Raw genomic sequence first — 230,686 nt, forward strand, 5'->3', positions numbered from 1 at the left:
CACCGCAATGATAAATTGGTGTAAGTTCGCTGAGATTGTCCGATTGTAAAAATGGCCCGATTCCGCAAAGAATCAGGCCATTTTTTTACCCCAAAATCAGGCTAATGAATCACTACAGGCTGCCCGGCGTGCGGGTATTATTGCGAGTTGGCGTGTTCACGCTGCGGCCAGCGCGCCCCAGCGTTTCCATTCGAACCTGGAACGGTGGGAACGGCAGAACAATACCATGCTCGCGGAAGCCTTCCAGAATCAGTTGATGTATTTCGTGGCGCATTGGCAAGCGATGAAGCATTTCGGCGGCATAGATACGCAACTCGAAAATCTGAATGCCTTGCTGTAGATCCATCAGGAATGCTTCTGGCCCAGGGTTATCCAAGACCATGGAACAACGTCTGGCGGCGGTAAGCAGCAGTTCGGTCACTTCTTCGCTATTGGCTTCGGCCGGAGCCGGTACTGTTAAGACCACGCGAGTAATAGGATCGGACAGTGACCAGTTAATGAACTGCTCGGTGATAAAGGCCTTATTCGGCACGATAATCTCTTTGCGATCCCAGTCGGAAATGGTGGTGGCGCGGGTATTGATTTTGGTTACGCTACCGGTTAAATCGCGAATAGTTACGGTATCGCCAATACGAATCGGTTTTTCAAATAGAATGATCAGCCCAGAGACGAAGTTGGCAAAAATTTCCTGTAAGCCAAAACCTAACCCTAAACCGAGAGCGGCGACCAGCCATTGAAATTTCGCCCATTCAATCCCCAGTAGTGAAAAGCCTAATAGGCCACCGAACAAAATCACCAGATATTTGGTTATTGTCGAAATGGCATAACCGGTGCCGGGCGTCAGGTCCAGATGCTGTAATAGCGCCAGTTCCAGCAGGGCAGGCAGGTTCCGCACTAACTGAGTCGTCACGATTATGACCAGAATGGCGATGATCAGCGATCCCATAGTGATCGGCTGGATGGATTCGACGCCGTTGATAGTCGAAGAAACATCCCATAGGCGAATATTTTCCAGGAAACCAAAGGCTGAATGGATCTCTGACCACAGGAAGATCACTGAAACCAGCGCGATCATAGTGAGTATGGAACGAACCAGACGCAGCGATTGAGCGCTGATCACGTCCAGATCAATAACCGGCTCATCAACATCGACCGACCCCTCGGAACTATTCGTATGCGGCGTATCTTCTTCACCTCTGGCACGCTGCGCCAGGATATCGGCCCGACGCTGTTTAGCACGGTCAAAGGCAATACGGCGGCGCTGAATCAGCATCCAGCGGCGAATAATATGGTAAATCACCAGCAGGAAGAACCAGATGGCGACGGAGGTTTCCAGACGAGCCAGCAGCGCCTGAGACGTGGTGAGATACCCCATCAGCGAGGCCAGCGCGGCAATCAGCGGAGCGGAAAGCAGCAGCCCCCACAGCGCCTGATTGATCTTATTCTCTCCCGAACCTTTTTTATCCAGATACAGCGGAATACCGGCACGTTTCAGACTGTTGGTGACCAGACTTAGTGCGATACACAACAGGACAAAGCACAGTCGGCCTAATGTGCCGGCGAATTCGCGGTCGTTATAATTCTCGAAGGTTATCAACGCCATCATCAACGGAATAATCAGCCATACCGACATACGGTAAAAGCGCATCGCACGCGCGACCTGATCTGGCGCCCAGCGGAAATGGGTGATAAACAGGCCGTGAGGATGAGCAAAAGCGGCGCTGATCATAAACACCCACAGTACCGGAACCGTGGCGGTCACTGCGTTGCCAATGGCAATCGCCATCGGGTAGGACCACGCGTTTTGCAACCCGTAACCCAGCGCCGCCCAGAGCACAGGAAGCGGCAAGGCCACCAGAATCGACCAGAAAACGGTGCGCAGCGTTAATGAAAACTGATCTTGCGTAACTTTGCCGACCCGGCTGCTGGCTCGCTCCAAAAACGCATGATAATGGCGACGGGAGCTGACGCTAAAGCTGACAAACAGCAGCGCGGCGATAATCGGAATCAGCGTTTCCTGACTGGTCATCATCATCACAAAGGCACCGCTGAGCTGGGATAAGGTATCCAGCGAAAGCAGGCGCGTCAGGTCACGAGCGACATCGATCGGATAAGACAAGGAAATTGGGCTAACGTCCGCAACCCAAAACAGATAGCGGTGGGTCGCCTCGCGGATTTCATTCAGGGCATCAACCAATTGACTATTGGCGACTTTCAGCTTGGTCAGTTCGAGAATCTGCGTGTCATAGCCAGAAAGCAGTGAATTTAGCAGTTCTCGCTGGGTGCGTAGCTGAGCGTCCATAATGCGTTGTTGCTGAACCGTCAGCGGCGTACCGTCGTCCTGCGTCGCTTTGGTTCCTTTTTGCTGCTGCTCCAGCATCCCTTCATAGGTCAGACGCTGAACTCGAAGCTGAGCCATATCTCTATCTAACTGTTGAGATTTTGGCATTTCAGGCAAGCGGGCTACGTGCGCTCGTAGGGTTTCCCCCAGTGCAGTAGAAATACCCAGCCATTGCGCCTGTTCGCGAATGGTGCTGAGAGTCTGCCGAACTCGCAGAGTGTCTGCCGCCGCCTGACGTTGTTGAGAGGAAATCAGGTCCATGCGCTGAGCCTGACTGTTCAGCGCGCGGGATAAATCTCGGTTGGTTTCTAGCTGCTGGCTGATGGAGGCCGGCAGATCGCCACCTTGTTCCGCCAGTAATTCGGTGCGTTCCAGCGCTCTTTCCGCTTCAAGCTGGCGCTGATTATTCAAATTGTTACGCAATGTCTGCAATAAGGTGTCTGTCCGCTCATGGTTCTTTTTATATACTTCGGCGCGCATGCGGGACAATTCTTGCCGGTTATTGGCAGAAAGCTGAGAAAGCTCCAGCTCATTCACTTTGGCTTTACGAGCCGTAACTTCCGCCTGTAATAGTGCAAATTGCGCCTGCGCCAGCGGAGAGGTTGGTGAGTTTTGAGATTGCAGACGCGTCGTGGCTTCACCTAATAGGCGGCGGGCATCTGATTGTTGTTGAGGAAGTTGCCCCAGAGAGTCGCTAATTTCCCGCAAACGATCCTGTTCTTGCTGCATTTGACGGGAAAGTTCCAGCAGTTGGCTGCTGGTTTGCAGGATTTGCTGCTCCATCTCATTGGTCGATAAATTGGTTGGCACCGGCAGCGGTTTTTCGCTATCCGGCGTCAACTGTTGACGTAACTCTCTGGTTAATTTGGGGAAATCATCAATGACTTTCTGGTATTGCTGTGCCCGTTCGTCGGACTCTTTCGCATCATTAAGCCAGTTGATAGCACCTTGCAGCGCCTGAACAATTTCCGCCTGGTTGGCGGCGCCTTTATTCGCCTCAGCCTGCTTCAGCTCTTGTCTGAGCTGAGCCTCATTAGGCTGAGTTGCCGCATAAAGCGGCAGAGAGAGAAAAATACCAAGCAGGAATGTGGTTATCAGGCGCACGTTATGCTTCCTTAAATCAAGTTACGCCATAAAGCGTTAGGTTAGCACGGAGGCGTCGGTGGAACGGCTTCTGCCAGTAGCTCACCCATACGGGTGATGGAGCCACTGTTTAGCTGCGGAGCCAGATACACTTTGCCTGATGCAAATAGGTTAATAACCGTTGAGCCCAGCTTGAAGCGACCCATTTCCTGCCCTTTCTCCAATGCAATCGCCCCTTCTTCACCGGCCTGCGGGTAGGTCCAGCGGCGGATAACCCCTTCGCGGGTTGTATTGGTTGTTCCTGCCCAAACGGTTTCAATGCTACCGACAATGGTGGCACCGACCAGAATCTGCGCCATCGGGCCAAAAGCGGTATCAAAGATACAGATCACGCGTTCGTTACGGGCAAACAGGTTAGGGACATTGGCTGCGGTCAGCGGATTGACGGAGAATAAATCCCCAGGTACATAGATCATTTCACGTAGTACGCCGTCACAAGGCATATGCACTCGGTGATAATCGCGCGGCGCTAAATACGTGGTGATAAAGGTGCCGTTCTTGAATTCTTCAGCCAACAGGTAGTTACCGGCCAGTAAAGCTTCCAGCGTGTAATTGTGGCCTTTTGCCTGCAAGATTTGGTCTTCGCGGATAGCGCCAAGCTGACTGACGGCGCCGTCAGCAGGCTGTGCCAGCGCATTGTCTTCCGCCACCACAGGGCGTGCATCCGGGCGTAACGGACGAACGAAAAATTCGTTGAAAGTGGCATAAGCGGTGAATTCTGGGTTCTGCGCTTCTTTCATATCTACGTTATAGAAACGGGCAAAGCCTTTAATAACCAGTTGAGTCAACCAGCCGCCTTTTTTGTCTGCACCCCAGCCAGCCAGGCGCGTAAGTCCTTGCTTCGGAAGTAAATATTGCAGTCTGATTTTGATGCTATCCAGCACGAGAACCTCTTGGATTAGGCATTAGCCATTAGATAAAAGGGGCGCATTGTAACGTTCGGCGCCCGCAATGTCAGTTATTCAGAATCTGAAAGCGGTTTGCGTGGTTTGACTTGTTCCATGCTTTCCAGAATTCGATGGTAGTTATCGAAACGCTCTTCGGCAATATCACCGCGCTCCACCGCTTCGCGCAGGGCGCAGCCGGGATCGGTGGTATGGCTGCAATCTCGGAATTTGCAATGACCAATGTAGTTGCGGAATTCGACAAACCCTTGCGTGATTTGTTCCGGTGCTAAATGCCACAGGCCAAATTCGCGCACTCCAGGTGAATCGATCACATCGCCGCCGTGCTGGAAATGATACAAGCGCGCGGCGGTGGTGGTGTGTTGTCCTAAACCTGAGTTATCGGAAACTGCGTTGACCAAAATTTGCGTATCGCTTGGTGGTAACAGGGCGTTCAGCAGGCTGGATTTACCCACGCCGGATTGGCCGGCGAAAATGCTGATACGGCCAGCCAGCGCCTGTTCAAAGGCTGCCATCCCTTCGCGAGTCTGGCTAGACACTTCCAGTACCTTGTAATCGATACGGCGATAGATATCCATCATGCCATCGACGAATTTGCGGCCTTCGGCATCCAACAGATCGACTTTATTCAGTACGATCAGCGGTTCTACGTCCAGCGTTTCACAGGCCACCAGATAGCGATCGATAATATTGAGTGAGAGTTCCGGCAAAATGGCCGAGACGATCACGATTTGATCGATGTTAGCGGCGATCGGCTTCACGCCGTCGTAAATATCAGGACGGGTTAAAACCGAAGTACGTTCATGTACCGCTTCAACAATACCTTTAACTCGAACACCTTCCTGCTGAATACCCGGTCGCCAAACGACACGGTCACCGGTTACCAAAGAGGTAATGGTGCGACGGATATTACAACGGTGTTGGGTGCCATCAGTGGCTTCAACGTCGGCGTGCTGACCGAAACGGCTGATTACGATACCTTCTTGCGCATCGCCAAGCTGAGAGTCATCTAACTCAGGTTTTCTATCAGTGCGTAGCCGGCGCTGATGGTTAGCCTGCACGCGGCGTTGTTGACCTTTGGACAGTTTATTCTTGCTCACTGCGCCTCACTTGAATCTGCATTTATCGCTCGTTGCGACTAAAAGAACTATGATACACATAATTTTATCATTTAACCGTTTGTTCGGTTGATCCCCCCGATGAATAGGCAGGAAATATCATGGCAGGAAATGAAAATAATCTGATCTGGATTGATCTGGAAATGACCGGTCTCGATCCAGAGCGGGATCGGATTATTGAGATCGCAACGTTGGTAACGGATGCCAATCTTAATATTCTGGCAGAAGGCCCGGTTTTGGCGGTGCATCAGTCTGATGAGCAACTGGCGCTAATGGATGAGTGGAATGTGCGTACTCATACCGGTAGTGGTCTGGTTGAGCGGGTAAAAGCCAGCCCATTCAACGACCATGATGCAGAAATGCAGACCATTGCTTTCCTCGAACAATGGGTGCCGGCCGGCAAATCGCCTATCTGCGGTAACAGCGTGGGTCAGGATCGCCGCTTCCTGTTCCGCTATATGCCTGCGCTGGAAGCTTATTTCCACTATCGCTATCTGGACGTCAGCACATTGAAAGAGCTGGCTCGCCGTTGGAAACCGGAAATCCTGCCGGGCTTTAAAAAGCAAAATACGCACCAGGCGCTGGACGATATTCGTGAATCTGTGGCGGAACTGGCTTATTACCGCGAACATTTTATCCAGCTTTAGTCTTTAATAGATAAAATCTGGTTTAAACACGGCAGAATCTTGTTCTCAGTACTATGATTCTGTCGTGCAAATCACGGGTTTTAAGCGCTTAGCCGATTTATTCAACACCCGTCGCTGGCAAAAAGTACATATTGTTGATTTAATCGACACTTGAACGAAAAAATGATTTTTTTGCTTTCAGGGGCTTGCAGCAAAACGGAATTCTCGTATAATGCGCACCCCGTACCGATGAAGATTTTCGCCAGTTAGCGAGATCGAATTTAGTACGTAGAGCGGGAATAGCTCAGTTGGTAGAGCACGACCTTGCCAAGGTCGGGGTCGCGAGTTCGAGTCTCGTTTCCCGCTCCAAATTTTTCAAGTAGTGGCAGAAGCTAACGATGTCGGCGAACCATTCGCTAATATCTGTGATGCGGGAATAGCTCAGTTGGTAGAGCACGACCTTGCCAAGGTCGGGGTCGCGAGTTCGAGTCTCGTTTCCCGCTCCAATCTTCAGCCATGAATACCAAATGCCGTCAAACAGACAGCAGGGTGCATCAGCATCTCAATGCGGGAATAGCTCAGTTGGTAGAGCACGACCTTGCCAAGGTCGGGGTCGCGAGTTCGAGTCTCGTTTCCCGCTCCAATTTTATCTTCATCTCCAAAATAATTATCCACAGACAGTTCGCGCTTTTTGTCGTGCCTTTCACAGAATGTATTAACTTCTTCAACAGACTTATCCACAGATTCTGTATTTTTTATATACTGATGCTAATTAAACCAATGGCTATTGCCTAAATTTAACTATTTGTTTTAATTGTTTATTTATTTATGGGAAAACGTTATGGCGATCTCTTGCGCTTTTTTTCCCACTTGATTGGCAAGGCATTTTTATTTTTATGCACAGGGCGCTTGACAGGTTTATTACGGAAAAACCCGCGATTGAAAAGTTATCATGCGTCTCGCGGCAGCCCTTTCTCAATGGCTCGAACCAGCCTCTTTTTCTGCGATGACTGCACTTCAACACTTTGTTCTGCCCGCCGCGCCAACTGCCGCTCGATAGCCCAGACGATATGCTCATCCAACATAGGGTCGATGCCTTTGCGACTTTCCAGCGCCAGCACAATTTCATCCTGATAGGCGGCATTTCCCAAAGCCACCGAGATATTACGTAGCCAGCGCAGATGCCCAATACGGCGGATCGCGGAACCTTCGGTGACTCGTAGAAACTTTTCTTCATTCCAGGCGAACAGATCCAGCAGCTTTGGCGTATGTAATACCGCACGCGGGCTGAAATCTTCCTCCTCTGTTAGTTGAGAGAAGCGGTTCCACGGGCAAATCAGTTGGCAATCATCACAGCCATAAATACGATTTCCCATTAACGGTCTAAATTCTTCGGGAATAGCGCCTTCCAACTCAATGGTGAGATAGGAAATACAGCGGCGAGCATCCACGGTGTAAGGCGCGACAATGGCCCCGGTTGGACAGGTCGTCATGCAAGCCACGCAGCGGCCACACTGTTCCTCTTGCGGTTGATCGATTGGCAACGGCAAATCAATCAGTAATTCCCCAAGGAAGAACCAGGAGCCAGACTCGCGATTAAGAATAAGTGAGTGCTTGCCAACCCAGCCAATACCCGCTTTGGCAGCGAGTGAACGTTCCATTATCGGAGCTGAGTCGACAAACGGACGAAAATTGACGCCGTTTTCACTCGATTGCTGTGCGCAATACTCCTGAATCTGATCGCCCAATTTCTTTAACCGTTGCCGCAATAGCTTGTGATAGTCGCGTCCCAAGGCATAGCGGCTGACATAGCCCAATTCTGGATTGCTCAAAGTGCTGGCAAAGGCGGCTTTGGCTGGCAGGTAGTTCATGCGCACGCTGATAACCCGCAGCGTACCGGGCAGCAGTTCATGGGGGCGCGCCCGCAACATACCGTGGCGCGCCATCCACGCCATTTCACCGTGGTATTGCTTGTCTAACCACGCCTGCAAACGAGGTTCTTCCGCAGAAAGATCGGTATCGCAGATGCCAACCTGCTGGAAACCTAGCGATTGCCCCCATTGCTTGATATGTTGGGCTAATTGATTCAGATCGAGGGGGTGTGTCATGACGGACCATAGTAAGAAACAAAACGGCCTAAGTTTACCACACTCTGTTTTTTCTGCGGACTGGGTCAGGCAACATGAAAGCGTTGCTGCTGCCGCTTTGTCACTTTCTCTGTTTGAACTGATGGTTAGAGCCGGTGAAGCCGCTTTTGCTCTGGCTCGCCAATATTATCCTGCGAGCCGACACTGGTTGATTCTGTGCGGTCATGGCAATAACGGCGGGGATGGATATATCCTGGCTGCCCGCGCTCAAGCGGCGGGTTTGAAAGTGACATTAATTGCCTGTGAGGGCAATCGTCCATTGCCTGCCGAAGCTGCTCTGGCGCGTGAGCAGTGGTTATCGGCGGGGGGGAATATTTTTCCTCAGGATAGTCTTTGGCCGCAGGATATTGATTTAATTATCGATGGGCTGCTGGGCACCGGCTTACGTGCCGCGCCACGAGGCAGTTACGCTACTTTAATTGAAATGGCGAATAGATATCGGGCGCCTAAACTCGCGCTGGATATTCCTTCTGGCTTAGGGGCGGAAACCGGCGCTGCTCCTGGCGTAGTGATTCGAGCCGAGCATACGCTGACGTTTGTGGCGCTAAAACCAGGGTTATTGACCGGGCAGGCGCGTGATTGGGTCGGTCAGTTGCATTGCGACGATCTGGGTTTGTCCCCATGGCTTGATCAGCAAATGCCGCACATTGAGAGAATTACCTCTGATAACCTCAGCAAATGGTTGAAACCGAGGCGACCTTGTTCTTACAAAGGTGAGCAAGGTCGTCTATTGTTGGTAGGGGGTGATAAAGGTTTGGGGGGCGCAATACGGATGGCGGGAGAATCCGCACTACGCAGCGGTGCTGGATTGGTGCGAGTGCTTACTAACATCGATCATGTTGCTCCTCTACTCACTGCTCGTCCTGAACTTATGGTACAGGCACTCAGCGATGATTTATTGATTGAGGCTATCGATTGGGCAGACACTTTGGTTATTGGACCGGGGCTGGGGCAAGGAGATTGGGGCAGGAATGCTCTGAAATTACTGCAACAGAGTGATAAACCTGCGTTATGGGACGCAGATGCGCTCAACTTGCTGGTATTAAATCCGCTGAGGCGTCAGAATCGAGTGTTGACCCCTCATCCCGGTGAAGCGGCTCGTTTGCTCGGTTGTACCGTCGCTGAAATTGAGAGTGATCGCTTACTTTCAGTTCGTCGACTGGTAGAGACATACGGCGGCGTAGTGGTACTAAAAGGTGCCGGTACGTTGATAGCCAGCGAGCAGGGCGAAATGGCGATAGCCGATGTGGGGAATGCGGGCATGGCGACCGGCGGTATGGGCGATATTTTGTCCGGTATCATCGGCGGTTTGATAGCGCAAAAGCTGGTGCTGTATGATGCGGCTTGCGCAGGTTGTGTGGTCCACGGCGCGGCAGCCGATCAACTGGCTGAACAACAAGGCACCCGGGGTTTACTGGCGACAGATTTATTGCCGGTTATTCCGAACTACGTTAATCCTGAGTTAGCAAAATAGATATCAAGAATGAAAGAACTCGTTTTACCTTTGCCTGATGAGGCAGCAACCGTTGCATTGGGGGCTCGTTTGGCGCAAGCCTTCGAAGGTGCCAGCGTTATTTATCTGTTCGGCGATTTAGGTGCCGGAAAAACTACATTCAGCCGCGGCTTCCTGCAAGCTCTGGGACATCAAGGCCACGTAAAAAGCCCTACCTATACCTTGGTGGAGCCTTACGCACTGACGCCTCGGCCGGTTTATCATTTCGATCTTTACCGATTGGCGGATCCGGAAGAGCTTGAATTTATGGGAATTCGCGACTATTTCGATCGACAGGCTATTTGCCTGGTGGAATGGCCGCAGCAGGGCGAGGGCTTCTTGCCTAAGCCTGATATCGAATTACATTTGGACTATCAGCCGCAGGGGCGTGAAGCTCGGCTGGTAGCGCTGTCTGATTCTGGTGCGGATGTTCTGCACCGCTTAGCCGCTGCGCAAGGATAAACTGTCGATGATGCTTAGCTGGAGAGGCTATTTAGCCACCGCATTGTTGGTTGTTTCTAGCGTATTGGCCGCTCCGGCGGCATGGGCGATGAAGTTAACCGATATCAAAGTTACCAACGGTTCCGGCGAAAGTCAGATAACCCTGAGCTTCGACGGCAAACCGATTTATGCCTTCTTCCCGCTGAGCGGGCCGGAGCGCGTTGTGCTGGATATTCGTCAGAGCGGTAATCTTTCCGGTTTACCGCTGGAATTCAGTGGGCAGAATCTGTTGAAAAGAATTCGCTCCAGCCAGCCGAAAGACCCGCAAAGCACCCGATTGGTGTTTGAACTGACGCAAAAAGCCAAAACACGCGCAGTGACGCAGCAAGTGGGCAATCAATATAACGTGGTGTTCACCCTGACAGCCGCTGGTACGCCAGTACGTCAAACTCAAACGGTGACCACGGCGACGGCGACGCGACAGGCAACCAAGGCCACCGCCGGCAGTAATCCGTTCAATAATAAGCCAACGGTAGTGACCAGCAGCCCGACCATCACCACCTCAACCACGCGTCCGGTTAAAACCAGCGCGCCAGCCAGTAGCGATCGTGTGGTGGTGGCTATCGATGCTGGTCACGGCGGTCAGGATCCTGGCGCTATTGGGCAAAATGGTCTGAAAGAGAAAAACGTGACCCTCTCCATTGCCCGTAAGCTGGAGACATTACTCAATAATGACCCGATGTTTAAACCGGTGTTGACGCGCAACGGCGACTATTTTATCTCGGTGATGGGGCGTTCAGACGTGGCGCGTAAGCAGGCTGCCAACGTGCTGGTTTCCATTCATGCCGATGCGGCACCGAATCGCAGCGCCAACGGTGCTTCTGTCTGGGTACTGTCTAACCGTCGCGCGAACAGTGAAATGGGCAACTGGCTGGAGCAGCATGAGAAGCAATCTGAGCTGCTGGGCGGAGCGGGTGACGTACTCGCCAACACTTCAGCCGATCCTTATCTCAGTCAGGCGGTGCTGGATTTACAATTTGGTCACTCCCAGCGGGTGGGTTACGACGTAGCGGTAAAAGTGCTACATGAGCTTCAAGCCATTGGTTCTATTCATAAACGTAGGCCGGAACACGCCAGTCTTGGCGTGTTGCGTTCACCGGACATTCCCTCTTTATTAGTGGAAACCGGCTTTATCAGTAATGGTACGGAGGAGCGGCTGCTCGGCAGCAGTGCGTATCAGGATAAAATTGCCCAAGCGATTTACAAAGGCTTGCGCAGTTATTTCCTGTCGCATCCGCTACAAGCCGACCCAAAGGTCGAAAACCGTCCGCTGGGCGCAACAGCGGCGGTTGAAAGGTCAGCGCGTCAAAGTGGTGTTAATCAGCCTGGCCCGGTAGTCAGTGCGGTCAGCAGTGGGGGGAAAGCCACCATTAGCGGTAAATCGCTGATTCACATGGTAAAACGGGGTGAAACTCTATCCGGCATTGCCAGCCAGTACGGTGTCAGTATGGCGGCGATGCGGCAGAATAATACGCTGAAGAAAGACGTGGTATGGGTTGGGCAGCGCCTGCGAATTCCCGCATCTGGCAGCGCGGTAGCTAGCGTCGCCAAGGTGCCTGCGGTGAAGAAAATCAGCCCGGCCAAACCGATCAAGCATCAGGTTAAACGCGGGGATACTTTATCCGCTATTGCGGCGAAATATGGTGTATCTCAAAGTGAGATTCAACGCGTGAATAAGCTGAAGTCTGGTTCGGTACAACTCGGCCAAACGCTCACCATTCCACAGTCTTAACCGAAGGGATTTGTTATGCCGATTCAGATATTACCGCCACAACTCGCCAACCAAATTGCCGCCGGTGAAGTGGTAGAGCGGCCTGCGTCGGTAGTAAAGGAGTTGGTGGAAAACAGTCTGGATGCTGGTGCCACGCGAATCGATATTGATATTGAGAAAGGTGGCGCAAAATTAATCCGCATCCGTGATAACGGCTGTGGGATAGCTAAAGACGACTTATCGCTGGCGTTAGCGCGCCATGCAACCAGTAAAATCAGTTCGTTGGAAGATCTGGAGGCCATTCTCAGCATGGGCTTTCGCGGTGAGGCGTTGGCCAGTATTAGCTCGGTTTCCCGTTTGATGCTGACCTCGCGTACCGCCGAACAGAACGAAGCCTGGCAGGCTTACGCCGAAGGGCGGGATATGGCGGTGACCATCAAACCCGCCGCCCATCCGGTAGGCAGTACGCTGGAAGTGCTGGATTTGTTTTATAACACGCCAGCGCGGCGTAAATTTATGCGCACGGAAAAAACCGAATTCGGCCATATTGATGAAGTGGTACGCCGCATCGCGTTGGCGCGCTTCGACGTGGCGATTCACCTCACTCACAACGGCAAGCTGGTTCGCCAATATCGAGCGGCCCCAGATCCTTCGCAGCATGAACGTCGTTTGGCCAGTATTTGCGGCCCGGCCTTCCTGCAACATGCGCTGGCGATTTCATGGCAGCACGGTGATTTGAATATTCGTGGCTGGGTGGCCGACCCCAGCGCTGCCCGAACGCCTAGCGAGATGCAATATTGCTATGTCAATAATCGCATGATGCGCGATCGGCTGATTAATCACGCTATCCGTCAGGCTTATCAGGATCTGCTAAAAGACGATCAGCAGCCCGCTTATGTGTTGTATCTGGATATTGATCCTCATCAGGTGGATGTGAATGTTCATCCGGCCAAGCATGAAGTTCGCTTCCATCAGGCACGTTTGGTCCATGATTTTATCTATCAGGCGGTGACCAGCGTTTTACAGCAAAGCGCAGAACCAGCGCTGATTGTCTCCGAAGATGGCGAAATTGAAGCCCCGCGCTGGCAGCCGGAGAATCGGGTGGCCGCTGGTGGAAATAAATACGCTCAGCCACAGCCGGAAAAAACAGCCATTCAGCAGCAATACGTGGCTCCACGGGTTGCCAATACGGGTTCTCATACTTCTGCACGTGAGCCTCGAGCGCCAGCCTATACGCCGCCAGCGCCTTATCAAAAACAGCAGGGTGAACTGTATCGCGAATTGCTGAAACCGGCTCCTGCGACGGATAAGTTGCCAGAACAACAGCCTGCGGCAGTGATAAAAAGCAGAAAGGATGAAGAACCGCTGCGCAGCGGACAATACAGCTTTGGCCGGGTATTGACGGTGCTGCCACCCTGCTACGCGGTGATAGAATATGGTCAGGGCTTGGCATTGCTTTCTCTAACGGTTGCCGAACGCTGGCTGAAACAGGCGCAGCTTAATCCGCCAGAGGAAGGGTTGCGTCCGCAGCCGTTGTTGATTCCGCTTAAACTGACTTTGGATAAAAACGAAGCCACGGCCTGCCAGCATCACCAGAAATTATTGATTACCATGGGAATCGAACTGGCGATTGAACACGGACGAGCGACGCTACGTGCAGTATCTTTACCATTACGCCAACAAAATTTACAAAAACTGATACCGGAACTGTTAGGCTATCTGTCGCAACATAAGGAGATGTCGCCGGAGGTACTTGCCACCTGGATTGCCCGCCGCCTTGGCAGTGAGCATGAGGTCTGGAATGTATCCCAAGCGATACAATTATTGACGGATGTCGAACGTCTTTGTCCGCAGCTGGTGCAATCACCCCCTGCCGGGCTTTTACAACCTATTGATATACAGGCCGCATTGGCAACTTTAACCCATGAGTCATACTGAGAATTTGAACCGGCCCCCAGCTATATTCGTGATGGGGCCGACCGCTTCCGGCAAAACGGCGCTTTCTATTGCGCTGCGTCAACATTTGCCTGTGGAGCTTGTCAGCGTGGATTCCGCGCTAATTTATCGCGGTATGGATATCGGTACCGCCAAGCCCAGCGCAGAAGAGCTGGCGCTGGCTCCCCACCGATTAATCGATATTCGCGATCCGGCTGAATCCTACTCGGCCGCTGATTTCCGTAAAGATGCTCTGAAAGAAATGGCTGAAATTACCGCCGCCGGGCGTATTCCGCTGCTGGTGGGGGGCACGATGTTGTACTTCAAGGCGCTGTTAGAGGGACTGTCTCCGTTGCCTTCTGCCGATCCAGAGGTGCGCCAGCGCATTGAGGCACAAGCCGCTGAACGAGGTTGGGAAGCTCTGCATCAGCAACTGACTGAAATCGATCCGGTTTCTGCCGTGCGGATTCATCCCAATGATCCCCAGAGACTTTCTAGAGCACTGGAAGTTTTTTTTATTTCGGGTAAAACTTTAACGGAACTGACTAAAATTTCGGGTGAAACCTTACCTTATCAGGTTCACCAATTTGCGATTGCGCCTGCTAGCCGCGAGTTATTGCACCAGCGTATTGAATTACGTTTTCGTCAGATGCTGGATGCAGGATTTGAAACCGAGGCTCGGGCGCTTTTTAACCGTGGAGATTTGCATACGGACTTGCCTGCCATTCGCTGTGTTGGTTATCGCCAGATGTGGTCTTATCTCGCTGGTGAGATTGATTATGACGAAATGGTTTTCCGCGGAATTTGTGCGACGCGTCAGTTGGCAAAGCGACAAATGACCTGGCTACGAGGTTGGGAATCTGTTCATTGGCTCGACAGTGATAAGCCGGAACAGGCTTTAGACTCTGTAATACAGGTTGTTAGTGCATAGGTTGAATGATTGTGTACAATTGATTAGTACTCAGCGCGCAGATTTTTTTTACGCAGTTTATTTTCGAGCCGATAGGTTCTTAGTTAAAAACAACAAGCAAATAAGGAAAATATAGAATGGCTAAGGGGCAATCTTTGCAAGATCCGTTCCTGAACGCATTGCGTCGTGAACGGGTTCCGGTTTCTATTTATTTAGTGAATGGCATTAAACTGCAGGGCCAAGTTGAGTCTTTCGATCAGTTTGTCATTCTGTTGAAAAACACAGTTAGCCAGATGGTATATAAGCACGCTATCTCTACTGTTGTCCCGTCTCGCCCGGTATCGCATCACAGCAATAATCCGAGTGGCGGCACCAATAATTATCATGGTAGTAATCCGTCTGCGCCGCAACAACAGCAGCAGGATAGCGATGACGCTGAATAAAGCGTATTGCTGGTCAACCATGACGGAGAGCATAAGCAACATTGATTGTCTTATGTTCTCCGCACTAGCGGTTTTTACCCGTTTGAGAGGTTGCACGCTTGTTTGACCGTTATGAAGCCGGTGAGCAGGCCGTACTGGTTCATATCTATTTCTCGCAAGACAAAGACACAGAAAATCTCAGCGAATTCGAATCGTTGGTATCTTCTGCTGGCGTAGAGGCACTGCAAATTGTGACGGGCAGTCGCAAAGCGCCTCATCCCAAATACTTTGTCGGTGAAGGAAAGGCCGAAGAAATTGCAGATGCCGTTAAGGCCAGTGGCGCATCTGTTGTCCTGTTTGATCACGCACTTTCCGCCGCGCAGGAGAGGAATCTTGAGCGCCTGTGTGAATGTCGGGTGATCGATCGTACCGGATTAATTTTAGATATCTTTGCCCAACGGGCGCGTACTCATGAAGGTAAGTTGCAGGTTGAATTGGCGCAATTGCGTCATATTGCAACTCGACTGGTACGCGGCTGGACGCACCTTGAGCGTCAAAAAGGCGGGATTGGCCTGAGAGGGCCGGGGGAAACCCAACTAGAGACCGACCGCCGTTTGTTACGTGACCGCATTAGCTTGATCCTCAATCGCCTAGAGCGCGTGGCCAAGCAGCGTGAGCAAAACCGACGCGCTCGCAACCGGGCTGAAATACCGACTGTTTCGCTGGTAGGATATACCAATGCCGGCAAGTCCAGCCTGTTTAACCGAATTACGTCTGCCGATGTTTACGCAGCCGACAAACTATTTGCCACGCTGGATCCAACGCTGCGCCGTATTAATGTGGCGGACGTTGGCGATACGGTATTGGCGGATACTGTAGGATTTATTCGACATTTGCCGCACGATTTGGTCGCCGCATTCAAAGCGACATTACAAGAAACGCGGCAGGCTTCGCTGTTATTGCATGTGATTGATGCAGCTGATTCACGCGTGAGCGAGAATGTAGCCGCAGTCGACACCGTGCTAGCAGAAATTGAAGCGGACGAAATCCCTACGCTGTTAGTGATGAACAAAATCGATATGTTGGACGATTTCGAGCCGCGTATCGATCGCAACGAAGAAAACCTGCCGGTCAGGGTTTGGCTCTCAGCCGAAACCGGCGCAGGTATCCCGTTGCTCTTTCAAGCGTTGACGGAGCGTCTTTCTGGTGAAATCGCACACTATGAATTGAGCTTACCGCCTCAGGCTGGCCGTCTACGTAGCCGTTTTTATCAGCTTCAGGCAATTGAAAAAGAGTGGATAGAAGAGGGCGGGCATATCGGTATGGTGGTTCGACTGCCTATCGTTGAATGGCGTCGTCTCTGTAAACAAGAGCAGGAGCTGATCGACTACGTCGTTTAATTGGCCCTTTGGGTTAATGAAAGAGTCGGGTTTGATCGAACTTGTGAGATTGAGGGCCAGCTTCTTATAGGGAAGTGCGCTCTTGGCCTGAAGAAAACCAATCATAGAAGAATGGAGCTAAAACATGGCGTGGAATCAGCCCGGTAATAACGGACAGGACCGCGACCCGTGGGGGAGCAGCAATAATAATGGCGGCAACTCTGGCGGAAATAATAATAAAGGTGGCCGTGATCAGGGGCCGCCGGATCTGGATGATATCTTCCGCAAACTGAGCAAGAAACTGAGTAGTTTCGGCAAAGGTAGCGGAAGTGGTAACGGTGGCGCAACACAGGGTCCTGGCTTTAGCGGACGCATTGTGGGTATCGCTGCGGTAGCCGTTGTCGTCATTTGGGCCGCAAGTGGTTTCTATACCATTAAAGAAGCCGAACGTGGCGTTGTGACACGTTTGGGCAAACTGAGCCATATCGTTCAACCAGGTTTGAACTGGAAACCGACCTTCATCGATGAAGTGACCCCGGTAAACGTTGAATCCGTGCGCGAATTGGCCGCTTCAGGCGTGATGCTGACATCCGATGAGAACGTAGTTCGCATCGAAATGAACGTTCAGTACCGTGTAACCGATCCGGCAGCTTATCTGTTCAGCGTAACCAACCCTGATGACAGTCTGCGTCAGGCAACGGACAGCGCAGTGCGTGGTGTTATCGGTAAATACACCATGGATAAGATTCTGACTGAAGGCCGCACCATCGTTCGTAGCGATACTCAGCGCGTATTGGAAGAAACCATTCGTCCATACAACATGGGTATTACTTTGCTGGACGTCAACTTCCAGGCCGCTCGTCCGCCGGAAGAAGTGAAAGCCGCCTTTGATGATGCGATTGCTGCACGTGAAAACGAACAACAGTACATCCGTGAAGCAGAAGCTTACGCTAACGAAGTTCAGCCACGTGCTAACGGTCAGGCGCAGCGTCTGTTAGAAGATGCTCGTGCTTATGCCGCGCGTAAGGTGCTGGAAGCGCAGGGTGAAGTCGCTGGCTTTGCCAAGTTGCTGCCAGAGTACAAGGCTGCACCAGAAATTACTCGTGAGCGTCTGTATATCGAAACCATGGAAAAAGTCCTGGGTCATACTCACAAAGTATTGGCTAACGACAAGAGTAATAATCTGATGGTGCTGCCATTAGATCAAATGCTGCGTGGACAGGCCGGTGCGGATAAAGCCGGTGCTAGCAAAGACTCAAGTCTGATTCGTTTGAATCCGTCTTCCTCTGCGGCAAGCAGTCCGGAGAAGAGCGCGACTAGCTCAGACTCTGGCTCTGTCATGGATCAGCGCCGGGCAAACGCCCAGCGTGACACTTCCACTCGCGTAGGGAGAGAATAATCAATGCGTAAGTCGATCTTATTCGTCGTGGCTGTGGTGCTGATTGCGCTCTATGCTTCATTATTCGTGGTACAGGAAGGCCAGCGCGGGATTGTGCTGCGTTTCGGTAAAGTACTGCGTGATAACGATAACAAACCTTTGGTGTACGCACCGGGGCTGCATTTCAAGATTCCTTTCATTGAAACAGTGAAGACCTTGGATGCGCGTATTCAGACCATGGATAACCAAGCTGACCGCTTCGTGACCAAAGAGAAAAAAGACCTGATTGTCGATTCATACCTGAAATGGCGTATCAGTGATTTTAGCCGTTACTATCTGGCAACCGGTGGTGGCGATATTTCTCAGGCAGAAGTGTTATTGAAACGTAAGTTCAGTGACCGCCTGCGTTCTGAAATCGGTCGTTTGGATGTGCGTGATATTGTTACGGATTCTCGTGGTCGCCTGACCTCTGATGTCCGCGATGCGCTGAATACCGGTACCGTAGATGACGAAGCCGTTACTACCGAAGCCGATAATGCGATTGCTTCCGTAGCTGCGCGTGTTGAAGAGGAAACCCGTGGCAAACAGCCTGCGGTGAATCCGAACAGCATGGCGGCACTGGGTATTGAAGTGGTTGACGTGCGTATCAAGCAAATCAACCTGCCGGCTGAAGTTTCTGATGCGATCTTCCAGCGTATGCGCGCTGAGCGTGAAGCGGTCGCTCGTCGTCACCGTTCACAAGGTCAGGAAGAAGCGGAAAAACTGCGTGCAACTGCTGACTACGAAGTGACTCGTACTTTGGCAGAAGCTGAGCGTCAGGCGCGTATTACTCGCGGCGGCGGTGATGCAGAGGCGGCTCGTCTGTTCGCAGATGCATTCAGTAAAGATCCAGATTTCTATGCCTTTATTCGTAGCCTGCGCGCCTATGAAAATAGCTTTAACAGCGGCAACGATGTGATGGTGTTGAGTCCGGACAGCGATTTCTTCCGCTATATGAAATCTCCGGATAATTCCAGCAAACGTCCGTAAGGGGGTTCGCGTGTGATGCAAGGCCCGTTAACGCGGGCCTTTTCTTTTTGAGGCAGATAATGAACTCCACAATCTGGTTAGCACTGGGGCTGGTTTTGGTGCTTGAAGGGCTAGGTCCGATGCTCTATCCCAAAGCATGGCGTAAAATGATTCAGGCGATGACGCAGTTACCTGACTCCACGCTACGTCGTTTTGGCGGTGCATTAGTGGTTGCTGGCGTCGTCATCTACTACATGTTGCGTAGCCGCATGGGTGGCTGAATCCAAGCGCAAAAACTGTGCAAGCATGTGTTAAAAAGTGCTGAAAGCACACGGGTGAGATGTTAGAATCCTTTTTTAAGGCAACCTGGTGATTTTTGAGATGGGTAAGAACGTCGTCGTACTGGGCACCCAATGGGGTGACGAAGGTAAGGGCAAGGTCGTCGACCTGCTGACTGAACGGGCTAAATATGTTGTGCGCTATCAAGGTGGGCATAACGCTGGCCATACTTTGGTTATCAACGGTGAGAAAACCGTTCTTCATTTGATTCCCTCAGGTATTCTGCGTGAAAACGTAACCAGCATCATCGGCAACGGTGTTGTACTGGCTCCTGATGCGTTGATGAGAGAGATGACAGGGTTAGAAGCGCGCGGCGTACCAGTACGTGAGCGACTGTTACTCTCTGAAGCATGCCCGCTAATCCTGCCATATCACGTGGCTCTGGATAACGCGCGTGAAAAAGCACGTGGTTCGAAAGCTATTGGTACCACCGGTCGCGGTATCGGTCCTGCCTACGAAGATAAAGTTGCTCGCCGCGGTCTGCGCGTGGGTGATTTGTTCAATAAAGAAACCTTCGCTGCAAAACTGAAAGAAATTGTGGATTACCACAACTTCCAGTTGGTGCATTACTACAAAGTTGATGCGGTTGATTATCAGGAAGTTCTGGATAGTCTGATGGCTGTCGATCCTCAGACCGGCGTTTCTGTTGCCGATATCCTGACTGGCATGGTTGTTGACGTTTCTGAACTGTTGGATAGCGCCCGTAAGAAAGGCGAGCTGATCATGTTCGAAGGCGCACAAGGCACCTTGCTGGACATCGACCACGGTACCTATCCGTACGTGACTTCGTCTAACACCACCGCGGGTGGCGTTGCGACAGGTTCTGGTATGGGGCCACGTTACGTAGATTACGTACTGGGTATCATGAAGGCTTACTCTACTCGCGTAGGTGCAGGTCCATTCCCTACCGAACTGGAAGACGAAACCGGCAAATTCCTGCGTACGCAAGGTAACGAATACGGTGCGACTACCGGTCGTGACCGTCGTACCGGCTGGCTGGATATCGTTGCCGTTAAGCGCGCCGTTCAGATCAACTCTCTGTCAGGTTTCTGCATGACCAAACTGGACGTGCTGGATGGCCTGAAAGAAGTGAAAATTTGCGTGGGCTACCGCATGCCAGACGGCCGCGAAATGGATACGACTCCGTTGGCAGCTGAAGGCTGGGAAGGTATCGAGCCAATCTACGAAGTTATGCCAGGCTGGTCAGAAAAAACCTTCGGAGTGAAAAAGTACGAGCAGCTACCTCAGGCAGCGTTAAACTACATCAAACGTGTAGAAGAGCTGACTGGTGTTCCGGTTGATATAATTTCTACCGGCCCAGATCGTGACGAGACTATGATCTTGCGCGATCCATTTGATGCCTGATTGATAGATACACCGTCAAATCCATGCGATCAAAATACTCAAACCGGGCTTATGCCCGGTTTGTTGTTCCTCGATAAGCAGTTTTTACGCCAAAAACCTCCGCCTCCACCTAAATGATTAGCCGCAAGCTTTGTGGCTGGTTTATCATTCAAAGAATACGCTTTCATAAATAACACTTAGACTGGTGTCATCGCAGATGAGCTTTAGCAGAGTACACTGATACTCAGGGGTATACGTGCAGTTAACAAGTTTTACTGATTATGGCCTACGGGCGCTTACCTATATGGCTTCGTTACCGCCGGGGCAGATGACTAGCATCTCTCAGGTGACCGAGGTCTATGGGGTATCGCGCAATCACATGGTGAAAATTATCAACCAGTTGAGCCGTGCCGGATTAGTGACCGCAGTTCGAGGCAAAAACGGCGGCATTCGGTTAGGCAAACCGGCAGAAAGTATCCGTATCGGCGACGTCGTGCGTGAACTTGAGCCTCTGTCTTTGGTGAACTGTTGCAGCGATTTTTGCCATATCACCCCAGCCTGCCGTTTGAAACAGGTGCTCCACCAGGCTGTACAGAATTTCCTTAAAGAGCTGGATAACTATACTTTGGCCGATATGGTTAAAGATAACGCTCCGCTCTACAAGTTATTACTTGTTGAATAGTGTGTTTGCTTAATGAATAACGTTGAGCAACCTGCTGATGACTACGGAGGAACCGCAATGTCACAAGATCCTTTCCTGGAGCGAGAAGCAGAGAAGTATGAATCACCGATCCCAAGCCGGGAATTCATTTTAGAGCATCTCGCCAAACGCGAAACGCCAGCCAGCCGTGAAGAGTTGGCCACAGAACTCAATTTATCCGGCGAAGAGGCTTTAGAAGCTCTGCGTCGTCGCCTGCGTGCCATGGAGCGCGATGGCCAATTAATCTTTACCCGCCGTCAGTGCTATGCGCTGCCTGAGCGTCTTGATTTACTGCGCGGTACCGTTATTGGTCACCGTGATGGTTTCGGTTTCTTGCGAGTTGAAGGCAGCAAAGACGATTTTTACCTGTCCTCAGACCAAATGAAAATGGCTATTCACGGTGACGTGGTGCTGGCTCAGGCCATGGGTGCCGATCGTAAAGGCCGTCGTGAAGCGCGTATTGTTCGTGTATTAGTGCCGAAAACCAGCCAGATTGTAGGCCGTTACTTTACCGACGCAGGCATTGGTTTCGTGGTTCCGGACGACAGTCGCCTCAGCTTTGATATCCTGATTCCGCCAGATTCCATCAGCGGTGCCCGCATGGGTTACGTAGTGGTGGTGGAACTGACTCAGCGCCCAACTCGCCGCAGTAAAGCCGTGGGTAAAATCGTTGAAGTGCTGGGTGAAAACATGGGCACCAGCATGGCGGTGGATATCGCTTTGCGCACCCATGAAATCCCTCATACCTGGCCACCGCAGGTGGAGAAACAAGTCGCAGATTTGAAAGAACAGGTTCCTGAAGAAGCGAAGAAAGGTCGTGTGGATCTGCGGGATCTGCCGTTGGTCACTATCGATGGCGAAGATGCACGTGACTTTGATGATGCGGTGTACTGCGAGAAAAAACGCGGCGGCGGCTGGCGGCTGTGGGTAGCGATTGCGGACGTGAGTTATTATGTACGCCCGCGTACCGCACTGGATGACGAAGCTCGCGCTCGGGGTAACTCGGTGTACTTCCCGTCGCAGGTCGTACCTATGTTGCCGGAAGTGCTGTCTAACGGCCTCTGCTCGCTGAATCCGCAGGTAGACCGCCTGTGTATGGTGTGTGAGATGACCGTCTCCTCCCAAGGCAAACTGTCTTCCTATAAATTCTACGAAGCGGTAATGAGCTCCCACGCGCGTCTGACCTATACCAAGGTTTGGCGAATTATTGATGGCGAAGAATCATTGCGTGAGCAATATAAGCCGTTGGTACCGCATCTGGAAGAGCTACATGCGATGTATAAAGCGCTGGATCACGCGCGTGCAGAACGTGGCGGCATCGCCTTCGAAACCGAAGAAGCCAAATTTATCTTCAACGCAGAACGTCGTATCGAACGCATCGAGCCAACTATGCGTAACGATGCGCATAAACTGATCGAAGAATGTATGATTCTGGCTAACATCGCGGCGGCGCGTTTTGTCGAAAAACATAACGAACCGGCTTTGTTCCGTGTCCACGATCGTCCAAGTGATGACCATATTTCCGCACTGCGTAGCGTGCTGAATGAGCTGGGTCTGGTATTGGGTGGTGGAATGAAACCAGAGCCAAAAGACTATGCGGTTCTGATGGATGAGGTTGCCGATCGTCCAGATCACGAAATGCTGCAAACCATGCTGCTGCGTTCGATGAAACAGGCGATTTACGATCCGGAAAACCGCGGTCACTTCGGTCTGGCACTGGCATCTTACGGCCACTTTACTTCCCCGATTCGTCGTTATCCTGATTTGGCGATGCACCGGGCAATTAAGTATCAGCTAGCCAAAGAGCAGGGTTCGGTGAAAGAACGTTGGACACCAACCGGCGGCTGGCACAGCGATTACGAAGATATGCTACAACTGGGCGAACATTGCTCTATGACTGAACGTCGGGCTGATGAAGCCACGCGTAACGTTGCTGACTGGCTGAAGTGTGACTTCATGCAAGATCAGGTGGGTAAAGTGTTTACCGGTATTATCGCTAGCGTGACCGGTTTTGGCTTCTTTGTGCGTCTGGACGATCTGTTTATCGACGGTTTGGTTCACGTTTCCAGCCTGGACAACGATTATTACCGCTACGACAATATAGGACAGCGGCTGATCGGCGAATCTTCCGGCGTGGTTTACCGTTTAGGTGACACCGTTGAGATTCGTGTGGAAGCTGTCCACATGGATGAGCGTAAAATCGACTTTGCTTTGGTATCCAGCACGCGTAAACCGCGCGGCGAAGGGAAAACGGCGAAAGACAGAGAGAAAAAAGCGGGCCAACGTACCATGCGTGGCAGCGCACCTTCACGTCGTGAAGGCGGACAATCTCGTCGCGGTGCTGCCGATGGCGGCGCGAGTAGTGGACAGAAGCGTAATCGTCGAGGCAAGAAACCGGCTAATTTTGAGCCTGATAGCGCTTTCCGCCCTGATGCTGACAAGCCAACTGACAAAGCGGCTGCGGAGAAAAAGGCCAAAGCGAAAAAAACGTCTGAAAAGACCCGGAAGATTGCGGCGGCGACTAAAGCCAAACGAGCTAAGAAAAAGTCAGCCAGTTAGTATCCACAGGGCGGCGGAGCGTCGCCCTGATCAAAGCCTAACCCTTAGTGTTACGCATTATTTAATCAACGGCGGGTCCTGTATAGGATTCACCGACACATGTAAAAGAGCATCATGAGCGAAATTATTTACGGTATTCACGCCGTCAAAGCCCTGTTAGAACGCGATCCGCAACGTTTTCTGGAAGTTTTTATCCTGAAAGGACGGGATGACCGTCGTTTGCAGCCAGTAGTTGCAGAGCTGGAGGCCGCTGGTCTGGTGGTGCAGGTTGCTAGCCGCCAATGGCTGGATTCTCAGGTAGAAGACGGTGTTCATCAGGGGATTGTCGCGCGTGTGCGGGAAGGCCGTCAGTATCAGGAAAACGATCTGCCAAGCCTGCTGGCCAGCGTAGAATCGCCTTTCCTGTTGGTTTTGGACGGCGTTACCGATCCGCATAACCTGGGAGCTTGCCTGCGTAGCGCCGACGCTGCTGGTGTCCATGCGGTTATCGTTCCGCGCGATCGTTCCGCTCAGCTGAATGCGACGGCCAAGAAAGTAGCCAGCGGCGCTGCGGAGAACGTCCCTTTGATTCGAGTGACCAATCTGGCTCGTACTTTGCGCGTATTGCAGGAAAATAATGTCTGGATCGTGGGTACCGCAGGGGAAGCCGATCATACGCTGTATCAAAGCAAGCTGACGGGGCCAATGGCTCTGGTAATGGGCGCGGAAGGCGACGGTATGCGTCGCTTGACTCGTGAGCATTGCGATGAATTAATCAGTATTCCGATGGCGGGGACCGTATCTTCTCTGAACGTATCTGTGGCGACCGGTGTGTGTCTGTTCGAAGTTGTACGTCAGCGCGGTTTGAAAGCTAAAGCCTAATTATTTTCATAGCGCCATATTTTTAAAACTTAATGTTGTTAAAGGCAGTTCCCGCGGGGGACTGCTTTTTTTTGCCTTAAATATACTCAAAGATATATTTAACACACAATTAAAACAGATAGTTAACGATGTTTCCATGATTTAATAATTCAGCAAATAGATATTATTATATTTTATAAAGTCCTAATGAAATCTAATAACTATTAATTACGGATTGTTCCTATTCATCAGTATATTTATCCAGCAGTAAGCATTTATGTCAGTGATCATAAAATGCATTACTTCTGGTGTCTTTTTATGTACATGGAGAGTTATGAAATGGAAATTAAATCTATAAGATTCAAAACAATTGCTGCTCTGATCCTTTCAGCTGCGTTAACTCCTGCAGCCTTTGCTGCGGATAACAGCGCAGAAATTACGGTTAAAGGTAAATTGATGCCGGGTGCCTGCCAATTGGATGTAAACGGCGGAGAAATTAATTATGGGAATATTTCTTTACAGGAGTTGGTTGAAAAAGAAGAAAGAATCATCGATTTAGGAAAGAGAAATATTGAGTATGCTATTAACTGCCCTCATAAGACAGCAGTATCGATGAGCTTTGTCGATAACCGTAAAGGTAGTGTTCCGGCTGAAATTGGTACCTCTTATTTTGGTTTGGGTGAAGGTGCTCTTAATATGGATGATGTAAAGGTCGGTTTTGGTGGTTATAAAGTCTCACTGACCGAACCTAAAGTTGATGGAGAGTCTGCGCTTCTAGGCGGTATTAATGATGTTGAAGGACAAGCATCGGTCGACTTAGATAAGTTTGAAGATCAGAATATTACTTATTTCAACGCTGATAAAAGTATTTTTGAAGGGGCATTATTTTCGGGTCGCTATAACGTAGATACTAAAATCATCAATCCTAAAGAGTTTAAGGGAGGTTCTAGTATTGAACTTGATGGTTCCGTTACCATGAATGTGTCTTATCTCTAATAACCTCTGTTAATTAAATGGGTGCTGTATGGCATCCATTTATTGCTATTCTATTGCCATGATAAGTAAAGAAAATAAGGCTATAGGGATATAAATTTATATAATAAACGGATAATTTATGATGAAGGTTAATCTGGTTTTATCAGTGGCTATTTTATTTTCTATCGCAAGTTTTTCCCGCGCGAATACAACCGGCTCTTCGACTCCGGGTATCCAAATTAATGACTCAGTGATTGTCATTAATACTGCGGAAGGTGAAGCGACCACTACGTTGACCAATAAGGCCGCTAACCCGGTAATGTTACATTCTTCCGTGGAGTTTGTAGCCGAAGATACCGCCGAGAAAGTGATTGTCACACCCAGCGTTGCCCGTATTGAAGCCGGCGAGACACAAATGGTTCGTTTCTTCCTAAAGGACGAATTTAGAAACTCACTGACTCAGCAAACCATGGTCAGAGCTATATTCCAGAATATTCCTCCTAAAGGAAAGAATAACGTTCGTTTGACCATTAGACACAACATTCCGTTGATTATTCATCCTTCCGGTTTAGCAACTCACAATAAACCTTGGGAGTTTCTTAAGTTCAGTCGCAATGCACAAGGGAACATTCTTGTGAAAAATGAAGGAGACTATGTAGTCCGTTTATCTAATTCTATTGAGTTGCAGCCAGGAAAGGGGGCTGCTGAGTTAACGCAGAATTATATTTTACCAGGAAAGAGTCTGGTGGCTATTACGGATAAGGCATTTAAAGGTCAGGCGAATAGCGTCAGAATACAACCAGCTAATTTATACGGATATATTACTGAGTCCTATTCTTCCGAACTGAAATGATCGTTAGATAATATCGATGTAAAGCTCGTTGTATCACACGGAGATAGAAAAAATGAAACCGAAGAAGAATAGCATTCGGTTATTTTTATATTTCAGCATTTTTCTTATTTCCGTGAGATCTTTGGCTGATGATGGCGTTGAGTTTGATATTGGTATTCTTGAAGAACGCGGTGTTTCTGCCAGTGCGGCAGACTACTTTAAATATAAAGCCAGATTTAGCTCAGGAGATCATTCCATTGAGTTAACTATTAATGGTGTAGCTCGCGGCTGGGTAGATATGACGTTTAATCAGCAGGGTGAACCGTGTTTTAGCCCGGATTTTTACCAAAAAAGCGGGATTATTCCTCCCCCAATGGAAAACGGCTGTAGTGATTTACGGCTACATTATCCCAGAGCTTTGGTGAATTTATTCCCCAGTACGTCACGTATTGAAGTGATTCTCCCGGCGGAATTATTACAAGTCGGTGAAGTTGTTACGGGGAATTATGAAACCGGAGGTTCAGCGTTGTTAATGAATTACGACGCACTGGCGATAAGAAATCAGAACGGTAGCAATAATCTGCAAGCCTCCACGGAGGCTGGGTTTAATAGCGGCAACTGGATTTTTCGTTCCCGTCAGATCTTTAGCTATAAGGATCGGCGACAGCAATGGAGCAGGCTATATAGTTATTTGCAGCGTACTTTTATCGAAAAAAAAACGACGTTGCAAATGGGAGAAATTAACCTGAATAGCGGCTTATTCAGTACGCCACAAATTTACGGATTGCAGATAATGCCTGAAAGTGCTTTAGCCAGCAGAGAAGGCAGCGGAGCAACGGTGTCAGGCATTGCGCCAACGCAATCAAGCGTTGAGATACGTCAACGCGGAGCCTTGATTTACGTGACTCAGTTGCCGCCCGGCCCCTTCACTTTAACCCAAATTCCTATTAATTCCACCGGTGCAGATTTATTGGTATCGGTGATAGGCGTGGATGGGCAGACTCAGAGTTTCAGCGTGCCGGCGGCGAGTTTCAACTTGCAGTATGTTCCCAGAACGCGCGGTATTTATGCCGGAATGGGTAGAACCGGGCCAGGTTCTAATCAGCATCAGGAAAGCTGGCTAGGAACGTTGACAGACGTTCGCCCGTTAGGCGACTTATCGGATATTACTCAGGGTGTTTTGCTGGGTTCCCGTTACCACTCTGCCGGATTGGCAGTAAATACCGGTTTGATTCCCCGAACTTTTTGGGCGGTGAATGCGGTGACCAGTTGGGATCGCCAGAATGAAAAACAAGGCGTTCAATGGGGTAGCCACGTTGGCGTGAAGCTGGTTTCCTCATTGAAACTGAATTTATCGACTATGCATCGAACGGCTGGATTTCGCCAGTTTCAGCATAGTTTGCGAGAAAGGCCAGTGGCGGAGTTACCCGCAGTAGAGCCAAAGAATAAAAATCCTAACGCGGATAAAAGTGGCGTTAAGAATCAATACAGGGCGCAGTTAAGTTATAGCCAATCGTTGTTGGGCGGAATCAGTCTGGGTTATACCCAATCGGTATCTTTTGCTAAACAGCAGGAACGCCGTTGGAGTTTGGGGTGGAATAAACAGCTGCCTTACAACATTAATTTTAATCTGAATATGGAAAGAAACCTGAATAGCAAAGGAGACAAGATTATCTATGGAAATATCAGCATTCCGCTGAATTCTAATATGTCCTTAAGCAGCACCGTTTCTCAAAGCAGAGGAAGAACTCAGCAACGCGTTGGTTTGAATCATCAGGTTAATAATCAGTTGGGTTACAGTCTGGGGGTAAGTCAAACCGCGAATCAATCGGGGCAGGCGCTCAGCGGTACGCTGAGGGTATTACCTAAATATGCTCAGTTAGGCGTGGGTTATTTTCAGGATAGCGCGCGAAATAGCAGCTATCAGCTTCAGGCCAGTGGCGGCGTGGCGGTGCATAGTGCAGGCGTGACTCTTTCACCTTATGCGATTCAGGATACTTTTGCCGTTATCGCGCTGCCGGGCATCAGCGGTGCAGAAATACAAACTAATTCAGGTCCGGTATGGACCGATCGGCGAGGCTATGCGTTGGCTCCCAGTTTGTCGCCGTTTAGCTCCTCTCGGCTAGAAGTTAACACTAAGAAACTGGCGCGAAATATCGATATTAAGAATGGTATTCGATTAGTGGATGCCAGCCGGGGTGCGGTACTTAATTATAATTTCAAAGCAAATAAAACTCGGCGAATTTTGCTCTCGATACGCCTTGCATCGGGGGAGTATGCCGCTGAAGGCAGTGATATCACGGATAAAGAAGATAATTATGTTGGCACTGTTGGTAGCAAAGGAACGTTGCTGCTGAGCAATAGCGACGGAAATCCGGACTTATACATTAAGGACAATGAAAATGAGATATGCCAGTTGGATTACAGTCTGCCTGAGGCAAAGGATGCGCCGGTTTTATATGAAGAAGCTGATGCCCGCTGCCTGTAAAAATACTCCCTTCAGCGGCGGTTTTAAACTGGCGGTAGCGGCCCTACTGCTAAGTTTTACCGGAACGGCACTGGCGCAGTGCCACATCAGCGTGACTCAATCCCAACTGCATTTCGGCTCCCTGCCTCGTGCCCAGCTTAAGGGCGCGACCGATCGCGGCGTCAGTTTGGGAAAACACTATTTCAATGTCGATGTGCAGTGTCCGCAGCCGCGTTTATTTGCCATCGCTTATCAAGGGAATAGCCAAAGCGGCGAAAGCTATTCTTTGGATTCAGACCACGCCAGAGTTGAGCTGACGCCTTCTGCCGCGCAGGCTGATGGGCAACCGGTCATATTGTATCTCGGCGCTCGCTCTGCTTTTCCCGCAGGGAATAATGCGGAACACGCCAGACTCCCCCTGCATCCATTGACTCGAAATATGATTTACCCCGGTCGGCGAGCGGTTAGCCAATTAAGTTTTCAGATGACGGCAGAAGTGTGGCTGGCGGCAAATGCACTTAACCGCGGTGAACGGGTTCACCTGAATGGCATTGGCACTTTTGACGTGATGGAGTACCAATAATGAACCGTTCTCTCAATAGATATTTTGCTCGTTATCTTTCGATTGTAGTGGGAACGGTGAGTTACCTATTTGCTCATTTGGCTAGCGCAGAGACTTCTGTCAGCATTTATTTCAGCGCTGAAATCGAGCCGGTAGCCTGTCAGGTTTCCATCGATAGCGCCGTTGATTATGGCGAAATAGCTCAGTCCAAGCTCTCTGAAACCCACTTTACTGCTTTGTCGCATCGGGCGTTGCCGCCTATCAGCGTGGAATGTGACGCCAAAACTGCGCTGGGATTTAAGGCGACGGATAACCGTTCCGGCATCGCGACGGATGCCAGACTGATTGGCAGCAGCGGTACGGTTATTCCGCCAGAACATCATTTTAGTCTTGGGCGAACCTCAGACGGACAGCCGATTGGTGCCTGGGGCGTGATATTTTCTTCCGGCACGGTGGATGGCCGCACGGCGTTGATTGCCGGAACCTCGGCGGAGCCATTCCATGCGGCGAATACGTTAAACCCGAAAGGAAAAGTGGCTCAATGGATGGAGAATGGCACTCTCGCTATTGGTGAAACCTTTACGCTGCAAGGGGAAGTTGTGGCCGGTATTGCGAAGAAATCCGAATTACCTAGCGGCGATATTATTGTTCTGGATGGCATGGCTACGCTGGAAATTGTTTATTTGTAAATTAGTTAGCTGTAAATAGTGGGCGATTAACTTTACGCTTTCTCCCGCATTATCTGTGGTGATGATCGGCAAAAGTACCAGGCTGAACCATACTTAATCCTGATTTTTATGCTAATGAATCTGAGGGAGAAAGGTATGGATTGGCGGACGCACGAAGTGTTCAATCAGCCTGAGCCATTATCAAACAGCAATTTATTTTTGTCTGATATGGCGTTAAGGGAAGCTGTCATACGCGAGCAAGCCGGTTGGGATAATGAAGTATTAATTTCAATGGGCGCGCAGTTGGGATCGGCAGAATCGCTGGAGTTAGGGCGTTTGGCTAATACAAATCCTCCTGAACTATTACGCTTTGACGCAGCTGGACGGCGTCTGGATACGGTCAGGTTTCATCCCGCCTGGCATGTTCTGATGAAAGGGTTGGTAGGCAATCGGGTGCATAATCTGAGCTGGCAAGAAGATGCTCGTATCGGATCTGTGGTGGCCAGAGCGGCTCGTTTGATGCTGCATATACAGGTTGAGGCCGGAACCCTTTGCCCGATAACCATGACCTACGGTGCCATTCCTCTTCTGCAACAATCCCTACCTGCGCAATTTCAATCCTGGATATCTCCTTTACTCTCCGATCGTTACGATCCTCACGTCGCTCCCGGTGATCAAAAACGCGGTTTATTGATCGGTATGGGAATGACGGAAAAACAGGGGGGGTCTGACGTCTTGAGTAATTCCACGCGAGCAGAGCCTTTGGGCGCTCGCGGTGCCGGTGAAGCTTATCGGTTAGTCGGTCATAAATGGTTTTTCTCCGTGCCGCAAAGCGATGCGCACTTGGTTTTGGCGCAGGCCGAAGGTGGATTATCCTGTTTCTTTATGCCCAAAATTCTGCCCGGCGGCAGCAGTAATTCCATTCGTTTAGAACGCCTGAAAGACAAGCTGGGCAACCGCTCCAATGCCAGCAGCGAAGTAGAGTTTGATAATGCCATCGCCTGGCTATTGGGCGATGAAGGGGAAGGCATCCACCATATTTTAAAAATGGGCGGCCATACCCGTTTCGATTGTGCGTTAGGCAGCCACGGCATTATGCGGCGAGCCTTTTCCGTCGCTCTGGATTATGCCAGCCAGCGGCAGGCCTTTGGTAAGAATCTGACCGACCAACCTTTGATGCGTCAGGTGCTCAGCCGTATGGCGCTGCGTTTGGAAGGCCACACGGCGCTGTTATTCCGTTTGGCCAAAGCATGGGAACACGGCAGCGCGGAAGACGCATTATTCAGCAGGCTGATGACGCCGGCCGCCAAGTATAAAATATGCGGGCAGGGCAGCGCTTTTGTCGCCGAAGCGATGGAGGTGTTAGGCGGAATCGGCTATTGCGAACAAAGCGAATTGCCGCGCTTATACCGTGAAATTCCGGTTAACAGTATTTGGGAAGGCTCCGGCAATATTATGTGTCTGGATGTGCTGCGGGTTTTGCGCAAGCAGCCCGCAGCGATAGAAATGCTGAATCAAAATTTTTATGAAGTTCGCGGGCAGAATCGTTTGTTCGACCGTTCTTGGCGCCAGTTGGCTTTCCGGTTAAAAAATCCGCAGGAAGCACAGGGGCGAGAATTGACGCTGCAACTGTTTAATCTGAACTGTGCCGCTCAATTGTTGCGTTTTGCATCGCCGTCGCTGGCCGACGCATGGTGTCGTATGATGCTGGATCATCGGGATCAATATTCTATTCCGGAACCGCTTTGCGAACTGTTACTGACCCGAGCCGCAGCCGTTTAGCGATACAGAATGGCCTGTGAGTACCACTGACCCGGAATGACAGAATCGCTATTCATAATGACTAAATAGTAACGGGCTCCGCTGGCATTGGCTTTGCTACGGAGTGCCGCTTCAGCATCCATCGGGCTGCCATATACCTGCACCGAAGCCATCCCGATTTTTTGTAATGTTCCGCTTTGAGCTCGGTTAATTTCCTGCGCGAAAGGCTGTGGCGCGGGAGGTGGTAGCGGCGTGGTTTTCAATGCGCTACAGGCGGAAAGGCTCAGTGTGAACAGTAGAACGACAAAGGCGCGATAATAGGTCATGGTGTGTTTCCTGTGTTGATATTGCCCCACTTTCTCTCAGTGTAACGCTCAAACATTCATAACGACCAGATATGTGTCATTTCTGATATATCTCGGAGGAGATTGGTTTAAGACTTTATTCAGCAGGTTTGGCACTATGGCGGTGCGTTTACAATTGGTTTGGCTGATAAGGCTTGTTTGACCCATAAGGACTGTTGTTATGGTTGAAATGTCGTTAGAAAAAGTACAGGGCATTGAGGTAATTCACGCCGCGCCAGCAGGCCAGCGTCATCAGCCTTTGCCGACCCTTTTCTTCTATCACGGTTATACCTCCTCCAAAGAAGTGTATTCCTATTTTGCCTATGCTCTGGCGCAGGCGGGATTTCGCGTGGTGATGCCGGATGCCGATATGCACGGAGCCAGATTTGACGGCGATGAAACCCGGCGACTAGGCTGTTTCTGGCAGATTTTGCGTTCAAATATTGATGAAATGGCTGGAATTAAAGAACACTATCAACAAACTGGATTAATTGATGGCGATCGAATCGGCGTGGGCGGCGCCTCAATGGGCGGGATGACTACTCTGGGAGCCTTGGTGCGCTATCCGTGGATAAAGGCGGCCGCTAATTTCATGGGGTCAGGTTATTTCACTTCTCTGGCCAAAACGCTGTTTCCTCCTTTGCCCAGTGCTGGTTCAACAAAGCAGGATGAATGGGAACGACAAATTGCTCCGTTGATTGAATATGAGGTAACCCACCAACTGGAGAGAATCGCCCGCAAACCTTTGCTGGTCTGGCATGGTGAAGCGGATGAAGTGGTTCCGGCGGTGGAAAGTGAGCGTCTGGTCGCAGCTTTGAAAGAGCAGGGGTTGGATCATCATCTAAGTTACCTGACCGAGCCTGGTATCGGCCATAAAATCACGCCAACGGCGCTGACGGCGGGCGCGGCATTCTTCCGGCACTATTTATAGTTATAGCCGCTCATTTATTGGCATTTATTTATAGGCACTAAAGGCCAGAAAAAACCCCCGATAGACGGGGGTTAAGTGTTTTAAGGGCTGTATTGTTTTACTGTCGGTCTTTCTCTGGTGTTGTATTTATCTTTGCAATTCTAGCGGTAAAGAACAGCGTTAATCTGAATAGAGCTGTTGCCGCCAGGTTCATGCATAGCGATGATTTGATAGGCGGTTGCGCCGCGTTCATCGGCTAATTTGCTAACCTGTGAGGTTGCATCGTCAGGGGAAACCACATTGTGACCCAGTGACACTGCGCCAACGCTGACACGCTGTTGCTGCATTGCCTGTTGAGCGGTGATTTCAGTGGCGGCGAAAGTGCTGGCCGATAGGAAGAAACTGAGGATCGCGGCGATAGTGAGCGTGATTTTCATAGGTGACTCCAATATTTTATTTATATACTTTGAATAAGTTTCCTGGCTGCTGCGCCGCTTGTTATGCGGTGGATGTAACTAATAGTAGTTCTCTTTTATAATTAATAAATGCGCTATTGCTGACTGACTCTTTCAAAAAATATGAATGATTTTTGCGCTGACCTAATGATTTTGTTGAAAGATTTAAAAAACTAATGGATCTCCATCCATAGTTCATTTGGTGAACAAAAAGTGCTATTTATTGGCTAGAACGGATATAGCTCGAATAATTCCTCTGCAATCCTTGAGTTTCCCTCCTCGCGCAAGTATAGTTACGCGTCATTTTTCGGCCGCACACAAACACGTTCCTTGCCTCCATGGGCCGCGGCTGACCCTATCAGGAGGCTGAATAATCCGTAAGGAGCAATTCGATGCGTCATTACGAAATCGTTTTTATGGTCCATCCTGACCAAAGCGAACAGGTTCCGGGCATGATCGAGCGTTATAGTGCAACAATCACTAACGCTGCTGGTCAGATTCACCGTCTGGAAGACTGGGGCCGCCGTCAACTGGCTTACCCGATCAACAAACTGCACAAAGCTCACTACGTTCTGCTGAACGTTGAAGCCCCGCAGGAAGCGATCGATGAGCTGGAAACAAACTTCCGCTTCAACGACGCCGTTATCCGTAGCATGGTTATGCGCGTTAAAAACGCGGTAACTGAAGCATCACCAATGGTTAAAGCGAAAGACGAACGCCGTGAGCGTCACGACTTCGCGTCAGAAACCAATGATGATTCTGAAGCTGGGGATTCTGAAGAGTAATTGCCGTGGTGGCCGCTAATCGACTGGTACTCTCTGGCACTGTGTGCAAGACACCCATTCGAAAAGTGAGTCCTTCTGGTATTCCTCACTGCCAGTTCGTGCTTGAGCACCGTTCAACGCAGCAGGAAGCCGGATTTAGCCGACAAACATGGTGCCGAATGCCCGTGATTGTCAGTGGACACCAGTCACAAGCATTAACTCACAGTATAACGGTCGGCAGTCAGTTAACCGTGGAAGGCTTCATTAGTTGCCATCAAGGGCGCAATGGGCTTAACAAATTGGTTCTGCATGCCGAGCAGATTGAATTGATAGATTCTGGAGACTAGCCTAATGGCACGTTATTTCCGTCGTCGCAAGTTCTGCCGTTTCACCGCGGAAGGCGTTCAAGAGATTGACTATAAAGACATCGCTACGCTGAAAAATTACATCACCGAAAGCGGTAAAATTGTCCCGAGCCGTATCACCGGTACTCGTGCCAAATACCAGCGTCAGCTGGCCCGTGCTATCAAGCGCGCGCGCTACCTGTCTTTGTTGCCGTACACTGATCGTCATCAGTAATCGGCCACTGTCCATTAACGACTTTGAGAGGATATGGTAATGCAAGTTATTCTGCTTGATAAAGTAGCAAACCTGGGCAGCCTGGGTGATCAAGTTAACGTTAAAGCGGGCTACGCTCGTAACTTCTTAGTACCGCAGGGCAAAGCTGTGCCGGCAACTAAGAAAAACGTTGAGTTCTTCGAAGTGCGTCGCGCAGAACTGGAAGCCAAACTGGCTGAAGTTCTGTCTGCCGCTGAAGCTCGCGCAACTAAAATTAACGAATTGGGCAGTGTTACAATCTCCTCTAAAGCAGGGGATGAAGGTAAACTGTTCGGCTCTATCGGTACTCGTGACATCGCTGATGCAGTATCTGCAGCGGGCGTTGAAGTAGCGAAGAGCGAAGTTCGTTTGCCGAATGGCGTTCTGCGTACCACTGGTGAACACGAAGTTCACTTCCAGGTACACAGCGACGTGTTCGCAAAACTGAACGTAGTTGTGGTTGCAGAAGCGTAAGTTACGCTGCTGTTAACCGTTAAAACGCCAGCCTCGAGCTGGCGTTTTGCTTTTCTGAGAACGACAAAAAAGCCCCTGTAACCCTGCCAGTTGCGATAATTCCTTTCCAGCATCCAGACGTAGCGATATCACGCCGCGAGCCTTTGGTTGGGCGCAGATAGCCTACAGAGAGAGAAATGGGTGACAGCGGCGTTTGGATCAAAGCCCAGGCCAGATTATGGCTGCAAAATCTGGGCTTTATCAGTCCTTGGCATTCGCGCTGAGGATTATCGATCGCGGCGGTAAGAACCGTCCGCTTGGCGGCTAAACAATACTTCCGCACTGTTGGCCGTTTCAATAGCCAGCGCGGTTACGCTGCCTTGCGCGTCCAGTATGATTTTCACTTCTTGTCCGGCTTTCAGGTTGCTCAGTGGCTTATCATTGCCTTCCACCTGCGCCATGGCAAACACTTCATTTACCGGTAAATTATTATCGCGGAACAGCTGGGCCAACGTTTTACCCGCTTGTACCTGATAGCTTTGCCAATTCCCCTGCGGTAACGTTGAGGACGGCTGGTTGACTGCGGGATTGCTCCCGCGTAATTCGGCCTGTAACGGAATATCTGTCGGTTCTGCCGTCACCGGGAATTGCCCGCTGCCGTTGTTACCGGAAGAAGGCCAAAGCAGTGCCAGCAACAATACCGCTGCGGCAATGATGACCCAGCGGCGATGGAAGAGAGGCAAGGGCTCCATCCAATGGAAATCATCCGGCAGATGCCAGATTTTTTGCAGCCAGTCTTTAATCACGGCTTGCTTTCCCGGCGACTTGATCTGCGGTGCTGATACTTTGTCGTCATCCATTACCGTTTCTGGCGGTAAGAGATCGGGCTCGCCAATGGAGGGCTCGGCTTTGACGCGGTTTTCAGGCTCATCGGTCGGTTTATCTGGCAGAATTCGCTGCCGGATAGTTAGCCAAGTGTGTAACAAAGGCTGGTAGACCCGATTGTTTTTCCTTCTCCTGGGCGCGATTCTGCCCATGGTGACCTCTCTTTCAACGACGTAAAAAAAATCACAGTGCTCGATCAGCGACTGCTGGATGGAACCTTTTCCCTGTTACTTGTTAGTATAGTTTGCTAACTGATTGATGCAGAAAGAAACAGGGATAATGCTGCCGAACGGGCTGTTTTAAGTCAGTGCAGAACCATTGTTTCTTTTTCTTCGACAAAAGTCATCATTAGCGATGCAAGATTTTACCCTACTCCCTTGCTGCTGTTATGCTTGCACCTTCGACTTTTTAGAGAATTAAGGAAAATCCATGACAACCCCTTCTTTTGATAGCGTAGAAGCGCAAGCAAGTTACGGTATCGGTTTACAGATAGGCCAACAATTACAAGAGTCCGGCTTGCAGGATTTGCAGCCAGAAGCCCTGTTGGCGGGCTTGCGCGACGCAATGGAAGGGAATACACCAACAGTTCCTGTTGATGTCGTTCACCGCGCGCTGCGTGAAGTTCACGAACGTGCCGATGCTGTTCGTCTGGAGCGCCAGCAGGCACTGGTTGTTGAAGGCGCTAACTTCCTGGAAGAAAACGCTAAACGTGATGAAGTGACCACCACTGAATCCGGTTTGCAATTCTCCGTGCTGCAACAAGGCGAAGGTCCAATTCCTTCACGTCAGGATCGTGTGCGCGTGCATTATACCGGTCGTCTGGTTGACGGTACGGTATTTGATAGCTCCGTAGAACGCGGCCAGCCGGCTGAATTCCCGGTTAGCGGCGTGATCCCAGGCTGGATCGAAGCACTGACTTTGATGCCGGTTGGCTCTAAATGGCAGTTAGCGATTCCACACAATCTGGCCTACGGCGAGCGTGGCGCTGGCGCATCTATTCCGCCATTCAGCGCGCTGGTATTTGACGTAGAACTGCTGGAAATTCTGTAAATTCTGAGCGGTTAGTGTGAAAAAGGGCGATCCAGGATCGCTCTTTTTTTATGGCTTTTCTACGACTTAGTTGCCACTTAACGCTCTGGGAAATAGCAGATTATTTTCTAAGTGAACGTGTTCCATCAAATCGCCGACGAATTCGTTGAGATTGGCATAAAGTGCGCGCCAGGTGGTGCAGGCTCCAGGTGGGGGCGTGATGTTATTGGTGATCTGTTTGATGGTTTCCAATTGCTGCCCTGCCGCTTCGTGCTCTGATTCCATCACGAAAATCGGCACGCTAGCCATTTTCCCCATTCCTTTGGCAATCATGGGGAATAACACTTTTTCCTCTCTTTCCATATGCTGTAATAAATCCTGATGTAGCACGCTGAGCTGCACTGCTAAACCTCGTGGGCAGGTGGGTTTTGCGGCATGTACGCGCTCTACCTTTTCTGCCATTAACACCAGCTCCGGCAATTGCTCGCGGTGCCGTTCATGATAGCGGTTGAGAATAAAACTGATCAGGTGCTCCTGTGGAACCTCTTGCCAGTTCTGCACTGCCTGAGTTTCTTTTTGCAACATGGTGAGCTCCGCTTCCAACGCGTCAATATTCAGAGCCCTGCGCTCGGCGGCACGTTGTAGTGTCTGTTTCCCTCCGCAGCAAAAATCGAGTTCATACCGGCGAAATAACGTTGTGGCTCGTGGTATGGCAATAGCCAGAGAACCGAGAGATTGATTGCGGTAATCCATTATGACACCTCTTTAATGTGTAACTTCTATAAGTTGCATTATAAATGCATGTTAATGTGTGTGCCATAGTTATTAAGAGGTAGTAAGGATGAGGGAGAAAGAGCAAAAGCGCTCCGTAGAGCGCTTTAAGGAGGGATTACTTCTTCTGCAAATCGACCTGATAAACTTCAAAACCAATGTCATCCAGTCCCTGTGCCTTCATGGGATACTGGGATTTTTGCTTGATAAATTCAGCGGCTTTGGCACTTGGTGAAGTTTCAAAACGAATATCCAACGGCTGCGAACTGGTGATTTCGGCTAGACGCCAGTTGTTATCAGCCTGAGGCTTAACCTGACCGTTCTTCTTGGTTTCTGCGCTGATATAGGCAGAGAGTACCGAACGGTTCTCATCCGGTGAAGCAAAGGCAATATGGTCATCGCCGGTGCCCGCGAATTTGCCACTGTAAGCGCGGTAGTTATTGGTCGCAATCAGGAAAGTGGCCTTTGGATCTAGTGGCTTACCTTTGTAAGTCAGGTTTTTAATACGTTCGGCTTTATCGTTGATCAGATTACAGTCGCCGTTGTAGCGAGCCGGCTGTGTCACATCAATTTCATAGTTAACGCCGTCAATCACGTCGAAGTTATAGGTACGGAAACCGTTCCAGTTAATTAGCGACTGCGGTTTGCTGCTTTTCACATCGATCTGATTGAATTGCCCGGCAGAGCATTCCAGCCACTGCTTCACCTCAGCGCCGCTGGCTTTCACTACGACCAGAGTATTGGGGTAGAGATACAAATCCGCGGCATTACGGAAGGTTAAATCACCTTTTTCGACTTCAACAAAACTGGCCGGATCGTTTTTGCGACCGCCTGCTTTGAACGGCGCTGCGGCAGAAAGCACGGGTAAATCGGCCAGATCCGGATCGCCCTGAATAAAGTGTTCGGTATAGGCGCGCTGAGCGTTGTTGACGATCTGTACCGTTGGATCGTCCTGAATCAGCGACAGGAAGCTATACATATTATCGGAGGCTTTTCCGATAGGTTGGCTGACAAAATCGCGGGTGCCTTTATGGTCATCGGCCAGTACTTTAACCAGCTTGGCGTTTTCCGGTGCCAGCGATTTTTTGTTGGTTTTATCGTAGATAGGGCGGGCTTCTGCCTTCGCCTGTTCGACCTGCCAGCTACCTTTATCGTTATTCAGTACAAAGTCTACAACGCCTAAATGGTCACCCCATTGGCCCGGCATTACTGCTGGAATGCCGTTTAGCGTACCTTGCGCTATATCCGCGCCTTTAATCGCAGCGAAATCTTTACTTGGGAAGACGGCGTGGGAGTGCCCGAACATAATTGCGTTGATTCCCGGAACCTGGCTGAGGTAATAAACCGAGTTCTCAGCCATGGTTTTATACGGCTCGCTGGATAGGCCTGAGTGCGGGATGGCGATAATCAAATCAGCCCCTTGCTTACGCATCTCCGGTACCCATTTTTTCGCGGTTTCGGTGATGTCGTCTACACGGACTTTGCCCGTCAGATTGGCTTTATCCCAGATCATGACCTGTGGCGGAACAAAACCGATATAACCAATGCGTAAATTATGGGTTTTACCGTCGCGATCTTTAACCGGTGTATCGGCGATCAGGAAAGGTTGGAACAGCGGTTTACCGGTTTTTACATCAATCACGTTAGCATTTACATAGGGGAATTTTGCTCCCGCCAGAGATTTCTTCAGGTAATCCAGGCCGTAGTTGAACTCGTGATTACCGATGTTTCCTACGGCATAATCCAGCGTATTCATTGCTTTGTAGACCGGATGAATTTCGCCTTCTTTCAATCCCTTGGCTGCCATGTAATCCCCGAGTGGGCTGCCCTGAATTAAGTCGCCGTTGTCTACCAGTACGCTATTAACCGCTTGCTGACGCGCTGCGTCAATCAGGCTGGCAGTGCGAACCAAACCGAACTGTTCAGTCGGTTTATCCTTGTAATAATCGAAATCCATCATGTTGCTGTGGAGATCGGTGGTTTCCAATACGCGTAAATCAACCGTAGCGGCCTGAGCCGCGCTGGCAATCAGACAGGCGAGTAGGGACAACGTCAGGGGACGCTTTATCATGGCTTTCTCCATTGTGGCTTTCCATATGAGAGCTATTCGACATGTATCGCAAAAGCAGATGTAATTTTAATTAATTGTGGCAACAAAGTGTGAAGTTTGGCAGAAAGCCAGCCAGATTAACGCGTAGACGCTCACAGATGCGGCAGGTTAATCCCCTTGATTTTATTACATGTTAAGTTGGCGATGGCTATTAATGGCAAAATTCACTAGTCTGCTACTCAAGCCGAATTCATCCTTTAGGTGAAGTTTATTTTGGTATTTACCTCTAAAATAAATAGAGGGAAAAGGGCGTTGCCGACCGGTAACAGCCGGACTGCGGTGAGCCGAACAGCGACGAAAAGAATGATAGATAACTTCAGAGGTGGATGATGTTAGAGCAAATTTGCCAGTTGGCACGCGATGCCGGGGCGGCGATTATGGCCGTCTACGATGGAGAGAAACCTCTTGATGTAGCACACAAAAAAGATGATTCGCCGGTAACCGCAGCGGATCTGGCGGCGCATCATATTATTAAAGCCGGTCTGGCAGCGCTGACGCCGAATATTCCCCTGTTGTCGGAAGAGGATCCTCCGGCGTGGGAAATTCGCCAGCACTGGCAGCGTTACTGGCTTGTCGATCCTCTGGATGGAACTAAAGAATTTCTTAACCGAAACGGTGAGTTTACCGTGAATATCGCGCTGATCGAGCAAGGCGCGCCAATCTTGGGCGTGGTGTATACGCCGGTGACGGATGTGATGTACAGCGCTGAGAACGGGCAGGCGTGGAAAGAGGAAGGCGGACGTAGGATGCAGATCCAGGTTCGTGATGCGCAACTGCCGCTGGTGGTGGTGAGCCGTTCCCACAGTGATGACGAGCTAAGAGACTATCTGGCTCAGTTGGGCGAGCATCAAACGGTATCCGTCGGTTCTTCCCTCAAGTTTTGTCTAGTGGCCGAAGGAAAGGCGCAATTGTATCCACGTTTTGGGCCGACTAACGTTTGGGATACCGCCGCAGGCCATGCGGTGGCCGTCGCAGCCGGAGCGCAGGTCAATGATTGGCAGGGCAAACCTTTATCTTATACCCCGCGTGAGTCTTTCCTGAACCCCGGCTTCAGAGTGTCGCTGTTTTAAGACTTCAGCAACTGGTGCAGTTGGGCGATGACCTGCTGCACTTCTTCCGCGCTTAATGCCCCATCTTTAACGAAACGAACGTTACCTTGCTGATCCAGCACCACGATGGTGGAGCTTTTGGCGGCCAGATCCCAAGCTTTCTTCACGTTGCCATTGCTGTCGACAATAAACTGCGACCAGGGAAACTCACGCTTACTGTCTTCAATGCTGTTACGCACAAACATAGCAGTGCCGATAATGGCGTCATCGGTATCGACGATTGTCGTCGTTTGGTAACGATCGTGCGGTAATTTGGCGGCCTTGATTGCTTCAATCAAGGGGGCATTCATCTCTTTGGCACTGCTGCGGCCGGCGATATGTTGCACCACCCGGACTTTGCCGGCTAATTGCGAGCTATTCCAGTTTTTATAGCTAAACTTATTATTAGCCAAATCCAGTTCACCTTTATCACTAACACCCACCGGCGGCACACGCTGATCGAGTTGAATGTTATGAGCCGAGGCAAGCAAAGGTGTGAAAATAAGGGAAAGAATGAGCAGGCTATTTTTTATCATGTGATGTCCTTGACGATGCTGAACGATGGAATTAGGCACTTGCGCCGCGAATTGAGGCAAGTTTTCAAATCATAGGTGCAGATCAGAGGTCTGTCCTGTCTGATGCCGATTTTAGTAATCGTTACTGTTTAGATGGTTATTCTGCCTTAACGGCCGTTTATGTTCGTGTGATTCTGTAATTTTATGTAAACACAGTATGTATGACTACTTTTGGCGGAACTTAGCGCCACTCTTCAGGTCTATTACTCTGCAATTATCTTACGCTACCTGTGATCCTGGTCGCTTAGGCCATTCGCGGAGCGTATTTGTGTCATGGGAGGAAAGCAAAAAAATGAGGATCTTCCAGCGTTACAACCCCGCTAAAGTCGCGATGTATGTCAAAACCCTATTCCGCGGTCGGCTATACATCAAGGATATGGGGGCTTTTGAATTCGACAAAGGTAAGATTTTGCCACCGAAAGTACGAGATAAACGCCACTATAGCGTGATGTCCGAGGTCAACCGCCAGGTTCTACGGCTACAGGCAGAAATGGGTTGATAAGGCGTAAAAGCAGTAGCGCCGAATGAATTGCGGCCCCGATAATGGGGCCGCTAGTATTTTCAGCAAGTCATTCTGCTCGTATCAATCAGGCATCGCTGCTTTCGTGCGGCGCTTTGGGCAGAATGGGAGCCGGAGTATCAGTGAGCTTGGTAACCAGTAGCTGATCGATCTTGTAGCTATCGATATCGACCACTTCAAACTTGTAGCCCGCATACTTGACGAAATCCGTGCGTTTCGGAATTTTACGCAGCATATACATCATAAAACCGCCGATGGTTTCATAATTGCCAGACTGCGGGAACTCATCGATATCCAGCACGCGCATCACGTCATCGATAGGCGTACCGCCTTCAATCAGCCATGAGTTTTCATCACGAGCAACAATCTGTTCTTCCTGCCCCTGGCCGACTAAATCCCCCATCAGCGTGGTCATTACATCATTCAGAGTAATAATCCCAACCACCAATGCATATTCGTTAAGAATAACGGCGAAGTCTTCTCCGGCAGTTTTGAAGCTTTCCAGCGCTTCAGAAAGCGTTAAAGTATCCGGAACTATAAGCGCCGAGCGGATTTGTACGCCGCTGCTCAGTACCAAACTCTGGTTGCCCAGCACGCGGTTTAGCAAGTCTTTAGAGTCGACGTAGCCTACGACCTGATCGATATGGCCGTCGCAAACTAAAAACTTGGAGTGCGGATGAGTCGCAATTTTCTCTTTGATGCTTTCTTCGCTTTCCCGCAGGTCAAAATAAATCACGCTTTCGCGAGATGTCATTGATGACGGAACGGTACGGGATTCCAGCTCAAAAACGTTCTCAATCAGTTCGTGCTCTTGTTTGCGCAGTACCCCAGCTAATGCTCCGGCTTCCACGACGGCGTAGATATCATCAGATGTAATGTCATCCTTGCGAACCATTGGCAACTTGAATAAACGGAAAATCAGGTTGGCCATGCCGTTGAAAAACCACACTAACGGACGGCAGATCATCAGGCAGAAACGCATCGGGTTGACGATCCGGACGGCGACTGTCTCTGGTGCAATCATACCGATGCGCTTCGGGGTTAAATCGGCAAACAGGATGAACAAGCTGGTTACCAGAACGAATGAGCAGATGAAACTGACCTGGTCTGCCATTTCTGGCGACATAAAGCGCTCGAACACCACTTTGAATGACGGCGAGAAAGCGGCGTCACCAACAATACCACCCAAAATAGCGACGGCATTCAGGCCGATTTGCACTACTGTAAAGAAAATGCCCGGCGTCTCTTGCAGTTTCAGCACCCGAAGTGCGTTGATGTCTCCCTCATCAGCAAGAAGTTTAAGTTTGATTTTGCGTGAAGCAGCCAGCGATATCTCCGATAAAGAGAAAAAGGCACTTACCGCGATCAGAAAAAGAATCAGTAAAATACTGTTTAACATAATCTATCCGTGTCGTACCGACGATTCAGTCGGCGATCGTAAGGAAGGGTCATACATAAAAGTTAAAATGGCGGGCAGGAAAGCCGCCATTGGGCTGTGTCAACAGCCCGGATAGTATAGCAGCAGCAATCAGATGCCCGCTAGCCCCTACAAATTCGGTGGCAGGCAAACCCCAATGCCCCCTAAACCACAGTAGCCGTGAGGATTTTTATACAGATACTGCTGGTGATCGTCTTCCGCATAATAGAAAGGCAACGCCGCAGTAATCTCACTGGTAATGATGCGCTTATCACCGGCGTCTGCCATCGCTTGCTGGAATCGGGCGCGGCTGGCGTTAGCCTGCTGTTCCTGTTCCGGGGTCAATACGTAGATAGCCGAGCGATACTGAGTACCGATGTCGCCGCCCTGACGCATTCCTTGAGCCGGGTCGTGGTTTTCCCAGAAAATCTGTAGTAACTGGTCGTAGCCAATCACTTTGGGATCAAACACCACTCGCACCACTTCGGCGTGGCCGGTGCGGCCGCTGCAAACTTCATGATAAGTCGGATTTGGTGTATAGCCTCCGCTGTAGCCTGCGGCGGTGCTATAAACCCCCGGTTGTTGCCAGAACAGGCGCTCTACGCCCCAAAAACAGCCCATGGCAAAAATCGCTTCTTTCATACCTTCTGGAATATGAGTCATCGAGTGGCCATTTACGGCGTGAGTAGTTGCAACCGGCATCGGGGTGGTGCGTCCCGGCAGGGCATCTTGTGCGTTAATAACGGCTGATTTTTCTGAATTGTGCAGCAAAATGAACTCCGGTTATCACAGTGTTAAAGGATAGATAGTTGTATCTGATTGCGAGTTTGCACACAATAAGAGGCATATTGCGTTAATGTATCAGCTTAACGCAGAATCTTAGGGGCGACAGGCTTAAATCGGTCTTCATAAAGGGAAATATGGTGTGAAAACACCGTCATATATCCGTTAGCCGGTGAGATCGTTTTTTTACAGGAAAGTAAAAATTAATCAGGAGTACGCGTGTCTCGATACCCTATTGTGTGTTTTTTGTGTGCATTACTCGCAACACCGTTTGCTTATGCCGCCAATGTTCGGCTGCAGGTTGAAGGTCTTAGCGGGGATTTGGAAAGAAACGTTCGGGCGCGATTATCAACTATCGGCACCGATGAAGTCAGCGCCGATGGCCGGTTCCGTGCCAGGGTGGACGAAGCAATCCGTCAGGGACTTAGAGCGCTTGGCTATTACGATCCCATCATTGAATTTGATTTACAGCCCAAGCCTGCACCGGCGCGTTCAATATTAATGGTGAAGGTCACTCCGGGTGAACCGGTATTAATAGCCAGCGTTGATATCGTATTACAAGGCGGTGCGAAAACCGATCCTTCCTATCTGGCTCTGGTACGCCGGGACACGCCAAAAATCGGTTCAATTCTGAACCACGGCGAATTCGATAGCTTCAAAGGTTCGCTGACTAATCTGGCGTTACGCCGGGGTTATTTTGACGCTAACATGATCAAAAGTCAGTTAGGCGTAGCGGCTGAATTACGGAAAGCCTTTTGGGATATCGATTTTGACAGCGGCGAACGTTATCGTTTCGGTACGGTGAGTTTTCAGGGTTCACAAATTCGCGAAGATTACCTGCAAAATTTGGTTCCTTTCCACGCAGGGCAAGATTACAGCTCGGACGATTTAGCCGAACTCAACCGCCGTTTAGCGGCCACCAACTGGTTTAACTCCGTGGTGGTTTCTCCTGATTTTCGCGATGCGAAGAAAAGTAAAACATTGCCATTAGACGCCGTGCTGACGCCCCGCACGGAAAATACCGTTGAGCTAGGCGGTGGTTTTGCCAGCGATATCGGCCCAAGGGTAAAAGCCAGTTGGCGTAAACCCTGGGTGAATAATCGTGGCCACAGTTTTACGACGAGCGCCAACGTTTCGGCCCCTGAGCAAAGTCTTGATTTTAGCTACCGCATTCCTTTGCTGAAAAATCCACTTGAGCAATATTATCTGCTTCAGGGCGGTTTCAAACGTACCGATCTGAATGACACCAAATCTGACACCACCACGCTGAATGTGGCGCGTTTCTGGGATATGTCCAGCGGCTGGCAGCGTTCTATCAATCTGCGCTGGAGTCTGGACCACTTTACGCAGGGTAACGTTACGGATACCACTATGCTGCTGTATCCGGGCGCCAGTGTGAATCGCACCCGTCAGCGCGGCGGCGCGATGCCGTCGTGGGGAGACAGCCAGCGTTACTCGGTGGACGTTTCTGATACCACCTGGGGTTCCGACGTCGATTTTGCCGTGTTCCAGGCGCAAAACGTGTGGATTCGTACATTAGGTGAGAAAAACCGCTTCGTTGCGCGAGGAAATCTCGGTTGGATCGAAACCAATAACTTTAATCGAGTCCCTCCATCTCTGCGTTTCTTCGCCGGTGGCGATCGCAGCGTGCGGGGTTATAAATATCAAAGCATTTCACCGCTGGATAGTTCCGGTAAATTGAGCGGCGCATCCAAGTTGGCTACTGGCTCCATCGAATATCAATATAACGTCACTGGAAAATGGTGGGGTGCCGTATTTATCGATTCGGGTGAAGCTGTGAACGATATCCGTAAGAGCGATTTTAAAACCGGCGCGGGTGTTGGCGTGCGCTGGGAATCCCCGGTTGGACCGATTAAATTTGACCTTGCAGCGCCGGTTGGCGATCAAGAAACCCACGGAGTCCAATTCTATATTGGTTTGGGGCCTGAACTATGAATTGGCTAAAGAAACTCAGTATCGCATTTTTACTCATTTTGCTGTTGCTGATCGGCACTGTGGCCGGTTTGCTCGGCACCACTACCGGTTTGCACTTTCTGATCAACAGCGCGGCGCGTTGGGTGCCGGGGCTGGATATTGCCAGTGTCAGCGGCGGCTGGCGGGATCTCACGCTGAAAGGCATTCAGTACCAAATGCCGGGCGTGACGGTGAAAGCCGGCCAGTTCCATCTTTCCCTGCAGTTATCTTGTCTTAAACGTAGCGAACTGTGTGTTAACGCTTTGACGGCGCAGGATATTGACGTGGTTGTCGATACAAAATTGCTGCCGCCTTCTGAGCCTGTGCCGCCGGATAGCGAACCCATGGGCGAGCTGAGCACGCCGTATCCGATGACTCTGCGGCTGCTGGCGATTAACCATGTCAAAGTGACCATCGACGATACGGCGATTTCGCTGGACGAGTTCCGCACTGGTGCTCACTGGCAACAACGCGCGTTAACCTTGATGCCGACCAAAATTAGCGGGTTGTTGATTGCCTTACCGAAAACCACGCCAGTTGCCGTGCCGGAAGCAATGAAACCGGCGGTAGACACGGCGATTGCAGTCAAAGAAGCCACGGAAAAAGCAGCGGAGAAAGTGGCTGATTCCGCGCCAACGCAAGATTTAGCTCAGTCCTCCGAGCCTGAAAAACCGCTAGGGGAAACGTTAAAAGCCCTGTTCGCCAAGCCGTTGCTGCCAGAGTTGCCTGATTTTCGTTTGCCTGTCGATTTGCAGATTCAGGAAATCAATGCTCAACAGCTGCGTTTGACCGGCGATACCGAAGCATTAATCACTAGCCTGATATTGAAAGCCAGCACGCAAGATCAAAGGGTGACGCTGGAAACGTTGGATATTAAATCCCCGCAGGGTGGCTTGACCGCCAGCGGGCAGGCTACGTTGGCAGATAAATGGCCGTTGGAGTTGGTGGTAAATAGTGCCGTTAACGTTGAGCCGCTGAAAGGCGAGAAAATCAAACTGAACCTGGGTGGCGGCCTGCGGGATCAACTCACTGTGGCGCTAAATTTGTCCGGCCCGGTCAGCGCTCAGCTTGAAGCACAAACTGAACTGGCTAAAGCCGGTTTACCTCTGGCTTTGACCTTACAAAGCAAGCAGCTGCGTTGGCCTTTTACCGGCGACGCTCAGTTCCAGGTCAATAACTTCAAAACGCGCTTTAACGGACAGGCCTCAGATTATGCGTTGTCTATTCGCGCAGACGTAAAAGGGGCGGATATTCCTCCCGCCGTCATTACTTTGGACGGGAAAGGCAACGTTGAGCAGTTTAGGCTAACGCGTTTGCGGTTGGCGGCACTGCAAGGAAATACCGATCTAACTGGCGTAGCCGACTGGAGTCACGCTATTAGCTGGAACTCGGTTCTGACGCTAAACGGCATCAATACGGCGAAGCAGTGGCCGGAATGGCCGGCGAAACTGGACGGCAAGATTGTCACCCGCGGCAGTATGCACGGCGGCAGCTGGCAGCTTAATGTTCCAGAGCTGACTTTAGACGGTAACGTAAAACAGAATCGCGTCACGGCCAGAGGCTCTCTCACCGGCAATGCCGCCGGACAATGGCATATTCCGGGTATCAATCTGGCGTTGGGTCGCAATAAGCTGGATGTGAAGGGCGATCTGAATGACAAATGGGTTCTCGACGCCAATGTGGACGCGCCGCAGTTAGATGGCGCTCTGCCAGGTTTGGCTGGCGTGGTTAAAGGCAATCTGAAGCTGCGCGGCGATCTTGCAGCACCACAGCTTTTGGCCGATCTAACCGCGACGGGGTTGCAATGGCAAGCACTACATATTCGCCGGATTAAGGTCGATGGCGATGTGCGTTCTGCTGAGCAGATTCAGGGGCAACTGGCGGTACGGGTTGAGCAACTGAAGCAGGACGACTTATTGGTCAGTCTGTTGACGCTAGATGCCAAAGGGAGCGAAAAGCAGCATCAGCTACGTTTAAACGTTCAGGGAGAGCCGGTTTCTGGCCAGTTGGCGCTGGACGGCAGTTTCGATCGTCAACAGCAGCGCTGGCGTGGCAATCTGAACAATACCCGCTTTGACACGCCAGTTGGAGAATGGCGTTTAAATCGCGCTATTGCTCTGGATTATCTCAATACGGCGCAGAAAATCACCATCGGGCCGCACTGCTGGCAGAACCCGAATGCCGAACTTTGTGTGCCACGTACCATTGAAGCTGGGCCAAGCGGGCAAGCTAGCATCGTGCTTAATCGCTTTGATTTGGCGATGATTAAACCCTTCCTTGGGCCGGATACCACGCTAAACGGCGTATTCAGCGGTCGAGCGGACGTGAGCTGGGCAGAAGGTGGTGCCTTGCCTCAGGCCAAGGTTTCTTTGGTGGGTAAAGGGGTTAACGTTAAACAGATGGTTCAGGGGAATCCTCTGCCGCTGGCCTTTGATACCCTGAATTTGAACGCGGCGCTGAATAATGGCCGGGCTCAGGCCGATTGGCTAATTAAGCTGACAAATAACGGCCAGTTTAACGGTCAGGTGCAGGTCGCGGATCCGCAAGGGCGCAGAAATCTCTCTGGTAATATTGCTATCAGTCATATTTCGCTGGCGATGATTAACCCGATTCTCAGCGACGGCGAGAAAGCCAAAGGGATGCTGAACGCCAACCTGCGTCTTGGTGGCAATGCCAAAAATCCACTGGTCTTCGGGCGTTTGGCGCTTGAAGACATGGATATTGACGGTAGCTGGATGCCATTTGATATTACTGATGGGCGTCTGGCCGTGAATTTTGATGGCATGACCTCCACTCTGGAAGGGTTGATTCGAACCACAAACGGGCAGCTTAATCTTGATGGGAGCGCGGATTGGCGCAATATCGATGCATGGCGTGCCCGTATCGCGGCGAAAGGCAATAAGCTGCGAGTCACTATCCCACCAATGGTTCGCGTTGATGTATCACCGGATATTGTGTTTGAAGCTACCCCGCAGCTGTTCTCTCTTAACGGTTCTGTGGATATTCCGTGGGCGCGTATAACGGTACAAGAAGTGCCGGAAAGCGCGGTTGGCGTATCTCCGGATGAAGTGATGTTGAATAACAACCTTCAGCCTATCGCCCCAAGAAGCGCGGGTATTCCGATTAACAGTAATCTGCTTATTCATGTTGGCAATGATGTTCGTCTGAACGCTTTTGGCCTGAAAGCGCGCCTGCAAGGCGATCTGAAAATGGTTCAGGATCAGCGCGGTTTGGGGTTAAACGGCCAAATTAATATTCCGTCCGGTAGTTTCCGTGCCTATGGGCAGGATCTGATCGTGCGGAAAGGCCTGCTGTTGTTCTCCGGGCCGCCGGATCAACCGCTGCTGAATATTGAAGCGATTCGTAACCCAGATTCTACCGAAGATGGCGTCACCGCTGGGGTTCGGGTTACTGGGCTGGCAGATGCGCCGCAGCTTGAGGTGTTCTCCGATCCGGTCAAATCTCAGCAAGAGGCTTTGTCATACTTACTGCGCGGCCAGGGTCTGAGCAGTTCTGGCACCGATAGCAGCATGATGACCTCAATGCTCATCGGCATGGGGGTGGCGCAGAGCGGCAAGCTGGTGGGGCAAATCGGTGAGGCGTTCGGCGTAAGCGATCTGGCGTTGGATACTCAGGGCGTAGGAGATAGTTCGCAAGTGGTCGTTAGCGGATATGTCACCAAAGACCTACAGGTAAAATATGGTGTCGGTATATTTGACTCATTGGCGACGTTAACATTACGCTATCGATTGATGCCCAGGTTGTATCTGGAGGCGGTGTCTGGTATTAATCAGGCATTAGATGTGCTCTATCAGTTTGAGTTTTAATGATGCGAATTATTGTCTACGGTAGTTTACGGCGCAAACAAGGTAACAGTCACTGGATGACTGACGCTCAGCTTTTGGGTGAATATGACCTTGATGGGTATGAAATGTACAATTTGGGCCATTATCCCGCGGTCATTCCCGGTGAAGGTCAGGTGCATTGCGAGGTTTATCGGATAAACTCAGCCATCATGACCGAGCTGGATGAACTGAAGAGTAATACCAAAGATTATAAGCGTGAGCTAATTCAAACGCCTTTTGGCAGCGCCTGGATTTATCTCTATCGCCTGAGTGTTGCAGGATTGCCGCGGATTCGAAGCGGTGACTGGCTCAAACGCCACGAAGAACACGAAGAAAAGTGATTTGAAAGTAAAAAAACACCGCTCATTGAGCGGTGTTTTTTTATGGGGCAGCGGCAAGAATTACTTCTTGGCCGCGCGCTCGAAAGAAGCAACGATTTCAGCTTTCGCTGCTGCTGCATCTTCCCAACCGTCAACTTTAACCCATTTGCCGGTTTCCAGATCTTTGTAGTGTTCAAAGAAGTGTTTGATCTGCGCTTTCAGCAGCTCTGGCAGATCTTGCACGTCTTTAACGTGATCGTATTCTTTAGTCAGTTTGCTGTGCGGAACGGCAACCAGCTTGGCATCTTCGCCCGCTTCGTCAGTCATTTTCAACACACCAACTGGACGGCAACGAACCACTGAACCCGGCTGTAATGGGTAAGGCGTTGGAACCAGAACGTCAACCGGGTCACCGTCTAAAGACAGGGTGTTGTTGATGTAGCCGTAGTTGCACGGGTAGAACATGGCGGTAGACATGAAACGGTCAACGAACAGAGAACCGGTTTCTTTGTCGATTTCGTATTTAATTGGATCGGCGTTAGCTGGGATTTCGATCACAACGTAAATATCTTCTGGCAGGTCTTTACCTGCTGGTACTAAGTTCAAGCTCATGTCGGTTTCCTTTTATCAAACCAGAAATGGAGTGCCGGCTATTATAGCCAACTCTTTTCTTAATTCCCGTCCTTTTCACATCTGGATAATGGAGGTATTAGCTAAATTTGGCTGAACAAGCCGCGTAGAAATCTCGTCATTGCCTAATCGTATCTATTTTCACCTGTTTTACTCGCCATAGCTCAAGAAGGTATCGGGTACGCCGATAACTTATCTAAATAATATGCCTGCTCACTTTTAGTTAACGCTTTGTAATCTTCATTCTTCGCAGATAACCGGGAAAAAAAGATGTTAAAAAAGATTACCGTAAAGACCGGGTTGATCGCCCAGTTGAGTTTGATGTCGTTGATTTTATTAGTTGTTAGCGTAATTGGTATCAACTCCATTCACGAAAGCTCTAATTCTTTGCGGATCATTAATCAGATTCAGGGAGAGGAGCTGGGGGCGTTATCCAATAGTTTTAATGCGACGTTAAGTGCCAGAGCCGCGGCTGCCTTGGCTGTCAGGCAAATGGAAATCGGCCTGATTGATGAATCCCAGAAAACGGCCAACAAAATTGAAGCCGATTTGGCCCAATCTCAGCAGGAAATGAAGCGCTTTATTGCGGCGGTCACTGCCAGAGGGGAAGGGGAAGACCTGGCGAATAATATTCAAAAAAGTTATAAATTCTATCTCGAGCAAGGCGTGTTTCCGATGCTGGAAGCGATCAAAGCAGGTAAGGCGGACGATTACTATGAAGCGCTGGAAAACCGGATTTCCAGCATCAGCGGTGCTTTCGATGGAGATGTGCAGCAATTCCGCTCTTATGCGCTGAATGCAGGCCAGCAGCAAATTGAGCAAGCCAATAGCGCGGCACACATTAAAGTTGCCATTATTGTCGCTTCGGGGCTGATAACTTTATTTTCCGCGATAGTTGCCTGGTTTGCTTTGCAAATTATTATTCTGCGTCCGTTGGAGCAGTCTATTCATCAATTGGAGTTTATTGCGGCCGGAGATCTGACCCATAGTATTAATGGCGAAGGTAAAACCGAACTGGCGCGCTTGGCCATGGCTTTACAGGCCATGCAGCAATCGCTGGTGGCTTCAGTGAGCCATGTCCGGGATGTTGGCGGTCAGATTGGTATCGGATCGCGGGAGTTAGCCGCAGGTAATATCCATCTCGCGCAAAGAACCGAAGAATCAGCCGCTTCGCTGGAACAAACTGCCGCCAGCATGGAGCAACTGACTTCTACGGTGAAAATGAACGCGGAGAATTCAGATCAAGCAAACCGTTTGGCTGTGAGCGTCTCTGAGATCGCTAATCAGGGGAGTTCGGTGGTTAATCATGTGATGGATAAAATGCAGGCGATCACCACCAGTTCGCGAAGGATTTCCGATATTATCAGCGTGATGGATAGCATAGCGTTTCAGACTAATATTCTGGCGCTGAATGCGGCGGTGGAAGCGGCCCGCGCCGGAGAACAGGGACGAGGTTTTGCCGTCGTCGCCGGTGAAGTCCGTAATCTGGCTCAGCGAAGCGCCCAGTCAGCCAAAGAAATCAAAGGGTTGATTGTAGAATCGCAAAGTCGGGTACGGGAAGGGGCTGATATGGCTGAGTCCGCTGGTAAAACCATGAATGATATTGCCCGCGAGGTAAGCCGGGTAACGGCATTAATGAAAGAAATATCCGCTGCGTCCCATGAGCAAAGCTCTGGTATTGAGCAGGTTAATCTGGCGATTACGCAAATGGATCAGGTAGCGCAGCAGAACGCAGCGTTGGTTGAACAGGCAGCGGCGGCAACGCGCTCGCTAGAAGAGCAGGCGGATGCGCTTGCTGCCAGCATGGCGGTGTTTAAGCTGCAGCCGGATGAAGAAACCGTGGCAGCATAAAAAACAGCGGCCGTAGCCGCTGCTTGATTCGATCTATATGGAATAATAATTAATCTGGGAACTGAGCGATAAAACGCTCTGCATCTTCCACCATAGATTTGGTACCGACGAAGAATGGCGCACGTTGATGCAGCTTCTCCGGCACGATATCCAGAATACGATTCACACCATCGGTGGCTTTACCGCCGGCTTGTTCAGCCAGGAATGCCATTGGGTTGCATTCGTACAGCAAACGCAGTTTCCCTTGCGGATGGCTGGCGGTACTTGGATAAATATAGATGCCGCCTTTCAACAGGTTACGGTGGAAGTCTGCGACCAGAGAACCAATATAGCGAGAAGTATAAGGACGCTGGGTTGCATCATCCTGCTCCTGACAATACTTGATGTATTTCTTCACGCCCTGAGGGAATTTGATGTAGTTCCCTTCGTTGATTGAATACATGCAACCGGTTGCTGGATAGCGAACTTTCTCATGGGATAAACAGAAAACACCCAGCGATGGGTCGTAGGTAAATCCGTGAACGCCGTAACCGGTAGTGTAGACCAGCATGGTGGATGAACCGTAGACCACGTAGCCTGCCGCAACCTGAGCGCTGCCCGGCTGAAGGAAATCTTTTTCTGTGACGGGTTCGCCGATTGGCGTAATGCGACGATAGATAGAGAAAATAGTACCGACCGAGACATTCACATCAATATTAGAAGAGCCGTCTAATGGGTCCATCAGAACCACATATTTGGCGTTCTCTGCTCTCTCACCTTCGAAAATAACGATGTCATCTTCTTCTTCAGACGCGATACCCGCAACTTCGCCACGCGCTTTAAGAGCGGCTTTCAGCTTCTCATTGGCATACAAATCCAATTTCATCTGAACTTCACCCTGCACATTTTCAGCGCCGCTGGTACCGAGAATATCGACCAGACCTGCTTTATTGATGTCGCGGTGAATGATTTTAGCGCCTAACTTGATAGCTGACAGTAATGCAGTTAATTCGCCTGTGGCGTGAGAGAAGTCTTGCTGTTTCTCGACGATAAATTCGCCTAACGTTTTCATGACACAATCCCTGAATCTACGGTTGAACATCGAATTACTAACAAACCACTTACAATATGCTCGCAGTGTAGCCCAAAGCTAAGATTGATTCATAGGCAATTCCATTTCTTCTCTCGGATTCTGAGCGGTAGAATAGCCGCAAACTCGATGCAATCAGACGGAAACATTTATGCGCATTCATATTCTTGGTATTTGCGGCACGTTTATGGGGGGGCTGGCAATGCTGGCGCGCTCATTGGGGCATGAGGTCACTGGGGCCGACGCTAACGTTTATCCACCGATGAGTACCTTGTTAGAGAACCAAGGGATCAGTTTGATCCAGGGATACGATCCGGCTCAGCTCGATCCTGCACCGGATCTGGTGATCATCGGTAATGCGATGACTCGCGGCAATCCTTGTGTCGAAGCAGTTTTAGAACGCGGTATTCCTTACGTTTCTGGCCCGCAGTGGCTCCACGATCAGGTTCTGCCTGAGCGCTGGGTTATTGCGGTCGCAGGCACTCACGGTAAAACCACCACCGCCGGTATGGTGACCTGGATTCTGGAAGCCTGTGGCTATGAGCCAGGCTTTGTGATTGGCGGTGTACCGGGTAATTTTGACGTTTCTGCCCGTTTAGGTAACAGCCCATTCTTTGTGATCGAAGCCGACGAATATGACTGCGCCTTCTTCGATAAACGTTCCAAATTCGTTCATTACAGCCCACGCACGCTGATCATGAACAATCTGGAATTCGATCACGCAGATATCTTTGACGATCTTAAAGCGATCCAGAAGCAGTTCCATCATCTGGTGCGTTTGGTGCCCGGGAAAGGCAAGATCATCCTGCCAGATAACGACAACCACCTGAAACAGGTGATGGCGATGGGGTGCTGGAGTGAGCAGGAATTTGTGGGCGAAACCGGCAGTTGGTCAGCGAAGAAAGTCACGGTCGATGCCAGCGCTTATCAGGTATTCCTGGATAATGAACTGGTTGGCGAAGTCAATTGGTCGCTGGTAGGTGAACACAATATGCATAACGGGCTGATGGCCATTGCTGCCGCTCGGCACGTCGGTGTACAGCCAGCCGACGCTTGCCGCGCTCTCGGTGATTTTATCAATGCTCGTCGCCGTCTTGAGCTACGTGGCGAAGCCAACGGCGTAACGGTTTATGATGATTTTGCTCATCATCCAACGGCCATTCTGGCTACTTTAGCTGCGCTGCGTGGCAAGGTTGGCGGGACAGCGCGGATTTTGGCGGTGCTGGAACCTCGCTCAAACACCATGAAAATGGGGCTGTGCAAAAATGAGCTGGCGCCGTCACTCGGCCGGGCTGATGAAGTCTTTCTGTTCCAGCCACAGCATATTCCGTGGCAGGTGGTGGAAGTGGCCGAAGCCTGTATTCAACCGGCTTCATGGAGTGCTGATATTGATACGCTGGTAGAAATGATCGCGAAAACCGCTCAGCCGGGCGATCACATTCTGGTCATGAGCAACGGTGGTTTCGGCGGAATCCATAGCAAACTGCTGGAAGCGCTGGAGAAAAAGGCGCATCAGCAGCTATTGAACTGATTTAGATAAAAAAAGCCCCCGAAAGGGGGCCAAAGGGTTCGCTGGATAGGACAGCGAGGGATTATCTAGCATTGCTCTTTCTTACTTTTTTCTTGCTCTTGCTCAATAGACTTATGTTCATCTGTTTATAGTTAAAAGATTATTGAGCAAGCTTGTCTGTTTGGGATTTGCCGCTTAAAACACCGTGCATTCGCCCTTATTTGTAAATCTTGGCTGTTGCATGCCAGCCATTTTCCTGACGCATTTCAATGATTTTATACGCTGTAGCGCCTTTGCTATCGGCTTTGTCGGCCAGTGCCTGAGTAATATCAGAAGGCGCGCCGGTGATGCCACTCACGCTGATGGTTCCCATATCGGTCAGGCTGTTAGTTTGAGCATTATTAACAGACTCGGCGGCTGAAGCGCCAAACGCGATAACGGAAAATAAGCCTAGTGCAGCGATGGTATTTTTGATTTTCATGATCTCTTCCTAAAAATAGCCAACAACCAGAAAGCATTATTATCGATTCTGCTACTTAGAGGCTGTTGTTTTGATTGTGTTTCTATTCTGACTGAATCTGGTAAGGCGATGCGCCAGGTCAGAATTTACTGGTAGATTTTTGCTGTAGCGTGGAAGTTGCCGTCTTCGCGAGCTTCGATAACCTGATAAGCCTTGGCGCCTTGTGCATCTGCTTTGTCAGACAGTGCCTGACGAATATCTGAAGGCGTCCCATTCACACCGCTAACAGTAATGGTGCCAACCGATTGTAAGTTAGCCGCTTGGCTTGCGTTGATTGAATCGGCTGCAAATACGCCAAATGACAGTGCAGAAAGAACGCTTAATGCTGCTACGGTAGTTTTAATGTTCATGTTATGGCCTCTTAATATTCTTTTATTAGTTTGCGTAAATGTGATTTACGTCACGAAATGAGTATACATCTAGTCACCCGAAACATTAATAGCGGGCTAATAATATTTAGCGTGACTTTAATGTGAGTTATTAGTTTTTAATAACCAAACGGAATAAAAATCGATCAAAAAATGAGTGATTGAGGCAAAAAAGTAGATATTTCAAATGAGTGGGTGTTTTTGACCAAAAGTGCGAAAATTTTAGCGTGTATTCGCTGTTTAATGAAAAAGGGTCATTTTCCGTGCCGGTTAGATGAGAAAATCCAGTGATATTCACTACATGCAGTATGCCTCTTGGGAAATAGCTCAGAGGCTAGTTATATCTATAGGATGATAACGAGCAAAAAAGCGAAGCTGCATGGCTTGGAAAGGATGGCTGATGCAAGGTAAAGGAAGATGACTAAGGGAATAGGCTGTCGCAGATCGAAGATGGCAAAGGGATTGAAATGCAGAGTATGTACTGTAAAAGGCCAATAGAACCTTGATTCTACTGGCCGCGATCTGATTGGCTGGGATTACAGCTCTTGGTCGAATAAACCTAAAATGGCGTCATGCAGCTGTTTAACACTAAAGCCTTTAGCTGGCGTGGTGAAAATTGTGTCATCTCCGGCAATGCTACCCAGGATGCCTTCGGCTTTCCCTAATGAATCTAGCAGGCGGGCGATAAGCTGAGCAGCACCAGGGCTGGTGTGAATCACCACGACAGAATCATTATAATCTACGTCGAGAACCAGATTTTTCAGCGGGCTGCTGGTCGTTGGAACTCCCAATTCTGCTGGCAGACAGTAAACCATCTCCATTTTCGCATTACGGGTTCTAACGGCACCAAACTTGGTCAGCATGCGTGATACTTTGGATTGGTTAATGTTTTCAAACCCTTCCTCCTGCAATGCCAAAACAATCTCGCCCTGAGAACTGAATTTTTCCTCTTTCAATAACGCTTTAAACGCTTTGATAAGGTCTTCTTGTTTTGCGGGATTTCGCATTTTTCACCTGGGGGAATGGAGAGTTAGGAAGCCAATTATGCATTTAAATGAATTTTTATTCAACATTAGCATGCGTAGGAAGTAATAAAAGCTCTTATATCAAAGCAGATGACAATTTAGCGTAAATATATCTCTAACTATTATGCCTAAGCTAAATGCATAGCAATCAAACAGTCGTGATAAAAATGTTATTAAAATGATGTTGTTCTGATGTTATGGAAGGGTGTAATGTAACCGCCGATTAACCTGTTGTGGATGCTTAAATTATTTTTAGAAGAATGTGCGCTATATCATTAATCGATAAGCGAATTACTCTAAAATAAGCCGACTTCACACCCGTTTTTAATGCGTGATCTCTCAATCTGACTGTTAATAGATTGTGTTTAAAATCGCAATAAACTAAGGTGCGTAAATAGATGAATTCACGGCAAATTTAAATTATATATAACAAGGAGTATAGGATGAAAGTTGCAGTTCTCGGTGCCGCTGGTGGTATCGGCCAGGCCCTCGCTCTTCTACTCAAGACTCAGCTTCCTTCAGGTTCAGACCTTTCTCTGTACGACATCGCTCCGGTTACTCCGGGTGTAGCTGTAGATCTGAGCCACATCCCTACGGCAGTCAATATTAAAGGTTTTAGCGGCGAAGACGCTACCCCAGCTCTGCAAGGCGCTGATGTAGTTCTGATTTCTGCCGGTGTAGCCCGTAAACCTGGCATGGATCGTTCGGATCTATTTAATGTTAACGCTGGGATCGTTCGTAATCTGGTTGAGCAAATCGCTCGTACTTGCCCAAAAGCATTGATCGGTATTATCACTAATCCAGTGAACACCACCGTAGCTATCGCGGCTGAAGTACTGAAAAAAGCTGGGGTATACGACAAGAACAAACTGTTTGGTATCACCACTCTGGATACCATTCGTTCAAACACCTTCGTTGCTGAATTGAAAGGCAAGCAGCCTCAGGATATCGAAGTGCCGGTTATTGGTGGTCACTCTGGCGTGACTATTCTGCCATTGCTGTCACAGATTCCTAGCGTGAGCTTCACCGAGCAGGAAGTTGCCGACCTGACCAAACGTATCCAGAATGCGGGTACTGAAGTCGTTGAAGCAAAAGCCGGTGGCGGGTCTGCAACGCTGTCTATGGGCCAGGCTGCTGCGCGTTTCGGTCTGTCTCTGGTTCGCGCTCTGCAAGGTGAAAGCGGCATTGTTGAATGTGCATATGTGGAAGGCGATGGCAAATATGCTCGCTTCTTCGCGCAGCCAATTCTGCTTGGAAAACAAGGTGTTGCTGAACGTAAAGACATTGGCAAACTTAGTGCCTTTGAGCAAAATGCATTAGAAAGCATGCTAGACGTGCTGCACAAAGATATCGAACTAGGCGTAGATTTCGTCAACAAATAACAATTGTTGATTGAAAACAGCGGGGGGTTATTTTCCCTTGACTGTTTCGTCTAAGAAGCCGCTGGTGGCAAGCACCGGCGGCTTTTTTATGTCAGTAAGTTATGACTGTGCTGAACGAATACGCGTTTTCCTATCCAGTAAGGCCCCTGTTCTAGCGTCAAAATAGCGGGAAGGCCAGATTTCCGAGGGATGAATCTCCAGACATTCCGCAATTAGCCACTCACCTTTCGGCCAGGGACGAGTCAGGGCATTGGCTAGCGTTGATGAGCTAAGACCGGCATTTCGAGACAACGCCGCCAGGGTTGTTCCTTTCTTCCGCAGTGCCGCAATAACGTCGGCAGGGTGCCAATCAGATTTCCTTAAAATCATCTTTAATCCTTTTTTTTACTAAGCTGCTGGCATGTTAGTGGTATAACTAACCGTGTATCGTTAATCATATTACGAACGAAAAGTAATCATTTAGAAACAGGATAACATCAAATTTCCAAATGATTTTCAAATATTTTCTAAAAATTCCTTTTTTGCGTGTTACCGCATAGTAGAGAAGAAAGGCTATGAAAAAAGAGTGGTTTGCTGCCAAGGAACTGACAGGTATCGCGGGGTTGCCCTCGTCTCCACAAGGAATCAACCTCATGGCAAAACGTGAGGGTTGGAAACAACGGCGTCGCCGGGGAGTTCAGGGTAAAGCGGTTGAATATCATATAGATAGTTTGCCGGTAAGCGTGCTTAGTCTGCTACGACTCAAAGAGGACCCGGTAGATTATGTCGTCACGCGACAGGAACCGATAGCGGTATGGGTAGAGGCCTACTATCAGTTAACCGAAGCGGAGCGCGACAAAATCATCAGTTTTATTTTGCGTGAAGGGATTGGTTCGTTAATGACGCGTTTAGCCATTACCTGATTAATGCTGAGCGGGGCATCTATTTTATTGCGCTGTTCGGATGCCCGAATTGTTGAGTAAATCCGAGAGTAGATCATCCATGAAGAAACAGTGGTTTTCAGCCAGGGAATTAACAGGCATCGCAGGATTACCCTCCTCGCCACAAGGAATCAACCAGATGGCCAGACGCGAAGGCTGGGAACTACGCCGCCGACGTGGAGTTCAAGGTAAAGCTATTGAATATCATGTTGATAGCTTGCCTGGGCAAGTGCTGGATATGATAAGGATGAGGGAGGAACCTGCGGAATATATCGTTGCCAGACAGGACCCTTTGCAGGTTTGGATTGAAGCTTATTACCAGTTGACGGAGGAAGAACGCGATCAAATTATTGCGTTTATTTTCCGTGAGGGCGTCGCAACATTAATGGCGCGTTTGGTTAATCGTTAGCGATAAATCAGGAAAACAACCCAGTCGTTATTTAACTTCCGGGTTGTTTCTTTAAGTTTCTCAAAAATCTCGCTGTACGGCTATATGCGCTAAACCTTCCAGCGCTAATCGATGCGGAGTTTCTGGCAATATCTGCAATGCGGCAATTGCCTTGTCAGCCTCTTCTTCCGCACGCTGACGCGTATAATCCAGAGAGCCACATTGGCGCATGGTTTCCAGAACGGGTTCCAGCAAATGGCGACCATTTCCTTCTTCAATCGCTTTGCGGATCAGGGCAGACTGCTCGGGATTCCCGTTATTCATGGCATGCAGCAGCGGCAAAGTCGGTTTACCTTCATTTAGGTCGTCACCGGTATTTTTACCGAGAGTGGAGCCATCGGAGCTGTAATCTAACAAATCGTCGATAAGCTGGAATGCAGTGCCAAGATAGCGGCCATAATCCTGCAGGGCAATTTCCTGCTCTGGGGTTGCGTCGGCAAGAATGGCGGAAGATTGAGAGGCTGCTTCAAACAGGCGGGCCGTTTTACTGTAAATCACCCGCATATAGCTTTCTTCGGTAATATCTGGGTTATTACAATTCATTAATTGCAGAACTTCACCCTCAGCAATCACGTTGGTGGCCTCTGACATCAATTGCAGCACGCGTAGAGAACCCAGACTGGTCATCATCTGGAAAGAGCGGGTGTAAATGAAATCACCAACCAGCACGCTGGCGGCGTTACCAAAGGCGGCATTAGCCGTCGCTTTACCGCGACGCATATCGGATTCATCAACAACGTCATCGTGTAATAATGTTGCAGTATGAATAAATTCAATTAATGCGGCGATAGTGACATGTTTATCGCCCTGATAACCCAGCGCTCGGGCAACCAGCACCGCAATCATGGGGCGAATACGTTTCCCGCCACCGCTGATAATGTAGTAACCCAATTGATTGATGAGCGTTACATCGGAGTTCAACTGGTCGAGAATTGTTGCGTTCACGGCCGCCATATCCTGCGCGGTTAACTCGATAATCTTTTCTAGGTTCATTGTTTTATTCAGCTGTTTTTCTCTTTAACTACGATGACATCGCCGCTAACATTATTACATGACGTTCCCTGAGACCATGATTGTACTTGAAAAACGCGTTAAATAAATGACATGTAAGAAACTGCGCTTTTTTTCTTCGTTTGCAGCTATTCTGCGCTTGTCATCCGATCCGTTTTTGCGTAGAATTCGCGCCCTAATATGAATATTTATAGTGCGCTCTGGACTACTTAAGTAGGGTGCACGGAAAGCGGAGTTTTATATGTACGCGGTTTTCCAAAGTGGTGGTAAACAACACCGAGTAAGCGAAGGTCAAACCGTTCGCTTGGAAAAGCTGGACATCGCAACTGGTGAAACAATTGAGTTTGACCAAGTTCTGATGATCGCTAACGGTGAAGAAATCAATATCGGCGCTCCTTTAGTCAATGGCGGTCTGGTCAAAGCTGAAGTAGTTGCTCACGGTCGTGGCGACAAAATTAAGATTGTTAAATTCCGTCGTCGTAAGCACTACCGTAAGCAGCAAGGTCACCGTCAGTGGTTCACTGATGTTAAAATCACCGGTATCAGCGCTTAAGTTTTAGGAGAGCGGACAAATGGCACATAAAAAGGCTGGTGGCTCGACTCGTAACGGTCGTGACTCCGAAAGTAAACGTCTAGGCGTTAAGCGTTTTGGCGGCGAAGCAGTATTGGCAGGCAGCATCATCGTTCGTCAACGTGGTACTAAATTCCACGCTGGCATCAACGTAGGTTGCGGTAAAGACCACACTCTGTTTGCTTTGGCTGACGGTAAAGTCAAGTTCGAAGTTAAAGGCCCGAAAAACCGTAAATTTATCAGCATCGAAGCTGAATAAGTTTTTCGCGTCCTGCTAATAGATGTAAGCCCTGCAATTTTGTTGCGGGGCTTTTTACATTTCTGGGTTGACCTTACCTGAGTGAAGTCATGAATACGAAACAGCAGGCCGGTTTAGGCATTCTTCTTGCGTTAACGACTGCCGTATTCTGGGGTATTCTGCCGATAGCAATGAAGCAAGTACTTGAAGTGATGGACCCTTTTACCATCGTCTGGTACCGCTTTACGCTTGCGTCTTTGGGCCTGGGATTGATTTTGGCCTCCAGACGGCAATTGCCTTCTCTCACGTTATTTCGTCAACCTCGGTGGTTGTTGTTATTGGTTATTGCCACCTGCGGTTTGCTGGGGAACTTTCTCTTTTTCAGCTCATCGCTACAGTATCTTAGCCCGACGGCGTCTCAGGTTATCGGACAGTTGTCACCGGTTGGGATGATGATCGCCAGTGTGCTGATTTTAAAAGAGCGCATGCGAATTACGCAGGTTATCGGCGCAGCGATGCTGATTTGCGGTTTGATGCTCTTTTTTAACACCAGCCTGCTGGAAATCTTTACCAGACTGACGGATTACACCCTCGGCGTGGCATTAGGCGTGTGCGCCGCTATGGTTTGGGTGAGCTACGGTGTCGCTCAGAAGGTGCTATTAAGACGCATGGCATCGCAACAGATCCTCGTCTTGTTGTACACTTTATGTGCACTGGTTCTGTTTCCGCTGGCCAAACCCGGCGTTATTTTTCAGTTAAGTGGATGGCAACTGGCGTGTCTGCTGTTCTGCGGGGTTAACACCCTGGTTGGATACGGAGCTTTGGCTGAGGCCATGGCGCGTTGGCAGGCGGCGCAGGTAAGCGCTTTAGTGACGCTGACTCCGTTGTTTACACTGATTTTTTCAAATTTATTAGCGCTGGCGTGGCCAGATATGTTTGCCGCACCTCCCCTCAATGCCGTGGGCTACGTAGGGGCGTTTGTGGTGGTGGCAGGTGCAATGTTTTCCGCAATTGGTCATCGATGGTGGCCACGGCGGACAGAAACAACCCTGGTTGCTCCGTTGAAGCAGCCCGGTGAATGATTTACGGAGAGAGACATGAAGTTTGTAGATGAAGCGGCGATTCTGGTTGTAGCCGGTGATGGTGGTAACGGTTGTGTAAGCTTCCGTCGTGAAAAATATATTCCTAACGGCGGCCCGGACGGCGGCGATGGCGGCGACGGCGGTGATATCTACCTGCTGGCTGATGAAAACCTGAATACCCTGATCGATTACCGCTTTGTGAAATCTTTCCGCGCTGAACGTGGACAGAATGGCCAGAGCCGTGATTGTACCGGTAAACGTGGTAAAGATATTACCATCAAAGTGCCGGTCGGTACGCGTGTACTGGATCAGGATACCGGTGAAGTTATCGGTGATATGACTCGTCACGGGCAGCGTCTGATGGTTGCCAAAGGCGGGTTCCACGGTTTGGGTAACTCCCGTTTCAAATCTTCGGTTAACCGCGCACCGCGTCAGAAAACCATGGGTACTGAAGGGGAAACTCGCGAACTGATGCTTGAGCTATTGCTGCTGGCTGATGTCGGTATGCTGGGTCTGCCAAACGCAGGTAAATCTACCTTTATCCGTGCGGTATCTGCGGCAAAACCGAAAGTTGCCGACTATCCATTTACCACCTTGATCCCAAGTCTGGGCGTGGTGCGTATGGATCATGAGCAAAGCTTCGTCGTTGCCGACATCCCTGGTTTGATTGAAGGGGCTTCGGAAGGCGCTGGTTTAGGTATTCGCTTCCTGAAACATTTGGAACGTTGCCGCGTACTGTTGCATCTGATCGACATCGCACCTATTGATGAATCCAATCCTATTGAGAATGCCAAAATCATTATCAATGAATTGCAGCAATACAGTGAAAATCTGGCCGAGAAGCCACGCTGGTTGGTATTTAACAAGGTTGACCTGTTAGACCAGGCTGAAGCGGAAGAACGCGCTAAGGCGATTGCAGACGCTCTGGGATGGGAGGATAAGTATTATATGATCTCGGCCGCCAACCGCGAAGGCGTTAACGCGCTGTGCTGGGACGTTATGAACTTCCTGAATACCCAACCTAAAGCTATGGCAATTGCTGAGACTGCCCCTGAGAAAGTCGAGTTCATGTGGGATGATTATCACCGTGAACAGCTGGCAGAAGTGGAAGATGAAGCGAAAGACGAATGGGATGACGATTGGAATGAAGAAGACGACGATGGCGTTGAGTTCATTTACGAGCGTTAATCTCAGACATCAGTTTTGAGCTAAAAGAGGCTGCCTGCGGGCAGCCTTTCGTTTTTTGGGCTTATTGCTGATTTGGCAACCAGCACTGGGCGTTCAATCCCTGTCGATCGCTGCGGTTCTCCAGCGACAGTTTTCCCTGATGCAACTGTGCGATTCTCAATACGATATTCAGCCCCAATCCGCTTCCACCATAGCGTTGATCCATACGGCGAAAAGCCTGCGTCAGCTCGCCAATCTGGTTCTCCTTAATCCCTGGGCCTTCGTCCAAAACCTGCAACAGTACACCGCTATCCTGCGATGTCAGTTTAACGATAATCAGGCTGTCTGAGGGGCTATAGCGGTGAGCGTTCTCCACCAGATTACGCAGCATTAAACGCAGCAGGGCGGCTTCACCTTGAATACAGGAACGTTCTGGTAAAATCCATTGGAGACGCTGTTTACGCTGCGCCGCCATTTCGGCCAGTTCTTCCCGCAACGGTTGCACCACATCCTGAATCCAGTCAAAAGTCTGATATTGTCCGCTGGCAAAATTCTGCCCTGCGCGTGACAGCATCAACAGTTGTTCGATGGTATGCATCAATAAATCGAGGCGATTAATTAGCACTTTGCTTTCCGCTATGCCATTTTTTTCCATCAATTCCAGATGAAGGCGAATGCCCGCCAGCGGTGTGCGTAGTTCGTGGGCGGCATCGGCAGTGAAACGACGTTCTTGCTGAATGGTATTGGAAAGGCGGGAAAACAGCTGATTTAGCGTGCCGGTAACGGCGACGATTTCCTGCATATCACTTTTGATAACCAGCGGGCTAAGGTTGTCCGCGGAGCGTTCAGAAAGCTTGCTCTGAAGTTGATCCAACGGGCGTATGATCCAACTGATAGCCCAAAAAGAGGCGAGGAGAGTGATGATCATCATAATCAGAGAAGGGGCCAGCAGTGAAGCGATGGCCTCCGCAATTTCTGTGTCGACTTTTTCATTTCTGACTTTGGCGGTGAGAGTTTCATCTACTAAAAACTGAATTTGTTCCTGGCTCTCATGCCACAGCCACAGCGCGCTAATTAACTGAGTGACTAATAGAATCAGCGCTAGCATCAGAATCAGACGACGACGCATGCTGATCATGATAAGACTTCCAGACGATAACCAATGCCCCGAACCGTTCGGATTCGATCTTTACCCAATTTTCTTCGTAGATTATGAACGTGCACTTCGAGAGTATTCGAGCCAAGATCGTCCTGCCAAGTATAGAGATCTTGCTGTAACAGCTCCCGATTGACGGTGTGCCCGGCGCGCATAATCAGGCGGGAAAGAATGGCAAACTCCTTCGGCGTGATTTCCAGCGGCTGTTCCTGTAGATAAACCTGTTGAGTTGCCAGATTGAGGCTCAAATTCCCTTGTTGAAGCAAATTATCACTTTGCCCCTGATAGCGGCGAATCAGAGCACGCACGCGAGCCAATAATTCTGCCAGCGCGAAAGGTTTAATCAAATAATCATCAGCGCCAGCATCCAGCCCATCGACGCGGTCTTCCAACGCATCGCGAGCTGTTAATATCAGCACTGGCAGGCTAATACTCTGGCGGCGCCATTGGCGGAGCAACACGGCACCATCCTGATCTGGCAATCCCAGATCGAGAATAACCATGCTGTACTGACTGGTGATAATCAGACCGTTGGCTTCAGCCGCGGTACTGGCGCAATCGCAGGCGTAACCCTCACTGGTGAGGGCCATGGCAATGCCTTTTTGTAACAACTCATCATCTTCGACAATCAGTAGTTTCATGGTTTTCAGTTATTCTGATAAATATCTTTGTACAGGCGGCTTTCAAATCGAACCAGCGGCGCCCGGCGGTTTTTTTGATCTTCCGGTGGAACGGCATAGCCAGACAGGAACTGGACAAACGCCATGCGCTGACCGCTGGCGGTAGTAATAAAGCCTGCCAGATTGTAGACCCCTTGCAGCGCCCCGGTTTTGGCTGACACTTTGCCATCAACCCCGGCTTCGTGCAGACCACCGCGATAGCGCAATGTGCCGTCATAACCCGATAATGGCAGCATGGAGATGAAGTTAAGTTCTTGATCGTGCTGGGCAATATATTGCAATGCCTGCATCATGGTCGCAGGAGCAATAAGATTATGGCGCGATAAGCCCGAACCATCCACCACGATGCTATTTCCGAGGTCAACTCCAGCTTTCTGACGTAAAACCTGACGTACTGCGTCAGCGCCGGCTCGCCAGGTGCCCGGTACGCCGAAACGCTGATGGCCAATAGTTCGGAAAACTGTATCGGCGATCATATTGTCGGATTTTTTCAGCATGATTTTTAGCAAGTCATGCAACGGAGCGGATTGTGCCTGCGCCAACACGCTGCCAGCCGCGCTCGGCGTAGTTTGGCGTCTTAGATTACCGTCAATCTGAATATCGGCTTTTTTTAGCTCGTCTTTCAAAATAGCACCGGCATAGCTAGCGCCGTTTTGCACCGCAAAGGCTAAGGGCAGGGGTTCGCTGCGTTGAGTCAGGCAGCCGGTAAGGGTAAAGCGGTTGAGTTCGCCGGGAACCACATCTAGTTCGCAATATTGGGCATCCGGCGAGCCTTTTGCCAGAGTGCGAACTTCGCTAAACATTTGTACGGGATAGTAAGAAGCGACGCGAATAAAGGCCATATCGCCGGGATTCGGTGCGCTGTACAGCGATACCGAGAAACAGTTGCGATCGACAATTGCGGCCGCTGGCGGTGCGCTGAAGCACTGGGTCATATCGTTCCACGGCCAGCCGGGCGCTTTATCATGGCTGGCAAAAACCGAGGTATCGATAATCAAATCCCCGGCAATTTGGCGTAGACCCGATTTTTTCAACGTTGTTACCATATTTCGCAGTTGCTGGCGGGTTAAGGTCGGATCGCCATCGAAACGGGCAATCAGATTACCGCGCAGAACGCCGTCAGTTATCGGCGCATGACTTTCCAGCGTGGTAACGAAACGAAAATCAGGCCCTAGCTGCAACAGGGCGGCTAGCGCTGTCAGTACTTTCTGAGTACTGGCCGGGAGTGCCATTTGCTGGGCGTGATAGTCTATCACCGGAGTTGTCGCCCCGATTTTTTGCACCACTAAAGCAAGATTCGCCCCATCGGGCAGATACTGCGTGTAATTTTCTACCTGCGCCGCATTGGCATTGAATACGCTGATGTTGATCGCAAAAACGCAGGCCAATTTACTGACTATTCGTGAAAAATGCATAATTTCGGTATAACTGCTGGGTAACGTACAGCCATACTACGGTGCAACGAGGGCGAAAGTAAACGATGACCCTAAAGGAACTCTACGTTAAAATGTTTATCAAAATGCAAAATCGATCCTAACTTGGAGTTTTAGCTCCGGGAGGGTTTTTTTTGTTAATCGCCTGGAGGCGGGTAGGATTTTAGGCTAGCCGTATTTTCATTCGAAAACGTCAGGATGACGATTATTTGAACAGGATAGATTTAGAGGTATTTAACAGATGAAACAGATTCCGATGACGGTACGTGGTGCAGATCAACTGCGCGAAGAGCTCGAATATTTGAAGGGCGTGCGTCGCCCAAAGATTATCGCTGATATTGCGGATGCTCGCGAACACGGCGATTTAAAAGAAAATGCTGAATACCATGCGGCTCGTGAACAACAGGGGTTCTGCGAAGGCCGTATTCAGGAAATTGAAGCGAAGTTATCTAACGCTCAGGTGATTGATATCACCAAAATGCCGAATAATGGGCGGGTTATTTTCGCTTCTACGGTTACAGTGTTAAATCTGGACACGGAAGAAGAGCAGACCTACCGTATTGTTGGTGATGATGAAGCAGATTTTAAACAAAATCTTATTTCAGTAAATTCACCGATTGCCCGCGGCCTCATCGGTAAAGAAGTTGATGATGTGGTGGTTATTCGTACTCCGGGCGGTGATGTAGAATTCGAAATTCTTAAAGTCGAATATCTGTAATACGGCTGATTTGAGCAATAAGTAAGCAGATATTTGTAAAGAAAAGAAAAAAGGCCGCAAGCGGCCTTTTATCAGAACTAAGTGCATGGCACCTTTTCTTTAAAACGAACGTCATTAACGCGGTAAAATAATCTTGCGCTCTTTCGCCGGGCGGTAGAGTACTAAAATATTACCGATAATTTGCACGTTAACTGCACCGGTTTCACGCACGATAGCATCAGCGATCAAGGTTTTGGTTTCACGCTCTTCAGCAGTGATTTTTACCTTGATAAGTTCATGATGTTCCAGTGTTTGTTCGATCTCAGCCAGCACCCCTTCGGTCAAGCCGTTATTGCCCAGCATGACTACTGGTTTTAACGGATGGGCCAGGCTTTTCAGGTGCTGTTTTTGTTTGTTATTCAGATTCATCGTCTTTTTTGCTTAAGTTGGGATTGAAAACGGTTCATTCTACCGCCATCTCATGTGTATCACCAAATCGGTCTTTTACCGGTTAGGGAGTCTACGCGAGCTAAGCAATAGATGCGCGGGCTCTTAATTAGGATAGTTGGAAAAAGAGATGGCCAATAAAAAGCGTTCAGCTAGCTCCAGTCGCTGGTTACAAGAACACTTTAGCGATAAATATGTGATTCAGGCACAGAAAAAAGGGTTACGTTCGCGCGCCTGGTTTAAACTTGATGAAATACAACAGAGCGATAAACTCTTTAAACCCGGTATGACAGTTGTGGATTTAGGTGCAGCTCCGGGCGGCTGGTCTCAGTATGTAGTTACTCAGATCGGTGGTAAAGGTCGAATCATCGCTTGCGATCTTTTACCAATGGATCCTATCGTTGGAGTCGATTTCCTTCAAGGCGACTTCCGTGATGAAATGGTGCTGAAAGCACTGCTTGAGCGGGTAGGTGAGAAAAAAGTTCAGGTGGTTATGTCTGACATGGCCCCGAATATGAGCGGTACTCCGGCAGTCGATATCCCTAAATCGATGTATCTGGTTGAATTAGCGCTGGATATGTGTCGTGATGTATTGGCACCAGGCGGAAGTTTCCTGGTGAAAGTGTTCCAGGGAGATGGCTTTGATGAATACCTACGGGAAATTCGCTCCCTGTTTACGAAAGTTAAGATTCGTAAGCCAGACGCTTCTCGTGCGCGATCGCGAGAAGTGTACATTGTAGCGACAGGGCGGAAACTGTAGTACCCTAACGCTGTTTGTTAACACAGTTGTAATATGAGGTTAATCCCTTGAGTGACATGGCGAAAAACCTAATTCTCTGGTTAGTTATTGCAGTCGTACTGATGTCTGTATTCCAGAGCTTTGGTCCCAGCGAATCGAATGGTCGTAGAGTGGATTACTCTACTTTCATCTCTGACGTATCCCAAGATCAGGTTCGTGAAGCACGTATCAACGGGCGTGAAATTAATGTTAGCAAGAAAGATAACAGCAAATACACGACCTTTATTCCGGTTAATGACCCGAAACTGCTTGATAACCTGTTGACTAAAAATGTGAAAGTTGTTGGTGAGCCACCGGAAGAACCGAGCTTGCTGGCTTCTATCTTTATCTCCTGGTTCCCAATGTTGTTGTTAATTGGGGTCTGGATCTTCTTTATGCGTCAAATGCAGGGCGGCGGCGGCAAAGGGGCAATGTCCTTTGGCAAGAGCAAGGCGCGCATGTTGACTGAAGATCAGATTAAAACCTCTTTTGCCGACGTTGCAGGCTGTGACGAAGCGAAAGAAGAAGTTAGCGAACTGGTTGAATACCTGCGTGAGCCGAGCCGTTTCCAGAAGCTGGGCGGTAAAATTCCGAAAGGCGTATTGATGGTGGGTCCTCCAGGGACCGGTAAAACCTTGCTGGCGAAAGCCATTGCAGGGGAAGCTAAAGTGCCATTCTTTACTATTTCCGGTTCTGACTTCGTCGAAATGTTCGTTGGTGTGGGTGCATCCCGCGTTCGCGATATGTTCGAGCAAGCTAAGAAAGCTGCTCCATGTATCATCTTTATCGATGAAATTGATGCAGTAGGTCGCCAACGTGGCGCAGGTTTGGGCGGTGGTCACGATGAACGTGAGCAAACCCTGAACCAGATGCTGGTTGAGATGGATGGCTTCGAAGGTAATGAAGGCATCATCGTGATTGCGGCAACTAACCGTCCAGATGTTCTGGATCCAGCATTGCTGCGTCCGGGTCGTTTCGACCGTCAGGTTGTAGTTGGTCTGCCAGACGTGCGTGGTCGTGAACAGATTCTGAAAGTCCATATGCGTCGCGTACCGCTGGATATCGATATCGATGCGTCAGTGATTGCCCGTGGTACTCCAGGCTTCTCCGGTGCTGATTTGGCTAACCTGGTCAACGAAGCTGCGTTATTTGCCGCTCGCGGTAACAAACGCGTTGTTTCAATGGTCGAGTTTGAGAAAGCTAAAGACAAAATCATGATGGGTGCGGAACGTCGCTCCATGGTGATGACCGAAGCGCAGAAGGAATCTACGGCATATCACGAAGCTGGCCATGCGATTATCGGTCGCTTAGTGCCGGAGCACGATCCGGTGCATAAAGTGACAATTATTCCTCGTGGCCGTGCGTTGGGTGTGACTTTCTTCCTGCCGGAGGGCGATGCAATCAGCGCTAGCCGTCAGAAACTGGAAAGCCAGATTTCTACGTTGTACGGCGGTCGTCTTGCTGAAGAAATCATTTATGGCCCGGAAAAAGTGTCTACCGGTGCTTCAAATGACATTAAAGTAGCTACCTCAATTGCACGTAACATGGTTACGCAATGGGGCTTCTCAGAAAAACTGGGTCCGCTGCTTTATGCTGAAGAAGAAGGCGAAGTGTTCCTCGGTCGCTCAGTGGCAAAAGCTAAGCATATGTCCGATGAAACCGCGCGTATCATCGATCAGGAAGTGAAATTGCTGGTTGAGCGTAACTATCAGCGTGCACGTAAGTTGCTGATGGAAAACATGGATGTTCTTCATTCCATGAAAGACGCGCTGATGAAATATGAAACTATTGATGCGCCGCAAATTGATGATTTGATGAATCGTAAAGAAGTTCGCCCGCCGGCTGGCTGGGACGACGCTACGAAGAATAAATCATCTGATAGTGACAATACGCCTCAGGCACCAACGCCTGTTGACGAACCGCGTACCCCAACTCCTGGCAACACCATGTCAGAACAGTTAGGTGATAAGTAAGCGGATTGTTGGCATCTAAATGCGTAGTGATTAATATAACCCCGGGCTTGCTCGGGGTTTTTCTTTTTCTGGCCGGGATAAATTGAAGTGCTTAACCATTTTTAAGGTAAATAACGATGTATTTGACTGCCAGGGATCTGACTCTTGATCTCTCACACCCTCAGGTTATGGGGATTTTGAACGTCACCCCCGATTCGTTTTCCGATGGCGGACGCCACAACGATCTCGATAATGCCCTTCATCACGCGCAGGCAATGATTGCCGCAGGTGCAACTCTGATTGATGTGGGCGGCGAGTCTACCCGGCCTGGAGCCGCTGAAATTAGCGAGCAGGAAGAATTGGATCGAGTGATTCCGGTCGTTGAAGCGTTGGCGAAACGTTTTGAGATCTTTATTTCGGTTGATACTTCAAAAGCGGCAGTGATAACCGAATCAGCCAAAGTCGGCGCGCATCTGATCAATGACGTTCGTTCTTTGCAAGAGCCGGGCGCTCTGGATGCCGCGGCCGCGACGGGCCTGCCTGTCTGCCTGATGCATATGCAAGGGCAACCGCAGAGCATGCAGCAATCCCCTCACTACGATGATTTACTGGCGGATGTGAACCAGTTTTTTGAACATCACATTGAACGTTGTGTTGCGGCAGGTATCGCAAAAAGTAAATTGTTACTCGATCCGGGATTCGGTTTTGGTAAAAATTTAGCGCATAATTACCAGTTATTGGCTCGGTTGGCAGAACTTCACCATTTTGAGCTTCCGCTTTTGGTCGGAATGTCGCGAAAATCTATGGTGGGTCAGTTACTTAATGTACCACCTCAACAGCGAGTTATTGGCAGCGTTGCCTGTGCAGTCATTGCGGCAATGCAGGGCGCGCAGATCGTCAGAGTGCATGATGTTAAAGAAACCGTCGAGGCGATGCGTATCGTCGAGGCAACACTTTCAGCGAAGGAATAGAGAGAAATTATGAGTGACCGTAAATACTTTGGTACAGATGGCATTCGCGGAAAAGTAGGTGACAACCCGATTACGCCTGAGTTTGTATTGAAGCTCGGTTGGGCCGCAGGGAAGGTTCTGGCTCGTCATGGCTCGCGCAAGATCATCATTGGTAAAGATACGCGTATTTCCGGTTACATGCTGGAATCAGCGTTGGAGGCCGGTCTGGCTGCCGCTGGTTTATCTGCGTCATTCACTGGCCCAATGCCAACTCCTGCTGTGGCTTACCTGACTCGCGCTTTCCGAGCGGAAGCGGGCATCGTTATTTCCGCCTCTCATAATCCTTTCTATGACAACGGCATTAAATTCTTCGATATTGATGGTGCAAAACTGCCTGACGAAGTAGAAGAAGCCATTGAAGCGGAGATGGAAAAGCCACTGACTTGCGTTGAGTCATCAGAATTGGGTAAAGCCAGCCGTATTGTTGATGCAGCCGGCCGTTATATCGAATTTTGTAAAGGTACCTTCCCGAACGAATTAAATCTGAACGGTTTGAAAATCGTTGTGGACTGTGCCAACGGTGCAACCTATCACATTGCGCCAAGCGTATTACGTGAACTGGGCGCTACCGTGATTGCCATAGGCTGTGAGCCTGACGGTATGAACATCAATGAAGAATGTGGTGCTACCGATGTTCGTATGCTGCAAGAGCGCGTATTGGCTGAAAAAGCACACGTTGGTCTGGCCTTTGACGGCGACGGCGACCGCCTAATGATGGTTGACCATTTGGGCAATAAAGTGGATGGCGACCAGATTCTTTATATTATTGCGCGTGAAGGCCTGCGTCAGGGTCAGCTGAAAGGTGGCGCTGTTGGTACGCTGATGAGCAATATGGGTCTGGAGCTAGCGCTGAAGCAACTCGGCATTCCTTTCGCTCGCGCAAAAGTGGGCGACCGCTACGTGTTGGAAAAAATGCAGGAAAACGGCTGGCGTATCGGGGCTGAAAACTCCGGCCATGTGATTCTATTGGATAAAACCACCACCGGTGACGGTATCGTAGCAGGTTTGCAAGTGCTAACTGCGATGGTGCGTAACGACATGAGCCTGCATGATCTGTGCAGCGGCATGAAGTTATTGCCTCAGATACTGGTTAACGTTCGTTTCTCCGGTAATCACAATCCGCTAGAGTCCGAAGCCGTTGTTGCCGTGACTCAGCAGGTCGAGGCTGAACTGGCGGGGCGTGGCCGCGTGCTGTTACGTAAATCTGGCACTGAACCATTGATACGCGTAATGGTTGAAGGCGATGAAGAGGAAGAGCTAATTAAGTCTCTGGCTCATCGTATTGCCGATGCGGTAAAAGCAGCAGGTTAATGGCTTTATTTTAGGGGGGAGGACGCCGCTCTTCCCCGTAGAATTGTCCGCAAGTTGAGTAACCTGGCTGTTTTTTCTGCAAATGAGCCCGGTTAATGAAATTGCCCTTGCGTGTATTAACCGCTTTGGTTAGTATTCACACCCGCTTAAGTGGGTGAATGAATTCCCGCTGTTATGGGTGAAAAGCATTTGGCATGCGGTGAACCCGCAAGGATACAGGTACAACTATGTACGAAGCTCTTCTGGTAATTTTCTTGCTGATTTCGATCGGGCTTGTGGCTCTGATCATGTTGCAGCAAGGTAAAGGCGCGGATATGGGAGCCTCATTCGGAGCAGGTGCTTCTGCCACTCTGTTCGGTTCGAATGGTTCCGGTAACTTCATGACCCGTATGACGGCTGTCTTGGCGACTTTATTTTTCGTCATCAGTCTGATTTTGGGCAATATGAGCACCAACCAGGGCCGTAAAGGCAGCGAGTGGGAAAACCTGGGTCAGCCAGTTAAAGCTGAGCAGACTACAGCGCCGGTAGCACCAGCTAAGCCGAGCAGCGATATCCCGCAGTAAGAAATAGTAAGTTGTTGTAACGTCGTAAGATAGTACAGAAAGAAAGTTGAAGAATGGTTGTGGCGCTTGGACAGTAAAGCAGACCATTAATATCAGTGCCGTGGTGGTGGAATTGGTAGACACGCTACCTTGAGGTGGTAGTGCCCGATTGGGCTTACGGGTTCAAGTCCCGTCCTCGGTACCAAACAGATAGATAACTTGCTTTTTTATCGTTATCGACGTAGTATTTGCCACGTTTTCGGACGCGGGGTGGAGCAGCCTGGTAGCTCGTCGGGCTCATAACCCGAAGGTCGTCGGTTCAAATCCGGCCCCCGCAACCACTTTCCTAAAGTGTTTTTTTTCAAATAGTAGTATTCGCAGTCCTCAATACTTTCGATTTCAATTTGAAAAAAATACTTGTCAGAAAGTTGTACCGAAGCCGCTTAGCGGCAAACAGGGTCCAGTTGCATAAAGCCCCGAATTTCGGGGTTTTTTGTTATTTGACAGCAGAATCACTGGGCTATTAAGCCCTTTTTTTATGTCTTGGGGGTGGGCTTGTCCACATTAGAACAAAAGTTAACAGAGATTATTTCAGCACCGGTCGAAGCGTTAGGCTACGAATTAGTCGGCATCGAGTTCATCCGGGGGCGCCAATCGACGCTACGAATCTATATTGATAGTGACGATGGTATCACTGTTGATGCTTGTGCTGATGTCAGCCACCAGGTCAGCGCTGTATTGGACGTAGAAGATCCAATCACAGTCGCTTACAACTTGGAAGTTTCCTCTCCGGGCCTTGATCGCCCTATGTTCACCGCCGAACACTATAGTCGTTACCTTGGTGAAACAGTCATCCTGGTTTTGCGTATGGCAATGCAAAACCGCCGGAAATGGCAGGGTATTATTAAAGCTGTTGATGGTGAAATGATCACGGTTACTGTGGATGGAAAAGATGAAGTGTTCGCGCTGAGCAACATCCAGAAAGCGAACCTGGTACCCCACTTTTAAAGTTTGGATGAGGCAACTAGGATGAACAAAGAGATTCTGGCTGTTGTAGAAGCAGTTTCCAATGAGAAATCCCTTCCGCGCGAGAAGATTTTTGAAGCGTTGGAAACCGCTCTAGCGACAGCGACCAAGAAAAAATACGAACAAGAAATTGAAGTCCGTGTCAGCATCGATCGTAAAACCGGCGATTTCGACACCTTCCGTCGTTGGGTCGCTGTTGATGAAGTGACGATGCCAACGCGTGAAATCACGCTGGAAGCCGCTCAATATGAAGACCCAAGCATTCAGTTGGGCGATTATGTCGAAGATCAGATTGAATCCGTAACTTTCGACCGCATTACTACGCAAACCGCGAAGCAGGTTATCGTACAAAAAGTACGTGAAGCTGAGCGTGCGATGGTGGTCGAGCAATTCCGTCAGTATTTAGGCGAGATTGTCACGGGTACAGTGAAAAAAGTTAACCGCGATAGTATCGCGCTGGACTTGGGTAACAACGCTGAAGCGGTGATTGGCCGTGAAGATATGTTGCCACGTGAAAACTTCCGTCCGGGCGACCGCATCCGTGGTGTTCTGTACGACGTGCGTCCTGAAGCTCGCGGCGCGCAGCTGTTTGTCAGCCGCTCCCGTTCAGAAATGCTGATTGAATTGTTCCGTATTGAAGTACCAGAAATTGGTGAAGAGTTGATCGAAATTAAAGCCGCAGCCCGTGATCCGGGTTCTCGTGCTAAGATTGCGGTCAAAACCAACGATAAGCGTATCGATCCTGTGGGTGCCTGTGTAGGTATGCGCGGTGCGCGAGTTCAGGCCGTTTCCAGCGAGCTTGGCGGCGAGCGTATCGATATCGTGTTGTGGGATGATAATCCGGCTCAGTTTGTTATCAATGCCATGGCTCCGGCTGATGTTGCGTCAATCGTTGTTGATGAAGACCGACACACGATGGATGTCGCTGTTGAAGCCAGCAATCTGGCTCAGGCGATTGGCCGTAACGGTCAAAACGTCCGTTTGGCTTCACAGCTTAGCGGCTGGGAGCTGAACGTGATGACAGCAGATGATCTTCAGGCGAAACATCAGGCTGAAGCTCATGCGGCGATCGATACCTTCACCAAACATCTTGATATTGATGAAGATTTCGCCACTGTGTTGGTTGAAGAAGGTTTCTCTTCTCTGGAAGAGTTGGCTTATGTGCCAATCAACGAACTGTTGGAAATAGATGGCCTTGATGAAGATATGGTAGAAGCGCTGCGTGAGCGCGCTAAAGCTGCATTGACCACGCTGGCCCTGGCACAAGAAGAAAGTCTTGGCGATCAAAAACCCGCAGATGACCTACTGAATTTGGAAGGTCTGGAACGTAGCATGGCATTTAAATTGGCTGCGCGCGGTGTGTGTACGCTGGAAGATCTTGCCGAGCAGGGTATCGACGATCTGGCAGATATTGAAGGGTTGAGCGATGAGCAAGCCGGCGAGCTGATTATGGCCGCACGTAATATCTGTTGGTTTGGCGATAATGCGTAATAAACTGTAGCAGGAAGGAACAGCATGACAGATGTAACCGTTAAATCGCTGGCAGCAGAGATTCAGACCCCGGTTGATCGCCTGGTACAGCAGTTTGCTGATGCAGGGATCAAGAAGTCTGAAGTAGACTCCGTTACCCAGCAAGAAAAAGAAACATTGCTGGCGCACCTGAACCGTGAACACGGCAGCGCGCCAAATAAACTCACGTTGCAACGCAAAACGCGTAGCACCTTGAATATTCCGAGCACCGGCGGAAAAAGTAAATCGGTGCAAATCGAGGTCCGCAAGAAACGCACTTATGTAAATACGCCGGAAGCTGAACAAGCGAAAGCGGAAGAGCAGGCACAGCGTGAAGCGGAAGAGCAGGCACAACGTGAAGCAGCAGCGGCAGCGCAGAAAATCGCTGAAGAAAATGCTAAACGTGCGGCCGAAGAACAAGCCAAACGTGAGGCCGCTGAAAAAGCTAAACGCCAAGCAGCGGAAAAAGAAAAAGTGACGAATCAACAAACCGACGAAAAAACCAAGCCAGCTCAGACCGATAAAGCACGCCGTGAAGCTGAAGCTGCCGAGCTGAAACGCTCTGTAGAAGAAGAAACACGCCGTAAGGTCGAAGAAGACGCGAAACGCGTTGCTGAAGAGGCCCGTAAAATGGCGGCTGAAAACGAAGGTAAATGGCCAGAACCTGTGGCTGAGCAGACCGAGTCTGCTGACTACCATGTAACGACCTCTCAACATGCTCGCGCCGCAGAAGATGAAAACGACGCGAAAGTTGAAGGCGATCGCCGTAGCCGCACTCGTGGTGGCAAAGCGACTAAACAGAAAAAAGGCAATAAACTTTCCGAGTCTAAAGCCGATCGCGAAGAAGCGCGTGCCGTTGGCCGTAAGGGTAAACGTAAGCCAAGCACTTTGCAGCAGAGCTTCAACAAGCCAGTGGTTGCGGTAAACCGTGACGTAGTGATTGGCGAAACTGTTACCGTTGCCGAACTGGCTAACAAAATGGCTGTTAAAGGTTCTCAGGTCATCAAAGCGATGATGAAACTGGGTGCAATGGCAACCATCAACCAGGTTATCGATCAGGAAACAGCTCAGCTGGTTGCTGAAGAGATGGGCCACAAAGTTATCCTGCGTCGTGAAAACGAGCTGGAAGAAGCGCTGATGAGCGACCGTGATACAGGTACTGGTATTGCAGCTGAGTCACGCGCTCCAGTTGTCACCATCATGGGCCACGTTGACCACGGTAAAACCTCTCTGCTGGACTACATCCGCTCCACTAAAGTGGCGTCGGGCGAAGCAGGCGGCATTACTCAGCACATCGGTGCTTATCACGTTGAAACTGACAACGGCATGATCACCTTCCTGGATACCCCAGGACACGCAGCGTTTACTTCAATGCGTGCTCGTGGTGCTCAGGCGACAGATATCGTTGTTCTGGTTGTTGCGGCAGACGATGGCGTGATGCCACAGACTATCGAAGCTATCCAGCATGCGAAAGCGGCGAACGTGCCGGTTGTCGTTGCAGTGAACAAAATGGATAAGCCAGAAGCCGATCCAGACCGCGTTAAAACCGAACTGTCTCAGTACGGCATCCAGCCGGAAGAGTGGGGCGGCGAGTCTCAGTTCATCAACGTGTCTGCTAAAGCGGGTACAGGTATTGACGAACTGTTGAACGCAATCCTGCTGCAAGCTGAAGTGCTGGAACTGAAAGCGGTTCGTAGCGGCATGGCAAGCGGTGTGGTTATCGAATCCTTCCTGGATAAAGGCCGTGGCCCAGTTGCTACCGTGCTGGTTCAAGAAGGAACGCTGAACAAGGGCGATATCGTACTGTGTGGCTTCGAGTATGGCCGTGTGCGTGCGATGCGTGACGAATTAGGTCGCGACATCACCTCCGCTGGTCCGTCTATTCCGGTTGAAATTCTGGGTCTGTCCAGCGTTCCTGCTGCCGGTGACGAAGTTACCGTTGTTCGTGATGAGAAAAAAGCGCGTGAAGTTGCACTGTATCGTCAGGGTAAATTCCGCGAAGTTAAACTGGCTCGTCAGCAGAAATCTAAACTGGAAAACATGTTTGCGAACATGACCGAAGGCGAAGTTTCTGAACTGAACATCGTAATCAAGTCTGACGTACAGGGTTCTTGTGAAGCTATCTGTGATTCACTGGAAAAACTGTCTACCGACGAAGTGAAAGTGCGCATTGTGGGTTCAGGCGTTGGTGGTATCACCGAAACTGATGCAACTCTGGCCGCTGCTTCTGGCGCAATCATTCTTGGCTTTAACGTCCGTGCTGATGCTTCAGCCCGTCGCGTAGTTGAGACTGAAGGCCTGGATCTGCGTTACTACTCCGTTATCTATAGCCTGATTGACGAAGTCAAGCAGGCAATGAGCGGTATGTTGGCACCAGAGTACAAACAGCAAATCATTGGTCTGGCTGAAGTTCGTGATGTATTTAAATCACCGAAATTCGGCGCCATTGCTGGTTGTATGGTTACCGAAGGTGTGATTAAGCGTAACAACCCAATCCGCGTTCTGCGTGACAACGTGGTTATCTACGAAGGCGAGCTGGAATCTCTGCGCCGCTTCAAAGATGACGTAAACGAAGTCCGTAACGGTATGGAATGTGGTATCGGCGTTAAGAACTACAACGACGTGCGTACTGGCGATATGATCGAAGTATTCGAAATCATTGAAATCAAACGTACCATCGCTTAACGACCTCTGATCTGCTTATATCCATTTGGGGGGCCTTGGCCCCCCTACTTGTCTGGAGAATCCTAATGGCAAAAGAATTTAGCCGCTCTCAGCGCGTTTCTCAGGAAATGCAAAAAGAGATCGCAATCATTCTACAGCGTGAAATCAAAGATCCTCGTGTCGGTATGGCGACGGTGTCGGGTATCGAACTTTCTCGCGATCTGGCCTACGCCAAGGTTTTTGTCACTTTCCTGAATGTATTAACCGACAATGCCGATCCTGATACGGTCAAAAACGGTATCAAGGCACTGCAAGACGCTTCCGGTTATATCCGTACTTTGCTGGGTAAAGCCATGCGTTTGCGCATTGTGCCCGAGCTGACATTTGCCTATGACAACTCCCTGATTGAAGGGATGCGTATGTCTAACCTGGTCACAAACGTCATCAAAAATGACGTTGAGCGTCAGACCTCTACAGGCACTGACGAGGAGAAGTAATGGGTCGACCACGTCGTCGTGGCCGTGACATTAACGGTGTTCTGTTATTGGACAAACCGTTAGGCCTCTCATCAAATGACGTTTTGCAGAAAGTGAAGCGTCTTTTCAGTGCTAACCGTGCAGGTCATACCGGTGCATTGGACCCATTAGCTACCGGTATGCTGCCTATCTGTCTGGGCGAAGCGACCAAGTTTTCTCAATTCCTGCTGGATTCTGATAAACGCTACCGCGTGATTGCCCGTCTGGGCCAACGTACCGATACCTCTGATGCAGAGGGTGCGTTGATTAGCGAGCGTGACGTCAATTTCACTCAGGAACAGCTGGACGCCGCGTTGGATAGTTTCCGCGGTGACACCCAGCAAGTGCCTTCCATGTATTCTGCGCTGAAACATCAGGGCAAACCGCTGTACGAGTATGCTCGTCAGGGAATCGAAGTGGAGCGAGAAGCCCGTGATATCACGGTCTATGAGCTGCAATTCATTCGTTGGGAAGGTTATGAGCTGGAGCTGGAAATTCATTGCTCAAAAGGTACCTACATTCGCACCATCATTGATGATTTGGGCGAAATGTTAGGCTGCGGTGCCCATGTCAGCTATCTGCGTCGTTTGCAGGTTGCAACTTATCCGAGCGATCGGATGGTGACACTGGAGCAACTAAGCGCCATGGTTGAAACGGCTCAGGCCGAAGAGCGTTCACCTAACCCGGAACTGGATAAACTGTTGCTCCCAATGGATAGCGCAGTGTTGAATTTCCCGGAAGTGAATTTGCTGCCAATCGTTGCAGCTTATGTGAAACAGGGTCAACCGGTTCAGGTGGCGGGTGCGCCAACTGAAGGCATGGTCCGCATGACCGAAGGCGAAGAGCGCAATTTCATCGGCATCGGTATTATTGCTGATGATGGCAGAGTCGCACCGAAACGTTTGGTTGTGGAACACGTAGAATAGGCGCAATCGGCCTATCTTGCGATCCCACACATCAAAGAGTAGAATAGTCCGGCTTACATATTGGGTTGCTGAATTAGAGATCGGCGCCTGTCTAATTTAATCTATTATTTGGAGTTGTATTATGTCTCTAAGTGTTGAAGCGAAAGCTAAAATTGTTGCTGACTTCGGTCGTGGTGCTAACGACACCGGTTCTAGCGAAGTTCAGGTTGCTCTGTTGACTGCACAAATTAACCATTTGCAAAGTCACTTCTCCGAGCACAAAAAAGATCACCACAGCCGTCGTGGTCTGCTGCGTATGGTATCCACGCGTCGTAAGCTGCTGGACTACCTGAAGCGTGAAGATGTAGCGCGTTATGCTTCCCTGATCGAGCGTCTGGGTCTGCGTCGCTAAGTCTGCGAGTTTCGAGTAGAAAGGGGCCTAATTTGGCCCCTTTCTTCTAAGAACCGATGACAGAAAACGTTAACGTATTGTTATTGTTTCTAAAATAGGATCTTCCGTTACAGCATTTCGCGCGGCTAATGAGAGACTTTAGCTCAATGGTGAGTTAAGGGTTGTCATTAGTCGCGAGGATGTAGTGTGAAGATCGGTAAGTAACAGGTGGATCAGGTCGTCAATACGATCGAGCGCCGATCAAGCTAAAGGATATTATTTTGCTGACTCCGATTATTCGTAAGTTCCAGTACGGTCAACATACCGTGACCATTGAAACCGGTATGATGGCTCGCCAGGCAACTGCTGCCGTTATGGTAAGCATGGACGACACCGCAGTATTCGTTACTGTTGTTGGCCAGAAAAAAGCCAAGCCAGGCCAAAGCTTCTTCCCACTGACCGTTAACTATCAGGAGCGTACTTACGCTGCTGGTCGTATCCCAGGCAGTTTCTTCCGTCGTGAAGGCCGTCCAAGCGAAGGCGAAACCCTGACCTCTCGCCTGATTGACCGTCCGATTCGCCCTCTGTTCCCAGAAGGCTTTCTGAATGAAGTTCAGGTTATCGCGACCGTTGTTTCCGTTAACCCACAGGTTAACCCGGACATCGTTGCTCTGATCGGTGCATCTGCGGCTCTGAGCCTGTCAGGTATTCCATTCAACGGCCCAATCGGTGCTGCACGCGTTGGTTTTATCAATGACCAATACGTTCTGAACCCGACGACCGATGAGCTGAAAGAAAGTCGTCTGGATCTGGTTGTTGCCGGTACAGCTGCCGCAGTATTGATGGTTGAATCCGAAGCAGACATCCTGAGCGAAGATCAAATGCTGGGCGCAGTGGTATTCGGTCACGAACAACAACAGGTTGTGATTGAAAACATCAACGCACTGGTTGCTGAAGCGGGCAAACCTAAGTGGGATTGGCAGCCAGAAGCGGTTAACGAAGCGCTGTATGCGCGCGTTGCTGAATTGGCCAGCGCACGTCTGGGCGATGCATACCGTATTACCGAGAAACAAGAGCGTTACACTCAGGTTGATGCAATCAAAGCTGAAGTGACCGAATCTCTGCTGGCGGCAGACGAGACTCTGGATGCTTCAGAAATTCAGGACATCCTGGGCAGCGTAGAGAAAGACGTGGTTCGTAGCCGTGTTCTGCGTGGCGAGCCGCGTATCGATGGCCGCGAAAAAGACATGATCCGTGGTCTGGACGTTCGTACTGGCGTATTGCCACGTACTCACGGTTCAGCACTGTTCACCCGTGGCGAAACTCAGGCGCTGGTAACCGCGACTCTGGGTACCGCACGTGACGCGCAAAATATTGATGAACTGATGGGTGAGCGTACTGACTCATTCCTGCTACACTATAACTTCCCTCCTTACTCTGTTGGTGAAACAGGTATGGTTGGTTCACCTAAGCGTCGTGAGATTGGCCATGGCCGTCTGGCGAAACGCGGTGTGTTGGCCGTTATGCCAAGCCCGAGCGAATTCCCCTATACCATTCGTGTGGTTTCTGAAATCACCGAATCTAACGGTTCTTCCTCAATGGCTTCCGTTTGTGGTGCTTCTCTGGCCCTGATGGACGCTGGCGTGCCAATCAAAGCCGCCGTTGCGGGTATCGCAATGGGTCTGGTTAAAGATGAAGAAAACTTTGTGGTTCTGTCCGATATCTTGGGTGACGAAGATCACTTGGGCGACATGGACTTCAAAGTAGCGGGTAGCCGTGAAGGTATTACCGCGCTGCAAATGGATATTAAAATCGAAGGTATTACCCGCGAAATCATGCAGGAAGCACTGAGCCAGGCCAAGGGTGCGCGTCTGCACATTCTGGGCGTAATGGAACAGGCTATCAGCACACCACGTGGTGATATCTCCGAGTTCGCTCCACGTATCTACACCATGAAGATCAACTCTGACAAAATCAAAGATGTGATCGGTAAAGGTGGTTCTGTGATTCGTGCGCTGACGGAAGAAACAGGTACTACCATCGAAATCGAAGATGATGGCACCATCAAGATTGCAGCAACTGACGGCGAAAAAGCGAAACACGCTATTCGTCGCATCGAAGAAATCACTGCTGAAATCGAAGTGGGTCGCATCTACGCTGGTAAAGTAACTCGTATCGTTGATTTCGGTGCGTTCGTTGCTATCGGTGGCGGTAAAGAAGGTTTGGTTCATATTTCTCAAATCGCTGACAAGCGCGTAGAGAAAGTGACTGATTACCTGCAAATGGGCCAGGAAGTGCCAGTTAAGGTAATGGAAGTTGACCGTCAGGGTCGTATTCGCCTGAGCATCAAAGAAGCGACTACGCCTGATGCAGAAGCTCCAGCGCCTGAAGCAGCAGAGTAATTAAGTCCGTTTTCAACTCCTTGCCAAGAGGCAGGGAGTTGTTCTTATCTCGAGGGCAGGACGCTCTTGTGTTAAACAAGCGGATGAAAGGACGTTTATCCAATGTTTGTCTTCGGGAGTAGGAAATGAAGCCTTTCTTGCGCTGGTGTTACGTTGCGACAGCACTCATGCTGGCAGGATGCAGCAACAATGATTGGCGTAAGGATGAGGTTTTGGCTATCCCGTTGCAGCCTACGCTGCAGCAGGAAGTGATTCTAGCTCGCATGGAACAGATCCTTGCAAGCCGGGCACTAACGGATGATGAGCGCGCGCAGCTTTTATATGAGCGCGGAGTGCTGTATGATAGCCTCGGGCTACGGGCACTAGCGCGAAATGATTTTTCGCAAGCGTTAGCTATTCGTCCTGATATGCCAGAAGTTTTTAACTATCTGGGCATTTATTTAACGCAGGCAGGCAATTTTGATGCTGCCTATGAAGCGTTTGATTCTGTACTAGAGCTTGATCCAACTTACAATTACGCGCGTTTAAATCGGGGCATCGCACTTTATTATGGCGGTCGCTTCCCGTTAGCGCAGGATGATCTGCAGGCGTTTTATCAAGACGATCCAAATGATCCCTTCCGTTCGTTATGGCTGTACCTGGTGGAAAAAGAAATTGATCCCAAGGCTGCCGAAGTAGCGTTGAAACAACGCTATGAAAAGTCGAACAGAGGGCAATGGGGATGGAATATTGTCGAATTCTACTTGGGGAATATCAGCGAAAAAACGCTGATGGAACGCCTCAAGGCGGATGCAACGGATAACACTTCGCTCGCTGAGCATCTCAGTGAAACTGACTTCTATTTAGGTAAACATTACCTAAGTCTGGGGGACAAGGACACCGCTTCGGCGCTGTTCAAACTGACGGTAGCTAACAACGTTCATAACTTTGTTGAGCACCGCTATGCATTGTTGGAATTGGCGCTTTTGGGCCAAGAACAAGACGACCTATCGGAATCGGACCAGCAATAGCTGACGGACAACTATTAGCCTGATATACCTTGGTTTTAACCAATGTTTATCACCTTCGCGGGTGATGGCCTTTTTGTTCGTTTTATAATCTAATTTGAGCCGGTTCACACTTTTCAATGAAAATGACTGAAAATTTTCTCGACGAGTTATGTAGACTGGCTGCCATTATTAATGAGGCACGTGTACATGACTACTGAGCTTGAAACCTCTTTTGCTGATTTGGGGCTGTCCGCTCCTATTCTTTCTGCCCTTACTGATCTGGGCTACGAAAAACCATCTCCAATTCAATTGGAATGTATTCCACACCTGCTGAACGGCCGTGATGTTCTCGGCATGGCGCAGACCGGTAGTGGTAAAACAGCTGCTTTCGGGCTTCCGCTGTTGCACAACATTGACCCAACGCTGAAAGCACCACAGGTGCTGGTACTGGCTCCAACTCGTGAGCTGGCAGTTCAGGTTGCGGAAGCATTATCTAGCTTCTCTAAACATATTAGCGGCGTTAACGTGGTGGCCCTGTACGGCGGCCAGCGTTATGACGTTCAATTACGCGCTTTGCGCCAAGGGCCACAAGTTGTTGTTGGCACCCCAGGTCGTCTGTTAGACCACCTGAAACGCGGTACCCTGAACCTGTCCAACCTGAGCGGTTTAGTGTTGGATGAAGCAGATGAAATGCTGCGTATGGGCTTTATCGAAGACGTAGAGACCATCATGGCGCAGATCCCGGCTGAACATCAGACCGCTCTGTTCTCTGCAACTATGCCAGAAGCTATTCGTCGTATTACCCGTCGCTTCATGAAAGAGCCACAGGAAGTACGCATTCAGTCTAGCAATACTACTCGTCCTGACATCAGTCAGAGCTACTGGAAAGTCGGCGGCGGTTACCGTAAAAACGAAGCGTTGGTGCGTTTCTTGGAATCTGAAGATTTCGACGCGGCAATCATCTTCGTGCGTACCAAAAACGCAACGTTGGAAGTGGCTGAAACTCTGGAGCGCAGTGGCTACAGCAGTGCAGCACTGAACGGCGATATGAACCAGTCCCTGCGTGAGCAGACTCTGGAACGTCTGCGCGATGGTCGTTTGGATATCCTGATTGCAACTGACGTGGCTGCTCGTGGCCTGGACGTTGAGCGTATCAGCCTGGTTGTAAACTATGATATCCCTATGGATTCAGAGTCTTACGTTCACCGTATCGGCCGTACCGGTCGTGCAGGTCGTGCGGGCCGTGCGTTGCTGTTCGTTGAGAACCGTGAACGTCGTCTGTTGCAGAACATCGAACGTACGATGAAGCTGACCATTCCAGAAGTGATGTTACCAAATGCAGAATTACTGGGCGAACGTCGTCTGGCTAAATTCGCGGCTAAAGTTAGCCAGCAGCTGGAAAGTAGCGATCTGGACGTATACCGTGGTCTGTTGACTAAACTGCAACCAGAAGATGAGTTCGATATCGAAACTCTGGCCGCTGCGCTGCTGAAAATGGCACAGGGCGAACGTCCTCTGATTCTGCCACCAGAGCCAGTACGTCGTCCGCAGCGTGAGTTCAGCCCGCGTGAAGACCGTGGCAACGATCGTGGCGATCGCCGTGAGCGTCGTCCGGAAAGCCGTGACGGTGGCGAGCGTCCTGCGCGTCGCGAACGTCGTGACGTTGGCGAGATGGAACTGTACCGCATTGAAGTGGGCCGTGATGATGGTGTTGAAGTTCGTCATATCGTTGGCGCTATTGCTAACGAAGGCGACATCAGTAGCCGTTATATCGGGAATATCAAGCTGTTCGCTTCCCACTCAACCATTGAGCTGCCAAAAGGCATGCCGGGCGATATGCTGTCTCATTTCACCCGTACTCGTATCCTGAACAAGCCGCTGAACATGCAGCTGTTGGGTGATGCGCAGCCTCACGAACGTCGTGAGCGTGCTCCAGGTGCTGGCGCAGAGCGTCGTGGCGGTGGTCGTTCATTCGGCGGCGAACGTCGTGAAGGCGGCAACGGTGCTCCACGTCGTTCATTCGGCGGTGAGCGTCGCGAAGGCGGCAATGGCGGCGAACGTCGTGGCAACCGTGACGCTCAACGTCCAGCTGCCGCACCACGTCGTGATGATGCAGCCGCTCCGGCAGCAGCACCAGCCCGTCGTCGTTTCGGTGACGCATAAGTCATAATCATCTGAATGATGAAAACAAAAACCAGCCTTAGGGCTGGTTTTTTTTATGTCTGTAATTAAAGGATTAGCTTAAATCTGCGTGGGGTTAAGCATATCTTGCTGTAAACCGGCGACAATTTCGAAGGAACGCAGGCGAGCCTGATGATCAAAAATCTGTCCGTTAATCATGATTTCATCCGCCTGAGTCTCACGCAGCAAAGATTGCAGTCCGTGGCGGACTTTACTTTCATCGCCAATTATCGATAACCGTAGCGCCTGATCCACGCCAAACTGTTCCGCCGGTGAACAGATGCTGGACATATCCTGCACCGGAGGAGGAAGTTGCCCTGGTGTGCCACGACGTAGATTAACAAACTGCTGCTGCATGGAAGTAAACAGGAAGCGAGCATCCTGTACGCTATCGGCAGCGACGACGTTAACGCAAACAATGGCGTAAGGCTGCGACCATTCGGCAGAGGGTTTGAAGTTCTCCCGATAGAGTTTCAGTGCCTGAAGCAGCATGTCTGGTGCAAAGTGAGAGGCAAAAGCGAAAGGCAGGCCCATAGCGGCGGCCAGCTGAGCGCTGTACAAGCTAGAACCGAGTAACCATAGCGGAACATGCAAGCCTTGTCCCGGAACGGCCTGCACTGCTTGCTCGGGCTGTGCTTCGGCGAAATAACGCTGTAATTCACGCACGTCCGCAGGGAAATTATCTTCACCGGACAAATGGCGGCGAAGTGCCATCATAGTGCGCTGATCGCTTCCCGGTGCTCGGCCCAACCCCAAATCTATTCGATTAGGATACAGAGAGGCTAGGGTACCAAACTGCTCGGCAATCACTAACGGAGAGTGGTTTGGCAGCATCACGCCACCGGAGCCAAGACGGATTTTTTTGGTTCCAGAGGCGATATAGCCAATTAATACCGAAGTCGCTGCGCTGGCAATGCCAGTCATATTGTGGTGTTCAGCCAGCCAGTAGCGTTGATATCCCCAGTCTTCAGCGCGTTGAGCCAGATCCAATGACGCATGGAAAGCATCGCGAGGGGTTTTTCCCTTGGCTATCGGGGAAAGATCCAAAACGGAAAGGGGGATAAGGCGTTTATCAGTCATAGAATCGTCCATCTTACCTTATGTCGGTTCGCTTGAAGGGCGAGCGCATGAATTAACCTGCTGCTGTGAAAGCTCTGGTAAATAGCGGGTGATTTATTACCAGAGCTGGGAATTTACCTTTAAAGCATAAATGAAATTGCTTGCCCACAAGGGGAAATAAATGCTTCGCCTGATTGGGGCCTTTGTCTCATTTTTATCCGAATTTTGTTCAATTAAAGTGCTGTTGAGTATTTTATTTCGGCTTTGGCTTTCTCGTTGGAATAAGATGGTGAAAGTGGTAGTTGATAATGCTGAAATGCTGCGTTAAGAAGTGAACATAAAATATTTTATGCTGTTTCAATGGCTGCGGGCTGGTTTTATTGTGACGGTAACAGCAGAATGCCGATTAACCATTAATTAATTATGGTTAATCATTTTTGATAGGCATCACAAATGTTACCGTGATTATCTTCGGTTTCATCTGCACTTCAATGAGTTCTTTCAGTCTATCTTATTAATAATCAATTGATTAGAATGCTGCGTCGATAATGACAGCATAAAGTAGCAGGGACAGCGCTCAGAGGGAGATAGATCTTCAGAATAACCCTCTTGAGGTAGAATTATTTTCTATTGAGGCCAGCGGAAGACATGGATGTTAAAACAATATTCTCTGTACGCAAGCGTAATATAGCCAAAAAATAAAAACACCTGCCTGTCTGATAACGCCTATTTTCAGGGCGATGATCGGATAACTGACTCTGTACATTTTAATAACGATAAAACCTACTAACCAGAGAATAAAGGCGAGAGCTATTATGGAAACGGCAAGTTCTAATAAGAGCATCATTTTAATTGACTCTCCGGCGGCACAGCGTGCAAATATGTCTGAAAGCCAATGGCGTGAAGCAATTAAATTTGATAGTACAGATTTTGGCTGGGTCATTATGAGCATCGGGATGGCTATCGGAGCCGGGATTGTGTTTTTACCGGTTCAGGTAGGATTGATGGGGCTTTGGGTATTTTTGTTATCATCAATTATTGGTTATCCTGCGATGTATTTATTTCAGCGTTTATTTATTAATACGCTGGCTGAATCTCCAGAGTGTAAAGACTATCCCAGTGTGATTAGCGGGTATTTAGGAAAAAACTGGGGAATAATATTAGGTGCACTGTATTTTATTATGTTGGTGATCTGGATGTTTGTTTATTCCACCGCCATCACGAATGATAGTGCCTCTTATCTGCAAACTTTTGGCGTGACGGAAGGATTATTATCCGATAATCCGTTCTATGGTTTGGTGCTGATTTGTGTCTTGGTCGCTATTTCCTCCCGAGGGGAAAAACTGCTGTTTAAGTTATCCAGCTTTATGGTGATAACAAAACTGTTAGTGGTTGCGGCCTTAGGCGTCTCTATGGTTGGCATGTGGCATCTTTACAACGTAGGCCTACTGCCACCGGTGGGTTTGCTGATCAAAAATGCCATTATCACTCTGCCATTCACTCTGACTTCCATTCTGTTTATCCAGACGCTAAGCCCAATGGTTATTTCTTATCGGGCAAAAGAAAAGTCGCTGGAAGTTGCACGGCACAAAGCGCTCAGAGCCATGAATATCGCATTCGGAATTCTATTTTGTACCGTATTTTTCTATGCGGTTTCATTTACCTTAGCAATGGGGCATGACGAAGCGGTAAAAGCTTACGAGCAAAATATTTCTGCTTTGGCAATTGCAGCTAAATTTTTCCCTGGTGGCTGGGCAACGGTCGTTAGCGTTATTTTAAATATATTCGCCGTGATGACCGCATTCTTTGGCGTGTATTTAGGATTCCGCGAAGCAACTCAGGGCATTGTGATGAATATATTACGTCGCATAATGCCTGCGGAGAAAATAAATCAGAAATGGGTGCAAAATGGAATTATGGTCTTTGCCGTATTATTGGCATGGGGCGCCATTATTTTAAATGCGCCAGTATTAAGTTTCACCTCTATTTGTAGCCCGATATTTGGTCTGGTTGGTTGTTTGATTCCTGCCTATCTGGTTTATAAAGTTCCAGCACTGCATAAATATAAAGGTGTGTCTTTGATGATTATTATCATCACCGGCATTTTACTGTGTATTTCACCTTTCCTGGCGTTTTCATAAGTTAACGGCATCTGATATTACCTGCTGTAAAGGTTGAAGGTATTCATTATGAGTCACTGTAGTCATTCAGAGTTATGGGATGAATTCATCCGCGCGGTAAAACAGGAAGTTCAACCCGCTATCGGCTGCACCGAACCTGTTTCGTTGGCATTGGCCGCGGCTATAGCCGCATCTCATTTGTCAGGAGCCATCGAACGTATTGAAGCACGTGTTTCCCCCAATTTGATGAAGAACGGGATGGGCGTTACTGTGCCGGGAACCGGCATGGTCGGGTTAACAATAGCTGCCGCCGTGGGGGCGCTGGCTGGCGATGCTCAGGCGGGTTTGGAAGTGCTGAAGCACATTAGCGCGGAGAAACTGGCAGCCGCGAAAGCTATGCTGTCTCAGGGAAGCGTTCGGGTCACGATGCAGGAAAGTAAATATATCCTGTTTTCCGAAGCGACGTTATATAGCGGTGATGAATGGGTGACTGCCACTATTGCCGGTGGGCATACGAGGTTGGTTAACATTGTAAGAAATGGTGAAGTACTGTTTGCATTCGGTGATTCTGGCCATGAAATTCATGATGGGAATGAACCTACACTGGGTTATTGCTTGAAGCAGGCCGATGCTCGTTCAGTTTATCAGTTCGCCACAGAGGTTCCATTTGAGCGTATCGCCTTTATTCTACAGGCGGCGCGACTAAATGGTGCGCTGTCTGATGAGGGGTTGAGCGGCAATTATGGCCTGCATATTGGTGCAACGCTGGCTCGCCAGCGGCAGCGTGGATTACTGGCGCAAGACTTATTGTCGAATATTATGATTCGCACCGCTGCCGCTTCAGATGCGCGCATGGGCGGGGCAACGTTGCCGGCGATGAGTAATTCAGGATCGGGAAATCAGGGGATTGCGGCCACTATGCCGGTCGTGGTGGTGGCGGAGCATCTGGGAGCCAGTGAGGAACAGCTGGCGCGGGCGTTGATGCTATCTCATCTGATGGCGATTTATATCCATAGCCAGCTCCCGTCATTGTCGGCTTTGTGTGCCGCAACCACCGCTTCTATGGGGGCCGCGGCGGGAATGGCATGGCTAATTGAACCGGGTTATGACGCTGTAGCTATGGCGATTAGCAGCATGATCGGCGACATTAGCGGCATTATCTGCGACGGCGCGGCCAATAGCTGCGCGATGAAAGTCTCAACCAGCGTAACGGCAGCTTATAAAGCGGTGCTTATGGCGTTGGATCACAGCGGCGTAACCGGCAACGAAGGCATAGTCGCGGGGGATGTCGATAGCTCCATTTCCAATCTGTGCGCTCTGGCTTGTGGCGCGATGAGGCAAACCGATAGCCAGATTATCGATATTATGGCTCATAAGGCATGTGTCTGAAATCACGCTAAATTAGGCAAAAAAATGGGAGAGGCAGAAATACCTCTCCCTGTTTATTTCCAACTTATCGAACCTTAAGAAACCAGTTCCAAACCGGCTACCCGACGCCAGTAACCATTGCAGTCGGCTTTATCCGTCAGGGTCAGCGGAGCCAGACCTTTTTCATTGGCACGGAATTTATCGATCATGGTGAGCGCTTCGGTACTGTGTGGCGATAAACGCACGATATCCACCAATCCTTGCATAGAAATTAGGTCATTACCTAGGTTATAGCAGTAACCACTTTGCGTCTGAATGCCATTGAGAACAAATACTTGCTGATTTTCCTGTGAGAGAATACTGCGCCCCTGAGGGTACTTGATGCAGCAGGTCTCGCACTCGTCTTTAGCTCGATCCTCGGAACGAGCGGTAAAGCAGCGAGCCGAATAAGCTAACGGCAGATAGCCGTAAGCCAGCACTTCTACTTCGAATTTATTACGGAATCCCAGCTCATCACACTGAATCAGCATGTTTTCCAACCAGTCTCGCGAGAGCTCTACCGGCATACACCAACGCATCATGCCCTGACGATGTAGAATACGCAGGGTATAGGCGTTATAGCAGTTGAGCGCGTGGCCTGCTACGAAGGGCAGTCCTCGCTCAGCGGCCATATTCACCGTACCAAAGTCATTGGCTTCTAACAGAAAATCGCCGTTTTCTACATAACGTTTGAGTTCAGTCAGTTCTGAAGGGGCCTGTAGCAATGCAAGGGTAGAAATCGCTACCTGCTTTCCGCTGGAAGCGACTTGTTTCGCCAGTTCCAGCCAGTCGCCTACTTTCATTTCACGTCGTTTGGTACAAACGTTTTCACCAAGATAAATAATATCGGCACTGCTTTCACAGGCTTTCTGATAGAAAGCCTCAATATCTGTTTTTGGCCAGTAATAAAGCACTGCGCCCAATGAGTATTTCATGCTTTTTCCACCCTACTGCCACTTGCGATGATAAGCGCCCAGCGTTGTTTGGGTGCCTTCTGACATCGAACCTAGTTGCTCCATCCATTCGGTTTTTGCTGCGAATTTTGCCGGTTCTTTCTGATAGAGGTCGATGGCCTGACGCCAGACTTTAGCAACCTGGCTGACGTAAGCCGGGCTACGTTGGCGGCCTTCAATTTTGACCGAAGCGATATTGGCCGCGAAAAGTTCCGGCAACAGCTCCAGCGTATTGAGGCTGGTGGGTTCTTCCAGCGCGTGGTAACGCTGCCCGTCAACCAGGTAGCGACCTTTGCACAACGTGGGGTAACCGGCGTTTTCATCGTCCTGATAGCGGTCGATCAGCACTTCGTTCAGGCGGGATTCCATGCCCTGCGGCGTCTGTTGCCAGCGCACATAGCGGGCCGGAGAACAGGCACCGACGGTATTGGGAGATTCACCGGTAAGATAGGAGGAAAGGTAACAGCGGCCTTCAGCCATAATGCACAGGCTACCGAAAGCAAAAACTTCCAGCGGCACCGGGCTGGTGCGGGAAAGCTGTTTTACCTGATGCATAGACAGCACTCGCGGTAAAACTACCCTTGCTACATCAAAGTTGCGTTGGTAAAAACGGATGGCCTCGTCGTTTGTAGCCGAAGCCTGAACCGAAACGTGGCGTTCCACCTCGGGATAGCGCTCGGCGGCATATTCCAGCATCGCCAAATCTGCCAGTATCAACGCATCTGCACCCAGTTGAGCCGCCATATCGACGGCGCGTTGCCAGCGGGAAAAACCGTCCGGATGGGCAAAAGTGTTGATGGCAATGTGCAGCTTACGTTTCCGGCTGTGAACGTAATTCACCGCCTCTTGCAGCTTTTTATCGGTAAAATTCAGTCCGGCAAAATGGCGGGCGTTAGTATCATCTTTCAAGCCGATGTACACAGCATCAGCGCCGTTATCCACCGCAGCTTTTAGCGCGGGCAAATTACCGGCAGGACAAAGCAGCTCCATAGAAATTTCCTGAATGAGTCAGCGGCAATACCTCGGCATTACCAGAGGTAGTAAATAATCCTCATCCGTAGATGATCGTGGTGACATGGATAATTTTAACGAGGAGCAATTTTAGTTAACCTGCTGCAGACATATCTTGATTTGGGGCAGTTTCTTCCGCATTGCTGATAGTGTTCTGATATTTAGCAAAGAAAGCATCGGTAATCTGGTGCAGAATTTATTGATTTAGTCCGCGTGGGTCGTCTATCCGTGTGGCAAAATAGAAACCGATGAATTCAAAGGAGTCAGCCTGTGTTGGGAAAACTACGAGCACACCTTGTGCGCCAAGGGCCTGCGCTGCTGCGGGCCCCGCTGAAAATTACGCCTTTTGCTGTGCAGCGTCAGGTACTGGAACAGGTACTAAGCTGGCAGTTCCGCCAGGCGCTTGAAGAGGGCGATCTGAAGTTTCTTGCTGGTCGCTGGCTGAAGATTGAAGTGCGGGATCTCGCATTACAATGGTTTATGACAGTGGAAAACGGTAGGCTGGTGGTGAGCCAACAGGCGGACGCTGATGTCAGCTTCAGTGGTGATGCCAACGATCTTGTATTGATCGCTGCCCGTAAAGAAGATCCGGACACGCTGTTTTTCCAGCGTCGACTGCGTATTGAAGGGGATACCGAATTGGGCCTGTATGTAAAAAATTTGATGGATGCCATCGAGTTGGAATCCATGCCAACATTGCTACGAGTGGGTCTGCAACAACTGGCCGATTTTATTGAAGCAGGGCAACAAGAGGGCGCGGAGCAGACTTCCCGTGCCGTGGTATCGTGTTGATCCGTACCGAGATCCCAGTAGACGCACCGGGGATCGATAAACTGCTGCGTGAGTCTTTTCCCAGCGATGGGGAAGCAAAGCTGGTGCAACAACTGCGTGAAGACGGTTTACTGACGCTAGGTATCGTCGCGACCGATGATGAAGGTGGCGTGGTGGGCTATGCAGCATTCAGCCCGGTAGATATTGAAGGGGAAGATCGTCAGTGGGTCGGTTTGGGTCCTCTGGCCGTGAAAGAAGATTTACGTTGTCAGGGGTTGGGCGAAAAACTGGTATATGAAGGTTTGGACGCGCTGAATGAATTCGGCTATTCCGCCGTGGTGGTACTGGGCGATCCGGCATACTATCAGCGTTTTGGTTTCAAACCTGCGGCTGACGCTCAGCTATATTGCCGTTGGCCAGGTTGCGAAGCGGCATTTCAGGTTTACTCACTGGCTCCCGATGCTTTGGATGGAGTCACTGGCCAGGTAAATTACGCCGAAGCCTTTAATCAGCTGTAATTATTGCTGATTTTTCAGGTAACAGTAAATCTGCTACACAAGAAGGCTGGTCGCGTACCAGCCTTTCTTTTTGCTTTTTTGTCAGCTGTTTCAGGCGATATTCCAGTTTTAGCGCGGTGGAGCGATCGCCCGCCACGCAGTGAAAAACCAGGTTCAATTCTCCTTTTCCTCGCAAAGATTTAGCGCCTTTACCCGACTGATGCTGTGCCAGACGGCGTGAAACATCGGTAGTTATACCGGTATATAAACTGCCTGCGGCGGTACGAATCAGATAAATAGACCAGATGCTTTCCGACATAACGCTCTCTGTTGAATGAGGGGCGGGAATATTATCGTCGGAATCAGGACTGAAGCACGGTTTTTTTATCCGGTATGAAAAACCGGAGGAAACAACGCGGACGGCAAAGGGCTTGCCGCCCGTGAAGCTGCTGCTTATTTGGTTTTATCTGCCAGAGCAAAGCGAGGTGAAACCAGGCCGTAGAGCGTCCAGCCCAGGAAGGTCACAATCGCGCCCCACATCATGGCTTCCTGACCTGAGCTATACAGGGCGTAGAAGCTATACATGGCACCGATAAAGGCAATGATATTGGCTCGACGAGCCTTAGCTGCCGGTACGTTAGCGGCTTTTTGAATGATAACCAAAGCAGCCATAGACAAAATATATGGAATGATGTTGGTTACGACCGCCAGATTGACCAGCACATTGAACTGTTTATTCAGCGATGGGCTGATAGTCATCAGAGACAGGACGCTCTGAATAATGACGATGGTCAACATGCCTTTGATCGGCGCATTGGCTTTACTCACTTTAGAGAAGATTTTCGGGAAGAAACCTTCGTCCGCAGAGGATTTGAATACCTGTGCGATGGTGAACTGCCAGCCGAGTAGGGAACCTACGCAGGACATAATCATTAGCGCCATAATTATTTTACCCACGGCAGGGGTAAACATATAGGCAAATGCCAGACCGAAAGGCGCAGTGGAATTAGCCAGATCCATGTTTGGTACGATACCGGCAATCACGTTGGTCGAAATAATGTAGATAAAGGCCGCGCCTAAAGTACCGCCCAGCACGGCGATAGGAACATTACGCTCAGGATTTTCTACCGCATCGGTATTGGCACAGGCGGATTCCAGACCCAGGAAGGCCCATAGAGTCATGGAGATGGATGAACCGATAGCTTCAAAGGTTGGGAAACCGTGTGGGTTCCAGGAGGCGACATAGGCATCGGCGCTAAACCACCACCAACCGATAACTGAAATACCCAGCACAGGAATGATAACGCCCCAAATGGTTACACTACTGATTTGGCCGGTAATGCGTGCGCCGCCAAAGTTAGCGACTGTTGCTAACCAGAGGACGCCAATGGTCGCCAGACAGATCCCCAGCGGGCTGAGAGTGCTGCCCAGCAATTCAGTACCATAGCCAACGGCAGAAATAGCGATGGCGATATTGGCGATCAGCAACGATGCACCGTAGGTATAGTTCGCCATAAAGTTGCCGGATTTACCAAAGGCATATTCGGCGTAGCCGCCCATACCGCCAGATTTACGGCTGAACATGCCGCATTGGGCGAAAGCATAGGCCAGCGCCATGGAACCTACGGCGGTGACAAGCCAAGATACGATAGAAATGGTGCCGACTTCGGCGAGTTTAGTTGGTAGCATAATTATGCCAGAACCCATCATGTTAACCGCCGTCAGAATGGTTAACTGTACTACGCCCATCTTATTATTAGATTTACTCATATTATTTTCTCTTTTTATCTTTCAGAGACTGCGGAGATAAATATCCCCGCAGGTTTGAGTGTCATTTTTGGTGTTGTATAAATAAAATATTTATTATTTTTTCATCATGTAGCCGTAGGCGCGATTCCAGCCGTCTTCGTCTACTTGTAAATACACGCCTTGTAATTCTGGTGCAAAGCCAGGCAATAAATTGATGCTTTCTTCTAATGCCAGGAAATAACGTTGCGCTGCGCCACCCCAAACTTCCCCAGGAACGACACACAATACTCCCGGTGGGTAAGGAAGCGCGCCTTCTGCGGCAATACGACCTTCTGCTTTACATAATGGAACCAGCTCTACGTTGCCACGAACAAATTCAATATTGGCATCTTGCGGATTCATCATAACTTTCGGGAAATATTGTTTACGGAACATTTCTTTCTGCAATTGTTTTACGTCGTAGCTGACGTAAAGGTCGTGCATTTCCTGACACAGGCGGCCAATGGTGTAACCTTTATAACGGGCTTCATTATTGCGATAGACCGTTGGTAATACGTCGCACAACAAAGCATCTTCTTCAATGAAACGCTCGAATCGGGCGATTTGCGCAACCAGATGCTGCATTTTTGCCAGGTCTTCTGCAGGTGTTAATAAGAACAGAATTGAATTGAGGTCACATTTTTCTGGCACAATGCCATTTTCCCGCAGGAAATTAGCCAAAATAGTAGCTGGAATACCTGATTGAGTATATTCACCAGTATTGGTATCAATTCCTGGCGTGGTTAATAATAGCTTGCAAGGGTCAACAAAATATTGGGAAGCTTCATACCCTTCGAAAGCATGCCATTTCTCACCGGGAATAAAGTTAAAGAAACGCAAGTCTTGCGCCATGGTTTCAGTGTCATATTCTTGCCACGGTTTTCCGTCTACGCTAACCGGAACGAAAGGCTTAATCATAGAACAGGTATTTAACAGCATTTTACGGGCTTCAATCCCGTTTTTAACACATTCCAACCACATACGGCGGCCGCTTTCCCCTTCATGCATTTTCGCATTGACATCCAGAGCGGCGAATAATGGATAGAATGGGCTGGTGGATGCATGAAGCATAAAGGCGTTATTAAAGCGTTTATGATTACAGTAACGATCCTGACCTTTAATATGTTTATCTTTTTTATGAATTTGCGACGTTTGAGAGAAGCCAGCCTGTTGTTTATGTACTGACTGGGTCACAATAATACCCGGATCGTTTTCGTTCAGCTCCAGTAATAATGGTGAACAATCCTTCATCATTGGAATAAATTGTTCGTAGCCAACCCAGGCGGAGTCGAACAGAATGTAATCGCATAAATGACCAATTTTATCGACAACCTGACGAGCGTTATAAATGGTGCCGTCGTAAGTTCCCAATTGAATAATTGCCAATCGGAAAGGACGAGGTGCATCAGCACGGTCAGGCGATACGCTACGTATTTGTTCACGCAGGTATTTTTCTTCAAAACAGTGGGCATCGATACCGCCGATAAAGCCAAACGGGTTACGAGCCGTTTCCAGATAAACTGGCGTTGCGCCAGCTTGAATTAAGGCACCGTGATGGTTAGATTTATGGTTATTACGGTCAAACAGAACCAGATCGCCACGGGCCAGAATCGCATTGGTTGCGACTTTATTAGAGGCTGAAGTCCCGTTAAGAACGAAATAGGTTTTATCGGCATTAAATACTTTTGCCGCGTGTTTCTGTGCATCGCAAGGCGCGCCTTCATGAATCAGCAAATCACCTAATTTGACATCAGCGTTACACATATCTGAACGGAAAATTGTTTCGCCATAAAAATCGAAGAATTGGCGACCTACCGGATGTTTGCGGAAGAATTGGCCGCCCTGATGACCCGGACAGGCGAAAGTAGAATTACCCATTTCAACGTATTTTGTTAGTGTGTTGAAAAATGGTGGTAATAGCTCATTTTCGTATTTTTCGGCAGCAGATTCTAATTGTTTACCGTAGAATCCGGTGTTGTCACCGCACAATTCAAATACGCCATTGAGGGAAGGCAATACATCATTATTTAGCTCTTCTTCGCAGCATACGGCAGCGAAAATAGGAATGTTAAACCCTAATTTATGAATGGAATCAATAACGCCATTATTTATATCTTGAACTGATAAAACCACCGCTGAAACATCGGTAAAATCAGTATGTAAAACATCAACAATTTCCCGCTGGGTTTCAAAACAAGAGATTGCTGAAGCACTTGCCGCAATATTTAATTTTTTCATTTTTGCTCTCTTTTATTTAGGGTGTATCAACCCGTCCAACTTGTAGGTGCGTTGGATTTCGTTTCATTAATTTTTTTGTATAGCAATCCACATCAATGACGTTGAGACATTAATTATTTGAAATGCTAATTTTCGCCTGCACTGTTTCTCACCTAAAAAATAGGCAAAGAATTTCTTAAGCCATTAAATTACGGCAAAAGTTCACATCACGAATTAATTGGATAAGTTAACGAACGATTTATTCCGACAGATGAAAAATGTAAATCTGTAGGTTAAGTAAATCGATAATTAAGCATCATTTTTGAAACAGACAATAGTTAACCGACGCCAAATGCATTCGCAATTTTCGCACAAGCTAAATATTGTGTTTATGACAATGACGATCCAATAAGTACGGATGTCATCGCAGGAGGGATATTATCTGTAATGGAAATAAGAGAAGTTAAAATAGCTACGATGAGCCGGCATCATAAGATGAGTTGTCCGCCTTATATGCGCCATCTTCTTGTTGTTATTTTCCATTTTCGTAACGTCTCTTTGTTTTTGAACAATGGGTTGATGCGGGCTATTCTAGCGATAACACTCATTCATTCCGTGATGTGCGTCACATTTTGTTCGGATTTTAAAATGTGTTTTGACTAAATCATGAATATATTTACTTCTTTATTCATCTATTTCGGTTTTTATGCGTTTTTATGATTATTTTCACGAGAGCGCAGTAAGTTATATTTAACATACCTGACACATAGAAATATCCTAATAGGTTTATTAATAGAATTGAGAGCGCACTCACCCGTAAATTGTTTTCTATTTGTTAATTCTGATTAATTAAATCTTAATCGAGATTTATCCCGTTTTTATGCATATAAATGCAAAATGGGTTTATATAAGAAATGATAGCTAAATCACTATTAGATACAATTTAGTTATGTCTTTCTGCTATTTCATCCACCGGATAACAGAACAATTAGTCCTGCCTGAAGGGAAATCTTGTCTGGCTCATTTCGCGTTTTGTGATCGGGTTCGGTTACACTGCAATGATAATACAGAGGAGCTCGCAGTGAATAATCCAGATGATTTACAGGTGATTAGCCAGTTTTTACTGAAGCAGCATGTGTTGACGCTGTGCGCAAGCCACGCGGGCGATATGTGGTGTGCCAACTGTTTTTATGTTTTTGAACCGCAGCAAATGGCGTTATTTCTAATGACGGAAGGCCATACTCGCCACGGTGAACTGATGCAGAAAAACCCTCAGGTGGTCGGCACTATTGCTACGCAGCCTCGCAGTGTAGCCTTGATTAAGGGAGTGCAGTACCGAGGAGAGATTAGTTTGCTAAGCGGTGATGACGATAAGTTGGCGCGTCAGCGTTACTGTCGGCGCTTTCCTATCGCAAAAGTAGCCTCTGCGCCGATCTGGCGGCTAAGTTTGCAAGATATCAAAATGACGAATAATACCTTGGGATTTGGCAAAAAGTTGTACTGGGTACGCGACTCCGCGTGAACCACCAAACATCTTGCTGGCTTATGCCATAGTGCCATTTATTTCATTCGCGTATTGTCTTCACGGGAGCGTTGTCTCCATCCAAATATTATCTTTATCCGAATCGTGTTTTCATTTGGGTATTGTGGTGGAAAAGTATCCCCGTTGTTCTGGCACGATGTTTTCCCTGCGCGGTTTCTTCGATCCGGCTATTCTTATCTTATTCATGGGGTTAAGGAGATTTAATCGTGAAGGTTTTATTATTGGGCGCGAGCGGTCTGGTCGGTGGGGAACTATTAAGATTATTGCGGCTAGATGCCAGAATTAGCCACATCATTGCTCCTACGCGTAAGCCTTTGTCGGTAATGAATAAATTGACTAATCCACAGGCTGACGATATGAGTACTTTGCTGAAAACCTTAAGCGCTCCGGTAGATGCAGTTTTTTGCTGTCTGGGTACTACCCGTAAGCAGGCGGGGACTCAGGCGGCGTTTCGCGCAATAGATTATCGTTTAGTGGTAGAAACGGGGGAAACCGGCCTGCGACTGGGTGCGCGCCATTTGTTGGTGGTAAGCGCCATGGGGGCCAATCCGCATTCCTGGCTGCTTTACAGCAGAACCAAAGGTGAAGCGGAACGAGCGTTGAGTCAGCAAGGCTGGCCGCAACTCAGCATATTCCGGCCTTCTATGCTGACCGGTAAACGCCCGGTACCGCGTCTGACCGAACGTTTGACCGCGCCGCTGTTTGCAGTGCTACCGAAGAAATGGCGTTCAATTTCCGCAAAAAATGTGGCGCAGGCGATGTTGCAGCAGGCTTTTACGGTTGCTCACAGCGGCACCGTGATTATCGAATCGGATGCCATGCAGCCGGCGGGAAAAATTTCGGATAACCGATCTGCTTCCTAGAGTATGATCACCTGATTATCGTAGGCTGCGGCAACGCCGGCGGGCAGCAAGTTATTCATCAGCCAGCAATCCAACTGGTGGCTGACATGGGTGAGCAGGGTGTTTACCGGGAGTAATTGCCGGTGGATCTCCAAGGCCATGCTCACATCATTATGGTTGCGTGGAGCATTGGTTTGCGGCGGATGACTGCAATCCATCACCAGAAGATCTAACGGCAGCCGAGCCAGAAAAGCGGTGGTAGACTCTGGCAGACCGGCGGTATCGGTCAGATAGGCCAGCGTTCGGCGCGGACTTTGGTAGAGATAACCAAAGGTTGGTTTTGAGTGGTTGAGCGGCAGGGGCGTTATCTGTAAACCGGCGATGTCCAGCGGTTGAAAAGGAGTTAACGGCGGTTGGAAATCCAGTATTCCAGAGTGTTTGAACAGGTCGTCGCAGCCGTCGGCATCCGGCGGGCCGTAGACGGGAATTGGGCTGGAATAGCCCCAACGTAACGGAAATAACCCCTGAACGTGATCCATGTGATAATGTGTAAGCCAAAAACGCTGAATTTCGTCCGCAGAAAAACGCTCTCCTAACGTCGGTAAACCGGCATCAATAAAATGCGATTCTCCCTGATAACGCAGCATGGCGCTGCATGGACCACGCCGAAATCTGGGCTGCTGACAGGCGCGCTGGCAGGCTGGGCAATCGCAGCCGAATGCCGGAACCTGCTGTGCTCCGCCGGTTCCCAGAAGGGTTAGCTGCATTTTATTTTCCACTCATAAGCTCCTGCGAATGCGTATTTACCACCAGTTGAATCAGATTTTTCAGCCGGTGTAAGGTATCGGTTAGCGAACCATCATTATCTAGCCGTACACAATGGGCGGGTAAACGTTGCTGATAATGCGCAGCTCTTGCCAGACGTTGAGCGATTTGAGCCTCATCTTCGCGCCCACGCTGTAGTAAACGCTGCCGCAGAATTGCCGGAGACACCGCCAGGCAGACCGGCAGCAGTCGGTGCCCATAGCGTCGCTGAGCGTGGGAAAGATGCGCCCTTGAGCCATTGGCTACCACATCCAGCCCTTTTTCCAGCCACAGGTCTATTTCCGCGCCTAAGGCATAATGATGCTGATGTGCCTGCCAGCTTAAAGCAAACAGCCCCTGCGCCTGGCGCTGCAAGAATTCCTCCTCGCTCAGTGCAATATGATTTTCAGCACCGGCATCTGCTGGGCGAGTGATATAGCGGTGCGCTACCAGAATTTTATGTTGCTGGTCTTTGCGTAGCGCGGAAAGCAGGCAATCCTTGCCAGCGCCGGATGGCCCCATCAGATAGATTAAGTGCGCCATCAGAACACCCGAATGCCTTGACGCCAGACGTTTTGCACGTAGACGTGTTCGCCCTGATTTCTCGCCAAAACCAGATCCGCTCGCTTACCTTCTTCAATGACGCCGCGATCGGTTAATCCTAATGCGCGAGCCGGATTGCAGGTCACCAACGCTACCGCCTGTGGCAGAGAGAAATCGTTGCTTGCATCCTGAGCAATACGGAAAGCGGCATCCAGCAAACTGGCCGGATAGTAATCGGAAGAGAGTATATCCAACACGCCTAATGAGGCCAGCTTATGGGCGGCAACATTGCCGGAATGCGAGCCGCCGCGCACGATATTGGGCGCGCCCATCAGAACTTGCATACCGTGCTGATGAGAGGCTCGCGCCGCCGCTTCCGTTGTGGGAAATTCGGCAATAACGCTGCCTAGCGCCTGAGATTCAGCAACGTGCTCGGCGGTGGCATCATCGTGGCTGGCGAGAGAAATATTGCGCTGGCGGCAATGGGCTGCAATGGCACTGCGGTTTGGCGCCGCCCAGCGAGCAGATAGATTGATTTGTTCTTCTTCAAACTGCGCCATTTTTTCATCATTAAGATGATATTTGCCCTGATAGTATTCCCGATATTTTTCACGGGAGGCGAATTGACGCTGACCCGGCGAATGATCCATCAGGGAAACTAAAGATAGCTCGGGTTGATCCATCAGTTTTTCAAATAATGGCAGCGTGGTGTGGTGAGGCAATTCACAGCGTAAATGAATGCGATGTTCTGCCCGATTTAAACCAGCACGCTGACTATTCACCACCGCATTAATCATTTTCTGTAAATTCTCCAGCCGATGACCGCCGTCGCGCACATCGCCCACGGCCACCGCATCCAGCACCGTGGTCATACCGCTGGCAACCATGAGCGCATCGTGGCTGCTCATGGCAGAATGTGCGGGCCAGTCTACGTTGGGGCGCGGGGTGAAGAATTTGTCCAGATTATCGGTATGTAGCTCGATCAACCCAGGTAATAGCCAGCCATTGTCACCGTCAATGGCTTGAGGCAGTTGGCTGGGGCGATCGGTAAAACTGCGAATCATTCCGTCCTGGATCTCCAGCGATCCGGCTATCGTGCGATCTTGCAGAACCAGTTTCACATTATTGAGGATCATGCTGGGATCTCCTGAAGGGTGTCGAACTGGGGCGGCGTCATGATCTGCAAGCGATCGCTGACGTGCTGGCGTACGGCCTCATCATGGAAAATACCAACGATAGCCGCGCCTCGCTGTTTGGCTTCATCGATCAGGCTGACCACCGCAGCGCTGTTGACGTTATCCAGTGAAGCCGTTGGTTCATCCAGCAGCAAAATGGGGTAATCGACGATAAAACCGCGGGCAATATTCACACGCTGTTGTTCACCGCCGGAAAAGGTCGAAGGAGCCAGATGCCACAGACGTTCCGGCACATTTAAGCGAGTAAGTAATGATGCCGCCCGTTCCTGACAAATGTGGCGTTCAACGCCTAATTCCAGCAGCGGCTGCATCACGACATTCAGCGCACTGATACGCGGAATCACACGTAAAAACTGGCTGACCCAGCCCAGGGTGTGACGGCGAACCGCTAAAATCTGACGGGCTTCGGCATGCACCATATCGATCCATTCGCCCTGGTGTTTTATCCAAATATGGCCGCTGTCTGGCAAATAGTTGGCGTAAAGAGAGCGAAGCAACGTTGATTTTCCGCTGCCTGAATGGCCGTGCAGTACGACGCATTCACCGCTGTTTACCGCCAGTTCTGCCCGATGGAGTACCGGTAAGCGAATGCCCTGTTGCTGATGTAATACAAAGGTTTTACTGAGGTTTTCAACCCGTAATTGCTGATTCATTTTCTATTCCCGCAAAGGCCGAAGGGTGTCGCGTCAAGGTGTGCATCAGTTTTGCAGCACCGATGACACTAACAGTTGGGTATAGGCGTGATGCGGGTCGTCCAGCACCCGATCGGTTAAGCCACTCTCAATGACTTTCCCTTCTTTCATCACCAGCAGACGATGTGCCAGCAGGCGCGCGACGCCCAAATCATGGGTCACAATAACCACCGCCAACTGCATTTCCACGACCAGACTGCGCAGTAAATCCAGCAATCGCGCCTGAACTGAAACGTCCAACCCGCCAGTCGGTTCATCCATAAACACCAATTTTGGATGAGTCACTAAATTTCGGGCGATTTGCAGCCGTTGTTGCATGCCACCGGAAAACGTCGTCGGTAGATCGTCGAGGCGAGAAATCGGAATTTCGACGTCTTCCAGCCAGCGTCCGGCCTGTTGGCGAATCTCGCCGTAATGACGCTGGCCAATAGCCATTAAACGCTCGCCAATGTTGCCGCCCGCGGATACCTGCGGGCGCAGACCGTCGAGAGGATGCTGGTGAACCACGCCCCAATCGGTACGTAACAGGCGGCGACGCTGGCTTTCTGCCATCGCGTACAGATCTTGTTCTTGCTGCCCGTCGGGTCGATAAATGATTTGTCCCTGTTGGGGAGCCAGTCGCGCGGAAATGGATTTTAGCAGCGTGGTTTTCCCCGATCCGGATTCACCGACAATCCCCAGAACCTCACCGGGATAGAGCTGAAAAGACACATCGCTAAAACCTTTGCCCGGCGCATATAAATGGGTCAGATTTTCCACTGAAAGTAACGGAGTCGCGGCCAGTTGTGCAGGTTTCATCAGGCATTCACCTCGGATTGGCTGGCCGCAGCGGTATCGCTAAGCTGTTGTTGGCAATAATCGGTATCGGAACATACAAACATACGATTGCCGAGATCATCCAACACCACTTCATCCAGATAACTGTGGTGAGAGCCGCATAGGGCACAGGGTTCGTCCCATTGCTGAACGGTAAAGGGATGATCGTCAAAATCGAGGCTTTCCACTTTGGTAAACGGCGGAAGGGCATAAATACGCTTTTCCCTGCCTGCGCCAAATAGCTGTAATGCTGGCATCATATGCATCTTCGGATTATCAAATTTGGGAATAGGAGATGGGTCCATAACGTAGCGATCGTTCACCTTCACCGGATAGGCGTAGGTAGTGGCAATATGGCCGTAACGGGCGATATCTTCATACAATTTCACCTGCATCACGCCGTATTCTTCCAGCGCATGCATTTTGCGGGTTTCGGTTTCCCGCGGCTCGATAAAGCGCAGTGGTTCAGGAATGGGAACCTGAAAGATCAGAATTTGATCCTCCGCCAGCAAGGTTTCCGGAATGCGGTGGCGAGTCTGGATCAAAGTGGCATCGGTAGTTTTTTCCGTGGTGGCTACGCCGCTGACCCGCTGGAAGAAGTGGCGGATAGAAACCGCGTTTGTGGTGTCATCGGCTCCCTGATCGATCACTTTCAGGACGTCGCAGCGGCCAATCACGCTGGCGGTGAGCTGAATACCGCCGGTGCCCCAGCCATAAGGCATCGGCATTTCTCTGCCGCCGAACGGCACTTGATAACCGGGAATGGCTACGGCTTTCAGAATGGCTCTGCGAATCATGCGCTTGGTTTGTTCGTCCAGATAACCCAGATTGTAACCGGTGAGAACCTCAGTCATGGTGCGGCTCCTGATGTTCGGCCCGATACTCGCTGCGCAGGCGTTTCAGCAGTTCAAGTTCGGCCTGAAAATCAACGTAATGAGGTAATTTAAGATGGGAAACAAAGCCAGCGGCTTCGACGTTATCAGCGTGAGACAGTACAAATTCTTCGTCCTGCGCCGGGCTGGCGATGCTTTCCCCGTATTGCTGGGTTTGCAGGGCGCGATCCACCAAGGCCATCGACATGGCTTTCCGCTCCGCTCGACCAAACACCAGGCCGTAACCGCGGGTAAAATGCGGTGGACGATCTTCGGGATCGACAAACCCGTTAACCATTTCGCACTCGGTCAGCAGGATTTCGCCAATATCAATGGTAAACCCCAGCTCCTCTGGCGCGATCGACACCGTCAAATAACCGCTGCGGATCTCGCCGGCAAAGGGATGCGTACGGCCATAGCCGCGCTGGGTGGAATAGCTCAGCGCCAGCAAAAAACCTTCGTCGCCGCGTACCAATTGCTGCAAACGCGCAGAGCGATTGCAAGGGAAAACCGGCGGATTGCGGGTGATATCGTCGGGCTGTTGCCCGTCGTCTTGTTCCATTAATGCAAGCTGTTCCTGTACTAATAAATCAAACACATGGGCGCAGTTCTCCGGTAGCGCTTCTCCACCTTTGGGCGCAGCAGGCACATCGCCTGAGGCCAGCAGGGCGAAATCCAGCAGGCGATGGGTGTAATCGTAAGTCGGGCCAAGAACTTGTCCGCCGGGCAGATCTTTGTAAATTGCCGAGATTCGCCGCTCCAGACGCATATTGGCAGTATTCAGCGGCTGGCTGACGGCAAGGCGAGGCAACGTCGTACGGTAGGCGCGCAGCAGGAAGATCGCTTCCACCAGATCGCCTCCGGCCTGTTTGATCGCCAGCGCGGCCAGTTCAGGATCGTAAATTCCGCCTTCTGTCATTACCCGATCCACCGCCAGACCCAGTTGTTGCTCGATCTGCTCGCAGTCGATCGCCGGGATTTTTGGATCACCGCGTCGCTGGTGAGCCAAGAGTTGATGGGCGGCCTCGATGGCTTTTTCGCCCCCTTTTACGGCTACGTACATCAGCGCACCTCTACTTGGGTTGTTCGGGGAATGGCCATCAGATCTTCTCCACAGGCCAATAGGACATCCATTCCGGTGGGGAAAGTATTTGGCCGATTAATCAGATAGTTCAGTATCGCCGCAGGTAGGTGAGGAGCGATTTGACGCTGTTCTTCAATGCCGGGCCCACGCAGGTGTAATGGCGTGCCTTGTTGCAGGTTATCGACCTGAATAATCAGCGTAACGGAAAGCTCCGGCGACACTTCATCGCCCGTCGGGCAGATCTCCAACTGCTCAGCGGCTATGTGGTGACGAAATACCGCGAAAACCGCCTGCTGAGTGGCGATAGCTTCCGGCGCGCCGGTATGAAAACGTAGGTTTTGCCGAATCAAATCGTTATTTAAATCGCCATCCAGATAAACGGCGGTTTCCTGATCTGCCAGCGTCAGCAACACGCTGGTTGCCGCTGGGTTAAGTTCTTTCCAGCCCTGACGATGCGGCAGAGTGACCTGTATACCCGGTTCGCTGAGCGCTTTGAGGATTTGGCGAAAGGCGCGTTGGGAATCGTCAATGGGTTGATCAAAATGATTAAGCAGTGTCATCAGTCTTCTCCTCGCACTAAAGTGAAGAAGTCCACCCGGCTGGTGGCAATGGCGCGAGCCCGCTGCTGGTGGCGCTCTTGCTGCAATGCTGCCAGTGGGGTAATCACCGTTTTTTGCAGCAATTCGTGCAGCGCAGTTTGCTGTAGCAGGGCATCCAACAGCGCGCAGCGTTCGGCATGGGGTTTATTGCGTCCGGCAATGTAGCTATAACCATAAATTTCATCGTTTTCTTCCAGCCTGACTACCGCGCGAGTGATGGTCATGTCTCCGAGAATAAAGCGTTTCCCGGTAGCGCCCATTCTGGCCTGTAGCTGGTTTAGGCCGATTTCTGGCGCGCGGATAACCTGATAGCGCGGGCTGAGATTCAGCGTCTGCCAGTGAGCGAGCAGATCTTCCGGTTGGCTGTGAGCCAATACTGACATCCAGCCCTGCCGGGTAGAGTTACTTTCCATTTAATGCTCCATGGTCAGTTCGATCATGTCGGCACGGGTCAGGCTGACGGAGTACTCCGCAACCTTATTGCTACCGGCATGAATATTCAGAGTACGCACACACAGCAGAGGCGCGTGGGTGGCTATTTCCAGCAGACGGCTTTCTTTCGCCTGCGCGCGACGAGCGCTGATACGGGTCTGACTTCGGTTGAGGGATTGGCCCAATTGCTGGCTAATGAACTGATGCAAAGAGCCGGAGGAAAACTGCTGTAGCACTGGCCACCAGGTGAGATCGGGCAGATAGTGATCGATTACGCACACCGGCACGCCGTTAACCCGACGCAAAGTGCGTAGGTGAATCACATGTTCCCCTTCGAGCAGCGACAGCGCTTTGGCGATGTGATCGGTGCAAGGACGTAGCACCGCCAGCAACCGCTCGCTGGTGGGATCGCTGCCCTGTTGTAGCAGGTTTTGGCTGAATCTGGCCTGAGCGTGCAGCGGGTAATCGTAAGGGCGCATGAGCACCAAAATGCCAATACCCTGACGGCGCTGTAGCCAGCCGCGCTGCACCAGCTCATCTACCGCCCGACGCAGAGTATGGCGGTTAACCTGATAGCGATCCGCTAACTGTTGCTCAGAGGGCAGATAATCGCCGCAGCGATAGTTACCGCGCAGTTCTTGCTCCAACTGGGCGGCAATTTGCTGATAGCGGGTGGGAAAACTGGTCGGTTGTCTAGATAACTGCATGGCGGGTATAACCTCCATCAATGTAATAAGCCCAATCCCCTTTGCTGAACAATGTAGTGGAAGATGGGTAAGCGAAATCATGGGTTGGCTTCATGGAATTTACTCATCAACGATCTGCCAACTATGCTGGCAAGCTTTAATGACAGTTCGGTTATGCTCAGATGGCATAACGATGAATCTTTTTAGTTACGGGAAGAAGGAAGGAGACAAAAGAGGAAGTTTGTCAACGCTGAGAGGAAGATGAGTGATTTCATACGCATACTTTTTCTGTATGAAAAAACATCAAATAGATTAAAAATAAACACTCTGTTAACTGGAATGAAATATAAGTGCCTCTTACAATTAATTAGCGCCGCCTTGGCGTTATCAACGTAGGGGGTTGCATTATGTGCCCTAAAAATCTCGGCCGTTTGAGCAAAATAAGCCTGGCGATCCTCCTGGCTTGCTCATTGGCGGCATGTAGTGGGAGCGGTGGTGGCTCCAGCAACACCGCGAAAGGTAGTAGTGGTCAGACAACGGGTAGTACCGCCAGCGGAACGGGTGACGGCACGACGGCAAACAGCGGTAGCGGTTCTGGGTCAGGCTCCGGCGCTGGCGGCAGTGGAACAGGTACTGGTACTGGTACTGGTGGTGGGGCTGGCAGTGGCTCAGGTGGAACGGGTTCCGGCGGTGGAACCGGAACAGGCACTTCTACGCCTCCTTTAGTCGTCGGAAGCGTATTAGGCGGCGTCGGTGGTGCGGTCAGTGGCGTGGGTTCCGAAGTAAAAGATGTGGTTAGCCAGACTCCGGTTGGCAGCATTCCTATTGCTGGTAGCGGCGTGGTCACAGTGGTGGATAGCGCAGGTAATGCGGTTACCGATATCGGAAGTGGTATCCAGAACGGCGTTGGACAATTAGGTAATAATCCTAATGCATTAGGTGTGACGGCTGCGGGTGTACCGAAAGCCGTGGCGGATGTCGGCACCGGGGTTTCCGGCTTGGGTAGTACCGTCAGCGGGGTGGGTAATAATACGCCGCTGGGTGGCGTAACTAACACTGCGGGTGGTCTGGTTGCAGGGGCCGGTGGTGCAGTCACCAGCATTGGCAATGGTTTATCGCAGGATTTGCAAACCGGCGCGACTTCTAAAGTCACCACGGCGGCAACGGGTCTGGTTACGCCAGTGGTTGCAGATACCCAAGGCATAACACAAAGCGTGGGTGGTGCAACGGGGCTGGGTGCACCTGTCGGTGGTTTACTGAATAGTGTAGGTAACACTGTGTCGGCAACGGGGACTCAAGTTGGAGCAGCATCACCAACGCTGGCTGGCGTAGGTCAAACGCTACAAAGTACCGGCCAGGCCGTTGCCAGTTCTGGTGGGGTGGTGACACCCACCACGACGACCGGCGGTGGATTGTTAGGAGGCGTGACCGCCGGAGCTACGGTGAGCGGTAGCGCCAATACTAACGTATTAGCTCCGGTAACTAATACCCTAGGTGGCCTGACCGCAGGCGCGGGTGTTACCAGCGGTACGGCAACTAACGGCGGATTACTCGGCGGCGTCACTAATACGCTAACGGGTAACGCAGGGGCAAGCACTAACACCGCCACAAACGGTGGGTTATTAGGAACAACAATACTTAATAAATAACAGAACCTATTACGCTCCCCTGAAGCATTGGGGAGCGCTTCTTTTGCTCCATAATAAATTTATGCGCAAATGCAAATAAGGAAATGGACGATGAAGAACAGAATTTGGCTGTTTTTTTTATTCATTGCCGTGGCAGAAAATACCTTAGCAAATACCGTCCCGATGTTAATCGATCAAAATAACCCTTCAAGACTCGCGCGTGAAATACCTAAACCCCAACCGGCCAGACCGCAGCCTCCCGCGTTAAACACGCCAGCCCCTTCTCATGCGTTAACGCTAGATACACTCATAGACGTTCGCCATTTGGATTTTATTGGCGGCACTCGCTACGATGCTAAAACATTGCTGGCCCCTTTTGCTCCTTATATTGGGAAGAAGGTGCCGCTAAAGAATTTGATGGTTGCTACTCAGGCTATTACCAAATTATATCAACAGGATGGTTATGTATTATCCTACGCCTATTTACCGGCAGATAATTTTAATAACGGTACATTAAAAATAGGATTGGTTGAGGGATATATTGGCAATACGCTAATTAAAAGTGATAACGCCGCATTGGGGCGTTGGCTAACCAAATTATCCAAGCGCATTATGGCTGATAAGCCTCTCACCAAAGAGGTTTTCGAACGCTATACCATTTTAATGAGCAGAACGCCGGACGCGAAGGTTACCGCCACGGCGAAAAATCCTAACAATATCTACGGCGCTACGGTTTTGGAAGTTAAGGCCGATCATCCGCGTAGCTGGAATGTCAGCACCGCGCTGGATAGTCGTAAAGGCGTATATACCGGTGTACTCAATGCCACTTTTAGCGGTTTTACCGGTTATGGCGAACAGTTGGGCGTCGCGACACTATTGCCTATCAATAATAAAGATAACGATCGTTATCTAGGGCTGAACTACCAACAATATTTGGGTGATAACGGCCTGCTGATGCAGTTGAAAGGCAGTTACTATAAACAGAATCCTAAAGACTACACCGATGTTCTGACTTTGCAGCCGGACAATATTACCCTGTCAGCGCGCGCGGAGCAGACCCAATATAACGGCGGGGTAGTTTTCAGTTATCCACTGTATCTAACGCAGAAGAAACAATGGACGGTTAGCGGCGGTCTGGATTATGTGGATAAAAGCTACGATCTGAAATCCCGCGCCCGATTCAATAACTTCAATAATCAATTACGGGATTTGCCGGATCAAAATCAGAGTATGCATTACCCGGCGGCAGAAGTGGCGTTGTTGGGCTATCGGGAATATACCCAGGCTTATTGGAGTACCCGCTTTAGCGTTCGACAAGGGATTAACGGCGCGCTGGCAAGCAGCTCTACGCCTTGGGGGGATTTAGGATTCACTCGCTGGAAAGTGAATGGAGATACCGCCTATTTGTTCGCGGAGAAATGGCGTTTAAGCGCGTCGGCAGAAGGGGATTGGTCGGATAATGTGTTACCGGAAGCGGAACAGGCAACTTTTGGCGGGCTGCGTTATGGCCGCGGTTATCCTGATAGTGAGGCCACCGGTGACTATGGCTACGGCGGGCAGGTGGAAATGCGCTATATCCATAATCGGGAGGGGCAATGGCTGAAAACCATTCAGCCTTATATGCTGGTGGATACGGCCAGAACCTTCTTCAATACGCCGCAGCTACCGGCGAAGAAATTGGCGTCTTATGCCGTGGGCGTCACTTTTGGCGATAACAAACATTATTCTTTCTCACTGGAAGGCGCGCGGCCAATCGGCGATGTCCCAAGCGATAGTACTCGCCGTGACTGGCGTTTTAACGCCACCTTCACCTATAACTTTGCTAACTGATTTTTACATTATGATGGTGTGAGGAATGCTTCCGCGTAGTGTCAGCGGAGGCACAGTTTTATCGAGGTTTAACGCAGTTTATGCACGATTTGATTACTGCTGCCACGCCAAATTAGCGAGGGATCTTTGAGACCCTGCACAAATTTCCCGTCGATCAATACATTTATCAAATCCACCACTTCGCGCTGTTCATTGCTTAACTCAGCCAATTCGTAGCCAGTCCATAACCAGATATCTTTATTATCGCATTCGGCATGCACACGCTTAACCAGTGACAAAATAGCGGAGAGATTTTCTGGATGCAGCGGATCGCCTCCGGACAGGGATAACCCTTGGCGGCGGATGCGGGTGTCATTCAGATCCGCAATGATCTGGTCTTCCATCTGTATTGTGAATGGCTTGCCGGAATTGAGCCGCCAGGTGCTCTTGTTATAGCAGCCGGGGCATTGGTGTACACAGCCGGAAACAAACAGCGTACAGCGGGTTCCGGGGCCATTAATCACATCGACAGGATAGTATTGATGATAATTGATGATCTTTGTCCGACGTTAGTTGGTTAGATTTTCAGGGCGACCTATTGGCCGCCCGAATACTCTTAAATACTGACTGGATTAACCCAACTGGCCATTGGCCAGATGTTTAACCCGGCGCTTCACTTCTTCCTGCTTCCCGGCGTTGAACGGACGCGCATCCGGACTTCCCAAATAGCCACACACCCGGCGCGTCACCGAGACTTTGGACGGCTCGTGATTACCGCATTTCGGGCAGGTAAAACCTTTGCTGGTGCAGGAAAACTCACCGGTAAAACCGCATTCGTAGCATTCATCAATAGGTGTGTTGGTGCCGTAATAAGGCACGCGGTGATAGCTGTAATCCCATACGTCTTCTAGCGCTTTCAGGTTGTGCTGTAGGTTTGGATATTCGCCGTAGCAAATAAAACCGCCGTTCGCCAACGGTGGATAAGGGGCTTCAAAATCCAGTTTATCGTAAGGATTAACCTTCTTTTCCACGTCCAGATGGAAGCTGTTGGTGTAATAACCTTTGTCAGTAACGCCTGGAACAATGCCGAATTCGGCAGTATCCAAACGGCAGAAGCGGTCACACAGGTTTTCACTCGGCGTACTGTAAAGGCTAAAGGCGTAGCCGGTTTCATCTTTCCAGCTATCGGTTGCATCTTTCAGATGGGAAACGATGGCGATAGCTTTGTCACGCAGTTGCTGATCGTCAAAGACGTGGGTTTGATTGCCAAATAGCGCGTTAACCGTTTCGTGAATACCTATATAGCCCAAAGAAATGGAAGCTCGGCCATTTTTAAATATTTCTGCAATATTATCATCGGCTTGTAGTCTAACGCCGCAGGCTCCTTCCATATATAAAATAGGCGCAACCCGAGCTTTGATACCTTCCAGACGAGCAATACGTGTCATCAGGGCTTTTTTCGCCAGCGACAGACGCTCATCCAGTAACTGCCAGAAGCGAGCTTCATCGCCTCGGGATTCCAGCGCGATACGCGGCAGGTTCAGGCTGATAACGCCCAAATTGTTGCGGCCATCGTGGATTTCTTTGCCATTCTCTTCATAAACGCCGAGGAAGCTGCGGCAACCCATTGGCGTCTTAAATGAACCTGTAACTTTAACTACCTGATCGTAATTAAGAATGTCTGGGTACATACGTTTGGTCGCGCATTCCAAAGCCAGTTGTTTAATATCGTAATTTGGATCGCCAAACTTATAGTTCAGGCCGTCGCGGATGGCAAACACCAGTTTAGGGAACACGGCGGTTTTCCGGTTTTTACCCAAGCCGGCAATGCGATTACGCAAGATTGCCTGCTGGATCATTCGGGATTCCCAACTGGTTCCCAGACCAAAACCGAAGGTCACAAACGGGGTTTGTCCGTTGGCGGTATGCAGAGTATTCACTTCGTATTCCAGTGATTGGAAAGCGTCGTGACACTCTTTTTCGGTACGCGCCATGGCGTAGCCTTTCGCATCTGGAATTGCCCATTCTTCGGCTATACGCTGGTGTTTGTTGTAACTGGCGGTCACAAAGGGAGCCAGAATTTCATCAATTCGGTTGATGGTTGTACCGCCATAAATATGGCTGGCAACCTGAGCGATGATTTGGGCGGTCACCGCCGTCGCGGTAGAAATTGATTTTGGTGGCTCGATTTCAGCGTTACCCATTTTAAAGCCTTGGGTCAGCATGCCGTCCAAATCGATCAACATACAGTTGAACATTGGGAAGAAAGGCGAGTAATCCAGATCGTGATAATGAATTTCGCCGCGTTCGTGAGCCAGCACCACATCTCGCGGTAAAATATGCTGTTTAGCGTAGTGTTTCGCCACAATACCGGCGAGCAGATCCCGCTGAGTCGGAATCACTTTACTGTCTTTATTGGCGTTTTCGTTGAGCAGCGCCATATTGCTTTGCTCTACTAAACCACGAATTTCCTGATTCAGGCGACCGCGTAATTCTCGTGACACATCGCGATCGTGGCGGTATTCAATATAGGCGCGCGCCAGCTGTTTATAATCACCGGCCATCAGCTGATTTTCGACCGCGTTTTGAATTTCGCGGATATCGACCTGCGTTTGGTTTTCCATTTTTTGAGCGACCACGCGGGCGACGGTGGCACAATAATCCGCGTCTACCACGCCGACAGCCAGAGCTGCACGCTCCACGGCTTCTTTAATGCGCACCTCGTCAAAAGGTACCTGACAACCGTCCCGCTTAATCACTACTGGTTTCACGATGTGACTCCTGTTTCCCGTTATGCAGGGTTATCCACAAGGCAATCCCACAGCTGGAAAGGGCTGCGGAGGAATGTGGATGACACTGTGGATAACTACTATATATAGGTGTTTTGCTTTTGATAGACACTATATATGGGTTTAATCGGAAGTGACAGCCAACTTATTTGACTTAGGACAAGGAAATATTCTTTAGGTTTATTCCCTGTACAGTCGATCACAAATTTGAAATTTTTAGTGGATTTTTTGTCGAATCGCGAAAATGCTCTAGCAGAAAATCGACCCAAACCCGCACACGGGGAGGCAGATTTGCCGAAGCATAATACAGCCATAGCGGAACGGAGGCTGGCCAGTGTTTCTCCAATACCGGTTGTAAACGACCAGCAGAGAAATGGGCGGCAGTGTGCCACTTTGCCAGATAGGCAATACCCATATTCGCCAGAGTGGCATCCAGCATCATGGCGGGCTGAGAAACGATCAAACGTCCGGCGGGTTCAACGAATTTGACGCGGTGATCTTGTTGTAATTGCCATTTTACTACGCGGCCGGTTGCTGGATTGCGATGCAACAGCGCCAGATGCTGATATAAATCTTCTATGGTTTGCGGCGTTCCATTCTCGGCAAGATAATCGGGAGAGGCGGCCAGCACCATTTGCACCGGAGAGAACTCGCGGGCAATCAAGCGGCTGTCGGGATCGTTACGATTACCAATGGCCACATCAAACCCTTCCCCCACCAGGTTAACCACTCTGGCATCCAGCGAAATATCTAAATCGATTTGCGGATAACGGGCTAAAAAAGTCGGAATCAGCGGCATAAGCAGCTGGTGGGCAAATCCGGGGATCACGCTAATACGTACGGTGCCGCTGGGCTGCTGTTCCTGACTTTGGACACTTTCCAGCGCGGTGGATAATGCTTGCCACAGTGGCGCTACGCGGGCGAGCATCGCTTCGCCTTCATCGGTTAGTACTACGTTATGGGTATTGCGTTGAAACAGCCTGACGCCAAGTTTTGCTTCCAGTACGCGAACGTTTTTACTGATAGCCGCAGGCGTGACCCCTAGCTTGCGGGCTGCGGCGGAGAAATTATCGCTTTGAGCGGCGCTGAGAAAGGCGGGGAGTAAACGATGGAGATCCGAAGGCAGCGACATAATGGTTGATACCTTTAGTTTAAATTGATGTTGCCGATTACAGACTACACCAACATGGGGAGAAATGAAAAAATGACGTAATAAAACCGCAGAAGGAATCATTATGTCTCGTATTTTAGTATTAGCGGCACACCGTAATCCGGATGAGTCTCGTATCAACCGTCAGTTGATTGACGCTTTGCGTCCGCTGCCGAATGTCACCGTTCACGAGCTGATTCGTGCTTATCCAGATTTTAAGATTGATGTCGCTCGTGAGCAGGCGTTATTGGATGCGCACGATGTTGTGGTGATGATGTTTCCATTTTACTGGTACAGCTCGCCGGCGATTTTAAGCGAATGGCAGGATGCGGTATTAACTTACGGTTTCGCCTATGGCAGTGAGGGCACGCGGCTGCAAGGTAAACCGCTGAAATTGGTGGTTTCGACCGGTAGCCGAGCTCAGGATTATAGCGCTAATGGATACAATCGCTATCCGATTGAAAACCTATTGTTACCTTTCCACGCTACGGCCAATCTGACCGGGATGGATTTCCTGCCACCGTTTTTGATTCAGGGCACGAGCAATATAAGTGATGAAAAGTTGGTGATGAAAATCGAAGAAGCGGTGAAGGTCATAAAGGGGATGGAGTAGGGTTGGGTTGTTTGTAAGGAAGGGTTTTTGATTGTTTTTTAATCTCAGAATCAGCGCTGAGTTTTCCAAAGTCAAAATTGGATCAGGTTTCGCAAGCCGAATAGTTCGGTTTCTCCTCACTCGCCGTGGAGGCTTCCGAGCAGGGTTGGCCGTCGCCGCAACCCTGCACCCGCGTTTGGCGCGAAAACGGGGTTCTGCGAACGTCCCCTCGTGCACTCTTTGTCCGGCGAGCCAGTGCTAGATTGGCTTGCGGGCGTTATCAGGATGCCATCCCTCCTGTCGCTGCGGCTCAAGGTGCACTTTGAACCGCTGACGACCGTTCACTCTTGGCCTCATCCCAGCGCGGCCCACTTCCTGATTGCGTCTTAGTAAAATCAAAACCATTTTTTCTGAATCACAATTCGCCTTTTGCTTTGGATATCGCTTTTGGTCCAGATCTTGACTTGGACCTTTAAGAGCATATCTTGGCCGGCGTGATGAACGAGGTGTCCTGCGAAGCGGGTAGACAATGCAGGCAGACAATGTTGTGCGGAGGTGCGGATTGTTGAGGCTCGCGCCTATGAGCCTTAACTCGGTTGAGGCTGTGGAGGTGAAAAATTTACCAAGCGAATATCAACCGAAACCCGATCCGATTTCAGATTTGAACTGATTTTGACTTTAAAGCACATATTTCAGTGACCGAAGTTTGGAATTGGATCGGGTTTCCATTCAGAGAGTAACCAATAACACCTCAACCAAATGAATGCTCCGCAAGCTCCAAATCTCGGCGTGAATACTCTCGTACAATGTGACCTTTTTCCATCAGCGCGGCTCGTTCGGACATATGCGCTACTACGTCGTTGTCGTGGCTCACTAACAGGTAAGTCATGCCGTGTTCCCGTTTCAGCTTATTGAGCAGATTTAAAATCTCCGCCTGTACCGACATATCCAACGCGGAAGTGGGTTCATCCAATAGCAACAATTTAGGCCGTAACAGTAATGCGCGGGCGATGGCGATTCTCTGGCGTTGGCCGCCGGAGAACTGATGTGGGTAGCGATGCACCGCAGAGGCGGGCAATCCCACTTGCTCCAACGCTTCGCCGATGCGTTGCTGAATGTTCTTCTCGCCGTGAACTTTCAGCGGCTCCCCTAAAGTACGCTGGATACTGTGCTGCGGGTGCAGCGAAGCGTAGGGATCCTGAAACACCATCTGTACATCTTTACGTAACTGACCGGTAAAACGCTGGCTGGGGCGTAACGGTTGACCAAGCAAAGAAATCTCGCCCTGCCACTCGCGTTGCAAACCCGCCAACGTACGCAAAACCGTAGATTTTCCGCAGCCGGATGCGCCGATTAGGCTGAAAGTCTCGCCGGCTTCAACCTGAAAACTTACGGACTCTACGGCGGTTTTTACCTGATTCCCCTGCGGGAAACGGACCCGTAGCTGGCTAACTTCAATCAGTGCCATTCTGACCTCCGAACATATCCGCCTGACGATCCAACACTGGTAAATCAGTGCCGAAAGTGCTGGCATTTGGGCGACAGGCCCACAGCGTATGAGTATAGGGATGAGTGGAATAAGGCAAATCTGCCGCCAGACCTTGATCGACCAGCTTGCCCTGATACATCACCAACACGCGATCGCAATGCTCAGTGACCAAAGGCAAATCATGGCTGATTAGCAGCAGGCTCATGTTGCGCTGCTCGGTTTGCTCGACGATAAGCTCCAGAATCTGGTTGCGTAGTTTGGCATCTAGCGCAGAAGTTGGCTCATCGGCAATCAATACTCGCGGATTATTCACTAACGCGATGGCAAGCATTGCCCGTTGGCCCATCCCACCGGAAAGCTGAGCAGGATAGTGATGATAGTGGTCTTCAGTTAATCCCACCGATGCCAACGCATTCAGTACACGCTCATGGGTGTCTGCGCGGGTCAGGCTGTTATGTAACAGCAAGGATTCTTCAACCTGTTTGCCAATGGTTCGCACCGGATTTAATGCGTAACGCGGGTCCTGCAATACCATCGCAATATCATTCCCGCGTAGTTTGCTCCATCGACGTGGTTTTAACGTCAGCAAATTCTGTTGGATCGGATTCTGCGCATCCTCTGGATTTTCAGCGTAATAACACAACCGATCGGCGCTCACTTTGCCCGGCTGGCGCACTAATCCCATCAGAGAACGCGCGGTAATCGATTTACCGGAGCCGGATTCCCCTACCAGCGCCACGCGCTCGCGGCCAAGCTGGAAGGAGATTTTATCCACGACCCGCTGCTGGTGGAAATCAATGCTGAGGTTTTTCACCTCCAAACGCAGATCAGTCATGATGAGGGTCCAGTAAGTCTCGCAGGCCATCGCCTAACAGGTTGAAAGCCATGCTGCTGAGCAAAATCGCGCAGCCCGGAATGGCGGCAATCCACCATTGGTCGAATATCACCTGCATACCTTCGGCCACCATCGAACCCCATTCAGCCATCGGAGGACGAGCCCCCAGACCTAGGAACCCCAAACCTGCGGCTGCGAGGATAATTCCGGCCAGATCCAGCGCCAGTCGAACCACCGCCGAGGGCAGGCACATAGGTAAAATGTGTCCCCAAAGCAGACGTATGCCCTTGATACCCATCATTTCCGCTGCTGCCAGATAGTCACTTTTACGCAGTAGCTGAATCTCTGCCCGTGCCTGACGAGCGTAGGCTGGCCAGGTCGTCAGAGCCAGTGCCAATGCGCCATTCAGCAAACCGGGGCCAAGCATGGCGACAAAGGCAAAGGCCAAAATCAGACGTGGCATCGACATCACGACGTCAGTGATGCGCATTAAAACCTTCTCCAACCAGCCGCCGTGATAACCGGAAAGCACGCCGACTAACAATCCCAGCGGCAAAGTGATCACCGTGACTAAAAGCACTAAGCCCAGCGTTGGGCGCGTACCATAAATCACGCGCGACAGCATATCGCGACCGTAGCTGTCAGTACCTAACCAGTGGCCGGGTTCCGGTGGCAGCAACCGTTCGGCGGCGTTTTGCCAATTCGGGTTATGCGGTGCAAGCCAAGGAGCAAAAATGGCAATCAGCACTAACAGGGAGAGAATAAACAGCCCAATGCTGGCGGAAGGAGAGCTTTTCAGCGCACGAAAAAATTTCATTATCGACATATCAGCGCGATCTCGGATCTAACAGCTGAACCAGCAGGTCCGTCAGATTATTAATCAGAATAAAGCACATCCCCAGTAGCAGCGTGCCGCCCATAATCGCAGTGGTATCTCCGGCAAATAGCGCACTGGTGAGATAGCGCCCAATGCCCGGCCAGGCAAAGACCGTTTCTGTCAGCACTGCGCCTTCCAGCATGCCGGTGTACACGAGTGCGATGACGGTAAGCAGCGTGCCGCGAATATTCGGTAAGACGTGCATCAGCAGGATACGTATTTCGCCAGCGCCTTTGGCTCGCGCAAGGGTGACGTATTCTTTATTCAGCTCGCTCAGGCAGGCAGAGCGCGTCAGCCGGGTAATACTGGCCAGCGCATAGTAAGACAACAACGCCACCGGCAGAACCAAATGGGCTGCGGCATTAGCGAAAGCGCCGCTGTCGCCGGAACGCCAGGTATCAATCAGTGCGAAACCGGTTTTGGCTTCTACCGTGTATTGGTAAATATCATCCAGACGACCGGGGCCGGGGCTCCACTGTAGCTTGGCGTAAAACAGCAATAGCATCAGCAACCCTAGCCAAAAGATTGGTACTGAGTTGCCCAGCAGGGTGAAGAAACGAATGAGGGAATCGACTTTACTCCCGGCCCAGCGCGCGCAGATTAATCCCAGCAATACGCCGAGAGACGCCCCGATAATCAGTGATAACGTCGCTAACTCCAGCGTAGCGGGAAATGCGGTCAGTAAATCCTGCAATACCGGCTGCCCGCTGGAACTGGCAACGCCCAGACAGCCATGAGCCAGTTGGACCAGATAATGCCAAAACTGCACCGGCAGCGGTTGATCCAGTCCAAGCTGCTGCCTAACCTGTTGATAAGTCGCCTGACTGGCATGATCGCCGACGATTTGCAGCACGCGATCCACCGGCGACAGCGCTGACAACAGGAAAGTAATCAGCAACAGGCCGAATAGGGTCAGGGCGAGGCTGAAGATCCCTTTGATCAGCGCCCAAAAACGACGCCGGGGCAAGGCTCCCGGCGTATTATTTAAAGCTACGGACATGTGGCTATCTGCTCGCTTGTATTAAAAGTTATCCCAACCGGGTACGCGGGTACCTATTTGCTGACAAGGTCGTAATAAACCATATCGGCATTCAACCCTTGTTGATAGCCTTTCACATTATCCCGTAACACAATTTGCGTTTTGGCCTGATCGATAAAGATATAAGGCGAATTTTGCAGAAGTTCCTGCTGTAGCTTGGTATAAAGCTGGATGCGCTTGGCGGGGTCGGCTTCGGCAACGGCGGCAAGCGTTTGTTTATTCAACCCAGGAATTGCCCAACCGTTTAAACCGGCGACGGTGCTGCTTTTGCCATCGTTATAGGCAAAAGCGCTAGCGTTGGAATGAGCGTCAAAATAGTCTGGAATCCACAGGCGAATCGCAGACTGATGCTGTTTGGCGCGAACCCGGCCATAAACCTGACTACCGGCGGCTGGCAGCAGTACTAATTTAACGCCGCCCTGAGCGAAGCTGGCCTGTAAAGATTGGGCGATGGTGATAAACGGCGGTTTATTTTCCACATCCAGCGTCAGAGTCGCGTTTTTAATACCGGCTTTCTGTAGCAAGGCTTTGGCTTTGGCAGGATCGAAAGTAAACGGCGTTTCTTCCAGCGCACCCGGCAAACCGACCGGCAGGAAGCTTTGATGCACAAAATACTGTCCCTTCAGCAAATCTTTGGTAATGCCTTGGTAATCCACCAGATAGCGAGCTGCTTGCCAGAATTCTGGCTTGCTTAACATTGGGTTAGCTGGATTAGCGGTGTTAAAGACTAGATAGTTTTGTTCGGCCGACGGGATTTCGACCACTTTAACGCCAGCCTGAGTTTTCAGCGCGGCGGTCTGATCCGGCCCCAGTTCCCGAGCGATATCGGCATCGCCCTGTTGAATCAGGAGGCGGCGAGCGCTTGGATCGGGAACGTTCTTGATAATAATGTTTTTTATCAGCGGCTTATTGCCCGGCGAGGTTGGGTTGGCGTCTAACACAATGGCCTGATGAGGTTGGTAAACCCGCATTTTGAACGGGCCGCTGCCGGCAGAATGCATTTTCAGCCAGGCGTTACCGAAATCACCGTCTTTTTCATGGGGAGCCACCGCCGCTTTATCCACGATAGAGGCAATAGGCGTAGACAGAATATTCAGCGCTACCGCTGGGCTGACATCGGCGCTCCAGCTTAGTTGTAGGGTATTGTTATCAATCTTCTTCAAATGCTTATCGATATTGTCCGGCTCCCAGCCGAGAACGTTCAGGATAAAGGCCGGTGAACGGTTCATTTTTACCGCGCGAGTAAAGGAATAAATAACATCGTCGGCGCGCACAGGATTACCGGAAGCAAAAGTTGCGGCGGGGCGCAGTTTTACCGTCAGGGTTTTATTGGCGGCGTCACCTTGCCAGCTTTCCGCCAAAACAGGGATCACTTTGGCCGGATTTTCCCGATCGGCCTGCATCAGGCGCTGATACAAACTTGGGACGGTCTGAATGCTGGATAATTCGTTACTTTCTGCGGGGTCGAGGCTGACAATATCATCCAGTGACTGGACCACCACCAAGGTATCCGGCGGTGTCGCGGCCTGAACGCTGGCAGACAAAGTTGCCGCAACCAGCAACGACAGAATTCTTGCTTTCATTAAAACACTCCCCGAATAGACAGATAGTCTCAGCCAGACAGAACGATGAGGTAAATAAATTATTTTTAAATTATTTAATCGCATCGCACGATAGAAGCTTTGCTGTCTGTGGGCAAAGTCTCAAGGGTTATTTCATATAACTATCTAGACTATAGACGGAGTTTCGGATCTATAAACCGATGTATTTATCGTCGGTGGACGTTAAATAACCCTGAAATCTTGATGTGTGTTAGCTTTCGAGAATCATGATTTGATTATAATGAAACAATATTTCACTATAATTCGAGTATCTAAAAAATGATTACTGGGAATATCCATCATCTCGATTTACTCCCTTATTTTCCCCAACCGTTGCGTGCTGCCATTGAATATGTAAAGCAGCATATCAACGCAGAAACTCCGCTGGGTAAGCATGATATTGATGGCAACAATCTGTTTGTACTGGTTTCCAACGACTGTACCGATTGGCAGGAAAATCGTCGGGCGGAATATCACGCTAAATATCTGGATATACAGATTGTTCTGGCGGGTCAGGAAGGTATGGCTTTTAGCAACCTCCCAGCGGGAGAAACGGAAACCGATTGGCTGGCCGATAAAGATATTGCTTTTTTACCGGTAGGAATAAGTGCACAAAATGAAAAAATGATCTTGATGCAGCCCAGTGATTTTATCGTGTTCTATCCGGGAGAAGTACATAAGCCGTTGTGCGCGGTGGGGGAAAAGGCACATGTAAGAAAGGCGGTGGTGAAGATGAACGCAAGTTTGTTGCTTTAGTCTGGTTGGGTGTTTGATAGGGGCGATTTATTTCAGTGGTGAATTGAGCCGTAGCCACTTCAATCTAATTAAAGCACCTTCTGGACGGGTTTTAATAATCCGCCGTCCTTGGCGGATTATGCTGAATAGCGTAAATACTTAATCCGCGGAGAGTGTTGCTACCATCACGGCTTTAATCGTATGTAACCGGTTTTCCGCCTGATCAAACACAATACTGTGTGCAGATTCGAACACTTCTTCGGTCACTTCCATACCTCCTGGCATAGTGTATTGCTCGGCTAATTGCTTGCCCAGTGTGGTTTGGTCATCATGGAAAGCCGGCAGACAGTGCAGGAATTTGACCTGCGGATTGCCGGTCAGCTTAACCACGTTCATATTGACCTGATAAGGCTTGAGCAAAGCAACTCGCTCGTTCCATACCTCCTTTGGCTCGCCCATGGAGACCCAGACATCGGTATAGAGGAAATCAGCGCCTTTCACGCCTTCGGCTATATCTTCAGTCAGAGTGATTTTTCCGCCGGTTTTCTGCGCCTGCGCCTGACAGGCCGCGACCAGTTTAGCATCCGGCCAGCAGGCTTTTGGTGCCACCAGCCGTAAATCCATTCCAACCAACGCAGCGGCTTCCAACATGGAGTTGCCCATATTGTTACGAGCATCACCCAAATAGGCGAAAGTCATTTCTTGCAGACTCTTTTTTGGCAAATGTTCCTGCATAGTCAGTAAATCAGCCAGCAATTGAGTCGGATGGAATTCGTCGGTTAAGCCATTCCATACCGGGACGCCGGCAAACTCAGCTAGCGTCTCAACGACCTGCTGCCCGAAACCACGATACTGAATACCGTCATACATCCGGCCTAACACCCGAGCTGTATCTTTAATTGATTCTTTATGCCCAATCTGGCTACCGCCAGGCCCGAGGTAAGTGACGCGAGCACCTTGGTCATATGCGGCAACTTCGAAAGAGCATCGGGTACGAGTTGAGTCTTTTTCGAAGATGAGCGCGATATTCTTACCTGCCAGTTTTTGTTTCTCTGTGCCTGATTTTTTTGCCTTTTTCAATTCTGCAGCCAAATCAAGCAGTGTGGTAATCTCGGCGGGGGTAAAATCCAGTAACCTCAAAAAGTGACGTTTGTAGAACTGACTCATAGCGCTCATCTCCATGCATTCCGAATAGTCTAATTGAATTTAAATTCAACTTATACGTATAAATATTCAATTGCAACTACAAAAGATAAATCTTTCTCGTTTATAGTGGAGGCATTGGCGGCGGTGTGGGAAAATAGGGCTATATAACGCCCATTGACTGAGGATAAAGGCATGGCAAACCGCGAAAAACTGGATGAGCAACGTGATGAGACCCGCCTGATCATCGAAGAATTACTGGAAGATGGCAGCGATCCTGACGCGCTGTACACCATTGAACACCATCTTTCTTCTGAAAAGTTTGAAGTGCTGGAGAAAGCGGCGGTTGAAGCTTTCAAACTGGGTTACGAAGTGACTGATGCAGAAGAGCTGGAAGTTGAAGATGGCTCCGTTGTGATGTGCTGTGATGTGATCAGTGAAGTGGCTTTAAACGCCGAACTGATTGATTCTCAGGTAGAACAGTTGGTTGCATTGGCTGAAAGCTGTGGCGTGAACTACGACGGTTGGGGAACTTATTATGAAGACCCGAACGGTGAAGATGACGAAGACGGCGAGTACGATGACGAAGAACTGATTGATGAAGATGACGACGGTAAACGTCATTAATCTGCCGCTTTGAGTTTTATCTAATAAACCCGCGCTGTTGATAGCGCGGGTTTTTTTATTCTATGAATAAGTGACTTAATTACATTAAATCGAGAGACTACAACATTTTCAACATAGTCACTTCGCAATCCACATGACCAGTCGCACCCATTGGCCCGTCGATGTGTTCGAAGCCTAATTTTTCATATAAGGCGACGGCGCTGGTCAGGCTGGCGGTTGTTTCCAGATAACAGCGGCTAAAATCATGCTGACGAGCAAATTCCAGCGCCTGTAATGCCAGTTGTTTCGCCAGACCTTTCCCACGTAGAACCGGCAAGAAATACATTTTTTGCAATTCGCAAACATCGGCTTCGCCACATGACAAAGGCGCTACGCCACCGCCACCGGCAATACGGCCATCGACCTCGATAACCCAATAAGCGCTACGTGGTTGGCTATATAGCTCATGCAAATGCTCCAGATTTGGATCGGAGACGGTATAACCTTTATCCGCCGTCAGGCCGAATTCGGCAGAAACATCGCGGATAACGTTGGCAATGGCAAGGTTGTCTTCTGCCACGATAGGACGAACCAGAAGTCGCAAGGGAGTGGCTGTGGTCATGGCATAGTTACTCAGCAAAAATAGGTGGAAAGGCGTGCTCTGAGGACAGGTGCCCAGCAGTGTGTACTGACCAGCGAGTCTGTAGTGCTCTGTAATACCATCGAATACCGCAGTAATGCAACTATGCCCTTCGTACTTGGCGCTGCAGGGGTGTTGGCTGCGTCCACTCACCCGAATCACTTACTGATGTAAGCTCATCGGGATTCGTTCACTGGCCGCCTACCTGCAACCCCAATTACTTGGGCATAAACGTTATATATTGGGCGCTGAAGGGGTGTTGGCTGCGTCCACTCACCCGAATCACTTACTGATGTAAGCTCATCGGGATTCGTTCACTGGCCGCCTACCTGCAACCCCAATTACTTGGGCATAAACGTTATATATTGGGCGCTGCAGGGGTGTTGGCTGCGTCCACTCACCCGAATCACTTACTGATGTAAGCTCATCGGGATTCGTTCACTGGCCGCCTACCTGCAACCCCAATTACTTGGGTATAAACGTTATATATTGGGCGCTGCAGGGGTGTTGGCTGCGTCCACTCACCCGAATCACTTACTGATGTAAGCTCATCGGGATTCGTTCACTGGCCGCCTACCTGCAACCCCAATTACTCGGGCATAAACGTTATATATTGGGCATAGAGATTTATAACGAATGGCATAGAAGTATTCGCTGTTTTCACTATAAAACTAAAGCCGCAGGGATGAGCTGCGGCTTCAGATTTTTGGGATATAAATATCCCGCAGTTCAAGCTGGGTGAAGCTCAGACTACTTTACAGCGCCGCGATAGTGGCCTGCTGCTCAATCAGTTTTACTTTCGCTTCGGCACAGGCAGCCAGTCTCTCACGCTCTTTAGCAACAACGGCTTCTGGCGCTCGTGCCACAAAACCTTCGTTACCCAGTTTGCTTTCGATACGCTCGATTTCAACATCAAGCTTGGCCACTTCTTTTGCCAGACGGTCCAGCTCTACGGCTTTGTCGATCAGACCGGCCATTGGAATCAGCACTTCTGCGCCTTCAACCAGCTTAGTCACGGACAATGGCCCTTTATCCCCTTCAGGTAACAGGGTGATAGAGGAAAGACGCGCCAACGACTGGATAAAGCTCTGGTTTTCCAGCACTCGGCGCTGAGCTTCAGCGCTGGCGCCGCGTAGCAACACTTCCAGTGGTTTACCCGGAGAAATATTCATTTCTGCACGAATATTACGCACCGCAATAATGGTCTGCTTGATCCATTCCAAATCGCTCAGGGCTTTTTCATCAACCTGGCTGGCGTCATATTCTGGGAAAGGTTGCAGCATAATGGTGTCTGCGGTAATGCCCTTCAGCGTTTTCACGCGTTGCCAGATGGTTTCCGTGATGTAAGGAATGATTGGATGCGCCAGACGCAGCAGAGCTTCCAGCACGTTAATTAGCGTGTTACGCGTGCCGCGCAGCTCCGCCTCAGAACCGTTGCTCATTACCGGTTTGGTCAGTTCCAGATACCAGTCGCAGAATTGGTTCCAGGTGAATTCATACAGAATACCCGCAGCCAAATCGAAACGATAAGTATCCATCGCTTCACGGTAGGCTTTCACCGTCTGGTTGAATTCAGCCAGAATCCAGCGGTCAGCCAGTGACAGCACCATTTCGCCGCCGTGTTGGCCGCAATCCTGATCTTCGGTGTTCATCAACACGAAGCGGCTAGCGTTCCACAGCTTGTTACAGAAGTTACGATAACCTTCCAGACGCTTCATATCCCAGTTAATGTCGCGACCGGTTGAGGCCAGCGCCGCCAGGGTGAAACGCAGGGCGTCGGTACCGTGCGGCTCAATGCCGTTCGGGAATTGTTTTTCGGTACGCTTGCGGATTTTCTCAGCCAACTGCGGCTGCATCATGTTACCGGTGCGTTTTTCCAGTAATTCTTCCAGCGAGATACCGTCAACCATATCCAATGGATCGATAACGTTACCTTTGGACTTGGACATTTTCTGCCCTTCGTCATCGCGGATCAAACCTGTCATGTAGACGGTTTTGAACGGTACCTGCGGCTTGCCGTTTTCATCTTTCATAAAGTGCATGGTCAGCATGATCATGCGGGCAATCCAGAAGAAAATAATGTCGAAGCCGCTGACGATAACGCTGGTCGGATGGAAGGTTTTCAGCGCATCGGTCTGCTCTGGCCAACCCAGAGTAGAGAAGGTCCACAGACCGGAGGAGAACCAGGTATCCAGTACGTCTTCGTCCTGACGCAGAGCAACGTCTGCACCCAGATTGTTCTCGCGACGCACTTCCGCTTCATCGCGGCCTACGTACACTTTGCCAGCTTCGTCGTACCAGGCTGGAATGCGGTGACCCCACCACAGCTGACGGGAAATACACCAGTCCTGAATGTCACGCATCCAAGAGTAGTACATGTTTTCATACTGCTTAGGTACGAACTGGATATCGCCGTTTTCAACCGCTTCAATCGCGACTTTCGCCAGCGGAGCAGTACGGACATACCATTGGTCGGTCAGCATTGGCTCGATAACCACGCCGCCACGGTCGCCGTAAGGAACGGTCAGATCGTGAGGTTTGATTTCTTCCAGCAGACCCAGTTTGTCGAACTCGGCAACGACGGCTTTACGAGCGGCAAAGCGCTCCATGCCTTGGAACGGTTCTGGAATCGCACCGCTGTATACATCGGTGACTTCACCGTTGGTGTCGAATACTTCGGCTTCGCTACGGATATCACCGTCGAAAGTTAGAATATTGATCATCGGCAGGGCGTGACGTTTACCGACTTCATAGTCATTAAAGTCATGGGCTGGGGTGATTTTCACACAGCCGGTGCCTTTTTCCATATCGGCGTGTTCATCGCCGAGGATCGGAATGCGACGACCTACCAGCGGCAGGATCACTTCTTTACCAATCAGATCCTTGTAGCGCGGATCTTCTGGGTTAACGGCGATGCCGGTATCACCAAACATGGTTTCCGGACGGGTCGTGGCAACAACCAGATAGTCTTTGCCTTCTGCGGTTTTCGCGCCGTCGGCCAGCGGGTAACGCAGGTGCCACATGGAACCTTTGGATTCGCGGTTTTCCACTTCCAGATCGGAGATCGCGGTGCGCAGTTTTGGATCCCAGTTCACCAGGCGTTTACCGCGGTAGATTAGATCTTCTTTGTGCAGACGGACGAACACTTCTTTGACCGCGTTGGACAGGCCATCGTCCATGGTGAAGCGCTCGCGCTCCCAATCCACGGAGTTGCCCAAACGGCGCATCTGACGAGTGATGGTGCCGCCTGATTCGCCTTTCCACTGCCAGATTTTGTCGATGAAGGCGTCGCGACCGTAATCGTGGCGAGTTTTGCCTTCTTCAGCAGCAATTTTGCGTTCTACAACCATCTGGGTCGCGATACCTGCGTGGTCAGTGCCGGCCTGCCACAGGGTATTTTTCCCCTGCATGCGCTGGTAGCGGATCAGCGTATCCATAATGGTTTGCTGGAAAGCATGACCCATATGCAGGCTGCCGGTTACGTTCGGCGGCGGGATCATGATGCAGTAGCTTTCTTTGCTGGTATCGCCGTTCGGCTTAAAGTAACCCTGCTTTTCCCAGTGTTCGTAGAGCGGTTGCTCAATCTCGTGCGGACTGTACGTCTTGTCGAGGGAGTTGTTTGTTTTTTCCATTTTATTTATTTGTTCAGTGAGTTGGCGGCGTTGCCGTGGTCAAATGGAAGCCGACGCTGCGATATGACTTATATCGGTCGCGCGCCAACTGTTTCAAAGTTTCTTCGTAAGGAACGAAGTCTATCACTTCATGGAAAGCGGTGGCAAAACCTGCGAACTCCGGTAGCAGGCTAATCAGCAGGTCGCGCGGTGAATTTCCACGTCTCTCCGGCCAGGCCAGCTCCACCGGTGCGCCGTACTTTGGCCCTTCGCCCGCTAAATTATGCGGAACAAATTGCTCCGGCGCTCGTTGCCACAGGGCCTCGTCAAGACGTTGAGCCTGTTCCTGACTTTCACATGCGATCAGCACCCGTTTGCCCGCCCGCCAGCGTTCAGCCGCCAGATCGCATGCCAGCGCCTCATGGGCTCGCAGCTCGCCGGAAGGTTGATCGTGATCGAGAAGATAGAAGGTTGCGTTTTTCATAGGCTCTCTACGACGTTAAGGGCACGAAGTGTGCCCTTAAGATAACTCGGTGTATACCCTTGTCTCTGAAGTAACAGGGGGATTCTCTGTTACTTCAATGAGTTCGGGTAGATATCAAACGATTAATCGTCGCCGTTCAGACCTGCGCGATTCAACAGGAACTGCGACAACATGGCAACCGGACGACCGGTAGCGCCTTTGTTTTTTCCTGAACGCCATGCGGTACCCGCAATATCCAGGTGAGCCCAAGTATATTTACGAGTAAAGCGCGACAGGAAGCAGCCCGCAGTGATAGCTCCGCCAGCGCGTCCGCCAATGTTCGCCATATCGGCAAAATTGGAGTCCAACTGTTCGTAGTACTCATCGCTTAGCGGCAAGCGCCACGCGCGGTCACCGGCTTGTTCTGAGGCGCCAATCAGCTCGTGAGCTAATGGATTATGGTTCGACATCAAACCGGTAATGTGGTGACCCAAAGCCACCACGCATGCGCCGGTCAGGGTGGCAATATCAATCACCAGCTCTGGTTCGAAGCGTTCAACGTAGGTCAGAGTATCACACAGTACTAAACGGCCTTCCGCATCGGTATTCAGCACTTCTACCGTCTGGCCGGACATAGTCGTTAACACGTCCCCCGGGCGATAAGCCTGCCCGCCCGGCATGTTTTCACAGCCCGCCAGCACGCCGATAACGTTCAGTGGCAATTGCAGCTCTGCCACTACGCGCATCACGCCATACACGGTGGCGGCGCCACACATGTCGTATTTCATTTCGTCCATGCCTTCGGCTGGCTTGATAGAAATACCACCGGAATCGAAGGTCAGCCCTTTGCCAACCAGCACAATTGGCTTAGCGTCAGCATTCGGATTACCTTTATATTCAATCACCGACATCAGGGATTCGTTCTTAGAACCTTGCCCCACGGCCAGATAGGAATGCATGCCCAGTTCTTTCATCTGTTGCTCACCGATAACGCGGGTGATGATGTTAGTGCTGAACGCATCGGCTAACTGACGAGCCTGAGAGGCCAGGTAAGCGGCGTTACAGATATTTGGCGGCATATTACCCAGGTCTTTTGCCGCTTTGATACCGGAAGCCACAGCCAAACCGTGCTGAATTGCGCGCTCTCCGCTGGTCAGTTCGCGGCGGGTTGGCACGTTGAATACCATTTTACGCAGCGGACGGCGCGGCTCGACTTTATTGCTTTTGAGCTGATCGAAGGTGTAAAGGGTTTCTTTTGCCGTTTCTACCGCCTGACGTACTTTCCAGTAGGTATTACGGCCTTTGACGTGCAGTTCCGTCAGGAAGCAAACGGCTTCCATCGAACCGGTATCGTTAAGGGTATTGATGGTGTTTTGAATCACTTGCTTATATTGGCGTTCATCGAGCTCACGCTCTTTACCACAGCCAATTAACAGGATCCGCTCGGAGAGAATATTAGGCACATGGTGCAGCAGTAATGTCTGACCCACTTTGCCTTCAAGCTCACCGCGGCGCAACAAAGCGCTGATGTAGCCATCACTAATTTTGTCGAGTTGTTCGGCGATCGGGGATAGACGGCGAGGTTCAAAAACGCCGACTACAATACAGGCACTGCGCTGTTTTTCCGGGCTGCCGCTCTTTACACTGAACTCCATGCACTCTCCTGAATCTTAAAGACAAAGGCGGGAGCTACCGCTAGAATGTAGCGCTCCGCAACGATCTCTCTCCGTTGTGTTAACGACGTGTGTTAACCTGAACGGCATAAGTTGTTTTGTTTTGGCGACTATAAGCATGTTCCTATAGGACACCTAAACGCTAGATGCTGTAATACTATTTTAGCTGTGAAGGTTGCCATATGATGAGAATAAATGGCGGATTAGCGATGAAACTATCGATTTTCCTGCAAAAAGACAAGTTTTCACAGGCGTATTAGCGTGATCATCATTAGATATCTGGTACGGGAAACACTCAAAAGTCAAATTGCGATTCTATTCATCCTGCTACTGATCTTCTTCAGTCAGAAGTTAGTACGGGTATTAGGTGCCGCAGTTGACGGTGAGATTCCGACAAATTTGGTTTTATCCCTCCTTGGACTCGGCGTGCCGGAAATGGCGCAGCTTATTCTGCCGTTGAGCCTATTCCTCGGCCTGTTGATGACCTACGGCAAACTGTATACGGACAGCGAAATCACCGTTATGCACGCCTGTGGGTTAGGCAAACGGTCTTTGATTGCCGCCGCATTAATCTTATCGATGCTAACTTGTGGTCTGGCTGCGATTAACGCCATTTGGCTCGGGCCGTGGTCGTCAAAGCATCAGGATGAAGTCTTGAATGATGCTCGGGCAAACCCAAGCCTGGCAGCGCTGGTTGAAGGCCAGTTCCAATCCTCGCAGGATGGTAACGCGGTGCTGTTCGTCAGCAGAGTTAGCGGTAAAGAATTCCAGCGCGTGTTCCTCGCACAGCTACGCCCAACTGGCAATCAGCGTCCATCCGTAGTGGTGGCCGACAGTGGCCACATGATGGAGCGCCCTGACGGTTCGCAGATGGTATTGCTGAATAAAGGTACTCGCTACGAAGGCACCGCGCTGCTGCGTGATTTCCGGATTACCGACTTTAATGATTATCAGGCGGTCATTGGCCATCAAACCGCTCAGCAGAACAATAATATTGCGGAACAGATGTCAATGAGCGCCCTGTGGCATTCTACCGATCCTGACGCGCGCGCCGAGTTCCACTGGCGGCTAACGCTGATTGTTTCCGTGGTTATCATGGCATTGCTGGTTGTTCCGCTCAGCGTTGTCAATCCACGGCAGGGGCGTGTGCTCAGTATGCTGCCGGCTATGTTGTTGTATCTGATTTTCTTCCTGCTGCAAAGCTCTCTGCGCTCCAATGCGGGTAAAGGAAAACTGGATCCGTTGATTTGGCTATGGGCAGTGAACTTCGCTTATCTGGCGCTCGCGCTGATCCTTAATGTGTGGGATAGCTTGCCAGCTCGTAAATTACGAGCGCGTTTGAGAGGGGCTGCCTGATGTTTGGCGTATTAGACCGTTATATCGGACGAACCATCCTCAACACCATCCTGATGACGCTATTTATGCTGGTGTCGCTATCGGGCATCATCAAGTTTGTCGATCAGCTGCGCAAAGTTGGGCAGGGGGAGTATTCGGCGGCTGCGGCGGGGATGTATACCTTGCTCAGCGTGCCTAAAGATATTGAAATCTTCTTCCCGATGGCGGCGTTACTTGGCGCTTTGCTCGGTCTGGGAACTTTGGCTACGCGCAGTGAACTGGTGGTTATGCAGGCTTCCGGTTTCACCCGTATGCAAATTGCCGCTGCGGTGATGAAAACCGCGATTCCGCTGGTATTGCTGACCATGGCAATCGGTGAGTGGGTTGCGCCGCAGGGTGAGCAAATGGCGCGTAACTATCGGGCGCAGATGATGTTTGGCGGTTCATTGCTCTCGACTAAAACCGGGCTATGGGCCAAAGACGGTTCGGACTTTATTTACATTCAGCGCGTTGTGGGCGAAAAAGAGCTGGCCGGTGTGAATATCTATCATTTTGATGATGCCGATCGCCTGCAATCCGTGCGCTATGCCGCAACGGCGACTTTTGAGGATAAAATCTGGAAGCTGTCGCAGGTGGATGAATCCAATCTGAGCGACCCGAAACAAATCACCGGTGCTCAAACGCTGACAGGGGAATGGAGAACCAACCTGACGCCAGACAAGCTGGGTGTGGTTGCCATGAGTCCAGATTCGCTCTCTATTAGTGGATTACATAATTACATCAAGTACCTGAAACAGAGTGGGCAAGAATCCAGCCGTTACCAGCTTAATATGTGGAGCAAAATTTTTGCGCCTATATCCGTAGCGGTAATGATGTTGATGGCCTTATCGTTCATATTTGGCCCGCTACGCAGCGTACCAATGGGGGTGCGAGTGGTCACTGGTATTTGCTTCGGCTTTATTTTTTACGTGCTGGATCAAATCTTCGGGCCGCTTAGCCTGGTTTACAAGATTCCTCCGGTGCTGGGTGCTTTGTTGCCGAGTATGCTTTTCCTGCTGATCAGCGTTTATATGCTGTTAAAACGTCGATAGCGGCGTTTTTTTCAACACTTGAACTAAAGGCAGTGTAATAACAGTTGCATGCGGATCACAGGTAAGTATAATTCACCTCGTTCTCCGCATACTACTTCAGTGCCGAAGTGGCGAAATCGGTAGACGCAGTTGATTCAAAATCAACCGCCGCGAGGCATGCCGGTTCGATTCCGGCCTTCGGCACCATTAGTATGAAAATCAAGTCACCGCAAGGTGGCTTTTTTTTTTGCCTAAAATCCAGTTCCCGCATAGCTTTCCCTCTCTTTTCAGTCAACCTGATTCAATCTACATCAAGTTACTGATGTGGGAACATTTGCGAGTAATCCCGCTTAGATAATGTTTGTCCCCACACAGAGCCCTTGAAAGGATACTCATCATGGCTTTGAGTGATGTGAAGGTTCGTACGGCTAAGCCTGAAGCAAAAGCCTATAAGCTGACTGATGGCGACGGCATGGTATTGCTGGTTCACTCCAACGGTTCAAAATATTGGCGGCTTCGTTATCGCTTTGGCGGTAAAGAAAAGATGCTGGCGCTGGGAAAATACCCTGAAGTATCGCTGGCTGATGCCAGGGCGTGGCGGGATGAGGCGGGGATGAATAGCGCAAAAGGGTAGTAGCGAGGTAGGGTGATTTCTAAGGCCGCTTCTTTTGTCATTGTCAGTTTTTAGCTGTTTTCGAGTTAATTAAAAGAGCAAGAAAATTTAAATTTACCTTAAGTTTAATTTATTTCTGAAGTTGGATGGCGTGATTTTTTGATGTTCCATACAGGCAGATATGAGAAAGGTTTCTAGCGAGGTTTTTTTAATCTTATTCTTGACTATTTTGCTATTTTTTAAATTTAGAATAATAGCTTTTAGATTGATTTATTCGTCTTGTAGGGATTTTCCTACAGCGTTATGAGAAAATTCATATATCAGATGTAGGATATTTCATTTATTATTATACGCCATTTCATTTTTATTGGTTTTGATCAAATAAGATATATCGCTATTAAATTAAAAACATTTAGCACTTAAGTATGACAATCTTTACTTTATGGATACGAAACACCATATTTAACTGTGTTTTGCAGGATAAATATCTATTTAATTTAACTAAAACGATCTTTTAATCGGAAAAATCACAATTTACTAGATAAAAAGATCGTGTATAGTTCGTTCGTGTTGTTCGGGGTGAAATTTAAGGAAAGTTGATAATTCAGAGTATTTAGAAAAATCTGTTAACTATGACATATAGTGTAGGCATAAAGAAAGTCATAAGATGGGTATCTTCTTAATTATCCTCTATTTGTCTGCCTATAAAAAAATATTATCGGTTTTGCTATTCTGTCTTTTTAGAAGGTTTGTACCTTTTAATAATTATTTTGTTTTCTTATTTAATTTTTAATGGCTATTCAATTGCGGTGTTTTCAGCTAAGAATTTGAATTTATCGCACAATCATATCTGTATAAAAATATTATCTAATCAAAGGTCTTTATTATGTCTAATTTCAAGAGAAGTGTATTGGCTACAGCATTTATTTCTTCTGCGTTTATTTCTCAGGCATTTGCTGCCGATGAAGGTAATGGGCGAGTCCATTTTACTGGTACAGTAATTAATGCTCCTTGTTCGATTGCGCCAAATTCTACCGATATTAATGTCGATTTGGGACAGGTATCAAATAAGGTGCTGGAAACTGGCAATAAACATTCCGAGAACGTTAGCTATAACATCGATTTGCAAGATTGCGATCTGAGTGAGCAAACGGCTGGTTCAGTAACTTATCCGGCAATGTCTAAAGTTAGCGTGACCTTCGGTGGGGTTTCCGATGCCTCTGCTGTGGCTTTGCTGGCTAACACCGGTAGCGCGACTGGCGCGGGTATCCGCCTGATCGATGCTAATGGCGCATTACTAAAAGTTGGCGATACCAGCGCTGATATCAATCTGATCTCCGGTATTAACCAAATTGCTTTTGCAGCTCGTGTTGAGGCAACTGGTACAGCAGTGAAGGCCGGTACTATTGTTTCTCAGGCTACCTACGCACTGAACTATAAATAATCTCTTTTTTTATCACGTCGATTTAAGGGGAGGCAACTCCCCTTTGTTCATTTGTGCCAAAAAAGAAACGCTCTAAATCGATATAAATAATTATTTATACGCCATAAGACAGTGATTTATTTATGCAGAGTAATTCTAAAAGAAAAGCAATGATCTTTCGAATGATGCCAATATTATCGTTGGCAGGCATAGGTTTATTCCTGCCTGAGTGTGCTACGGCGGTAGAATTTAATACCAATATTATTGACGCTCAAGACCGTAATAATATTGATCTTTCTCGATTTGAAATTAATGACTATACGCCACCAGGTGATTATCTTCTGGATATTATGGTCAATGGCAGGTTATTACCTGATTCATCTCTGATTACCTATTTGCCTATTGATGAAGGGAGGTCAAGTAAGGCTTGTTTAACGCCTGAATTGGTCAATTCTTTAGGTCTTGCTCCAGCAGTGCGTAATTCAATGGGGTTATGGGATAACGGTCGATGCGTTTCTATCGATGATAAACAAGAAATAACGGAAAGTTACGATAAAGAAAAACAGCATTTGATTATTTCTATTCCGCAAGCCTGGCTAGCGTACAGCGATCCAAATTGGGTTCCGCCATCGCAATGGGGTGATGGCGTACCCGGCGCTTTGCTGGATTACAACCTGTTTGGGAACTATTACGCACCTAATTCAGGGAGGAGTACGACAAATATCAGCAGCTACGGTACCGCAGGCGCCAATATGGGGTCTTGGCGTATTAGGGCCGACTACCAATATATTAATAGTGACAATGAAGGTACGCATTACAGTAATTTTGACTGGTCGCAGGTTTATGCTTTTCGTGCTATTTCGTCGATAGGTGCCAAATTTGTCGGTGGGCAGACGTACCTCAGCTCCAGTATTTTTGATTCTTTTCGTTTTTTGGGGGCTTCCCTCGCGACTGATGAGCGGATGTTGCCACCTACGCTGCGTGGCTATGCGCCACAAGTTATGGGAATTGCCCGTACCAATGCGCGTGTCGTTTTGAGCCAGAATGGCAGAACCCTTTATCAGACTAACGTTGCTCCAGGCCCATTTGTTATTCAAGACATTAGTGAAACGGTGCAGGGAAATATTGATGTGAGAGTAGAAGAAGAGGATGGGCATACCACTTCTTTTCAGGTCAGCGCTGCTAGCGTGCCATTTTTAACTCGTAAGGGTTCAGTGCGTTATAAGACCGCTTTGGGGCGGCCAATGCATGGCAGCCATAATGCGCTGGGCGATCCGATTTTCTTTAACGGGGAATTTTCCTGGGGAGCCTTCGACGATATATCGCTATATGGTGGCCTGATTGCCACGTCGCAGGATTACACAGCGGTTGCGATGGGAATGGGGCAAAATTTGCATGAGTTTGGTGCTTTATCCGTTGATGCGACTCACTCACAAGCTCAATTACCTGAGCAGGAAAAACTGAGCGGGGAAAGCTATCGGATCAACTATTCCAAACGTTTTGATCAGACTAATAGCCAAATCACCTTTGCCGGATACCGTTTCTCCGAAAAAAACTTTATGAGCATGAATCAGTATTTGGATCGGCTGAGTGGCAATAACTATCTACAAAATGACAAACAGACTTATACCCTGACGGCCAACCAATATCTGACATGGCCGGATGTCACGATGTATTTATCCGCGACGCATAAAACCTACTGGAATGATGTTTCCAGTAATAACTATGGGATTTCGCTCAGCAAGCTTTTGGATATTGGTCCGTTTCAGGGCATTTCTGCGGCTGTTTCTGCCAATAGAGTGAAATACGAGAACGAAACTGAAAACCAGATTTTCTTCTCTTTTAGTTTGCCAATTGGCGCAGGGCAGAAAATTAGCTATGACGCGCAGCGAGATAAGACGAACGGCTACACGCAAAATATTTCTTACTTTAATAGCCAGGATGCCAAAAATATCTGGCGTGTCAGTGCTGGCGGCGGAAATCCCGAATTGCAGAAGGGTGATGGTGTATTTCGCGGCGGTTACCAGCACCGTTCGCCTTATGGAGAATTTGGTATTGATGGTAGCCATAAAAATAACCAATACAACTCGGTGAATGCCAATTGGTATGGCTCATTAACGGCGACTGCGCAAGGCGTAGCCGCGCATCAGAATCCGTCGGGTAATGAACCCAGACTGATGATTGATACCGGTAATATTTCTGGAGTGTCTTTCAATATTAACTCTACCGTAACTAACGGTTTTGGTTTGGCCGTTGCCAATGGAGTGACAAGCTACCAGCAATCGGATGTTCGGGTTGATATGCAAAGTTTGTCTGATGATATCGAAGTGTATAACACAGTGATTCAGAAAACCCTGACCGAAGGTGCGATTGGCTACCGAAAGATTCGGGTGGTGAGAGGTCAGCAACTGATGGCAGTCATTCGTTTATCCGACGGTAGTTATCCGCCATTGGGTTCTTCGGTAGTAGCAGATAAAACCGGCGCTGAAATCGGAATAGTTGGAGAGAACGGGCTGGCTTATCTGGCCGGATTGGAAGAAGCGGCACAGTTAACCGTGCAATGGGGGAAAAATCAGTGTCGTCTGACATTGCCAGAGAATAAGGGTATCAACTCCGGAAAAATTTTACTGCCTTGCCAGTAACCCAATGATTAATTGACCTTCAGATTGACCTGAATGGCTCAGGCAATTGGGCAATAGAGAGTACAGAACTGACAAAATTTAAAGTGAGTATTAATGATGAATTTAGAAAAAAAAATGAGACGTATGACGGCTAGTCAGTCTAAAAACATGTTGGTGGTGCTGGCGTTAATGCTGCTCGGCACTATGAATAGTCAGGCGGCAATAAATTTGGACCGGACACGGATTGTTTTCGATAGTAGCGATAAATCGGTCAGCATTATTCTTGAAAATAAGAGTAAAACTTCCCCTTATCTGGCTCAGTCCTGGCTGGAAGATGCGAAAGGGAAAAAGATTGAGCGTCCTCTCGTCGCCTTGCCGCCGATGCAACGTATTGATGCAGGTCAAAAAAGTCAGGTTCGTATTATGAAATTGCCTGATGCCAGCACGCTTGCTACGGATCGCGAAACGTTATTCTATTTTAACGTGCGTGAAGTTCCGCCAAAAAGTGAAATGGCTAACGTGGTTCAGATTGCTATTCAGAATCGGGTAAAACTCTTTTATAGACCAACGGCGATTAAAGCGGATTATAAAGAGTCCTGGCAGGACAAACTTCAGCTTACTAAACAACGTGAAAGTCTGAAAATCTATAACCCGACGCCTTATTACGTGACGCTGGGATATTTGAGTCAGGATAATCGAGGTAATTTCCCCGGTTTTGATAGTGTGATGATTGCGCCTTTCAATACTGAAATCGTGAAAACTCCGGGCTATAGCGGAGATCATTATAGCTTGGGATATATGGATGATTTTGGCGGCTTGGTGTTGCGCATATTTAATTGCTCATCGGTTGAGTGCCAGATCCAGCCTGCGGAAAAGAATAAATAATGTTTATTGCCGTTTCGTTAATGGCCAAGGATAAATAATGATTCCTTTTTTTCTAGCTAAATTGCGCCGCTTCTATGGCTCGCTGGTTCTTTTGAGCGCAACTTTGTTACTGGCTCCAACGGCATATGCCCTTGATTGTGTAGAAGCGGGCACCGGCATGGTTATAAAACCGGCAATTCCGATTGGTGCATTGGCAATTCCATCCAATGTCGCTGCAGGAACTAAGGTCTGGGAATCTAATGATATTACGGTGACGGCTTACTGCGATAATGTGCTGGGAAGTGTCCGGGATCAAGTATGGTTTTATTTTAACCCGTTGAATAACGCATTAGGTCAGGGTTTGCAGTTAGGCGTGAGTTATTTAGGTCAGGAGTTAGAAACTAACGGTAAGGGAATAAATACCAATACGGCACCTATCGTTAAAGGGCAGAGCGTAACCGTGACCGTGACCTTCAGACTTTATATTAAAGTGACAGGAAACCCGCCCTCCAGCGGCATTTATCCCGGGGCTAATACTTTTACGGTTTTCCAGTTGGATGGCTCCAATGGGCTTAACCTTACTCCAGCAGCGAAGAATCTAAGATATTCTCTATCTGGATTAAGTTCGACGCGCTTTATTGCCTGCGGTGCGGATTTAGTGGTTTATCCGGAATCACAGGTCGTTAGTTTTGGTTCGTTTAATAAATCGCTGTTATCAACGACGGGAAATGGGATTAGCGCGCCATTTGCAATTACTTCAGTGAAGCAAGGCTGTTTGTCCAACTTTTCTATTCAGGCACAGTTTTCAACTACCAATCCGTTAATTGGTGATAATGCCATCGATATGCAAAATGGTTCTAAATTGACCATTTATGATGACGCTAATCAAGCGGTAGTATTTAACCGTTATGCTGATTTTGCCGTGATGAATGATGTGAATCAGGTAACGAAAAATTATACCGCTAGCCTGAATGCCATTCCGGGGCAAGCCATAAAATTGGGGCAGTTTGATGCGACGGCAATAGTTAAGATTAACTATTACTAGGTTGAGACAGGCAAGTGAAGACTGAAAAGATGCAGCCAGACGAGGCTGCATTTATGGTGCACCCAGATTAATTGATCAGGAATGATTTACCTTGCTGGAGTACTAAATCACAGGCTTTAGTTTTAATTTTTTCAGTGAGTTGGGCAGTGCCCAGATTATTGAGATCCAGACTTTTACCTTCGCCGGTTTTCAGTAATCCCCCCAGGCCTTCCTGATAGTCCTGACTTTTGGCATTTTCCGTACTGGTAATGCCCAATTTACTCATCAGCTGATCTTTAATTGCCGAAGTGCCATTGGCCGATAAAACGTTATTTTGAACGCAGTATTGCAAAATACCTGCGGCATTCGTCATGGTACTCGCGCTGAGTGCTTTATCGCCGCCGTTAAGCAGCCCGGTAAGCGAAGATAATGATGAAGAGCTATCCCCCGATTTACTGTACTCGTCCGCTGCATTTTTTACCGAGTCGAATAAACTGTTGGCTTGAGCACTACCGGTTACCAGAGTGCTGGAAAAGGCCAAAGCCAGTAATAGACGATGGGTGTTATTCATAGAAACTCCTGTTTCACATTGTGGGCTATAGCCAAAAGCCTGAAGCACTGAAGCAGTTAGATAGACCGTTAGTCGTTAACTTCACGGGCAGCATAACGTAAAAATATAACTTAGGAGAGCGTGTGATTTTAGCTCTACTGCATATTTACAGATTTAGAATCCGCATATCAGGTTGTCCGAAAGCTGATAACTTATCGGGTTGGATAATAGAAACACACTGAGAATCATCGGAAATCTACCCCTGAGTGACACATTATGGGATGATCATGACAACAACATAATTTAGGGGACGTTATGGCTTCGCTGAAAGATGTGGCTAATTTGGCTTCGGTATCATTAATGACTGTTTCTCGGGCGATTAATAACCCGGAGCAATTGCGGCCTGAAACCTATCAGCGAGTGGCGCAGGCCATCGAAGCTCTTAATTATGTGCCTGATTTTTCTGCGCGGAAAATGCGAGGTAACACCACGAAAACCTCGACGTTAGGAGTTTTGGCTTTCGATACGGCCACGACGCCATTTTCCGTTGAAATGCTGCTTTCGATTGAGCTGACGGCGCGAGAGTGCGGCTGGAATAGTTTTCTGGTGAACCAAACTTCAGCGGAAGACAGTGAACGCGCTGTTAATCAACTGCTTTCCCAGCGTCCAGATGGCATTATTTTTACCACTATGGGGTTACGCAGTATCCAGATCCCAGCGCGCTTAATGGATAAAAAGTTAGTGCTTGCTAACTGCGTGAGCGACAATTCGGATGTGGCCAGCTATATTCCAGACGATTTTTGGGGACAATATCAGGCGATAAAACGACTGATTGAACGTGGGTATCGCCGCCCTTTGTGTTTTTATCTGCCTGAAAATACGCTCGCTGCTCAGGCTCGTCGCGCTGGCGCTGAAAAAGCGTGGCAGGATGCCGGTCTGCCTTTAAGTGATTTACGTCAGGAACACATGATTTGGGGGGATGAGCATTACCCGGATGTCGTTACACTGCTAAATGCACACTGTCCTAATGGAAAACTAGATTTTGATATTTTGGTTTGCGGCAATGATCGTATCGCTTTTCTCGCTTATCAGGTGCTATTAGCCAAAGGCATTAAAATCCCGCAGCAAGTTGGGGTGCTCGGTTATGACAATATGGTCGGTATCGGTGGGCTATTTTTACCTCCGCTGACTACGGTGCAATTGCCGCATAATGAAATCGGCCGTGCCGCTGCTTTGCATTTAATCCAAGGCAGAACGGACAGCGAAATTCATAAAATTCCGTGTCCTCTGCTAGAAAGATCCTCTCTCTGACTTTCCAATTAAACCGACTGCGGTGTTCATCCGCAGCCGTTTAATCCTAAATTTTTCAACCTGTTTTTAGCGTCCAGTATTGCCCACTCGCCAGCAAGGCCTGGCCATTATCTGCAAAAAGTGAAAGCTGGCGCAGGCCTTCACTTGGATAAATTCGACTGGTCAGGCTAGCTTCGCCATTATTTACAAACACCTCTATTGATGATTTATCGATAAATATTCTAAATGATAAGATGTCGCCAGCGGGGATTTCGACGCTGCGATAGCCGGAAAGACGGTGCTGCGGATAATGGCGATTGAGGATCAACCGTTGAGCCTGGTTGTCGATAAAGACAGATACGCCTTCATCTGCGCCCTCAATTCCCCCCAAACGTAGGCCGAAGCGTTCGGCGTTGCTATCGTTGAGATTCCATTGCAACTGGATTTCCAGCGCGCTGGCCTCGTCGACTATTTGTCGGGTAGCGTTTTCCAATGGCAACTTTTCTAACTCTACGTGCTGGCGACGCAGCGTTTCCAGCTCAGATATGGGCTGCATCCATAACTTCCCATTATCCTTAATACTTAATTCTCGCGGTAAAGTCAGGCAACCGGCCCAATATTCCGCTTTAGAAGGCATATTGGATTCCCACATATCCATCCATCCAATAACAATTCGGCGACCATCTTTTGCTGTGAATGATTGCGGTGCATAAAAATCATGTCCCAGATCCAGCTCGACAAAAGGTTGGGCACGATGAAAGACCGTGCCGGGTCGCCAGGAACCGCGTAAATAACCGCTCTGGAACCGATTCCGGAAACGGTAGCCTTCGGCTTTTATACCTTGCGGGGAAAACATTAAAACCTGCTCCCCTCCCAGAGTGAAGAAGTCCGGGCACTCCCACATATAGCCCTCGCCGGTATCCGCTTTGGCTAGAACCTGTTGAAAAGTCCATTGGTGCAGCGTTTCGCCGCGGTATAGCAACACATGTCCGCAATCGACATGATCTCGCGCACCAATCACCATCCACCAAACGCCGTCTTGTTTCCATACCTTGGGATCGCGAAAATGCATGATGCCGTTCGGTGGAGTCAGGATAACGCCCTGTTTTTCAAAATTGATTCCATCTTGACTGGTTGCTAGACATTGCACTTCGCGAATAGCGCCATCATCTCCCGGTTGATTGAGCCAAACGTGACCGGTATAAATCAGGGTCAGCGTGCCATTATCATCTACCGCGCAGCCGCTGAAACAGCCGTCTTTATCCCACTCATCGCCCGGCGACAGTGCGATCGGCTGGTGTTGCCAATTCACCATATCGGTGCTGGTGGCGTGCCCCCAGTGCATGGGCCCCCAGTTTTCGTCATAGGGATGATGCTGGTAAAAGGCGTGATAAAGGCCGTTATGATAAATCAGTCCGTTGGGATCATTCATCCAACCCGCCGGAGGAGCCAGATGATAATTGGGGTAAAAAGCGTCCCCGACCTGAGGAATTAATTGTTGCAGCGCATGGTTAGCGCGATCCAGTTGCGTTTTCATAATCATTCACTTGGTTGATAAGTTAAGAGATAAGTGCTGGTTTCGGGGATCAGCGCGTAGCAGGAAGCAGGAAAGCAGAGTCAGGCCCAGCACCATGCCGCCCATGATCATGTAAGTTGCAGCGAAGCCGCGTAGGTCATAGCTATGTCCCGCCAATGGCGACAACACGCTGGCGCAAACCTGAGTGACAAATTGGAAACCCACCAGATATAAAGTGGCGGAGAGGCGTGGATCGAACTGGCTGGTGATGTATTTGAACATGGCGATCAATAGGATCGGCAGTTCAACGGCGTGTAGCAGTTTCATTAGGGAAATGGTGACGGCATCATCAGCTAATCCTGAACCGATAATTCGCAGCGACATGATCATACCGCTTAGTAGCAGAGCTTGTTTGGCACCAATGCGATTAACCAAGAAGGGAGCCAAAAACATGCCGCCTGCTTCCAGGAATACCTGTAGTGAATTCAGAAAACCGTACATTTCATTGCCATGGCGCGGATCTGAAAATAGAGAAGAGAAATAGACCGGGAATTGTTGGTCATAAACGTTATAAATACTGACGCCCATAACAAATACGACCAAAGCCCAAAAACGTGGCGTTTTAAGCAGGCCTAGAGCATCTGATAGGGTTAATGCGCTAGATTTGCCATATTCCAACTGATTGAGGGCATCGGTTTTAACTTCCCGAAGACAGAGTAATAACAGCAGAAAGACCACTGCCGATGAGGATGCCATCCAAAAATTGATATTAGGATTAATGTTAAACAGCATTCCGGCAAAGAAAGTGGCGCAGGCCCAGCCTAAAGATCCCCACATGCGTGCTTTGCCAAATTCAAAGCCGACAATACGGCTAACGCGTTCGGTATAGGATTCCAGTGCGCCGATGCCCGCGAAGAAAGTGGCTCCTATATATAATCCGCCCACAATTGCGCCAGCCAGCATGTTAAGTCGCAATAACGGAGCATAGATAAAGATGAAGAAGGGGCCGCTGAGCAGCAATAAGCCGCCAATTGCCCACAACAGATTTTTCCGTAGCCCTAATTTATCCTGAATAAAGCCGTATAGCGGTTGGGCGCATAACGCAGTGAGCGCGATGGCTGAAAATGTAGTGCCCGTTTCTGCGCCTTTTAAACCGACACTTTGATTTAACCATATGGAAAATAAAGAGAATGCCGAAGACCAGGTGAAGAAAAAAGTAAACAGCAGTCCGCTCAAAATCAGATATTGGTTACGAATGTTGCCTTTCATAGCAGTACCCTGATGGCTTTGTATGGCGCTATTGTTAACGTTAACTTTTCATCATGAGAAGCTAGCGTCTTCTTTATTTGCGATGTTAATCACAAATGTTAACGTTAACATTAATGGGTTGTGAGCTGGATACCATAAATTAATTGGTGGACAAGAAAGCAGAGGAATACAGGAAAAAGAGATGTTGATTTGTTTTGGCGATGATTATTAGCATATTGATATGCAAAAACGATTGCCATAGGGTAAATGGCTGATATAGCATAATTGCCCTTATCTTTTGTTGCCTAAAATGGCGCATCCCATGATGAATACGTCAAATAAGACACAATCCCTCGATGGGCAACGTTCAGCCTCATTATCTTCGTCAACACTTCCCGATGCTGTCCGGAATAAAGAAAGTGTTCAACGTATCCTGGTTATCAAACTGCGGCATTTTGGTGATGTTCTTTTAACCACCCCGTTGTTAAATACGCTGCGAGAAAACTATCCGAATGCGTTGATAGATGTGCTGCTTTATGGTGGAACAGAAGCGATGCTGGCGGCAAATAGCACCGTTAATCATGCTTATATCGTCGATCGAGATTTAAAGCATGCTGGTCTCAAGGCACAAATTTGTGGCGAAAAAGCGTTGTTTAGCGATCTGAAAAAACAGCGATATGATCTGATCCTCAATTTATCCGATCAATGGCGCGCCGGCGTTTATTGCCGTTTATTACAGCCTAAATTCAGTATCGGTATTCGTTTTCCTAAACGGGATAACGGGCTGTGGCGCTACTGTCATTCCCGACTGGTGGATATTCCGCGGGCAGAAGAACAGCATACGGTATTAAATAATCTGGCGATTCTTGAGCCGCTTGGGATTGAGAATATCAGTACTCAAGTCACGATGGCATTCAGTCAGGCTAATATCGATCGGGTCGTTGAGATCCGCCAACAGAATCAACTTGATAGCTATGTGCTGATTCAACCTTCTGCCCGTTGGCGATTCAAGACATGGTCTGCCAGTCATTTCAGCCAATTGATCGATTCACTGACTCAGCAAGGTCAGAAGATCTTGCTGACCGGGGGACGCGACTCCGCCGAGTTGGATTATATTGCCGAAATTATTGGCGGCTGCGCGCAGCCTGAGAAGATTATTAATCTGGCGGGGACGTTGGATTTACCTGAATTAGCTGTATTAATTGATCAGGCAAAACTATTTATTGGGGTAGATTCGGTAGCGATGCATATGGCCGCAGCTCTGCAAACGCCCGCCGTGGTGCTGTTTGGCCCAAGTAATCTGCAACAGTGGTATCCTTGGCAGGCGCCACATACATTGATATGGGCAGGGAACTATCGGACGCTTCCTCAGCCAAATGAAATTGATACAGATACAACCGAGCGTTATCTGGACGCTATTCCGGTGAATGAAGTGAAAATTGCGGTTGATGCCTGGCTTAACGGCTCAGATCATTAATCCATGGCCATTCATTCTCCCCTTAACCCGTCTGAATTGAGAGTACCATGACGACAACATTAAGCTCTCCGGAGGTTCGCTCCCCGGAAATATCTTTGGCCAATCGCTTAAGCGGTTTACTGGCCGGCTTTGCTGCTTTTCTGCTAGGGGTAGCTCTGCCGACTGCCACTTCTTTCGTGAATATTGCGTTGGTTCTGATTATTATTTGTTTGATTATTCAGCGCGACAGGCTGCAATTCAAAGTGTTGGCAACCAACCCAATTGTTTATTTACCCGCGGTGATGTTCTTGCTGCTGGCGGCGTCATTATTATTCCATCATAACGATTACGGTTCTGAGATGGTGGGTAAAATGAAGAAGCTGCTGTATGTACTACCGCTGGCTTTATTTTTCCTGCATCAGAATCGTTTGATTAAGCTATTTGGTGCCGGTTTCCTGCTGGCAAACGCGGTTATATTGGCAGGTTCACTATTGGTTGGCGTATTGCACGTACCGCTAGGCATGATCGACCCGGCGAATCCGACGATATTTAAACTGCAAATTACCCAAAACTTCTTTATGGCATTAGCGGCGGTATTGTGGCTGATGCTGGCGTTTAAAAGCAGCGGTTGGAAGCGTTTGGGATATGGCGTTCTGGTTGCAGGTGCTTGCTATAGCGTGCTGTTTTTAGTACTGGGTCGTACCGGTTATGTGGCTCTGGTCGTAGGGTTAGGATCTTGGCTATTTTTCTCATTGGGAAACCGCCAACGTCTTGGTCTGGTGGCTTTAGGCATTATTGCATTTGCTATTATCGCGCTGGTTCCTAACCGGGCAACTGATCGTATTATGCTGGGCGTTAATGAAATTAAAGCCTGCATGGCATCAACTTCCGGCGATGAATATCAGGCTTGTAACTCTTCTATGGGGCAGCGTTCCGCCTTTGCTATGGAGGCTGCACGACTGATTAAGCAGGCACCTATTATGGGCAACGGTGCGGGCGGTTTCTTCTATTCGAATCCGGAAACTGGCTATAAGATCAATAACCCGCATAACCAATATCTGCTGGAAACTATTCAGTCTGGTATTTTGGGCGTGGTGATATTTTTGGCCTGGGTAGTGTGCTGTTTCCGTGCAGCCTGGCAGCAGGAGCCGAAGTTACGCAATCTGCTGCTGGCATTACTCTGTAGCTATATGGCCTGTAATTTCTTTAACTCCTTCCTGCTAGATTATTCAGAAGGCCATCTGTTCATGATACTGGCTGCGATACTGGCGGGATATTCGGTATCAGCGAAGCAAAAAAGGCCTCAGACGCTATAAGTTAGCCCTGGCTGATCGACGATAAAACGGCTCTTTATTGGAGCCGTTTTGCGTTGTCGCTCTCCTAACCTATGGCTGGCTTCTGGCAACCTGCAAACTTGTCTGAGAGGGACTCAATCTGTTTTGTCGTGGATTCTGGCGGTCAAAATAGTCAGATATGCACTTTATCTGATTAGCTCGTAACTGCAAGCCAGGGGTAACTGAGCGCCCGTTTTTAGCCGTAATAAACCCAATTATATATTTCCCATTCAAATCATAAATCTCAGAATCTAGAAACCATTTTATTCTCATTCTACTCAGCCACGTTAAATAACCCGGAGCAGCGTTTTTTTTCTTATTGGGTAAATAATCGCCATTATGGGTACAGCACCGGATTAACTACTCTGTTAATAAGGCTGCTCTTAGCAGGCATAGCGCACAGGTTTAATTCAGGCGTGGGCAGTATCTGGAATGGCATACTAGAACGAGTGCCGAAGTGGCGCTGTAGCTGGATCTGAGAGGTTTGATGCGGTGAGTTTGTAGATGCAGGTTTGCATTTATAGTGCAGAATTTTGGTGAGTAGAATAATAACTTGGTAGTATGAAATTTGTACTGTAAATAAGACTGTTTGATGACATATCTGAAGCTAACGGAATTACATTATATTCTGTCTCCGCTGTCTGTATATGGATTATTTTCTCAGAAAAAATAGAGGTTTGATCAGCTTAAAGTGTAATAGTTGAGTAGCTTTAGGAAAATATAGATAATTCATTAAATAATGCTAATAATTTATACAAAATAAACAGTAAAAAAATTAACAAGCCATCACGATCTCTATATTATCGGTTTTTTATTTGATTTTTTGTGAATAAAAAACAGGTGAAAAATAATTTAATTTACTTTTTTCTATCAAGATGGCGATATTTAAATGAATGAATCATGACTAAGCATTGGTGATGGATATATTGATAAATAATAATTAGTTTGTTTTCTGTACAGCCGAGTGAAAATGAATTTGTGGAAAATAAATACTCATTTTTTAGTTTATATATTTTAATTAGACGTTTGCGGTGGGTTTTTATGCTGCTTGATTTGCTTTTGACCGACTCCAATGTTGTGAGAATCTAATGCATAGAAAATGAGTATTTATTATTTATAAGTGGATAAATGTAACTTAAAGCACTTAACATGATAATAACATGTGTTATTGGTGTGCGGTTTTTTTCGAATTAACAGTCACTATCTGTTATAGGAATAATCCTATTATTGCCTGACTCTATTCATTTGCTCTTGGCAATAGAATGCTTATGAATATAGGAGTTTTAAGCAGGATGTTTTTATTTTTAAACACTCATAATAAGATTGAGTCTGTAGTGTGGTTATCACTACATTTTTAACGTTAAAACCTCAGGGATAGCAAGGATTAACAAAAATTTATTTTCCATGGTTTGTTTTTTATTAATTTATTGATTTTATTGTATTTTTATCATTTTGCTTTACCGATCTAACTATTAATCATAGATGGTGTAATACCTAATATCAAGGCGGGGTTTATTTGTTTTGAATTGGCAGAGTTATCTGATTCTTTGTCATTAAAATTTAATGCGCGGTGATTATAAGGAAATCAAAACACTGTGGTGAAATTGGCTAATAAATTTAATGTGATGCGTAATTCGTTGATTGATAGTAATCATAAATCATGATGTGGATCACTTTTGGCCATTTGTAATATGTGTGATAATTTTTTCAATGATTTACATTTTGAAAAATCCAGCCTACTTTCGGGATATTACGCAATAGTTTTAAATCTGACTATGATAAAGATGTATTTCTATTCCTGAGCTGGTTCAGGTTGATTCTGCTGATCGCCTAAACAGAATCTACATTTATTAACCTATCCAACGTCATTGAGAGAATCATGGCAAACTCATCAGCGAATAAACTATCGTTACCCGCACTGACTTCTCTTGTAGTTGGTTCGATGATTGGCGCGGGTATTTTCTCCCTGCCAGCGACATTCGGACGAGCAACGGGTGGATTCGGCGCCATTATTGCCTGGTGTATCGCCGGTGGCGGTATGTTAATGCTGGCTTTCGTTTTTCAAACGTTAGCGCAGCGCAAACCTAATCTGGATTCCGGCGTATTCATTTACGCTAAAGAAGGTTTTGGAGATTATCTAGGATTCGCCTCAGCCCTGGGTTTTTGGGCCGGTACCTGTATTGGTAATGTCTCTTATTTTGTGTTGATCAAATCTACCCTAGGCGCGTTTTTCCCAATATTCGGTGACGGTAATACTATTCCGGCGGTATTAGTCGCCTCGGTGATCTTGTGGGGCTTCCATATTCTGGTATTACGCGGAGTTAAAGAAGCCGCAGCGATAAATACCATTGCCACCTTCGCGAAAATTATCCCAATCTTTATCTTTGTTATCGTTCTGATTTTTGCCTTTAAAGGCGATGTCTTTGCGCTGAACTTCTGGGGAACGCCGGATGTCGTTAAAGGGGCTGATTTATCTCATCTTAATGATTATGGCTACGTTGGCCACGCGGCGGCGGCAATGAGCACCGTGGTAGCCGAGCCTGAATCACTATTCTCGCAGGTGCGCAGTACCATGCTGGTCACGGTATTTGTGTTCCTGGGCATTGAGGGTGCCAGCGTTTATTCACGTTACGCTAAAGAACGCAGTCACGTTGGTATTGCGACGGTTTTAGGCTTTATTGGCGTGCTGTGTCTGCTGGTATTAATCACCATGCTGTCTTACGGCGTCATGCTGCGACCTGATTTAGCCGCTCTGCGTCAACCCTCCATGGCCGGTGTATTAGAAGCCATAGTAGGACGCTGGGGCGCAATATTTATCAGCGTCGGACTGATTATTTCCGTGCTCGGTGCTTATTTATCCTGGTCATTGCTGGCGGCCGAAGTGCTTTTTTCTGCGGCCAAAAGTAACAGTATGCCAAGAATATTTGCGACGGAAAATAGTAATGCAGTACCCTCCGCTGCGGTGTGGCTGACCAATATTTTTGTGCAAATATTCTTAGTTCTGACGCTATTTACCGATTATGCCTTCCAACTGGCACTGGAGTTAACCAGTTCTCTAACGTTGATTCCTTATCTGCTCGTGGGTGCTTACGGTCTGAAATTAGCCTGGACCGGCGAAACCTACGAAACCAATGCTAAAGGCCATCGAAAAGATCTGATTTTTGCATTGATCGCCACCTTCTACGCGGCGCTGATGTTGTACGCCGGTGGCATGAAATATCTGCTGTTGTCCGCCATTATTTACGGTCCAGGTACCATCCTGTTCATTATGGCGAAACGCGAGCAGCATCAGAAAGTCTTTAATGGCGCTGAAAAAATCTTGTTTGCCATCGTGATTATCGCAGCGGCGGTCGCGCTGTATAGCATTTTCACCGGAATCATCACCATATAATTTACTGGAGCTATTATGTCGGATAAGAAAACCAAGAAGTCAGGCGCTTACGGCGTACATTCAGAGGTTGGTACTTTACGCAAAGTTCTGGTTTGCGCGCCGGGTAAAGCCCATAACCGTCTGACACCAAGTAACTGTGACGAATTATTATTTGATGATGTTTTGTGGGTAGAAAGAGCCAAGCGCGACCATTTCGATTTCATGACCAAAATGCGTGAAAGAGGCGTGGACGTAGTAGAAATGCACAATCTCCTGACTGAGACCCTGCATAATCCGGTGGCAAAAAAATGGATTTTGGATCAGCAAATTGTACCTAATGAAGTTTCGTTAGGCATTTTGCATGAAACCCGCAGTTTCCTCGAAGGTTTGGATCCGCGAACGCTGGCTGAGTTTCTGATTGGCGGTTTATCTACGCGTGAATTACACGAAGTGGGTAAGTGCGACAAAGAAGAATTGAAGCTGATTCGTGAAGCCGTCGGTATTACCGAGTATTTACTGCCGCCGTTGCCAAACACTTTATACACCCGCGATACCACCTGTTGGATATACGGCGGCGTGACGTTAAATCCGCTGTACTGGCCTGCTCGCCATGAAGAAACCATCCTGACTACGGCGATTTATAAATTCCATCCTGATTTCGCCAATGCCGATATCAATGTGTGGTGGGGGGATCCGACTCAGCACCACGGTTCAGCCACGCTGGAAGGCGGCGATGTGATGCCGATTGGGAATAAAACCGTCCTGATTGGTATGAGCGAGCGAACTTCCCATCAGGCGATTACGCAACTGGCAGCTTCACTGTTTTCCAATAAGAAATCTGGGGTTGAGCGCGTGATGATTGCGGCGATGCCGAAGCTGCGCGCTGCCATGCATCTGGATACGGTTTTCACCTTCTGCGATCGCGATGTGGTGACGCTTTACCCGGCGATTGTTAATCAGATCCAGACTTTCTCACTACGTCCGGATGATGGCCCGACTGGCATGAAGCTGAGCCGAGATAAAGGCACCTTTGTTGACGCGGTAGCCGGTGCGCTCAATCTGAAAAAACTACGAGTTGTGGAAACTGAGGGCAACGATTACGACACTGAGCGCCAGCAGTGGGACAGCGGCAATAATATGGTCGCCATCTCTCCGGGCGTGGTCATGGCGTATGATCGCAATACCAAAACCAACACTCAGCTGCGTAAAGAAGGGGTGGAAGTGATTGAAATTGTGGGCAGTGAATTAGGCCGTGGTCGCGGGGGCGGTCACTGTATGACTTGCCCGCTTATCCGCGATGCCGTTGATTTTTAATTGCTGATAACCGCCAGCTGCGGAACGGTTCTCGCCAGCTGGCGACAGTGCTCTTAAAAAATAGTCGAGAGTGGACAGTGTTATCACGCTGGTTTGCTGTCGGCTATCTGTATTTAAAATCGCCGAGTGTTTTGGGCGACGTAATAGATTTTTAGAAAAGGACGGCACTGTGAAATACGTTTATACGGTACTTTTTCTGTTAATTGTCACATTAACCACTCTTTTTGCCTTTCAGAACAGCGGCGCCGTTCAGGTATCGCTACTCTTTAATGAGATAACCTTGCCCTTGTCCGTGCTGATCGTCCTGATTTACTTTTTGGGCATGTTGACTGGCGGAGTTCTGCTAACGCTGATGAATAAGCTGATTCGCAAAGTGATAAAAAAAACCGATAACAAAACCGATAGCAAGAACGCAGTCAATGGGCGCTGAGATAAGGGATAAACAGAATGTAAATCTGATGATGTTAGGCCGTTTGTTTCTGTCGTTGCGAAGCTATCTGCGGCTAATCCTAACCACAATGTCATCATATTTTCACTTTTTAACCCGATTTTTGCTGGTGCGTTTCAACCGCTGTTGCGCAATTGCAACCCCAATATTTGATTGAACGAGATCTTTATAGTGAAGACAAAAATTGTAGTGACTCTGTTGGCAACGCTGTTATTGGCTGGCTGCGATAAACCTGCGCCTGAAGTGATGGAAAGCGTGCGCCCGGTAAAAATATTTACGGTTGAAGACAGCGGCCAGAACGGCGTGCGTTATTTCCCGGCGCGATTGCAGGCTGGGGATGAAACGCAACTGTCATTTAAACGTGCGGGACAGCTTCAGCAATTACTGGTGCGAGAAGGTGAACAGGTTAAGAAAGGGCAGAATATTGCGATGTTGAATAACACCGATCTGACCTTGAGAGTACGGGATCGCCAATCGGCGTTTAATCTGGCTCGCGATCAGTTCAATCGTTTTAATACCTTGCAAGGGCGCAATGCCATTTCTCGCGCTGAGCTGGATATTCGCCGAGCCGAGCTGGAATCCGCTCAGGCAGCGCTGGATATCGCTCGCAAAGAGCTGAGTGATGCCACCATCAGCGCGCCTTTTGACGGTGTGATTGCTAACGTTAGCGCGCGTAATCATCAGGTCATGGCCCCGGGGCAGGTGGTTGCGACCTTGAGCGCACTGGATACGCTGGACGTGGTATTTAGCGTGCCGGAACGTTTATTTACCGCATTGGATATTGGTAACAAGGACTATCACCCTACGGTGCGTTTAAACCATTTACCGGATCGGGAATTCCTGGCCGAATATAAAGAGCACACTACCTCCACCAGCGCTGGCTCCATGACTTTCCAGGTGACGCTGACCATGAAACGTCCGCCGGACTTACCGCTGTTGTCTGGCATCAGCGGTAGCGTTCGTATCAATACGCATAAATTAACTGGTTCGACGAACGCATCGATTATTGTGCCGGTAGAAGCGGTATTTAATCCCGATAGCACCCAGCTCAATGATGCGCGAGTTTGGGTAGTTAAAGAGGATAAAGGCCAGCTCCACGTTGAAGAACGGGAAGTGCAGGTCGGGCAGCTGATGGCCAACGGTATCCGGATTACTTCGGGTTTGAACGACGGTGAGCAGATTGTTGCCGCCGGTACCAGCGAGCTTCGTCCACAGCAGTTGGTGCGGGCGTGGGTCCGTGAGCGGGGTCTGTAATGAAGCTAACGGACAATTTCATCAACAATAACACGCGAATCTGGCTAACGATTCTGTTGCTAGGAATTGGCGGACTTATTGCCTATCTGAATATCGGCCGTTTGGAAGATCCGGCTTTTACCATTAAAACCGCGGTGGTAGTCACTCGCTACGAAGGAGCCTCGGCGCAGCAGGTGGAAGAGGAGGTGACGCTGCCGCTGGAGAATGCCATCCAGGAGCTGTCTTACGTCGATAACGTCAGGTCAATCTCCAGCGCCGGTTTATCGCAAATTACCGTCAACGTAGGTTCCCAATACGGGCCGAACGAACTGCCGCAAATCTGGGATGAGTTACGCCGAAAAATCAGTGATAACAGCGCCCGTTTGCCTCCTGGGGCCGGTACGCCGCTGGTTAATGACGATTTTGGCGATGTATATGGTTTCTTCTTCTCGCTATCGGGAGAGGGCTACACCAATCAGGATTTACGTAATTTTGGCGAGCAATTACGCCGCGAGTTGGTACTGGTTAACGGCGTTGGGAAAGTCGCTATTGCCGGCATTTTACCGGAAGAAATTCAGATTGATATTTCGCGGGCGCAGATGACCGCCGCCGGTATTACTCCGCAGCATTTATCGGATTTGCTGAGTCGCCAGAACGTGGTTTCCAACTCCGGGCAACTGTTGGTTGGCAGCGAATCGATCCGCCTGCATCCAACCGGTGAATTTAATAGCGTGCAGGAATTGGGAAACTTATTGGTCAGCCAGCCGGGCAGCCCGAAAAGCGTCTATTTGCGTGATATTGCCACCGTGACTCAGGGAGTGACTCATTCGCCTACAAATATTTATCGTGCGAATGGTCAGCCTGCATTGGGGGTGGGGATTTCTTTTGCGCCTAACGTCAACGTCGTCACGGTGGGGAATGCCGTTAAATTGCGGTTAGCGCAGCTAGAGCCTGAACGGCCATCCGGCATGCACATCAGTATTTTTTACGATCAGTCTCATGAAGTGGAAGGCGCGGTAAACGGCTTTATCCTCAACTTCCTGCTGGCGTTACTGATCGTGGTCGTTACCTTATTAATCTTTATGGGCGCGCGCAGCGGCATTGTTATCGCGCTCTCTCTGGCACTGAACGTGCTGGGGACATTATTGATTATGTGGTTGTTTAATATTGAATTGCAGCGTATCTCCCTTGGTGCATTAATTATCGCCCTCAGTATGTTGGTGGATAATGCCATCGTGGTGGTGGAGGGAGTGCTGGTTGGGCGCCAGCGGGGAGATAATATTTTCACCGCGATCAGTAAAGTGGTGAAGCGCTCGATGTTCCCGTTGCTGGGCGCCACGATCATCGCGATTCTGGCCTTTGCACCTATTGGTTTATCAAATGATTCCACCGGCGAATATTGCCGCTCGCTGTTTGAAGTATTACTGATTTCGTTAATGCTGAGTTGGTTCACGGCGCTGACCTTAACCCCGGTATTCGCCAAATGGGCCTTCCAAAACCAAAAATCGGCTCCGGTTGATGAAGATAAGCCGGTTAAGCAGCCTTATGACGGCTGGTTATTCCGTAACTATCGGGTGGTGTTGAATAAGCTATTGCAGCATCGCAGCATCACGCTGGTGGTACTGACTGCGATGCTGGTGGCGTCTATTTACGGCTTTGGTAGCGTGCGGCAGAGCTTTTTCCCGCCTTCGAATACGCCGATCTTTTTTGTCGACTTATGGCTGCCGTATGGCACGGATATTAGCTATACCGAAAGCATCGCGGCGGAAGTAGAAAAGCATATCAAGGAGCAGGAGGGCGTTACCGATACCGTTGGCACTATTGGTCAGGGCGCGATGCGCTTTATGCTGACCTATAACGGCGAGCGGCAATATGCTAACTATGCGCAAATTATGGTGCGTACCGATCGGTTGAATCGCATTCCCGGATTGATCGAAGAAACCGAACAATTTATGCAGGATGAATACCCGCAGGTGAATGCGCGGTTGAAGCGCATCATGTTCGGGCCATCCAATAACAGCGCGATCGAAGCGCGATTTAACGGGCCAGATCCGGACGTATTGCGATCTCTGGCTACGCAGGCCGAAAAAGTGATTGTGGCCGATCCTCTGGCTGATGGCGCGCGTCATGATTGGCAGGATCGCAGCAAAATGATCCGTCCGCAATTCTCAGACTATCTGGGGCGTGAACTGGGCGTAGATAAGCGTGAAGTGGATAGCACTCTGCGGATGAGCTTTGGCGGCTTGCCGGTCGGGTTGTATCGGGATGGTACGCGGTTGATGCCGATTGTCCTTCGGACACCGGACGCCGAGCGGTTGAACGCAGAAAGGCTCAACGATGTCATGGTATGGAGCCAAGCGCGTCAGGCGTTTATTCCTATCGATAACGTTGTCACCAGCTTTGAAACCGAATGGGAAGATCCACTCATTATGCGTTTGGATCGTAAACGCACGTTAACGGTGCAAACCGATCCAACATCGGAAGGCGGGGAAACTTCCGCCGAGTTGTTACAGCGGATCAGGCCGAATATCGAAGCGATCAAACTGCCGTCGGGCTATGAACTGGAGTGGGGAGGCGATTACGAAAGTACGAAAGAGGCACAGCAGGGGATCTTCACCAGCTTGCCAATCGCCTTCATTATCATGTTTGTCGTTACAGTGCTGATGTTTAGCTCGGTACGTAACGCTTTGGCTATCTGGCTAACGGTGCCTTTAGCTTTGATTGGCGTGACCGTTGGTTTCCTATTAACCGGAATTCCTTTTGGTTTTATGGCGTTACTTGGTCTATTAAGTCTGAGCGGTATGTTGATTCGTAACGGGATCGTATTGGTAGAAGAAATTAGCCTACAGCGACAGGAAAAACCGCTGCGGGATGCCATTATTGATGCCTCGACCGCCCGTTTACGGCCAATTATGCTCACGGCCTTTACCACGGTTCTGGGGCTGGCGCCGCTGCTGAGCGATGCGTTCTTCCAAAGTATGGCGGTGGTGATTATGTTCGGTCTGGGTTTTGCAACGGTACTGACTTTACTGGTATTGCCGGTGATTTACAGCTGTATGAATCCAGAGCCAAAACCGCAGCCGACTACCGAGTAATGTATTTTTTCAGCTAAAAAACCGTCCGATGGACGGTTTTTTTTCGGCTGTGGTCAGAACCTTGTTTATAAAAACGCTTTTTTATCGTTCCTCGATTTTCCCATCTGTGCGCCAGCTCTCTTATTAACTGAATTAACAACCCTCTTTGTTTCACAATGAAACTCGAATTTCCATTGGTGGTTTCATAATGGAACGTTTTCCCTGCCGGTTACTCAACGGTTTTTCTCGCTCTATAGTGGTTTTAGCCAAAGTAAAACCGTCTCCCGCCAAAGACCGATGCTGACCCGAGACGCCACCTTCTAAAATACATTTACGCTTCAGGAGCCAGATATGCTTAAAGTCATTCAATCTCCGTCTAAATATATACAAGGCGCTAACGCACTTCAGTCTATTGGTGAGTTCGCTAAGCTATTGGCAAATAACTATTTCGTCATCGCCGATGACTTCGTCATGAAACTCACGTCGGATACCGTTGGCAGCAGCCTGCAGGTCAGCGATGTTAAATATCACTTCAGCCAGTTCCGCGGCGAATGCTCTCGTAAGGAAATTGAACGCCTGACCGTAGAGCTGAAAAAACACGGTTGTAACGGAGTGATCGGTATCGGCGGCGGTAAAACCCTGGATACGGCGAAAGCCATCGCCCACTATCAACATATTCCGGTGGTCGTAGTGCCAACTATTGCCTCAACCGATGCGCCAACCAGCGCCCTGTCGGTGATTTATACCGAAGAAGGGGAGTTTGCTGAATATCTCATTTATCCAAAAAATCCGGATATTGTTCTGATGGACAGCGCGATTATCGCCAAAGCACCGGTGCGTTTATTAGTTGCCGGTATGGGGGATGCGCTTTCTACCTATTTTGAAGCACAAGCCTGTTTTGATGCCAAAGCTATCAGTATGGCGGGCGGAGCCTCAACGCTAGCCGCCGTGACGTTGGCGCGTTTGTGCTACGACACGCTGCTGACGGAAGGTTACAAAGCTAAGCTGGCCGTAGAAGCCGGTGTGGTTACCGAAGCGGTAGAACGCATTATTGAAGCCAACACTTACCTGAGCGGCATTGGTTTTGAAAGCAGCGGTCTGGCGGCGGCGCATGCCATTCATAACGGTTTTACCGTACTGGAAGAGTGCCACCACCTGTATCACGGCGAGAAGGTGGCTTTCGGTACGCTGACACAGTTGGTGCTGCAAAACAGCAGCATGGAGCAAATTGAAACCGTACTCGATTTTTGTCAGCAATTGGGGTTACCCATCACGCTGGGCGAAATGGGCGTTCATCAGGATATCGAAAAGAAAATCCGCGCAGTGGCCGAAGCCAGCTGTGCCGAGGGTGAAACCATCCACAATATGCCGTTTGCCGTTACGCCGGACAGTGTTTACGCGGCGATTTTGGTTGCCGATAGGCTGGGGCGCGCTTTCCTCAACTAAGTTGAATTCATTGTGATAACGAACCGGGCCGCCTGTGGGTCGCTCGGTTCTGCCCCACACGGGTAAACGAGCCTCTTTATGGAGCACAGCATGAAAAAACTGATTAATAGCGTTGAAAGCGTTTTACAGGAACAAATTCAAGGTTTAGTGGAAGCGCATCCGGAACTGACTCTGCATCAGGAACCGCTGTTTATTACTCGCCGAGATGCGCCGGTACAAGGCAAAGTGGCGCTGATGTCCGGTGGCGGCAGCGGTCATGAACCGATGCACTGCGGCTTTATTGGTGCAGGAATGCTGGACGGTGCCTGTCCCGGTGAGATTTTTACTTCGCCAACGCCGGATCAAATGTTCGAGTGCGGTCAGGCTATCGACGGCGGGAAAGGCGTGTTAATGCTGATAAAGAACTACACCGGCGACATTCTTAATTTTGAAACCGCAGCCGAACTGCTGCACAGCGAAGGCACCGCCGTTGCCACGCTGGTGATTGATGACGATGTCGCGGTAAAAGACAGCCTGTACACCGCCGGACGCCGTGGCGTCGCTAATACGGTGCTGATCGAAAAATTATTAGGTGCTGCCGCCGAACGCGGTGATTCACTGGATGAATGCGTGGCGTTAGGACAAAAAATCAATAATCAGGGACATTCCATCGGGATTGCCTTGGGAGCCTGTACGGTGCCTGCGGCGGGTAAACCGTCCTTTATTTTGGCTGAAAATGAAATGGAGTTTGGCGTGGGTATCCACGGCGAGCCGGGCATTGAACGCCGTTCCTTTACCTCCCTGGATAGCACCGTTGACGCAATGTTCCAGACGTTGATCGAACACGGACAGTATCAACGCACGTTGCGCCACTGGGATCGCCAGCTGGGCGATTGGCAGGAAACTCGTCAGAGCAAACAGCCGTTGGCGGCAGGGGATAGAGTCGTGGTGCTGGTGAATAATCTGGGCGCTACGCCGCTGTCTGAGCTGTACGGCGTTTGGCATCGGTTAGCCGCGCGCTGCGCCGAGTTTGGTTTGAAAGTCGAACGTAAACTGATTGGCTCTTACTGTACTTCGCTGGATATGCAGGGTATGTCGATTACGTTGCTAAAAGTGGATGATGAATTACTCACGCTGTGGGACGCACCGGTCAATACTCCTGCGCTGCGTTGGGGTTGTTAAATGTCGGAGGAAAAAATGGGATTAACCAAACAAGATATCGTCAATTGGCTGCAACTATGCGCCGAGGTTTTTACTCAACAACGGGATTTCCTCACTCAGCTAGACACTGAAATTGGCGATGGTGATCACGGGCTGAACATGAATCGCGGTTTTAACAAAGTGGTCGAAAAGCTCCCTTCGGTGGCAGACAAAGATATTGGGTTCATCCTGAAAAACACCGGTATGACGTTGTTATCCAGCGTAGGTGGAGCCAGTGGCCCGCTGTTTGGCACGTTCTTTATCCGAGCGGCGCAGAGTACTAATGCTAAACAAAGCCTCGATCTTTCCGCTCTGTGCCAAATGTTTAAGGACGGCGTTGAGGGCGTAGTGATGCGCGGTAAGGCAGAACCCGGTGATAAAACCATGTGCGATGTCTGGTGGGCTGTTGTGGATCAGTTGGAAAAGGCCAATCAGCAAGGTTTATCAGTGGTGGACGCATTGCAACAAACGGTGGAACGCTCGCAGCAGGCGCTGGCCAGCACCATTACCATGCAGGCGCGTAAAGGCCGTGCCAGTTATCTCGGTGAACGCAGTATTGGCCATCAGGACCCCGGCGCGACTTCGGCCATGCTAATGATGCAGGCGTTATTGCAGGTAACCAGCCGTTAGCCATGCGCGTTCCATGAACTGCTTGCCATAAAGTATCAAAAGTGTGTCCGTCAGGCCGGTGCGATAACCGCAGGGCAGTATCAGATTCCAGGAGGAAAGATGGTCAATATCGTTGTAGTTTCCCATAGTGCGTTACTGGCTCAGGGCGTTGCCGAGCTGGCGCAGCAAATGGCGCAGGGCGGATGTCGGTTGGCTCTGGCCGCAGGGGTGGACGACGTGGATCATCCCATCGGCACTGACGCCATTAAAGTGATGGAAGCCATTGAGTCAGTTTACGATCCCGCCGGGGTATTGGTGTTGATGGATCTTGGTAGCGCCGTGCTGAGCGCTGAAACCGCGTTGGACCTACTCGATCCGGAGATGGCGGCCAATGTGTTGCTGTGCGCGGCTCCTTTGGTAGAAGGCACGCTAGCGGCGGTAGTCGCGGCATCGGCAGGCTCATCATTACAACAGGTTCGTGCCGAAGCTATGGGCGCGCTGGTGGCGAAAAGTGGCCAATTAGGCGAAGAAATCCAGTCGGAAGAATCTGGCTCTGCGACGGGATTCGGCGATGATGCGCAAAGCGTCAGCTGGCGAGTGCAAAATCCCAACGGTTTACACGTTCGCCCAGCGGCAAAGTTGGTGGAGGCTTTGGCACCTTTTGACGCCGAGCTACTGCTGGAAAAGAGCGGTAAATGCGTGAACCCACGTAGCCTGAACCAACTGGCGATTTTGCAAGTACGTAAAGGGGATACCATTCGCCTGCTAGCTCGCGGAGCTCAGGCCGAATTGGCGCTGGCTGCGTTTGAACACTTGGCTCAGCAGCATTTTGGTGAATCAGTCGCGAACGGGGATAACGCGGAACTAGCGGGAATTATGGTGCCAAACGGAGTCGTTCGTGGGCCAATACTCCAGCTTCCTCCTGCGATGACGGCGTTTATTCCCCGCACTATCAGTGCCGAACAAGTAGCGGACGAACAGCAACGTTTACAACGGGCGCTGATCCAAACTGCGACAGATTTGGAATCTCTGGCTGCGCAGGTGGGAGAAACGCTTGGTGAAGAATTTGGGGAAATATTCAGCGCTCATCAGCTCCTAATCAGCGATGAAGAGCTGCAGCAGGCGGTCAATCAGCGGATGGCTCAAGAACGTGTTTGCGCCGAGTCCGCCCTGCAAAGTGAGTTGATGGCAATGGCCGCGGATTATCAGGCGCTGGATGATGAATACCTGCGGGTTCGCGAGCTGGATATTCGCGATATTCTTAATCGGGCGCTGGGACATCTGACCGGTTTGCCGTTGGTTTCGTTGCACATTGGTGGTAGCGCGTTGCTGGTGGCGGATGAGCTAATGCCATCGGCGTTGGCCGGGCTGCGCCGACAGCAAGTAAAAGGTATTTGCCTGAGTCAGGGGAGCACGGTGTCACACAGCGCGATCCTGTCCCGCGCCTTGGGGATTCCAATGGCGGTGGGGATGAGCGGCTGTTTGGATGCCACTCATACAGGCATGATGGCTGAACTGGATACAGCCAGTGGCGTGTTAAAAATCAAGGGGGAAGCTACCGGAGCGAAGGAGACTCGCCATCAAAGTAGCTATATTCCAGCAAAATAATATGTTCTCAGCGATATGAGAAAAGGAGCCAGAATTGGCTCCTTTTCTCTGCTTAACTATCAAGATATTAAACCGTTTCTCCGCCTTTAAACTGTCCGATATCCAGCCGGTGCAGCTTCACTTTACGCCACAGTGTGGTGCGGCCAATGCCCAGCAAGGTTGCCATTTCATTAAGCTGACCCTGACACACCAGCGCGGCGCGAATTATCGCCTGCCGTTCTAGCTCTTGCAGTGATAGCACGGGCTGCGGCTGCGGGGCGTCCGGTTCAAGAAGCAATTTTTCACCCAGCAAATGCTCAGGTAAGTCATTGAGACGAATTCGGTTATTGCGACAGGACATCGCAGCGCGTTCGACAACGCTTTTCAACTCCTGATCGTTGCCCGGCCACGGATACTGATTGAGCTGGCGATTAACGTCTTCATCGGTCTGATACTGGCAGTGAAAATGCTGCCCTAAATCCCGCAGGGTATGGTGTACCAGCAGTTGAATATCCTGTTGGCGCTGGCGTAACGGCGGGATATGTAGTTCGAAAGACTGAAGGGTATAGAACAACTGGCGGCGAAAACGCCCCTGTTTGACTAGCAGCGGCAAATCCGCGCCAGTGGCGGCAATAATCCGCACATCCACCGGAATCACCCGATTGGAATTGACGCGCATCAGAATGCCGGTTTTAACGATCTGCAGCAGCGCGGACTGCATTTCCGGCGACAGGTATTCCACCTGCTCCAGATATAATGTGCCACCGTTGGCTAACTCGAATTTACTCGGTTGTCCGGCCTCGCCTTCGCTGGCATCGCTGCCGAGGAATTCTCGTGCCATTAAGCTTTGCGGCAATGCCTGACAGTTCAAAGCGATATAAGGGCCATCGGATCGTTCGCTGGCGTTATGAATCGCCTGCCCTAGTCGCTGTTTTCCCACGCCTTCTTCACCGTGTAGCAAGATAGGATGCTGGCCTTTAGCTGCCTGTTTGCCGTAACGAACCAAACGGCGCATTTCCAGAGAGCTAACCGGCATCTCATCGAAGGTATGGCTGGCCCGGCCCAATTGGTTGTGTACCATTTGGCGCAGCAGTTCCTGTGGATGCAACAATGCGATAAAGCCGCAACGATCGCCGTCGGGTATGGGTTTTAGCGTGAGTAACGCCGGAATAAACTGCTGTTGGTTCTCAAACGTCACCTCTACGTGACTGAGAGGACTGCGCTGCTGAATTGCGTGGGTCAGCAGAGCGGGAAGCGTCAGTAACTGGTTGACCGGTTTTCCCAGACTATTGGTTGCATCCAGCCGCAAAATGGCGGCGGCGCGCCGATTGAGATACAGCAGGCAGCCACGCTGATCCCAGGCCATCACGCCGTCCTCCACGCCGTCCAGCAGGGCGTTTAACTCATTCAAATGGCGATTGGTTTCTGCCAGCAAGCTGTCCGCATGCAGGGAATTACCGATTTCCCGCGCGATAGCCAGAGTCAGCGGTAAATCACTGGCGGCTTTTTCCGTTAGCAAACAGCCCAACACGATCACGGCTCGCTGTCGCCCGCTGTTGTCGTATACCGGCGTTGCGCAGAAATGCCACGGATGTAGCGCCAGCTTAAAGTGCTGACTGCCGCTGACCTGCATTGGGTTACCTTCGGCTATTGCTAGCGCCGGAGCGTTAGTACCGATCAAACCTTCGGCCCAGTAGCTACCGGCGGTAAAACCTAATTCACTGAGCTGGCGCAGCGTTTTCGGATGACCGCATTGCCACAGGGTACAGCCGCTTTCATCCAGAATAAGCAGGCTGCACTCGCGGGATTCCATATATTCATACGCATCTTCCAGCGCCGCTTGTCCCAGAACCAACAGATCGTTTTTACGCTGGCATATCGAGCTGAACGTTGCGCCAGCCGCCCGATGCGGAATTCGCCAAGTGGCGGGTTGCATCAGTTTATGACAGCGTTGCCAGGAATCATTCAGTGCGGGCGTAACCGCCGGCGCCTGAGAGTTGTAAGCTGATTCAGTAGGAAGCGGGGCAGACTTTGGGGCCAAAATAGATTTACCTCAACCAGACAGTGATCTCCAAAAACCGAGAATCACTATTAACTCTGATTATTGTCTGAATTGCTGTGAAGCCGCAGGCAAATGCGGCTGTCACTTTATTCGCAGCGAATTGACTGAGGGAATAGTGAGCTTTCAACCTATCAAGCTTTAGAGTCTGGATGACGCCAGTGAATTTGCCCCGGCAGAATCAGCCGCTGCTGTTCTAACGGTTGCTCGGCGATCAGAGCGGTAACCATCTCGAAGCTATGACGCGCTAGCCCTTGGCAGTCCTGAGCGATGGTATCGATTTTTAGCGGCAGGCAGTCAAACAGGTAATGATCGTCAAAGCTGCACAGGTGAATATCGCTATCCATCAATTGATATTGGTTCAGGTAACGCAGCACCCCTTCCAGCAGGCCACAGGCGGCGGTAAATACCGCTTTCGGTGGTCGGCCCAATTGAGCGCAAAGTTGAGCGATCATTTCATAGCCGGAGCTAGGCAGATAATTGCCGTTGAGTATCCATTCCGGGCGACATTCTACGCCAGCGCGCTGTAAACCCTGCTGAAATCCGCTCAGGCGGTCGCGCGTCGGTGAAATTCGCGGCTGGCCGCCGAGGAAATAAAACTCATCCTGATGTTGCTGCGCCACTTTCTCCACCAGCGTGGCGGTAGAGGTAATAGAATCGGTGATTACCAGTGGAAGATCCGATTCGCCGATCAGCCGATCCATTTGTATCACCGGCAGCCGAGTGTTGATCTTTTGGTATTCGCTATCGTTCAGCTGGCTGGAGGCGACGATCAAACCGTCAACCTGACGCTGCACCAGACTGTTCACCGCCATCATTTCCTGGCTAGGATTTTCATCGGTGCAGGCGATAAGCAGTTGTAACCCGGCTTCGCGACACAGCATTTCCAGCTCGCGGGAAATCAGGGCAAAACCATGATTGGTCATTTCAGGCACCACCAGACCCAGCGTATGGCTGCGGGTCGATCGCAAAGAACGAGCGTGGAAACTTGGCTGGTAATTGTGTTCGTTGGCCAGAGCGATAATGCGATCCCGGGTTTCGTCAGAAACACGATATTCCTTACTGCGACCATTCAGAACCAGGCTGGCGGTCGATTTAGACACACCAGCCAGTTTAGCTATATCGTTAATAGTAATACGTTTACTGTTTTTCACTGACTGCATCTGCCACCGGGAAAGATGCCCTTATTCTAACATGGGTGACAGTAACAACCAGTGCCGCAGGTGCAGTTCACCCTTGCCGCTGAAAATTGCCTGTGGTTCAGGCTGAGGGAAATAGCTGGAAGTCATGACGCCTTCACCATTGTTGATAAAGATTTCCACGCTACAGCGGTCGAAAAGCAGCTGTAACTGATGCACAGAACCGCGCCAGTAGCGGAACTCTCGCTCGCCTGTACGCAGATTATTGCGACTAAGAGTCAGGCGCTCGCCGTCCCACTCCAGCGTCATGGTGTCGGCCAGTTGTAGGGTGAACTCGCCGCTGATTTCCAACTGGATTTCCGCATTGTCGATGCGAAACGGTGGTGCGGCATCGGCGCTTCCTTTCCACTGGAAAAGAACGGTGCGTAGTGCGGTTAATTCACGGGCTGGTTGCTGAATAATTTTGCCATTACGCAGCGACAGCTCGCGCGGACTGCTCATCGTGTGAATCCAGCCGTAATTCACTGTTGGCTGATATAACTCATCCTGATTCGGAATGCCCATCCAGCCAAACAGTAAACGGCGGCCATCCGCTGCCAGCGTGGTTTGTGGGGCGTAGAATTCGAATCCGGCGTCCAGCTCGTGGAAAGCACCGTGGTTAAACTGGCCTTGCTGATAATCGAGTTTTCCGCAGACATAACCGGCCTGATAAGTATTGCGATAACGTTCGGCCTCCGCTGCCAGCCCTTGCGGACAGAAGATCAGCACATCTTCGTCGCCAAGCGTAAACAGATCCGGACATTCCCACATATAACCGAAGTCATTCAAACCATTGATACCAGAACCAGCGATTTCACCCAGACTTTGCCATTGATGCAGATCCGGCGAACGGAACAGCAACACTTTGCCTTTCAGCTCAAGATCCTGTGCGCCCAGCACCATGTACCACTGACCGTCGTGCTGCCAAACTTTCGGATCGCGCACATGGCCGGTATAGCCAGCAGGTAGGCTCAGTACTGGCCCCAGCTTATCGAATTCTCCGCGCGCATTCTCTCGCGCCAGACATTGAAATGCGGTGCGGCTACCATCTGGATATTTCACATTACCGGTATACATCAGGTGAATGCGTTCGTCGTGGATCACCGCAGAGCCAGAGTAACAGCCGTGGCTTTCATATTCTTCGCTCGGTGCCAGCGCCAGAGGCTGATGTTCCCAGTGAATCAAATCCGCACTGCGCCAGTGTCCCCAATATTTACTGCCGTGGGCGCAGGCCAGCGGATTCCATTGATAAAATAAATGATAGTAGCCAGCGTGATAGATAAAACCGTTAGGATCGTTCAGCAGCCCGATGCACGGAGCCAAATGCCAGCCGGGCCGATGTGGATCCCGCGCGGCCCGAACCTGACCGGACATCACCGCCAACGTGAGTTGTTTGAGTAAACTGGCTTCTTGCATTATTCACTGTCCGTTTTGTATTTCAGCAGCAGCGAGATGATAAAGGCCGAGCTGAAAGCGATAACCAAACCAATCAGATAGCTGACAATGGCACTGCTTTGAACGATAGCCAAACCGGGAATGCCGGTTAAACCAACGGCGGTCATACCGACGTGATTGGCAACCACCCAAGCACCGCCCAGAGCGCCGCCGGCTAGTGCGGCCAGAAACGGCTTCACAAAGCGCAGGTTAATACCAAAGATTGCCGCTTCGGTAATACCTAGCATGGCAGAGAAGGCCGACGGCACTGCTATAGCCTTGATTTTGACATCTTTGGTTTTGAAGTACACCGCCAGACAGGCACCGCCCTGAGCAACGTTAGCCATCGACCAAATCGGCAGCAGAAAGTTAACGCCAATGTTTGGGTTACCCAGTAATCCGGCCTCAATCGCGTGGAAACTATGATGGATACCGGTAATCACTATCACCGAATACAGGCCGCCGAACAGCAATCCGGCAAACCAGCCTGCGTGGGTGATCAAAGTGCTGAGGATCATTGAAATACCGTCGCCGAGTACCCGACCTGCCGGGCCGATGAACAGCAGTGCGATAAAACCGGAAATCACCACGGTGAGGAAGGGCGTCAGGATCAAATCCAGCGCGTTAGGCACCACTTTTCGCAGCCGTTTTTCCACCATGCTCATAAACCAGACCGCCAGTAACACCGGAAACACGGTGCCCTGATAGCCGATCATGGCGATTTCTAATCCGAAAAAATTCATGGTGTGGAAGCCGCCCGCAACGCCCCAGGCGTTGGTCAGTGCCGGATGAGTGAGAATCCCGCCCAACGTGGCACCCAAATAAGGGTTTCCGCCGAACTCTTTCGCGGCGGTAAAGCCAATCAGAATCGGCAAAATGATGAAGGCGGCGGAGCTGAACATATCCAGCATGATAAAGATGGCGCTGTCGGCGTCGGCCCAGCCATAGGTTTTCACCATCCCCAACAGACCCATTAATAGGCCAGAGGCGACGATAGCCGGAATAATTGGCACAAAAATATTCGACAGTAAACGAGCGACCCGTTGGAACGGATTGAGTTTTTTTGCGGCCAGATCGGCTGCTTCAGATTTACTGGATTCGTTTACGCCGGTTTGTCGGATAAATTCCGCGTGAACCTTATTGACCAAACCGGTGCCGAAAATAACCTGAATTTGACCGGCGTTACTGAAGCAACCTTTTACGCCATCCAGTTTTTCGATGGCGGATTTTTGTACCAGATTATCATCTGCCAATACCAGCCGCAGACGGGTGGCACAGTGGGCGGCACTGACGATATTTTCCTTGCCTCCCAGCAGCGGGAGCAGAGCCGAAACGGTCTCAGTCATGTTCATTTTTTTCCCTCATTCTATCCAGCAAAGCCGCGTTCAGATTCGCATAGCGGCCTTTCTCGTAGCGATACATTGTTATTTATATACAGGGTGACTTTATGGTATGTCCGCCGTCATTGCGGTTCGACGGCCAGTTATTATCAGAACCAGGTTTCCATTTGCACACCAAAGTTCCATTGGCCACCGGCGGTAAAATCATTTTTACCGAAAGCATCCTGCTGAGAGTAGTTATCCAGATCTTTGCTCCAGTCCATATAGGTAGCGAAAACGCGCAGTTCCGGACGACTGAAGAAATTCCCAATATCACCGGCTTTAAAGGTTGGTGCGAAGGTCAATTTATAGAAACCGCCGCTGACATCTTTATAGTTGTTGTAGCCCCGTGGGTCTAAATTCATATATTGGTAGGTGCCTTCGTAGGCCAGCGCAAAGTTTTCGGTAATTTCCTGAATAAAGCGGGCGTTGAATGTCACCCATTTATAGCTGTCACCTTGAACATAACGATCTTCACTCTGCTGAGCCATAATCGCCGGTGCCAGACTCCAGTTCTTGCTGAGCGGCGTGGTGCCGTAGGTGGCGATACGCCAGGTATCGGCGCTTTCGTTGAGATTGCCGTCGGAGCCAAGGCCTTTTACTTCGGCACCTAAGCCGTGGCCGTAAAGCACCGCGATTTTAGCTGTTCCTTCGCGCAGGCCGTAGAAGCTGTCGCCGTGGTAGGCCAGCATAGCGTGGAAGCCTTTCTCCGCTGCGTTATCGCTGGCGACAATGCCGTTGATTTTCCGCTGATCGTTATCCTTGGCACGCAGGCCACTTAGCATGAACTGGAATGGGCCAGCGAAGTTATTGGCAGTGAAAATGTAGTTCTGGATGTCATCATCGATGCCTTCAATGGCACCGAAATTACGACCGTAAAGTGAAAAGTTGCTTTTCAGATCTTCATTCCATTTCACATCGTAAATACCGCCGCCGGTGCCGCCGAGGAATACCACATCGCTATCCAACCAGTGAATATCAAAGTTATCCCGATCGAAACGTTTACCGGCCCACAGAGTACTGTCCTTGAATATGCCTGTGAAAGTCGGCAGAGAGCCTAATTCCACGAAAGCCTGACGCACATTGAGTTTGCTGTTATTGCCGGTCCAATCGTTATAGTCGCGCTGACCGTCTGCCAGCATCGCTTTAAAGCGAGTCGTTGCGCCGTTTGACAGAGTCTGTTTTTTCTCCAGACTCAGCTCAACGTAAGTATCGGGTTCGTTGCCCAAACGCCCAATATTGCCGCCGGTACTGCCTGCTGGCGTAACGTCCGGGCCGCCTTGGGTACGGGCACCATTACTATTCATCAGCAGCCCGGAACGGGCATAGCCGTGGAACTCAAAGCCACTTTCTGCTGGCGTTTTGCTTTCCAGCTTCTCAGTGCGCTTAGCCACTTCTACTGTTTTTTCTTCCGCCTGCGCGGTGCGTGCTTCTAATTTTTTCGCCTGTTTTTCTGCAATTTCTGCTCGTGCTTCAGCCTGTTGCGCCCGGCGCTCTGCCTGGTGTAAGCGTTGTTCCAACGCATTTAAGCGCGCTTCAATGTCACTGGTGGAAGCTGCCGTAACGCTGGTGGCCGAGCATGAGAGAATAAGTCCAATAGTTACAGCGAGATAGCTAGGTTTTATCATCATTTTTATATCACTCGATATGTGATTCGTTGTTATTTGCTAAACAGCTAAACCGGTTTTTCATGGCTAACATAATGGAGTTAACCCTGAGTTAGCAAAACATTTTGCTAACCCGTTTCAGCCATTGTGATCCAGCTTACAAATCGATCGTTTCAAACGGAGCTGGCCGGGTTTTTAGCCATAAAAAAGCGCGCCGGGATCGGCGCGCTGGAGAAGTCACTCAATGAGAGGGGGGTTAAAGCGAGGTCATTACCTGAATACCGCAGACTCCTGTGGTGCTGAATGTTCGGTTTCATCGGCGGCGACCCATTTATAAATATCACCGCGCTTTTTGCTGGCATATTTGATTTTTACCCAAGTTTTATCGGTGTTTTCCAGAACGGTTAAATCCACGATCGCGACTTGATCGCCTTTCACCAGATACATCGCTGATTTCTGAGCTTTGTTCGGTGCATTATACAGACGTAACTTTTCATTTTTCACTGTATAAACATAGGGTTCACCTTCAATCCCAATAGCCTGTTGGCTGATTTTCTTACCTTGAGGATCGTAGTATCGTTCGAAAAAAGCGAAGGTTGAAATGTCGTGATCGGGAGCAACGCCCATGTTTAATTCCATATCCGAGGCCAGATAAAGCTTCCCTTGATCATCGTATTTAAATTTGTCGCTATACCAGACTGGGCCGCCACGGCAGGATGAAATGATGGTTTTGTTTTTCTCATCCAGCGTCACATCGGAAAACTGGCCGCAGGCGCCAGGATTATTCGGTTTTAGTGCTTTAAATTGGCCTGCTTCAGGCTGCCAGAGGTAGATGAAAGTCTCAAAATTCACCATGCCGACCGGCACATCGATGGCGATATCGTTATAACCATCGAAGTTGAAATCAGTGAAACTGGCTCCCGGATTTTTACCATCATCAATAAATTCAAAACCGCCCAGTTCCTGAGTTTTTCCGGAGGGTAACAGCACCTCGAAACGCCCGCCGTCGCTATTTGATCCTTCAAACTGCTCAATAGTTAATTGCCCTTTATGGTCTTTATCAATAACAAAAGGTGTTGGTGTAGCAAAAGCTGCCACGGGTAAGACGCTGAGCAGCAAGACCGCAGACAAAGATTTCACGTTGAGTTCCTTTCAGAAAAGAAAATAGCGGGCAGGTAGGTTCAGACAGGAAATATATAGTGGGGTTGGAGGAAAGGCAAATAAGCGGTTACTGCCGAATAACTACGATAAAACAGAGAGATCCGGCAGGTATCAGCGGGCTAAACCGGGGTTTTTAAAAAATGAGCCAGTTGGCTGGAGCTTGGCAACGCGGTCATCGCGCCTTTGGCCGTGGTCGCCAGTGCGCCGCAGGCTTGAGCCTGAGCGATTGCAGCGGGAAGATCTGTGCCTTTGGCCCAGTCTTGCTGGTCAGCCAGGGCGGCCAGCAGCCCGGCGACGAAGGCATCTCCTGCGCCAGTAGTATCTACCGGAGTGACTTTGCGGCTCGGATATTGCTGCAAATCCGTGCGATTATGCAGCCATACGCCATCAGCCCCCAGCGTAACCAACAGCAGTTTGCACGGGAAGTGTGCCATTATTTGCTCTATAGCTAGGGTGGTTTCATCGGTTCCGCTGATAAATGCCAGTTCTTCCAGCGACAGTTTGACTACGTCCGCCAATTGTAGCGCCTGATGCAGGCACGGCAGCAATTCCTCCGGATTTTGCCAAATATCTTCCCGAATATTAGGATCGAAGCTGACCCAACCGCCGGCGGCTTTGATACGCTTCATCGCTTCAAATGCGGTGCTTCGACTGGGTTCACGGCTGAGCGCAATGGAGCAAACGTGAAGCCACTGATGGGCTTCAAATTCCGGTAAATCATCGGGTTGTAGGAATAAATCGGCGCTTGGATTGACCATAAAAGTAAAGGATCGCTCGCCGTTTCGATCTAAATCCACCACCACGGTTGAGGTGTGATAGTGAGGATCTTGCGTCATGTAGCGGGTATCGACATTTTCCTGCTGCAATATCTGCTGCATAAAGCGGCCAAAGCTATCGTTGCCCACTCGGCCAATAAAGGCGCTTTTACCGCCTAAACGGGCAATTCCCACGGCGACGTTTGCCGGTGCTCCGCCGGGACATTTAAGGTAACTATTTGAATTATCAGGCACCAGATCAACCACGGCATCGCCTAAAACCCACACTGAATTCTTCATGATGATCCTCAAATTTATCCGATCCTATTGGTGGCTAAAATTAGAAGAATCGGTTTAGCAAAGCAACAAAATTCCTGAAGTAATCAGAAAAAGTGAGTCATAACGTGATCTAATCGATTTTATTGCAGTGAGAAATATTGGGTAGTTTAAAAACAAAAGATATGGATTATCATTAGCGTTCGAATCTTATTATGCATTTATCAAGGATATATCATGTCCGTTAGTCTTCTCCGCGCAGCCCGCTGGCTATTGGCTTCGCTGGCGATCCTTATGTCCTGGTCTGCGTTGGCTGCACCTATTGTGGTTACCGATGTGGCGGGGCGTGAAGTGACATTGCCTCAGCCCGCCGCCAAAGTCATGTTGGCTGACGCCAGAGCCTTGCTGGCGCTGAATATTTTGCATCCGCAAACGCCGCTAAAAAATATTATTGCTTGGGATAATTCGCTAAAAGTCAAAGCGCCAGATCTGGTAGAGGCTTACGCGAAGACATTCCCTGAAATCAATAAGATTCCTATTTTTGAAAACCCCTACGTTTCTGATTTTAGCGTGGAACAAGCGGTAGTTTTCAGGCCAGATCTAATAATTTTTGATATTGGCTTGCTGGAAAAACTGAAAAGCAGCGGCGTGTTAGGGCAGTTGGAAAAAGCCGGACTGCCGGTATTAATCATCGATTTCCGTCAGCAGCCGCTCACCAATACGGTGCCAAGTATGAGATTACTCGGCAAAGTCTTTGGCGAAGAGGCGAACGCTGAATCCTTTATTCAGTTCTATCAGCAACGTTTGGATTTGGTTCGTGAGCGGGTTGCGGCCTTAAAACCAGAGCAGCGCCCCAGCGTGTTTATCGAACGCAGCGCCGGAATGAAAGGCGATGATTGTTGCAGCACTTTTGGGAAAGGCAGTTTCGGACAATTTATCGATGTTGCAGGCGGTAATAACGTTGGAAGCAAGCTGTTTCCGGCAATGGGCGGAGACGTTAACGTCGAGCAACTGATTGCCAGTAACCCGGATTTTTATCTGATGACCGGCGCTGACTGGAGTCGCGGGCACCGAGGTACTTTAGCGGTTCCGCTAGGTTATAGCACCGATGAAGCTACCACGCAGGCGCGTCTGAAACACCTGATGAATCGCACCGGCATCAGCGTGCTGCAATCGGTCAAAGATAAGAAGGTTATGGCGATTTATCATCAGTTTTACGATACGCCGTTCAACGTGATTGCCGTTGAAGCCATTGCTAAATTCCTGCATCCGGAGCTATTTAGCGATCTTGACCCTCTGGCAGATATCAAGATGTTGCATCAAAAATACACCGCGCTGGATTACAGCGGCGTGTTTTGGGTTCAGGCTAAATAATTCCTGCCACGCTCATTTCTCCTGCTAATCCTCCCCTTACGGGAGGATATTTCTGAGCCTGTTCTATTGAGGCAATATTATTTGCCATTTTGAATATTCGCTCTGCTCAAATGGCTTGTGCGCGTCATGTTTGTTTGTGGTTTTCTACGTAAACCTTTGCCGGCCAAGACTTCGACTGAAATAAACTCTGATTCGATTTATTGCCAATATCGATTTACTTGGTAAGCAGAATCATTAAGATTAGCGTTTCTAAAAAATACATTCATATACATTTCCTTTCGGAATAAACCTCATATGTTTACTTTTACTCGTCTTTCCTTGCTAGCTGCATCCATTGCGCTGGCATTGCCTACCTACGCCGCGGATAAAAAAACTCAGGCTGATGATAACCAGCCAACGGCCACTCAGGATGCACCCGCCACGGGTAAAAGCGACACGCTTTCGGTAGTGGGAAACTGGTTGGATAACACCGATAACAGTACGGTTGTGCTGAATCATCCGGGGGCGCGAACCATCGTCACCCAGCAGCGTTTGCAGGAAAAAGGTGCGCAGACTATCGGTGATTCACTGCGCGGTATTCCTGGTGTTCAGGTGCGCGAAAGCAACGGTACTGGCGGTAGCGATATTTCTCTTAACGTTGGCGTTCGTGGTTTAACTTCGCGTTTGTCACCGCGTTCCACCATTTTGCAGGATGGCATTCCGCTGGCGGTGGCTCCTTACGGACAGCCACAGCTCTCTATGGCGCCGTTATCCATCGGAAATCTACAGTCTATCGACGTGATTCGCGGCGGCGGTGCGGTACGTTATGGGCCGCAGAACGTCGGTGGAATTATTAACTTCAATACCAAAGCGATTCCTAAAGAGTTTAGCGGCGCGGTGAGCGCGCAGACTCAGGGCGCTAGCCACGGCGGCCTGAAAACCCTATCCAGCGCTTCTTTAGGCGGGACGGCGGATAACGGCTTCGGCGCGGCGTTGATGTACTCTGGTTTACACGGCCAGGGGTATCGCGATAGTAACGACAATACCGACATCGACGATTTTCTGCTGAAAACTCGTTATGAAATCACGCCTAATGATGAGCTGTTGGCCAACTTCCATTATTACGAAGCCCACGCCGGTATGCCAGGCGGCCTGACCAGTGCGCAATATGCGCAAAACCCCTTCCAGTCGACTCGACCATTCGATCAGTTCGATGGCCGTCGCCGCGATATGTCTTTCAAATATAAGCATCAGGAAGAAGATAAGCAGTTTGAATTACTGACTTATTTCACCAAAAGCTTCCGCGGTAGCAATATTGAATCTGAAGGCACTGGCAATAATGTGGGTAAAAAACGGATGGTTGCCTATCCGCGCAATTACACCACTTGGGCCATTGAGCCGAGTTATTCCCAATTATTCCATTTAGGCAGCACTTCCCATGAGGTGACGGTAGGCTATCGTTATCTGAATGAAACCATGGACGAGAAAGCATATCGTTCTGTCTGGTATGCACCGAGTTCAGCGTCTTCTACACCGGCGACGCCGGATTACTACCAACACACCTCTGGCGGCACTGAAGCCCACGCGGTGTATATCGATGATGCGGTAAACGTTGGCAACTGGACAATCACTCCGGGCCTGCGTTATGAAAAAATCAGCACTAACGTCGATGATTCTTTCTCACAAACTTCTCGTGAGAAGCATTACAGCGAGCCACTGCCATCCCTGAACCTGATGTATCATCTGTCTGATGAATGGAAGCTGTTTGCTAACGCGAATACCTCTTTTGGCAGTATGCAGTACTTCCAACTGAGCAAAGGTGGCAACGGTAACGCGCCCGCGCCGGGTCTGACCGCAGAGAAGGCGCATACCTACGAGATTGGTACTCGCTTCGACGACACACTTCTCACCGGAGAAGTGACGCTGTTCTACATTGATTTCGATAACCAACTGCAATACATCAGCAACGATATCGGCTGGACCAATCTGGGCGCGACCAAACATCAAGGGATTGAAATGGCGTTCAGTTACGATTTGAGTGAATTGAACCCGACGCTGGACGGTGTGAGCGTTTATACCAGCTATACCTACACCAAAGCGACGACCGAAGGCGGCGCGTTTGCGGGTAAAGATCTACCGTTCTATTCCCGCCAGGTATATACCGTTGGAACCCGTTACCAGACCGGAAACTGGACTTGGAATCTGGATAGCTATGCGCAATCTAAACAGCGTTCACCGGGGAGCGGCCCGATTTATATTACCGAAGAAAGCGCCGACGGCCAGTTTGGTAATATTCCGGGTTATATGGTGTGGAATACTCGCGCCGAATATAATTTCGGGCCACAGTGGTCAAATCTGACGTTAGGCGCTGGGGTAAAAAACCTATTTGACCAACGTTATTTCACTCGTTCAAATGATAACAATTCCGGCAAATATGTCGGCGAGCCGCGCACCTTCTTCGTGCAAGGTTCTGTAGCATTCTAAAGCCGTTCACCCGGCCAAATACTGGCCGGGTTTCTGATAGTGTTTCGAGCAATTTTTCCTGCTCCGCAATTTCCTTTCGCTATTTCGTGCAGCCATCCTTTCAAAAAAATTATGCCTGAAACAGCAGAAATAACATTCTATAAAAATAGTTACTAAACTAAATTAGCCGCGTTTAGATAGTCAAAATATACCTCGAGCGCGATAAGTTACGTGAATTATTTTCACAATAAACCGACTGATTCATTCCAATAAACTCAACGCATTTTTAATGTACTTATTTAATGGTTTGTATGACTAAATAAATTTTTTATCCCGTTTGGCGTGGTGAAATCCAATGTCTGCGGGGAGCGCTCTGGTATTTAACTGGCAGGGCAAATACATCGCCCCACAGGAAAGAGATAGTCTGGCTGACAACCGATATTTAGTGGACGGATTCCGCGGTAGCGAGCGTATCGCTGGCGAAAGCGACTTTATTGCGACCGTTTTTCTTGGCTTGATACAGTGCTTCATCCGCGGCTTTCAGCGAAGCTGGCAAATCCAAGGGTTGCAGCGGTGAAATGCCGGCGCTGAGCGTGACCGTAGTGGATACTTTATGATTGAAAACGTGGGGAATATCCAGCCCTAGTACGCGCTGGCGAACGCGCTCCGCCAGCTGTGAGGCGTATTCTTCGCTAACGTGGGTCAGCAATACCAGAAACTCTTCTCCACCGAAGCGCACCACGATATCTCGTGAACGCACAGCATCGCGAATGGCTGCAGCAACCCGCACCAAAGCCTGATCGCCCATGGTATGACCGTAGTTGTCGTTATAGGCCTTGAAATGGTCAATATCCAGCAACAAAACATAATGATTACCCGGCGACTGCGTTAGCAGGCTTTCCAGCTTACTTTCCAGGCCGCGTCGGTTATAAAGATTAGTTAATGGGTCTATCATGCTTAAATCACTGAATTTTTCTCGTTCATTATATAAATGGGCGACCAATTTTCGGGTGAATTCATCGCTGCGGCGCAGCATAAGATGATGTAAGCAAAAACCAATGAGTGGCAGCATAACAGTGAATATAATGCGGAAAATATTCTGGAAATCGTCCAGAAAAATCACGGCAATCGCCGCTGGCGCTGAATGTAAACAAAAGGCGATAAAGTTATCGGAAAGCGCGATAGTGCTGATAAAGAAAATTGTAAACAGGCTGATCAATAAGAAGTTATTTTCGTCTCGCCCCAAATATTCATATTTTAGAATGATTTGCCATGTCCACAGAATACCGAGAATAAATGCGAATATATTCAGTTTATTCGCATAATCCTTCGAAAAAAATATGTTAAATAACAATGCACTAATGCTGAGAATAGCAATCAATACCACCGGCAAAGTAAATGCTGGAGTGTAGTGAGCCGGTAATAACATATTAAAAATAGATGAAGACGCATTTAAAAATAAAAAGAGCAGTAAAGAGAGCCGATGCTTACTTTTCAATAGCTGATCGTAGGAATGGCCGTTCATATTAAATTCACTCTGTGTATGTAATGCTGTCCGCAGACAAATAAACAATATCCTCATGCCGCCTGATTTAAGGGGCACGATAAATAGTTTTTCTTTGAAATTATTCTGATTTAAATCTTTTTAAGATTTTTCTTAATACAAAATTACCATCTTTGGATCGGCATGTCATCATGATGTCGAGCTGCTACGCAAAATGATGCACTTAACTACAGAGTGTTATATGATATTGGTTATCATTATCACTTAGTGTGGGGGTATTATCATGATTGGAGCGACAATAGCAGCCTGCCGGTCGTGGAGGCTGAACGATTTCTTACTGAGTCGAATGGCCAGCGGATGGGGTGTTTTACTGCCTTGTGCGCTTTTACCTTTGCTGGGTTGGGGGGATTTTAGCGTGACCGAACTGCGTGGCATTATTGTCGCCGCGATGTTGGCAACGTTGAGTATGCTGTACCACCCGCGCCTGCGCCATTTTCTGTTGATTCCTTCCTGCCTGGCAATGGCTGGCGGTCTACTCGCAGTTTTGACACATCTATGAATACGGGCTGAATGACGGCGTATTTAGGGCAAAATAGGGAAGTTTTTTTGGGAAGATAACCAAGTGCTTTCGAGCGAGTACCGCTAAGTGAGCTATAGCCACATGCTATATCACTTGCACATACCAAGAAGGGAGAAAACCGAGGAATTCAATCAGTGTGGTGCGAAGGGAGGGACTTGAACCCTCACGTCCGTAAGAACACTAACACCTGAAGCTAGCGCGTCTACCAATTCCGCCACCATCGCACATCTGATTGTTTTTACTGCTTTAATTTATGTCACCAGCTTGGTGCGAAGGGAGGGACTTGAACCCTCACGTCCGTAAGAACACTAACACCTGAAGCTAGCGCGTCTACCAATTCCGCCACCATCGCATGATGCTGTGTAACATAAATCTTGTGATTGTTTGGTGCGAAGGGAGGGACTTGAACCCTCACGTCCGTAAGAACACTAACACCTGAAGCTAGCGCGTCTACCAATTCCGCCACCATCGCGTACCATGTTCATCACTTTTGTGATGCAACCACGGGGGCGAATTCTAGAGATTTTCCTGTTCAGGTCAATACTTATTTCCCTTTATCGGGACGGTTGCTGTAAAAAACAGCATATCCGCAGTTATTCGGCTGATTCATTGAGATATCGGGCTTTTCAGCGCTATTTTTCGTCAGCATTACTGATGAGTTCATCGGAAATTAAAAGCTTTCTCATCAATAAGAAGCCTGAAATATGTGAGAGAGTTCGGGTTGAAAGGCGGGCAAAGTACGGAATAAGTGAGTAAACGGTGTTTACGCCATGCGGCAGCGGCTATGCGCTGCAACATGACGTGCTGATCTTGAAAATTTCAACGTTAGCGTATTCAAACGCCAAATTATTACAGTATCAGATTATTAACGTTTGGCTTTTGCGCGGGGAGCGCGGCCAACGGTCGCCTGATAAACCTTAAAACGACCATTTTGTGCCAGTACTTCATGGCTGCCAAACGCGGCATCCAGCAGCGCCGGATAAGGCAGGAAAGAGTTAGCCACAATGCGCAGCTTGCCACCAACGTGCAAATGACCGGTTGCACCACGAATGAGCATTTCTGCCGCGTGGAAACTGGTTTGTAACCCATCATGGAACGGCGGGTTGGAAATGATCATATCGAAACGCCCCTGAATGTCAGAGTAAACGTTACTCGCGATCACTTCAGCTTCGATTTCGTTGGCAGCCAAGGTTGCCCGGCTGGCTTCAATGGCCGCTGCGCTAACGTCGCTCAGAGTCCATTTAATCTTCGGTGACTGTTTGGATAATACCGAAGCCAATACGCCTGCACCGCAGCCGACGTCCAGCACGCGACCTTTAAAAGGTTCGTTGAAGGTGGAGAGCAGCAGGTAGCTGCCGGAATCCAGCGCGTCTTTACTGAACACGCCCGGCAGGGTTTTGATGGTGACATCATCAACCTGATAGCTATGCCACCAGCCTTCCGGATCAAATTCAGGCTGTTTATCTAAACGCGCATGGTACAAACCGCAGCGGCGCGCGCTGTCGATTTTGGTCAACGTGGCAAAATCACTCAGCATTTCTTCTGCGCTACGTACGCCACAGCGGTTTTCACCGACGATAAAAATATCGGTGCCGATTGGCAGCATAGACAGCAGATTAGCCAGTTGGAACTGAGCTTCTTGCTTGCTTTTTGGCCAGTAGTAAATCAGCGTATCACTTTGCGCCAGAAAATCGGCGTCAGCCAGCAGACCGAATTGAACATTGTCTTCCAGCGTATTGCTCAGTAATTGCCAGTGGTGATATTGGTTAGTGTGAACACGCACCTCGGCGGCTTCGAACTGCGCCGGTAACGCGTCCTGTAGGTCGCCTGCAAAAATCACGCGGCGTTGAATAAACTCATCACTATGGCGCAGCATCACTTCACTGGCTGGGGTTAATGCGGACATCAGTCGTTGGCTCCTTAATAATATGATCGGGGATTATAGAGGTTTGTTGGCGCATATTCGATGTGTTTGCTAGCATAGCGCCGAAACACGGGTATCTTGACAGGAAATAGCATGGCATCAAGACGAGACTGGCTATTGCAGCAGCTTGGCATTACGCAGTGGACGCTACGCCGTCCCGCCGTGTTGCAAGGCGAAATTGCAGTAAGTTTACCCGAGGATATTCGCCTGCTTATTGTGGCGGAAACGCTCCCCGGTCAGGACGATCCTTTGCTGTGTGATATCGTGCGCAGCCTTGGCCTGAGTGCCGCTCAGATATATAGCCTGACGCCGGATCAGGTGGCGATGCTGCCGGAAGATACGCAGTGTAATAGTTGGCGATTGGGTATCAGCGAGCCGCTTGCGCTGGCCGGTGCACAATTACACAGCCCGGCGTTGACCGAGCTTTATCAAGATGCGGGCGCGAAGCGCGCACTTTGGCAGCAGATTTGTCACCATGAAGCAGATTTCTATCCTGACGCCAGCCGATCTGGCCACCGCGTATCAGATTGAGCAAGCCAGCCACGAATTTCCGTGGACGGAAAAAACCCTGTTCAGTAATCAGGGCGAACGTTATCTCAACTATAAGCTGACGGTCGATCAGCAAATGGCCGGTTTCGCGATTACGCAAATTGTATTGGACGAAGCCACGCTGTTTAATATCGCCATTGATCCGCAGCATCAGCGCCAAGGCTACGGCCGCTTACTGCTTGAACATTTGATTGAACAGTTGGAGACGCGTGATGTAGTCACACTTTGGCTGGAGGTAAGAGCCTCAAACGCCCGCGCCATCGCGCTGTATGACAGCCTTGGCTTTAATGAAGTATCGGTGCGGCGTAACTACTATCCCAGCGCGAATGGGCGCGAAGATGCCATTATGATGGCGTTACCTTTGGCTTAAAGCCGGTTTCGCTGTCGCAGGTATTTTCATCGATTGTCTATCCCGGTTAAATCAGGGAAAATATCGCGCTATAACACTGATTCTCGCTTTCCTGAATCATGCATGACTCCGAGTGATGCCAGAGCAGGGCGGCCCAAAGTAGAAATATCTAACTATGTCTCCAAGTGAATATGCACAAGAAGTGGCGAAAAGACGTACTTTCGCCATTATTTCCCACCCTGATGCCGGTAAAACCACCATCACTGAAAAAGTGTTGCTGTTCGGACAGGCTATCCAAACCGCCGGTACGGTAAAAGGCCGTGGCTCCAATAACCACGCCAAATCCGACTGGATGGAAATGGAGAAACAGCGCGGTATCTCCATCACCACCTCGGTGATGCAGTTCCCGTATAAGGAATGCCTGGTAAACCTGCTGGACACCCCGGGGCATGAAGACTTCTCCGAAGATACTTACCGTACTCTAACCGCCGTCGACTGCTGTTTGATGGTTATTGATGCGGCAAAAGGGGTAGAAGATCGTACCCGTAAGCTGATGGAAGTGACCCGCCTGCGCGATACGCCGATTCTGACCTTTATGAACAAATTGGATCGTGATATTCGTGATCCGATGGAAGTGCTGGATGAAGTGGAACGCGAACTGAAAATTGCCTGTTCTCCAATCACTTGGCCAATTGGCTGCGGTAAGTTGTTTAAAGGGGTTTACCACCTCTATAAAGATGAAACTTATCTGTACCAGACCGGTAAAGGCCACACCATTCAGGAAGTCCGGATTGTTAAAGGCCTGAATAACCCAGAGCTGGACGTTGCTGTAGGTGAAGATCTGGCCAAACAGTTCCGTCAGGAGCTGGAACTGGTGCAGGGCGCTTCCCATGAGTTCGATCATGAGGCTTTCCTGACCGGTGATTTAACGCCGGTCTTCTTCGGTACCGCATTAGGTAACTTTGGCGTGGATCACATGCTGGACGGCCTGGTTTCCTGGGCTCCGGCACCGATGCCGCGTAAAACCGACGTGCGTGAAGTGGTGGCGTCAGAAGAGAAATTCACCGGTTTCGTATTTAAAATTCAGGCCAATATGGACCCGAAACACCGTGACCGCGTGGCCTTTATGCGTGTAGTTTCCGGCCGATACGTAAAAGGTATGAAACTGCGTCAGGTTCGTACCAAGAAAGACGTTGTGATTTCTGATGCGTTGACTTTTATGGCCGGCGACCGTTCCCATGTGGAGGAGGCTTTTGCTGGAGATATCATCGGCTTGCACAACCACGGAACCATTCAGATTGGTGATACCTTCACTCAAGGTGAAGATATGAAGTTCACCGGTATCCCGAACTTTGCGCCAGAGCTATTCCGTCGTATTCGTCTGCGCGATCCGCTGAAGCAGAAACAATTGTTGAAAGGTCTGGTTCAGCTGTCAGAAGAAGGTGCGGTACAGGTATTCCGCCCAATCTCCAACAACGACCTGATCGTCGGTGCGGTAGGGGTGCTACAGTTTGAGGTGGTATCTTCCCGGCTGAAAAGTGAATACAACGTTGAAGCAGTATACGAATCGGTCAATGTTTCCACCGCCCGTTGGGTTGAGTGCAACGACGTGAAGAAATTCGAAGAGTTCAAACGTAAGAATGAGCTGAATCTGGCGCTGGATGGTGGCGATAATCTGAGCTATATCGCTCCAACCATGGTCAACCTGAATATTACTCAAGAGCGTTATCCGGACGTTATTTTCCGTAAAACTCGCGAGCATTAATCTCAGCTGTATCCCTTATAATTCGGGGCATCCACTGCCCCGAATCTTTAGTTTTCCTCATCATTTATACCTCTAAGATTCATCCTACTAATCTTCCGATGTTGCCCCTTTAGGCGGATTCCTACTGTCTTTTTTTATCTGTGGTCTATATTTATAAGCGTGTTAGGCAATCGTTCAGATAAAAACAGTATTCTGAATCAATCAGTTAAGCTTTTGTTTGTTCATTGCCAAACGACAGGTTTAATTCTGTTAAATCAGTCAGTAAGCGAAAATGTGCTCTGGATTAAGCGTTATTGTCAGTTGTAGCAGGCAGTTTTGCTTCAGTTTGTTAATCCGGACTTTGTTTATGGCTGAATTTAATGGTGTTTTAGGCAGGCATCGCAATTGTGGATTGCAATTGCAGTATGTCTGACCGAGCAAGCTCAATTTTTGCCCGTTTGGAAATATTGAAGCTACAGTAATTGTGAAGTATCCATTGAGTGAGCCACGAAAACGGTGGCGAAACAACTGACACTGACTGGCTTCACACCAAAAAGGAAAAATCGATGAAAAACACTACATTTGCACGTTCAGTGATGGCTGTTGTTTTAGGTTCTGCGTTGGTTAGCGGAAGCGTAATGGCTGAAGACACTTTACTCAATAAAGCATCCAGCACGATAGACAGCACCGGTGCGAAAATCGATAGCTCCATGAAAAAAGTTGATAATTACATGGATGAGAGCGCAACTACGGCTAAAGTTAAAAGTGCATTAGTTGAGGATAAAACTATTAAGAGCGGCGATATCTCGGTGAAAACTGAAAATGGCGTTGTTGTTCTGAGTGGTTTTGTATCCAGCCAGGCTGAAGCCGAGCGTGCGGTTGCTGTCGCAAGCAAGGTAGAAGGCGTGAAATCTGTCAGTGATAAGCTGCATGTAAAAGATCAGAAAACACAATCAGTTGGTGAATATGCCGGTGACGCAACCACGACCAGCAAAGTAAAAGCCAAACTGTTGGCCGATGATATCGTTCCATCGCGCAAAATTACCGTAGAAACCACCGCTGGTGTCGTCCTATTGACGGGCGACGTAGAAAATAAAGCGCAAGCTGAGCGGGCTGAAAGCATCGCGAAAGCCATCGACGGTGTGAAAAGTGTAAAAAACGATCTGAACATTAAGCCTTAATACTTCCACAGACGGTCTGTGGAGTAGCAGGCCGTTCTGAAGAGCTTAAAACCCAGAGTTGACCCGTTAGTCGTTGCTGAAGCGCTCTATGGATGGGGCTTTTTGAAGCTACAAATACCACAGTAAGCGTGTTGTTCAGCACTACAGCGGGTCAATTTTATTGAGATACGGATGGAAGGAGAGGGCTTATGTTTCGTTGGGGCATTATTTTTCTGGTAATAGCGTTGATTGCTGCGGCGCTGGGTTTCGGTGGGTTAGCCGGTACGGCGGCCTGGGCCGCCAAAGTGGTATTCGTCGTCGGTATCATACTCTTCTTAATCAGTTTGTTTACCGGACGTAAACGTCTTTAGCTAGCGTAGGAAGATTTTTACATTCTTGTTTTTATGCTGGAAAGCCGCTGTCATTAACAGCGGCTTTTTAATGGGCCAAATGAAGCTATTTAAGAAACCACCAATAGCGAATTAAGACGACATCATTAGCAAAAAGAGTCTGTTTTTCCGATGTTAATCGGTGATTTACTGGGCGTAAAACTGGCTATCAGCAATGATTCTTTACAAGAAGATTAACGAAAGCGCGTAAGACAAGCTATTCTCGGGGTCTATTGCTACTCACTAAGGATGGATGGTGGGACACAGAATACCTATCACGCTGGGCAATATTGAGCCATTAGCGTACAAACCCTATCAGCCCGGGAAAATGGCGTTGGTATGTGAAGGGGGCGGGCAGCGGGGGATTTTTACCGCCGGGGTGCTGGATGAATTTCAGCGAGCCCGCTTTAATCCATTCGATTTAATGATAGGTACTTCCGCCGGTGCGCAGAATCTATCCGCTTTCATCTGTGACCAGCCGGGCTATGCTCGTCGGGTTATCACGCGTTATACCACCAGTGCGAATTTCTTTAATCCTTTGCGCTTTGTTCGTGGCGGCCACCTGATCGATCTCGATTGGCTGGTCAATATCACCTCTGAGCAATTGCCGCTAGCTATTGATCATGCGGAAAAGCATTTGTCCAATGGACGTGAATTCTTGATGTGCGCCTGCCGCAGCGATGATTTCACGCCGACTTATATCGCGCCCAATAGAGAAAACTGGCTGCCGGCGATTAAAGCCTCCAGCGCCATTCCTGGATTTTATCGTTCAGGGGTGGAAATGGATGGAATCAGTTATCTGGACGGTGGTATCAGCGATGCCATACCGGTGGAGGAAGCTCATCGTCGCGGCGCAGATACCATTGTCGTGATTCGCACAGTGCCTTCGCAAATGTATTACACCCCGCAGTGGATGAAGCGCATGGAGCATTGGTTTAGCGAAAGCAGCCTGCAACAAATGGTGCGAATTATGCAGCAACACGAGCATAGCTATCATCGCATTCAAAAGTTTATTGAAAAGCCGCCGGGGAAATTACGGGTGTTTGAAATTTTCCCACCTAAGCCGCTAGCCAGTAACGCTTTGGGCAGTAAAATAGCTTCGCTAAATCGGGATTATCATTTGGGACGCCGCTGTGGTCGTTATTTTTTAGCAACCGTGGGCCACTGGTTATTGCCTCGAGATAAAAGGCCGGATGATAAGAGTAAGGTGGTTTTCTCTCGTCGTTTAATTAAACCCCGCCATGACATTCAGCCTGAAATTGTAGCCTCGTCATTGCTGACTGAATCGGGTCAATTTGCTGAAACGGGGAAAATCTTACCCGCCGAGAATATGCCGTTAGCAAAGGGGCTTATTTTACCGGCTAAGCTTAGAAATAAAGTGGCGCAGGTGATTTCTGATTTCACTCCACCGGTCAAAGCAAAAAAATCTAAAGGTGATAAGGCGTAATGTCAGGTTCTAACAGCAGCGCAGCTTATTTTATTGATACTCACTGTCATTTCGATTTTCCGCCGTTTAGCGGAGCGGAGGTGGCTAGTCTGACATCGGCTGCGCAGGCGAACGTTCGGCAAATCATTGTACCCGCTGTAGAAGCCGAATATTTCGATCGCATACAGGCTTTAGCTAATGATTATCCGGCGCTGTTTGCCGCTCTGGGAATGCACCCGCTGTATATCGACAGGCATCAGGAGCCGCATCTGACTTTACTGGATCAGCGGCTGTCGCAGAGATCGCCAAAAGTGGTTGCAGTGGGCGAGATTGGGCTGGATCTGTATATGGAAAATCCGCAGTTCTCTCGCCAATTGGCGTTATTACAAGCGCAGCTTAAATTAGCTAAACGGTATGATTTACCAGTGATTTTGCATTCTCGCCGCACTCACGATCAACTGGCCGCGGCGCTGCGTAAAGCCGATCTGCCGCGCACCGGTGTAGTACATGGTTTTGCCGGCAGTCTGGTACAAGCGCAGGCGTTTATTAAATTAGGCTATTACATCGGCGTGGGTGGCACTATTAGCTATGAGCGAGCGCAGAAAACCAGAAAAGTGATGGCCGAGTTACCGCTGGAAGCGCTGTTGCTGGAAACCGATGCGCCGGATATGCCGCTGGCCGGTTTTCAGGGACAACCGAATCGCCCTGAACGCACGGCGGACGTGTTCACTGTGCTGTGTGAATTACGATCCGAACCAGCGGATGTCATTGCGCAGCAGCTTTATGCCAACAGTGTGCGTTTGTTTAATCTTCCTCCGGCGTAATACCTTTCATTTCACCGCGCAGTTGTGCTGACTACCTCCATTCATCCCCGAGACTTAGTCGGCTAAGCTCCCAACCACTCACTCAGCTGCCGCGTGGCTGCAACGAAAAATGAACGGATGGCTAACAACGGGCTGAACGTCATTGAAGCCCCTGAATGAGTTACTTAGCGTGGTAACATCCTAACTACTAATAACGGCTATAATTATGTGAATCTGATCACGTTTCCAGTCATTTGGTTGCTTCTTTGTGTGTTTATTTGTGACAGGGATTGTTTGCGATTTGAGCCATGACGCTATAATCCCCCCGAATTCAAAAAAGAAATATGTGGTCTGAACGCATATTAAATCGTGTCATTCTCCATTTAATACATACACAGGGAACATCAGATGCAACCCATCATGAGTTTGGTCGGGATGGCGGTACTGATATTAATTGCTGTCTTACTCTCGAGTAACTTTAGGGCTATTAATATCCGCACCGTCGTAGGCGCTTTTATTATCCAGATTGGCGTCGGAGCATTGGTTTTGTATGTGCCGATCGGTCGCCGTATTTTGGGCGGAATGTCCGAAGGCGTAGCGAATGTGATCGCCTATGGTAACGAAGGGATTTCATTTATTTTCGGCGGACTGGTCTCCGACAAGATGTTTGAAGTTTTCGGCGGCGGTGGCTTTGTTTTCGCCCTGCGCGTTCTGCCGGTTATCGTCTTTTTCTCCTCACTGATCGCGGTACTTTATTACCTCGGAATCATGCAGCTGGTGATTCGCGTACTGGGTGGCGGCCTGCAAAAACTGCTGGGGACTTCCCGCACTGAATCCCTGTCGGCTACCGCGAATATCTTCGTTGGTCAGACAGAAGCGCCGTTGGTGGTACGTCCGTACATCTCTACCATGACACAATCTGAGCTGTTTGCCGTGATGTGCGGTGGCCTGGCGTCGGTTGCGGGTTCAGTATTGGCGGGTTATGCGCAAATGGGCGTGCCGTTGGAATACCTGATTGCCGCGTCCTTTATGGCCGCGCCAGGTGGCTTGCTGTTTGCCAAATTGATGGTGCCGGAAACTGAAAAAACGCACGATCACGAAGATGCAACCAAGCTGATTCCTGAAGCCGATCGCCCAGCGAACGTCATCGATGCAGCGGCAACCGGTGCGGCTTCCGGTATGCAATTGGCGTTGAACGTGGGTGCAATGCTGTTGGCATTCATCGCGTTAATCGCTTTGTTGAACGGCATTTTAGGCGGTATTGGCGGCTGGTTTGATTATCCGCAGCTCTCGCTGGAATTGATTCTAGGCTGGGTATTCTCGCCAATTGCTTTCCTGATTGGCGTGCCGTGGAGCGAAGCGACGGTGGCGGGTTCCTTTATCGGTCAGAAGATTATCGTCAATGAATTCGTGGCCTTTATGAACTTCGGTCAGTATTTGAAAGCCGATGAGTTGGTTATTGCCGCTGGTTTGCCAGTACTTTCCGATCATACCAAAGCCATTATTTCTTTTGCTCTGTGCGGTTTTGCCAACCTTTCATCCGTGGCAATTCTGTTGGGCGGTCTGGGCAGCATGGCGCCGAATCGCCGTCATGACATTGCTCGTTTCGGTTTGAAAGCGGTGGCAGCAGGGACTTTATCTAATCTGATGAGCGCCACCATTGCCGGTTTCTTCCTGGCTCTGTAATTCATATCGATTTGTAAAATATAATATTCTGCAAAGGTAGATTGTTTGTAGAATAGCGTGCTGGCGGGGACGGTTATCACCCGCCAGCCTGTTTTTCCCTTCCGGTGACTCAGGCCGTTTGTGCGTATTGTCATCACCGTCGTCGCACGGAATTAGATGAATAGGCTATTCTTGATGCGAGAGCGAAAGATAGTCTGCACTTATCGATAAATCAGGTTATTTTGTGACTCAATTCACATATAATTCAGACCTGTTACAAATAACTATTAATTAATGTGAGTATTAACACATCTCATTTGAGCGCTTCATGCTCAAATAGAGACAGCTGGCTTTTCTTGTGGAAAAGCTAAGTGCGGTGAGATGGATCTCAGTTGCCGCTGCGGGAGCAAATCCCAAGGGCGCTATCTTCAAGGAACCAAGTCCGCTCGCCAACGTGTTGAGCTGCATGGCCTGGAATTTCCATAGGAAATTGCCGTCAGTTCATAAATGAATGCTCGGTTTTGGCGCGGTGCCGAAGCTGAAATAGAGTTGGAGAGTTTTATGACCGATTTAACCGCCAGCGCGAAACGTGCGCTCAGTTTGATGGATTTGACCACTCTGAATGACGACGATACCGATCAAAAGGTTATCGATCTTTGTCATCAGGCAAAAACCCCTGCGGGTCATACTGCGGCTGTCTGCATTTATCCTCGTTTTATTCCGATTGCTCGTAAAACGCTACGGGAACAGGGTACCCCTGAGATCCGTATTGCCACAGTGACCAATTTCCCGCATGGCAATGACGATATCGACATTGCTTTGACCGAGACCCGCGCGGCTATTGCCTACGGCGCCGATGAAGTAGACGTGGTGTTCCCATATCGCGCGCTGATGGCTGGTAACGATAAAGTGGGCTTCGAGCTGGTAAAAGTGTGCAAAGAGGCCTGTGCCGCCGCCAACGTATTGCTGAAAGTCATCATCGAAACCGGTGAATTGAAACAGCAACATTTGATCCGTCAGGCTTCTGAAATTGCGATTAAAGCGGGCGCTGATTTCATTAAAACCTCAACCGGGAAAGTACCGGTGAACGCGACGCTGGAAAGTGCGGAAATCATGATTCGCACCATTCACGATTTGGGCGTAGGCAAAGAAGTCGGCTTCAAACCTGCTGGCGGTGTGCGTACTGCAGAAGACGCGGCTGCATTCCTGAAACTGGCGGACGGTATCATGGGCGAAGGTTGGGCGGATGCGCGCCATTTCCGCTTCGGTGCATCCAGCCTGTTAGCCAGCTTGCTGACCACTTTAGGTCATCACAGCACAGCCAAACCCGGCGGTTATTAATTATTGCAGATGCACGACGGGCACTGCGCCCGCCGTGTTGCTATTGCTGAAAAGGCACAATGCGCTTTTCGATTTCCCATTCAGGTCAAGCAGGGGGATGCCTTGTTTCTGGCACAAGAAATTATTCGTAAAAAACGCGACGGTCTGCCGTTGAGCGAAGAAGAAATTCGTTTCTTCATCAATGGTATTCGCGACAATGTTGTTTCCGAAGGGCAGATCGCCGCTTTGGCGATGACCATTTATTTTCATGATATGAGCATGCCTGAACGCGTGGCGCTGACTATGGCAATGCGCGATTCCGGTACCGTGCTGGACTGGAAAAGTCTCAAGCTGAATGGCCCTATTGTGGATAAGCATTCTACCGGTGGCGTTGGCGATGTGACTTCGTTAATGCTCGGCCCAATGGTAGCGGCTTGCGGCGGTTATGTTCCTATGATTTCAGGCCGTGGCCTGGGCCATACCGGCGGTACACTGGATAAGCTGGAGGCCATTCCTGGCTTTGATATTTTCCCGGATGATAATACTTTCCGTAAGATTATTCAGGATGTTGGCGTCGCAATCATCGGCCAGACCAGTTCATTGGCTCCGGCGGATAAACGTTTTTACGCCACTCGCGATATTACTGCGACCGTGGATTCCATTCCGCTGATTACCGCTTCTATTCTGGCGAAGAAACTGGCGGAAGGCCTGGATGCGCTGGTGATGGACGTTAAAGTCGGTTCTGGTGCCTTTATGCCAACCTATCAACTGTCCGCAGATTTGGCGCAGGCGATTGTCGGCGTTGCCAACGGCGCGGGTTGTAAAACAACGGCTCTGCTGACTGATATGAATCAGGTGCTGGCATCCAGCGCCGGTAACGGTGTGGAAGTTCGTGAAGCCGTACGCTTCCTGACCGGTGAATATCGCAATCCGCGCTTGCTGGAAGTGACGATGGCGCTGTGCGTCGAAATGTTGCTTTCCGGCGGGTTGGCGAACTCCGAAACCGATGCGCGCGCTAAGCTACAGGCGGTATTGGATAACGGTAAAGCGGCAGAAGTCTTTGGTCGCATGATTGCGGCTCAGAAAGGCCCGACTGATTTCGTTGAACGTTACGACAGCTATTTGCCGGTGGCGATGCTGAGCAAACCGGTCTTTGCAGAAAAACCGGGCATTATCACCGCGATGGATACCCGCGCGCTGGGGATGTCTGTGGTAGCGCTGGGCGGCGGTCGTCGCCGTGCTACCGATTCAATCGACTACAGCGTTGGCCTGACCGATATGGCGCGTCTGGGCGATAAAATGGATAGCGAACGTCCGTTGGCAGTGATTCATGCCAACAATGAAAGTGACTGGCAGCAGGCGGCTGATGCAGTACGCGCGGCCATGACGCTGGGTGACAAAGCGTTAGAACAAACGCCGGTGGTTTATCGTCGGATTACCGAATAAGCTTTCTTTATTCACTACGAATTTGGCGCAGTAAGGCATGTTGGCCGTACTGCTCCCACAGCGTGAGTTCACGCAGGAGAAAATGATGAAACGTACATTTATTATGGTATTAGACTCATTTGGTATCGGTGCTAGCGCTGATGCTGGCAAGTTTAACGATGAAGGTGCCAACACCCTCGGCCACATCGCTGAAGCCTGTGCCCGCGGTGATGCTGATATTGGACGTAAAGGCCCGCTGACGTTGCCGAACCTGAGCCGTTTAGGGCTGGGTAAAGCCGCTGAAGAATCCTGCGGTACTTTCCCTGTGGGTCTGGATAAAGATGCTGACATCATTGGTGCCTATGCTTACGCCAGCGAATTATCTTCCGGTAAAGACACTCCGTCAGGCCATTGGGAAATTGCAGGTGTGCCAGTTCTGTTTGATTGGGGCTATTTCAGCGACGTTGAGAACAGTTTCCCGCAGGAATTGCTGGATAAACTGGTTAAGCGCGCCAACCTGCCGGGCTACCTAGGCAACTGCCATTCATCCGGTACTGTAATTTTGGATCAGTTGGGCGAAGAACATATGAAAACCGGCAAGCCGATTTTCTATACCTCTGCTGACTCGGTTTTCCAGATTGCTTGCCACGAAGAAACTTTCGGACTGGATCGTCTGTATGAGCTGTGTGAAATCGCTCGCGAAGAGTTAACCGAAGGCGGCTACAACATTGGTCGCGTTATCGCTCGTCCGTTTATCGGCGACAAACCGGGTAACTTCCAGCGTACTGGTAACCGCCACGATCTGGCCGTTGAACCGCCAGCGCCAACCATTTTGAAAAAGCTGGTTGATGAGAAACAGGGTGAGGTGGTTTCTATCGGCAAAATCGCCGATATCTACGCACACGTGGGCATCACTCACAAAGTCAAAGCTACCGGTATTGATGCTTTGTTCGACGCTACTTTGGAAGAAATGAAGAAAGCGGGCGATAACGCCATCGTCTTTACCAACTTCGTGGATTTCGACTCTTCTTACGGCCACCGCCGCGATGTGGCAGGTTATGCCGCCGCGCTGGAACTGTTCGATCGCCGCTTGCCAGAATTGCTGGAATTGGTGAAAGATGACGACATTATCATCTTCACCGCTGACCACGGTTGCGATCCAACCTGGCCGGGTACCGATCACACCCGTGAGCACATTCCAGTGCTGGTTTACGGTCCCAAAGTGAAACCGGGTTCTCTCGGTCATCGCGATACTTTCGCTGACATCGGCCAGACCGTCGCGAAATATTTTGATTTGTCACCGATGGATTACGGCAAACCAATGTTTTGATTATCTGCGTCGGACCGTTTATGGCGGTCGACCGGTGATTTTATTTAATATTTTTGATTTATAAGGAAAATAATTATGGCTACGCCACATATCAATGCTGAAATGGGTGATTTTGCTGACGTTGTCCTGATGCCAGGGGACCCGCTGCGAGCAAAATTCATCGCAGAAACCTTCCTGCAAGACGTGCGTCAGGTTAACAATGTGCGTGGCATGCTGGGGTTCACCGGTACTTATAAAGGCCGCAAAATCTCGGTAATGGGTCACGGTATGGGTATTCCATCCTGCTCAATCTACGCGAAAGAACTGATCACCGATTTCGGCGTGAAAAAAATCATTCGCGTGGGTTCATGTGGCGCAGTTCGTAACGATGTAAAACTGCGTGACGTTGTGATTGGTATGGGTGCCTGCACCGATTCCAAAGTTAACCGTCTGCGTTTTAAAGATCACGATTATGCGGCTATCGCTGATTTCGATATGGTGCGTAACGCTGTTGACGCCGCTAAAGCCAAAGGCGTTCCAGCACGCGTCGGTAATATTTTCTCCGCTGATTTATTCTATACGCCAGACCCACAAATGTTTGATGTAATGGAAAAATACGGCATTTTGGGCGTGGAAATGGAAGCTGCCGGTATCTACGGCGTAGCGGCAGAATTTGGTGCTAAAGCGCTGACTATCTGTACCGTTTCTGACCATATCCGTACCGGTGAACAAACTACCGCAGAAGAACGCCAAACGACCTTCAACGACATGATTGAAATCGCGTTGGAATCTGTTCTGCTGGGCGATAAAGAGTAATAGCCCGGGCTACAATTTCTTCTGAGCCGCACACTCCGCTGCGGCTCTTTTTTTATCAATACTTTCTGTTTCTCTGTTTCTTTCTATATGCGTCAACAGGTTCCAGATATCACCCCTGAACATTGGCTACAAGCGCAGCGTTTGGTTGAGATATTTTGGCTTCGAGTGGCTGATCATTCAGCTATCTGTTTGGAATTCAGTGCGATAGCATTGCCAAATGCAGGAAAAGTTGGCTCACTCACGCCACGTATCCAACGCATGGCCTGAACCTACTTTTTGACCTGCGATTCCTCGGTTCTTTCCGTAGATTTGCTGGCAGTTGAATCCGCATTGGATGATTCCCCTGATTCGCTGTCTTCTTCTACCGGCGTATTGGCAGTGAGCAGATAAGGCGATTGCTGCCAGCGGCTACGGCGATGCTGCAATAAGGTTCTGGCCAGAATAATACCGACCGCCAGCGCGACCAGAATCATTAAACGCAGTAAGTTGGTGGTGTTATCCACCTGCTTGGATTCGGTTGCCAGTACGTGGGTATCCAACGTCATGCGCAAAAAGCCGCTAGGCCCGTTCTTGCCGGGAATCATCTCCACAATCTGATGATTGAAATAACTGCCGGGGCGTTTGCCGTCCAGCGCCAACCGGTCACGCACTTTGACTTTTTCGCCAGAATCCGCGACCAAAGTGCCGTCAATCAAATACACACTGGCATCCAGTATGCGACTCGCCTGCGTCAACTGTTTCAGGACTTCATCGACCTTCTGGCTATCCACGTCGTCATTGTTGCTATCCATAATCGGAGACAGGCTAAAAGCCACCTGTTTCGCCAGCGTTTTCGCCAGCTCTTCCACCTGTTCGGAGCGTGCCAACTGGTGGCTGAGGCTGAAATAGGATGCGCCCTGCATAAGCAGCACAAGCAAAGCTAGACAAATCAGTACGATAGCAGTGCGATGCAGTCGAAATTTTAATTTAGCCCGGGCCATGCAGGTTCCTTACGCGTTTTGATGACTTTATGTTGCCAGAAGCAAGGACGATAGGATAGCTTGATGCATCGTTTTTACCCTTCATCTTTCTCGCTGCTGCGGTGTTGGCTGCTTTTGCTCACCCCAGTCGCTTAGTGGGCTAAGCTCCTGAGGATTCGCTCAGTCGCTGCTTGGCCGCAACGAGAAATTATTGGGCTTATATCGCAGCTTTGCTGTGATGTGAGGCTATTGGGTATATATTGCCGATTCTGGGTTTCTACAGGAGCTTTTCATGTCAAATAGTCTGACCTATTGCGATCTCCCCGCGGAGATTTATCAGTGGCCCGGTTTGCCGCTTTCTTTGAGTGGTGACGAGGTTATGCCGCTGGATTATCGTGCGGGCCATACGGGTTGGCTGTTGTACGGCAGAAAGCTGGATAAACAACGTATTACCGATTTTCAACGCCGTTTGGGCGCGGCGATGGTGATTGTCTCCGCTTGGTGCGTCGATGACTATCAGGTGATTCGTCTGGCTGGTAGCCTGACACCGCGGATTAAAACGCTGGCGGACGAAAGCGGGCTCGATGTGGCTCCGCTAGGCGCAATTCCTCATTTGCGTACGCCGGGTTTATTGGTTATGGATATGGATTCCACGGCTATTCAGATCGAATGTATTGATGAAATAGCCAAATTAGCCGGCGTGGGCGACGAAGTGGCCGCTGTAACCGAGCGGGCAATGCAAGGGGAACTCGATTTCTCTGCCAGCCTGCGTCAGCGGGTAGGTACGCTGAAAGGAGCCGATGCCAATATTCTGAAACAGGTACGCGATACTTTGCCGCTGATGCCGGGGTTGGTCACGCTCGTGAAGAAATTACAGGCGCTGAACTGGCATGTGGCTATCGCTTCTGGCGGGTTCACTTATTATGCGGAATATCTGCGGGATAAGCTGCATCTGGACGCGGTAGCCGCCAATGAGCTGGAAATCCGTGACGGCAAACTGACCGGTCAGGTGCTGGGCCCGATTGTCGATGCGCAATACAAAGCCGACACACTGATTAAACTGGCGGAAAAACTGTCTATTCCGATTCAGCAAACCATTGCCATCGGCGACGGTGCCAACGATCTGAAAATGATGCAGGCAGCCGGTTTGGGGTTGGCGTTCCATGCTAAGCCTAAGGTTTATGCTAAAGCGAAAGTGGCGATTCGGCACGGTGATTTGATGAGCGTGCTGTGTATTTTAAGCGGCAGTCTGAAGCACGAAGAACGCTAATTCCCTACGTTTCTGGCGTGCTCGCTCAGTTTGCCGTCACGCCAGTAAACCGTAGGAAAATAGGCGGTTACAACGCTAAAACCTATTGAATTTTAAATTTATTGTTAGATCGTAATACAGAGGAAAAGACGTGGCTAAAGCACCAAAACGCGCATTTGTTTGTAATGAGTGCGGCGCAGATTATCCGCGCTGGCAGGGGCAGTGCAGTGCCTGTAACGCCTGGAATACCATTACCGAAGTGCGTCTGGCTGCGGCAACGCCTTCTTCGCGTAACGATCGCCTCGGTGGCTATGCGGGCGAGGCGGGTATCAGTCGGGTACAAAAGCTGTCAGATATCAGTCTGGAAGCGCTGCCGCGTTTCACCACCGGCTTCCTTGAGTTCGATCGGGTGTTAGGCGGCGGCGTGGTACCCGGCAGTGCCATTCTGATTGGTGGCAACCCCGGCGCGGGGAAAAGTACCCTGCTGTTACAGGTATTGTGCAAGCTATCTGAAGGCATGAAAACCCTGTATGTCACCGGTGAGGAATCGCTACAGCAGGTGGCGATGCGAGCGCATCGACTCGGTTTGCCCACCGGTAATCTGAATATGTTATCGGAAACTAGCATCGAGCAGATTTGCCTGATTGCAGAGCAAGAACAGCCTAAGCTGATGGTGATCGACTCCATTCAGGTGATGCATATGGCCGATATTCAGTCCTCTCCCGGCAGCGTGGCGCAGGTGCGTGAAACCGCCGCTTATCTAACACGTTTTGCTAAAACACGCGGCGTAGCGATAGTGATGGTTGGTCACGTGACTAAAGACGGCTCGCTGGCCGGTCCGAAAGTGTTGGAACACTGTATCGACTGTTCAGTGATGTTGGATGGCGACGGCGATTCCCGCTTCCGTACTCTTCGCAGCCATAAAAACCGCTTTGGTGCGGTGAATGAGTTGGGCGTTTTTGCCATGACGGAACAAGGGCTACGTGAAGTCAGTAATCCATCGGCAATTTTCCTCAGCCGGGGTGATGAAGTCACTGCCGGTAGCTCGGTGATGGTGGTGTGGGAAGGGACACGTCCGCTGTTGGTTGAGATTCAGGCGCTGGTGGATCATTCGATGATGTCGAATCCGCGGCGAGTAGCAGTAGGATTGGAACAGAATCGACTGGCTATCTTGCTGGCGGTTTTACACCGTCACGGCGGCCTGCAAATGTCGGATCAGGATGTTTTCGTTAACGTGGTCGGTGGGGTAAAAGTTACGGAAACCAGCGCCGATTTGGCGTTATTAATGTCATTGGTATCCAGCTTGCGGGATCGGCCCTTACCGCAGGATTTAGTGGTATTTGGCGAAGTCGGGCTGGCCGGTGAGATTCGCCCGGTGCCCAGTGGCCAGGAGCGAATTTCCGAGGCGGCGAAGCACGGTTTTAAGCGAGCCATAGTGCCGCACGCCAACATGCCGAAGAAGCCTCTGCCGAATATGCAGGTATTTGGCGTGAAAAAACTGGCCGACGCGCTGGCGGTTCTAGAGGATCTTTAAGCTGCATTTAGTCGTGTTGTTTGAGCAGCATACTGTGTTATTTTTGTTTAGCGTGCTAAACAGGAGGCAGTATGCTGCAGTTCGATTATTTAAAAACGGCAATCAAACAGAAAGGCTGCACGTTACAGCAAGTGGCCGAAGCCAGTGGCATGACCAAAGGATATTTAAGCCAGCTACTTAACGATAAAATCAAAAGCCCCAGTGCGCAAAAACTTGAAGCCCTGCATCGTTTTCTTGGGTTGGAATTCCCTCGCCGCGAGAAAAAGGTCGGCGTAGTGTTTGGTAAATTTTACCCGCTGCATACCGGCCACATCTATTTGATCCAACGAGCCTGTAGCCAGGTAGATGAACTACATATCATTCTGTGCCACGACGAACCTCGGGATCGGGAACTGTTCGAGAACAGCTCCATGTCACAACAGCCAACGGTTAGTGACCGTTTGCGCTGGCTGCTGCAAACGTTCAAATATCAAAAAAATATCCGCATTCACTCATTTGATGAGCACGGCATCGAACCCTATCCGCACGGGTGGGATGTCTGGAGCCGCGGCGTAAAGGCCTTTATGGCAGAAAAAGGCATAGTGCCAAGCTTTATCTATTCCAGCGAAAGTCAGGATGCGCCGCGCTATCGCGAACAGTTTGGTATCGAAACCATCCTGATCGATCCGCAGCGTTCATTTATGAAGATCAGCGGCCGTCAGATCCGCCGTGATCCTTTCCGTTACTGGGATTATATTCCTACCGAAGTCAAACCCTTCTTTGTCCGTACGGTGGCGATCCTCGGCGGGGAGTCCAGTGGAAAATCGACGCTGGTGAATAAATTAGCCAATATATTCAATACCACCAGCGCCTGGGAGTACGGGCGGGATTACGTATTTTCCCATTTGGGTGGCGATGAGATGGCGTTGCAATACTCAGATTACGACAAAATAGCCTTGGGGCAGGCGCAGTACGTGGATTTCGCGGTGAAATACGCCAATAAGGTTGCATTTATCGATACGGACTTCGTCACGACTCAGGCATTTTGTAAGAAATACGAAGGGCGGGAGCATCCTTTCGTGCAGGCATTGATCGATGAGTATCGCTTCGATCTGGTGATTCTGTTGGAGAATAATACTCCGTGGGTGGCCGACGGTTTACGCAGTCTGGGGAGTACTTCCGATCGGAAATCCTTCCAAAGCCTGCTGGAAGATATGCTGAGAGCCAATAACGTTGAATATGTTCACGTGGAATCGGCAGACTACGACGAGCGCTTCCTGCGCTGCGTTGAATTGGTTCAGCAATTGCTGGCCGCCGATCCACTGCGATTATCCCGCTCACCGATCAGCGAGCGGAACAGTCTGCAGAATGATAATTAATAAGCGATAACCAGCTTGCCCTGCATGCGTCCAGTCAGTACTTTTTGGTGCGCCGCGTGCAGGGTGTCAGTCGTCAGGCCGTGTAAAGTATCACTCAGCGTGCCGCGCAGTTCTCCTGCGTCGACATATTGAGCGACCTGTTTCAATATTTCTCCCTGTTGCGCCATATCCGGCGTGTTGAACATGCTGCGGGTAAACATCAATTCCCAGTGCAGAGCGGCACTTTTCAGTTTCAACGCGCTTTGATCGAGGGGATGAGTATTTTCCACGATGGTGCAAATGTGGCCCATCGGTGCGATGAGGTCGCCGATCGTCGCCCAGTGACCGTCGGTGTCATTCAGGCAGAAAATATAATCCACCTTATCGATCCCATTACTGGCCAGTTCTCCTTTTAGATCGCGATAATCGACGGTGAGATCTGCGCCGCGATCCAGACACCAGCTTGCAGAGACTGGGTTCGAGGCTGTGGCGATCACGTTAACCTGACTACGCAGCGCCGCCAGTGAGATGGCTATCGATCCCACGCCGCCGGCACCGCCAATGATCAACAGGGTTTTCCCCGCTGGCGCTTCCTGAATTTTTAGATGCTCAAATAGCCCTTCCCAGGCGGTCAATGCGGTCAACGGCATGGCAGCGGCTTCTGCCCAGTTCAGGCGATTCGGTTTACGCGCCACGATGCGGGCATCGACCAATTGATGCGTGGCGTTGCTGCCAGGACGCGTCAGATCACCGGCATACCAGACTTCATCTCCAACGCTAAAACCCTGTGTCGAGCTACCTACGCCAATGACTACGCCGCTGGCATCCCAGCCGAGCACTCGCGGCTGCTGTAAGCCATTTTTTTGTAGACCGGCGTGGACTTTGGTATCCACCGGATTAACCGATGCGGCTTTCACTTCCACTAAGAGATCGAAAGCACTGGGCGTTGGCTGATCCCACGGGATCTGAATGAAATCGGCGGGTTTCTGCGGATTAACTGCAATAGCGTAATGAGACATAGCCTAGCTCCTTTTTAGGTAGACCTTGAGTTTAGATCCGATTGACTAGAGTGATAAGATGGACAATCAATAACTCAGTGTTCGTCTATGGTGAACAATTATGTTTAAGCAGCTACAGGATATGGCGCTGTTTGCGCGAGTGGCCGAATGCGGCAGTTTTACCAAGGCGGCGGCCATCGCCGGTTTACCTAAATCCAGCGTCAGTCAGCGGATTAGCCTGTTGGAACACCGGTTGGGTATCCGGTTGCTGAATAGAACCACGCGTCAGATCAGCCTGACGTTCGCCGGTGAACGCTATTTGGTTCACTGTCAGGAAATGCTACAGGCGGCGGAGCGAGCCGATTTAACCCTACAGCGCTTGCTGGATAATCCCAGCGGCCGACTGCGAGTTTCCAGTCCGGCAGGGCTGGCCGCCACTTTGCTGGCGCGGATTGCCACGGATTTTCAACGACAATATCCCGATGTTTCTCTCGAGGTATTGGTCTCCGACGTTAAAGTGGATTTGGTGGAAGAAGGCTTCGATGTGGCGTTGCGCACTGGAAAACCGCAGGATTCTTCATTGATTGGACGCCGCTTGGGCTATGCGCCCCGCAATTTACTGGCTTCTCCTGATTATCTGACTCAATTTCCGCCGATTTTACATCCGCGTCAGTTGGAGGAACATCGTTGGATTACCCACCGCGCTTGGCCAGAACTGGTATTAAATCATCAGGATGAATATTTCCGTTGGCAGTTACCTAAGCTACACGTCACCGATAATTTGCTCTACGCCATTGAGTGCACACTATCGGCGGGTGGAATTACCTTGCTGCCCGCTTTTCTTAGTCGCGAAAAGGTCGCGCAGGGAAAATTAGTGGAAGTGTTGCCTGAATGGCTGGCCGAAGGGAATGAACTGTATTTGGTTTATCCCAGCCGGAAATTAAATTCACCGGCATTGAGCTGTTTTATTGATGTGGTTATGGGGCATCCGGTATTTACCCATTATGCCCAAGGATTAACGTAATATTTTTGGTGCGTTGGCTAAGTGAGAGCATTACTTTGCGGCAGAAGTGGGAAGCGCAACAATATCGTTAAAATCGGTCCCAAACCAATAGACGCCATAATCGCTCCAGTGTGGGCCTTCAATAAAATCCATCAGCGAAACCTGTTCGGTGTGAAAAACCTGACCGGCCTGATTTTCAATTTTAATGTAGCCGCTGTAATGAGAGCCGTCGCCGGGCGAGCCAATAGAGGGAATCAATTGGGTAATCTTATAAAAGCGCATAACGTATTGATGATTGGGACTCCATTCTTCCCTGACCAGAGTGCCTTGTTGCCACCAAAAATAGACTGCTCCACCCAGAATAAACAAAAATAGCGTCCATCGGATTTTGCGGATTCTTATTAATTTTTTCAGTGCTTCAGAGATTGAATATAATTTCATTTGCTATCCATGCGTCAGGCTAAAAAAATACTGCCCACCAAGGTGAGCAGTATTTAGCAGTGAATGACGAATTACTTGGTCATTTTCTTGTACTTAATACGGTGCGGTTCTAAGGCATCAGCGCCCAGCGTCCGCTTTTTCCACTCTTCGTATTCAGTAAAGTTACCTTCGAAGAATTCTACTTTCCCTTCATCCTGATAATCGATGATATGGGTAGCAATACGGTCGAGGAACCAACGGTCATGGGAAATAACCATCGCACAGCCCGGGAATTCCAGTAAGGCGTTTTCCAGTGCGCGCAGGGTTTCAATATCCAGGTCGTTGGTGGGTTCATCGAGCAGCAACATATTGCCGCCAACCTGCAACAATTTTGCCAGATGGATACGACCACGCTCACCGCCGGACAGCTCGCCGATGCGTTTGCCCTGATCGACACCTTTGAAGTTAAAGCGACCAACGTAGGCGCGGCTTGGCAATTCAAAGTTACCGATCTTCATGATGTCCTGACCGCCGGAAACTTCTTCCCACACGGTTTTGCTGTTATCCATGCTGTCGCGGAACTGATCGACAGAGGCTAACTGCACGGTTTCACCCAAGGTTATGGTGCCGGAATCAGGCTGTTCCTGACCGGACAACATACGGAACAACGTAGATTTACCCGCGCCGTTCGGCCCGATAATACCGACGATGGCGCCTTTCGGCAGTGCAAAGGTCAGATCGTCAATCAGCAGGCGGTCGCCATAGGATTTGCTCAGGTTCTGAACTTCCAGCACTTTGTCGCCTAAACGTGGACCAGGTGGAATGAACAACTCGCTGGTTTCGTTACGTTTTTGGTATTCAACGCTGTTAAGTTCTTCAAAGCGAGCCAAACGTGCCTTGCCTTTAGCCTGACGGCCTTTCGGATTCTGACGAACCCATTCCAGCTCTTTCTCGATAGATTTACGACGAGCGGCTTCGGAAGAGGCTTCCTGCGCCAGACGAGCGTCTTTCTGCTCCAGCCATGAGGAGTAGTTGCCTTCCCACGGAATACCTTCGCCGCGGTCAAGTTCGAGAATCCAGCCAGCCACGTTATCCAAGAAGTAACGGTCATGGGTAATCGCCACAACGGTGCCTTCATAGTCGTGCAGGAAGCGCTCCAGCCAAGCCACGGATTCGGCATCCAGGTGGTTGGTTGGTTCGTCCAGCAGCAGCATGTCCGGTTTTTCCAGCAGCAGGCGGCAGATCGCCACGCGACGACGCTCACCACCGGACAGATTGGCAATTTTGGCATCCCAAGGCGGCAGACGCAGCGCATCGGCAGCGCGTTCCAACTGATTATCCAGATTATGGCCATCGTGAGACTGGATAATCGCTTCCAGCTCGCCTTGCTCTTTCGCCAGCTTATCGAAGTCGGCGTCTGGATCGGCATACAGCGCGTAGACTTCGTCCAAACGAGTCAGCGCGCGTTTAACTTCGCTAACGGATTCTTCTACCGCTTCGCGTACCGTTTGTTCCAGATTCAGTTGAGGTTCCTGCGGCAGGTAACCGATTTTCAGGCCTGGTTGAGCGCGCGCTTCGCCTTCGATGTCGGTATCTACACCGGCCATAATGCGCAACAGGGTAGATTTACCGGAACCGTTCAGACCCAATACGCCGATTTTGGCGCCGGGGAAGAAGCTCAGGGAGATGTTTTTCAAAATATGACGCTTCGGCGGAACCACTTTGCCAACGCGATGCATGGTATAGACGTATTGAGCCACGTTGCTCTAGCCTCTCTATATCAGTTTTTATTAGGATGTCTGGTGCGGAGTGTAGCCCGTTTCGATAACGGATCCCATACATCCTTGAAGATAACGGAGTATAACCTTTTTGCGGGAGAGGCGGGCTGACCGCCCCCACAGAATGGGCTTATTCAGGTATCAGGGCGCGGTGACGACCATTGCCACGCGACGGTTTTCGGCTCGGCCTTTGGCCGTGCGGTTATCGGCAACCGGATTTAGCTTACCAAGCCCGCGAACTTCGATATTGGCTTTCGGCATACCGATGGAAGTCAGGGTATTTGCGACGGCGCTGGCGCGGCCATAAGACAGTTGGTTATTGTAACTATCTTCACCCATTGAATCGGTGTGTCCGTCCAGACGAATATGGCTGATACCAACGTCCATCAAGGCGTGGCCGATTTTCTCTACGGTTTGCTCTCCCTGAGCATTCAGTTTCCCAACGTTGCTGCTAAATAGCACCTTATCTGACAGGCCAAATTCCCAACCGTTGTCCGTTAGTTTGAATCCCTGTTCCTGTAGAGCCGCTATTTGCTCCGCTGTCAGACCCTGAGGCTTATTCTGACAACCCGCTAGCAGCAATAACCCCAACGCCATCAAGCCAATCCACAGGCTACTCCTCAACTTTTGCATTGTAAGACCTTATTCTTTTACGCTGTGTATGTCAGGCTTTGGGGCAGAATCACCCGGCCGCCTCCATGATAATTGTTCTTCGCCAAATACATGGCCTCATCCGCACGCTGTAACAGTTCTACTGGCGTTTGCGCGTGTTCCGGATAGAACGCAATACCAATACTGATTGATGTTGTGATATCCGTGCCGTCAGGCAGTGTAATTGGGTGAGCCATACAATGAATGATATTGTCCGCGATCGATAATACATCATAGCTATTGCCGATTGACGTCAGTAGCACGGCAAATTCGTCACCGCCCAGACGAGCAACAAAATCAGTTTCACGTAATTGCGAACGGATACGTTCAGCCATGGTGATGAGTACGACGTCACCGGCGGCATGGCCATAATTATCATTAATCTCTTTGAAACTATCGGCATCGAGGAACATCAATGCCACCATATCCTTATCAGCGCATTCATTGAGCGTGCGGTTCAGGCTGACTTCAAAAAAGGCGCGATTGGCAAGCCCGGTCAGGCTGTCATGAGTCGCTCTATGGGTCAGGAAATCATTTTCCTGCGTTAAATGTGCCTGCCAGACTTCCAGCTCTTCCAGCAGCCCATTGAAATCGTTACTTAACTCATTAAGTTCTTTGATATGAGCCGATGGAACTCTTTGGCCAAAGCTACGATGCAGGCTCACATCGTGCGCCACTTCGGTTATACGGTTCAGCGAGCCGACAATTCTGCGGAGCATTCGGCGAGAAAGGAACAGGGCGACTAGCGTGCTGGCAATGATACCGGCTAGCATGGCAATCACCCCGCGCAACAGGAAACTGAGCAGGCTGCCGCCGTGGCCGACAATAATAATGGTACCTATGCGTTCACCGCTGTGCATGATAGGCAGTTCTACCGGGCCACTCAGTGCCCAATGGGCAACGCTTTGCTCTAGCTGGTGGAACGGGCCGTGGGCGGGTAGCGACCAACTGGCTATTAGCTTGCCATTGGCATCAACTATTTTAGCCTCGGCCACCTCTTCGCTGGCTGCAATCAACGCCAATGATTCATTGGCGGCAATATTATCGCCGAAAACTACGGCGGCTTCGGTGGTATAGCTAATTGAACGGGCGATCAAATGCAGGTTGTGGTCGGCGTAAACACGCAGGGAAAAAATGGCAACCAGAGTAATAAAGATACCAGCCATCCCCACGGCAACCAGAGCCACGGTTAAATGTATGCGTTGAAGTATTTTCCCTAAGCTAGGTAATTTTACACGACGTTTATTTATTCTTTTAATCAGTCTCATAAACCATCAGCCTTCTTACGGGCGAGTTGCAGTACGCTCGGATGAACACGAACTCCTGTACGTGCTAACGCATCCATATTAACCTTAAAAGATGCCTGGTTATCTTCCACTAACAGACAAAAGGCGCTGCCGGTGGCGCATTCAGAATAATCCTCACTGATTGTCAGTATCGGATGACCTTGAGTGCGATTAATTAACTCCAACCGCTGCTCTGCGGTGGCACTTCCCAAATAAATAGCATCGCATTGGCTTGAAATAGCCGGGCTGGCAAACGGGAATCGCTCGACTTTAATTGGATGTTGCGTTGCCATTAACGCCGGGTTAAACAGGCCTTCTGCATAGTTGGTCGGGGCGACAACACATAACCTAATGACCTGCGGAGTCACCGGCCAGCGGGCATAGCTGATAATCCCCAAAACCATTTTGGTTGCGGCATCTGTCCGCGCCTGTATCACGTTCGCATTGGCAGGTTCTTCCGCCGATCTGGCGCCGGTAGAAAATACGAACGTAAATACAATCAATAGATACTGACAAATACGCCCAAAATGCCAGGGAGGCATAACGTATTGATCATTCTTACTGACGCCGTTGATTGCGCAAGTCGAGGTGGTCATTTTTGCGCTTCCTGTGGATCGGCCCCGGAAATATAAACAGGCAACATAGTCAGTGAGAAAAAGTCATTTTATTATCGGCGCTTAGATTTACCGTTTTTATTCTCTCTGATTGTATTACAAGATCACATTGTTGCAATGCTCGTCATGGTATCGGCAGGGCAGGGAATTTTCTTAAATATTTTCATTTCAGGGAAAAACCGCCCGGTTTTAACACCGGGCGGAGAAAGAAAGCGGGAAATGGTCAAACAGACTTTATGGAAGGTTTAAAACGCTGGATAACCCATTTCTCTATTTCAACAATAATGAAGATGGCAAGACCCACCAGTAATGTCAGGCCCCAGTAATAGGCTGGCAGAGGTTCGGTTCCAAAGGCTGTGTTCATAAACGGCAGATAGATAATTGCCAGTTGCAGCAAGATTAGAACGCCGGAAACCAGCCACAGACCTTTGTTAACGAACAACTCTTTGTTCAGCGGGAAGCGATCCGCCACGCGGCAGTTAAACATGTAAATCCACTGCGCGGTAACCAGCGTTTGCATGAGCACTGTACGGATAAATTCGGTGCTGTAACCTCGAGGTTCCAGATAAGCTTCCAGAATAAAGGCACTGATAGCAATCAAAGTACCGACAAAGGCGATACGCCAGATAGCGTGGCCGTCCAGTACATGGCGCGAAGGATCTCGCGGATTGCGGTTCATGATGCCTCTTTCTGCCGGTTCAAATGCCAGACCGAAAGAAAGCGTAGTAGAGGTCGCCATATTCATCCACAGAATTTGCAGCGGCGTTAACGGAATGACCGCCCCGGCAAGAATGGCAAAGATGATTAGCAGCCCCTGCGCCAGGTTGGTTGGCAGGATAAACAGGATGGTTTTCTTCAGGTTATCGTAAACCCGACGCCCTTCTTCTACCGCACTGGCGATGGTGGCGAAGTTATCATCAGAGAGCACCATATCGGCAGCTTCTTTAGTCACTTCGGTTCCTTTGATCCCCATCGCGATACCCACATCCGCCTGTTTCAGCGCCGGTGCATCGTTGACGCCATCGCCGGTCATGCCAACGATTTCACCTTTGGTTTGCAACGCTTTTACCAGACGCAGCTTATGCTCCGGGCTGGTTCGGGCGAAGATATCGTAACGAACCGCGGCTTCGGCCAGTTCCTCATCGTCCATATGTTCCAGCTGACTGCCGGTAATGGAATCCGTGCCGTTGCCTATTCCCAGCATCGCGCCAATTGCCATGGCGGTTTCCTGATGGTCGCCGGTGATCATTTTCACGCGAATACCGGCCTGCTGGCAGGTGGCTATCGCATCAATGGCTTCAGGGCGCGGCGGATCCATCATGCCGGCAATACCGACAAACACCATACCCTGTTGAATATCGGCATGATCCAGTTTGCTAATGCCCTCGTCAGTAGGTCGGAACGCCGCAGCCACCATACGCAAGCCCTGCTTGGCGTAGCGAGCCATTTCAGCTTCCCAGTAATCGCGGCGGAACGGAGCGACGCCGTTTGCCGTCAGTTCCTGCTGGCAGAAGGTAAATAGTACGTCCGGCGCGCCGGTCAGGAAGATGCTGTTTTCCGACTGAATCTGATGGCTGGTGGCCATATATTTATAAGCGGAATCAAAAGGAATTTTACCGAGTTGATTAACCTGACCCAGCTCAATGCCGGATTTCGCCGCCAGTACTTTTAGCGCCCCTTCGGTTGGGCCGCCGGTAATCACCCAATGACCCTGATCGTTTTTCTGGATCTGGCTGTCATTACATAAATTCACCGCAGTGATGAATGTTTTCAGCGTTGGGTTTGCAGCTAAATCGGCCTGCTGGTCGCTGCCTTCCTGATAAATATTGCCAACGGGCTCATAGCTTTCACCTTCAACGCGATAGCAATGGTCGGCCAAAATTACCGCTTTCACGGTCATTTCGTTCATTGTCAGGGTGCCGGTTTTATCGGAACACACCACCGTCATTGCACCCAAAGTTTCTACCGTTGGCAGCTTACGGATAATCGCCCGTTTACGCGCCATGGACTGAACGCCCAGCGACAAAATAATTGAGATAATCGCCGGTAAGCCTTCCGGAACCGAGGCCACGGCCAGACTGATCAGCGCCAGCAACAGTTCATCAACCGGCAGGTCGCGTAGGATAAAGGCAAAAACAAACAGTACGGCCATCATCACCAGAATCAGGATGAAGATAGCTTTACCGAGGCGATCCATTTGCTGCAGTAGCGGAGTTCGGGTCGATTCAACGGTAGACATCATCTGGTTGATATGACCCAGCTCGGTGTCACCACCGGTGGCAATAACCACGCCTTTGGCCGTACCGGCGCTAATGGTGGTACCGGAAAACAGCAGATTTTTACGATCGCCAATAACGGATTCGCTTTCTATGACTCCGGTTTGTTTTTCCACCACCGTCGATTCGCCAGTAAGAATAGCTTCTTCGATCTGTAGGTTGTGGCCCTCCAGCAAACGCAGGTCAGCAGGAATTTTGTCACCGGGTTTCAGGGTAACGATATCGCCCGGCACCAGATCTTTTGCATCAATGGTTTGCGTAATGCCATCGCGAATAACCACGGCTTTACTGGAAAGCATGTTCTGAATGCTTTTCAGGGATTTCTCGGCCTTATTTTCCTGAACAAAACCGATCAGGGCGTTAATGACCGCGACGCATAAGATGATTATGGTATCGACGGAATGCCCCATCAGTCCTTTAACCAAGGCTGCGGCGAGCAGGATATAAATCAGAACATCATTAAAATGGGCAAGGAATTGGAGGAGGGGATGCTTGCGTTTCTTTTCTGGCAAGGCATTAGGCCCGTGCTTTTTTAGGCGTTTTGCTGCCTCCTGCTGGCTCAGACCTTCTGTAGTGGTATTGAGCTGCTCTAAGCTCTCATCCGTCGTGAGCTGATACCAGGTTTTGCCCGATGGGGGCGGCGAGGCTGACTTTTGGTTTGGTGTGTTATGCATTGAAGGAACCTTCTCCAAAGAATTAATAAATCTAAAATTAGCCGTCCTTGTGTCCTTTATTTACCGGAAAATAATGCCGGTTTAACGTCAAGCCAAAATACCTTTTGCCTTACGCTGTGAACACCTATAAGTTAATTATTTGATTTTTAAATAAAAATTAAATGCTAATGGGTTGAACAGAAACAGTGAAACAGCATAGTTATAGTGAGGAAGGATAGTAGATAATTATCAGTTTACTGCCTTGATCTGAGATAATAAAAATTAAGTAACAGAATGTTCCTATAGGCGCAGAACCTGAGTTTAGGCGCGATTTTTGCTACTGATATCTCTACAGTTACTTGCGTTATCGCTAAAAAATTTAACACCCAATCTCTCAGCTTCATTGGTAATTTATTTCGTTCAGCGGATAAGATGAATATGAATAGCCACTATTATAAAAAGGTTATTATTCCGTTCGTATTCCTAATTATGTGCTTATCTTCATTAAGCAAAACGTGGATTCTTCATAATAAGAATATCTGCAAAAGTGGGTAAAGACGCTGGAACATAGTGGCATATCGAGCGAAACTCTCAGCCAGCCTGAATTTGAAGCTCTGAACTAATTATGACTATGCTAATCAGAAGATCCGGTGAATATGACGTACAGCCAACAACCAGTGAGGAAACAGTAAGTATGGATAAGTGGCGATACCTGGCGATTGGCGTGTGTCTGGTGACAGCATCAGGAGCGGCGTCAGCAGATTCTCTTGATGCCCAACGGCAGCGCTATCAACAAGTTAAACAGGCGTGGGATAGCAACCAGATGGCAACGGTGGAACAGCTGTTACCAACGCTGCGCGATTATCCTTTGTATCCCTATCTGGAATATCGTCAGTTGACGCAAGATCTCGGCCAGGTCAGCGCGGCACAGATCAGTGATTTCCTTAACCGTAATCCAACGCTGCCGCCAGCGCGTTCGTTATCCTCGCGTTTTGTTAACGAGCTGGCGAACCGTGAAGATTGGCGTGGGTTATTGAGCTTTAGCCCACAGCCACCGAAGCCGGTAGCGGCTCGTTGTAATTATTACTATGCCAAATGGGCGAGCGGCGAGCAGCAGGTCGCCTGGGACGGTGCCAGCGAAATCTGGTTGAACGGCCAGTCTTTACCGGGTAGCTGCGACAAGCTGTTTACGGTTTGGCAGCAGGCAGGGCACCAAACACCGCTGGCAACGCTGGCGCGGATGCGTTTGGCGCTCAAGGAAGGGAATGCCAGTCTGGTCAACTTCTTGCTGAAACAATTACCGAGTGATTATCAAACCATGGGGACGGCGCTGGCGAAGTTACAGAGCGATCCGGCCAGCGTGGAAAGCTTTGCCCGCACCGTAGGGCCGACAGATTTTACCCGTTCTGCCACCATTATTGCTTTTACTCGCTTAGCGCGTCAGGACGTGGAAAACGCCCGCGCCATGATTCCCACGCTGACACGACTACAGAAGATGAGCGAGAAAGATAAACTGGAGCTGGAAGAGGCGGTTGCCTGGCGTTTGATGGGAAATGATGCCACTTACGAGCAGGCGAAATGGCGTGATGAAGTCACGTTGCGCAGCCACGCCACGCCGTTGCTTGAACGCCGTATTCGCATGGCGTTAGGCACCGGTGACCGTAAAGGGTTACAGGCATGGCTGGAGCGTTTACCTGCGGATGCAAAAGATAAAGACGAGTGGCGCTACTGGCGTGCAACCTTGCTGATTGAGCAGGGAAATAAAGCCGAAGGCGAGGCGATACTGCGTGAGTTGACCAAAGCTCGCGGTTTCTACCCAATGGTGGCGGCACAAAAGCTGAATATACCTTATCCAATCATGGTTGAAGTGGCGACCAAACCCGATACCTCATTGGCGGACAGCCCGGAAATTGCTCGGGTTCGCGAACTGATGTACTGGAATATGGATAATCTGGCACGTAACGAATGGAGCTATCTGGTCGCCAGCCGTAGTAAACCGCAGCAGGAAGCTCTGGCGCGCTATGCCTTTAACCAAAAGTGGGCCGATCTGAGCGTACAGGCGACGATAGTGGCGAAACTTTGGGATCATCTGGAAGAGCGCTTCCCTCTGGCCTGGCCGCAAGAATTCCGTCGGGCAACGGAAGGCAAAGGCATTACTCCAAGTTATGCGATGGCTATTGCCCGACAGGAAAGTGCATGGAACCCGAAAGCGCAGTCTCCTGTGGGAGCCGCAGGTTTAATGCAGGTGATGCCACGTACCGCAGATCATACGGTAAAACTGAATAATATCAGCGGCTATGTGAACAGCAGCCAATTGCTCGATCCGGTCACAAATATCGAAATTGGCACCAGCTATCTGGAAGAGGTCTATCAGCAGTTTGGCCGCAACCGGATTCTCGCCAGCGCGGCGTATAACGCCGGGCCATCGCGAGTGAATACCTGGCTTGGAAATAGCGCGGGGCAGATCGATGCCGTTGCTTTCATTGAAAGTATTCCTTTCTCTGAAACGCGCGGCTATGTCAAAAACGTCTTGGCTTACGACGCTTTCTATCGTCACTTTATGCACCGTCCGGCAAAGGTGCTGAGTGATGCGGAGTGGCAGAGGCGTTATTGATTTTTGCCAGTTTATGCTATGCTGCTGTACTAGTTAAATAGTATGGCAGCATACCATGACCGAAAATGTCGTAATCGATCCCGCTCTTTCCGCTGAAGATAACCAGAACTGGTTAAGCTTTATTGCGCTGCTGCAACAGGCCGTTGCGCAAGATCTTCACCAACCGTTGTTGCAACTGATGCTGACGCCCGATGAGCGTGCGGCTTTGGGGACGCGCGTGCGTATTATTCAGGAGTTAATGCGTGGTGAATTGAGTCAGCGGGAACTGAAGAACCAACTCGGCGCCGGTATTGCTACCATTACCCGAGGTTCTAATAGCCTGAAAGCCTCGCCACCGCAGCTGAAAAGCTGGTTGGAAGCGCAATTACTCAATAACGAATCGTCGTCGCAATCCTGAAACGATTGAAACGTCAGGTAAAGATTGAGCCTTTGCCTGACGCTCTATTGCCTAATCAGCTTTCCAGATAGACCGAGTTATGGAAAGGAACTAAAGCAAGTACTAACGCTTGATGGTAAACGCTGGTGCGTGACAGTTTACCATCGGTAAAGACTCCAATCGCACCACCCTGACGTTTCACTTCCGCATTACCTGTCAAAAGTGCCATTTCGTCGCCTAGTTCACGACCTTGATTAATTCCTTGTAATATAATTTGCGGTAGCATCAAACTGGCTGAGCGGGATTCTCCCCGCTGCTGCAAGTGTTCAACGACTATCCAGGCAAAGGTCATATTATCTTCGATACCGGCTTCGACCCCGACCCAAAAATCTGCTTCCGGCTTTATCTGACGTGCTGCGGCGACCCGCTGGCGTGCTCCGGTGCGGGTTTCGTCACTGCCAATTGGCTGGAGGGATACGCCGCTATCGACGTTGATACCTTCGATATGGCAGGCGTCTGCGCCAAAAACATCGTTGAAGGCGAGAGTGATAGCCCTGATCTTTGCAGGGTTGGTAGTTGCGGCAACAACATGGTACATAATGAGCTTAAGTATCCTTTAGCTAATTTTACGCAGTATAACGGAAATCAGACATGTTACAGGTATATCTCGTTCGTCATGGCGAAACCGAATGGAACGCGGCCCGCCGTATTCAAGGGCAATCAGACAGCCCGCTGACCGCAATCGGTGAACATCAGGCTCGTCTGGTCGCACGTCGGGTGAGCAGTGAAGGTATCACCCACGTCATCACCAGCGATTTGGGACGTACGCGACGCACGGCAGAAATCATTGCCGATGCCTGTGGCTGTGACGTTATTGTTGAGCCGCGTCTGCGTGAATTGAATATGGGCGTGTTGGAGGAGCGTGGCATCGACGGCTTAAACGCGCAGGAAGAACGGTGGCGCAAGCAGATGGTCGATGGTACTCCTGATGGGCGTATTCCTCAGGGTGAATCCATGGCTGAACTGGCGGCCCGTATGCGTGGGGCTTTGGAAAGCTGCCTTGAGCTACCTCCGGGCAGCAAACCGTTGTTGGTTAGCCACGGTATCGCGTTAGGTTGCCTGCTCAGCACTATTTTGGGGTTGCCGCCCCATGCTGAGCGACGCTTGCGTTTGCGCAATTGTTCGCTATCCCGCGTGGATTATCAGCAAAGTCCGTGGTTGGCATCAGGTTGGATAGTTGAGACCGCGGGCGATATCACGCATCTGGATATGCCCGCGTTGGACGAATTACAGCGTTAACGTCGGATAGGAATCAGATATTCGCAGTGTAACACCTTCGGAGGCTGGTCTTGTGGCCGGCCCTGAGGGAAGAAACGTTCGATATCATAGCCTTTGCGGCGAGTCATCTCCGACAGCGGCAGGCAGGTACCATACAGTGTCAGAATAAAGTCCTGTAGCCCTTCCGCCGGCCCTTCATAGATAAACTTAACGTATTCACCGCCCTGCAAAATAACCGGCTGGCCTTCAGTTACGTTGGCTGGAGTATGTTGAGGCTCAATGGCCGTGGTGTAGAATATCTCCTGCTCATCATCTTTTTCCTGATTTGGCCGGGAATGATGCAAGCCGTACAGTACCGGCGGCAGCTTATCCGCACCGCCAAGATATTGATGCCAGAAATGAGAGCGCAACTCGGTTCGGAACGTGGAAATTTGTTCCAGCGTGCATGAATAGCTTTGGGTTAAACCAACCAAATGCTGTTCTGGCAAGGTAATAAACTCGGCCTGAGGCAGGGTATAAGACCCCAACCGAATAGGCGGGCAGATGCCTAAGGAATGCCAGTCTTCCGCTCGACGATAGAGCGCAGGCGTTTGCGCAAACTGTTTTTTGAATGCGCGAGTAAAGGTTTGCTGGGAGTCGAAACGGTATTGCAGTGCAATATCCAGAATGGGCCGACTGGTTAGACGCAGCGCAACCGCAGCTTTAGATAGTCTTCTTGCTCGGATATAGGCACCAATAGCGTTACCGGTGACGTCTTTAAACATCCGTTGCAAATGCCATTTAGAGTAGCCTGCCTTGGCGGCGACATTGTCCAGTGATAAAGGCTGGTCTAAATGACTTTCTAGCCAGCTAAGCAGATCACGAATGATACTGGCTTGATCCATAGATCTTCCTCATAAAGCGGCCTGGATTAAAGTAATAGCTTGAGAGCTGAAAATTAGCTCCGCCGCATAGTAGCAATTTTTTTTGTCTCAGACTGCTTAAGATTTTTATTAGCAACTGTGCTAAATAATGTTGTTAAGCTGGCGAAAGCTTATTTCCAATGAATATCTTATTATCAGTACAAAAATTTAACTTTGCGTAATCTATCGGGTGTAATGGAGTAAGTGTATGAAAAAAAATTGGATATTGCTTTGCGGACTACTTTCTTTTGGCGCCATGAGCGTGCATGCGGAAGAGGTTGGCTCGGTGGATACGGTATTTAAGCTGTTTGGCCCTGACCATAAAATCGTCATTGAAGCCTTCGATGATCCTGATGTTAAAAATGTAACTTGTTATATCAGCCGTGCAAAAACCGGTGGAATCAAGGGCGGATTAGGGCTGGCAGAGGATACTGCCGATGCGGCTATCTCCTGTCAGCAGGTCGGACCGATTGAGTTATCAGAGAAAATCAAGAAAGGAAAATCTAAAGGGGAGGTGGTCTTCCAGAAACGCACTTCGCTTATTTTCAAAAAGCTTCAGGTCGTTCGTTTCTACGATGCAAATCGTAACGCTCTGGTGTATCTGACTTATTCTGACAAAGTCGTTGATGGTTCACCGAAGAATGCTATCAGCGCCGTGCCGATTATTCCTTGGACGCACGCCAACCCATAACGAAGAATTATAAGCAAAAAAAAGCCAGCACTTCAGCGCTGGCTTTTTTATAAAGTTGATAACCGGTTGATTACTCTTCCAGATCGCCACAGAAACGATAACCTTCGCCATGGATAGTAGCGATGATTTCTGGCGTATCCGGAGTGGATTCGAAATGTTTACGAATCCGGCGGATGGTAACGTCAACCGTACGGTCATGAGGTTTCAGCTCGCGGCCGGTCATTTTCTTCAGCAATTCGCCACGGGATTGAATTTTCCCTGGGTTTTCGCAGAAGTGCAGCATGGCGCGGAATTCACTGCGTGGCAGTTTATAGTGTTCGCCAGCAGGGCTGATCAGTGAGCGGCTATTGATGTCCAGCTCCCAACCGTTAAATTTATAGCTTTCAACCAGACGACGCTCTTCGCCCACGCTACCCAGATTCATGGTGCGTGACAGCAAGTTACGTGCACGAATAGTTAATTCGCGCGGATTGAAAGGCTTGGTGATGTAGTCATCAGCACCGATTTCCAGACCGAGAATCTTATCCACTTCATTATCGCGGCCAGTCAGGAACATCAGCGCAACGCTTGCCTGTTCACGAAGTTCCCGAGCCAACAATAAACCATTCTTGCCTGGCAGATTGATGTCCATGATAACCAGGTTGATATCATTCTCAGACAGAATGTGATGCATTTCAGCGCCATCATTGGCTTCATGAACTACGTAGCCTTCCGCCTCGAAAATGCTCTTCAGGGTGTTACGAGTGACTATCTCGTCTTCTACGATCAGAATGTGCGGGGTCTGCATGTTTGCTACCTAAAATTGCCAACAAAATAGAAATAGGAAGTACAGAAGTCTTTGTTACATAGGAATTTTTATTGACTTGTAACTCGTCATCCTATTTATCACATGACTAAAGTACGTAAACGCGTTCTTGATGCACTTTCCATCAACGTCAACAACATCGCTAGCTTGGTCGGGGTGTTACTCCCTACAGCCCCAAAGGTGACAAAAGCGGCGCATATCCTAACCCTATTAACAGCAACATAACAGTGTGAGCCGAATCTACCACCCAACAAAACTACGCTTTGTTGACATATATCAAATTCAATTGTAGCACGTTAACACTTTTGTGAAAAACACTTACAAGAATACCAGCTTAAGTGATAGTTGGTTAAAATAACTGATCGTTTCAGTGTATTTAATATTAAAAAAATCGGTTTATGTATAGGTGAATAATTTAATTTGTAATGCATTGATTTTTATTGTTTAAAATCAACATATTCTGAGTATCAGCCGTCAGTCATGATTTTCAACGTTGGGCCTCTCTTTCACTCAATAGATAAGATAAATTACCGTAAATGTTATATAAATGTAAACGGCCCGTCCGTTATATTTACATCAGCAGCGTTGCGGTGAAAAACAGCTTATTCACGTCCCATGCTCCCCAGGGAGGTCACCCGTAGCCAAACGTCCTTATTGCCTCGCTTTTTCCCCCTTTGGCTCTATAGGAACGAAAGAAGGAACGAAACACGCTTTCTCATTATTTGACGAAATGTCACCGTCGGCTCGCACAGAAAACAGAAAAAATGCTGCTGTACATACTAGGGATAAAATTCGCCTGCCTGGCTATATATTCCTTAATTTGTGATTTTATCGGTTTTTACTGCTTTTAATTTCTTTTTTATAGAATTTAAATTCTTTGATACCGATGCTTAATTCCGCGAGCCAGTTAACAAAAAAGTTTGACTTGGGTCGACTATTGCTTTAACCAATAGAGGGACAGCTTCAATTATGAAATGAGACAGACAGAAAACATGCGATTCATCAGCCTGACTACAACGATTATTACCACCACCGAAACCACAGGTTACGGGGCGGGCTGACGCGTACAGGAAACACAGAAAAAAAGCCCGCACCTAAACAGTGCGGGCTTTTTTTTCGGTTCATAAATTCAGGAGAGAATCAGAAATGCGAGTGCTGAAATTTGGCGGGACCTCAGTTGCAAATGCGGAAAGATTTTTGCGCGTTGCCGATATTATCGAAAACAATGCGCGTCAGGGACAGGTCGCGACCGTACTGTCTGCGCCAGCTAAAATCACCAATCATTTGGTTGCGATGATTGATAAGACCGTGGCGGGGCAGGACATCTCTCCTACCATGAGCGATGCCGAAGCTATCTTTGCCGATCTGTTACGCGGCCTGTCAGAAGCGCAACCGGGTTTTGCCTATGATCGTTTAAAGGCTCTGGTTTCCCATGAATTTGCGCAACTGAAACAAGTGCTGCACGGAATTTCCCTGTTGGGGCAATGTCCGGACAGCATTAATGCGGCGATTATCTGCCGTGGCGAGAAGCTATCCATCGCGATGATGGAAGCGGTATTTCAGGCCAAAGGTTACCCGGTGACGGTAATCAACCCGGTTGAGAAACTGTTGGCGCAGGGCCACTATCTGGAATCTACCGTTGATATTGCCGAATCTACTCGGCGCATCGCCGCCAGTGCGATTCCAAACGACCATATCATCCTGATGGCCGGTTTCACCGCCGGTAACGATAAAGGGGAACTGGTGGTTTTGGGGCGTAACGGCTCTGATTATTCCGCCGCGGTTCTGGCCGCCTGTTTACGCGCAGACTGTTGCGAGATATGGACTGACGTCGACGGTGTGTACACTTGCGATCCGCGCACCGTGCCCGACGCCAGATTGCTCAAGTCGATGTCTTACCAAGAGGCGATGGAACTGTCCTATTTTGGCGCCAAAGTTCTCCACCCCCGCACCATCGCTCCGATTGCCCAGTTCCAGATTCCCTGTCTGATAAAAAATACCTCTAACCCGCAAGCTCCCGGCACTTTAATCGGTGGCGATAACAGCGATGACGCTTATCCGGTGAAAGGTATTACTAACCTGAATAATATGGCGATGATTAACGTCTCAGGGCCAGGAATGAAAGGCATGGTCGGCATGGCAGCGCGGGTCTTTGCCGTGATGTCACGCAGCGGAATTTCCGTGGTGTTAATCACTCAATCCTCTTCTGAATACAGCATCAGTTTCTGCGTACCTCAGGGCGAGCTGGCGCGTGCTCGCAGGGCGCTGGAGGAGGAGTTTTACCTCGAATTAAAAGATGGTGTACTCGACCCGCTGGACGTTATGGAGCGGCTGGCGATTATCTCCGTTGTCGGCGATGGTATGCGTACTTTGCGCGGTATTTCAGCGCGCTTCTTCTCCGCGCTGGCGCGAGCCAATATCAATATTATCGCTATTGCACAAGGTTCTTCCGAACGATCCATTTCCGTGGTGGTGAATAATGATTCTGTGACCACCGGCGTGCGGGTTTGCCACCAAATGCTGTTTAATACCGATCAGGTTATTGAAGTGTTTGTGATTGGCGCAGGCGGCGTCGGCAGTGCGTTGATCGAGCAGATCCACCGTCAGCAGCCTTGGCTGAAGCAAAAGCATATTGATTTACGCGTCTGCGGGATTGCCAATTCTAAAGCGTTGCTGACCAATGTCCACGGCATTGATTTGGCGAACTGGCAGGAGCAACTGGGCGCGGCTCAGGAGCCTTTCAACCTGAGCCGTTTGATTCGTCTGGTTAAGGAGTATCATTTACTGAATCCGGTTATTGTGGACTGTACTTCCAGTCAGGCCGTGGCCGATCAGTATGCCGATTTCTTGTCCGATGGTTTCCACATCGTGACGCCGAATAAGAAAGCCAACACCTCATCGATGAATTATTACCGCCAGCTCCGTGCTGCTGCGGCTAAATCCAGCCGTAAATTCCTGTACGACACCAATGTGGGCGCAGGCCTGCCGGTTATCGAGAATCTGCAAAACCTATTGAACGCCGGTGATGAGCTGGTGCATTTCTCCGGCATCCTTTCCGGTTCGCTGTCCTTTATCTTCGGTAAACTGGATGAAGGCATGTCGTTATCAGAAGCTACGCTGCAAGCCAAAGCTTTAGGTTATACCGAGCCCGATCCGCGCGATGATCTCTCCGGGATGGATGTTGCTCGTAAGCTATTGATTTTGGCTCGAGAAGCGGGTTACAAATTAGAACTGGCTGACATTGAAGTTGAATCCGTATTGCCACCATCTTTCGATGCCAGCGGCAATGTGGAAAGCTTCCTGAAACACCTGCCATCGCTAGACGCAGAGTTCGCTCGTCGGGTCGCTGATGCAACCGCGCAGGGCAAAGTGTTGCGCTATGTCGGCGTGATTGAAGACGGCCGCTGTCAGGTTCGTATGGATGCGGTCGATGACAACGATCCGTTGTATAAAGTCAAAAATGGTGAGAATGCGCTAGCCTTCTACACTCGTTACTACCAGCCAATTCCTTTGGTCTTACGTGGTTACGGTGCGGGTAACGATGTTACCGCAGCTGGCGTATTTGCCGATTTGTTACGCACATTATCCTGGAAGCTGGGAGTTTAATTATGGTTAAGGTCTATGCTCCGGCATCGATTGGCAATGTTAGCGTCGGTTTTGACGTGCTGGGTGCGGCGGTTTCACCCGTGGATGGCTCCTTGCTCGGCGATTGCGTTAGCGTAACGGCAGCAGACAGTTTCAGTTTGCAGAATGAAGGGCGCTTCTTCAGTAAGCTGCCTGTCGATCCAAAAGAGAATATCGTTTATCAGTGCTGGCAGCGTTTTTGTCAGGAAATAGGCAAGGAGATCCCGGTCTCAATGCGGTTGGAAAAAAATATGCCGATAGGTTCCGGCTTGGGCTCCAGCGCCTGTTCGGTCGTCGCCGGTTTAATGGCGATGAACGAATTTTGCGGCCAGCCACTGGATAAGGTCACTCTGCTTGGTCTGATGGGCGAGCTGGAAGGGCGGGTGTCCGGCAGCGTGCATTTCGATAACGTAGCGCCTTGCTATCTGGGGGGGCTACAGCTGATTTTGGAGCAAGCGGATTGCATTAGTCAGTCGGTGCCCGGCTTTGACGATTGGCTGTGGGTGATGGCTTATCCGGGAATTAAAGTTTCTACCGCTGAAGCGCGGGCGATTTTGCCTGCACAATATCGTCGGCAGGATTGCATCAGCCACGGGCGTAATCTGGCCGGTTTTATCCACGCCAGCCACACGCAGCAGCCTCTGTTAGCCGCTAAACTGATGAAAGATGTCATTGCGGAACCTTATCGTACGCAACTGCTGCCGGGCTTTGCCGCAGCGCGTCAGGCCGCACAGGATATTGGTGCACTGGCCTGCGGAATTTCCGGTTCCGGCCCAACCCTGTTTGCGGTGTGCAACGAAAGCGCCACCGCGCAACGCATGGCGGATTGGCTGCAAAAAAACTACCTGCAAAACGACGAAGGTTTTGTTCATATTTGCCGTCTGGATACCGCAGGCGCACGACTATTGGGATAACGCATGAAACTCTACAACCTTAAAGATCATAATGAGCAGGTCAGCTTTGCGCAGGCCATCAAGCAAGGCTTGGGTAAGAATCAGGGGCTGTTTTTTCCGCTGGAATTGCCAGAGTTTGAACTGACCGAAATTGATAACTTGCTAGATCAGGATTTTGTGACTCGCAGCAGCCGCATTTTATCCGCTTTTATCGGCGACGAAATAGCTCCTGAAACCCTGACCAAACGCGTTAAAGCCGCTTTTGAATTCCCGGCGCCAGTGGCTCCGGTCGAAAACGATGTCTCGATTCTGGAGCTTTTCCACGGCCCAACTTTGGCATTCAAAGACTTCGGCGCGCGCTTTATGGCGCAGATGCTGGCAGAAGTAGCCGGTGAGCAGCCCGTTACCATTTTGACCGCCACGTCTGGCGACACCGGTGCAGCGGTAGCTCATGCATTCTACGGTTTGAAAAACGTGCGAGTGGTGATTCTGTACCCGCGCGGTAAAATTAGCCCGTTGCAGGAAAAACTGTTCTGCACCTTGGGTGGCAACATTCATACCGTTGCTATCGAGGGTGATTTCGATGCCTGTCAGGCGCTGGTAAAACAGTCCTTTGATGACGAAGAGTTAAAACAAGAACTGCACCTTAACTCTGCTAACTCAATTAATATCAGCCGCTTGCTGGCTCAAATCTGTTACTACTTCGAGGCCGTGGCGCAGCTGCCGCAGGAAGCGCGTAACCAATTGGTGATTTCGGTACCGAGCGGTAACTTCGGCGATTTGACCGCAGGTCTGCTGGCGAAGTCTTTGGGGTTGCCGGTGAAACGCTTTATCGCCGCGACTAACGCTAATGACACTGTACCGCGCTTCCTGGTTAACGGTCAGTGGCAGCCTAAGGCTACCGTAGCAACTTTATCCAACGCGATGGACGTCAGCCAGCCGAATAACTGGCCGCGAGTAGAAGAGCTGTTCCGCCGTAAGATTTGGCAGTTGAAAGAACTGGGTCATGCAGCCATTAGCGATGAAGTGACCAAAGAAACCATGCGGGAACTGGCTGAAATGGGCTATATCTCTGAACCTCACGCCGCCATTGCTTACCGCGCGTTGCGCGATCAGCTGCAAGACGGCGAGTTCGGCCTGTTCCTCGGGACAGCGCATCCGGCGAAGTTTAAAGAGAGCGTAGAAGCGATTCTGGCGCAGGAATTACCGTTGCCGAAAGAGTTGGCTGTCAGAGCATCAATGCCATTGTTATCTCGTGATTTACCGGCAGATTACGATCAACTGCGCGCGTTCCTGATGGCATTACCGAAATAAGCTAGCGCGTTTTGCAAAATACAGCGAACTAACTAAAGCAGGAAAGGGCCGATTGGCCCTTTTCTATATGACTTTTATATATAAATAGTACATCAATCAGCTTAGTGCTGCTCGGGTCGTTTAAAGACCAGCTCGTTTTTCGCCGAGAGTCCCGAATCGAACTGATAGCCTTCCAGATTGAAATCCACCAATTGCTCGGTTTTACTCAACCGGTTCTGAATGATAAAGCGGCTCATCAACCCGCGGGCTTTTTTGGCGTAGAAACTGATAATTTTGTATTTACCGTTTTTCTCATCCAGGAATACCGGTTTGATCAGCGTACCGTTCAGTTTAGCCGGCTTTATTGCTTTAAAGTATTCATCCGAAGCCAGGTTAATCAGTACGTTATCGCCTTGCTGTTCCATCGCCTGATTCAGTTTCTCGGTCAGGGTATTCCCCCAAAAGGCGTATAAGTCCTTACCCTGTGAGTTAGCCAGTTTGGTGCCCATTTCCAGACGGTATGGCTGCATAAGATCCAACGGACGCAACAGGCCGTATAACCCGGAAAGCATACGCAAGTGCTTCTGAGCAAAGGCAAAATCTTCTTCGCTGAAATCCTGCGCCTGCATACCGGTGTAAACATCGCCTTTAAACGCTAGAATCGCCTGACGGGCATTTGCCGGCGTGAATTTCGGCTGCCACTCGCTAAAACGGGCGGCATTTAATCCAGCCAATTTATCGCTGATTTTCATCAGGCTGGCAATCTGGGGCGGAGTCAGTTCACGGCAAATCTCAATCAGAGCCTGAGACTGATCCAACAACTCGGGCTGAGTGTAGGTTTGGGTAGCCAATGGGCTTTGAAAATCGAGAGTTTTAGCCGGAGAGATAATAATAAGCATGACGACATCCTGTTTATCCAGATTGGCACACTGTAGCAAAAAGCGAGCGGTAACCAAACGAAGAATGGTCAATTGCTAAGATAGGAAGCATCGCGTGGCTAAATCGTCTCAGCATCATGATAATGAACCAAGTTGTTATTAATCCACGGGGTTCAACGCCTTTTCGCAGGCGAAAACGGTTGCTCGGAGAAGTCGGCGCGACCGGTGTTTTTTTAAACAGTTGAACTGCCTTGCACCGGGGCTTCTGCGTGTTATTATCAAGAAAAGGCTGGGTTGCAGAATGCCAAAAGTTCATGCACAAACGATGAGAAACGACAACATGACCGATAAACTTACTTCCCTACGTCAATTGACTACCGTTGTAGCTGACACCGGGGACATTGCGGCGATGAAACTGTATCAGCCGCAAGATGCCACGACTAACCCCTCTCTGATCCTGAACGCGGCTCAAATTCCTGAATACCGTAAATTGATTGACGACGCTATCGCCTGGGCTCGCGAGCAAAGCAGTGATAAAGCGCAGCAAGTCATCGATGCGGGTGACAAGCTGGCCGTTAACATCGGTCTGGAAATTCTGAAGCTGATCCCAGGCCGTATTTCTACCGAAGTTGATGCGCGTCTGTCTTACGACACCGTTGCCAGCGTAGCAAAAGCCAAACGCCTGATTAAAATGTACGGTGATGCGGGCATCAGCAAAGACCGTATCCTGATCAAGCTGGCTTCTACCTGGCAGGGCATCCGCGCCGCCGAGCAGTTAGAGAAAGAAGGCATCAACTGTAACCTGACTCTGCTGTTCTCCTTCGCTCAGGCGCGTGCTTGTGCTGAAGCGGGCGTATATCTGATTTCTCCGTTTGTTGGTCGTATTCTGGACTGGTACAAAGCGAACGGCGACAAGAAAGAGTTCGCACCAAACGAAGATCCGGGCGTGATTTCCGTTAAAGAAATCTACCAGTATTACAAAAAACACGGCTACAAAACCGTGGTGATGGGCGCAAGCTTCCGTAATATTGGTGAAATCATCGAACTGGCTGGCTGTGACCGTCTGACCATCGCTCCAACTCTGCTGAAAGAGTTGGCGGAAAGCGAAGGCCCACTGGAGCGTAAACTGTCTTACACCGGCAACATTGCCGCTGCGCCAGCGCCGCTGACTGAGGCTGAGTTCTACTGGGAACACAACCAAGACCCAATGGCCGTTGAGAAACTGACTGACGGTATCCGCAAGTTTGCTGTCGATCAGGGCAAACTTGAGAAGATGATTGCCGATCTGCTGTAATTTTATACCGGCAGGCAACATTGAACGAAAAAGGTGGCGTAAGCCGCCTTTTTTACGTCTGAAGCTCGCCTATTTCTGCTCTGTGACGGAACAAAACTATACTTGATTCTGTGAGTTGAGAGGGTTGAGGTAATAGCGTCGCGTAGTATCATCCCGCCCACAGAGAAAGATTTTTTCATTGAGGTCGTTGTATGCATACATTGCGTGTAGGTTTAGTGTCCATTTCCGATCGGGCATCCAATGGGATTTATCAGGATAAAGGCCTGCCAGCGTTGGAAGACTGGTTAAAAAGTGCCTTAACGAGTGAATTTACCCTCGAAACCCGTTTAATCCCCGATGAGCAAACGCTGATAGAGCAAACCCTGTGTGAGCTGGTGGATGAAATGGGCTGCCATTTGGTGTTGACCACCGGCGGAACGGGCCCGGCGCGTCGCGATGTGACGCCGGATGCGACTCTGGCCATCGCCGATCGTCAAATGCCCGGTTTCGGCGAGCAAATGCGCCAAATCAGTCTACACTTTGTTCCCACAGCGATTTTATCCCGCCAGGTTGGCGTGATTCGCAAACAGGCGCTGATACTGAATTTGCCCGGCCAGCCTAAGGCGATAAAAGAAACGCTGGAAGGAGTAAAAGACGCGGAAGGCAACGTGTTGGTTCATGGGATTTTTGCCAGTGTCCCATATTGCATTCAATTGTTGGATGGCCCGTACATTGAAACCAACAGTCAGGTGGTAGCAGCATTCCGTCCTAAAAGTGCCTTACGTGATACAAAAATCTAAATTCATATAGTTTCTGACATAAGATACCATTCTAAGCATGTGAGGATTTTTGTACGGTATAGTAATTTTTACTTTACAAAGAGTTGTAATATTTTTAACTCAATACTCTGGCTTATCACGGTGTCTTATGGATCAACAGCACAATCGCCGATTGAATCGGCAAGATTATAAAACTCTGACGTTAGCCGCTTTGGGCGGAGCTTTAGAGTTTTATGACTTCATTATCTACGTATTTTTTGCCGCGATTATCGGTGAACTCTTCTTCCCTCCCGATATGCCTGAGTGGCTACGTCAGGTGCAGACCTTTGGTATTTTCGCCGCCGGTTATCTGGCGCGACCATTGGGCGGCATTATCATGGCGCACTTCGGCGATTTGGTTGGTCGTAAGAAGATGTTTAGCCTGAGTATTCTGTTAATGGCTTTGCCGACGCTGGCCATTGGTCTGCTACCAACTTATGCCACTATCGGTATTGCCGCACCTTTGTTACTGCTGCTGATGCGCGTATTGCAAGGCGCGGCTATCGGTGGAGAAGTTCCGGGCGCCTGGGTATTTGTGGCCGAGCATGTACCGCGTAAACGCGTTGGTTTTGCCTGCGGCACCTTAACCGCCGGGTTGACGGCGGGCATTCTGCTAGGCTCTCTGGTGGCTGCGGGGATGAAAACCACCATAAGCACCGAGGCAATGATGAACGGCGGCTGGCGTATTCCATTCTTCCTCGGCGGTATTTTCGGCCTGTTCGCTATGTATCTTCGCCGCTGGTTACAGGAAACGCCGATCTTTAAAGAGATGCAGGCGCAGAAAGCGCTGGCAGAGGGTTTGCCCTTGAAATCGGTCGTGGTTAACCATAAAAAAGAAATCGTGGTTTCGATGCTGCTGACCTGGGTGCTGTCCGCTGGAATCGTGGTGGTTATCCTGTTGACGCCAACCTATCTGGAAAAACAGTACGGCGTGATGTCGGCGCTGGCGATGCAGGCGAATAGCGTGGCGATTGTGGCGCTGGTCTGCGGCTGCATACTCTCTGGGCTGGCCATTGATCGCTTTGGCGCGAGTAAAACCTTTATCGTCGGCAGCGTGTTACTGGCGGTAGCGACTTGGTCGTTTTATCAGGCTGATTTAACCGATCCTGTCAAGCTGTTCACTCATTATACCTTTGCTGGATTTAGCGTGGGGATTGTCGGTGCGGTACCTTATGTGATGGTCCGGGCTTTTCCGGCAGAAATCCGGTTTACTGGAATTTCATTTTCCTACAATGTGGCATACGCCATTTTTGGCGGGTTGACACCTATTTTGGTCACGTTATTGATGAAAGTTACGCCTATGGCACCTGCCTATTATATGTTGCTGTTATCAGTGGTCGGGTTCCTGTTGGGGATATATTTACGTAATGATATTAATAGTGATCTGAATGTACAGTTGTCAAAGAGGGTTCTGGCTGAGTAGATAACCGCCAATTAGATGATTATTCTAAATAAATAGCCCATACATCATGGGCTATTTTTAACTCGTATAATTTAAAATTCGTGCTTGAAATTAAAACCAACTTTTTGCTTAACACGAGCTGAGGGTTGCGAAATAACTTCAGAAAATAATGTTCTAGCGCCTTGTTGTTGTAAATATCTTGCCAGCGCTCTAACCGCTGCGGTCCCCGCTCCTCTGACTGTACCGTCGCGATCGGGAAATAGGACATAATCTGGTAGTGTTGCTGATGCAACCAGTTCAACTTCATCTTTGCTGTTAAAACGGTCGGCAAGAACAACCGCGATAATTTTTCCCTGTAGTTTGACTACCACATAGATTTCACCGGGGCGTTGAAGCCTTAATCTACGATGGATAATACCTGTAACGATATGCCCAGCATGGAGGAGTCTACTGAGGGCGCTGTTATTTTCATTTGCGCCGGAATCCGCGCCGAAATCCGCGTTGGAATCTGCACTGGAATCCGCACTGGAACCTTTGATATCTTGTTCGATATGCGTTCCTTGGTACTGCATCCCCCATTGCGCGATAGTTTCACTCAGCTTTTTACGCATGGCTCGAGCATTCTTAACTTCACTATCTGAAAGCTTTTCTTCTTCTTCCGGTGTTAGCGTTGGGATTATCTCTATTTCGAATTCAGTATCATTTTGCACAACGGGCTCACCCTGCGAAATTATTATTGGAGGCGTATCTCTATAGACAAATGTCTCTAGTAATAGCTCGTAAATACCTAAGGGTAATAGCTCTATCTGAGAGGGCGACTCATCAGAAGAAGAAGAGAAACTATAATTTAAGTAATTGAGTTGAGCATAGTCAAATGCTGTTTTAATATGATCAAGCGTATTTTCTGTGTTTTTCTCAGCTATTTTTTCTTTTATAGACTGAACTAATCGATTCCCTGTCTCTTTATTTTCTACTGTAACACCTATATTTCCTGTCCGGATGATGGAATCTAGGATTCTGCCAAAAAATGCGGCATTCCAAGTTTCGGGACTATGACCGAATAATAAGGTGAAGTCAGTCATAATATCCAGCGTCCATTCAATACAGTGAGGTCTTATTTGACGTGTTTGACGAGAATTAAGTAGAGAGTAAAGAGACACTCTACAGGCTTTTGCTACAGCAGGAAGACTCAGTGCCTGACCATGTTGATTGGTGTCGATATAAGTTAATGTCATATAATGATCAAAAATTTCTTGTATTTGTAACGCTGGTGTTCTTGACGGCTTTTTCTTCAGTGGACTACTGCTTCCAGCAATATGTAAAGTTTTACCTTGTGTATTACTGCTAAAATATTTATCTGCACGGAATACAATACCATCCAATTGTTGACATGTATCTTGCATTAGATAGTTATAGATATTTAAAAAAGGAGTAAAGGCGCATAGTATTTTACTGGTTTGTGCCACATCTCTTTTTTCCAAATACTTATCGCCTGTATCTGCGGTGAGTATAGATTTTGCGAGAACTAAAGGATTATCTTTATTGTGGTTGGTTATGATTATTTCTGTATCTGTATCTGTATCTGTATCTGTATCTGTATCTGTATCTGTATCTGTATCTGTATCTGTATCTGTATCTGTATCTGTATCTGTAAATGATGAAGCATCATTATCCCAACCAAAAGAAATAATGGGAGAAATATCTACTAGATTACTCTCCAACATTTGCATGTATTGAAGTTGTATTGTGTCTTTTTTTATTTGTATAATAAAAGCTAAGTTATCGATATTGTTGTAGTGATCAAAATAAAACTTATTTTTCATTTTTCGATCAGAAAACATAACGCCCCTGTTACTTATGCTAATATTCGGGCCACCAGAAATTTTGATGCTATACTTATCGCCTCCATTCGTACCTTTACTATCAAACTCTAGTAGAACCTGTTTGTTTTGTAAGCGTTCATCAGTCCAGTATTGACCAAATGCTTTAGTGATGTTTATTTTATAGTTATTTATAACAACACATCGTTGATCACAATTAATACCTTCTTTTTCTGATGCTTTAATGCTAGTGATGACATTGCTCATTTCCAGCGCTTGTAAATCGCTGTCATTGACGCTCTCTGTTAACCCGAAAAAAGGAGGATTGTAATTATCATTCTTATATACAGTTGCGAGCATACCAGGCGGAATGCTGATGGATTTTATTCTATCATTAGGAATAGGTAATTCTTTTTGTCCAGATTCAATAATGATTTCTGGATCGCTATATAAATCTATTTTCTGATGTGATGCTAAACAAGTACTTTCACCTTGAAAATCATCCTCTGTATAAAAACAGATTGCAGGTTCTACCTGATATGAGCCTATTTTATTATATAATTCTAATGCTATTAACTCAGGTAGATTAATATCATGTTTCACTCTTGTTTTTGTACCAGAGAAATTAATGCCACTATAAAGGGTGAGCACCATACCTGGTGGGATAGAAATTGATGCTATCTCATTATCAAAGCCATCATTATAAATAGAGCCTGATTCCCTTTCTGCGGAGCAAAATGATTCCCCTTCAAATTTGTCGAGTTCATAAAAACAGACTTTTGTTTCGTCTGAATAGGATGGTTGCGATATTATTAATATGATGCTTGCTAATAGTCTTGTAACTATACGCATAGGCTCTCCCTTTGATGTTATTGATTTTTATGTTTCATATCATCGACAGGGTTTCAATACTATATGATGCGTATTTTCTTTGCTTTATCTATTTTTATTTCTCTATTTTATTATTTAGCAGTGCTAATTTGAGATTTATGTAATTTAGATTTAAATATAAAAAAGTAAAAATAAAAAAACTCCGAATATAAACATTCAGAGTTTTTGGGATATGAATTTTCAAGCAAACTGTAATTAAACTATCGGTTGCTTAGGCAAAGTCTAGCGTGGTTCGCCAATCGGTAACACTGTGCGACCATATTGTTCGTTCAATACTTCAGCCATTGCCAGATAAATCGCGCTGGCACCGCAGATGATGCCTTCAAAACCAGCGAACACCAGCAGCGAGTGATTACCGGTAAAGTTACCGATAGCCAACAGGGCAAACAGCAGTGTCAGGCTGGCAAACACGAATTGAAGCGCGCGGTTGGCTGGCAAGGTGCCGAAGAACATAAACAGGGTAAAGATGCCCCAGATCCCGAGGTAAACGCCAAGGAACTGTGCGTCAGTGGCTTCTGCCATACCCATTTTAGGAAGCATCAGCAAGCCGACCAGACTCAGCCAGAATGCGCCGTAAGAAGTAAATGCAGTCGCGGCAAAGGTATTCCCTTTTTTATATTCCAGCAGACCAGCCAGAATTTGTGCCAAACCGCCGTAAAAAATCCCCATGCTCAGGATAACGGAAGTCAGGGGGAAGAAGCCCGCGTTGTGCAGGTTGAGCAAGACGGTGGTCATCCCAAAGCCCATCAGGCCTAGCGGGCCAGGATTCGCCAACTTGTTGGTGTTCATAAGTCCTCTGCAATAACAGATTGCTAAAAAAATGGATAAATATCCGAATAAGTATAAATCGCCTGAATGAGTAAAAAGTCGTCTATTCCCTCAGTGCGCGCGGCATCATAATGATCTGTTCGACCGGAAACAATGATCTTGAGTGCGATAAAAAGTAATTTTTTTTCATCTCCCCCCTTGATGATGGTTTTCATGGCCCCATCTTATTCCCAACCGCAGTGACTAATCGTGGTTAGCGGAAAATTGTCAGTAAATATTTGGCAGTTGAAAATTAGAAATCCGCCCATATATAGATTAGTAACTTGACCGATTATGACTTTTTTCGTGGAGGCGTTTTAGATGGGTAAAATTATTGGTATCGACTTGGGTACTACCAACTCTTGTGTAGCAATTATGGATGGTACAAAAGCACGCGTGCTGGAAAACAGCGAAGGCGACCGCACAACGCCTTCTATCATCGCGTATACCCAAGATGGTGAAACTCTGGTTGGTCAACCTGCTAAGCGTCAGGCTGTTACTAACCCACAGAACACCCTGTTTGCAATCAAGCGTTTGATTGGTCGTCGTTTCCAGGACGAAGAAGCACAGCGTGATAAAGACATCATGCCGTACAAAATCGTTGCTGCTGATAACGGCGATGCATGGCTGGAAGTGAAAGGCCAGAAAATTGCACCACCGCAGATCTCTGCTGAAGTGCTGAAAAAAATGAAGAAAACGGCTGAAGATTATCTGGGCGAGCCAGTAACTGAAGCGGTTATTACTGTACCTGCATACTTCAACGATGCTCAGCGCCAGGCAACTAAAGATGCTGGCCGTATCGCGGGTCTGGAAGTGAAACGTATCATCAACGAACCAACCGCAGCGGCACTGGCCTACGGTCTGGATAAAGAAGTTGGCAACCGTACTATCGCGGTTTACGACTTGGGTGGTGGTACTTTCGATATCTCCATCATCGAAATTGATGAAGTTGACGGCGAAAAAACCTTCGAAGTTCTGGCAACCAACGGTGATACCCACCTGGGTGGTGAAGACTTTGATAGCCGCCTGATCAACTACCTGGTTGAAGAATTCAAGAAAGACCAAGGTATGGATCTGCGTACCGATCCGTTGGCGATGCAACGTCTGAAAGAAGCAGCAGAAAAAGCGAAAATTGAACTGTCTTCTGCACAACAGACTGATGTTAACTTGCCATACATCACCGCTGATGGCAGTGGTCCAAAACACATGAACATCAAAGTGACTCGTGCAAAACTGGAGTCACTGGTAGAAGACTTGGTTAACCGTTCTATGGAACCGCTGAAAGTGGCTCTGAAAGACGCAGGTCTGTCTGTATCTGACATTCAGGACGTTATCCTGGTCGGTGGTCAGACTCGTATGCCAATGGTTCAGAAGAAAGTTGCTGACTTCTTCGGTAAAGAACCACGTAAAGACGTGAACCCGGATGAAGCCGTTGCTATCGGTGCAGCAGTTCAGGGCGGCGTTCTGTCTGGTGAAGTAAAAGATGTGTTGCTGTTGGACGTTACTCCATTGTCTCTGGGTATCGAAACAATGGGTGGTGTGATGACTCCGCTTATCACTAAAAACACCACCATCCCTACTAAGCACAGCCAGGTGTTCTCTACTGCAGAAGACAATCAGTCTGCGGTAACCATCCATGTGCTGCAGGGTGAGCGTAAACGTGCGCAGGACAACAAGTCTCTGGGGCAGTTTAACCTGGATGGCATTCAGGCCGCGCCTCGCGGTATGGCACAAATCGAAGTTACCTTCGATATCGATGCCGACGGTATCTTGCATGTGTCTGCGAAAGACAAAAATACCGGTCGCGAGCAGAAGATCACCATTAAGGCATCTTCAGGTCTGAACGAGGAAGAAATCCAAAAAATGGTACGCGATGCGGAAGCTAACGCTGAAGCAGACCGTAAGTTTGAAGAGCTGGTTCAGACTCGCAACCAGGCTGACCACCTGATTCATGGCACTCGTAAACAGTTGGAAGAAGCTGGCGACAAACTGCCAGCAGAAGACAAAACTGCCATTGAAGATGCACTGAAAGCGCTGGAAGCAGCGGTTAAAGGCGAAGACAAAGCGGAAATCGAAGCGAAAACTCAGGCACTGGTCCAGGTTTCTGGCAAGTTGCTGGAAATGGCACAGCAGCAGGCGGCAGCCGGCGAAGCGGGCGATGCCAGCGCGAAGAAAGAAGACGACGTTGTTGACGCCGAATTCGAAGAAGTAAAAGACAAAAAATAATAGCCCTTAAGCGGGCACAGCAGTGGTAAGAGATACTGTTGCTGGAAACCAGCACGGGCGTCGAGGAAACTCTACGCCCGTGCACGCATGTTAAGGGTAGGAAAAACAGAATGGCGAAGAGAGACTATTACGAGATTTTAGGCGTCCCCAAGACGGCGGATGAGCGTGAAATCAAAAAGGCCTATAAGCGCCTGGCGATGAAATTCCATC

At 49.4% G+C, this 230,686-nt stretch carries 200 protein-coding genes, 9 tRNA genes, 1 pseudogene and 1 other annotated feature (1 of these 211 cut by a window edge); of the genes and pseudogenes, 127 read left to right on the forward strand and 83 right to left on the reverse strand.

Annotated elements, in window-relative coordinates; all coding sequences use genetic code 11:
• Positions 1-112: 112 nt before the first annotated feature.
• From mscM to rsgA, 3 genes are all read right to left on the reverse strand, one after another.
• The gene (mscM, locus tag PL78_RS12735) at positions 113-3,445 is read right to left on the reverse strand and encodes a miniconductance mechanosensitive channel MscM (RefSeq protein ID WP_064516021.1); all 3,333 of its coding nucleotides are present in this window, start codon (positions 3,443-3,445) and stop codon (positions 113-115) included.
• Positions 3,446-3,486: 41 nt separating this feature from the next.
• Positions 3,487-4,368 carry an archaetidylserine decarboxylase gene (gene asd, locus PL78_RS12740; RefSeq protein WP_064516023.1) on the reverse strand — a complete coding sequence of 294 codons (882 nt, stop codon included), beginning with the start codon at positions 4,366-4,368 and terminating at the stop codon, positions 3,487-3,489.
• A gap of 74 nt (positions 4,369-4,442) precedes the next feature.
• Positions 4,443-5,489, reverse strand: coding sequence for a small ribosomal subunit biogenesis GTPase RsgA (gene rsgA, locus PL78_RS12745; RefSeq protein WP_064516025.1), 1,047 nt, complete (start codon positions 5,487-5,489; stop codon positions 4,443-4,445).
• A 119-nt stretch (positions 5,490-5,608) separates the two neighbouring features.
• Between rsgA and orn the strand changes: the two genes are divergently transcribed.
• The 4 genes from orn (at position 5,609) to PL78_RS12765 (ending at position 6,776) form a co-directional block, all read left to right on the forward strand.
• Positions 5,609-6,154 (forward strand): oligoribonuclease, encoded by a 546-nt coding sequence (orn, locus tag PL78_RS12750; protein WP_064516027.1) that lies wholly within the window; start codon positions 5,609-5,611, stop codon positions 6,152-6,154.
• Between the two features lie 272 nt (positions 6,155-6,426).
• Positions 6,427-6,502 (forward strand) — tRNA-Gly (locus PL78_RS12755).
• Positions 6,503-6,563: 61 nt separating this feature from the next.
• Positions 6,564-6,639 (forward strand) — tRNA-Gly (locus PL78_RS12760).
• Between the two features lie 61 nt (positions 6,640-6,700).
• Positions 6,701-6,776 (forward strand) — tRNA-Gly (locus tag PL78_RS12765).
• Between the two features lie 307 nt (positions 6,777-7,083).
• Here PL78_RS12765 and queG read toward each other — a convergent pair.
• A complete protein-coding gene (gene queG, locus PL78_RS12770) occupies positions 7,084-8,241 on the reverse strand; it encodes a tRNA epoxyqueuosine(34) reductase QueG (protein ID WP_064516029.1) in 1,158 nt (385 codons plus the stop codon).
• Here queG and nnr point away from each other — a divergent pair.
• From nnr to PL78_RS12870, 20 genes are all read left to right on the forward strand, one after another.
• The gene (gene nnr / locus PL78_RS12775; protein ID WP_064516031.1) at positions 8,240-9,754 is read left to right on the forward strand and encodes a bifunctional ADP-dependent NAD(P)H-hydrate dehydratase/NAD(P)H-hydrate epimerase; all 1,515 of its coding nucleotides are present in this window, start codon (positions 8,240-8,242) and stop codon (positions 9,752-9,754) included. The genes queG and nnr overlap by 2 nt on opposite strands.
• Positions 9,755-9,763: 9 nt before the next feature.
• Positions 9,764-10,234 (forward strand): tRNA (adenosine(37)-N6)-threonylcarbamoyltransferase complex ATPase subunit type 1 TsaE, encoded by a 471-nt coding sequence (gene tsaE / locus PL78_RS12780; RefSeq protein ID WP_064516033.1) that lies wholly within the window; start codon positions 9,764-9,766, stop codon positions 10,232-10,234.
• A 10-nt stretch (positions 10,235-10,244) separates the two neighbouring features.
• Positions 10,245-12,005: an N-acetylmuramoyl-L-alanine amidase AmiB gene (gene amiB, locus PL78_RS12785; RefSeq protein WP_371112916.1), complete on the forward strand. Its 1,761-nt coding sequence runs from the start codon at positions 10,245-10,247 to the stop codon at positions 12,003-12,005.
• 15 nt (positions 12,006-12,020) lie between these two features.
• Positions 12,021-13,922, forward strand: coding sequence for a DNA mismatch repair endonuclease MutL (gene mutL / locus PL78_RS12790; RefSeq protein ID WP_064516037.1), 1,902 nt, complete (start codon positions 12,021-12,023; stop codon positions 13,920-13,922).
• Complete coding sequence (gene miaA / locus PL78_RS12795; protein ID WP_071925589.1) at positions 13,909-14,850, forward strand: tRNA (adenosine(37)-N6)-dimethylallyltransferase MiaA; 942 nt, start codon at positions 13,909-13,911, stop codon at positions 14,848-14,850. Before mutL ends, miaA begins: the two co-directional genes overlap by 14 nt.
• 116 nt (positions 14,851-14,966) lie before the next feature.
• Positions 14,967-15,272, forward strand: a complete 306-nt coding sequence (gene hfq / locus PL78_RS12800) for an RNA chaperone Hfq (protein ID WP_064516041.1) — start codon at positions 14,967-14,969, stop codon at positions 15,270-15,272.
• A 98-nt stretch (positions 15,273-15,370) separates the two neighbouring features.
• Entirely contained in the window at positions 15,371-16,651 is a 1,281-nt protein-coding gene (gene hflX / locus PL78_RS12805) for a ribosome rescue GTPase HflX (RefSeq protein WP_049599277.1), read from the forward strand.
• A 124-nt stretch (positions 16,652-16,775) separates the two neighbouring features.
• The gene (hflK, locus tag PL78_RS12810; protein WP_064516043.1) at positions 16,776-18,029 is read left to right on the forward strand and encodes an FtsH protease activity modulator HflK; all 1,254 of its coding nucleotides are present in this window, start codon (positions 16,776-16,778) and stop codon (positions 18,027-18,029) included.
• A 3-nt stretch (positions 18,030-18,032) separates the two neighbouring features.
• Positions 18,033-19,037, forward strand: coding sequence for a protease modulator HflC (gene hflC, locus PL78_RS12815; RefSeq protein ID WP_049599283.1), 1,005 nt, complete (start codon positions 18,033-18,035; stop codon positions 19,035-19,037).
• Positions 19,038-19,096: 59 nt separating this feature from the next.
• Positions 19,097-19,297 carry a DUF2065 domain-containing protein gene (locus tag PL78_RS12820; protein ID WP_049599286.1) on the forward strand — a complete coding sequence of 67 codons (201 nt, stop codon included), beginning with the start codon at positions 19,097-19,099 and terminating at the stop codon, positions 19,295-19,297.
• A 100-nt stretch (positions 19,298-19,397) separates the two neighbouring features.
• Positions 19,398-20,720, forward strand: a complete 1,323-nt coding sequence (locus PL78_RS12825) for an adenylosuccinate synthase (protein ID WP_049599570.1) — start codon at positions 19,398-19,400, stop codon at positions 20,718-20,720.
• A 235-nt stretch (positions 20,721-20,955) separates the two neighbouring features.
• Complete coding sequence (gene nsrR / locus PL78_RS12830) at positions 20,956-21,381, forward strand: nitric oxide-sensing transcriptional repressor NsrR (RefSeq protein WP_049599288.1); 426 nt, start codon at positions 20,956-20,958, stop codon at positions 21,379-21,381.
• 57 nt (positions 21,382-21,438) lie between these two features.
• Entirely contained in the window at positions 21,439-23,958 is a 2,520-nt protein-coding gene (rnr, locus tag PL78_RS12835; protein WP_064516045.1) for a ribonuclease R, read from the forward strand.
• A gap of 114 nt (positions 23,959-24,072) precedes the next feature.
• A complete protein-coding gene (gene rlmB / locus PL78_RS12840) occupies positions 24,073-24,819 on the forward strand; it encodes a 23S rRNA (guanosine(2251)-2'-O)-methyltransferase RlmB (protein WP_064516047.1) in 747 nt (248 codons plus the stop codon).
• A gap of 318 nt (positions 24,820-25,137) precedes the next feature.
• Positions 25,138-25,794 (forward strand): DUF1120 domain-containing protein, encoded by a 657-nt coding sequence (locus PL78_RS12845; protein WP_064516048.1) that lies wholly within the window; start codon positions 25,138-25,140, stop codon positions 25,792-25,794.
• Between the two features lie 118 nt (positions 25,795-25,912).
• The gene (locus PL78_RS12850) at positions 25,913-26,626 is read left to right on the forward strand and encodes a fimbria/pilus chaperone family protein (protein WP_084414333.1); all 714 of its coding nucleotides are present in this window, start codon (positions 25,913-25,915) and stop codon (positions 26,624-26,626) included.
• A gap of 52 nt (positions 26,627-26,678) precedes the next feature.
• Entirely contained in the window at positions 26,679-29,093 is a 2,415-nt protein-coding gene (locus PL78_RS12855; protein ID WP_064516050.1) for a fimbria/pilus outer membrane usher protein, read from the forward strand.
• Positions 29,065-29,655, forward strand: a complete 591-nt coding sequence (locus PL78_RS12860) for a DUF1120 domain-containing protein (protein ID WP_064516051.1) — start codon at positions 29,065-29,067, stop codon at positions 29,653-29,655. The genes PL78_RS12855 and PL78_RS12860 overlap by 29 nt, the downstream gene beginning before the upstream one ends.
• On the forward strand, positions 29,655-30,323 hold the full coding sequence (locus PL78_RS12865; protein ID WP_064516053.1) for a DUF1120 domain-containing protein: 669 nt from the start codon (positions 29,655-29,657) through the stop codon (positions 30,321-30,323). The genes PL78_RS12860 and PL78_RS12865 overlap by 1 nt, the downstream gene beginning before the upstream one ends.
• Before the next feature lie 135 nt (positions 30,324-30,458).
• On the forward strand, positions 30,459-32,084 hold the full coding sequence (locus PL78_RS12870) for an isovaleryl-CoA dehydrogenase (protein WP_064516055.1): 1,626 nt from the start codon (positions 30,459-30,461) through the stop codon (positions 32,082-32,084).
• Here PL78_RS12870 and bsmA read toward each other — a convergent pair.
• Positions 32,081-32,389, reverse strand: a complete 309-nt coding sequence (bsmA, locus tag PL78_RS12875) for a biofilm peroxide resistance protein BsmA (protein ID WP_064516057.1) — start codon at positions 32,387-32,389, stop codon at positions 32,081-32,083. The two genes, PL78_RS12870 and bsmA, sit on opposite strands and share 4 nt — an antisense overlap.
• A 199-nt stretch (positions 32,390-32,588) precedes the next feature.
• Between bsmA and yjfP the strand changes: the two genes are divergently transcribed.
• Positions 32,589-33,338, forward strand: a complete 750-nt coding sequence (gene yjfP / locus PL78_RS12880; RefSeq protein ID WP_064516059.1) for an esterase — start codon at positions 32,589-32,591, stop codon at positions 33,336-33,338.
• Between the two features lie 140 nt (positions 33,339-33,478).
• Here the strand turns inward: yjfP and PL78_RS12885 are convergent, their stop codons facing one another.
• Entirely contained in the window at positions 33,479-33,754 is a 276-nt protein-coding gene (locus PL78_RS12885; protein ID WP_064516061.1) for a YdgH/BhsA/McbA family protein, read from the reverse strand.
• A 410-nt stretch (positions 33,755-34,164) separates the two neighbouring features.
• Here PL78_RS12885 and rpsF point away from each other — a divergent pair, with 410 nt between their 5' ends.
• From rpsF to rplI, 4 genes are read left to right on the forward strand one after another with little or no spacing between them, the layout of a single operon-like run.
• Positions 34,165-34,557 carry a 30S ribosomal protein S6 gene (gene rpsF, locus PL78_RS12890; RefSeq protein ID WP_038241841.1) on the forward strand — a complete coding sequence of 131 codons (393 nt, stop codon included), beginning with the start codon at positions 34,165-34,167 and terminating at the stop codon, positions 34,555-34,557.
• A 5-nt stretch (positions 34,558-34,562) separates the two neighbouring features.
• The gene (gene priB, locus PL78_RS12895; protein WP_049599320.1) at positions 34,563-34,883 is read left to right on the forward strand and encodes a primosomal replication protein N; all 321 of its coding nucleotides are present in this window, start codon (positions 34,563-34,565) and stop codon (positions 34,881-34,883) included.
• A gap of 4 nt (positions 34,884-34,887) precedes the next feature.
• Positions 34,888-35,115, forward strand: a complete 228-nt coding sequence (rpsR, locus tag PL78_RS12900) for a 30S ribosomal protein S18 (protein ID WP_000135199.1) — start codon at positions 34,888-34,890, stop codon at positions 35,113-35,115.
• 39 nt (positions 35,116-35,154) lie between these two features.
• A complete protein-coding gene (rplI, locus tag PL78_RS12905; protein ID WP_049599324.1) occupies positions 35,155-35,607 on the forward strand; it encodes a 50S ribosomal protein L9 in 453 nt (150 codons plus the stop codon).
• Between the two features lie 266 nt (positions 35,608-35,873).
• Here the strand turns inward: rplI and PL78_RS12910 are convergent, their stop codons facing one another.
• Complete coding sequence (locus PL78_RS12910; RefSeq protein ID WP_064516063.1) at positions 35,874-36,623, reverse strand: LysM-like peptidoglycan-binding domain-containing protein; 750 nt, start codon at positions 36,621-36,623, stop codon at positions 35,874-35,876.
• 277 nt (positions 36,624-36,900) lie between these two features.
• Here PL78_RS12910 and PL78_RS12915 point away from each other — a divergent pair, with 277 nt between their 5' ends.
• Positions 36,901-37,521, forward strand: a complete 621-nt coding sequence (locus tag PL78_RS12915) for a BamJ family beta-barrel-assembly machinery protein (RefSeq protein ID WP_064516065.1) — start codon at positions 36,901-36,903, stop codon at positions 37,519-37,521.
• Between the two features lie 66 nt (positions 37,522-37,587).
• Here PL78_RS12915 and ytfE read toward each other — a convergent pair whose 3' ends face one another.
• Complete coding sequence (gene ytfE, locus PL78_RS12920) at positions 37,588-38,253, reverse strand: iron-sulfur cluster repair protein YtfE (protein ID WP_064516067.1); 666 nt, start codon at positions 38,251-38,253, stop codon at positions 37,588-37,590.
• Positions 38,254-38,389: 136 nt separating this feature from the next.
• Positions 38,390-40,354 carry a bifunctional 2',3'-cyclic-nucleotide 2'-phosphodiesterase/3'-nucleotidase gene (locus PL78_RS12925; RefSeq protein WP_064516069.1) on the reverse strand — a complete coding sequence of 655 codons (1,965 nt, stop codon included), beginning with the start codon at positions 40,352-40,354 and terminating at the stop codon, positions 38,390-38,392.
• A gap of 356 nt (positions 40,355-40,710) precedes the next feature.
• On the opposite strand from PL78_RS12925, the gene cysQ reads away from it, so the two are divergent.
• Complete coding sequence (cysQ, locus tag PL78_RS12930) at positions 40,711-41,451, forward strand: 3'(2'),5'-bisphosphate nucleotidase CysQ (protein WP_064516071.1); 741 nt, start codon at positions 40,711-40,713, stop codon at positions 41,449-41,451.
• On the opposite strand, the gene PL78_RS12935 is transcribed toward cysQ, so the two are convergent.
• Positions 41,448-42,005 carry a YtfJ family protein gene (locus tag PL78_RS12935; protein WP_049599340.1) on the reverse strand — a complete coding sequence of 186 codons (558 nt, stop codon included), beginning with the start codon at positions 42,003-42,005 and terminating at the stop codon, positions 41,448-41,450. The two genes, cysQ and PL78_RS12935, sit on opposite strands and share 4 nt — an antisense overlap.
• A 331-nt stretch (positions 42,006-42,336) precedes the next feature.
• Between PL78_RS12935 and PL78_RS12940 the strand changes: the two genes are divergently transcribed.
• Positions 42,337-42,543 carry a DUF1107 domain-containing protein gene (locus tag PL78_RS12940; RefSeq protein ID WP_064516074.1) on the forward strand — a complete coding sequence of 69 codons (207 nt, stop codon included), beginning with the start codon at positions 42,337-42,339 and terminating at the stop codon, positions 42,541-42,543.
• An 88-nt stretch (positions 42,544-42,631) separates the two neighbouring features.
• Here the strand turns inward: PL78_RS12940 and paeA are convergent, their stop codons facing one another.
• On the reverse strand, positions 42,632-43,963 hold the full coding sequence (gene paeA, locus PL78_RS12945) for a polyamine export protein PaeA (RefSeq protein WP_049599346.1): 1,332 nt from the start codon (positions 43,961-43,963) through the stop codon (positions 42,632-42,634).
• A gap of 147 nt (positions 43,964-44,110) precedes the next feature.
• Positions 44,111-44,749 (reverse strand): peptide-methionine (S)-S-oxide reductase MsrA, encoded by a 639-nt coding sequence (msrA, locus tag PL78_RS12950; protein ID WP_084414384.1) that lies wholly within the window; start codon positions 44,747-44,749, stop codon positions 44,111-44,113.
• A 234-nt stretch (positions 44,750-44,983) separates the two neighbouring features.
• Here msrA and tamA point away from each other — a divergent pair, with 234 nt between their 5' ends.
• Genes tamA through PL78_RS12965 form a run of 3 tightly spaced genes read left to right on the forward strand, consistent with a single transcriptional unit; the run spans position 44,984 to position 50,924 of the window.
• Positions 44,984-46,720: an autotransporter assembly complex protein TamA gene (gene tamA / locus PL78_RS12955; protein WP_064516078.1), complete on the forward strand. Its 1,737-nt coding sequence runs from the start codon at positions 44,984-44,986 to the stop codon at positions 46,718-46,720.
• Positions 46,717-50,565, forward strand: coding sequence for an autotransporter assembly complex protein TamB (gene tamB, locus PL78_RS12960; RefSeq protein ID WP_064516080.1), 3,849 nt, complete (start codon positions 46,717-46,719; stop codon positions 50,563-50,565). The genes tamA and tamB overlap by 4 nt, the downstream gene beginning before the upstream one ends.
• 2 nt (positions 50,566-50,567) lie before the next feature.
• Complete coding sequence (locus PL78_RS12965; protein WP_064518419.1) at positions 50,568-50,924, forward strand: gamma-glutamylcyclotransferase family protein; 357 nt, start codon at positions 50,568-50,570, stop codon at positions 50,922-50,924.
• Positions 50,925-50,984: 60 nt separating this feature from the next.
• Here PL78_RS12965 and ppa read toward each other — a convergent pair whose 3' ends face one another.
• Positions 50,985-51,515, reverse strand: coding sequence for an inorganic diphosphatase (gene ppa, locus PL78_RS12970; protein ID WP_064516082.1), 531 nt, complete (start codon positions 51,513-51,515; stop codon positions 50,985-50,987).
• 288 nt (positions 51,516-51,803) lie between these two features.
• Between ppa and PL78_RS12975 the strand changes: the two genes are divergently transcribed.
• Positions 51,804-53,384 carry a methyl-accepting chemotaxis protein gene (locus tag PL78_RS12975; RefSeq protein WP_064516084.1) on the forward strand — a complete coding sequence of 527 codons (1,581 nt, stop codon included), beginning with the start codon at positions 51,804-51,806 and terminating at the stop codon, positions 53,382-53,384.
• A 49-nt stretch (positions 53,385-53,433) separates the two neighbouring features.
• Here PL78_RS12975 and fbp read toward each other — a convergent pair whose 3' ends face one another.
• Complete coding sequence (gene fbp / locus PL78_RS12980) at positions 53,434-54,435, reverse strand: class 1 fructose-bisphosphatase (protein ID WP_049599364.1); 1,002 nt, start codon at positions 54,433-54,435, stop codon at positions 53,434-53,436.
• Between the two features lie 169 nt (positions 54,436-54,604).
• On the opposite strand from fbp, the gene mpl reads away from it, so the two are divergent.
• Complete coding sequence (gene mpl, locus PL78_RS12985; RefSeq protein ID WP_064516086.1) at positions 54,605-55,984, forward strand: UDP-N-acetylmuramate:L-alanyl-gamma-D-glutamyl-meso-diaminopimelate ligase; 1,380 nt, start codon at positions 54,605-54,607, stop codon at positions 55,982-55,984.
• Between the two features lie 196 nt (positions 55,985-56,180).
• Here mpl and yhcN (PL78_RS12990) read toward each other — a convergent pair whose 3' ends face one another.
• The 3 genes from yhcN (PL78_RS12990) to argR all read right to left on the reverse strand — a co-directional run bounded on the left by yhcN (PL78_RS12990) (position 56,181) and on the right by argR (position 57,858).
• Complete coding sequence (yhcN, locus tag PL78_RS12990; protein ID WP_064516088.1) at positions 56,181-56,444, reverse strand: peroxide/acid stress response protein YhcN; 264 nt, start codon at positions 56,442-56,444, stop codon at positions 56,181-56,183.
• A 125-nt stretch (positions 56,445-56,569) separates the two neighbouring features.
• Positions 56,570-56,833, reverse strand: a complete 264-nt coding sequence (yhcN, locus tag PL78_RS12995) for a peroxide/acid stress response protein YhcN (protein ID WP_049599371.1) — start codon at positions 56,831-56,833, stop codon at positions 56,570-56,572.
• A 554-nt stretch (positions 56,834-57,387) separates the two neighbouring features.
• Positions 57,388-57,858 (reverse strand): transcriptional regulator ArgR, encoded by a 471-nt coding sequence (gene argR, locus PL78_RS13000; protein ID WP_064516090.1) that lies wholly within the window; start codon positions 57,856-57,858, stop codon positions 57,388-57,390.
• 461 nt (positions 57,859-58,319) lie between these two features.
• Between argR and mdh the strand changes: the two genes are divergently transcribed.
• Entirely contained in the window at positions 58,320-59,258 is a 939-nt protein-coding gene (gene mdh, locus PL78_RS13005) for a malate dehydrogenase (RefSeq protein ID WP_064516092.1), read from the forward strand.
• Positions 59,259-59,357: 99 nt separating this feature from the next.
• Here mdh and PL78_RS13010 read toward each other — a convergent pair whose 3' ends face one another.
• A complete protein-coding gene (locus PL78_RS13010; RefSeq protein WP_064516094.1) occupies positions 59,358-59,627 on the reverse strand; it encodes a helix-turn-helix domain-containing protein in 270 nt (89 codons plus the stop codon).
• A 185-nt stretch (positions 59,628-59,812) separates the two neighbouring features.
• Here PL78_RS13010 and PL78_RS13015 point away from each other — a divergent pair, with 185 nt between their 5' ends.
• Complete coding sequence (locus tag PL78_RS13015; RefSeq protein WP_049599381.1) at positions 59,813-60,160, forward strand: DNA-binding protein; 348 nt, start codon at positions 59,813-59,815, stop codon at positions 60,158-60,160.
• Between the two features lie 79 nt (positions 60,161-60,239).
• Positions 60,240-60,587 carry a DNA-binding protein gene (locus tag PL78_RS13020; protein ID WP_064516097.1) on the forward strand — a complete coding sequence of 116 codons (348 nt, stop codon included), beginning with the start codon at positions 60,240-60,242 and terminating at the stop codon, positions 60,585-60,587.
• A gap of 60 nt (positions 60,588-60,647) precedes the next feature.
• Here the strand turns inward: PL78_RS13020 and ispB are convergent, their stop codons facing one another.
• The gene (ispB, locus tag PL78_RS13025; protein WP_064516099.1) at positions 60,648-61,619 is read right to left on the reverse strand and encodes an octaprenyl diphosphate synthase; all 972 of its coding nucleotides are present in this window, start codon (positions 61,617-61,619) and stop codon (positions 60,648-60,650) included.
• Positions 61,620-61,878: 259 nt separating this feature from the next.
• On the opposite strand from ispB, the gene rplU reads away from it, so the two are divergent.
• The 4 genes from rplU (at position 61,879) to cgtA (ending at position 64,716) form a co-directional block, all read left to right on the forward strand.
• Complete coding sequence (gene rplU, locus PL78_RS13030; RefSeq protein ID WP_004722998.1) at positions 61,879-62,190, forward strand: 50S ribosomal protein L21; 312 nt, start codon at positions 61,879-61,881, stop codon at positions 62,188-62,190.
• A 19-nt stretch (positions 62,191-62,209) separates the two neighbouring features.
• Positions 62,210-62,467: a 50S ribosomal protein L27 gene (rpmA, locus tag PL78_RS13035; RefSeq protein WP_002210179.1), complete on the forward strand. Its 258-nt coding sequence runs from the start codon at positions 62,210-62,212 to the stop codon at positions 62,465-62,467.
• An 89-nt stretch (positions 62,468-62,556) separates the two neighbouring features.
• Positions 62,557-63,528, forward strand: coding sequence for a DMT family transporter (locus PL78_RS13040; protein WP_064516101.1), 972 nt, complete (start codon positions 62,557-62,559; stop codon positions 63,526-63,528).
• Positions 63,529-63,543: 15 nt separating this feature from the next.
• A complete protein-coding gene (gene cgtA / locus PL78_RS13045; RefSeq protein WP_064516103.1) occupies positions 63,544-64,716 on the forward strand; it encodes an Obg family GTPase CgtA in 1,173 nt (390 codons plus the stop codon).
• Positions 64,717-64,777: 61 nt separating this feature from the next.
• On the opposite strand, the gene pmrB is transcribed toward cgtA, so the two are convergent.
• The 3 genes from pmrB to dacB are packed head-to-tail and all read right to left on the reverse strand — an operon-like array spanning position 64,778 to position 67,946.
• Entirely contained in the window at positions 64,778-65,833 is a 1,056-nt protein-coding gene (gene pmrB, locus PL78_RS13050; RefSeq protein ID WP_064516105.1) for a two-component system sensor histidine kinase PmrB, read from the reverse strand.
• The gene (gene pmrA, locus PL78_RS13055; protein WP_064516107.1) at positions 65,830-66,492 is read right to left on the reverse strand and encodes a two-component system response regulator PmrA; all 663 of its coding nucleotides are present in this window, start codon (positions 66,490-66,492) and stop codon (positions 65,830-65,832) included. Before pmrA ends, pmrB begins: the two co-directional genes overlap by 4 nt.
• Positions 66,493-66,497: 5 nt before the next feature.
• Positions 66,498-67,946, reverse strand: coding sequence for a serine-type D-Ala-D-Ala carboxypeptidase (gene dacB / locus PL78_RS13060; RefSeq protein ID WP_064516109.1), 1,449 nt, complete (start codon positions 67,944-67,946; stop codon positions 66,498-66,500).
• Between the two features lie 259 nt (positions 67,947-68,205).
• Between dacB and greA the strand changes: the two genes are divergently transcribed.
• Positions 68,206-68,682, forward strand: a complete 477-nt coding sequence (gene greA, locus PL78_RS13065) for a transcription elongation factor GreA (RefSeq protein WP_064516111.1) — start codon at positions 68,206-68,208, stop codon at positions 68,680-68,682.
• Between the two features lie 114 nt (positions 68,683-68,796).
• On the opposite strand, the gene yhbY is transcribed toward greA, so the two are convergent.
• Positions 68,797-69,090, reverse strand: coding sequence for a ribosome assembly RNA-binding protein YhbY (gene yhbY, locus PL78_RS13070; RefSeq protein WP_049599408.1), 294 nt, complete (start codon positions 69,088-69,090; stop codon positions 68,797-68,799).
• 148 nt (positions 69,091-69,238) lie between these two features.
• Between yhbY and rlmE the strand changes: the two genes are divergently transcribed.
• From rlmE to PL78_RS13150, 17 genes are all read left to right on the forward strand, one after another.
• Positions 69,239-69,868 carry a 23S rRNA (uridine(2552)-2'-O)-methyltransferase RlmE gene (gene rlmE, locus PL78_RS13075; RefSeq protein WP_064516113.1) on the forward strand — a complete coding sequence of 210 codons (630 nt, stop codon included), beginning with the start codon at positions 69,239-69,241 and terminating at the stop codon, positions 69,866-69,868.
• Positions 69,869-69,924: 56 nt separating this feature from the next.
• Positions 69,925-71,859, forward strand: coding sequence for an ATP-dependent zinc metalloprotease FtsH (gene ftsH / locus PL78_RS13080; RefSeq protein WP_064516116.1), 1,935 nt, complete (start codon positions 69,925-69,927; stop codon positions 71,857-71,859).
• A 116-nt stretch (positions 71,860-71,975) separates the two neighbouring features.
• On the forward strand, positions 71,976-72,809 hold the full coding sequence (gene folP, locus PL78_RS13085; RefSeq protein ID WP_064516118.1) for a dihydropteroate synthase: 834 nt from the start codon (positions 71,976-71,978) through the stop codon (positions 72,807-72,809).
• A gap of 9 nt (positions 72,810-72,818) precedes the next feature.
• Positions 72,819-74,159: a phosphoglucosamine mutase gene (gene glmM / locus PL78_RS13090; protein ID WP_064516120.1), complete on the forward strand. Its 1,341-nt coding sequence runs from the start codon at positions 72,819-72,821 to the stop codon at positions 74,157-74,159.
• Positions 74,160-74,386: 227 nt separating this feature from the next.
• Entirely contained in the window at positions 74,387-74,722 is a 336-nt protein-coding gene (secG, locus tag PL78_RS13095; protein WP_064516122.1) for a preprotein translocase subunit SecG, read from the forward strand.
• Positions 74,723-74,819: 97 nt separating this feature from the next.
• Positions 74,820-74,906: transfer RNA gene (locus PL78_RS13100), tRNA-Leu, on the forward strand.
• Positions 74,907-74,965: 59 nt separating this feature from the next.
• Positions 74,966-75,042: transfer RNA gene (locus PL78_RS13105), tRNA-Met, on the forward strand.
• A gap of 214 nt (positions 75,043-75,256) precedes the next feature.
• Positions 75,257-75,709 carry a ribosome maturation factor RimP gene (rimP, locus tag PL78_RS13110; RefSeq protein ID WP_064516124.1) on the forward strand — a complete coding sequence of 151 codons (453 nt, stop codon included), beginning with the start codon at positions 75,257-75,259 and terminating at the stop codon, positions 75,707-75,709.
• A gap of 21 nt (positions 75,710-75,730) precedes the next feature.
• Positions 75,731-77,218 carry a transcription termination factor NusA gene (nusA, locus tag PL78_RS13115; protein ID WP_064516126.1) on the forward strand — a complete coding sequence of 496 codons (1,488 nt, stop codon included), beginning with the start codon at positions 75,731-75,733 and terminating at the stop codon, positions 77,216-77,218.
• Positions 77,219-77,242: 24 nt separating this feature from the next.
• Positions 77,243-79,921, forward strand: a complete 2,679-nt coding sequence (gene infB, locus PL78_RS13120; RefSeq protein WP_064516128.1) for a translation initiation factor IF-2 — start codon at positions 77,243-77,245, stop codon at positions 79,919-79,921.
• A gap of 65 nt (positions 79,922-79,986) precedes the next feature.
• The gene (gene rbfA, locus PL78_RS13125) at positions 79,987-80,397 is read left to right on the forward strand and encodes a 30S ribosome-binding factor RbfA (RefSeq protein WP_049599431.1); all 411 of its coding nucleotides are present in this window, start codon (positions 79,987-79,989) and stop codon (positions 80,395-80,397) included.
• Positions 80,397-81,341 (forward strand): tRNA pseudouridine(55) synthase TruB, encoded by a 945-nt coding sequence (truB, locus tag PL78_RS13130; protein WP_064516130.1) that lies wholly within the window; start codon positions 80,397-80,399, stop codon positions 81,339-81,341. Before rbfA ends, truB begins: the two co-directional genes overlap by 1 nt.
• 121 nt (positions 81,342-81,462) lie before the next feature.
• Positions 81,463-81,732 carry a 30S ribosomal protein S15 gene (rpsO, locus tag PL78_RS13135; protein ID WP_049599438.1) on the forward strand — a complete coding sequence of 90 codons (270 nt, stop codon included), beginning with the start codon at positions 81,463-81,465 and terminating at the stop codon, positions 81,730-81,732.
• A gap of 260 nt (positions 81,733-81,992) precedes the next feature.
• Positions 81,993-84,113, forward strand: coding sequence for a polyribonucleotide nucleotidyltransferase (gene pnp / locus PL78_RS13140; RefSeq protein WP_064516133.1), 2,121 nt, complete (start codon positions 81,993-81,995; stop codon positions 84,111-84,113).
• 125 nt (positions 84,114-84,238) lie between these two features.
• Positions 84,239-85,123, forward strand: a complete 885-nt coding sequence (gene nlpI, locus PL78_RS13145; RefSeq protein ID WP_064516134.1) for a lipoprotein NlpI — start codon at positions 84,239-84,241, stop codon at positions 85,121-85,123.
• Between the two features lie 122 nt (positions 85,124-85,245).
• The gene (yrbN, locus tag PL78_RS21095; RefSeq protein WP_223499600.1) at positions 85,246-85,320 is read left to right on the forward strand and encodes a protein YrbN; all 75 of its coding nucleotides are present in this window, start codon (positions 85,246-85,248) and stop codon (positions 85,318-85,320) included.
• Positions 85,310-87,265 (forward strand): DEAD/DEAH family ATP-dependent RNA helicase, encoded by a 1,956-nt coding sequence (locus PL78_RS13150; protein WP_064516136.1) that lies wholly within the window; start codon positions 85,310-85,312, stop codon positions 87,263-87,265. The genes yrbN and PL78_RS13150 overlap by 11 nt, the downstream gene beginning before the upstream one ends.
• Before the next feature lie 78 nt (positions 87,266-87,343).
• Here the strand turns inward: PL78_RS13150 and PL78_RS13155 are convergent, their stop codons facing one another.
• Positions 87,344-88,363, reverse strand: coding sequence for a luciferase-like monooxygenase (locus tag PL78_RS13155; protein ID WP_120806338.1), 1,020 nt, complete (start codon positions 88,361-88,363; stop codon positions 87,344-87,346).
• Between the two features lie 160 nt (positions 88,364-88,523).
• Here PL78_RS13155 and PL78_RS20470 point away from each other — a divergent pair, with 160 nt between their 5' ends.
• From PL78_RS20470 to PL78_RS13170, 3 genes are all read left to right on the forward strand, one after another.
• A complete protein-coding gene (locus tag PL78_RS20470; RefSeq protein WP_158513765.1) occupies positions 88,524-88,670 on the forward strand; it encodes a hypothetical protein in 147 nt (48 codons plus the stop codon).
• A gap of 487 nt (positions 88,671-89,157) precedes the next feature.
• A complete protein-coding gene (locus PL78_RS13165) occupies positions 89,158-90,483 on the forward strand; it encodes an SLC5/6 family protein (RefSeq protein ID WP_049599453.1) in 1,326 nt (441 codons plus the stop codon).
• 48 nt (positions 90,484-90,531) lie between these two features.
• A complete protein-coding gene (locus PL78_RS13170) occupies positions 90,532-91,851 on the forward strand; it encodes an L-cysteine desulfidase family protein (protein WP_064516143.1) in 1,320 nt (439 codons plus the stop codon).
• 74 nt (positions 91,852-91,925) lie between these two features.
• On the opposite strand, the gene PL78_RS13175 is transcribed toward PL78_RS13170, so the two are convergent.
• Both PL78_RS13175 and ubiU read right to left on the reverse strand, forming a co-directional pair.
• A complete protein-coding gene (locus PL78_RS13175) occupies positions 91,926-92,804 on the reverse strand; it encodes a U32 family peptidase (RefSeq protein ID WP_064516145.1) in 879 nt (292 codons plus the stop codon).
• Positions 92,805-92,816: 12 nt separating this feature from the next.
• A complete protein-coding gene (gene ubiU, locus PL78_RS13180) occupies positions 92,817-93,812 on the reverse strand; it encodes a ubiquinone anaerobic biosynthesis protein UbiU (protein ID WP_064516147.1) in 996 nt (331 codons plus the stop codon).
• A 291-nt stretch (positions 93,813-94,103) separates the two neighbouring features.
• Between ubiU and ubiT the strand changes: the two genes are divergently transcribed.
• A complete protein-coding gene (gene ubiT / locus PL78_RS13185; RefSeq protein WP_064516149.1) occupies positions 94,104-94,625 on the forward strand; it encodes a ubiquinone anaerobic biosynthesis accessory factor UbiT in 522 nt (173 codons plus the stop codon).
• A complete protein-coding gene (locus PL78_RS13190; RefSeq protein WP_064516151.1) occupies positions 94,619-95,122 on the forward strand; it encodes a GNAT family N-acetyltransferase in 504 nt (167 codons plus the stop codon). The genes ubiT and PL78_RS13190 overlap by 7 nt, the downstream gene beginning before the upstream one ends.
• Here PL78_RS13190 and PL78_RS13195 read toward each other — a convergent pair.
• From PL78_RS13195 to speFL, 4 genes are all read right to left on the reverse strand, one after another.
• Complete coding sequence (locus tag PL78_RS13195) at positions 95,109-95,420, reverse strand: GIY-YIG nuclease family protein (RefSeq protein WP_064516153.1); 312 nt, start codon at positions 95,418-95,420, stop codon at positions 95,109-95,111. The genes PL78_RS13190 and PL78_RS13195 overlap by 14 nt on opposite strands.
• Before the next feature lie 134 nt (positions 95,421-95,554).
• On the reverse strand, positions 95,555-96,871 hold the full coding sequence (gene potE, locus PL78_RS13200; RefSeq protein ID WP_064516155.1) for a putrescine-ornithine antiporter: 1,317 nt from the start codon (positions 96,869-96,871) through the stop codon (positions 95,555-95,557).
• A 93-nt stretch (positions 96,872-96,964) separates the two neighbouring features.
• A complete protein-coding gene (speF, locus tag PL78_RS13205; protein ID WP_064516158.1) occupies positions 96,965-99,127 on the reverse strand; it encodes an ornithine decarboxylase SpeF in 2,163 nt (720 codons plus the stop codon).
• Positions 99,128-99,544: 417 nt separating this feature from the next.
• The gene (gene speFL / locus PL78_RS20315; protein ID WP_115175270.1) at positions 99,545-99,649 is read right to left on the reverse strand and encodes a leader peptide SpeFL; all 105 of its coding nucleotides are present in this window, start codon (positions 99,647-99,649) and stop codon (positions 99,545-99,547) included.
• Positions 99,650-100,187: 538 nt separating this feature from the next.
• Here speFL and PL78_RS13210 point away from each other — a divergent pair.
• Together PL78_RS13210 and PL78_RS13215 are read left to right on the forward strand one after the other, a co-directional pair.
• On the forward strand, positions 100,188-100,628 hold the full coding sequence (locus PL78_RS13210; RefSeq protein WP_064516160.1) for a YhbP family protein: 441 nt from the start codon (positions 100,188-100,190) through the stop codon (positions 100,626-100,628).
• A 224-nt stretch (positions 100,629-100,852) separates the two neighbouring features.
• Positions 100,853-101,512 carry an NAD(P)H-binding protein gene (locus PL78_RS13215; protein ID WP_064516162.1) on the forward strand — a complete coding sequence of 220 codons (660 nt, stop codon included), beginning with the start codon at positions 100,853-100,855 and terminating at the stop codon, positions 101,510-101,512.
• Here the strand turns inward: PL78_RS13215 and phnP are convergent.
• Genes phnP through phnF form a run of 10 tightly spaced genes read right to left on the reverse strand, consistent with a single transcriptional unit; the run spans position 101,509 to position 109,236 of the window.
• Positions 101,509-102,258: a phosphonate metabolism protein PhnP gene (phnP, locus tag PL78_RS13220; protein ID WP_064518421.1), complete on the reverse strand. Its 750-nt coding sequence runs from the start codon at positions 102,256-102,258 to the stop codon at positions 101,509-101,511. The two genes, PL78_RS13215 and phnP, sit on opposite strands and share 4 nt — an antisense overlap.
• A gap of 1 nt (position 102,259) precedes the next feature.
• The gene (phnN, locus tag PL78_RS13225; protein WP_064516164.1) at positions 102,260-102,838 is read right to left on the reverse strand and encodes a ribose 1,5-bisphosphokinase; all 579 of its coding nucleotides are present in this window, start codon (positions 102,836-102,838) and stop codon (positions 102,260-102,262) included.
• Positions 102,838-103,974: an alpha-D-ribose 1-methylphosphonate 5-triphosphate diphosphatase gene (phnM, locus tag PL78_RS13230; RefSeq protein WP_064516166.1), complete on the reverse strand. Its 1,137-nt coding sequence runs from the start codon at positions 103,972-103,974 to the stop codon at positions 102,838-102,840. Before phnM ends, phnN begins: the two co-directional genes overlap by 1 nt.
• Complete coding sequence (phnL, locus tag PL78_RS13235; RefSeq protein ID WP_064516168.1) at positions 103,971-104,687, reverse strand: phosphonate C-P lyase system protein PhnL; 717 nt, start codon at positions 104,685-104,687, stop codon at positions 103,971-103,973. The genes phnM and phnL overlap by 4 nt, the downstream gene beginning before the upstream one ends.
• A 45-nt stretch (positions 104,688-104,732) precedes the next feature.
• The gene (gene phnK / locus PL78_RS13240) at positions 104,733-105,524 is read right to left on the reverse strand and encodes a phosphonate C-P lyase system protein PhnK (RefSeq protein WP_064516170.1); all 792 of its coding nucleotides are present in this window, start codon (positions 105,522-105,524) and stop codon (positions 104,733-104,735) included.
• The gene (locus PL78_RS13245) at positions 105,524-106,396 is read right to left on the reverse strand and encodes an alpha-D-ribose 1-methylphosphonate 5-phosphate C-P-lyase PhnJ (RefSeq protein WP_064516172.1); all 873 of its coding nucleotides are present in this window, start codon (positions 106,394-106,396) and stop codon (positions 105,524-105,526) included. The genes phnK and PL78_RS13245 overlap by 1 nt, the downstream gene beginning before the upstream one ends.
• Positions 106,389-107,477: a carbon-phosphorus lyase complex subunit gene (locus PL78_RS13250; protein WP_064516174.1), complete on the reverse strand. Its 1,089-nt coding sequence runs from the start codon at positions 107,475-107,477 to the stop codon at positions 106,389-106,391. Before PL78_RS13250 ends, PL78_RS13245 begins: the two co-directional genes overlap by 8 nt.
• Entirely contained in the window at positions 107,477-108,058 is a 582-nt protein-coding gene (gene phnH / locus PL78_RS13255; protein WP_064516176.1) for a phosphonate C-P lyase system protein PhnH, read from the reverse strand. Before phnH ends, PL78_RS13250 begins: the two co-directional genes overlap by 1 nt.
• Positions 108,058-108,510 (reverse strand): phosphonate C-P lyase system protein PhnG, encoded by a 453-nt coding sequence (gene phnG / locus PL78_RS13260; RefSeq protein WP_064516178.1) that lies wholly within the window; start codon positions 108,508-108,510, stop codon positions 108,058-108,060. The genes phnH and phnG overlap by 1 nt, the downstream gene beginning before the upstream one ends.
• Positions 108,511-109,236, reverse strand: a complete 726-nt coding sequence (gene phnF, locus PL78_RS13265) for a phosphonate metabolism transcriptional regulator PhnF (RefSeq protein ID WP_064516180.1) — start codon at positions 109,234-109,236, stop codon at positions 108,511-108,513.
• 386 nt (positions 109,237-109,622) lie between these two features.
• Between phnF and PL78_RS13270 the strand changes: the two genes are divergently transcribed.
• Together PL78_RS13270 and PL78_RS13275 are read left to right on the forward strand one after the other, a co-directional pair.
• A complete protein-coding gene (locus tag PL78_RS13270) occupies positions 109,623-110,864 on the forward strand; it encodes a collagen-like triple helix repeat-containing protein (protein ID WP_064516182.1) in 1,242 nt (413 codons plus the stop codon).
• Between the two features lie 90 nt (positions 110,865-110,954).
• Positions 110,955-112,673 carry a ShlB/FhaC/HecB family hemolysin secretion/activation protein gene (locus PL78_RS13275; protein WP_064516184.1) on the forward strand — a complete coding sequence of 573 codons (1,719 nt, stop codon included), beginning with the start codon at positions 110,955-110,957 and terminating at the stop codon, positions 112,671-112,673.
• A 68-nt stretch (positions 112,674-112,741) separates the two neighbouring features.
• On the opposite strand, the gene nrdG is transcribed toward PL78_RS13275, so the two are convergent.
• The 3 genes from nrdG to PL78_RS13290 all read right to left on the reverse strand — a co-directional run bounded on the left by nrdG (position 112,742) and on the right by PL78_RS13290 (position 116,573).
• Positions 112,742-113,206, reverse strand: a complete 465-nt coding sequence (gene nrdG, locus PL78_RS13280; protein WP_064516186.1) for an anaerobic ribonucleoside-triphosphate reductase-activating protein — start codon at positions 113,204-113,206, stop codon at positions 112,742-112,744.
• Positions 113,207-113,284: 78 nt separating this feature from the next.
• On the reverse strand, positions 113,285-115,423 hold the full coding sequence (nrdD, locus tag PL78_RS13285) for an anaerobic ribonucleoside-triphosphate reductase (protein WP_064516189.1): 2,139 nt from the start codon (positions 115,421-115,423) through the stop codon (positions 113,285-113,287).
• Positions 115,424-115,640: 217 nt separating this feature from the next.
• The gene (locus PL78_RS13290; protein WP_064518424.1) at positions 115,641-116,573 is read right to left on the reverse strand and encodes a LysR family transcriptional regulator; all 933 of its coding nucleotides are present in this window, start codon (positions 116,571-116,573) and stop codon (positions 115,641-115,643) included.
• Positions 116,574-116,676: 103 nt separating this feature from the next.
• Between PL78_RS13290 and PL78_RS13295 the strand changes: the two genes are divergently transcribed.
• On the forward strand, positions 116,677-117,204 hold the full coding sequence (locus PL78_RS13295; protein ID WP_064516191.1) for an NAD(P)H-dependent oxidoreductase: 528 nt from the start codon (positions 116,677-116,679) through the stop codon (positions 117,202-117,204).
• 730 nt (positions 117,205-117,934) lie between these two features.
• Here the strand turns inward: PL78_RS13295 and PL78_RS13300 are convergent.
• The 5 genes from PL78_RS13300 to PL78_RS13320 are packed head-to-tail and all read right to left on the reverse strand — an operon-like array spanning position 117,935 to position 123,006.
• The gene (locus tag PL78_RS13300) at positions 117,935-118,651 is read right to left on the reverse strand and encodes an ABC transporter ATP-binding protein (RefSeq protein ID WP_064516193.1); all 717 of its coding nucleotides are present in this window, start codon (positions 118,649-118,651) and stop codon (positions 117,935-117,937) included.
• The gene (locus tag PL78_RS13305) at positions 118,638-119,507 is read right to left on the reverse strand and encodes an ABC transporter ATP-binding protein (protein ID WP_064516195.1); all 870 of its coding nucleotides are present in this window, start codon (positions 119,505-119,507) and stop codon (positions 118,638-118,640) included. Before PL78_RS13305 ends, PL78_RS13300 begins: the two co-directional genes overlap by 14 nt.
• On the reverse strand, positions 119,500-120,333 hold the full coding sequence (locus tag PL78_RS13310; protein WP_064516197.1) for an ABC transporter permease: 834 nt from the start codon (positions 120,331-120,333) through the stop codon (positions 119,500-119,502). Before PL78_RS13310 ends, PL78_RS13305 begins: the two co-directional genes overlap by 8 nt.
• A gap of 1 nt (position 120,334) precedes the next feature.
• Complete coding sequence (locus PL78_RS13315) at positions 120,335-121,384, reverse strand: ABC transporter permease (RefSeq protein WP_064516199.1); 1,050 nt, start codon at positions 121,382-121,384, stop codon at positions 120,335-120,337.
• 53 nt (positions 121,385-121,437) lie between these two features.
• Positions 121,438-123,006 (reverse strand): ABC transporter substrate-binding protein, encoded by a 1,569-nt coding sequence (locus PL78_RS13320; protein WP_064516201.1) that lies wholly within the window; start codon positions 123,004-123,006, stop codon positions 121,438-121,440.
• Between the two features lie 297 nt (positions 123,007-123,303).
• Between PL78_RS13320 and PL78_RS13325 the strand changes: the two genes are divergently transcribed.
• On the forward strand, positions 123,304-123,780 hold the full coding sequence (locus PL78_RS13325) for a NanQ anomerase/TabA/YiaL family protein (protein WP_064516204.1): 477 nt from the start codon (positions 123,304-123,306) through the stop codon (positions 123,778-123,780).
• Positions 123,781-123,918: 138 nt separating this feature from the next.
• Here the strand turns inward: PL78_RS13325 and argF are convergent, their stop codons facing one another.
• A complete protein-coding gene (gene argF, locus PL78_RS13330) occupies positions 123,919-124,926 on the reverse strand; it encodes an ornithine carbamoyltransferase (RefSeq protein WP_064516206.1) in 1,008 nt (335 codons plus the stop codon).
• Between the two features lie 171 nt (positions 124,927-125,097).
• Between argF and rraB the strand changes: the two genes are divergently transcribed.
• Positions 125,098-125,529: a ribonuclease E inhibitor RraB gene (rraB, locus tag PL78_RS13335; RefSeq protein WP_049599537.1), complete on the forward strand. Its 432-nt coding sequence runs from the start codon at positions 125,098-125,100 to the stop codon at positions 125,527-125,529.
• Between the two features lie 97 nt (positions 125,530-125,626).
• Here the strand turns inward: rraB and PL78_RS13340 are convergent, their stop codons facing one another.
• The 4 genes from PL78_RS13340 to pepA all read right to left on the reverse strand — a co-directional run bounded on the left by PL78_RS13340 (position 125,627) and on the right by pepA (position 131,877).
• Complete coding sequence (locus PL78_RS13340) at positions 125,627-126,130, reverse strand: GNAT family N-acetyltransferase (RefSeq protein ID WP_064516208.1); 504 nt, start codon at positions 126,128-126,130, stop codon at positions 125,627-125,629.
• Between the two features lie 773 nt (positions 126,131-126,903).
• Positions 126,904-129,780 (reverse strand): valine--tRNA ligase, encoded by a 2,877-nt coding sequence (locus tag PL78_RS13345; RefSeq protein WP_064516210.1) that lies wholly within the window; start codon positions 129,778-129,780, stop codon positions 126,904-126,906.
• Positions 129,781-129,793: 13 nt separating this feature from the next.
• Entirely contained in the window at positions 129,794-130,243 is a 450-nt protein-coding gene (locus PL78_RS13350) for a DNA polymerase III subunit chi (protein WP_064516212.1), read from the reverse strand.
• A gap of 122 nt (positions 130,244-130,365) precedes the next feature.
• On the reverse strand, positions 130,366-131,877 hold the full coding sequence (gene pepA / locus PL78_RS13355; RefSeq protein WP_049599547.1) for a leucyl aminopeptidase: 1,512 nt from the start codon (positions 131,875-131,877) through the stop codon (positions 130,366-130,368).
• 279 nt (positions 131,878-132,156) lie between these two features.
• Here pepA and lptF point away from each other — a divergent pair, with 279 nt between their 5' ends.
• From lptF to PL78_RS13395, 8 genes and pseudogenes are all read left to right on the forward strand, one after another.
• On the forward strand, positions 132,157-133,251 hold the full coding sequence (gene lptF / locus PL78_RS13360; protein ID WP_064516214.1) for an LPS export ABC transporter permease LptF: 1,095 nt from the start codon (positions 132,157-132,159) through the stop codon (positions 133,249-133,251).
• Positions 133,251-134,321 carry an LPS export ABC transporter permease LptG gene (lptG, locus tag PL78_RS13365; RefSeq protein ID WP_064516216.1) on the forward strand — a complete coding sequence of 357 codons (1,071 nt, stop codon included), beginning with the start codon at positions 133,251-133,253 and terminating at the stop codon, positions 134,319-134,321. Before lptF ends, lptG begins: the two co-directional genes overlap by 1 nt.
• A gap of 101 nt (positions 134,322-134,422) precedes the next feature.
• A tRNA-Leu gene (locus PL78_RS13370) sits at positions 134,423-134,507 on the forward strand.
• A gap of 190 nt (positions 134,508-134,697) precedes the next feature.
• A pseudogene (locus PL78_RS13375) lies at positions 134,698-134,931 on the forward strand (Arm DNA-binding domain-containing protein); the annotation flags it as partial.
• Between the two features lie 868 nt (positions 134,932-135,799).
• Entirely contained in the window at positions 135,800-136,357 is a 558-nt protein-coding gene (locus tag PL78_RS13380) for a fimbrial protein (RefSeq protein ID WP_064516220.1), read from the forward strand.
• Positions 136,358-136,518: 161 nt separating this feature from the next.
• A complete protein-coding gene (locus PL78_RS13385; protein WP_235600970.1) occupies positions 136,519-138,978 on the forward strand; it encodes a fimbria/pilus outer membrane usher protein in 2,460 nt (819 codons plus the stop codon).
• Between the two features lie 147 nt (positions 138,979-139,125).
• Complete coding sequence (locus PL78_RS13390) at positions 139,126-139,842, forward strand: fimbrial biogenesis chaperone (protein WP_235601038.1); 717 nt, start codon at positions 139,126-139,128, stop codon at positions 139,840-139,842.
• A 37-nt stretch (positions 139,843-139,879) separates the two neighbouring features.
• Positions 139,880-140,866: a fimbrial protein gene (locus tag PL78_RS13395; protein ID WP_064516225.1), complete on the forward strand. Its 987-nt coding sequence runs from the start codon at positions 139,880-139,882 to the stop codon at positions 140,864-140,866.
• Between the two features lie 67 nt (positions 140,867-140,933).
• On the opposite strand, the gene PL78_RS13400 is transcribed toward PL78_RS13395, so the two are convergent.
• A complete protein-coding gene (locus PL78_RS13400) occupies positions 140,934-141,416 on the reverse strand; it encodes a YjjA family protein (protein WP_064516227.1) in 483 nt (160 codons plus the stop codon).
• Positions 141,417-141,710: 294 nt separating this feature from the next.
• Between PL78_RS13400 and PL78_RS13405 the strand changes: the two genes are divergently transcribed.
• Positions 141,711-142,706: a LacI family DNA-binding transcriptional regulator gene (locus PL78_RS13405; RefSeq protein ID WP_064516229.1), complete on the forward strand. Its 996-nt coding sequence runs from the start codon at positions 141,711-141,713 to the stop codon at positions 142,704-142,706.
• A gap of 55 nt (positions 142,707-142,761) precedes the next feature.
• Here PL78_RS13405 and PL78_RS13410 read toward each other — a convergent pair whose 3' ends face one another.
• Together PL78_RS13410 and PL78_RS13415 are read right to left on the reverse strand one after the other, a co-directional pair.
• Complete coding sequence (locus PL78_RS13410) at positions 142,762-144,225, reverse strand: glycoside hydrolase family 32 protein (protein WP_201030831.1); 1,464 nt, start codon at positions 144,223-144,225, stop codon at positions 142,762-142,764.
• Positions 144,226-144,228: 3 nt separating this feature from the next.
• A complete protein-coding gene (locus PL78_RS13415) occupies positions 144,229-145,470 on the reverse strand; it encodes an MFS transporter (protein ID WP_064516231.1) in 1,242 nt (413 codons plus the stop codon).
• Positions 145,471-145,771: 301 nt separating this feature from the next.
• On the opposite strand from PL78_RS13415, the gene rfaQ reads away from it, so the two are divergent.
• The 11 genes from rfaQ to dhaM all read left to right on the forward strand — a co-directional run bounded on the left by rfaQ (position 145,772) and on the right by dhaM (position 162,520).
• Positions 145,772-146,926, forward strand: a complete 1,155-nt coding sequence (rfaQ, locus tag PL78_RS13420; protein WP_064516234.1) for a putative lipopolysaccharide heptosyltransferase III — start codon at positions 145,772-145,774, stop codon at positions 146,924-146,926.
• A 47-nt stretch (positions 146,927-146,973) separates the two neighbouring features.
• Positions 146,974-148,221: an O-antigen ligase family protein gene (locus PL78_RS13425; protein ID WP_064516236.1), complete on the forward strand. Its 1,248-nt coding sequence runs from the start codon at positions 146,974-146,976 to the stop codon at positions 148,219-148,221.
• A gap of 1,897 nt (positions 148,222-150,118) precedes the next feature.
• On the forward strand, positions 150,119-151,630 hold the full coding sequence (locus PL78_RS13430; RefSeq protein WP_064516238.1) for a basic amino acid/polyamine antiporter: 1,512 nt from the start codon (positions 150,119-150,121) through the stop codon (positions 151,628-151,630).
• Between the two features lie 15 nt (positions 151,631-151,645).
• Positions 151,646-152,923, forward strand: a complete 1,278-nt coding sequence (gene arcA / locus PL78_RS13435) for an arginine deiminase (protein WP_064516240.1) — start codon at positions 151,646-151,648, stop codon at positions 152,921-152,923.
• Between the two features lie 169 nt (positions 152,924-153,092).
• Entirely contained in the window at positions 153,093-153,353 is a 261-nt protein-coding gene (locus tag PL78_RS13440; RefSeq protein WP_064516242.1) for a lipopolysaccharide assembly protein LapA domain-containing protein, read from the forward strand.
• 189 nt (positions 153,354-153,542) lie between these two features.
• A complete protein-coding gene (locus PL78_RS13445; protein ID WP_064516244.1) occupies positions 153,543-154,625 on the forward strand; it encodes an efflux RND transporter periplasmic adaptor subunit in 1,083 nt (360 codons plus the stop codon).
• Positions 154,625-157,699, forward strand: coding sequence for an efflux RND transporter permease subunit (locus PL78_RS13450; RefSeq protein WP_064516247.1), 3,075 nt, complete (start codon positions 154,625-154,627; stop codon positions 157,697-157,699). Before PL78_RS13445 ends, PL78_RS13450 begins: the two co-directional genes overlap by 1 nt.
• A gap of 330 nt (positions 157,700-158,029) precedes the next feature.
• Positions 158,030-159,124: a glycerol dehydrogenase gene (locus PL78_RS13455; RefSeq protein WP_064516249.1), complete on the forward strand. Its 1,095-nt coding sequence runs from the start codon at positions 158,030-158,032 to the stop codon at positions 159,122-159,124.
• Between the two features lie 90 nt (positions 159,125-159,214).
• On the forward strand, positions 159,215-160,285 hold the full coding sequence (gene dhaK, locus PL78_RS13460) for a dihydroxyacetone kinase subunit DhaK (RefSeq protein WP_064516251.1): 1,071 nt from the start codon (positions 159,215-159,217) through the stop codon (positions 160,283-160,285).
• 15 nt (positions 160,286-160,300) lie between these two features.
• Positions 160,301-160,933, forward strand: coding sequence for a dihydroxyacetone kinase subunit DhaL (dhaL, locus tag PL78_RS13465; protein WP_064518428.1), 633 nt, complete (start codon positions 160,301-160,303; stop codon positions 160,931-160,933).
• Positions 160,934-161,032: 99 nt separating this feature from the next.
• Positions 161,033-162,520, forward strand: coding sequence for a dihydroxyacetone kinase phosphoryl donor subunit DhaM (gene dhaM / locus PL78_RS13470; RefSeq protein WP_064516253.1), 1,488 nt, complete (start codon positions 161,033-161,035; stop codon positions 162,518-162,520).
• Positions 162,521-162,587: 67 nt separating this feature from the next.
• Here dhaM and dhaR read toward each other — a convergent pair whose 3' ends face one another.
• The 7 genes from dhaR to PL78_RS13505 form a co-directional block, all read right to left on the reverse strand.
• Positions 162,588-164,435, reverse strand: coding sequence for a dihydroxyacetone kinase operon transcriptional regulator DhaR (dhaR, locus tag PL78_RS13475; RefSeq protein ID WP_420822911.1), 1,848 nt, complete (start codon positions 164,433-164,435; stop codon positions 162,588-162,590).
• A 257-nt stretch (positions 164,436-164,692) separates the two neighbouring features.
• On the reverse strand, positions 164,693-165,712 hold the full coding sequence (locus tag PL78_RS13480) for a LacI family DNA-binding transcriptional regulator (protein WP_120805394.1): 1,020 nt from the start codon (positions 165,710-165,712) through the stop codon (positions 164,693-164,695).
• A 30-nt stretch (positions 165,713-165,742) separates the two neighbouring features.
• Entirely contained in the window at positions 165,743-167,152 is a 1,410-nt protein-coding gene (locus PL78_RS13485) for a sucrose-6-phosphate hydrolase (RefSeq protein ID WP_064516259.1), read from the reverse strand.
• Entirely contained in the window at positions 167,152-168,522 is a 1,371-nt protein-coding gene (locus PL78_RS13490; RefSeq protein ID WP_064516261.1) for a sucrose-specific PTS transporter subunit IIBC, read from the reverse strand. The genes PL78_RS13485 and PL78_RS13490 overlap by 1 nt, the downstream gene beginning before the upstream one ends.
• Before the next feature lie 137 nt (positions 168,523-168,659).
• The gene (locus tag PL78_RS13495; RefSeq protein ID WP_084414336.1) at positions 168,660-170,180 is read right to left on the reverse strand and encodes a carbohydrate porin; all 1,521 of its coding nucleotides are present in this window, start codon (positions 170,178-170,180) and stop codon (positions 168,660-168,662) included.
• Between the two features lie 246 nt (positions 170,181-170,426).
• Positions 170,427-171,296, reverse strand: a complete 870-nt coding sequence (locus PL78_RS13500; protein WP_064516263.1) for an SH3 domain-containing protein — start codon at positions 171,294-171,296, stop codon at positions 170,427-170,429.
• Between the two features lie 140 nt (positions 171,297-171,436).
• Positions 171,437-172,372 (reverse strand): aminoimidazole riboside kinase, encoded by a 936-nt coding sequence (locus PL78_RS13505; RefSeq protein ID WP_064516265.1) that lies wholly within the window; start codon positions 172,370-172,372, stop codon positions 171,437-171,439.
• Positions 172,373-172,585: 213 nt separating this feature from the next.
• Between PL78_RS13505 and PL78_RS13510 the strand changes: the two genes are divergently transcribed.
• The gene (locus tag PL78_RS13510; RefSeq protein WP_064516267.1) at positions 172,586-173,722 is read left to right on the forward strand and encodes an ABC transporter substrate-binding protein; all 1,137 of its coding nucleotides are present in this window, start codon (positions 172,586-172,588) and stop codon (positions 173,720-173,722) included.
• Between the two features lie 294 nt (positions 173,723-174,016).
• Positions 174,017-176,185, forward strand: a complete 2,169-nt coding sequence (locus PL78_RS13515; RefSeq protein ID WP_064516269.1) for a TonB-dependent receptor family protein — start codon at positions 174,017-174,019, stop codon at positions 176,183-176,185.
• Between the two features lie 421 nt (positions 176,186-176,606).
• On the opposite strand, the gene PL78_RS13520 is transcribed toward PL78_RS13515, so the two are convergent.
• On the reverse strand, positions 176,607-177,689 hold the full coding sequence (locus PL78_RS13520; protein WP_064516271.1) for a GGDEF domain-containing protein: 1,083 nt from the start codon (positions 177,687-177,689) through the stop codon (positions 176,607-176,609).
• A 262-nt stretch (positions 177,690-177,951) separates the two neighbouring features.
• Between PL78_RS13520 and PL78_RS13525 the strand changes: the two genes are divergently transcribed.
• Positions 177,952-178,227, forward strand: a complete 276-nt coding sequence (locus PL78_RS13525; RefSeq protein ID WP_064516273.1) for a DUF1435 family protein — start codon at positions 177,952-177,954, stop codon at positions 178,225-178,227.
• A 158-nt stretch (positions 178,228-178,385) separates the two neighbouring features.
• Here the strand turns inward: PL78_RS13525 and PL78_RS13530 are convergent.
• From PL78_RS13530 to rsmC, 4 genes are all read right to left on the reverse strand, one after another.
• Positions 178,386-178,472, reverse strand: a tRNA-Leu gene (locus PL78_RS13530).
• Positions 178,473-178,513: 41 nt separating this feature from the next.
• Positions 178,514-178,600, reverse strand: a tRNA-Leu gene (locus PL78_RS13535).
• A 33-nt stretch (positions 178,601-178,633) separates the two neighbouring features.
• Positions 178,634-178,720 (reverse strand) — tRNA-Leu (locus tag PL78_RS13540).
• 393 nt (positions 178,721-179,113) lie between these two features.
• Positions 179,114-180,154 carry a 16S rRNA (guanine(1207)-N(2))-methyltransferase RsmC gene (rsmC, locus tag PL78_RS13545; RefSeq protein WP_064516275.1) on the reverse strand — a complete coding sequence of 347 codons (1,041 nt, stop codon included), beginning with the start codon at positions 180,152-180,154 and terminating at the stop codon, positions 179,114-179,116.
• A 111-nt stretch (positions 180,155-180,265) separates the two neighbouring features.
• Here rsmC and PL78_RS13550 point away from each other — a divergent pair, with 111 nt between their 5' ends.
• The 12 genes from PL78_RS13550 to deoD all read left to right on the forward strand — a co-directional run bounded on the left by PL78_RS13550 (position 180,266) and on the right by deoD (position 193,127).
• Positions 180,266-180,703: a DNA polymerase III subunit psi gene (locus PL78_RS13550; protein WP_064516277.1), complete on the forward strand. Its 438-nt coding sequence runs from the start codon at positions 180,266-180,268 to the stop codon at positions 180,701-180,703.
• Positions 180,648-181,091 (forward strand): ribosomal protein S18-alanine N-acetyltransferase, encoded by a 444-nt coding sequence (gene rimI, locus PL78_RS13555; RefSeq protein ID WP_064516279.1) that lies wholly within the window; start codon positions 180,648-180,650, stop codon positions 181,089-181,091. Before PL78_RS13550 ends, rimI begins: the two co-directional genes overlap by 56 nt.
• A gap of 154 nt (positions 181,092-181,245) precedes the next feature.
• Complete coding sequence (prfC, locus tag PL78_RS13560; RefSeq protein WP_064516281.1) at positions 181,246-182,835, forward strand: peptide chain release factor 3; 1,590 nt, start codon at positions 181,246-181,248, stop codon at positions 182,833-182,835.
• 545 nt (positions 182,836-183,380) lie between these two features.
• A complete protein-coding gene (gene osmY / locus PL78_RS13565) occupies positions 183,381-183,995 on the forward strand; it encodes a molecular chaperone OsmY (RefSeq protein ID WP_064516283.1) in 615 nt (204 codons plus the stop codon).
• A gap of 188 nt (positions 183,996-184,183) precedes the next feature.
• Positions 184,184-184,345: a DUF1328 domain-containing protein gene (locus tag PL78_RS13570; RefSeq protein ID WP_004389381.1), complete on the forward strand. Its 162-nt coding sequence runs from the start codon at positions 184,184-184,186 to the stop codon at positions 184,343-184,345.
• A gap of 271 nt (positions 184,346-184,616) precedes the next feature.
• Positions 184,617-185,810, forward strand: coding sequence for a patatin-like phospholipase family protein (locus PL78_RS13575; RefSeq protein WP_064516286.1), 1,194 nt, complete (start codon positions 184,617-184,619; stop codon positions 185,808-185,810).
• Positions 185,810-186,613, forward strand: coding sequence for a TatD family hydrolase (locus PL78_RS13580; RefSeq protein ID WP_064516288.1), 804 nt, complete (start codon positions 185,810-185,812; stop codon positions 186,611-186,613). Before PL78_RS13575 ends, PL78_RS13580 begins: the two co-directional genes overlap by 1 nt.
• Before the next feature lie 399 nt (positions 186,614-187,012).
• Entirely contained in the window at positions 187,013-188,278 is a 1,266-nt protein-coding gene (locus PL78_RS13585) for a NupC/NupG family nucleoside CNT transporter (RefSeq protein WP_179207938.1), read from the forward strand.
• Between the two features lie 540 nt (positions 188,279-188,818).
• On the forward strand, positions 188,819-189,598 hold the full coding sequence (deoC, locus tag PL78_RS13590; protein WP_064518433.1) for a deoxyribose-phosphate aldolase: 780 nt from the start codon (positions 188,819-188,821) through the stop codon (positions 189,596-189,598).
• Between the two features lie 102 nt (positions 189,599-189,700).
• The gene (gene deoA, locus PL78_RS13595; protein ID WP_064518435.1) at positions 189,701-191,023 is read left to right on the forward strand and encodes a thymidine phosphorylase; all 1,323 of its coding nucleotides are present in this window, start codon (positions 189,701-189,703) and stop codon (positions 191,021-191,023) included.
• 85 nt (positions 191,024-191,108) lie between these two features.
• A complete protein-coding gene (deoB, locus tag PL78_RS13600) occupies positions 191,109-192,332 on the forward strand; it encodes a phosphopentomutase (protein WP_064518437.1) in 1,224 nt (407 codons plus the stop codon).
• A gap of 75 nt (positions 192,333-192,407) precedes the next feature.
• Positions 192,408-193,127 (forward strand): purine-nucleoside phosphorylase, encoded by a 720-nt coding sequence (deoD, locus tag PL78_RS13605; protein WP_049599015.1) that lies wholly within the window; start codon positions 192,408-192,410, stop codon positions 193,125-193,127.
• A gap of 269 nt (positions 193,128-193,396) precedes the next feature.
• Here the strand turns inward: deoD and PL78_RS13610 are convergent, their stop codons facing one another.
• Positions 193,397-194,107, reverse strand: a complete 711-nt coding sequence (locus PL78_RS13610; protein WP_064516292.1) for a YtjB family periplasmic protein — start codon at positions 194,105-194,107, stop codon at positions 193,397-193,399.
• Positions 194,108-194,378: 271 nt separating this feature from the next.
• Here PL78_RS13610 and serB point away from each other — a divergent pair, with 271 nt between their 5' ends.
• The 3 genes from serB (at position 194,379) to nadR (ending at position 198,227) form a co-directional block, all read left to right on the forward strand.
• Positions 194,379-195,356, forward strand: coding sequence for a phosphoserine phosphatase (gene serB, locus PL78_RS13615; protein ID WP_049599009.1), 978 nt, complete (start codon positions 194,379-194,381; stop codon positions 195,354-195,356).
• A 130-nt stretch (positions 195,357-195,486) separates the two neighbouring features.
• The gene (radA, locus tag PL78_RS13620; RefSeq protein ID WP_049599006.1) at positions 195,487-196,869 is read left to right on the forward strand and encodes a DNA repair protein RadA; all 1,383 of its coding nucleotides are present in this window, start codon (positions 195,487-195,489) and stop codon (positions 196,867-196,869) included.
• Between the two features lie 71 nt (positions 196,870-196,940).
• On the forward strand, positions 196,941-198,227 hold the full coding sequence (gene nadR, locus PL78_RS13625; RefSeq protein WP_064516294.1) for a multifunctional transcriptional regulator/nicotinamide-nucleotide adenylyltransferase/ribosylnicotinamide kinase NadR: 1,287 nt from the start codon (positions 196,941-196,943) through the stop codon (positions 198,225-198,227).
• Here the strand turns inward: nadR and PL78_RS13630 are convergent.
• Positions 198,224-199,225, reverse strand: a complete 1,002-nt coding sequence (locus tag PL78_RS13630; protein ID WP_064516296.1) for a zinc-binding alcohol dehydrogenase family protein — start codon at positions 199,223-199,225, stop codon at positions 198,224-198,226. The two genes, nadR and PL78_RS13630, sit on opposite strands and share 4 nt — an antisense overlap.
• Positions 199,226-199,325: 100 nt before the next feature.
• On the opposite strand from PL78_RS13630, the gene PL78_RS13635 reads away from it, so the two are divergent.
• Positions 199,326-200,228: a LysR family transcriptional regulator gene (locus PL78_RS13635; protein ID WP_064516298.1), complete on the forward strand. Its 903-nt coding sequence runs from the start codon at positions 199,326-199,328 to the stop codon at positions 200,226-200,228.
• Positions 200,229-200,258: 30 nt separating this feature from the next.
• Here PL78_RS13635 and PL78_RS13640 read toward each other — a convergent pair whose 3' ends face one another.
• The 6 genes from PL78_RS13640 to PL78_RS13665 all read right to left on the reverse strand — a co-directional run bounded on the left by PL78_RS13640 (position 200,259) and on the right by PL78_RS13665 (position 207,906).
• Positions 200,259-200,648, reverse strand: coding sequence for a hypothetical protein (locus PL78_RS13640; RefSeq protein WP_064516300.1), 390 nt, complete (start codon positions 200,646-200,648; stop codon positions 200,259-200,261).
• 71 nt (positions 200,649-200,719) lie between these two features.
• Positions 200,720-202,387, reverse strand: a complete 1,668-nt coding sequence (ettA, locus tag PL78_RS13645) for an energy-dependent translational throttle protein EttA (RefSeq protein WP_049598991.1) — start codon at positions 202,385-202,387, stop codon at positions 200,720-200,722.
• A 159-nt stretch (positions 202,388-202,546) separates the two neighbouring features.
• Positions 202,547-203,038, reverse strand: a complete 492-nt coding sequence (yfiB, locus tag PL78_RS13650; RefSeq protein WP_064516301.1) for an outer membrane lipoprotein YfiB — start codon at positions 203,036-203,038, stop codon at positions 202,547-202,549.
• 17 nt (positions 203,039-203,055) lie between these two features.
• A complete protein-coding gene (gene dgcN / locus PL78_RS13655) occupies positions 203,056-204,324 on the reverse strand; it encodes a diguanylate cyclase DgcN/YfiN (RefSeq protein ID WP_064516303.1) in 1,269 nt (422 codons plus the stop codon).
• Entirely contained in the window at positions 204,321-204,938 is a 618-nt protein-coding gene (gene yfiR, locus PL78_RS13660) for a regulatory sequestration protein YfiR (RefSeq protein ID WP_064516305.1), read from the reverse strand. The genes dgcN and yfiR overlap by 4 nt, the downstream gene beginning before the upstream one ends.
• Positions 204,939-205,179: 241 nt before the next feature.
• Complete coding sequence (locus tag PL78_RS13665; RefSeq protein ID WP_064516306.1) at positions 205,180-207,906, reverse strand: cation-transporting P-type ATPase; 2,727 nt, start codon at positions 207,904-207,906, stop codon at positions 205,180-205,182.
• A gap of 673 nt (positions 207,907-208,579) precedes the next feature.
• On the opposite strand from PL78_RS13665, the gene sltY reads away from it, so the two are divergent.
• On the forward strand, positions 208,580-210,499 hold the full coding sequence (gene sltY, locus PL78_RS13670) for a murein transglycosylase (protein ID WP_064516308.1): 1,920 nt from the start codon (positions 208,580-208,582) through the stop codon (positions 210,497-210,499).
• A 55-nt stretch (positions 210,500-210,554) separates the two neighbouring features.
• Positions 210,555-210,896, forward strand: a complete 342-nt coding sequence (gene trpR, locus PL78_RS13675; RefSeq protein WP_064516310.1) for a trp operon repressor — start codon at positions 210,555-210,557, stop codon at positions 210,894-210,896.
• Positions 210,897-210,951: 55 nt separating this feature from the next.
• Here trpR and yjjX read toward each other — a convergent pair whose 3' ends face one another.
• Positions 210,952-211,473, reverse strand: a complete 522-nt coding sequence (gene yjjX, locus PL78_RS13680; RefSeq protein WP_064516312.1) for an inosine/xanthosine triphosphatase — start codon at positions 211,471-211,473, stop codon at positions 210,952-210,954.
• 53 nt (positions 211,474-211,526) lie between these two features.
• Here yjjX and gpmB point away from each other — a divergent pair, with 53 nt between their 5' ends.
• The gene (gene gpmB / locus PL78_RS13685; protein ID WP_064516313.1) at positions 211,527-212,174 is read left to right on the forward strand and encodes a 2,3-diphosphoglycerate-dependent phosphoglycerate mutase GpmB; all 648 of its coding nucleotides are present in this window, start codon (positions 211,527-211,529) and stop codon (positions 212,172-212,174) included.
• On the opposite strand, the gene robA is transcribed toward gpmB, so the two are convergent.
• Positions 212,171-213,037: an MDR efflux pump AcrAB transcriptional activator RobA gene (gene robA / locus PL78_RS13690; RefSeq protein WP_064516315.1), complete on the reverse strand. Its 867-nt coding sequence runs from the start codon at positions 213,035-213,037 to the stop codon at positions 212,171-212,173. The two genes, gpmB and robA, sit on opposite strands and share 4 nt — an antisense overlap.
• A gap of 226 nt (positions 213,038-213,263) precedes the next feature.
• Here robA and creA point away from each other — a divergent pair, with 226 nt between their 5' ends.
• Complete coding sequence (gene creA, locus PL78_RS13695; RefSeq protein ID WP_064516317.1) at positions 213,264-213,746, forward strand: protein CreA; 483 nt, start codon at positions 213,264-213,266, stop codon at positions 213,744-213,746.
• A 70-nt stretch (positions 213,747-213,816) separates the two neighbouring features.
• Here the strand turns inward: creA and arcA (PL78_RS13700) are convergent, their stop codons facing one another.
• The gene (arcA, locus tag PL78_RS13700) at positions 213,817-214,533 is read right to left on the reverse strand and encodes a two-component system response regulator ArcA (RefSeq protein ID WP_004706052.1); all 717 of its coding nucleotides are present in this window, start codon (positions 214,531-214,533) and stop codon (positions 213,817-213,819) included.
• Between the two features lie 102 nt (positions 214,534-214,635).
• On the opposite strand from arcA (PL78_RS13700), the gene yjjY reads away from it, so the two are divergent.
• The 5 genes from yjjY (at position 214,636) to thrC (ending at position 220,382) form a co-directional block, all read left to right on the forward strand.
• Positions 214,636-214,776, forward strand: coding sequence for a YjjY family protein (yjjY, locus tag PL78_RS20800; RefSeq protein WP_235600971.1), 141 nt, complete (start codon positions 214,636-214,638; stop codon positions 214,774-214,776).
• Between the two features lie 767 nt (positions 214,777-215,543).
• The gene (gene thrL / locus PL78_RS19665) at positions 215,544-215,612 is read left to right on the forward strand and encodes a thr operon leader peptide (protein ID WP_120805398.1); all 69 of its coding nucleotides are present in this window, start codon (positions 215,544-215,546) and stop codon (positions 215,610-215,612) included.
• Positions 215,551-215,669 (forward strand) — a sequence feature (Thr leader region). Its footprint overlaps the gene before it by 62 nt.
• 28 nt (positions 215,670-215,697) lie before the next feature.
• Positions 215,698-218,157 carry a bifunctional aspartate kinase/homoserine dehydrogenase I gene (gene thrA, locus PL78_RS13705; RefSeq protein WP_064516319.1) on the forward strand — a complete coding sequence of 820 codons (2,460 nt, stop codon included), beginning with the start codon at positions 215,698-215,700 and terminating at the stop codon, positions 218,155-218,157.
• Positions 218,158-218,159: 2 nt separating this feature from the next.
• Positions 218,160-219,089 carry a homoserine kinase gene (gene thrB / locus PL78_RS13710; RefSeq protein WP_064516321.1) on the forward strand — a complete coding sequence of 310 codons (930 nt, stop codon included), beginning with the start codon at positions 218,160-218,162 and terminating at the stop codon, positions 219,087-219,089.
• Positions 219,090-219,092: 3 nt separating this feature from the next.
• Positions 219,093-220,382: a threonine synthase gene (gene thrC, locus PL78_RS13715; protein WP_064516323.1), complete on the forward strand. Its 1,290-nt coding sequence runs from the start codon at positions 219,093-219,095 to the stop codon at positions 220,380-220,382.
• 101 nt (positions 220,383-220,483) lie between these two features.
• On the opposite strand, the gene yaaA is transcribed toward thrC, so the two are convergent.
• Positions 220,484-221,260 carry a peroxide stress protein YaaA gene (yaaA, locus tag PL78_RS13720; protein ID WP_064516325.1) on the reverse strand — a complete coding sequence of 259 codons (777 nt, stop codon included), beginning with the start codon at positions 221,258-221,260 and terminating at the stop codon, positions 220,484-220,486.
• 319 nt (positions 221,261-221,579) lie between these two features.
• On the opposite strand from yaaA, the gene tal reads away from it, so the two are divergent.
• From tal to PL78_RS13735, 3 genes are all read left to right on the forward strand, one after another.
• Positions 221,580-222,533: a transaldolase gene (tal, locus tag PL78_RS13725; protein WP_064516327.1), complete on the forward strand. Its 954-nt coding sequence runs from the start codon at positions 221,580-221,582 to the stop codon at positions 222,531-222,533.
• 191 nt (positions 222,534-222,724) lie between these two features.
• On the forward strand, positions 222,725-223,312 hold the full coding sequence (gene mog, locus PL78_RS13730; RefSeq protein ID WP_064516329.1) for a molybdopterin adenylyltransferase: 588 nt from the start codon (positions 222,725-222,727) through the stop codon (positions 223,310-223,312).
• 127 nt (positions 223,313-223,439) lie between these two features.
• Positions 223,440-224,753, forward strand: coding sequence for an MFS transporter (locus PL78_RS13735; RefSeq protein WP_064516331.1), 1,314 nt, complete (start codon positions 223,440-223,442; stop codon positions 224,751-224,753).
• 71 nt (positions 224,754-224,824) lie between these two features.
• Here the strand turns inward: PL78_RS13735 and PL78_RS13740 are convergent, their stop codons facing one another.
• The 3 genes from PL78_RS13740 to PL78_RS20475 all read right to left on the reverse strand — a co-directional run bounded on the left by PL78_RS13740 (position 224,825) and on the right by PL78_RS20475 (position 228,426).
• Entirely contained in the window at positions 224,825-227,404 is a 2,580-nt protein-coding gene (locus PL78_RS13740) for a GNAT family N-acetyltransferase (protein WP_064516333.1), read from the reverse strand.
• A gap of 261 nt (positions 227,405-227,665) precedes the next feature.
• Positions 227,666-228,232, reverse strand: coding sequence for an acetate uptake transporter (gene satP, locus PL78_RS13745; RefSeq protein ID WP_004721110.1), 567 nt, complete (start codon positions 228,230-228,232; stop codon positions 227,666-227,668).
• A gap of 23 nt (positions 228,233-228,255) precedes the next feature.
• On the reverse strand, positions 228,256-228,426 hold the full coding sequence (locus PL78_RS20475; protein WP_158513766.1) for a hypothetical protein: 171 nt from the start codon (positions 228,424-228,426) through the stop codon (positions 228,256-228,258).
• Between the two features lie 145 nt (positions 228,427-228,571).
• Between PL78_RS20475 and dnaK the strand changes: the two genes are divergently transcribed.
• Both dnaK and dnaJ read left to right on the forward strand, forming a co-directional pair.
• Entirely contained in the window at positions 228,572-230,476 is a 1,905-nt protein-coding gene (gene dnaK, locus PL78_RS13750) for a molecular chaperone DnaK (RefSeq protein WP_064516335.1), read from the forward strand.
• Positions 230,477-230,586: 110 nt separating this feature from the next.
• On the forward strand, positions 230,587-230,686 hold the 5' portion of the coding sequence (gene dnaJ, locus PL78_RS13755) for a molecular chaperone DnaJ (protein WP_064516337.1). 1,031 nt of this gene lie beyond the right edge of the window; only the first 100 of its 1,131 coding nucleotides appear in the window; the start codon lies at positions 230,587-230,589; the stop codon falls past the right edge of the window.

This window comes from Yersinia entomophaga (assembly GCF_001656035.1).
Lineage (GTDB): Bacteria > Pseudomonadota > Gammaproteobacteria > Enterobacterales > Enterobacteriaceae > Yersinia > Yersinia entomophaga.

Coding starts and splice junctions, on each gene's coding strand:
- cgtA (WP_064516103.1), top strand. CDS start 63,544: ATGAAGTTTGTAGATGAAGCGGCGATTCTGGTTGTAGCCGGTGATGGT.
- PL78_RS13525 (WP_064516273.1), top strand. CDS start 177,952: ATGATTGGAGCGACAATAGCAGCCTGCCGGTCGTGGAGGCTGAACGAT.
- phnP (WP_064518421.1), bottom strand. CDS start 102,258: ATGCAGCTAACCCTTCTGGGAACCGGCGGAGCACAGCAGGTTCCGGCA.
- PL78_RS13340 (WP_064516208.1), bottom strand. CDS start 126,130: ATGACCACAGCCACTCCCTTGCGACTTCTGGTTCGTCCTATCGTGGCA.
- PL78_RS13400 (WP_064516227.1), bottom strand. CDS start 141,416: ATGAATAACACCCATCGTCTATTACTGGCTTTGGCCTTTTCCAGCACT.
- PL78_RS12870 (WP_064516055.1), top strand. CDS start 30,459: ATGGATTGGCGGACGCACGAAGTGTTCAATCAGCCTGAGCCATTATCA.
- PL78_RS13350 (WP_064516212.1), bottom strand. CDS start 130,243: ATGAAAAACGCAACCTTCTATCTTCTCGATCACGATCAACCTTCCGGC.
- PL78_RS13485 (WP_064516259.1), bottom strand. CDS start 167,152: ATGCAAGAAGCCAGTTTACTCAAACAACTCACGTTGGCGGTGATGTCC.
- PL78_RS12820 (WP_049599286.1), top strand. CDS start 19,097: ATGAACTCCACAATCTGGTTAGCACTGGGGCTGGTTTTGGTGCTTGAA.
- PL78_RS13585 (WP_179207938.1), top strand. CDS start 187,013: ATGAGTTTGGTCGGGATGGCGGTACTGATATTAATTGCTGTCTTACTC.
- nusA (WP_064516126.1), top strand. CDS start 75,731: ATGAACAAAGAGATTCTGGCTGTTGTAGAAGCAGTTTCCAATGAGAAA.
- PL78_RS13015 (WP_049599381.1), top strand. CDS start 59,813: ATGAAAAAAGAGTGGTTTGCTGCCAAGGAACTGACAGGTATCGCGGGG.
- osmY (WP_064516283.1), top strand. CDS start 183,381: ATGAAAAACACTACATTTGCACGTTCAGTGATGGCTGTTGTTTTAGGT.
- PL78_RS20470 (WP_158513765.1), top strand. CDS start 88,524: ATGCTTCGCCTGATTGGGGCCTTTGTCTCATTTTTATCCGAATTTTGT.
- PL78_RS13580 (WP_064516288.1), top strand. CDS start 185,810: ATGTCAGGTTCTAACAGCAGCGCAGCTTATTTTATTGATACTCACTGT.
- infB (WP_064516128.1), top strand. CDS start 77,243: ATGACAGATGTAACCGTTAAATCGCTGGCAGCAGAGATTCAGACCCCG.
- PL78_RS12850 (WP_084414333.1), top strand. CDS start 25,913: ATGATGAAGGTTAATCTGGTTTTATCAGTGGCTATTTTATTTTCTATC.
- glmM (WP_064516120.1), top strand. CDS start 72,819: ATGAGTGACCGTAAATACTTTGGTACAGATGGCATTCGCGGAAAAGTA.
- PL78_RS13505 (WP_064516265.1), bottom strand. CDS start 172,372: ATGAAGAATTCAGTGTGGGTTTTAGGCGATGCCGTGGTTGATCTGGTG.
- dnaK (WP_064516335.1), top strand. CDS start 228,572: ATGGGTAAAATTATTGGTATCGACTTGGGTACTACCAACTCTTGTGTA.
- PL78_RS12935 (WP_049599340.1), bottom strand. CDS start 42,005: ATGATAAAAAATAGCCTGCTCATTCTTTCCCTTATTTTCACACCTTTG.
- tamB (WP_064516080.1), top strand. CDS start 46,717: ATGAATTGGCTAAAGAAACTCAGTATCGCATTTTTACTCATTTTGCTG.
- PL78_RS12855 (WP_064516050.1), top strand. CDS start 26,679: ATGAAACCGAAGAAGAATAGCATTCGGTTATTTTTATATTTCAGCATT.
- hfq (WP_064516041.1), top strand. CDS start 14,967: ATGGCTAAGGGGCAATCTTTGCAAGATCCGTTCCTGAACGCATTGCGT.
- folP (WP_064516118.1), top strand. CDS start 71,976: ATGTATTTGACTGCCAGGGATCTGACTCTTGATCTCTCACACCCTCAG.
- deoC (WP_064518433.1), top strand. CDS start 188,819: ATGACCGATTTAACCGCCAGCGCGAAACGTGCGCTCAGTTTGATGGAT.
- rlmB (WP_064516047.1), top strand. CDS start 24,073: ATGAGCGAAATTATTTACGGTATTCACGCCGTCAAAGCCCTGTTAGAA.
- PL78_RS12940 (WP_064516074.1), top strand. CDS start 42,337: ATGAGGATCTTCCAGCGTTACAACCCCGCTAAAGTCGCGATGTATGTC.
- PL78_RS13170 (WP_064516143.1), top strand. CDS start 90,532: ATGAGTCACTGTAGTCATTCAGAGTTATGGGATGAATTCATCCGCGCG.
- miaA (WP_071925589.1), top strand. CDS start 13,909: ATGAGTCATACTGAGAATTTGAACCGGCCCCCAGCTATATTCGTGATG.
- nnr (WP_064516031.1), top strand. CDS start 8,240: ATGACGGACCATAGTAAGAAACAAAACGGCCTAAGTTTACCACACTCT.
- PL78_RS13450 (WP_064516247.1), top strand. CDS start 154,625: ATGAAGCTAACGGACAATTTCATCAACAATAACACGCGAATCTGGCTA.
- PL78_RS13290 (WP_064518424.1), bottom strand. CDS start 116,573: ATGTCGCTGCCTTCGGATCTCCATCGTTTACTCCCCGCCTTTCTCAGC.
- deoD (WP_049599015.1), top strand. CDS start 192,408: ATGGCTACGCCACATATCAATGCTGAAATGGGTGATTTTGCTGACGTT.
- PL78_RS13430 (WP_064516238.1), top strand. CDS start 150,119: ATGGCAAACTCATCAGCGAATAAACTATCGTTACCCGCACTGACTTCT.
- mog (WP_064516329.1), top strand. CDS start 222,725: ATGCATACATTGCGTGTAGGTTTAGTGTCCATTTCCGATCGGGCATCC.
- arcA (WP_064516240.1), top strand. CDS start 151,646: ATGTCGGATAAGAAAACCAAGAAGTCAGGCGCTTACGGCGTACATTCA.
- yfiR (WP_064516305.1), bottom strand. CDS start 204,938: ATGACCACCTCGACTTGCGCAATCAACGGCGTCAGTAAGAATGATCAA.
- phnF (WP_064516180.1), bottom strand. CDS start 109,236: ATGCAGTTATCTAGACAACCGACCAGTTTTCCCACCCGCTATCAGCAA.
- PL78_RS13385 (WP_235600970.1), top strand. CDS start 136,519: ATGATGCCAATATTATCGTTGGCAGGCATAGGTTTATTCCTGCCTGAG.
- rfaQ (WP_064516234.1), top strand. CDS start 145,772: ATGATGAATACGTCAAATAAGACACAATCCCTCGATGGGCAACGTTCA.
- potE (WP_064516155.1), bottom strand. CDS start 96,871: ATGAGTAAATCTAATAATAAGATGGGCGTAGTACAGTTAACCATTCTG.
- nlpI (WP_064516134.1), top strand. CDS start 84,239: ATGAAGCCTTTCTTGCGCTGGTGTTACGTTGCGACAGCACTCATGCTG.
- PL78_RS13305 (WP_064516195.1), bottom strand. CDS start 119,507: ATGACTGATCTGCGTTTGGAGGTGAAAAACCTCAGCATTGATTTCCAC.
- yjjY (WP_235600971.1), top strand. CDS start 214,636: ATGACTAAAGTACGTAAACGCGTTCTTGATGCACTTTCCATCAACGTC.
- PL78_RS13275 (WP_064516184.1), top strand. CDS start 110,955: ATGAAGAACAGAATTTGGCTGTTTTTTTTATTCATTGCCGTGGCAGAA.
- pmrA (WP_064516107.1), bottom strand. CDS start 66,492: ATGAAACTACTGATTGTCGAAGATGATGAGTTGTTACAAAAAGGCATT.
- PL78_RS13325 (WP_064516204.1), top strand. CDS start 123,304: ATGATTACTGGGAATATCCATCATCTCGATTTACTCCCTTATTTTCCC.
- rpmA (WP_002210179.1), top strand. CDS start 62,210: ATGGCACATAAAAAGGCTGGTGGCTCGACTCGTAACGGTCGTGACTCC.
- greA (WP_064516111.1), top strand. CDS start 68,206: ATGAAACAGATTCCGATGACGGTACGTGGTGCAGATCAACTGCGCGAA.
- nadR (WP_064516294.1), top strand. CDS start 196,941: ATGCTGCAGTTCGATTATTTAAAAACGGCAATCAAACAGAAAGGCTGC.
- PL78_RS13455 (WP_064516249.1), top strand. CDS start 158,030: ATGCTTAAAGTCATTCAATCTCCGTCTAAATATATACAAGGCGCTAAC.
- rimI (WP_064516279.1), top strand. CDS start 180,648: ATGAAGCAGATTTCTATCCTGACGCCAGCCGATCTGGCCACCGCGTAT.
- rbfA (WP_049599431.1), top strand. CDS start 79,987: ATGGCAAAAGAATTTAGCCGCTCTCAGCGCGTTTCTCAGGAAATGCAA.
- rplI (WP_049599324.1), top strand. CDS start 35,155: ATGCAAGTTATTCTGCTTGATAAAGTAGCAAACCTGGGCAGCCTGGGT.
- queG (WP_064516029.1), bottom strand. CDS start 8,241: ATGACACACCCCCTCGATCTGAATCAATTAGCCCAACATATCAAGCAA.
- yjjX (WP_064516312.1), bottom strand. CDS start 211,473: ATGTACCATGTTGTTGCCGCAACTACCAACCCTGCAAAGATCAGGGCT.
- PL78_RS13300 (WP_064516193.1), bottom strand. CDS start 118,651: ATGGCACTGATTGAAGTTAGCCAGCTACGGGTCCGTTTCCCGCAGGGG.
- PL78_RS13570 (WP_004389381.1), top strand. CDS start 184,184: ATGTTTCGTTGGGGCATTATTTTTCTGGTAATAGCGTTGATTGCTGCG.
- PL78_RS13495 (WP_084414336.1), bottom strand. CDS start 170,180: ATGATGATAAAACCTAGCTATCTCGCTGTAACTATTGGACTTATTCTC.
- deoB (WP_064518437.1), top strand. CDS start 191,109: ATGAAACGTACATTTATTATGGTATTAGACTCATTTGGTATCGGTGCT.
- dacB (WP_064516109.1), bottom strand. CDS start 67,946: ATGCATTTTTCACGAATAGTCAGTAAATTGGCCTGCGTTTTTGCGATC.
- ppa (WP_064516082.1), bottom strand. CDS start 51,515: ATGAGCTTGAACTTAGTACCAGCAGGTAAAGACCTGCCAGAAGATATT.
- rpsR (WP_000135199.1), top strand. CDS start 34,888: ATGGCACGTTATTTCCGTCGTCGCAAGTTCTGCCGTTTCACCGCGGAA.
- cysQ (WP_064516071.1), top strand. CDS start 40,711: ATGTTAGAGCAAATTTGCCAGTTGGCACGCGATGCCGGGGCGGCGATT.
- PL78_RS13635 (WP_064516298.1), top strand. CDS start 199,326: ATGTTTAAGCAGCTACAGGATATGGCGCTGTTTGCGCGAGTGGCCGAA.
- rpsO (WP_049599438.1), top strand. CDS start 81,463: ATGTCTCTAAGTGTTGAAGCGAAAGCTAAAATTGTTGCTGACTTCGGT.
- speFL (WP_115175270.1), bottom strand. CDS start 99,649: ATGGAAAATAACAACAAGAAGATGGCGCATATAAGGCGGACAACTCAT.
- gpmB (WP_064516313.1), top strand. CDS start 211,527: ATGTTACAGGTATATCTCGTTCGTCATGGCGAAACCGAATGGAACGCG.
- secG (WP_064516122.1), top strand. CDS start 74,387: ATGTACGAAGCTCTTCTGGTAATTTTCTTGCTGATTTCGATCGGGCTT.
- PL78_RS12845 (WP_064516048.1), top strand. CDS start 25,138: ATGGAAATTAAATCTATAAGATTCAAAACAATTGCTGCTCTGATCCTT.
- PL78_RS13610 (WP_064516292.1), bottom strand. CDS start 194,107: ATGGCCCGGGCTAAATTAAAATTTCGACTGCATCGCACTGCTATCGTA.
- PL78_RS13270 (WP_064516182.1), top strand. CDS start 109,623: ATGTGCCCTAAAAATCTCGGCCGTTTGAGCAAAATAAGCCTGGCGATC.
- yhbY (WP_049599408.1), bottom strand. CDS start 69,090: ATGAATCTGAATAACAAACAAAAACAGCACCTGAAAAGCCTGGCCCAT.
- ubiU (WP_064516147.1), bottom strand. CDS start 93,812: ATGGAGCTGCTTTGTCCTGCCGGTAATTTGCCCGCGCTAAAAGCTGCG.
- PL78_RS13380 (WP_064516220.1), top strand. CDS start 135,800: ATGTCTAATTTCAAGAGAAGTGTATTGGCTACAGCATTTATTTCTTCT.
- PL78_RS13155 (WP_120806338.1), bottom strand. CDS start 88,363: ATGACTGATAAACGCCTTATCCCCCTTTCCGTTTTGGATCTTTCCCCG.
- PL78_RS12915 (WP_064516065.1), top strand. CDS start 36,901: ATGACAACCCCTTCTTTTGATAGCGTAGAAGCGCAAGCAAGTTACGGT.
- PL78_RS20475 (WP_158513766.1), bottom strand. CDS start 228,426: ATGAAAACCATCATCAAGGGGGGAGATGAAAAAAAATTACTTTTTATC.
- phnH (WP_064516176.1), bottom strand. CDS start 108,058: ATGACACTGCTTAATCATTTTGATCAACCCATTGACGATTCCCAACGC.
- PL78_RS12860 (WP_064516051.1), top strand. CDS start 29,065: ATGAAGAAGCTGATGCCCGCTGCCTGTAAAAATACTCCCTTCAGCGGC.
- rraB (WP_049599537.1), top strand. CDS start 125,098: ATGGCAAACCGCGAAAAACTGGATGAGCAACGTGATGAGACCCGCCTG.
- truB (WP_064516130.1), top strand. CDS start 80,397: ATGGGTCGACCACGTCGTCGTGGCCGTGACATTAACGGTGTTCTGTTA.
- ftsH (WP_064516116.1), top strand. CDS start 69,925: ATGGCGAAAAACCTAATTCTCTGGTTAGTTATTGCAGTCGTACTGATG.
- PL78_RS13575 (WP_064516286.1), top strand. CDS start 184,617: ATGGTGGGACACAGAATACCTATCACGCTGGGCAATATTGAGCCATTA.
- dhaL (WP_064518428.1), top strand. CDS start 160,301: ATGGGATTAACCAAACAAGATATCGTCAATTGGCTGCAACTATGCGCC.
- amiB (WP_371112916.1), top strand. CDS start 10,245: ATGCTTAGCTGGAGAGGCTATTTAGCCACCGCATTGTTGGTTGTTTCT.
- ytfE (WP_064516067.1), bottom strand. CDS start 38,253: ATGGATTACCGCAATCAATCTCTCGGTTCTCTGGCTATTGCCATACCA.
- rsmC (WP_064516275.1), bottom strand. CDS start 180,154: ATGTCCGCATTAACCCCAGCCAGTGAAGTGATGCTGCGCCATAGTGAT.
- thrC (WP_064516323.1), top strand. CDS start 219,093: ATGAAACTCTACAACCTTAAAGATCATAATGAGCAGGTCAGCTTTGCG.
- rlmE (WP_064516113.1), top strand. CDS start 69,239: ATGGCCAATAAAAAGCGTTCAGCTAGCTCCAGTCGCTGGTTACAAGAA.
- thrA (WP_064516319.1), top strand. CDS start 215,698: ATGCGAGTGCTGAAATTTGGCGGGACCTCAGTTGCAAATGCGGAAAGA.
- bsmA (WP_064516057.1), bottom strand. CDS start 32,389: ATGACCTATTATCGCGCCTTTGTCGTTCTACTGTTCACACTGAGCCTT.
- PL78_RS13630 (WP_064516296.1), bottom strand. CDS start 199,225: ATGTCTCATTACGCTATTGCAGTTAATCCGCAGAAACCCGCCGATTTC.
- yjfP (WP_064516059.1), top strand. CDS start 32,589: ATGGTTGAAATGTCGTTAGAAAAAGTACAGGGCATTGAGGTAATTCAC.
- dhaK (WP_064516251.1), top strand. CDS start 159,215: ATGAAAAAACTGATTAATAGCGTTGAAAGCGTTTTACAGGAACAAATT.
- phnG (WP_064516178.1), bottom strand. CDS start 108,510: ATGGAAAGTAACTCTACCCGGCAGGGCTGGATGTCAGTATTGGCTCAC.
- PL78_RS13040 (WP_064516101.1), top strand. CDS start 62,557: ATGAATACGAAACAGCAGGCCGGTTTAGGCATTCTTCTTGCGTTAACG.
- PL78_RS12925 (WP_064516069.1), bottom strand. CDS start 40,354: ATGGAGAAAGCCATGATAAAGCGTCCCCTGACGTTGTCCCTACTCGCC.
- PL78_RS13165 (WP_049599453.1), top strand. CDS start 89,158: ATGGAAACGGCAAGTTCTAATAAGAGCATCATTTTAATTGACTCTCCG.
- phnK (WP_064516170.1), bottom strand. CDS start 105,524: ATGAAACCTGCACAACTGGCCGCGACTCCGTTACTTTCAGTGGAAAAT.
- robA (WP_064516315.1), bottom strand. CDS start 213,037: ATGGATCAAGCCAGTATCATTCGTGATCTGCTTAGCTGGCTAGAAAGT.
- phnM (WP_064516166.1), bottom strand. CDS start 103,974: ATGATCCTCAATAATGTGAAACTGGTTCTGCAAGATCGCACGATAGCC.
- PL78_RS13665 (WP_064516306.1), bottom strand. CDS start 207,906: ATGCATAACACACCAAACCAAAAGTCAGCCTCGCCGCCCCCATCGGGC.
- pepA (WP_049599547.1), bottom strand. CDS start 131,877: ATGGAGTTCAGTGTAAAGAGCGGCAGCCCGGAAAAACAGCGCAGTGCC.
- PL78_RS13345 (WP_064516210.1), bottom strand. CDS start 129,780: ATGGAAAAAACAAACAACTCCCTCGACAAGACGTACAGTCCGCACGAG.
- dhaM (WP_064516253.1), top strand. CDS start 161,033: ATGGTCAATATCGTTGTAGTTTCCCATAGTGCGTTACTGGCTCAGGGC.
- yhcN (WP_049599371.1), bottom strand. CDS start 56,833: ATGAACATTAAAACTACCGTAGCAGCATTAAGCGTTCTTTCTGCACTG.
- PL78_RS13520 (WP_064516271.1), bottom strand. CDS start 177,689: ATGAACGGCCATTCCTACGATCAGCTATTGAAAAGTAAGCATCGGCTC.
- argR (WP_064516090.1), bottom strand. CDS start 57,858: ATGCGAAATCCCGCAAAACAAGAAGACCTTATCAAAGCGTTTAAAGCG.
- rpsF (WP_038241841.1), top strand. CDS start 34,165: ATGCGTCATTACGAAATCGTTTTTATGGTCCATCCTGACCAAAGCGAA.
- PL78_RS13405 (WP_064516229.1), top strand. CDS start 141,711: ATGGCTTCGCTGAAAGATGTGGCTAATTTGGCTTCGGTATCATTAATG.
- PL78_RS13315 (WP_064516199.1), bottom strand. CDS start 121,384: ATGTCCGTAGCTTTAAATAATACGCCGGGAGCCTTGCCCCGGCGTCGT.
- PL78_RS13150 (WP_064516136.1), top strand. CDS start 85,310: ATGACTACTGAGCTTGAAACCTCTTTTGCTGATTTGGGGCTGTCCGCT.
- PL78_RS13515 (WP_064516269.1), top strand. CDS start 174,017: ATGTTTACTTTTACTCGTCTTTCCTTGCTAGCTGCATCCATTGCGCTG.
- phnL (WP_064516168.1), bottom strand. CDS start 104,687: ATGAATCAGCAATTACGGGTTGAAAACCTCAGTAAAACCTTTGTATTA.
- pmrB (WP_064516105.1), bottom strand. CDS start 65,833: ATGATCAGCATGCGTCGTCGTCTGATTCTGATGCTAGCGCTGATTCTA.
- dgcN (WP_064516303.1), bottom strand. CDS start 204,324: ATGAGACTGATTAAAAGAATAAATAAACGTCGTGTAAAATTACCTAGC.
- PL78_RS12975 (WP_064516084.1), top strand. CDS start 51,804: ATGTTAAAAAAGATTACCGTAAAGACCGGGTTGATCGCCCAGTTGAGT.
- PL78_RS13295 (WP_064516191.1), top strand. CDS start 116,677: ATGTCTCGTATTTTAGTATTAGCGGCACACCGTAATCCGGATGAGTCT.
- PL78_RS13740 (WP_064516333.1), bottom strand. CDS start 227,404: ATGCGTATAGTTACAAGACTATTAGCAAGCATCATATTAATAATATCG.
- PL78_RS13310 (WP_064516197.1), bottom strand. CDS start 120,333: ATGTCGATAATGAAATTTTTTCGTGCGCTGAAAAGCTCTCCTTCCGCC.
- fbp (WP_049599364.1), bottom strand. CDS start 54,435: ATGAAAACGTTAGGCGAATTTATCGTCGAGAAACAGCAAGACTTCTCT.
- PL78_RS13640 (WP_064516300.1), bottom strand. CDS start 200,648: ATGAAATTATATTCAATCTCTGAAGCACTGAAAAAATTAATAAGAATC.
- PL78_RS13175 (WP_064516145.1), bottom strand. CDS start 92,804: ATGAAATACTCATTGGGCGCAGTGCTTTATTACTGGCCAAAAACAGAT.
- argF (WP_064516206.1), bottom strand. CDS start 124,926: ATGAGTCAGTTCTACAAACGTCACTTTTTGAGGTTACTGGATTTTACC.
- PL78_RS13245 (WP_064516172.1), bottom strand. CDS start 106,396: ATGACTGAGGTTCTCACCGGTTACAATCTGGGTTATCTGGACGAACAA.
- rnr (WP_064516045.1), top strand. CDS start 21,439: ATGTCACAAGATCCTTTCCTGGAGCGAGAAGCAGAGAAGTATGAATCA.
- PL78_RS13490 (WP_064516261.1), bottom strand. CDS start 168,522: ATGAACATGACTGAGACCGTTTCGGCTCTGCTCCCGCTGCTGGGAGGC.
- PL78_RS13510 (WP_064516267.1), top strand. CDS start 172,586: ATGTCCGTTAGTCTTCTCCGCGCAGCCCGCTGGCTATTGGCTTCGCTG.
- mutL (WP_064516037.1), top strand. CDS start 12,021: ATGCCGATTCAGATATTACCGCCACAACTCGCCAACCAAATTGCCGCC.
- PL78_RS13425 (WP_064516236.1), top strand. CDS start 146,974: ATGACGACAACATTAAGCTCTCCGGAGGTTCGCTCCCCGGAAATATCT.
- ispB (WP_064516099.1), bottom strand. CDS start 61,619: ATGAACCTAGAAAAGATTATCGAGTTAACCGCGCAGGATATGGCGGCC.
- thrB (WP_064516321.1), top strand. CDS start 218,160: ATGGTTAAGGTCTATGCTCCGGCATCGATTGGCAATGTTAGCGTCGGT.
- PL78_RS13395 (WP_064516225.1), top strand. CDS start 139,880: ATGATTCCTTTTTTTCTAGCTAAATTGCGCCGCTTCTATGGCTCGCTG.
- rplU (WP_004722998.1), top strand. CDS start 61,879: ATGTACGCGGTTTTCCAAAGTGGTGGTAAACAACACCGAGTAAGCGAA.
- PL78_RS12885 (WP_064516061.1), bottom strand. CDS start 33,754: ATGAAAATCACGCTCACTATCGCCGCGATCCTCAGTTTCTTCCTATCG.
- serB (WP_049599009.1), top strand. CDS start 194,379: ATGTCAAATAGTCTGACCTATTGCGATCTCCCCGCGGAGATTTATCAG.
- hflK (WP_064516043.1), top strand. CDS start 16,776: ATGGCGTGGAATCAGCCCGGTAATAACGGACAGGACCGCGACCCGTGG.
- PL78_RS13250 (WP_064516174.1), bottom strand. CDS start 107,477: ATGTACGTAGCCGTAAAAGGGGGCGAAAAAGCCATCGAGGCCGCCCAT.
- PL78_RS13415 (WP_064516231.1), bottom strand. CDS start 145,470: ATGAAAGGCAACATTCGTAACCAATATCTGATTTTGAGCGGACTGCTG.
- yhcN (WP_064516088.1), bottom strand. CDS start 56,444: ATGAAAATCAAAAATACCATCGCTGCACTAGGCTTATTTTCCGTTATC.
- yaaA (WP_064516325.1), bottom strand. CDS start 221,260: ATGCTTATTATTATCTCTCCGGCTAAAACTCTCGATTTTCAAAGCCCA.
- PL78_RS13320 (WP_064516201.1), bottom strand. CDS start 123,006: ATGAAAGCAAGAATTCTGTCGTTGCTGGTTGCGGCAACTTTGTCTGCC.
- PL78_RS13390 (WP_235601038.1), top strand. CDS start 139,126: ATGTTGGTGGTGCTGGCGTTAATGCTGCTCGGCACTATGAATAGTCAG.
- PL78_RS13010 (WP_064516094.1), bottom strand. CDS start 59,627: ATGATTTTAAGGAAATCTGATTGGCACCCTGCCGACGTTATTGCGGCA.
- PL78_RS13735 (WP_064516331.1), top strand. CDS start 223,440: ATGGATCAACAGCACAATCGCCGATTGAATCGGCAAGATTATAAAACT.
- mpl (WP_064516086.1), top strand. CDS start 54,605: ATGCGCATTCATATTCTTGGTATTTGCGGCACGTTTATGGGGGGGCTG.
- yfiB (WP_064516301.1), bottom strand. CDS start 203,038: ATGCAAAAGTTGAGGAGTAGCCTGTGGATTGGCTTGATGGCGTTGGGG.
- tsaE (WP_064516033.1), top strand. CDS start 9,764: ATGAAAGAACTCGTTTTACCTTTGCCTGATGAGGCAGCAACCGTTGCA.
- speF (WP_064516158.1), bottom strand. CDS start 99,127: ATGAAAAAATTAAATATTGCGGCAAGTGCTTCAGCAATCTCTTGTTTT.
- orn (WP_064516027.1), top strand. CDS start 5,609: ATGGCAGGAAATGAAAATAATCTGATCTGGATTGATCTGGAAATGACC.
- hflC (WP_049599283.1), top strand. CDS start 18,033: ATGCGTAAGTCGATCTTATTCGTCGTGGCTGTGGTGCTGATTGCGCTC.
- mdh (WP_064516092.1), top strand. CDS start 58,320: ATGAAAGTTGCAGTTCTCGGTGCCGCTGGTGGTATCGGCCAGGCCCTC.
- PL78_RS12965 (WP_064518419.1), top strand. CDS start 50,568: ATGCGAATTATTGTCTACGGTAGTTTACGGCGCAAACAAGGTAACAGT.
- PL78_RS13195 (WP_064516153.1), bottom strand. CDS start 95,420: ATGTCGGAAAGCATCTGGTCTATTTATCTGATTCGTACCGCCGCAGGC.
- prfC (WP_064516281.1), top strand. CDS start 181,246: ATGTCTCCAAGTGAATATGCACAAGAAGTGGCGAAAAGACGTACTTTC.
- PL78_RS13020 (WP_064516097.1), top strand. CDS start 60,240: ATGAAGAAACAGTGGTTTTCAGCCAGGGAATTAACAGGCATCGCAGGA.
- tal (WP_064516327.1), top strand. CDS start 221,580: ATGACCGATAAACTTACTTCCCTACGTCAATTGACTACCGTTGTAGCT.
- lptG (WP_064516216.1), top strand. CDS start 133,251: ATGTTTGGCGTATTAGACCGTTATATCGGACGAACCATCCTCAACACC.
- sltY (WP_064516308.1), top strand. CDS start 208,580: ATGGATAAGTGGCGATACCTGGCGATTGGCGTGTGTCTGGTGACAGCA.
- PL78_RS12910 (WP_064516063.1), bottom strand. CDS start 36,623: ATGGGCAGAATCGCGCCCAGGAGAAGGAAAAACAATCGGGTCTACCAG.
- satP (WP_004721110.1), bottom strand. CDS start 228,232: ATGAACACCAACAAGTTGGCGAATCCTGGCCCGCTAGGCCTGATGGGC.
- PL78_RS12825 (WP_049599570.1), top strand. CDS start 19,398: ATGGGTAAGAACGTCGTCGTACTGGGCACCCAATGGGGTGACGAAGGT.
- PL78_RS12865 (WP_064516053.1), top strand. CDS start 29,655: ATGAACCGTTCTCTCAATAGATATTTTGCTCGTTATCTTTCGATTGTA.
- phnN (WP_064516164.1), bottom strand. CDS start 102,838: ATGGCGCACTTAATCTATCTGATGGGGCCATCCGGCGCTGGCAAGGAT.
- arcA (WP_004706052.1), bottom strand. CDS start 214,533: ATGCAGACCCCGCACATTCTGATCGTAGAAGACGAGATAGTCACTCGT.
- paeA (WP_049599346.1), bottom strand. CDS start 43,963: ATGTTAAACAGTATTTTACTGATTCTTTTTCTGATCGCGGTAAGTGCC.
- trpR (WP_064516310.1), top strand. CDS start 210,555: ATGACCGAAAATGTCGTAATCGATCCCGCTCTTTCCGCTGAAGATAAC.
- creA (WP_064516317.1), top strand. CDS start 213,264: ATGAAAAAAAATTGGATATTGCTTTGCGGACTACTTTCTTTTGGCGCC.
- PL78_RS13550 (WP_064516277.1), top strand. CDS start 180,266: ATGGCATCAAGACGAGACTGGCTATTGCAGCAGCTTGGCATTACGCAG.
- dhaR (WP_420822911.1), bottom strand. CDS start 164,435: ATGCAACCCGCCACTTGGCGAATTCCGCATCGGGCGGCTGGCGCAACG.